This is a genomic window from Kaistia dalseonensis (assembly GCF_030814715.1).
In the GTDB taxonomy this organism is placed as follows: domain Bacteria; phylum Pseudomonadota; class Alphaproteobacteria; order Rhizobiales; family Kaistiaceae; genus Kaistia; species Kaistia dalseonensis.
The window spans coordinates 1-230686 of record NZ_JAUSVO010000001.1; the positions used below are offsets into that span (position 1 = coordinate 1).

The window sequence follows — 230686 nt, forward strand, 5'->3', positions numbered from 1 at the left end:
CAGCCAGCCCTCTCTCCCCGCAGGGGGGAGAGCGGGAGAGGGGGCGGCGGGCCAGATCTCTGTCTTTGATGACCTCCCACCGCCGGAGCGTGGGGACCCCCTCCCTTACCCTCCCCCCTTCGGGGAGAGGGGGGCGGCGACGGCACGGCTTGCGTCTGCGGTCCCGGTTTCCGCCGCCGATGAAGCCCTCAGCCAGCCCTCTCTCCCCGCAGGGGGGAGAGCGGGAGAGGGGGCGGCGGGCCAGATCTCTGTCTTTGATGACCTCCCACCGCCGGAGCGTGGGGGCCCCCTCCCTTACCCTCCCCCCTTCGGGGAGAGGGGGGCGGCGACGGCACGGCTTGCGTCTGCGGTCCCGGTTTCCACCCCTGATGAAGCCCTCAGCCAGCCCTCTCTCCCCGCAGGGGGGAGAGCGGGAGAGGGGTCCTTCGGCCAGGTCTCTGTCTTTGATGACCTCCCGCTGACTGATCGTGGGGGCCCCCTCCCTTACCCTCCCCCCTTCGGGGAGAGGGGGGCGGCGACGGCACGGCTTGCGTCTGCGGGCGCGGTTTCCGCCCCTGATGAAGCCCTCAGCCAGCCCTCTCTCCCCGAAGGGGGGAGAGGGGGAGAGGGGCAGTTTCGGCTCGCGACGTCGCTCGGTGCGCGTACCAGCCGTTCGGCTTCCCTGCTTGTCGCCGCGCCGGAGCTTTTCGCGCGCGAATTCGGCGCGCTCGACCGGCCGGCCAATCCGCTGGTCGGGCCGGCCATCGCCAGGCTTCGAAGGAGAGACCCATGATCGCCGCGCTCGACCTGCAGACGGCCCTGATCGCGCGGCTGCGCACCGATCTCGATCTCGCCGCCCTCGTGGGCGCGCGCATCCATGATGTCGCGCCGCGCGGCACGGCCTTTCCTTATCTGACCCTCGGCGATGCCGGGCAGGCGGATTGGTCGAGCGGCACGGAGGCGGGCGGCGATATCCGCCTTTCCCTACATGTCTGGTCGCGCGCCGCGGGAAAACGCGAGGCCTGGACGATCGCCGGCGTGGTGATGCGCATCCTGCACGACGCGCCGCTGGCGCTCGACACGCATCAACTGGTGCTGCTCCGCGTCACCTATGCCGAGGTCCGCCGCGACCCCGACGGGCTGACGCAGCACGGCGTGGTTCAGCTCGCCGCCCTGGTGGAGGGATGAGCGCGCAGTCCTTCCCAGTCCGGGCGGAGGATCGCCATGATGGTCTCGTCGCGATGGTCGCCATGGAAGAAGGCGCTGCCGCGCGTGATGCCCTCGGTCTGGAAGCCGGCGGCCTCATAGGCGCGGTGGGCGCGGGTGTTCTCGGGGAAATGGCCGAGCGACAGCCGAAAAGCCTGCGTCTCGCCGAAGACCCGGTCGAGCAGCGCGGCGAGGAAGGCCTTGCCATGGCCCCGGCCGGGCTCGGCCATGGCGATGCGCTTGATCAGCGTCACCTGCTCGGGTGAATCCCAGTCGCGCAGCAGCGCGAAGCCGACCGGCGCGCCGTCGAGCTGGCCGATGAAATAGGCATAGCGCGCCTCGGCCATGGCGGCGCGGTGCTGCGCCTCCTCCCAGCGCCCGACCAGCGCCTCGAAACCGGGGCGGCGCTCGGTCGCCATGATGAAGGGGATATCGGCGAGGCCGCCGCGGACGAGATCGAGTGCCGTCATGACGGACCTTCGCGTGAATCGATGATGTTCCACGATAGCGCAGGCCGAGGCCTGCTTCCGACCAGAAAGGAGCGGCCATGACCGCGCAGAAGGGCAAGGATCTCCTGCTCAAGATCGATACCAGCGGCGGCGGGGCGTTTACGACCGTCGCCGGGCTCAGGACGCGGCGCATCGCGCTCAATGCCGAGACGGTCGACATCACCGATACGGATTCCGCCGGCCGCTGGCGCGAACTGCTCGCCGGCGCCGGCGTGCGCCGCGCCAGCATTGCCGGCTCCGGCATCTTTCGCGATCAGGCGAGCGACGCCGCGTTCCGCACCGTCTTCTTCGACGGCACGATCCGCGACTACCAGATGATCGTGCCCGATTTCGGCACACTGTCCGGGCCGTTCCAGATCACCGCGCTCGATTATGCCGGCGAGCATGACGGCGCGCTCACCTATGAGATCGCGCTGGAATCGGCCGGTGCGCTCACCTTTGTGGCGGGGTGAGCCATGGCGAACCGCATCAGGGGCGAGGTCGAGGCCGTTCTCGACGGCCAGAGGCATGTGCTCTGCCTGACGCTCGGCGCGCTGGCCGAGCTGGAGGCGGCGTTCGGCGCGGAGGATCTTTCCGCGCTCGCAGCCCGCTTCGGCGCCGGCAGGCTCGCCGCGCGCGACGCGATCCGCATCATCGGCGCCGGCCTGCGCGGGGCGGGGGCCGATATTGACGACGACGCCGTGGCGGCCATGCGGGCGGAGGGAGGCGCGGCCGGCTTCGCGCGCATCGTCGCCCACCTGCTCACCGCGACCTTCGGCGAGGCCGCATGATGGTGCGCCCGTTCCCCTGGCGCGACGCGATGGCGATCGGCTTCGGCGTGCTCAGGCTGTCGAGCCGCGATTTCTGGGCGCTGACCCCGCGCGAACTCGCCGCCGCGATCGAGGGCCTGTCCGGCCGGACGCACCAGCCGATGGACCGCGCCGCCTTCGAGGACCTGGCGCGGCGGTTTCCGGATTGAGGCGCGAGGCGCGCCCGTATTTCCTTCACGGCCCTGCCACACGAGGTCCGAATGCCCACTCCGATCGACGAACTCTCCGTCACCATTTCGGCCGATACCGCGCCCTTCGAGGCGTCGCTCGATGATCTCGCGCGGCGGGCCGACGGCTTCTCCGCCGCGATCACGCGGGCGTTTCGCAGCGCGGTCACGGGCGGCAAGGATTTCGACGATGTGCTGAAGGGCCTCGCGCTCAGCATCTCGTCCATTGCGCTCAACGCGGCGCTGAAGCCGCTTTCGAGCGGGCTCGGCAGCCTGATCGGCGGCATCGCCACGACGGCCTTCGCCAAGGGCGGCGTGGTGCCGTTCGCCGATGGCGGCGTGGTGGCGAGCCCGACCTATTTTCCGCTCGGCGGCGGGCTCGGACTGATGGGCGAGGCCGGCGCGGAGGCGATCATGCCGCTGAAGCGCGGCGCCGATGGCAGCCTCGGCGTCGCCGCGGGCGGCGGCCGGGCGGTGACCGTCAATGTCGCGATCCAGACACAGGATGTCGCGAGCTTCCGCAGATCCGAAGCCCAGGTCGCGGCGACGCTCGCCCGCGCCGTCGGCCGCGGCCGGCGCGGGCTTTAGGTGGGCCGGACGGGCCCGACGCGCACCGCTTCCTTCTCCCTCTCCCGCTTGCGGGGGAGGGTCGGGGAGGGGGTCCACACGCACGGTCTCTCGGGTTTGTGTCGAACCGCCCCATGTCACGGCGGCAGGCCCCCTCTCCAGCTCTCCCCCGCTTCGCGGGAGAGAGGGCGGATCGCGCGCTTCATGTGGGGCGGTGGCATCGCGGGCCGGGCTTCATTCCGGCCGCAGCCATGTCGGGCTGGGCTGCACACCGGCCGGGCGGGGCGCTCGTTCTTCTCCCTCTCCCGCTTGCGGGGGAGGGTCGGGGAGGGGGGCCACGCGCTCGGTCCGTGGGGGGCTATGTCGAACCGCCCGATGTCACGGCGGCAAGCCCCCTCTCCAGCTCTCCCCCGCTTTGCGGGAGAGAGGGCGGGCCGGCGTCTTGTGCCGGGCGTCCGGGCCAATCGTGCAGATCATGTCGGCCGACGGGCCATGGCGAAACCAGCAAGCAGGCGAGATTTCCATGCCACTCATCCCATCCTTCCACGAAATCCGCTTTCCCACGGCGATCGCGTTCGGGTCGTCCGGCGGGCCGGAGCGGAAGACGGAGATCGTTGCGCTCGGCTCCGGCGCCGAGGTGCGCAATGCGCGCTGGGCGCAATCGCGGCGGCGCTATGAAGCCGGCTATGGCGTGCGCTCGCTCGCCGATATCCATGCCGTGATCGCCTTCTTCGAGGAGCGGCGCGGCCGGCTGTTCGGCTTTCGCTGGCGCGACCGGACGGATGACGCCTCCGGCCCGCCGGGCGCCGAGCCGACGCCGCTCGACCAGCCGATCGGCATAGGAGACGGCGCGACGGCGGCGTTCCAGCTCGCCAAGACCTATGGCGGCGCGCATGCGCCCTATGTGCGCGCCATCGCCAAGCCCGTCGCGGGCTCGGTCCGCGTCGCGGTCGATGGCGTCGAGCAGGTCGAGGGCGCGGCATTCGCCATCGATCCCACGACTGGCCGCGTCACCTTCCTGCCCGGCCACGAGCCGGCGGCGGGTTTGGCGGTCACGGCCGGCTTCCGCTTCGACGTGCCGGTCCGCTTCGATACCGACCAGCTCACCATCAACCTCGCCGCCTTCGAGGCCGGCGAGATCCCGTCGATCCCGATCGTGGAGATCCGCCCGTGAGGACGCTCAGCGAAGGGCTCGCCGCCCATCTCGCCGGCGAGACGACGATGCTCTGCCATTGCTGGCGCGTGACGCGGAAGGACGGCACGGCGCTCGGCTTCACCGATCATGACCGCGACCTCGTCCTCGACGGCACCACGTTCGAGGCGGCGACCGGCTTTGCCGCGAGCGAGGCGACGGCGGAAGCGGGCTTCGCCACGGGCGGCATGGAGGTCGCGGGTGCACTGGTCTCAGACCGGCTCTCCGAGGACGAGCTCGCCGCCGGAACCTATGATCACGCGCGGATCGAGACCTTTCTGGTCAACTGGTCGGATGTCGGCGAAAGGCTGCTGCTGCGCGTCGGCCATGTCGGCGAGGTTGTGCGCGAGGATGGCGCCTTCCGCGTCGAGATCCGGGGCCTGATGGCGGCACTCGACGCGCCGCGCGGGCGGAGCTTTCGCGCCGCCTGCGATGCCGATCTCGGCGATCAGCGCTGCGGCGTCGATCTCGGGCCGTTCACGGTCTCGGCCATAGTGCTCGCGGCCGAGGGTGGACGGCGGATGACCGTCTCGGGCCTCGACGGCTTCGCCGCCGGCTGGTTCGAACGCGGGACGGTCCGCTGGCTCTCCGGCGCCAATGCCGGGCGCGGCGGCGTGGTGAAAACGCATCGCCTGGTCGAGGGCGTCGTGACGGTCGAGTTCTGGACTGCGATGAGCGGCGCGATCGCTGCCGGCGACGCGTTCGAGATCGTCGCCGGCTGCGACAAGCGCTTTGCGACCTGCCGGGAGAAATTCGCCAATACGCTGAATTTCCGTGGGTTTCCCCACATGCCCGGCAATGATTTCAGCCTCGGCTATGCCCGCAGCGGCGGCGACAATGATGGCGGGCCGGTGGTGGTCTGAACGGCCAGTGGCCGGCTCGTCTCCTTCTCGCGCGCGATCACGAACAGAACCGGGATGATCCTCATGCCCTCACGCCAGGCCGTCATCGCCGCCGCGCTCGCATGGCGCGGCACGCCCTATCGCCATCAGGCCTCGCTCATCCATGTCGGCTGCGATTGTCTCGGCCTGGTGCGCGGGGTCTGGCGTGAGCTTTATGGCGGCGAGCCCGAGGCCGTGCCGGGCTATACGCCCGATTGGGCCGAGGCGCGCGGCGCGGAGACGCTGGCCGAGGCGGCCGGGCGGCACATGGCGCCGATCGCGCCAGCCGGGGCGGGGCCGGGCGATCTGCTGCTCTTTCGCTGGCGGGATCATTTGCCGGCGAAACATGCGGCGATCCTGGTCGCGCCCGATCGCTTCATCCACGCCCATGACGGCGCCGCCGTGGCGCTGGCGAGCCTTTCGCCCTGGTGGCGGCGGCGCATCGCCTTTGCCTTCCAATTTCCGGGAGTGACCGACTGATGGCGACCCTCGTTCTCCAGGCGGCCGGCGCCGCGCTCGGCGGCCTGTTCGGGCCGATCGGCGCCACGATCGGTGCTGCCGCCGGCGCGCTCGCCGGCTATGCCGTCGACCAGGCGCTGTTCGGCCAGACGGTCGAGGGCGCGCGGCTCGCGGATCTGAACGTGCAGCGCTCGGAAGAGGGCGCCGCGATCCCGCGCGTCTATGGCCGCGCCCGCCTCTCCGGCCAGGTGATCTGGGCGACGCGCTTCGAGGAGGTCCGCAGCGAGGAGGGCGGCGGCAAGGGCGGGCCCTCGGTCGTCAGCTACAGCTATTTCGCCAATTTCGCGGTGGCGCTCTGCGAGGGGCCGATTGCGCGGATCGGGCGCTGCTGGGCCGATGGCGAGGAGATCGACCTTTCCGACGTCCAGTATCGCCTCTATCTCGGTCACGAAGACCAGCCGGCCGACAGCCTGATCGAGGCCAAGCAGGGTGGCTCGCTGACGCCGGCCTATCGCGGCAGGGCGATGATCGTGTTTGAACGGCTGCCGATCAGCGATTACGGCAACCGCCTGCCGCAGCTCGCCTTCGAGATTTTCCGTCCCGTGGGCGGCATCGAGGCGGATATCCGCGCCTTCGTCATCATCCCCGGTGCCTCGGAATTCGCCTATGACCCGCTGCCCGTGCATGAGAGCGCCGGCGCCGGGCAAAGGCGGACGATCAACCGCCACGTCAATGGCGCGGCGACCGATTGGCAGGCCTCGATCGACGAGATGCAGGCGCTCTGCCCGCGCCTCGAGCGCGCCGCGCTGACTGTGTCGTGGTTCGGCGACGATCTGAGCGCCGGTCATTGCAGCGTGACGCCGCGCGTCGAGGCGCATGGCACCGCGACCAGCCCGACGGAATGGAGTGTTTCGGGTCTTTCCCGCGCCGCCGCCCGCATGGTCAGTCAGATCGATGGTCGCCCGGCCTTTGGCGGCACGCCCTCCGATGCGAGCGTCGTCCGCGCCATCACCGATCTGAAGGCGCGCGGCCTCGGCGTCACCTTCTATCCCTTCCTGATGATGGATATTCCCCCCGACAACGCGCTGACCGATCCCTATGGCTGGGGCCTGCAGCCGGCCTATCCGTGGCGTGGTCGCATCACCGCCTCGATCGCGCCGGGGCTCGCCGGCACGCCCGACAAGACCGGCGCGGTCGATGCCGAGATCGCCGCCTTTGTCGGCACGGCGGCGCGGACGGATTTCGTCGTCTCCGGCGGCGCGGTGCATTATTTCGGGCCCCTCGAATGGTCCTATCGGCGCATGGTGCTGCATGCCGCCCATCTCTGTGTCGCGGCCGGCGGCGTCGAAGCCTTCCTGATCGGCTCGGAACTGCGCGGCCTCACCACTTTGCGCTCGGCCGGCGGAACCTATCCCTTCGTCGCGGCCCTGAAGGCGCTCGCGGCCGATTGCCGAGCGATCCTCGGGCCTGCGACCAAGATCAGCTATGCCGCCGACTGGAGCGAATATTTCGGCCATCAGCCCGCCGATGGCAGCGGCGACGTGCATTTCCATCTCGATCCGCTCTGGAGCGATGCCGCGATCGACGCGGTCGCCATCGACAGCTATGTGCCGCTCTCCGACTGGCGCGACGGCGATACGCATCGGGATGCCGCGATCGGCGAAAGCGGCCATGACGCGGCCTATCTCGGCGCCAATATCGCGGCCGGCGAGGGGTTCGACTGGTATTATGCGAGCGATGCCGACCGACTTGCGCAGCTGCGTTCGCCGATCAGCGACGGTGCACACGGCAAGCCCTGGGTATTCCGCTACAAGGATCTGAAATCCTGGTGGAGCGAGCCGCATTTCGACCGGCCGGGCGGCGTCGAAAGCGCGACGGCCACGGGCTGGGTGCCCGAAGGCAAGCCGGTCTGGTTCACCGAGATCGGCTGTCCGGCGATCGACAAGGGCGCCAACGAGCCCAATGTCTTCCCCGATCCCAAGGTCGGCGGCGCGCGGCTGCCGCATTATTCGAATGGCGGCCGCGACGCGCTGATGCAGGAGCGTTTCCTGACGGCCGTGCTCGGCTATTGGGACGATCCGGCGCATAATCCGCTCTCCCCGCTCTATGGCGGGCGGATGGTCGATACGGCGCGCACCCATGTCTGGTCCTGGGATGCGCGGCCCTATCCGGCCTTTCCCCATCGCGACGATCTCTGGTCGGATGGCGGCAACTGGCAGACGGGCCATTGGCTGAACGGCCGCCTCTCCGCCGTGCCGGTGATCCGTCTCGTGGAGCGCATCCTGCGTGATCATGGCATCGACAATATTGCGGTGCACGATCTCGACGGCATGGTCGACGGCTTCGTCATCGGCCGTACCGGCTCGGCCCGCGACGCGCTCGCCGAACTCGCCGATGCGCTCGGCTTCCTCGTCGCGGAATCAGGCGATCGCATCCGCTTCGTGCGGCGCGGCCTGCCGAAGGCGGTGATCGGCACCGACGATCTCGCCGAGGATGGCGCGCGGCCGCTCGTCACTATCCGCCGCGCGCAGGAGACGGAGCTGCCGGGCGAGTTCGCTTTCGGCTTCATCGACGGGCTTTCGGATTATCGAACCCGCGAGGTCGCCTCGCGCCGGCTCGAAACGGCGAGCCGACGGCAGGCGCGCCTCTCCAGCGCGATCGTAACCGATGACGGCATCGCGACGACGCTGGCCGATGGCCGGCTGCAGGATCTCTGGGACGGTCGCGAGACCTATTCCTTCGCGCTCACCGGCCATCGGCTCGATATCGAGGCGGCCGACATCATCCGCCTCGACCGCCCGGGCGGCAGCGTGAAGCTGCTCGTGACGCGGATCGAGGATGAACTGGTGCGGCGGATCGAGGCGCGGACGATCGATCCCGCGACCTCGTCGGCGCCGGCCGCCGCTGGCACGGGCCAGCCGCCGGACTGGGTCGGCGATCCCGGCCCGCCCGATATGGTGGTGATGGACTTGCCCACGCTCTCCGGCGCCGAAAGCGGCGCGGCGGCGCGGATCGCGCTCTTCGCCGAGCCATGGAACGGGCCGCTCGGGCTCTCGATCGGCTCGGCCGGTGCGGGCTTTTCGCTGCGGCAGTCGGTGGCGCGGGCGGCGACGATGGGCATGATCGCAGCCTCCGTTCCGCCGGGGCCGATCGCGCGCTTCGACGAGGCGACGGTGATCGAGGTGACGCTGCCGGCCGGTTCGCTGGCGTCGCTGCCCATCGAATCGGTGCTGAATGGTGGCAACATCGCCGCGATCGGCAGCGAGGCGGCGGGTTTCGAGCTGATCCAGTATCGCCGCGCCGAACTGGTCGGGAGCCGGCTCTGGCGGCTTTCCGGCCTGCTGCGCGGGCAGGGCGGCACGAGCGACCGGGCGGCCATGGGGCATGCCGCCGGCGCGCGCTTTATGAAGATCGACGCGGCGACGCCGCTGATCGATCTCGACCCGTCGGAGATCGGGCTTACCCGCACGCTGCGCGCCGGTCCGCTCGCCATCGCCTTCGATCCCGACCGCTTCGCCGAGCGCGATATCGTGGTGGCGGGACGGGCGCTCATCTGCCTGCCGCCGGTGCATCTGAAGGGCGTGCGCGATGCGGCCGGGGCGGTGGCGCTCTCCTGGATCCGCCAGACGCGGATCGGCGGCGATGGCTGGGATCAGGTCGAGGTGCCGCTCGGCGAAGCGAGCGAGGCCTATCGGGTCGAGCTCCTCGAGGGCACGACGCTGCGCGCGACCTACACCGTCGAAAGCCCGGCGCTCGGCCTGTCGGCCTCAACGCTCGCGGCGGTGCTGAGTGCCCCCGGCGCAACCTTCATCGCCCGCGTCGCGCAAATGAGCGCCACGGCCGGGCCCGGCCTTGCAACGGAGATCACGATCCATGGCTGACCTCGAGACGCCGCATCTGGCGCTGCCCTTCCTGGCGGCGGCGCAGGCGCAGAAGCATGTGACGCATAATGAAGCGCTGAAGCGGCTGGACGGCATCGTGCAGCTCGCGGTCGAGGCGCGCGGCGCCACCACGCCGCCCGGCGCGCCCGCCGAGGGCGCCCGCTATCTGCTCGGCACCACGCCGACGGGCGCCTGGGCGGGCGCGGGCGGCCAGCTCGCGGTCTTCAATGACGGCGCCTGGTGGTTCGCGACGCCCGAGACGGGTTGGCTCGCCTATGACCGGGCGATCAACCAACTCGTCGTGCTGAAGCCGGCCGGCTGGACCGTAGTCTAGCCGCAGGCTCGCCCTGCGGGCCGATTTCCCGAAACATTCCAACGCGGAGCAACAGACATGGTCGATCCCTTTGCCGGGGCGGCGTCGGGCCAGACGGGGCCGGCGACACGCCATTTCGCCATCACGCCCTCGGATACGGTCGATTTGCCGATCCGCCCGCGCGCGCTCGTCTTCCAGACGGCCGGCATTGCCGTGCTGCGCGACGAGACCGGCGCCGATATTGCTTATACCCGCTATGCTGGCGACGTCCTGCCCCTGCGGGCGGTGCGCGTGCTGGCGACGGGGACGACGGCGACGCTCATCGGATGGGTTTGATGGAAACGGCGGCGATCAAGATTGCGGGAGACGGGCAGGCCGTGCGGCGGATCACGCCGCCGGACGGATTTCCGTTTCCGTTTTCGACCTATCCGCTGGCGATCACCCGGCGCGGCGGCCGGTTCGCGACCGATTTCGACCCGGAATCGCGCGCGGGCGCAGCCCTTGCCGGGCCGGCCTATTATGTCGACATCGCGACCGGCAACGACGCCAATGCCGGCACGAGCGCCGGTGCTCCGCTCAGGTCGATCCACAAGGCGACGCAACTCGGCAATGCGGGTGGCGTGCCGTTCCAGGTCCGCGTGAAGAGCGGCACCTATCCGCGCGCCAATAATTTCACCAATAACGGCACCATGGTGATCCCGACGCAGCCCGTGGCCTATCTCGCCGAGGGCGGCCGGGTCACCTCATGGTCCGGCAATGATCTGGTCTGGCCGGCCACGCCCGACCCGACCTATCCGAACTGCTATGTCGCCGCGCGCGGCAATGTCACCTTCGTGCTCGACCTTCTCGCCAACACGGCCGACGGCGACCGGGACGAGTTGAGGAAGGTCGCCGATCCGGCGGCCTGCCATGCGACGGCGGGGAGTTGGGTGGTGGTCGGTTCCAGCCTCTATGTGCATCGCGCCGACGGACTCGCGCCCACCAACGCCAATACGCGCGTGCTCCTCGTGGTCGACAGCTTCGCGCTCGATGGTACGGCCAAGTCGGTCTATCTGCGCGGCTTCGATTTCGAGGGCGGTTCGAATGGCGGCGTCTTCGTTCATGATGCGGCGACGCGCGACCTGATCTTCGTCGATTGCTCGGCGAAATATGCGGGCGGGCCGTCCAATCCCTTTGACGGCTTCCGCATTCTCGACACGACCGGCCTCGTCGCCTTCATCCGCTGCACGGCCGCCGCAGCCGCCAAGGACGGCTTCAACCTGCATTGGTCGCTCGGCGGGACGCCGGCTTTGTTCCATCTCTCGGTCGATTGCATCGGGCGCAATAATGGCCGCTATAGCGGTGCATCGAACAATGGACTGACGGGCCATGACGGCCTTGTCGGCATCGATATTGGCGGGCTCTATTTCGGCAATTTCGGCCCGAACGTCGTCTCGATCGGCGCCTCGCGGCTCTGGTGCGTCGGCACCCGCGCGCGCGACAGCCATAGCGACGTCTCGCTCGGCGGAATCGGACCGTCCTGCGATTTCAACACGCAGGACACGACCATATTCTGGCTGGAGAGCACGGCGTCATCCGGCTCGACGCTGACGCTGGTCGCGGACGGCCAGTCGACCATCCGCACGCGCCATCACGCATCGGGGCCCGGACAGGGTTATCAGGTCGGCGTGAGCGCTTCGATCCTGAGCTTCTGAGGCTCAGAAAAAGATGAGCCCGCCGTCGGGGGGTCGGCGGGCTCTCCGGTCACTAACCGGATCGAGACGCCGGGGCGCCTCGAAAGACCAACCCGCTCGCCCGCAATTGGTTCCGTGTCCCTTCGGGATCACACAGCGAGGGCGCCGCCGACCAGCATGGCGAAGGAGCCGACCGTATCCAGCATCGCAAACACGCCGACATCCGTTTCGGGCGGCAGGTGGTGACGGGCGGCCTCCACACCGGTCTCGGTGAGGATCAACGCCATGATCAGGAACAGGGCCCGCCAGCCATTGCGGACGGAGTGGCCCGACAGGATGCCGCCAATCGCGGCTACGATGACTGCTTTCAACATGAAGCGCCTCTCACTGCCCCCCGGCACGATCACGCTGCACCGCGATATCGGCGAAGCCGTGGCGAAATCATGGTCACGGGCGAACGACTTCAACATCGATCGAAGGAGGCCGGAATGGCACGGACGAGTGCGGCCGGGCTGAGACAGCTCGTGGCTGAAGAAGGCGAGGTGCTGCGCGCCTATCGCGATATTGCGGGCGTCTGGACGATCGGCGTCGGGCTGACCCGCGCCTCGGGCGTGGTGGTGCCCGTGGCCGGCATGGTGATCAGCCGCGAGGAAAGCGCACGGCTGCTGGCGCTGGCGCTTCAGAAAAACTACGAGCCCGCAGTCGACGAGGCGATGCCCGGCGCGAGCGCGGCGGCCTTTGACGGCGGCATGTCGTTTCACTTCAACACCGGCGCGATCGCGCGGGCGGGCTGGGTCGAGGCCTGGCGGCGCGGCGATGGGGCGGCGGTACGCAGCCGCCTGATGGCGTGGAGCAAGGCCGGTGGACGAACGGTCGAGGGGCTCCGCCGGCGCCGGGAGCGCGAGGCGGACCTGATCGTCAACGGCCATTATGCGGCCGATGCGGCGCCGGCCGCGCTGGCCCATGGTCAGACGGGCGAAGCCGTCCGCGCCCTGCAGCAGGATCTGATCCGGCTCGGCCTGCTGGAGGGCGCTGCCGACGGCGTCTTCGGGGCTGCGACCGAGGCGGCGGTGCGTCGGTTCCAGCGCGCTCATCCGGATCTGACGGTCGATGGTCTCGCCGGCCGCGCGACGCGGGCCGCCATCGCGCGGGCGCTCGCCGCCCGCAACCGGCTCGCCACCATCGCGCTCGGCGGTGCCGTGGCGGGCGCGGCGCCGGTCGTGGCCGAAGGGATGCTGCAGCCTTCGGCAGGTCTGCCCGATCCGGTGCCTGCCGGTCCGGTGCTCGCAAGCCCGCTCCTCGTTCTGGCGCTCGTCGCAGGCGCCGTGGCGCTGGTCGCGCTCGCGATCACGGGCTGGCGCTATCGCGACGATCTCCGCTCCCTGTTCAACGCAAGAAGGAAGGACTGACCATGGCGAAGCTGAATGCCCTCGATATCCTGCTCGGCGCCGTATCCGGCGCTGTCGACCGCGTCGCCGATCGCAACGATAATCCGCTGACGGCGCAGGCGGCGCCGGAGGTGGCCAAGGCGATCGTCGCCGAGGTGACGCGCGATCCGGCCGTGCTGCATGCGGTCAATGGCGAACCCTGGTACGCCTCGCGCGTGACATGGGGCGCGATCATCGCGGCCTTCGCGCCGCTGCTCGGCCTCCTGCTCGGCCATGCCGTGGATGCCGGCGAGCAGGCGGCGATCGGCGAGATCGCCACGGCCGCCGGCACGCTGATCGGCGCGGGGCTGGCGCTTTATGGCCGCTGGGTCGCCAGGGCGCCGCTCGGCTCCGCGTAACCGGTCTCGCGATCACCTGCCGTAGCGATTGTCTCGCGCGCGCCGACGCGATACCCATTCAGTCGGCGTTCATTCGGGGATGGCTAAGACGGGGGCATGTCGAAGCACTTCACCACGATCCTGTCGCTCGCAACCGCCCTGGTCCTCGCCGGACTGGGCGGCATCGACACGGCACGGGCGCAGGGCTGCCTCTCGCAGGGCGAGGCGCGGCAGGCGGTCCAGAGTGGTGAAGCCGTTTCATTGAGCCAGATTCGCGGCGGGATTCCGGGAGAGGTCGTTTCGGCCCAGCTCTGCCGGGCCGGCGGCGGTCTCGTCTATGTCGTGAGCGTGCTCGGCCATGATGGCGGCGTAAAGCGCCTTCAGGTCGATGCGCGAAGCGGCGCCATTTCCGGGAATTAACTCATGCGCATTCTGGTCGTCGAAGACGATCCCGATCTCAACCGTCAGCTTTCCGATGCCCTGAAATCGGCCGGCTATGTCGTCGATTCGGCCAAGGACGGCGAGGAAGGCCATTTTCTCGGCGATACCGAGCCCTACGATGCCGTCGTGCTCGATATCGGCCTGCCGCGCATGGACGGCATCAGCGTGCTGGAGGCCTGGCGCCGCGACGGCCGCAAGATGCCGGTGCTCATCCTCACCGCGCGCGACCGCTGGAGCGACAAGGTGCAGGGCATCGACGCCGGCGCCGACGATTATGTCGCCAAGCCCTTCCACATCGAGGAGGTCCTGGCGCGCATTCGTGCGCTCGTGCGCCGCGCGGCGGGCCACGCCACCAACGAGATCGAATGTGGCCCCGTCCGCATCGACACCAAATCGGGCCGCGTCACCGTCGACGGCAATCCGGTCAAGCTGACATCGCATGAATACAAGGTGCTCGAATATCTGATGCACCACCGCGACCGCGTCGTGTCGCGGACGGAGCTGATCGAGCATCTCTACGACCAGGATTTCGACCGCGATTCCAACACGATCGAGGTCTTTGTCGGCCGCCTGCGCAAGAAGGTCTCGCCCGATATCATCGATACGGTGCGCGGCCTCGGCTACCGGATCGTCACGCCGGGCGGGAGCTGATGCGTTTCAATTCGCTCGCCTTCCGCCTGATCGCCGGTGCGTCGGCCTGGGCGGCCGTCGCCCTTCTGGTGGCGGGCGTGATCCTGACCTCGCTCTATCGCGACACGGTCGAGCGCGCCTTCGACGAGCGCCTCAACGTCTATCTGAAGACGCTGGTCGGCAATCTCGCCGCGCAGACCCCCGGCCAGCTCGGCGACCCCGGCAATCTCGGCGAACAGCGCTTCGAGCTGATCTATTCGGGCTGGTACTGGCAGGTGCGTCAGGCGGGTGGGCCGGTGCTGCTCGCCTCGCGCTCGCTCGCGACCGATACGCTCGATCTCGCCAGCGCGACCAAGCACACCACCGTCGACGGCATGATATCGGCCGCCATGACCGGCCCGGACGGCCAGCAGCTGCGCGTGCTCCAGCGCACCATCACCTTCGACGCCGATCACCGCTATGACGTGCTGATCGCCGGCAATGTCAGCGATCTCGAAAAGGAGATCCGCGCTTTCCAGGCCACTGTGGCGCTGACATTGGCGATCTTCGGCATCGGCCTCGTCGCGGCGACGGCGTTTCAGATCCGCTGGGGCCTGCGCCCGCTCGACCAGTTGCGCCACGGCCTCGCCGAGCTTCGGAGCGGCCGCGAACAACGCTTCGAGGGGCCGCTGCCGGCCGAATTGCAGCCGCTCGTCGCCGAATTGAACGCGCTGATGGATTCGAACCAGGAAATCATCGAGCGCTCGCGCACCCATGTCGGCAATCTCGCCCACGCATTGAAGACCCCGCTCAGCGTCATCACCAACGAGGCGCGCTCGGGCCGGGGGCCGCTCGCCGACAAGGTGGGCGAGCAGGCCGAGATCATGCGCACGCAGATCAACCATCATCTCGACCGCGCCCGCATCGCCGCCCGGTCGAAGGTGATCGGCGCGATTACCGAGGTCGAGCCCGTGCTGGCCCGACTCGCCCGCGCGATGCGGCGCATCCATGGCGACCGCGATCTCGAGATCGATCTGGCCATGCCGCCCGATATACGCTTCCGTGGCGAGCAGCAGGATCTGGAGGAGATGGTCGGCAATCTCGTCGACAATGCCTGCAAATGGGCGAAGAGCGCGGTGCGGATCGAGGTCATCGCGGGCGCCGGCCCGGATGGCGCCTTCACGATCCTGATCGACGATGACGGTCCCGGCCTGACGGAAGACGAGATGAAGGAGGCGACGCGGCGCGGCAAGCGGCTCGACGAGAGCAAGCCGGGCTCGGGCCTCGGCCTCTCGATCGTGACGGAACTCGCCGGGCTCTATGGCGGCGCGCTCACCATGGCCCGCGCCCCGCTCGGAGGCTTGCGGGCGGAGCTTCGCCTGCCGATGGTCTGATATGCGTACAGGGCGCTTGAAACGGCCGGTGGAATCGCGAAGACCTCTGTTTCGGTCATTCGTGGCGGCAAATCATGCGTCGGGCAGGGCGCAACCCAATTTCCGCCACTGTGTTGTTGCATCGCGCAATTATGTTGAGCCCTCGGATACCGAGGCCAAAAATCGAGAGGTACCATGCGGTTCGCTAGCTTCGTCGTTATCGGGATCACCGGTCTTGCCCTGGCGGGCTGCCAGACGCCGACCAATCAGCAGATGGGCATTGTCGGTGGCTCGGCCGTCGGCGCTCTGGTCGGCAACCAGTTCGGCTCGGGCTCGGGCAAGGTCGCGGCGACGATCGCCGGCGGCCTCGTCGGCGGCCTGATCGGCAATGCGATCGGTGTGAGCATGGACGCCCAGTCGCAGCAGCGCGCCCAGGCCGCGGAATTCCAGGCACTCGAATATGGCCGCCCCGGCGCGCCGGTCGACTGGTCGTCGCAGGGCAATCGCGGCGAGGTCACGCCCGGCCCGCGCTACCGCGTGAATTCCTACGAATGCCGTGACTACACCCACGAGATCTGGATCGACGGCCGGCCGCAGACGGCTCGTGGCACGGCGTGCCGCCAGCCCGACGGCACCTGGCGTCCGGTCAACTGATCGCCTTCCGCGACAGAATGCGGGATGCCAAGGCTTTCCCGAACCGCTAGAACCGGCTCGGGAAACAATTGATGCTGTTCTGGATCGCCTTGGCCGCCCTGACCGCGGCCGCCTCGCTCGCCGTGCTCGTTCCTCTGGGCAGGCCGGCGCGCGAGCATGCCGCGGGCAGCGAGGCTGCCTCGATCTATCGCGACCAGCTCGACGAGCTGGCGCGTGATCGCGAGCGCGGCATCATCGGGCCGGCGGAAGCCGAGGCGGCGCGGGTCGAGATCGCGCGGCGCCTGCTGAAGAGCGACGCCGATGCCGGGAAAGCCTCCGTCGCAACGCGGCGTGGGCGCGTCATCGCCATCGGCGCGGCGATCATCGGCCTTCCCCTCATCGCCATTGGAACATACCTCGCCGTCGGGTCGCCCCTCCTGGTCGATCAGCCGATCGCCAGTCGCGCCGGCCAGTCGCCGCAGGACGAGGTCCAGGATCTCGTGCGCCGGGTCGAGGAGCACCTAGCCGCCGAGCCGGAGGACGGCAGGGGCTGGGAGGTGATCGGCCCGATCTACATGCGCCTCGGCCGTTTCGACGATGCGGCGCGGGCCTTCGACAATTCCCGCCGCCTTCTGGGCCAGACCGCCGACCGTGACGCGCTCTATGGCGAGGCGCTGACGCGGGCGCATGGCGACATGGTGACGGCCGATGCGCGCGCCGCCTTCGAGCGAGCGCTGGCGCAGGACCCGGCCAATATCCGCGCGCGGTTTTATGTCGCGATGGCGCTCGGCCAGTCGGGCGACAAGGAGAAGGCGATCGTCGCCTGGAACGCCTTGATCGCCGCCGCGCCGGCCGATGCCGCCTGGCTGCCGACGGCGCGTGCGCAATTGGCGACGCTGCAAGGCCAGCCTGTTCCCGCCGCGCCACCAGCAGCAGCGGCCGCGCCCGGTCCGACGGCGGCCGATGTGGCGGCGAGCGCCAGCCAGACCCCGGAACAGCGCCAGCAGATGATCGAGGGCATGGTCGCCGGCCTCGCGGCACGACTCGACCAGGCGCCGGATGATGCGGAGGGCTGGGCGCGGCTTTTCCGCGCCTATATTGTGCTGGGCCGGCCGCAGGATGCGGCGAGCGCGCTTTCGCGTGCCCGCACCGCGCTGGCCGACAAGCCGGCGCTTCTGGCGGCGGTCGAAAGTGCAGCGCGTGAGAACGGGATCACCAGCAATTGACCGATCGAGCTCGACCCGCCGATGACGCCCGGCCGCAGCTGACGGCCTTTTGGTCATGACGCGCAAGCAGCGCCGCCTCACCCTGATCGGACTGGCAGGCCTCGTTCTGGCGAGCGCCGTCGGCCTCATTCTCTATGCGCTCTCCGACGGCATCGCCTTCTTCGCGACCCCCTCCGAGATCGCCGCCAATCCGCCATCCCCCGATCGCAGGCTTCGCCTCGGCGGCCTCGTCGAGACGGGCAGTCTTGCCAAGGAGGATGGCGGCGTGGTCCGCTTCGCCGTGACGGATGGCAAGGCGGCGGTTCCGATCCATTATGTCGGCATCCTGCCGGACCTCTTCCGCGAAGGGCAGGGCGTCGTGGCCGAGGGCACGGTGAGTCCCGCCGGCGTGTTCGAGGCCGATACGATCCTCGCCAAGCATGACGAGACCTACATGCCGAAGGAAGTGGTCGAGGCGCTGAAGAAGAGCGGCGAGTGGCGCCCGGAGGCGTCGGCCGAAGGCCCGGCACCCAAGGCCGTGACACGATGAGGGCGGTGGCACGATGATCGTCGAACTCGGACATTACGCGCTGGTGCTGGCCCTGGCGCTGGCGATCGCCGGCGGAACTTTGCCCTTCTATGGCGCGCTCAGGGGCGACGAGCGGTTGATGGCGATCGCGCCCTCGACGACGATCATGCAGTTCGTCTTTGTCGCCTTCTCCTTCGCCGCGCTGACCCACGCCTATCTGGTCTCGGATTTCTCTGTCCTCAACGTGGTCGAGAACTCCCATTCGCTGAAGCCGCTCCTCTACAAGATCACCGGCGTCTGGGGGAACCATGAGGGCTCGATGCTCCTCTGGGTGCTGATCCTGGCGCTGTTCGGCGCGCTGGTGGCGCTGTTCGGCAACAATCTGCCGCTCAAGCTGAAGGCGCTGGTCCTCTCGGTGCAGGCCTGGATCGGCGTCGCCTTCCTCACCTTCATCCTCGCGACCTCCAACCCGTTCATCCGCCTGCTGAACCCGCCGGTTGAGGGCAACGACCTCAATCCGGTGCTGCAGGATATCGGCCTCGCGGTCCATCCGCCGCTGCTCTATCTGGGCTATGTCGGCTGCTCGATCTCGTTCGCCTTCGCCATCGCAGCGCTGATCGACGGGCGCATCGACGCCGCATGGGCGCGCTGGGTGCGGCCCTGGACGCTGACGGCCTGGCTGTTCCTGACGCTCGGCATCGCGATGGGCTCCTACTGGGCCTATTACGAGCTCGGCTGGGGCGGCTGGTGGTTCTGGGATCCGGTCGAGAATGCGAGCTTCATGCCCTGGCTCGCCGCGACCGCGCTGCTCCATTCGGCGATCGTCATGGAGAAGCGCGAGGCGCTGAAGATCTGGACGATCCTGCTCGCGATCCTGACCTTCTCGCTCTCGCTGCTCGGCACCTTCCTGGTGCGCTCGGGCGTGCTGACCTCGGTCCATGCCTTTGCGACCGATCCGACGCGCGGCATCTTCATCCTCTGCATATTGTGCCTCTTCATCGGTGGCGGCCTCGCGCTCTTCGCGCTCCGCGCCGGGACGCTGTCGCAAGGGGGGCTCTTCGCGCCGATCAGCCGTGAGGGCGCGCTCGTCTTCAACAATCTGATGCTGACGGCCGCCTGCGCGACCGTGCTGGTCGGCACGCTCTATCCGCTCGCGCTCGAGGCGCTGACCGGCGAGAAGATCTCCGTCGGCGCGCCGTTCTTCAACATGACCTTCGGCCCGCTGATGGTGCCGCTCCTGATCGCGGTGCCGTTCGGGCCGTTCCTCGCCTGGAAGCGCGGCGACATCATCGCGGTCGGCGAGCGGCTGCTCTTCGCCTTCGGCGCGGCCGTGCTGGTGGTGGTGATCGGCCTCGCGCTCATGGGCTTCTCGGCCGCCATGTCGCTGCTGGGCCTTGCGCTCGCCGTCTGGCTGATGGTCGGCGCGGCATCGGAAATCGCGTTCCGCATCAAGCTCTTCCGCGCCCCGCTCATGGAGAGCTGGCGGCGCGGCGTCGGCCTGCCGCGTTCGGCCTGGGGCACGGCGGTGGCGCATTTCGGGCTCGGCGTAACGCTGCTGGGCATCATCGCCTCGACGGCCTGGAACACCGAGATCATCACGACCATGAAGCCCGGTGACACGGTGACGATCGGGTCGCGCACGCTCACCATGGATGGCTTCCTGCCGGTCTCCGGTGGCACCTATCGCGGCACGGCTGTGCGCTTCACGCTGCGCCAGGGCGGCGCGGTCGTCACGACGCTCGAACCGGAAAAGCGCCTCTACACCGTCCAGAACACGCCCACCACGGAAGCCTCGATCAAGACCTTCGGCTTCTCGCAGCTCTATGTTTCGCTCGGCGATATCGGCGCGGATGGTGCCACCACGGTTCGCATCTACTGGAAGACGCTGATCACGCTGATCTGGCTCGGCGCCATGGTCATGGCCGGCGGCGCCGCGCTCTCGCTCTCGGATCGCCGCCTGCGCGTCGGGGCGCCGAAGCCCGCCCGCCGCGCCGCGCCCGCCACCGCCGTGCCGGCGGAGTAGCGCCATGCGGCGGATCACGGCGCTTTTCCTGCTTCTCGTCCTGGCGCTCACGCCCGCGCTTGCGGTGCAGCCGGACGAGATGCTGAAGGATCCCGTGCTCGAAAGCCGCGCCCGCGCGCTGTCGGAAGAACTGCGCTGCCTGATCTGCCAGAGCCAGTCGATCGACGAATCGGACGCGACCATTGCGCGTGACCTGCGCATCCTGATCCGCGAGCGGCTGACGAAGGGCGACAGCGACGCCGCCGTGAAGGCGTTCCTGGTCGACCGCTACGGCGAATATGTGCTGCTGAAGCCCGCCTTCGCCTGGCACACGGCGCTGCTCTGGGCGACGCCGGTGGTCGTGCTCCTGATCGGTGGCATCCTGGCCTTCGGTGTCATGCGCCGGCGGCGTTCGACGGACCCGACAGCGCTCTCGGCGGACGAGGAAGCGCGCATCGAGGCGCTGCTGGCGCGCGACCGCTAATCTTCGGAAACATTTCGCAACATTACCAACAATTCATGCGGGTGACAGGGCGCAGTAAGGTGCGCGGCCCCATCTTCATCGTCATGAGGTGCCCCACACCGGCGTGGCCCCCTCAATGAAATTCCTGGTGGAGATAGCGATGACCGAACAGAATTCCGCTCCGAAGAAGACCTCCCTGCTGACCCGCTTCCGCAATCACGCCCTGCTCGGCACTGCCGCCGTGGCCGTGGTCGTTGGCGGTCTCGCCGGACAGGCGGTCGTCGGAAGCCGCAGCCCGGCCTATGCCGATGCCGTGCGCATCCAGCCGACCACGCAGATGCCGAGCTTTGCCGACCTCGTCGACAAGGTGAAGCCCGCGGTCGTGAGCGTCCGCGTCAAGGCCGACGTCGCCGACGACGTTTCCGATGAAGGCGACGGCAACGGCTTCTCGTTCCCCAACCCCGGCCAGTTCCCGCCCGGCTCGCCGATGGAGCGCTTCTTCAAGCAGTTCCAGGATCAGCAGCGCAATGGCCAGAACGGCCCGAACGGTCAGCGCAAGCCGCAGATGCACAAGTCGGTTGCGCTCGGCTCGGGCTTCTTCATCTCCGAGGACGGCTATGTCGTGACGAACAATCACGTCGTCGACGGCGCCAGCGACTTCACGATCACCGATTCGGCCGGCAAGGAATATACGGCGCGCCTGATCGGCACCGATCCGAAGACCGACCTCGCTTTGCTGAAGGTCGACGCCAAGGAGAAGTTCACCTATGTCGAGTTCGCCCCGGGCGAGACGCGCGTCGGTGAATGGGTCGTGGCGGTCGGCAATCCGTTCGGCCTCGGCGGCACGGTGACGGCGGGTATCGTCTCGGCGCTCGGCCGCGAGATCGGCGCTGGTCCCTATGACGACTTCATCCAGATCGACGCTTCGGTGAACAAGGGCAATTCCGGCGGCCCGACCTTCAACCTGAACGGCCAGGTGATCGGCATCAACACGGCCATCTACTCGCCGTCGGGCGGCAGCGTCGGCATCGCCTTCGATATTCCGGCCGCGACGGCGCAGCGCGTCATCGCCGACCTGAAGGATCATGGCGAGGTCGTCCGTGGCTGGCTCGGCGTCCAGATCCAGCCGATCACCCCGGAACTGGCCGACAGCCTCAACCTGAAGGAAGCCAAGGGCGCGCTCGTCGCCGAGCCGCAGGATGGCAGCCCGGCACTCAGCGCCGGCATCAAGTCGGGTGACGCGATCCTGACGGTCGATGGCAAGACGGTCGATGATGCCCGCAACCTCGCCCAGATCATCGCCGGCTATTCGCCGAACTCCACGGTGAAGCTGGGTATCTGGCGGAACGGCAAGCCGGAGACCGTCGATGTCAAGCTCGGCAAGCTGCCCGGCGAGCAGAAGCAGGCTGCGGCCCAGGAAGACGTGAAGCCGGCCTCGGTTGCCGATCTCGGCCTCTCGCTCTCCCGCTCGCCTGACGACAAGGGCGTCGTGGTTTCCGATGTCGACCCGAACGGGACGGCCGCGGAGCAGGGCATCCAGGCAGGCGACGTGATCCTCGCGGTCGGCGGCAGTGAAGTTTCGCGTCCCGGCGATGTCGAGCGTGAAGTCGTCGATGCGAAGAAGGCTGGCATGAAGGCCGTGCTGGTGCGTGTGAAGTCGGGCGACCAGACCCGCTTCGTCGCACTGCCCTTCGGCAAGGCCTGATCAAAGCGCCGGTCGGGGTCGTTCTCCGATCGGCGCCCCCTTTCGTCGGAAGCCGCCGCGTGCAATTTTCCGCGCCGCTTCCCTCGACACCGGCAGGCGGGTTCGGCCCGCCTGCCGTTTTGCTGTCGGAAGACCGCGCAAGGCTGCTTCCCGCCCCCAAAAATCGGCTATCGTTCGATCATGCGAATCCTGCTTGTCGAAGACGATCGTGAAACCGCCGCCTATCTGCTGAAGGCGCTGAAGGAGGCCGGCCATGTGCCCGACCACGCCGCCGATGGCGACGAGGGCGCGTTCCTGGCCGATGCCAATGGCTATGACGTGATGATCGTCGACCGCATGCTGCCCAAGAAGGACGGGCTGACGCTGGTCGCCGAGGCGCGCGCCAAGGGCGACGATACGCCCGTTCTGATCCTCTCGGCGCTCGGCCAGGTCGATGACCGCGTCACGGGGCTGCGCGCCGGCGGCGACGATTACCTCGCCAAGCCCTATGCCTTCGCCGAGCTTCTCGCCCGCATCGAGGTGCTGGCCCGTCGGCGCAAGCCGGGTGAGGCGGAAACCGTGCTGCGCGTGGGCGATCTGGAGCTCGACAGGCTGAGCCATACGGTGCGCCGCGCCGCGACCAATATCCCGCTGCAGCCGCGCGAATTCCGCCTGCTCGAATATCTGATGAAGCATGCGGGCCAGGTCGTGACCCGCACCATGCTGCTCGAGAATGTCTGGGACTATCACTTCGATCCGCAGACCAATGTGATCGACGTCCATATCTCGCGGCTGCGCTCCAAGGTCGACAAGGGCTTCGCCGAGCCGCTGGTCCATACCGTGCGAGGCGCCGGCTACATGGTCCGGGCGTCGCAGTAATACCGGTCGAACAGAAGCAGCCGAGTAACGAACAAAGGCCGCCAATCGGGCGGCCTTTTCTTTTTGGCTTTTGCTGCTGGTGGCAGACCATCGCCCGGGTTCGAGCCCCGCTCACCCGCAAGCCCGCGAGACTATCTAGATCGGGTGGCTCTCGGTAATGCGCCAGCCGCCGGCCGCCTTTTCAAGCAGCAACGACCTGATCACCAATTCGCCATAGCGATGGCTGTCCCAGATCACCTCGCAGCGCACGCCATCCGCATCGCCGACGGTCTCGCAGCGCGAGACCTCGATGTCGGACGCGCTTTGATCGAGCGTGCTCTGGACAAGTTGCTCGACCATGTCGGCTGACGGTGTTGTGCTGTTCGCCGGCAGAAGGAGCGACAGCCCGAGGGCCGCCGCGGCTCCGAAGAGGGCCGAATAGACCACCAGTTCACGCCACACCCGCCCATCCCTCAGCCTGTTTGCCGCTCTCTGGAAAGAGACGGATGCTCCCGGGGGAACCCACCCGGGAGCATCCGTCCGAGCCACGCGCGTGGGGCGACCGGTGGCTCGTTTCCAACTCGCGGGCGGACTGAGATAATCGTGTCTGCAGGTCATGTGGGATTATTTCCCACACAATCTCCCGGCTGTCAAACGCGGAAATTGCCTCGGGGACAGCGCCTGCCGCGCGGCATGCGAGACCTTTCCTGGCCGTAATGATCCGGCAATGGTCGCGTATGTCACGGCGGTGCTAGATGGGGGACAGGGAGGTGGTGCGGCTCGCAATCAAGAGCATGGTTGCGGCGTGTGGAGGGGGACGCGAAACTGGAGCCGCGCGTCTGTCGCATCAGGAAGAGCCCAAGCCCCGCCTCATCTCCATAGAGCCGAATCGACCGAGAACCGACGATCATGTGTGAAGAGACAAGCCCGACAGCAGGATGCAGGCTCCGTGACGGCACTCGGTAAGGTCGTCCGCACGACCGCGTTCAAGCTGTCGGCGATGTATTTCGTCGTCTTCTCGGTATTCGCCGTCGTCTTCGTCGGCTGGATCTCGCGCGAGACCGACGCGATCCTCACCCAGCAGGTGAAGGATTCGATCGAGGCCGAGATCGGCATTCTCGCCGATGAGGGCCTGCGCAACGGGCTGACCGGCATCGTCGCCGCGATCGAGCAGCGAAGCCGGGCGCCGGGCGCGAGCCTCTATGTGATCACGGATTCCGACGGTCATGTCGTGGCCGGCAACGTGACCGAGGTTCCGCCTTCGCTGCTGAAGCTTTCGGGCCTCGACCCCGTGACCGTGCCCTATAAGCGGCTGGAGGCCGATACGGGCCGCCATGTCGCCATGGTGCAGGTGCTGCCGCTGCCCAATGGGCTGCGCATGCTGGTCGGCCGCGACATCAGCGAGATCGAGCGCATCCGCTCCGTCGTCGGGCGCGCCATGGTGCTCGGGCTCGGGCTGCTGATCTGCCTTGCGCTCCTGTCCTGGTTCTTCGTCAGTCGCCGCGTCCTGAAGCGGATCGACAGCGTCTCGGCGACGAGCCGTCAGATCATGGCGGGCGATCTCTCCGGCCGGCTCGAAGTGACGGGCACGGGCGATGAATTCGACCGTCTGGCGCAGAGCCTGAACGCCATGCTCGACCGGATCGAGCATCTGCTCTACGGTCTCAAGGATGTCTCCGACAATATCGCCCATGATCTGAAGACGCCGCTGACGCGCCTGCGCACCCGCGTCGAGGCGACGCTGGCAGGCCCCGAGCGGACCGAACCCTACAAGGCGGCGCTCGAAGCGACGATCGAGGAATCCGACCAGCTCATCCGCACCTTCAACGCGCTGCTGATGATCGCGCGGATCGAGGCCGGGTCGCCGGACGGCGCCATGGGGCCGATCGACATGGCGACGATCGCCGCCGAGGTCGCCGAACTCTACGAGCCGGTCGCCGAGGAGGCCGAGGTCTTCCTTGCGCTCTCGCTCGAGGAGCCCTTGCCTATGACGGGCAGCCGCGAATTGATCAGCCAGGCGCTCGCCAACCTGCTCGACAATGCGATCAAATATGTGAAGAGCGGCGATGAGCGCGAAGGCCACGGCACGGTCGGCGTCACGGCGCGGCGCGAGGGCGACGAAATCGTCGTCTCTGTCCGCGACAATGGCCCGGGCATTCCCGCCGAAGACCGCGAACGCGTGCTGCAGCGCTTCGTCCGGCTTGAAAAGAGCCGCTCGCAGCCGGGCAGCGGCCTCGGCCTCAGCCTGGTCGACGCCGTGACAAAGCTGCACCATGGTGCCATATCGCTCAGTGATGCCGGACCCGGATTGATTGTGACGCTGCGGTTCCCGGCCTCCGACTGAGGGAGGAAGCCATGGCGGCAGGAAAAACGGAACGGAAGGCGGCAGAGGCCGGCGCGGCGCTGTCGCTCGCCATACGCCCGCTGGTCCGCCTGCCGCGCGCGCCTTTGCTGCGCGCGTCGCTGCAGCATATCGCCGAAGCCGCCGATCTGGCCGGCTTCGGGGCCGAATGGGCCGATTTGCGCAGCCGTGACGCCGTCCTCGCCGATTTCCTCGGCGCCGTCTTCGAAGCCTCGCCCTTCCTGCGCGATACGGCCTTCATGGATTTTGGCCGCCTGCTCGCGATCCTCGCTGCCGATCCCGATCTCCGCTTTCGTGAAATCTGCGAGACGGTCGGCGCCTCCTGGCGGACGGGCGATCTCGACCATCTGATGTCGGGCCTGAGGCGGGCGCGGCGCGAGGTGGCGCTTCTGGTCGCGCTTGCTGATCTCGGCGGCGTCTGGTCGGTGGAACAGGTGACGGCGGCGCTGACCGGCTTCGCCGATGTCGCGGTCTCGGCCGCGGTCGCTTTCCTGCTCGCCGAGGCGCATGCGGCCGGCACGATCCGCCTGCCGCATCCCGATGAGCCGGCCCGTGATTGCGGCTGGATCCTGCTCGGCATGGGCAAGTTCGGCGCCGCCGAGCTCAATTATTCGAGCGACATCGATCTGATTGTCCTGTTCGATCCCGACAAGGCCGATGTCGCCGATCGCGACGAGATCGGCACGTTCTTCGTCAAGCTGACGCGGCGGCTGGTCAGGATCCTGCAGGAATATACCAGCGACGGCTATGTGTTCCGCACCGATCTGCGCCTGCGCCCCGATCCGGGCTCGACGCCCGTCGCGATCTCCACCGTCGCCGCCTTCCAATATTATGAAGGACGCGGGCAGAACTGGGAGCGCGCGGCGCTGATCAAGGCCTGGCCCGTCGCCGGTGATCTCGCAGCCGGCCAGTCTTTCCTCGCCGAGCTCGCGCCCTTCATCTGGCGCAAATATCTCGACTACGCGGCGATTGCGGATATTCACTCGATCAAGCGCCAGATCAACGAACATCGCGGCCATGACCAGATCGCGGTCGCCGGCCATAATGTGAAGCTCGGGCGTGGCGGCATCCGCGAGATCGAGTTTTTCGTCCAGACCCAGCAATTGATCGCCGGCGGCCGTGATCCCGAGCTTCGCGGCCGGCGCACGCTGGAGATGTTGACGGTGCTGGCGCGCAAGGGCTGGATCGCCCCGGAGGCCGAGCGCGATCTCGCCAATGGCTATCGCTTCCTGCGGCAGGTCGAGCATCGCCTGCAGATGATCGCCGACGAGCAGACGCATACGCTGCCCGATAGCGATGAGGGCCTCGACGTCATCGCCCGGCTGATGGGCGAGAAGACGGTAAAGTCCTTCTCGAAGGTGCTCGTCGCGACGCTCGAAATGGTGCGCGAGCACTATACCCACCTCTTCGAGGCGGCGCCTTCGCTCTCATCGACGCTCGGCAGTCTCGTCTTCACCGGCGACGACGAAGACCCCGAGACGGTCGCGACGCTCGCCGGCCTCGGCTATGCCAATCCGCGCGAGGTCAGCCGCACCATCCGCGGCTGGCATTTCGGCCGCTATCCCGCGATGCGCTCGGCGGCCGCGCGCGAACGGCTGACGGAGATCACGCCGGCGCTTCTCGAGGCGCTGGCGACGACCGACAATGCCGATGCCGCCTTCAACGCGTTCGACCGCTTTCTCGCGCGGCTCCCGGCCGGCGTGCAGCTCTTCGCGCTGCTCGGCTCCAATCCGGGGCTGCTGAACCTCCTCGCCACCATCATGGGCACGGCGCCGCGGCTGGCCGAAATCGTCACCGCCCGGCCCCATGTGCTCGACGCCGTGCTGGATCCGGCCTTCTTTGGCCGCCTGCCGGATCGCAAGATACTCGCCGCGCGGCTCGATGCATCGCTCGGCGAGGCGAGGGCGCTGGAGGAAGTGCTCGATCGTGCCCGTATCTTCGGCAAGGAACAGGCCTTCCTGATCGGCGTGCGCGTGATCACGGGAACGGTTGGCGCGCGGGCGGCGGGCTTTGCCTATGCCGACCTGGCCGATCTGCTCCTTTCCGTGCTGCTGGATCATGTGCGCAAGGAATTCGAGACCGTTCACGGCCGGATGAAGAAGGGGCGCGTTGCGCTCGTCGCGCTCGGCAAGCTCGGCGGCCGCGAGATGACGGCGGCCTCCGATCTCGATCTGATCCTGCTCTATGATTTCGCCGAGAGCGCGGTCTCGTCCGATGGCGAGCGGCCGCTGTCCGGCAGCCAGTATTACGCCCGGCTGACGCAGCGCCTGATCACCGCGATTTCGGCGCGCACGGCGGAGGGATCACTCTACGAGGTCGATTTCCGCCTGCGTCCCTCCGGCAATGCCGGCCCGCTCGCGACCCATATCCGCGCCTTCGCCGAATATCAGGCCAAGGCCGCATGGACGTGGGAGCACATGGCACTCACCCGCGCGCGGCCGATCGCGGGCGACAGGACGCTGATCGCCGAGATGACGGCCCAGGCGCGCGCCGTGCTGACGGCGCCGCATGACCGCAAGAAGGTGACGCGCGACGTGCTCGACATGCGCGCGCTGCTGCAGGCGGAGAAGACGGCCGAGGGTCCTTGGGACCTCAAGCAGGTGCCCGGCGGCCAGGTCGATATCGAGTTCATCGCCCAATATCTCCAGCTCGTGCATGGCGCGACCCATCCCGACTTGCTGAGCTTCGAGACGGAGGTCGTGCTGGCGAGCGCCGCCAAGGCCGGCCTGCTGCCGCCGCCCGAGGCAGAGATCCTGCTGCCCGGCCTCAGGCTCTACCAGCGGCTGGTGCAGATCCTGCGCCTTTGCGTCGTCGGGCCGTTCGAGGCCAAAGAGGCGCCGCGCGGCCTGCTCGACCTGCTCGCGCGCGCCGGCGACCTGCCGGATTTCGCCACTCTCGACGCCCATCTTCGCGCGACGGAGAAGGACGTGCGCGCGTCGTTCGAGCGGATTATCGGGAAGGTTCCGCCGAAGCCCCGAGCCTGAGCGCCGCGCCGGCCGATGCGCCGGTCGGCGGCACGGGCGTATCGGCGCGATCGAGCGGCAGGCGGATCGAGACGATCGTGCCCTTGCCCTCATGGCTGCGGATCCGCATCGCGCCGCCATGCAACTCCGCCAGCGACCGCGTGATCGCCAGCCCGAGGCCCGAGCCCTTGTGGCTCTTGGTGAACTGGTTCTGCACCTGTTCGAACGGCCGGCCGAGCTTGCGCAAAGCATCCTGCGGAATGCCGATGCCGTTATCCTCGATCGAGAGCGTCAGCGCCGATCCGATCCGCCGGGCCCGCACGCTGATATGGCCGTTCTCCGGCGTGAATTTCACCGCATTGGAGAGCAGGTTGATCACCATCTGCTTGACGGCGCGGCGATCGGCATAGAGGCCGATCTCGTCCTCCACATCCGTCTCGATCGTCAGCCTGCGCGCCTCGGCCTCCGGCGTCATCACGCGCTTGGCCTCGTCGATGATCTCGTCGAGGTCCAGCTTTTCCTTGTCGAGCGTCAGCCGGCCGGCCTCGATGCGCGCCATGTCGAGCACGTCATTGATGACGTTCAGCAGGAAATTGCCGCTCTGGTGGATGTCCTGGCAATATTCGACATATTTCGGCGAGCCGAGGGGGCCGAACAGGCTCGTCTGCATGATCTCGGAGAAGCCGATAATGGCGTTGAGCGGCGTGCGCAGCTCATGGCTGATATTGGCCAGGAACTCCGACTTGGCGCGGTTCGCCGCCTCGGCACGATCCTTCTCGCGCGAATAATTGCCGGCGAGGTCTTCCATCTCGCGCGCCTGCTGCTCCAGCTTCTGGCGCGACAGGCGCAGGTCGGCGATCGTCGCCATCAGCCGCCGCTCGCCGTCGATCAGCTTTTCCTCATGGCGCTTGATCGTCGTGATGTCGGTGCCGACCGAGACGAAGCCGCCATCCTTGGTGCGGCGTTCGTTGATCTGCAGCCAGCGTCCGTCGTTCAACTGCGCCTCGAAGGAGCGCGCGCCCGCCTCGGGCCGTTCGTCGGTGGGAACCTGCGAGCGCACGACGGGCTGTCGGCCCGACGCGATGATCTCGGCATAGGGCGTGCCGGCCTGCAGGACGGAATCCGGAATGCCGTGCAATTGCTGGTATTTCGAATTGCACATGACGAGGCGGTTCTCGGTATCCCAGAGCACGAAGGCCTCGGAGATCGTCTCGATCGCATCGCGCAGGCGGATATCCGCCGTCTTGGAGCTTTCCGCGAGGCGCATCTGCTCGGAGACGTCGACGGCGATGCCGATCAGATGAGGCTCCGGCGTGTCGGCATCGACCAGCTCGACGCGGATGCGCAGCCAGACGAAACCGCCATTCGCACGGCGCATGCGGAACATGCGGTCGACCGTGGTCTCGTTCGCCTCATAGAGCGCCTCGACCAGATCCATCAAGTCGCCATCGTCCGGGTGGACCAGCTGGTTGACCTCGCCGAAGCCGAGCAGCGTGTCGCGCGGTGGAAGCTCGACCAGCTCGAACATGGATTTCGACCAGAACAGCCGGCCGCGCGCGACATCCCAGTCCCAAAGGCCGCAGCGGCCGCGGCGGAGCGCGGTATCGAAGCGGTCATAGGTCTCCTGGTAGATCCGGTCCGCCTGCAAGGCACGGGCGGATTGCGCGAAATAGCCATAGAGGATCACGAGCAGGATCGCGCTCGTGCCGACGAAAACCGACACGTTCATCGAGACGTCGGCGCGCCAGTCGCTGTAGACGGCGGGGAAGGGCGTTACGATGGCGACGAAGCCGAGGCGGCCATCGAGATGGCGCAGCGTGGCGAAGGCCGAGGTGCCGTCCTCGAGCGCCACCTGCAGCACGCCGGCGCGATCGCCGAAGATCACCAGCGGCTGCGCATTCGAGACCAGGTCGTTGAAGTCGCGGCCCTCATCGCCGCTGGCGCGGGGCGCGGTGGCGATGACGCGCCCGGTCGTATCGGCGACGTAGATGCGTCGTCCGTCTGCCGCGCCGCCCTCGGGCAGGGTGTTGTCGAGCGCGCTCTGCGCGGCCAGCGCGAAATTATCGGTCGGCAGGCCGGGTTCCGCTTGCGTCAGCGCATAGCCGAGCAGCGACGCGACCATGCTCATCATGTCGCGCGCCTGGTTCTCGCGTTCGACGCGCACGTCGTAAAGATGAATGGCGCGCGAGAAGGCGACGATGACGAGGAAGATTACGATCAGGACGGGTATGCATCTGCGAAGAATAGGCTCTGATGCGACAAGCTTTTCGTAAGCCGGTTGAGCGATCAGCCTCGCATGTCCCTTGATCGTCTGCTTGCGTCGAAACAACTGCTTGGCGATCGACAAATGCTCACTCGCAGACGCACTGGCCAATTCTGCCCGCGCCATATAGGCCCCCTGATGTCCGCTGTCATCGGGATACGCCAACACCCCGAATCACCCTCATTTGAATCGAGGCGAATCGTGATGTCCAGAACGAATTAGGGTTTCGTTAATCATATCCGTTAACCATGTGGAAAGGTCATCTTCCACCATGGCCGGGCGCTTCGTAAAGCGCCCGGAAACCGCCATTTCGCGTCAGGCGAGCGTGCGGGTCACGATGTCGAGCGTATCGGGCGAAAGCCCGTCGCGGGCCGCGATCCGCTTCAGCGCATTCTCCGCGCGGGCGCGCCGTCCGGCTTCCAGCGCGCGCCAGGAGCGGAAGCTCACCAGCAGCCGCGCGGCGGTCTGCGGATTGCGGCGGTCGAGGTCCAGCACGAAATCGGCGAGGAAGTCGTATCCGGCGCCGTCGGGGCGGTTGAACTGCGTCTGGTTGGCGCCGGCGAAGCTGCCGACGAGCGCGCGGACGCGGTTCGGATTGCCGATGGCGAACGAGGGATGGTGCAGGAGCAGCTTGATGCGGTCGAGCGTCTCGTCGGCAGGCACGCTCGCTTCCAGCGTCAGCCACTTGTCGAGCACGAGCGGGTCGTCGCGGTAGCGATCGTGGAACGCGTCGAGCGCGCGCTGGCGCTCGGGCAGGGCGGCATGGGCGAGCGTCGACAATGCGCCGAGCCGGTCCGTCATGTTGTCGGCCGTCTCGAAATGGTCGAGCGCCGCCGTGATCGCGGCACGGCTGCCGCCGGCCACCATCAGGTCGAGCAGCGTGTTGCGGAGCGCCCGGCGCCCGGCGCTGCGGGCGTCCGGCGTGAACTGGCCACCGCCGGACAGCAGGCCGTAGCGGACGAAGAGCGTGTTGCCGAGACCTTCGCAGACCGCCAGGCGCAAGCGCTTCCGCGCGGCCGCGATGGCGTCCGGGTCGACATCATGGCCGATCTCGCGGGCGACGTCGGCTTCGCTCGGCATCTGCAGCGTCTGGGCGCGGAAGGCCGGCTCGAGTGTCTCGTCCGACAATATGCCTTCAAGCGCCGCGACCAGCGCCGGCTCGACGGTCGGGCTGCGCCCCGCCGCCACATCGCCGGAACCGGTCACCAGATTGCGCATGGCGAGCGTCTGCACCGCCTGCCAGCGGTTGAACGGGTCGCTGTCGGTGCGCGCCTGGAACAGCAGGTCTTCCGCCGAAATGTCGATCGCGAGCCGCACCGGCGCGGAGAAACCGCGCAGCAGCGAGGGCACGGGGCGCGCGCCGACACCACCGAACACCACCGTCTGGCTCGCCTCGGTCAGATGCAGCACATCGCCCTCGACGCGCGCGCCCGAAACCTCGTCGAAGGCGATATCGGCGCCGTTCGGGCCGATCAGGCCGAAGCGGATCGGCGTGTGCATCGGCTTCTTCACGAGTTGGCCCGGCGTCGACGGCACGCTCTGCGCGAGCGTCAGCTTGTAGACCCGCGCATTGGCATCATACTGGCCCTTGGCCACGATCTGCGGCGTGCCCGCCTGCGCATACCAGAGCGCGAACTGCTCGAGATCGGCGCCGGTCGCATCCGCAAAGGCGGCGAGGAAATCCTCGATCGTCGCCGCGTCGCCGTCATGGCGGTCGAAATAGAGATCCATGCCGGCCCTGAAGCCGTCCGGCCCCAGGATCGTCTTCAGCATGCGGACGACTTCCGCGCCCTTCTCATACACGGTCGGCGTGTAGAAATTGCTGATTTCGTGATAGATTTCGGGACGGACGGGATGGGCGAGCGGGCCGCCGTCCTCGGGAAACTGCCGCGCCTGCAGCGTGCGCACATCGGCGATGCGCTTCACAGGACGCGAGCGCATGTCGGAGGAGAATTCCTGGTCGCGGAAGACGGTCAGGCCTTCCTTCAGGCAGAGCTGGAACCAGTCGCGGCAGGTGATGCGGTTGCCGGTCCAGTTGTGGAAATATTCATGCGCGATGACGCCCTCGACATTGGCATAATCCGCATCGGTCGCGGTGTCGGGATCGGCCAGCACATATTTGTCGTTGAAGACGTTGAGGCCCTTGTTCTCCATCGCGCCCATGTTGAAATCCGACACGGCGACGATGATGAAGATGTCGAGATCGTATTCGCGGCCGAAGGCGGTCTCGTCCCAGCGCATGGAGCGCTTGAGCGCGTCCATCGCATAGGTGCAGCGTCCTTCCTTGCCGTGCTCGCAATAGATGCGCAGCTCGACCTCGCGGCCCGACATCGTCGTGAAGCTGTCGGTGATCACGCCGAGATCGCCGGCCACCATCGCGAACAGATAGGACGGCTTGGGGAAGGGGTCGTGCCAGACCGCGAAGTGGCGGTCGGTGCCGGGAATATCGCCGCTCTCGCCCGGATTGCCATTGGCGAGCAGGATCGGCGCTTCGCTCTTCCGCGCCTCGATGCGCGTCGTGTAGACGGCGAGGACGTCGGGACGATCGAGGAAATAGGTGATGCGGCGGAAGCCCTCCGCCTCGCACTGCGTGCAATAATTGCCGCTCGTGCGATAGAGTCCCATCAGCTTGGTGTTGGCCGAAGGGTCGATGATCGTCTCGATCGTCAGCGTGAAGACCGTATCGGGCACGTCCTCGATGACGAGCAGCGACGGCGTGGCGTGATAGCGGCCGGGCGCGAGCAGGGCGCCGTCGAGGCTCACCGACTTCAGCACGGTCTCGTCGCCGACCAGTTCCAGCCGGCCGAGCACCGCCTCGGCGCTGTTCGGGCGGATCGAAAGCGTGGCGGTCAGATGGGTCGCGACCGGGTCGAGCTTAAAGTCGAGCAGCACCGTATCGATCGTGAAAGCCGGAGCGCGATAGTCCCTAAGCCGGATCGGTGCCGTGGCGGTCTTCATGGGCGTTCTCCCTGAGACACTGGGCTTCTTCTTCGCCCTTCATTGTAATTTATCTAATTGTTTTGGCCCGTCGCTGCCACGTTAAACAATCGTCATGTTGCGCCGAAGCGACCCTTTCCCCCAAGGAATGGGCGCGGCCGTCCGCACCGGCCGCAGCGGCACGTGGATTGAGTTGCCCACCTCAGTTTCTGATGATAATGCATCATCAGGGAGGAATTCTCGTGGCCAAGACGACGCTTCAAGACGTCGCCCGCGAGGCTGGCGTCAGTCTAGCGACAGTCGATCGCGTGCTGAACGGGCGTGCCGGCGTGCATGCGCGCACGGTCGAGCGCGTGCAGGCGGCCATCGACCGGATGAATTACCAGCCCGATCGCCTTGCTTCGCGCCTGGCGCGCGGCCGCGACTATTGCTTCGAGATCGTGCTGCCGACCGGCGCCAACGAATTCATGCGCATGCTGGAAGCCGAGTTCCGCGCCACGGCCGATCGCTATGCCCATGAGCATGTGCGGCTGAGCTTCAGCCATGTCGACGTGTTCGATGGCGAGGTGCTGGCGGCTGCGCTGGAGAAGCTCCCCCATGATCTCGACGGCGTCGCCGTCGTGGCGCTCGATCATCCGGCCGTCGCGGAAGCGATCAACGTGCTCGCCGATCGCGGCATGACCGTGGTCACGCTCGTCTCCGACCTGCCGGGGACACGGCGGGCGCATTTCGTCGGTATCGACAATTATGCCGCCGGCCGCACCGCCGCGAGCCTGCTCGGCCGCTTCCTCGGCCATCGCAGCGGCAAGGTCGGCCTCATCGCCGGCTCGCTGGCGCTGCGCGACCATATCGAGCGGCAATATGGCTTCGAACAGGTGATCGCGCGGGAATATCCCGATCTCGAACTGCTGCCGGTGCGCGAGGCGCGCGACGAGGACGCGCGCGTCGAAATCGTGACGGAGGCGCTGCTGCGCGAGCACGCCGATCTGGTCGGGATCTACAATGTCGGCGCCGGTACGCCCGGCATCGTCACCGCGCTGGAGGCCTCGGGCCGCTCGCGCGAGATCGTGTTCATCGCGCATGAGCTGACGCCCTTCAATCGCCGCCATCTCATTCGGGGCACCATCGACGCCGTGATCAACCAGGATCCCGGCCACATGGCGCGCAGCGCGGCGCGCATCCTGCTCGCGACGCGCGAGGGCATGCCCATCGTGGCGGGGCAGGAGCGCATCCGCATCGACATCTTCATCAGGGACAATGTTCCCTAGAGCGCCATTCAGCCAACCCGAACCGGGCCATGCCCGAACACCCAAGCTTCTCGAGGAGGACTTCCATGAAGACGATCAAGGGACCGGCCATTTTCCTGGCCCAGTTCGCGGGCGATGCCGCGCCGTTCAATTCGTTCGACGCGATCTGCGGCTGGGCCGCCTCGCTCGGCTACAAGGGTGTGCAGATCCCGACCTGGGACAGCCGCCTGATCGATCTGAACAAGGCCTCGGACTCGAAGGACTATTGCGACGAGCTCGCCGGCACCGCCGACAAATACGGCCTTGAGATCACGGAGCTCTCCTCGCACATCATCGGCCAGCTCGTCGCCGTTCATCCGGTCTATGACGAGCTGATGGACGGCTTTGCCGTTCCGGCCGTGCGCGGCAATCCGAAGGCGCGTCAGGAATGGGCCGTCGACCATCTGAAGCGCTGCGCGCGCGCCTCGAAGAACCTTGGCCTGAAGGCGCATCCGACCTTCTCCGGCGCGCTCGCCTGGCCGTTCCTCTATCCCTTCCCGCAGCGCCCGGCCGGCCTGGTGGAAGAGGCCTTCGCCGAACTCGGCCGCCGCTGGACGCCGATCCTGGACGTGTTCGAGGAGAACGGCGTCGACGTCGCCTATGAGATCCATCCGAGCGAGGATCTGCATGACGGCATCACCTTCGAGATGTTCCTCGAGGAGGTGAAGAACCATCCGCGCGCCAACCTGCTCTACGATCCCTCGCACTTCGTGCTGCAGCAGCTCGACTATCTCGACTACATCGACATCTATCACGAGCGCATCAAGGCGTTCCATGTGAAGGACGCCGAGTTCAACCCGACCGGCCGCCAGGGCGTCTATGGCGGCTATCAGAGCTGGGTCAATCGCGCCGGCCGCTTCCGTTCGCTCGGCGACGGCCAGGTCGATTTCGGCGCGATCTTCTCCAAGCTCACCGCGTATGACTATGCGAGCTGGGCGGTGCTGGAATGGGAATGCGCGCTCAAGCATCCCGAAGATGGCGCGCGTGAAGGCGCCGAATTCATCAAGGCCCACATCATTCGCGTCTCCGAATACGCGTTCGACGATTTCGCGGGCTCCGGCACCGACGAAGCCGCCAACCGCCGCATCCTCGGCATCGCGTAGTCGCACTGTTCTGAACCCGCCCCTTGCGGGAGGGTCGAGACCGGCTTGCCGGTTTGGGGGAGGGGCGCTCGGCCCCCGGGCAAGAAGCACCCTTTCCCAAAGCTGCTGCGCGCCTTTGGCCTCCCCCCATTGGGGGAGGTTTGGAAAGGCAGAGATTCCCAATTCAGTCTCCAGAGGGAGAACGCACATGGCCATTGAAGCCAGCAAGGAAGAAGCCGGCGGACATCGCATCCGCCTCGGCATGGTCGGCGGCGGGCAGGGCGCCTTTATCGGCGCGGTCCACCGCATCGCCTCCCGCATTGACGACCAGTACGAGCTGGTCGCCGGCGCGCTGTCCTCCGATGCCGCCCGCGCCAAGGCGTCGGCCAAGGATCTGGGCATCGCCGATGACCGCGCCTACACCTCCTTTGCCGAAATGGCGAAGGCCGAGGCCGCGCGGCCGGACGGCATCGAGGCCGTCTCGATCGTGACGCCGAACAACACCCACTTCCCGGCGGCGAAGGCCTTTCTGGAAGCCGGCATCAACGTGATCTGCGACAAGCCGCTCACCACGACCGTCGCCGAAGCCGAGGAACTGGTGGCGCTGGTGAAGAAGACCGGCAAGGTCTTCGCCGTCACGCACAACTACACCGGCTATCCGATGATCCGGCAGGCCCGCGCCATGGTCGCCGCCGGCGAACTCGGTGAGATCCGTCTGGTCCAGGCGGAATATCCGCAGGACTGGCTGACGGAAAAGGCCGAGGCCGATCCGAACAACAAGCAGGCCGGCTGGCGCACCGATCCGGCCCGTTCCGGCGCCGGCGGCTGCATCGGCGATATCGGCACGCATGCCTATAATCTTGCCTGCTTCGTCTCGGGCCTCGAACTTGACCAGCTCCTCGCGCAGCTCTCGACCTTCGTCGAGGGCCGCCTGCTCGACGACGATGTCCAGATCCTGCTGAAATGGAAGGGCGGCGCCAAGGGCATGCTCTGGGCGAGCCAGGTCGCGGTCGGCAACGAGAACGGCCTCAAGCTCCGCGTCTACGGCACGAAGGGCGGCCTCGAATGGACGCAGGCCGACCCGAACTATCTCTGGTTCACCAAATTCGGCCAGCCCAAGCAGTTGCTGACCCGCGGCGGTGCCGGAGCATGGCCGGAGGCGGCCCGCGTGACGCGCGTCCCCAGCGGTCATCCGGAAGGCTATCTGGAAGGCTTCGCCAATATCTACACCGAGGCCGCCCGTGCCATCCGCGCCGCGCGCGAGGGCAAAGAGGCCGGTGCCGAGGTGATCTTCCCGAGCGTCGAGGACGGCCTGACCGGCATGAAGTTCATCGATGCCGCAGTGAAGTCGTCGCAGGCGGGCAACGTCTGGACCAAGGTCTGACATGGCGACCGCCTTTGCAAACGAGACCGCGACCCCGTCGGATCGGCCTCTGCTGGAGGCGGTCGGCATCTCCAGATCGTTCGGCCCCGTCGAGGTGCTGTCGAACATCAACCTCGCTTTGATGCCGGGCGAGGTTCACGCCATCATCGGCGAGAATGGTGCCGGCAAGTCGACATTGATGAAGATCCTGGCCGGCCATCTGCCGCCGACCAGGGGCACGCTGAAGATCGACGGCGAGCCGGTGGCGTTCACCGGCCCGGTCGATGCCGAACATCGCGGCATCGTGCTGGTGCATCAGGAAATCCTGCTCGCCCCCGATCTCACCGTGGCGCAGAACATCTATCTCGGCCGCGAGATCCGAAAGGGGCTCACGCTCGACGATCGCGCCATGAACAAGGGCGCCGCGCAGGCCGTGCACAGCCTCGGCGCCGATATCGAGCCGACGACGGTGGTGGGCCGCCTCTCGATCGCCAAGCGCCAATTGGTGCAGATCGCCCGCGCCCTGCTGGTGCCGCAGCGCGTCGTCATCTTCGACGAGCCGACGGCCTCGCTCACGCTGACCGAGACCGACGCGCTGCTCAAGGTCATCGGCGAGATCCGGCGCCGTGGGGCGGCCGTGCTCTATATTTCTCATCGCCTGCCCGAGGTGAAGGAGATCGCCGACCGCGTCACCGTGCTGCGCGACGGCAAGCTGATCACGACGCGCGACGCCGAAGGGCTCGAGCCGGTCGACATGGCGCGGCTGATGGTCGGGCGCGATGTCGCCAAGCTCTATCCCGATCGTGTCGCCGCGATCGCGCCGACGCTGGCGCTCGAAGTCGAGGGCATGAACGTCCCCGGCTATGCCGAAAATGCGAGCTTCGTCCTGAAGAAGGGCGAGATCCTCGGCTTTGCCGGCCTTGTCGGCGCCGGCCGCACCGAGCTTCTCGAAGGCGTGGTCGGGCTCCGGCGCGGCAGCGGCAAGGTCAAGCTCAATGGCCATCCCGTGCATTTCGTCACGCCGCGCGACAGCATGCGCGCCGGCATCGTCTATTTGAGCGAGGACCGGAAGGGCAAGGGCCTGCTGCTCGCCCAGGACCTGCGCATCAATGTGACGCTGGCGGCGCTCGGCCAGTTCGTGCGCGGCCTCCTGATCGACCGGAAGAAGGAAGCGGCGGCGCTCGACGGCGCGATCACGGAGTTCGACATCCGGACGCGGCGCAAGGACCTGCTCGCCGGCCAGCTCTCGGGCGGCAACCAGCAGAAGCTGCTGCTCGCCAAGATGATGCTCCTGAACCCCGATATTGTCGTGATCGACGAGCCGACGCGCGGCATCGACATCGGCACGAAGGAGCAGATCTACAAGTTCATCGCCGATCTGGCGGCGGGCGGCAGATCCGTGATCGTCATTTCATCGGAGATGCCTGAACTGATCGGAATCTGCGACAGGATCGTCGTGATGCGGGGCGGGAGGATCGTCGGCGAAGTCACCGGCGACCGCATGACCGAGGACGAGATCGTCGTTTACGCCACGGGTGTGACATCGAGGGAGGCCGCCTCGATGGCGGGACATGCATGAGCGATACGACCACGACTGCAGGCGAGAAGCGATCGCTGCGCGACATTGACCTGAGGGCCGTCGCCCCCTTCGTGGCGCTGGCCGTGCTGCTGGTGCTCGGCGCGCTGGTCAATCCCAATTTCCTCGGCATGGACAATCTGCTGAACGTCCTGACCCGCAGCGCCTTCATCGCGATCATCGCCGTCGGCGCCACCTTCGTGATCTCGGCCGGCGGCCTCGATCTCTCGGTCGGCTCCATGTCGGCCTTCGTCGCCGGCGTGATGATCCTGTTCATGAACTCGGGCGCCGTCGCTGGCATCTTCCCGATGCTGGCGGCCGCCATGCTGCTCGCGGTCGTCGTCGGCGGGCTCTGCGGCCTCGCCAATGGCACGATCACGACGGTCGGGCGCATCGAGCCCTTCATCGTGACGCTCGGCACGATGGGCATCTTCCGCGCGCTGGTGATCTGGCTCGCCGAGGGCGGCTCGATCGCCATGAAGGCGCCGGATCTGCGCGCCGCCTACCGGCCGGTCTATTTCGGCAATGTACTCGGCGTGCCGATCCCGGTTCTCGTCATCATCGCGGTGGGGCTGATCGGCGCCTTCATCCTGTATCGCACCGCCTTTGGCCGCCATGTCATCGCGGTCGGCTCGAACGAGGATGTCGCGCGTTATTCCGGCATCCCGGTCAACCGGGTGCGCACGCTCACCTATGTGATCCAAGGCGTCTGCGTCGCCATCGCCGTGCTGGTCTATGTGCCCCGCCTCGGCGCCGCGACGCCGACCACGGGCCTGCTTTGGGAGTTGCAGGCGATCACCGCGGTGGTCATCGGCGGCACGGCGCTTAGGGGTGGCGTCGGCCGCATCTGGGGCACGATCTGCGGCGCACTGATCCTCGAGGTCGTCGGCAACATCATGGTGCTGTCCGATCTCGTCAGCGAATACCTCATCGGAGCCGTCCAGGGCGCGATCATCATCATAGCGATGCTGGTTCAGCGTTCCCTGATGCGGCGGCGTTGAGGCCAGTGGAGGATTGAACCCACCTCGTTTCGCGGGTTCGCAATAGGGAGAGAACATATGAGGAAGCTTCTACTCGGATCGGTCGCCCTGGGCTTGATGCTCGCGGCCGGTGTCGCACAGGCACAGGAAAAGAAGACCATCGCCGTTTCGATCCCGGCCGCCGATCATGGCTGGACCGGCGGCGTCGTCTATCATGCGGAACAGGAAGCCAAGGCGCTCGAAGCCCGCTATCCCGGCCTCAAGGTGATCGTCAAGACGTCGCCGGATGGCGCGTCGCAGGCCAATGCGCTCGAAGACCTGACCACGCAGGGCATCGATGCGCTGGTGACGCTGCCGCATAATTCGGACGAGCTCACCGACCCGATCCGACAGGTCAAGTCGAAGGGCGTGTTCATCACCGTCGTCGACCGTGCGCTCACCGACAACACCGTCGCCGACCTCTACGTCGCCGGCAACAATCCGGCGCTCGGCCGCGTCGCGGGCGCGTACATCAAGGAAAAGCTGAACGGCAAGGGTAACGTCGTCGTCATCCGCGGCCTGCCAATCGTCATCGACGAGGAGCGCAACAAGGGCTTCGACGAGGGAATCGCCGGCAGCGACATCAAGGTTCTCGATCGCCAGTTCGGCAATTGGAGCCGCGATGACGCCTTCAAGATCATGCAGGACTATCTGTCGAAATATCCGCAGATCGACGCTGTCTGGACGCAGGACGACGACATGGCCGTTGGTGTGCTCGAGGCCATCAACCAGGCCAAGCGCACCGACATCCAGTTCGTCATCGCCGGTGCCGGCATGAAGGACATGATCAAGAAGGTCATGGATGGCGATAAGATGATCCCGGTCGACATCCTCTATCCGCCGGCGATGGTCGCCGTCGCGATGGATCTGACGGCTGCCGGTCTCTACGACAAGCTCCCGGTGCGCGGCAGCTACATCCTCGATGCCACGCTGGTCACCAAGGAAAACGCGTCGCAGTTCTATTACCCGGATTCGCCGTTCTGATCGGATGATCCTGGAAGACGGGGAGGGGCGCCGCGGCGCCCCTTTTCACGAGCCGTCGACGGGCTCTGTGGCGTCCTGCCCAACGGCGTCGGCCGCGACACGGCCGGACGCCTGCACGGCGAGCGATCTGACGCCGAGCACGCTCGATAGCGTCGTTGGCACGGCGGCGGTGGCCGTGCCCGAGAGGCCGCCGGCCTCGATCTGGAAGCTGCGGCTGGCGATCTGCGCGATCGATTGCGGTGTATCGGCATCGAAGACGGCCTCCGCCGTCGCGACGCGCCTTCCGGCCGGCGCCAGCGCGGCCTCACGCAGCGCGGTGTCGAGCCGCTGCTGCAGTTCGCTCTTGGCGAGCACGCGACGCGAGAGGTCGATGGCGCTCCCCGTAATGCCGACCAGCGCGATCGAACAGACGGCGAAGATCACGGCCATGTCGGCGCTGTTGGCGCGACGCATGGTCCTCAGTTCAGCCTCCCGTCCGACGCGGGATCGATAGGGGGCATTGAGACGGCGTATCAACTCGGCAAGCCTCGGCAATCCGGCCATCAGCGGCCAATTCGTAAACATCTACGCAGCCGCGGCTTAAGCCTTCCTGAAATGGCACAGCGAGAGAGTCTTAACGTCGATTAAGGATATCGGCCGGGAATGAGCCTCAACGCTCGGGAACGTCCCGAGTGCATCGCCATTGTAGCGGCGGGGCCGATTGTCTTATGCTTTAGGGAACGTGACGTGGCGTTAAGAATTTGCCATCGTTGTGCGCCGCACTTGATCTGCTATAAGCACGCGCGGCCGCCGGTGGGAGCGGTGAACCAAATGGCCAGTCGATGTCTCTGAACATGCCGGGACCCAGTGCGGGGGCGCCAGCTCCTGCGGCGGCAATAGCGAGCCCGTCGGGAGCCCAGTCGGAAGAGCAGAGCGCGACGGTCCATGCCGGTTTCTGGACGCTCGCCCTCGGTTCGGTCGGCGTCGTCTATGGCGACATCGGCACCAGTGTCATCTACGCGCTGCGCGAAGCGCTGCACGCGGCCAACCATGCCCACGGCCAGATCGTGCGCGAGGATGTGATCAGCATCATCTCGCTCATCATCTGGACGCTGACGATCATCGTCACGCTCAAATATGTCGTCATTTTGCTCAGGGCCGACAATAATGGCGAAGGCGGCACGCTTTCGCTGATGGCGCTCGCCAGCCGGACGATGGGCAAGTCGGCGCCGGTCGTGTTCGTGCTCGGCGTCGCCGGCGCGGCGCTCTTCTACGGCGATGCGGTGATTACGCCCGCCATTTCAGTGCTGTCCGCGGTGGAAGGCCTCAAGCTCGTCACGCCCTCGCTCGACAGCTACATCATCCCGATCACGATCGCGATCATCGCCGCGCTCTTCCTCGTCCAGCGCTACGGCACGGCGCGCGTCGCCTCGCTGTTCGGCCCGATCACGGCGGTCTGGTTCGTGGTCATGACCATCGGCGGCTTCATGCACATAGCCGACGATCCCGGCATCTTCGCCGCGCTGAATCCCTACCACGCCGTCCGCTATATCTGGGTCAACGGCTATACCGGCCTCATCGTCATCGGCGCGGTCTTCCTGTCCGTGACGGGCGCCGAGGCGCTTTATGCCGATCTCGGCCATTTCGGGCGCAAGCCGATCCAGGCCGCCTGGCTCGGCTTCGTCTTCCCCGCGCTCGCGGCAAACTATCTCGGCCAGGGCGCTCTGGTGCTCGCCAATCCGAAGGCGATCGAGAATCCCTTCTTCCTGCTCTTCCCGGAATGGGCGGTGCTGCCGGTCGTCATCCTCGCCACCATGGCGACGGTCATCGCCTCGCAGGCGGTCATCACCGGCGCTTATTCGATGACGCGCCAGGCGATCCAGCTGAAGCTGCTGCCGCGCATGGATATCGAGCACACCTCCGAGCACCATGCCGGCCAGATCTACATGCCGCAGGTCAACACGCTGCTGATGGTTGCCGTGCTGATGCTCGTGATCCTGTTCGGCTCGTCCTCCAAGCTCGCCACCGCCTATGGCATCTCCGTCACCGGCGAAATGGTGATCACGGCCTGCCTCGCCTTCATCGTGGTCTGGCGCTTCTGGCATTGGCCGATGTGGGTCGCCGCCGCCCTGATCGCGCCGTTCCTGGTCATCGATCTCGTCTTCCTCGGCGCGAACCTGATCAAGATCACCGAGGGTGGCTGGGTGCCGCTGCTCTTCGCCTTCTCGATCATGGTGATCATGCGGTCCTGGGTGCGCGGCACCAAGATCCTGTTCGACAAGAACCGCCGCAACGACGTGCCGCTGAACGAACTCGTCAAGAACCTCGAGAAGAGCAGCGTCGTGCGGGTTCCCGGCACGGCCGTGTTCCTGACCAGCGATCCCGAGACGGCGCCGTCATCGCTGCTGCACAGCCTGAAGCACTATCGCGTGCTGCATCAGAAGAACGTGCTGCTCACCGTGATTTCGGCCAATGTCCCGCGCGTCGACGATGCCGACCGCGTGCGGATCGAGCCGATCAACGACAGCTTCACGCGCGTGTTCATGACGTTCGGCTACATGGAGACGCCGAACGTGCCGAAGGCGCTCGGCCTCTGCCGCAAGCAGGGCTGGAAATACGACATCATGTCGACGTCGTTCTTCCTGTCGCGCCGCTCGATCAAGCCCGCCAATGATCGCCTGTTCTCGCGCCTGCAGGACAAGCTGTTCATCAAGCTCGCCATCAATGCGAGCGACGCGACGGAGTATTTCCATATTCCGACCGGCCGCGTGGTCGAAATCGGCACGCAGATGACGATCTGAGGGCTGCCGGGTTCAAGGCGAGTCGGGGACCGCTCGCTTCGCGCGCGGCCGCGCGAGGAACACCAGCAACGCGAGGAACCCGGCGGCCACCGCCACCGGCAGCGCCTCGGCGCCGAACAGGTCGATCAGATAGCCGATCGGTGTGGCGCCGATGACGGAGCCGGCCGAATAGGCCATGCCGAAGCCCGTCGAGACAATCGCCAGCCGCTGGCCGCGAAAATCCTGCCCGATCAGGACGATGCCGAGCGTATAGACGCCGGCGATCGTGCCGCCCGCGAGAAACAGCGCCGGCTCCAGCAGCAGCGGCCGCCCCATTGCGACGGGCAGCAGCGCGGTCGTGACCGTCGCGATCAGGGTCGCGCCGATCAGCACGATCCGTCGCCCATGCCGATCCGCCAGCCAGCCGAGGCCCAGCACCAGCACGGCCTCGCCGAGACTGAACGTCGCGACGAGGCGCGAGGCGGCGGCGTCGGAAAGGCCATGGGCAAGGCCATAGAGCGGCAGCAGGCTCTGCATGGCGGTCTCGCCGATCCCCGACATGAAGGCGACCAGCATCAGCGAGCCGGCAAAGGCGATCGCGATGCGGAAATTGCCCGCGCCTTCCAGCCCATGCTCGTCGAGCGTCGTGTCGGCCTCCACCTCGGTCGAGGGAATGAGCATCGAGACGATGGCGCCGACCGCCAGCGGCACCATGGCGACGACGAGCGGCAGGCTGCCGGTGACGCCGGTGAGACCGAGCGCCAGCGGGCCGACGAACTGGCAGATCGCATAGAGCGTGCCCGAGCCGGCGATGATGCGGCCGCGGCTGCGATCGTCGACGGCGCCGTTCAGCCAGATCTCGGTCGTTGTCCAGACGGCGGAAAAGCACGTCCCCATGACGAAGCGCGCGGCAAACCAGACGCCGACATGGTCAAAGGCCAGGATGGCGCCGAACGAGAGGAAGGGAATGGCGAAGAGCAGGGCGACGAGCCGGCCGATGCCCAGCCGATCGATCACCTTCGGCAGGAAGGGCCCGACGAAGAGGATGCCGATGCCGGCGAGCGAGGCGTTGAGGCCGATCAGCCAGTTGGCAAGCTCGCGCTTTTCGAGCGCCAGCGAGAAGAACGGATAGCTGTAGCCATAGAGCAGCGCCTCGGCGCCGATCAGGAACAATATGCCGGCGACGCGCCAGATTCGCATGGGCCGGAATCTCCGATCGATCTGCGTGTGGCGCCGCCGCGGGCCCGCGCCTAGAGACGCAACGCGCCGGCAATGTCGCGGAAGTCGACGAAGCTGCCGCCGGACTGGCCGTCGCGGCCGGGCCGGTAGCTCGCGCCGTCGAAGAGGGCGGAGAGCCATTTCTGGCACAGCCGCTCGGCATAGACGACCGGCATTTCGTGGCTATGCATTTCCTTCACCGTCTCGGCGAAGACCGGATCATTGTGTGGCGCCAGCCAGGATTTGCGATCTTCGGCCAGATGAACGGCCCGCTCCGGCCGCGCCGCGATCTTGTTGTAGCCGGTGATGGTGTTGATCGACATGTTCTGCCAGGCGGCCGCGCATTTCTGCAGCAGCCGCTCGAGATCATGCCGGTTCTGCACTTCATAGGGCTCGCAATGGAAATGCCGTTCGCAGAGGTCCTTGACCAGCATGCCGAAGGCGAAGGCGTCTGATGTCGTGTTGATCGCCAGAAACGGCGAACTCAGCGACGGATCATAGAGAGGGTCGGCCACGACCGCGGCATGGCGGCAGAAGGCGACCGGGAAGAATTCGTAGATCGCCATCATGCCGGTGACGGGGCAGGGCAGCTCGAACGGCACAGCCACGGTTCCGCCGTTGATCAGCGCCCCGGCGCTGTCGGCGAGACCCGCATCGACCATGATCTCGCCGAGCCGCCGAAGCTCTGAGAGCGAATCCGGGAAATCCTCGGCGACGCTCGGCACGATGGCGAGGAAGCCGGTCTTGCGATGCGCCTCCGCCTCGTGCCGGAAGCGCTCGAGCGCGTCGCTGAACTGGTAGCCGTTGCGCACATGCTCGACCATGTAGCGGCCGAGCTGGAATTCGCGTTTTCCCGCAGAACAGCGCACGTCATTGTCGCGCCAGACCGCGAAGGCGTCCGGCGACACGGCTCCACGGCCATGTGGAAAAGGGCATACCGCACCGGCCGACTGGTCTGCCGTCGGTTCCCCGTTGCTCGATGCCCGCCGCATCAGATGCTCCCAATACGCATACACAGAAACACCCAAAGTTGCATCGAAACAACTTGAGTATAATTATTAACACTTTGTAAACCATAATTGAGGCGAGTGACGAGTTCAAGAAACCGTTTACGCTGTCAGGACAATGGGAAGCGGAAAGGCATCGTCAGGCGGCCTGATCAGCGCGAGAGGCCGTGATTCAGCCGGCAAATCGGACATGACCCTAAAAACAGGGGATATGTCTTAAGCCTATGTCAAATTTTCCGGACGATCCTCCCGGCGCATCGAACGAGGTCGTGCCTATGTCGCACCCCATTGCTGGCCGGATTACGCTGAACCTCGTTATCGGGATCGTCGTCACGATTCTGACCGTGACGATTGCCGTCTGGTGGATGGCGGAGAAGCAGAACGCCCAGGCGCAGGCCAATACCGCCACCATGGTCGTCGGCGGCATCGTCGCCATGGAAGACAACGTCAAGGCGTTCGCCAACGACTATGCCTGGTGGGAAGCCGGCTACAACGCCTACATGGCGCATGACGAAGCCTGGGTCGACGCCAATTTCGGCTCGGGCATCCGCGATACGCAGATCTCCGACATTCTCGTCATCATCGCGCCCGACGGCACCGTTCCCTATGCCTGGGCGATCGACGACGATCACGGCAAGCCGCGCGAGATCTTCTCGCCGGATATCCGCGCCAAGATCAAGAAGCTGGCCGAAGGCATGCCGGTCGAGAACGAGGCGGCCCGGCCGGCCTATTTCAGGATCGGCAACGACATCCTGCTGATCGCGGTAGCGCGCATCGCGCCGGTCTCGCGGGCATCGGAAGTCGACCCGGCAACGCTGCCCTTCCTGGTCCAGGGCGTCTATCTCAAACATGAGCGGCTGCACACGCTGGGCAAGCAGTTCCTGATCGAGGATCTGGGCCTCGACATCGAATCCCCCGACGATTCGGTGGCGGCCGGCTTTCCGCCGATCAAGGATTTCAACGGCAATGTCATCGGCGCCTTCGTCTGGACGCCACCGACGCCCGGCTTCGCCGTGCTGCGCAACGTGCTCGCGCCCATCGCCGGCGGCCTGCTGGTGTTCTGCGTGATCGCCATGATCACGGTGCTGCGGGCCCGCAAGCTGGCGCTTTCACAGGCGCGGAGCGAGCGCCAGGCGATCGAGGCGGCCCGCACGGACAGCCTGACGGGGCTCGTCAACCGTTTCGGCTTCAACGAACTGAGCGAGAGCGCCCATTTCGAGCAATCCTGTGCGCGGGGCGAAGCGGCGATCATCTATCTCGATGTGAACGGCTTCAAATCGGTCAATGATTCCATCGGCCACCAGGGCGGCGACGAACTCGTGACGCGACTGGCCGAGCGCCTGTCGATGATCATGCCGCCGGATTCGCACTTTGCCCGGGTCGGCGGCGACGAATTCGCCCTTGCGCTCACGGGGCGGACCGCCCCGCAGGCCGTCGCCGGCATCGCCTCGGCCATGGTGCATTCGCTCGATCAGCCCTTCTCCGTCGCGGGCTTCCAGTTCCAGGTGACGGCTGCGGTCGGCTATGCGATCGCGGATAATCCCGAGGTCGATCCGGCCGAACTGCTGCGCCGCGCCGATCTCGCCATGTACCAGGCGAAGAACGCGGCCGAACGCGATGCCGTGCCCTATCATTCGGGTCTGGAGACCGGGGCGCTGCACAAGAAGCGTCTCGGGATGGCCTTGCGCAATGCGATCGAGGCGAATGAGCTCTCGGTCGCCTATCAACCGATCGTGCGGGCTGGCGATCTCGCTGTCGTCTCCGTCGAGGCGCTGGTCCGCTGGAACTCGACCGAGTTCGGCCGCGTCTCGCCGGCCGAGTTCATCCCCGTCGCCGAGGAAACCGGGTTCATCCACGATATCGGCCGCTTCGTCTTCGATCGCGCCTGTCGCGATCTCGTGGATTGGCCCGGGCTGAAGGTCTCGATCAATGTTTCGCCGGCACAGCTGCGCGATCCCGATTTCGCCAACGATCTCGGCCTGATCGCCCGTCGTCACGACATCGTGCCGAACCGCTTCAAGCTGGAACTGACCGAGGGACTGCTCGTCCGCAACCCGACCATCGCCAAGCGCAAGCTCGCGCGTCTGAAGTCGATGGGCTTCGGCCTGTCGCTCGACGATTTCGGAACGGGCTTCTCGTCGATCGGCTATCTCCGGCAATTCCCGTTCGACTGGCTGAAGATCGACAAGTCCTTCATCGCGGAGCTCGGAACCAATCCGACGGCGAACGCGCTCATCCAGTCGATGATCGCGCTTGGCGACGCGATGGATATCGCCGTCGTGGCCGAGGGTATCGAGACGGCCGAGCAGCTCAACCTGCTGCGTCTGCTCCAGTGCGAATATGTTCAGGGCTATCATCTGGCCAAGCCGATGGCGGCGGGCGAGATCACCGCGCTGCTGGCGCGCCTCGGCGATAGCCGCCGCATGTTCGCCGACGCGGCGACGGCAGGCTATGTGGCCGAGCGTGGAACAACGTCGCTGAAGAACTGACGTCTGCGACATCTGGCGGGTCGGCGAGGGGCCTGCGATAAACATCGCATGAGCGCGCTGCCGGAATCACACGCCCACGACATATCGGCCGACGAGGCCCGCCGCATCGCGCTGGCGGCCCAGGGCTTCGGCGTCCGGCGCAGCGAGGCGCCGTCGCGCTGGCCGCAGATCGAGGCCTGCGTCGGCTGTATGGGCCTGTTGCAGATCGATTCCGTCAACGCGCTGGTGCGATCGCATTATCTGCCGATCTTCAGCCGCCTCGGCGCCTATCCGCGTTCGGCCTTGGAGGCGCGGGCCTTCGATGGCGGGCGCCGGCGAACGATGTTCGAATATTGGGCGCACGAGGCGTCGCTGTTGCCGCTCTCGCTCCATCCGCTGATGCGCTGGCGCATGCGCCGTGCCGCCGCGGGGCAGGGCATCTATGGCGGCATCGCCCGCTTTGCCCGCGAGAACGTGGCCTATGTCGAGGCTGTGCGCGACGAGTTGGCCGCGCGGGGACCTCTCTCGGCGTCCGAACTCGAGGATCCAGGCCAGCGGAGCGGTCCCTGGTGGGGCTGGCACAAGGGCAAGACCGCGCTCGAATATCTGTTCTGGAGCGGTGTCGTGACCACGGCGTCGCGGCGTGGCTTCGAGCGCGTCTACGATCTTTCCGAGCGGGTCATCCCGTCGGCGATCTGGGATCTGCCGACGCCCGACGAGCCGGACGCCATCCGCGCGCTCGCCCTCCACGGAGCGGAAGCGCATGGCGTCGCAACAGAGATCGATATTCGCGACTATTTCCGCCTTCCCGTCGCCGAGGCGCGCCGTGCGATCGCCGAGCTCGTCGAAGCGGGGGATATCCTGCCGGTCACGGTCGAGGGCTGGCGACAGCAGGGGTTCCTTGCCCGCGCCGCCGCAAGGCCCGCGCGGATCACGCCGTCGGCACTGCTCTCGCCCTTCGATCCGCTCGTCTGGCATCGTCCACGGACGGAGCGCATCTTCGATTTCCACTATCGGCTGGAGTTCTACACGCCGGGCCACAAGCGCAGTTTCGGCTATTTCGTCATGCCCTTCCTTCACCGTGGCCGCCTGGAAGGCAGGGTCGATCTGAAGGCGGACCGCGCCGGCGGCGCGCTGCTCGTGCTCGGCGTGTTTCTTGAAGAACGCATCCGCAAGACCGAGCCGCTTCTGAATGAACTGGCACGCGAATTGCGGCATCTCGCCGGCTGGCTGGAACTGGGTCGGATCGAGCTTACGGGCGAAGGGCCGCATATGGCGCTGCTCGCACAGAAGATTGAAACGGAATGATCGGGGTGAATTCCGCGTCCTGCTTCATGTGTCCTTAAACGTCCCATGTTCCTATCGCATGGGGGAGAATCGTAGGTCTGATGGTGGCATGACGGCTCCAAATCGATCGAAGTGGTTCTTCGCGACGCGTGTCGTGCTGCCGGTGTTCTTGGCAATCGTCTGCTCGTTCACCTTCATCATCATCGCGCTCAGCGACATCGCGGACGAAATCGACTCGATCGACTCGACGGCCACCCACCGCACTGTGGAATCGGCGCTGCAATCGGCCTCGCGCCGGTTGCGGGAAGTCCATGGCGACTATGCGGTGTGGGATGACGCGGCGCTGCACCTCTACGGCACAATCGACCAGGCCTTCGTCACGAGCAATTATCGTGAAAGCACGCAGACGGGGGTGATGTTCGATGGCGCCTATCTGCTCGACGAAGCCAACCAGCAGGTCTTCGGCTTTCAATATGGCAGCGAGGCGCTCCGGAGCGTCTTTGGCGAGTTCGGGCAGCCGCTCGCCAGACTGATCGCGTCGGTCAGGGGCGATTACCGGCGCTTTGACGCCCAGGTCGGCTTCATGGCCGATCACGTTGGCGAGGTTGCCATCGTCGCGGTCGGATCGGTCGTTCCCTCGACAGCGGATCAGCCGCTTCCGTCCAAATCGCGCCTGTTGGTCCTCGTGCATCACCTCAATGCAGCAATGATCGGGCGGCTCAGCCACGACTTCACCATACCCGGCCTGCAGATGATCAAGCCCGACGAGGCTGGCAGCAATTCGGCCGGCCTGATGCTGCGCAATCCGGGCGGCGATCCGATCGGCATGCTCATATGGCAGGCCCGCAGCCCGGGGCGCGAGGCCTTCCTGCGCATCGCGCCGACCGCCTTCCTGATGATGGCGCTGATCGGCCTGACGACGCTCTTCCTGCTCTGGACGGCTTATCGCAGCTTCATGGACGTCCGCCGGCGCGACCGCCTGGCCATCGAGGCCGCCAATCGCGACAGTCTCACAGGGCTCCCCAATCGCGATGCGCTGGTCAAGGCGCTGGAAAATGCCGTGCAGAATGGGTCCCGAAAGGGGCAGCGCGTCGGGATCATCTATCTCGACCTCGACCGCTTCAAGGAGGTCAACGACGCGTTCGGCCATGCGACCGGCGATATCCTGCTGCAGCAGGTGGCGGCGGGCTTCAACGGGATCTGCCGGCAGGTCGGGCTGCTCGCGCGTGTCGGCGGCGATGAATTTGCGCTGCTGCTCGACCGGGACGTGACGGTTCAGGGCGCGCTGGCGCTGGGCGACCGCTTCGTGCATTTCTTCGACGAGCCGTTGTCGGTCGACGGCCATTCGGTCTCGATCGGCGCCAGCGTCGGCATCGCGCTCGTCGACGACCATGCTGTTGACGCGGGCGAGTTGCTGCGGCGCGCGGATGTCGCCATGTACGCCGCCAAGAATCTCGGTCGAAACCGCGTCGCCCTCTATGATCTGTCCATCGACGCCGCCCGGGCCGAACGGATGCGGCTCGCCGACGATCTGCGCGGCGCGATCGAGGGCAACGCGCTCGACGTCGTCTATCAGCCGATCTTCGACATCACGACCATGCGCCCGACCGGCGTCGAAGCGCTGGTGCGCTGGCTGCACCCGACCGACGGCCTGATCGGACCCGACCGGTTCATCCCGATCGCCGAGGAGGACGGGATGATCGAGGAGATCGGCGAATGGGTCATGCGGCGCGCCTGCCAGGACGCGATGGACTGGCCGGCCGAGGTCAAGCTCTCGGTCAACGTCTCGCCGGTCCAGTTCCGCAATCCGCGTTTCGATACGCTGCTCGGCTCGGTCCTGGCCTCGATCGGCTTCCCCGCCAAAAGGCTCGAGATCGAGATGACGGAAACCCATCTGGTCGCCGATCCCGAGCGCGCGCAGGCCATCATCGAGAGCATCCGCGCGCTGGGCGTCGCCGTCTCGCTCGACGATTTCGGCACCGGCTATTCGTCGATCGGCTATCTGAGGCGGTTCTCGTTCGACAAGCTGAAGCTCGATCGCTCGCTGGTGCACGGCATTGCGCATGATCGGTCGACGCGCAGCCTCTGCGAGGCGACGATCGGTCTCGGCCGGGCGCTCTGTCTCCAGGTGACGGCGGAGGGCGTCGAGACCGAGGCCGAGGCGACGATCCTGCGCGCGGCTGGCTGCCACGCGCTGCAGGGCTATGCCTATGCAAGGCCCATGACCGCCGAGGCCGTCGGCGGCTTCCTGACCATGATGGTGACGCGCCCGGTCACCATGCCCTGGCCGATGTGACGCTCAGGCGAGCGAGCGGACCTTTTCGCCGATCGCCCGGCCCAGAACCTGGTGCGCGTCGGGATCGAAATGAACGCCGTCAAAGGCGCTGCTGCGAATGAGCGGGCCGGCATCGAGGAACGCGACATCGTTCGCCTTCGCCACGGCGGCATAGGTTGCGCCGAGCAGAAGCGATTTCTCATAGCCGCCTTCGAGCATGGCGGCGAATTCCTGACGTTCGCCATGGAAATCGAGCAGTGGCGGCGGCGCCACCAGCAGGATGTTCGGAACGCCCGCAAGGCGGCCCGCCTCGGCCTGGCGGATCACCTTGATCAGGGCGGCGGCACCTGCGGCGATGTCCTGCGCCGGCACGGAGAAGCGCGCCTTCAGATCATTGGTGCCGAGCATGATGACGACGACATCGAGCGGCCTGTGGCTGCGCAGGCAGGGCAGCAGGTAATCCTTGCCGTTCATGTGGGCGCCTTCGACCGGGTCGGAATGGACCGTCGTGCGCCCCGGCAGGCCCTCCTCGATCAGCCGCCAATCCGGGCCCAGCGTCGCCTGGGCAATTCCGGTCCAGCGCTCCTCGAAACTGTAGCGCTCATCGGGACGGGGCACGGTGGCCGCGCCCCATGTATTCGAATCGCCATAGGCGAGAACCGTCTTCATCGCGTCTTCCTCCGCACGAATCGTTTGTTTCGACCACGATCGCCGGGCGGAGCGATGCTTGTCCATGGTGCTTTTCCTGCATTGCACGCCGGGGCATGCCCTCGTCATCGATGGCGTCTTCTCCCGCTCCCGTCATCGACTAAGATCGGCGCGCCTCTCCCTCGTGAATGGACTGCCCGATGCGCAAACCTGCCCTGACCGAAGTTCCGATCCTGCCCGTCATCGCCGAGCGCTGGAGCCCGCGCGCATTCGATCCGGAGCGGACGCTTTCCGAAGACGATCTGAAGCCGCTCTTCGAGGCGGCGCGCTGGGCCGCATCCTCGGGCAACAGCCAGCCCTGGCGCTTCGTCTATGCGTTCCGTGGCGAGCCGGCTTTCGATGCGCTGCTCGCCTGCGCCGCCGAGGGCAACCAGGCCTGGGTCAAGCGCGCTTCCGTCCTCGCCTATTCGGTGGCGAGACTCCACTCCGATAGCGGCCGCTCGCTCTGGCACAACCGGCACGATACGGGCATGGCGCTCGCCCACCTGCTCCTGCAGGCCACCGCGAACGGCCTCGCCGTGCATCCGTTCGGCGGTTTCGACAGCGACAAGGTCATCGCCGCTGCCGGCATACCCGCCGATTTCGAACCGTGCACCGGCGTCGCCATCGGCTATGCCGGCGACCCGGCCCTGCTCGGCGAGAAGGACGGACCGCGCGAATATGCCGAGCGGCAGCGCCGGCCCGTGTCGGAGTTCCTGTTCCACGGCCGCTGGCCGCAATAGCGTTTCGCGCTGCGATTTCGCGGCGGCGGGTTGGCCTGCGGACTTTCCCGCGCCGCCCGCCGCCGCATGCAGAAACCGCTTCCGGGATCGTTTGATAGAATTCCGGAAAAGTAATGTTCCGAAGGAGGCCCGTTCGAGGGCGTGCACTGCAGCATGTCAATATATTGCGTATATGATGCGATCGATCTGCCATATGTTGTTAATTTCGGAACCCTGGAGAAAGGATTGAGCGGACAGCCTGTGGCGGCTTGACAACCCGCGCCCTGACATTCCTAATGATCCCGGAATTGAGACGGATGAACGCGCTCTGTGTGTCGCGCGGGAGGAGACGGCTATTGGCCGTTCCGCCCGGCACATCGGGCGGGATCCGGAAAAAGGGGAGGATCAGATGAGAAAGATGAACGTACTGGGATTCGGCGCGCGGGCCGGTGGTCGCTTCGCGGCCGCGCTGGTTGGTGCCGCGCTGCTCGCGAGCACGGCCTTTGTCGGCGCCGCATCGGCGTCGGAGCTGACGGTCTGGTGCTGGGACCCGAACTTCAACATTCCGGCGATGAGCGATGCCGCCGCGCGCTACACCAAGACGCATCCCGACACGACGTTCAACGTCGCGAACATCACGCAGGACGAGATCAACCAGAAGCTCCAGACGCAGTTCCTGGCCGGCGTCTCCGACGGCCTGCCGGATATCGTCCTGATCCAGGATGACAACGTCCAGCGCTTCCTACAGTCGTTCCCCGGCTCCTTCGTGCCGCTGTCCGACTCCATCGATATGTCCAAGTTCGCGCAATACAAGGTTGCCGCGGCGACCCATGACGGCAAGTCCTATTCGCTGCCCTTCGATTCCGGCGTTGCGGGCCTGTTCTATCGTTCGGACTATCTGGAGCAGGCCGGCTACAAGCCGGAGGACCTGCAGAACATCAGCTGGAACAAGCTGATCGAGATCGGCAAGGACGTGCTCGCCAAGACCGGCCATCAGCTGGTCTCCATGGATTATAACGGCGACGATCTCGTCATTCTGATGATGCAGTCGACGGGCCAGTGGTATCTGAAGAACGGCAAAGAGCCGAACATCCTCGATAATCCCGCTCTCAAGACTGCGCTCCAGACCTTCCAGACCATGGCGAAGGACGGCCTCATCAAGCCGGTCTCGGGCTGGACGGACTATACGGGCTCCTTCACCTCCGGCCAGGTCGCCGCGGTGCCGCAGGGCGTGTGGATTACCGGGACGATCAAGTCCGTGCCGGACCAGTCGGGCAAGTGGCGCGTGGCGCCGATGCCCATTCTCGAAGGCGTGGAAGGGGCGACCCACTTCACCAGCAATGGCGGTTCGAGCTGGTATGTGCTCGCATCGTCCAAGCATCAGGACGAGGCTGTCGACTTCCTCAAGACCATCTGGGGCGCCGACGTCGACTTCTATCAGGGCATCCTGGTGAACCAGGGCGCCGTGGGCTCGCTTCTCGCGGCACGCGAAGGCGCGGCCTATAAGGCGAGCGATCCCTTCTTCAATAACGAGCCGGTCTGGCAGAACTTCTCCGATTGGCTGGCGAAGGTGCCGACCGTCGACTACGGCACCTACACGCCGGAGGCACGCATGGCTGTCCGGGCGCAGATCCCCGCGATCGCCAATGGCGGCAATATCGACGAGGCGCTGCAGGCGATCGACGCTCAGCTGCGCCAGCAGATGCAATAAGCGCGACCTTTCCGGGGGTGGGCTCGCGCCCGCCCCGATCCTGCACGGCCATCCGGACGGCGCATGCCGCCGCCCGGATGACGTGCGACATCCATAGTCGGAAGGGCGCATGGCACAAACACGTTTAGACCGCGGCGAGCAGTTCAACGGCTGGGCTTTTGTCATGCCTGCGCTGGTCCTGCTCGGCCTGTTCATGATCTATCCCATCATCTGGTCGCTCTGGATGAGCTTCCAGGTCGGACGCGGCGCCAACACATCCTTCGGCGGGCTGGCCAATATCCAGCGGCTGGCCAATGATGCGCTCCTTATCAAGGCGCTGATCAACACCAGCATCTTCTTCGTCATCCAAGTGCCGATCATGATCGTTCTGGCGCTGCTGTTCGCGGTCGCCCTCAACGATCCGACGCTGAAGTTCAGGGGGTTGTTCAGGACTGCCCTGTTCCTGCCCTGCGTCACGTCGCTCATCGCCTATTCGAGCCTGTTCAAGTCGATGTTCTCGACCGACGGCATCATCAACCAGGTCCTGCTGACGCTGCACGTCATCGGCACGCCGATCCCCTGGCTGACCGACCCCTTCTGGGCGCGGATCGTCATCATCAGCGCGATCACCTGGCGCTGGACCGGCTACAACATGATCTTCTATCTGGCTGCGCTGCAGAACGTGGACAAGTCGATCTACGAGGCGGCCCGGATCGACGGTATCCCGGCCTGGGCGCGGTTCACGCGCATCACCATACCGATGCTGAAGCCGGTGATCCTCTTCACCACCATCCTGTCGACCATCGGAACGCTGCAGCTCTTCGACGAGGTCAACAACATCACGCAGGGCGGTCCCGCCAATGCAACGATGACGCTCTCGATGTATATCTACAATCTGAGCTTCCGCATGATGCCCAGCTTCGGCTATTCGGCCACGGTCTCCTGGGTCATCGTCGTCATCGTCGCGGTTCTGAGCTTCATCCAGTTCATGATCGCGCGCGACCGCAGGAGGGCGTCATGAACTTCGCCCCCCTGCGCCGGGCGGGCGTCTACGTCTTCCTCTCGCTTGCCGCGTTCATATCGGTCTTTCCGTTCTACTGGATGGCGGTCGGCTCGACGAACCAGTCTGTCGACATCGTCCGGGGCAAGCTCGGATTCGGCGGTAATCTGCTGGTCAATTTCCAGCACCTCATGAGCCAGGTCGACCTCTACCGCGTCTTCGGCAATTCGTTCCTGATCGCCATCATCTCGACAGTGCTGACGCTCGCCATCTCGTCGCTCGCCGGCTACGGCTTCGAAATGTTCCGCTCGCGCATTCGCGAGCGGATCTTCGAGCTGCTGCTCCTGCTGCTGTCGATCCCGTTCGCGGCGCTGATGGTGCCGCTCTTCGTCATGATCTCGCGCGCGCAGCTGACCAACACCTTCACCGCCGTCATCCTGCCGGGCATCGCGTCGATCTTCATGATCTTCTATTTCCGCCAGGCGACGAAAGCCTTCCCGCGCGAATTGCGCGACGCCGCCCGTGTCGACGGGCTCAAGGAATGGCAGATCTTCCTCTATGTCTACATGCCGACCATGCGTTCGACCTATGCGGCGGCGACGATCATCGTCTTCATGAACGCCTGGAACAATTACCTCTGGCCGCTCATCGTCCTGCAGACGCCGGACAACAAGACCATCACGCTGGTCATCTCGACGCTCACCGCAGCCTATACGCCCGACTACGGCGTCATCCTGCTCACCACCGTGCTCGCCACGGCTCCGACCCTCATCATCTTCTTCGTTCTGCAGCGGCAATTCGTGCAGGGAATGCTGGGAGCGGTCAAATGAGGAACGCATCATGACCAGCCTCAGCCTCAAGGGCATCCGCAAGTCCTACGGGACGCTTCCTGTCATCAAAGGGGTTGATCTCACCATCGACTCGCGCGAGTTCGTCGTTTTTGTCGGCCCGTCCGGCTGCGGCAAATCCACTTTGCTCAGGATGATCGCGGGCCTTGAATCGATCACTGCCGGCGATCTCGAGATCGGCGGCAAGCGCATGAACGATGTCGATCCGTCAAAGCGCGGCATCGCCATGGTGTTCCAGTCCTATGCGCTCTATCCGCATATGACCGTGCGCGACAATATGGGCTTCGCGCTCCGTTTCGCCGGCAAGCCCAAGGACGAGATCGCCCGGCAGGTCGCCGAGGCGGCGCGCATTCTCGAGCTCGGGCCGTTGCTCGATCGCCTGCCGGGGCAGCTTTCGGGCGGTCAGCGCCAGCGCGTCGCCATCGGCCGCGCCATCGTGCGCCATCCGGACGTGTTCCTGTTCGACGAGCCGCTTTCCAATCTCGACGCCGAGCTTCGCGTTCACATGCGCATCGAGCTCGCGCGGCTGCATCGCGAACTGCAGGCGACCATCATCTACGTCACGCATGATCAGGTCGAGGCCATGACGCTGGCCGACAAGATCGTCGTGCTGCGCGAGGGCGAGGTCTCGCAGGTCGGCACCCCGCTGCAGCTCTATGATGATCCCGACAATCTGTTCGTCGCCGGCTTCATCGGCTCGCCGAAGATGAATTTCCTCGCCGGCGAAGTCGTCGACAGCGGCGCGGGTTCGGCGACGATTGCGCTGGTCAATCATGGCGGTGTCCGTCTCACCAAGCCGCTCGGCGGCCGCCTGCCGCAAAAGGGCGAGCGGATCACGATCGGCATCCGTCCCGAGCATTTCGGCGAGGCAGGCGAGGGCACGGACATCGTGCTCAACGTCGATGTCGCCGAGCATCTCGGCTCGACCACCTATGTTTACGCCAATGCAGGCGGCGAACAGCTGATCATCGAGCGGGAAGAACGACATATGGGAGATACCGACACCCTGGCGGTCTCCATTTCCCCCGAGGCCGCATTGCTCTTCGACAGCGCCGGCAAGCGGCTGCGCTGATCCCCGAACACGTTTTTCAATTCATCGACCAAAGAGGACTGCCGTGACTATCCAAACTCTGCGCTGGGGCATTATCGGGCCGGGCGCCATCGCCAAGGATTTCCGCCGCGGCGTGCTCGATTCCCGCTTCGGCAAGCTCGAAGCCATCGCCACCCGCAATCCCGGCAAGCCTGGCCTTGCCGAGGATTTCCCCGAAGCCCGCATCCTCGATGGCTATGACGCCATCCTGAAGGATCCCAATGTCGACGCGATCTACATCGCGACGCCGCATGTCGGCCATGCCGAATGGGCGATCAAGGCGGCCGAGGCCGGCAAGCACGTTCTTGTCGAGAAGCCTTTCGCGCTGAGCGCCTTCGAGGCCGATGCCGTCTTCCACGCCCATCGCAAGGCCGGCACGTTCGCCGCCGAAGCCTTCATGTATCGCCTGCATCCGCAGACCAAGGCGATCTACGATCTCGTCGCCTCGGGCACGATCGGCGAAGTGCGCTCCATCAAGTCGAGCTTCGGCTTCCAGATGCCCGGCTTCATGCCGGATCACCGCCTCTTCGCCAGCGCGCTCGCCGGCGGCGGCATTCTCGATGTCGGCGGCTATCCGGTCTCGATGACCCGCTTCATCGCCGGCGCGACGGCGGGCAAGCCCTTCCTCGATCCCGTCAAGGTATCGGGCATGGCCAATCTCAACGCCGAAGGCACGGATAACTGGGCCTCGGCGCTGTTGCAGTTCGAGAACGGCATCATCGCCGAGGTGAGCTGCGCCGTCATGGCCAATCTCGACAATGTGCTGCGCATCATCGGCACCGAAGGCCGCATCGAGGTTCCGGATTTCTGGTTCGCCGATGGCGACCGCACGGGCGGCGAGGGCCGCATCGACATCATCAAGGGTGGCCAGACGGAGACGATCCGCACGGGCAAGCAGCGGCATCTCTATTCCTTCGAGGCCGATGCCGCCGCCGAGGCGATCTTCGCCGGCAGGCAGCAGCTCGATTCGCCCGGCATGAGCTGGGCCGATACGCTCGGCAATCTGCGCGTCCTCGACAAATGGCGCGCCGATGCCGGCATCGAATACAGTGTCGAGAAGCCCGCCAACCGCAAGTTGACGCTTTCGGGCCGACCGCTCAAATCCGGCGGCACCACCGTGCCGCGCCGCAAGCTGGCCGGCATCGGCAAGGACATGTCGATCGTCGCGCTCGGCTTCGAGGATTTCCGCACCTTCGCCTCGGGCACGATCCTGCTCGATGCCTTTTACGAGGCGGGCGGCAATCTCTTCGATACGGGCTGGGTCTATGGCAGCGGCTATACGGAGAAGCTGCTCGGCGAATGGCTCACCAATCGCGGCGTGCGCGAGCAGTCGGTCGTCATCGGCAAGGGTGCGCATAGCCCGCTCTGCTATCCCGACGTGATCGGCAAGCAGCTGACGCAGACGCTCGACCGCCTGCAGACCGATTATGTCGACGTCTATTTCATGCATCGCGACAATCTCGACGTACCGGTCGGGGAGTTCGTCGACGCCATGGATGCCGAGGTCAAGGCCGGCCGTATTCGCGGCATTTTCGGCGGCTCCAACTGGACGCGCGAGCGGTTCGACGAGGCCGTCGCCTATGCCGAGAAGAACGGCAAGCAGAAGCCCGGTGCGCTTTCCAACAATTTCGCGCTCGCCGAAATGCAGGATGTGATCTGGGCCGGCTGCGTCTCGTCCTCGGACGATGCATGGAAGGCCTGGTTCCGTGATCGCCAGGTGCCGAACTTCGCCTGGTCAAGCCAGGGCCGCGGCTTCTTCACCGACCGTGCCGGCCGCGACAAGCGCGACAATGAGGAACTCGTCCGCGTCTGGTACAATGAAAAGAACTTCGGCCGCCGCGATCGTGCGATCGAACTGGCTGAAAAGCTCGGCAAGAGCCCCATCCATGTGGCGCTCGCCTATGTTCTTCACCAGCCGTTCCCGGTCGTTCCCCTGATCGGCCCGCGCACGCTCGGCGAACTCGATGACAGCCTCAAGGCGTTCGACATTCGCCTGACACCGGAACAGGTCGCCTGGCTCGATCAGGGCTGATCGCTCGAACCTGAAGGAAAAGGGCGGGACATTGTTCCCGCCCTTTTTCATGCGCGTGTGAGCGGCAGAACGTCTCGGAGCGAAGTGGGGACCGGTTCGGTCGCGTGAAGAAAACGAGACAAGTCAAACAGATAGATCGTTTCCGGGAAACGATCCCGACGCTCAATCCATGTCCGAATCGCCGCCGCAGGGCTCCGTCCGACGGCCGCGTGGCGTGGGCGCCTTGGCGTGGAGCAGTGCTGCCGCCAGATGCGGGTTCAACGCCTTGTACTGGTCCTGCAAGCGTTGGTCGCGCGCGCGGTCGATGCGATCGGAAAGGTTCGGCTGCTGCGGGGACATGGATAGTTCTCCTCTCTTGATGGGGCTGCGCTCAGGCGCAGCGATCTCGTCGTTCGGCTTCAAAGGCTGCCGGCGCGTCGTCCGGCTCGGGTCCAATCGGCAGATCGGCCAGTTCGTGCGCGCTCATGCGCCAGAGCGCGTTCTGGTTCTCGTTGGCGTAGTCGGTCGTCGGGCGTTCGGCCCAATCGACGATGGCGCGATAAATTCCGCTGACGCTGATCTTGATGCTCATGGGTCTACTCCTCGGCTTTCGCCGTTGAAGATGGTCCTAGACCGTTTGCGGCGCCATCGACATGATCTCGGTCACACTATAGAAAATCTATATGGCGAACCCTTTCAAAGTCCCGCTGAACGCGATCCGCGCTATAGAAATTCTGGCACGCGGAGGAACTTTGCCCGTTGCCGCCGCCGAACTGGGCGTGACGCCGGGAGCCGTAAGTCAACATGTGAAGCGGGCCGAAGAGCGGCTTGGTTATGTTCTTTTTGAGAGAACGCCCTCGGGATTGCGGCCGACACCGGCGCTGGAGGCGGCACTTCCCTTCTTCGCGGCCGGATTCCAGTCCCTGGCGGATGGGGTCGCGGCGATCGAGGCCGAGCATCGCTGCACGCTGACGCTTTCGGCGGCGCCGACCTTTGCGGCGCGCTGGCTGGTGCAGAGGCTGGTCCGCTTCACGCGCGAGCATCCCGAGATCGAGATACGTTTCATCGCCTCGGCGACGCTGACCGATCTCAACCATTCCGATGTCGATTGTGCGATCCGCCTTGGCCGCGGGAACTGGAAGGGCGTTGATGCGGAATGCCTGCTGCCGCAGCCCTTCTTCCCCGTCTGTGCGCCGGATTGGCGCGACCGGCTGAAGAAGCCGGCCGATGTGGCGAACGTCCCGGCGATCACCGATGAAGGCGCCATGGTAGATTGGGCGGACTGGTTCGCGGCATGCGGCCTGCCGATGCCGACGCTGCACGGCCCGCGCTATACCGATCCCGGCCTTGCGATCGAGGCGGCCCTGTCGGGGCAGGGCGTGATGCTGGCCTGGGACATGGTCGCCGCCGATCTTCTCGCCAGCGGCCGTCTCGTGCGGCCCTTCCGCGAGGAGGCGAAGAGCGACCTCGCCTATTGGTTCGTGACCACGGCGGCGCGCGGCAAGACGCGCAAGGTGAGATCCTTCCTCGACTGGCTGAAACGGGAGGTACATGCCGAGCGAGGCGTCGCGCCGGGCTGATCGGCAGCGCCGAATCGGCTGCTGCTGGCGGCCCGATCGGCTAGAAGACGCTGATCAACGAAGGAACTGCGCATGACCGACTGGAACGACCGCGTTCGCCTCACCGAATCGAAGCTGCTCTCGGACAATTGGGGCCGGCTCCATCGCAATGTGTTCGACTATCGGCGTTCCGACGGGACATGGCAGACGCAGGTCCGCGAGACCTATGACCGGGGCGATGGCGCCGCGGTGCTCGCCTATGATCCTGATCGCGGCACGGTGCTGCTGATCCGGCAGTTCCGCTTTCCCGCCTGGAAGCGCGGCCATGCCGAACCGCTCATCGAGGTCTGTGCCGGCCTGCTCGATGCCGACGACCCTGTCGCCTGCATCAGGAAGGAGGCGGAGGAGGAGATGGGCATCCGGCTCGACCAGCCGGTGCGGGTCATGGTGTCCTTCATGTCGCCGGGCAGCGTCGTCGAACAGCTTCATCTCTTCGTCGCGCGCTATACGCCGGGCGACCGCAACGGCGCGGGCGGCGGACATGAGGATGAAGGCGAGGACATCGAAGTCCTCGAACTGCCCTTCGCCGAAGCGCTGGCCATGATCGATGATGGCCGCATCTGCGATGCCAAGACCATCATGCTGCTCCAATATGCGGCGCTGAAGGGTCTTCTCCCGGCCTGATCGTGGCGGCGGAGCCGGCACCCGTTCCCGGGGCCGGCTTCTTGTTGCGACGCCCGCCGATCGAGGCGCTCTATTCGATCACGATGCGCGGTGCCGGTTTCGCGCCGGCGCCGCCATTGACCGCATCCCAGATGCGGGCCGCGATCTGCTTGTAGACTGCCGCATGCGCGCTCTCCGGCGCCGTCGCGACGATCGGCCTGCCGCTGTCCGATGTTTCGCGGATGGCGAGATCGAGCGGCACCTCGCCGAGGAACGGCACATCCAGTCGCTCCGCCTCGTGCCGCGCACCGCCATGGCTGAAGATGTCGGAGCGGGTGCCGCAATGGGGGCAGATGAAATAGCTCATATTTTCGACGATGCCGAGCAGCGGCACATTCACTTTCTTGAACATCGCCAGTCCCTTGCGCGCATCGATCAGCGCCAGGTCCTGCGGCGTCGAGACGATCACGGCGCCGGCGAGCGGCACCTGCTGCGCCATGGTGAGCTGCGCGTCGCCCGTGCCGGGCGGCATGTCGACGACGAGAATATCGAGCGGCGCCCAGGCGACCTCGCGCAGCATCTGCGTGATCGCCGACATCACCATCGGCCCGCGCCAGATCATCGGCGTCTCTTCCTCGACCAGGAAGCCCATCGACATCGCCTTGATGCCATAGGCCGACATCGGCTTCAGCGTGCGGCCGTCCACCGTCTCGGGCCGGCCGGAGAGGCCGAGAAGCCGCGGCACGGAGGGACCATATATATCGGCGTCGAGCAGTCCGACCCGGAGGCCGTTGGCGGCAAGGCCGAGCGCGATGTTGACGGCCGTCGTCGACTTGCCGACGCCGCCCTTGCCCGAGGCAACCGCAATGATCGCGCCGACGCCCGGAATGCCCGGCTTGGCCGCTGCCGGCTTGGCGGCTGGGGCCGGGCGCGCCGCGGCGGCAGCCGGCGGCGCCGGGCGGGGCGCGTCGGCCGAGCCGCCCTTGCGCTCAGCCGTCAGGATCACCAGCGTGCTTTCGACGCCCGGCAGGCCGCGCACGGCGGCGGCCGCCTGTTCGCGCAGCGGCTCGAGTTCGCGGGCGCGTTCCGAATCGACCGTGATCGAGAACATCACCTTTCCGCCATTGATCAGGATGTCGGAGACGAGGCCGAGCGAAACCAGGTCCCCTTTGCCATCGGGACCGGGAACCGATCGCAGCTTTTCGATGATCGTGTCGCGATCGATGGCGGCCATGGCGGCATTCCTTTTGGTGGCGAACTGTTTGTGGCGAAGGCTGGCGACATTAGCGCCGGATGATGGACGATCAAGCCCGATGGCCTGGGCATGGCGAAAGCCGCGGCCTGCCGGGCTTTCCGTTGATTGCACGGTCTGATCGGGACGAAGTCGTTACCAAGTCCTTACCTGGAAACGCTCAATGATCGACGGCTCTGTTGCATTTCTGTCATAGCGCGTGGGTGAGGTTTCGTTATGATCAAAATCACGGAATCACGAGATGCGGTTCCGGTTGCTTTACCGGCCACCCAGGGGTGGGGGCCAAAAAAGGTAGACGCAGCTGAACGGGGATAGGACGGACTTCGGCGGGCCAGTCGGCGAGAAGACCCTAGGGCTTCTCCAAGGCGACGAGAAGAATGAAATTTCTCCTGGTATAACCTTTTGGAGGTCAGGACATGAACTTTAAGACCCTTCTCCTCGGCTCTGCCGCTGCGATGATCGTGGCTGGCGGCGCTCAGGCGGCGGATCTCACGGTCGCCGAGCCGGTCGACTACGTGAAGGTCTGCGACGCTTTCGGCACGGGCTTCTTCTACTCGCCCGGCACCGACACCTGCATCAAGGTTGGTGGCTACGTGAAGTTCGGTACGTCGTTCGGCGACACCGATTTCGGCTACTACAACAACACGTACCCGGGCTCGAGCTGGTCGAACTTCTACACGGAAGCTTCGATCCAGCTGACCGCTTCGTCGGTCACTGAATTCGGTAACCTGACCGGCTTCTTGGACTTCCGCGCCCAGACCGGCAACACCGGTGGCTTCAGCCAGTCGCTGACGCAGGTTGTCAACTCGGCCACGAATTCGGCCTACGTCGACAGCGCCTACCTCGAGCTCGGACCGCTCAAGGCTGGTCGTTTCACCTCGCTCTATGACTTCGGCCGTGGCTACACCGACACCGGCGCCTTCGGTTCGGATTCGACCACTGACCACATCCAGCTGACCTATGCCGTCAATGGCTTCGGTCTCGCAGTCTCGATCGAAGACCAGCGTGATCGTGGCGCCGCCGGCGCTGCTGCACCGTATGACCCGATCGTGTACGGCGTGAATGATACCATCACCGGTGGCCAGGACAACGTTCCGGACATCGTCGCTGCTGTGACCTATGCTTCGGGCATCTTCTCCGCGAAGATCGCTGGCGCCTATGTCAATTCGGCGGTTAACCAGGTCATCACGCAGACCGGCCCGAACGCCTACAACTACGACTACCAGGCCAAGAGCGGCTGGGCCATCGGTGGCGGTCTCGAGATCGCTCTCGACAACTTCTCGGCTGGCGACAAGTTCTTCGTGTCGGCTTCGTATGGCGACAACGCCAACTCCTACACCGGTATCGCTGGCGGTACCTCGGTGGCTGGCCTGACCGGCGCGCTGTTCGGCTCGACGGCTGGCGCGATCCCCGGCACCAGCTGGAGCGCCTTGGCTTCGTACAAGCACGTTTGGACCCCCCAGGTCTGGTCGGCGATCTCCGGCGGCTATGCCGAGTTTGACGGCGACGGCAACAGCGTTGGCTGGTATGACGGCAACGTCGAAGCTTGGCGCGCTGTCTTCTCGACCGGCTACACCCCGGTCAAGGGTCTCGACCTGATGCTCGACGCCGTGTACTCGGACGTCAGCGACGACAGCAGCACCGTCTATGACGGCAATGCTTGGGCGGTCAATCTCTGGATGAAGCGCTCCTGGTAATCCGAGTCTCTCGGTTATCTAAAGAACCCGGCGGAGCAATCCGCCGGGTTTTTCTTTGTTCGCGTCATGCCGCATCCGGCGCGCGATGGATGGGATCGTCGGGCTCCCGCGGTTTCGCCTCTGGCCGGGCGACTGGTTCGGCTTCAGATCGCCATGCGCTCTGTGGATACCAAGAGGCGATCCATCGCTTTGTTCGCGCATCGGATCGACCCGAGAACCGGATTCCACTTTTTCTGTACGATGCCTTAATCTGATCGCATGGAATGGATTGATCAGGGCATCGTCCTCGGCACCCGACGCCATGGCGAGGTGGATGTCGTGCTGGAACTCATGACCGCGAGCCGAGGCCGCCATCTCGGGCTCGTGCGCGGCGGCCGTTCGCGTCGCCTGGCGCCCGTGCTCCAGCCGGGAAATCGCCTGCAGGCCGTCTGGCGCGCACGTCTCGACGAACATCTCGGCTATTACACGGTCGAGCCCATTGCGCTTCGTGCGGCGCAATTGTTCGAAACTCCGGGATTGCTCTACGCCTTGCAGACCCTGACGGGTCATCTGGGCCTGCTCGCCGAGCGTGAATCCCATCCGGGGCTTTATGGCGCGGTCGACCTGGCGCTCGACAGCTTTGCCGGCACGTCTCCACCTGAATTGTTCGAGCTCTGTGCCTTCATCGCGCGCTTCGAACTCGCCTTGCTCGATGAGCTGGGCCTCGGCCTCGATCTCTCGCAATGCGCACGCACCGGGATGCGCGACGACTTGGCCTATGTCTCGCCGCGTTCCGGCCGGGCGGTCAGCAGGGCAGGGGCGGTGGGATATGAAGACCGGTTGCTGCCGCTCGCCGGCTTCATGGTCGGGCGGCATGGCTCCAATAATGGTCCGGCCGAGATCAGGGACGCGTTCCGCCTGACCGGCCATTTCCTGCAGCGCGACATCTATGCCGCGCGCGCGATTTCCGAGCCGACGGCGCGCAAGGAATTGCTGGCCCTGGTCGATCGTCTCGACCGGGCCGAATAGCGGTTTAAGCCGCGGCGACCGCGATCACGCGCTAGCGCCATATGCCGTTGGCTGGCAGCGGCGCCCGCCCGGTCAATGACCCCAGCAGAACATCCGCACCTTGGGCGAATAGCGCCACGGCATGACGGTGATGTTCTGGCGGCAGCGGTTGTTGACGGCAAGCTGGGTGCGCGGGTCGAGCGAGGCCTTGAAGGCCATCAGTGATTCGACATCCCCGGGCACCGAGGTCAGGTCGAAGCCGAAAACCTCCCAGTCCGGCAGCGGCGCCGAATGGCTGTCATAGTAGCTCGGATCATTGCCACGATCATCGGCGAAAGCCGGAAAGGCGCTCCCGGCCAGCACGCCGATGGACGCCGCGATCATTGCAAGGCGAGCCAGGCTTCTCGGGAAACGCTGCATCGTCGCGAAGGAGCGCATCGGGGCGTGGGTCGTTTCTGAATGTCTCATCGGCTTGATCCTGTCTGGCCCGGGCTCCCCGGAACATCCGTGCTGCCATCATATAGCGTCGGGCGCCGCAGGACGATCTTAATCGTGAACATGGCTTGGCGAATGCTTTCGACGGGATGGACCCATGATCGTTTTGTCACGCAGGCCGGCTAGATGTGAAGGCTTGAACAAATACACTGCCCCTCCCGCCGTCGCTGTTCTATCCATTCACCGGGAATTCGGCTTCCTATGGTGGGCGAGGTGGGGCGCCTGCCATCGTGATTCGACTTGGATGCTGAGAGAGTTCCGTGCGCTACGCCATCTACGCTACACCTGCCGCCGACCATCCGCTGACACGCGCCGCCACGAGCTGGCTCGGTCGCGACGCTTTTGACGGCGCGGTCGGCCCCTTGCCGTCGATCGAGGGCCTGGCGGCCGGATCGATCGAGGAATATCTGGCCGATCCCGCGCGCTATGGCTTCCACGCGACGCTGAAGGCGCCGTTCACGCTCGCCGAGGGCAGCGATCCGGCCGAGCTGGTCGCGGCGATCGACGCTTTCGCTGCGATCTCGGCGCCGATCCTCTTGCCCGAACTGGTCATCCGGAGGCTCGGCCGCTTCTTCGCCTTCGTTCCGAACGAGCCGGTCAGGGCGCTCGACGACTGGGTGGCCGAGATCGTGACGCATTTCGAGCCGTTTCGCGCCCCGCTCTCGGAAGCCGACATTGCCCGGCGCAAGGCTGCGGGATTGACGCTCGCCGAAGAAAACAACCTGCTGCGCTGGGGCTATCCCTATGTCTTCGATGCCTTCCGCTTCCACATGTCCCTGACGGGGCGCGTGCCGAAGGAGGATATGGAGCGCGTCGATCAAGCCTTGCGGGCTCATTTCGCTGCATTTGACGGCCGTCCGCTGCTGATCGACCGGCTGGCGCTCTTCATCGAACCGGAGCGCGGCGCGCCGTTCCTGGTGCATCACGTCGGCTTGCTCGGCAAGGCCGGTCCGGGGGAGGGGTAGGCGGTCCCGGGCGCAGCAATCTGGACCGATCGCGGCGCGTGGCGTAGCGTAAATGCACGGTATGGCAATGGTCTCGGGGTTATCATGAAATCAACGGTTCTTCTCACCCTCGCAATGGCGTTCGTCGCGGCGCCCGCCTTCGCGGATGGCCCGCGCCTGACCGGCCTGCCGGCCAAACTGCTGTCCGGCGACGCGGCGCAATTGACGACGCATGAAGTGCCGACCCCTCCTGTCTCATCGATCAAGGCCGGGCCGCTCGCCGTCGAGCTCGAAGTGACGACGCTCGCCGATGTCCAGAAGCAGTTCGGCGGAACGATCAGCAACGCGACCGATGGCGGCGTGTCCGTCGATTGGGTCTGCTATGTCATCCAGCGCACCTCCGGCGCCGGCCATATCTGGTTTCTCTCGGATGGCCGCATCGGCGGACCCGACCATGTCGTGACCATGGTGGCGAGCGATTTCGATCTGTCCGAGCATTCAGGCTGCACCGATGCCCCCGCCAGCCTGACGGCGATCGACTACTCCGTGCCCGGCCTGCTCACGAGCGAAAGCGACGTCGTCGCGCGCTTCGGCCCGACCGACGCGCTGGACAATGTTGTCAGCTATTCGAACCAGACGACGTCGACCACGACGCCGCTGACGACGCTTCAGGTGCTGAGCTACCATTTCAAGGATGGCAAGGTCGACGCGATCGCCGTCAATCAGCTGACGACGAACTGACGACCGAACGCTAGATCATTTCATCGTTTCATGGAAACGCCGAAATGATCTATCTATTTGATTTGTCGCGCTTCCTTCACGCGAACCGGTGCCCACTTCGCTCGGAAACGCTCTAGCGTCGGGCGAGCCGCTGGGCGGCTCACTCGTCGACTTGCAGCGGCGGCAGCGGGCGCGGCTTGCGGTTCGCGTCGATGGCGACGAAGGTGAAGGTCGCATGCGTGACCTTGGTGATGTCGTCGCTCTCGCGATTGCGGCGCCAGGCCTCGACGAAGACGCGCATCGAGCTGCGGCCGTTCGAGACGATGCGGCCATAGATCGTCACCTCGTCGCCGACAAAGACGGGGCTCAGGAACGACATGCCGTCGACGGACGCGGTCACGGTGCGTCCGCGGGCGCGCCGCGTGGCGATCGTGCTGGCGCCGAGATCCATCTGCGACATCAGCCAGCCGCCGAATATGTCGCCGGCCGGGTTGGTGTCGTGCGGCATGGCGATGGTGCGGATCACGGGGATGGTGGTGTGATCGGGCAGCAGCTCGGTCGGAGCCGGGGTCGCCACGGTCGGGGAAGTGGTGGGAGTGCTGGTCACGCCGGCTCCTGACATATTGTTCCTGTGAGGCGCGTCATGCAGATCGCGCGCCATTTTCATCGCCTTCACCGCCCCGCCGCGATCCCGATGGATCGCCACGTGGGAAACCAGATCACTCTAGCGGATTGATATCGGTCGAGCTTCGCAAAGAGCGGGACCCTGATGCTCGATTTTGTGCCTGCTGATCCGTCGGCAGAGTAACGCCGATGCCGCGGCAGGCAAAGAAAAGCCCGGCCGGGAGCATCGTCCCGACCGGGCTTCGATAGGTCTGTACCATGGATGCGGGACCGGGATCACGCATCGGCAAAGGCCGAATTTAGACCGAGTAATACATCTCGAACTCGATCGGATGCGGCGTCATCTCATACGCCATCAGCTCTTCCCACTTCAGTTCGATATAGCTCTCGATGAAATCCTTCGAGAACACATCGCCTGCGAGCAGGAAGGCGTGATCCTTGCGCAGCGTCTCCAGAGCCTCGCGCAGCGAACCGCAGACCGTCGGGATCTTCTTCAGTTCCTTGGGCGGCAGGTCGTAGAGGTTCTTGTCCATGGCTTCGCCGGGATGGATCTTGTTCTTGATGCCATCGAGACCAGCCATCAGCAGCGCCGAGAAGGCGAGATACGGATTGGCGGTCGGATCGGGGAAGCGGACTTCGAGGCGCTTGGCCTTGGGCGAGGTCGTGTAGGGAATGCGCACCGAAGCGGAGCGATTGCGCGCCGAATAGGCGAGCAGCACCGGCGCCTCATAACCCGGGACCAGACGCTTGTAGGAGTTGGTCGACGGATTGGTGAAGGCGTTCAGCGCCTTGGCGTGCTTCAGGATGCCGCCAATGTAGTAGAGGCAGGTCTCGGAGAGATCGGCATACTGGTTGCCGGCGAAGACCGGCTTGCCGTCCTTCCAGATCGACTGGTGCACATGCATGCCCGAGCCATTGTCGCCGAAGACCGGCTTCGGCATGAACGTCGCCGTCTTGCCATAGGCCTGGGCGACCTGGTGGATCGCATATTTGTAGATCTGCAGGTGATCGGCGACCTTGGTCAGCGGCGCGAACTTGATGCCGAGTTCGTGCTGGGCCGAGGCCACTTCGTGATGGTGCTTCTCGACCGTCACGCCCATGGCCTGCATCTGGGCGAGCATTTCGCCGCGCAGGTCCTGGTAGGCGTCGATCGGCGGGACGGGGAAGTAGCCGCCCTTCTTCTTCACATGGTGGCCGAGATTGCCGCCTTCATAATCCGTGTCGCTGTTGATCGGCAGCTCGGCATCGTCGAGCTTGAAGCCCGTATTGTACGGGTCGACCTTGTACTTGACGTCGGAGAAGATGAAGAACTCGGCCTCGGGGCCGAAATAGACGGTGTCGCCGATGCCCGTCTGCTTGAGGTAAGCCTCGGCCTTCTTGGCGATCGAGCGCGGGTCGCGATTATAAGCCTCGCCCGAGATCGGGTCGATGATGTCGCCGACGATGACGAGCGTGGTCTGCGCGAAGAACGGATCGATGAACGCCGTCTCCGGATCGGGGACCAGCGTCATGTCGGACTCGTTGATCGCCTTCCAACCAGCGATGGACGAGCCGTCGAAAGCGGTACCCTCGGCGAAGATCTCTTCGTCGATGAGGCCGATATCGAACGTCACATGCTGCCACTTGCCGCGCGGATCCGTGAAACGGAAATCCACATACTTTACATCCTGGTCCTTGATCAGCTTCAGGACGTCCTTGGCGGTCGTCATAACGCTTGTCCCTTCTATCCGATGATTTTGCCCAGACGCTATCGCAGGCACGAAACCGACCCGTCCCGTCCTCGTACAAGCACGAGGGCGGGCCAGCGGATCATAGCGTCATAGGCAAGAGATCGGACCGCGGCAAGGGACCAGATCAAGGGAAGGCATCGGATCGTAACGAACGATCCGATTCCCGGGGGTCAGATCGCGTCCAGACCGCTTTCGCCGGTGCGGATGCGGACGGCTTCTTCGATGTTGGAGACGAAAATCTTGCCGTCGCCGATGCGGCCCGTCTGCGCCGCCTTGCGGATCGCGTCGACCGCACGCTCGACCATGTCGTCGCCGAGCACGATCTCGACCTTCACCTTGGGGAGAAAGTCGACGACATATTCGGCGCCGCGATAGAGCTCGGTGTGTCCCTTCTGGCGACCGAAGCCCTTGGCCTCGGTAACCGTGATGCCCTGGAGGCCAACTTCCTGCAGCGCTTCCTTCACTTCATCGAGCTTGAACGGCTTGATGATCGCTTCGATCTTTTTCATTGCCTCCGCATCTCCGAATGCTTGCCTGGCATGCCTGCCTCATTTGGCCGAGGCGTCGGCCCAACGACGCGCTTGCAGGCTCCGTGCCATATCCGCCGACATTCGAAAACGCCGGAAAATTGAGCTTAAAGCACCGCATCGTCGCGCCTTAATCAACGAAGCATACCAAGTGATGTCTAAACAGTGAGCAAATGCCTAGAAAATCGACAAGAAACATCCTGCCGATGCATGTGCACGTCGTTATTCTAGCGAGGTTTCCAATCTCCGATAGGTCCTTCCTCCAACGACGGGGCACGCTTTGATCGAATTGCTGACGCCGGCCGAGATGGCCGAGGCAGACCGCCTGACGATCGCATCCGGCACGCCGGGCATGGCGCTGATGGAGAAGGCGGGGAGGGCGGTCGCCGATGTCGCGGCGCGCCAGCCGCTCGGAACGCGGGTCGTCGTCGCCTGCGGTCCCGGCAATAATGGCGGCGACGGCTTCGTCGCCGCGCGCGTGCTGGCCAAGCGCGGCTATCCGGTGCGGCTCGGGCTTCTGGGTAGCCTCGACAGGCTGAAGGGCGATGCGGCGGAGGCGGCGGCCGGCTGGAAGGGCGAGACGGTCCCGATCGCCGCGCTCGACTATGCCGATGCCGGGCTGATCATCGATGCCCTTTTCGGCGCCGGTCTCGACCGCCCGCTCACGGGCGAGGCAGCGGAAGCCGTTGACGCCATCAACGCCGCGCCCGGACGCGTGATCGCGGTCGATCTCCCGTCCGGCATCCATGGCGGCACCGGCGCGATCATGGGCGTGGCGGTCAGGGCCGATGAAACCGTGACCTTTTTCCGCCCCAAGCCCGGCCATGTGCTGCTGCCGGGGCGTGTGCATGCCGGGCGGCTGACCGTCGCCGATATCGGCATCGCCGCGGACGTGCTCGATACGATCGCGCCGAAGACGGTGCTGAACCGCAAGCCGCTCTGGCTGCCGGCCCTGCCGGTTCCGGCGATCGAGGGCCACAAATATGGCCGTGGCCACGCCGTCGTGGTCTCGGGCGGCATGCTGCACACCGGCGCGGCGCGGATGGCGGCGCGGGCGGCGCTCAGGATTGGCGCAGGGCTCGTCACCGTCGCTTCGCCGCCGGACGCGCTCGCGACCAATGCGGCGCATCTGACCGCGATCATGCTGCGCCGCATGGACGGCGCGGCCGGTCTCGCCGAAATTCTCGCCGACGAGCGCTTGAACGCCGTCATTCTCGGCCCGGCGCTCGGCCTTGATGCCGCGACGAAGGACATCGTCAGGGCGGCGCTCGGTTCCTCTGCGGCGGCCGTGATCGATGCCGATGGCATTTCCGTCTTTCGCGACGAGCCGGAGGCGCTGTTCGCACTCATCCATGCGCGCACGGCGCCTGTCGTGCTGACGCCGCATGATGGCGAGTTCGCGCGCCTCTTTCCCGATCTCGCCACGCTGCCCGGCAAGGTCGAGCGGGCGCGAGAGGCGGCTGCCCGCTCCGGTGCGGTCGTGCTGCTCAAGGGACCGGATACGGTGGTGGCCGCGCCGGATGGCCGGGCGGCGATCGCCGACAACGCGCCGCCGCATCTGGCGACCGCCGGCTCGGGCGACGTGCTCGCCGGAATGATCGGCGGATTGCTCGCCCAGCACATGCCGCCTTTCGAGGCCGCTTCGGCCGGCGTCTGGCTTCATGGTGAGGCGGGGGCCGTTTTGGGGCGTGGTTTGATCGCCGAAGACCTGCCCGAAGCGCTTCGCCAAGTGTTTTCGCGGCTTTTCGATTGACCGGCCCGGCCCTGATGCTATAGAGGCCGCGCCTTGGCCGCCAGTGCGTCGCGACCGGCCGCGGCGGGCGTGGTGGAACTGGTAGACACAACGGATTTAGGTTCCGTCGGCGCAAGCCATGGGGGTTCAAGTCCCTCCGCCCGCACCAGAACCGCGCGGCGTCCGAGAACCGACAAGAACGATTGAGAAAGCGCTGAACATGCAGGTGACCGAGACCCTCTCCGAGGGCCTGAAACGTGAACTCAAGATCGTGGTCCCGGCGACCGAGCTCGACAGCCGCCTTTCGGCGCGTCTCGAAGAGATGAAGGGCCAGGTCCAGCTCAAGGGATTCCGTCCGGGCAAGGTGCCGGTCGCGCATCTGCGCCGCATCTATGGCAAGTCCGCCATGGCCGAGATCGTTCAGAACGTGCTGAACGAGACCGCGCGCAAGACGCTCGAGGAGCGTGGCGAGCGTGCGGCCATGCAGCCGAGCTTCGATCTGCCCGAGGACGAAGCCGAGGCCGGCGACGTGCTGGCCGGCAAGAAGGACCTCGCCTACACGATGACGTACGAAGTGCTGCCGAAGTTCACGCTCGGCGACTTCCGCGGCATCAAGGTCGATCGTCCGGTCGCGGAAGTGACCGACGAGGAAGTCGACACGCAGGTCAAGCAGCTCGCCAATGATTCGAGCGAGTTCCAGCCGAAGGAAGGCGCCGCCGAGAGCGGTGACCGCCTGACGATCTCCTATGTCGGCAAGATCGACGGCGAGCCCTTCGAGGGCGGCGCCGACGAGAACGGCCTCGTCCAGATCGGCACTGGCCGCTTCATCCCCGGCTTCGAGGATCAGCTGATCGGCGCGACCGTCGGCGAAGAGCGCGTTCTGAACGTGACCTTCCCCGAGGAATACGGCGCCAAGCAGCTGGCCGGCAAGGCCGCGACCTTCGACGTCGTCGTCAAGGAAATCTCGGCCCCGGTCGCGACCACGGTCGACGACGAATGGGCCAAGAAGTTCGGCATCGAATCGCTCGAGAAGCTGCGCGAGACGATCCGTGAGCAGATGCAGGGCCAGCTCGGCCAGGCGACCCGCACCAAGGTCAAGCGCCAGCTCCTCGACGCTCTCGACGAGCGCCACACGTTCGAACTGCCGCCGACCATGGTCGAGCAGGAGTTCCAGAACGTCTGGAACCAGGTCACGCAGGATCTGGAGCGCGCCGGCCGCACCTTCGCCGACGAGGACACGACGGAAGAGGCCGCCAAGGCCGATTACCGCAAGATCGCCGAGCGCCGCGTGCGCCTCGGTCTCGTGCTCTCGGAAATCGGCGAGCAGGCCAACATCCAGGTCACCGACGAGGAAGTGCAGCGTGCGCTGGTCGAGCGCATCCGCCAGTTCCCGGGCCAGGAGAAGCAGGTCTACGACTTCTACCGCGAGAACCCCGAGGCGCTCGCCAGCCTGCGCGCCCCGATCTTCGAGGAGAAGGTCGTCGACTACCTGCTCGAGCTCGCCGACGTCACCGACAAGACGGTGACCCGCGAAGAACTCATGAAGGAAGACGAGGACGACGCGAAGGCGTAAAGCCTGACCGGCAGAAAACGAAGGGTGCGCGGATCCTGGATCTGGCGCGCCCTTTTTCGTTTCGTGGTGATGGTCGGGCGGCCTTGGCGACGTGGTCGCGGCCCGCAATCCGGTGATGCTCGGATCGGTGGCGCGCGGCCCCTTTCGAAGCCGGACGTCGTACCATATGTATGGAACTTCCAACGCCCCGGGAATCGGTCGTTCCGAGTGAGGTCGGCCGGGGCGCCGAATTAACCTGTGGCAATCCGAAGCGCCGAAGGAAGATCATGAGAGACCCTATCGACCTCTATATGAACACGCTTGTGCCGATGGTCGTCGAGCAGACCAATCGCGGCGAGCGCGCCTATGACATCTATTCGCGCCTGCTCAAGGAACGCATCATTTTCCTCACCGGTCCGGTCGAGGATTATATGGCGACGCTGATTTCGGCCCAGCTCCTCTTCCTGGAGGCTGAGAACCCGAAGAAAGAGATCGCCATGTACATCAACTCGCCGGGTGGCGTGGTGACGTCGGGCCTGGCGATCTATGACACCATGCAGTTCATCAAGCCTGCCGTGTCGACGCTGTGCATCGGCCAGGCGGCCTCGATGGGCTCGCTGCTCCTGACCGCCGGCGAGAAGGGCATGCGCTTCGCGCTGCCGAACGCCCGCATCATGGTGCACCAGCCCTCCGGCGGCTATCAGGGCCAGGTGACGGATATCCTGATCCACGCCAAGGAAGTCGAGAGCCTGAAACGGCGCCTCAACGAGATCTATGTCCACCATACCGGGCAGAGCTACGAGGTGATCGAGAACGCGCTCGAGCGCGACAACTTCCTCGTCGCGGAGCGCGCGCGGGAGTTCGGCCTGATCGACCAGGTCTTCACGAACCGCGAGGCGCTCGAGGCCGTCGTCAAGAAGGATTGACCCGGCTAAGCCGAAAAGTCCAAGGTTGGAGCCGGCCTTTTCATCGCCGGCTCCGATATTAAGTATATCTTGATCAAGCCCCAATTAGCATGTTTGGATTGCAATCAGCCGATTGCGTCCGTCGGCAGGGGCGGCAGGGGCCGAACTTTCGGCCATCGGTTCGGCGTTGCCGTTCCGGATTTGAGACACGAATGGTCGTTCCGCAGCCCCGAGCCGGACGACAGCGAGGTAGACGGATGAGCAAAGTCAGCGGCGGCGACACCAAGAATACGCTCTATTGCTCGTTTTGCGGCAAGAGCCAGCACGAGGTGCGCAAGCTGATCGCAGGTCCGACCGTGTTCATCTGCGATGAATGCGTCGAGCTCTGCATGGATATCATCCGCGAGGAATCGAAGTCCTCGCTGGTGAAGTCGCGCGATGGCGTTCCCACGCCGCAGGAAATCTGCGCGGTCCTGGACGATTATGTGATCGGGCAGCGTCACGCCAAGCGCGTGCTTTCGGTCGCGGTCCACAATCACTACAAGCGCCTCAGCCACGCCTCGAAGAACAACGACGTGGAGCTGGCGAAGTCGAACATCCTCCTGGTCGGCCCGACGGGTACCGGCAAGACGCTGCTCGCGCAGACGCTCGCCCGCATCCTCGACGTGCCCTTCACCATGGCGGATGCCACGACGCTGACCGAAGCCGGCTATGTCGGCGAGGACGTCGAGAACATCATCCTGAAGCTGCTGCAGTCGGCCGACTACAATGTCGAGCGGGCCCAGCGCGGCATCGTCTATATCGACGAGGTCGACAAGATCAGCCGCAAGTCCGACAATCCGTCCATCACGCGTGATGTGTCGGGCGAGGGCGTGCAGCAGGCGCTGCTGAAGATCATGGAAGGCACGGTCGCCTCCGTGCCGCCGCAGGGCGGCCGCAAGCATCCGCAGCAGGAATTCCTGCAGGTCGACACGACGAACATCCTGTTCATCTGCGGCGGCGCCTTCGCCGGTCTCGAGCGGATCATCTCCGATCGCGGCCGTTCGACGTCGATCGGCTTCGGCGCTCGCGTCGCGGGTCCGGAAGATCGTCGCACGGGCGAGCTGTTCCGCCATGTCGAGCCCGAGGATCTGCTGAAGTTCGGCCTCATCCCCGAATTCGTCGGCCGCCTGCCGGTGCTCGCAACGCTGGAAGATCTCGACGAGCCGGCGCTGATCACGATCCTGACCGAGCCGAAGAACGCGCTGGTCAAGCAGTATCAGCGCCTGTTCGAGATGGAGAATGTCGACCTGACCTTCCATCCCGACGCGCTCTCGGCGATCGCCAAGAAGGCCATCGAGCGCAAGACGGGCGCGCGCGGCCTGCGTTCGATCATGGAAGCGATCCTGCTCGAGACGATGTTCGACCTGCCCGGCCTCGACGGCGTGCAGGAAGTCGTGATCTCGGCCGATGTCGTCGAAGGCAAGGCCCGTCCGCTCTACATCTATGCGGAACGCCAGGAAGAAATGGCGGCGAACGCCGGCGCCTGAGGCGCTGCTCATTCTGCTGCTGACGTAAAAGAGGCCCGGCGGAGATATCCGCCGGGCCTTTTTCGTTTCCGCCCGTCGCGACGGGGGCGGTTCGGTCTCGCGACCCCGTTATGGCTGCGGCACCGGCATGAAGGTGAAGGACGGCGCCGCGACGAACTTGTCCGCGACATTGCCGGCATAGATCTTCGCGCCCGCGATGGTGAGCGTCTTGACCGGCGCGCCGGGCTTCAGGTCGAAATCGGAGAGCGGCACCCAGAAGGCGTTCGGGCTGGTCGAGCTGTCGAAATAATAGACCTTGTCCTTCTGGTCGGCGACGGTCCGCCAGATCGTTGCGGCGAGGTTCGGCTGGCCGGGCGTGATCAGGCCGAGCGGCACCGAGATCGACCGCATCACGCTGAGGACGCTGGCGACGGCCTGGTTGGCGTAAGTGTGTGCCGGCACAGCGGGCAGATATTCCGGCGCGGCCTTGGTCGGGATCGCCTGGATCAGATAGGACGTGCGCGCGAAGCGGTCGGCGGCGCGGATCGTGCCCGGCAGGAAGGTCTGCCCGCCAATATCTTCCCAATAGGCGTTGAGGGCCAGCTGCTGGTCATAGCTCGGAGAATTGGTCATGACGCGATATTCGCGGCCATGATGGATGACGAGCTTGCCGCCAATATACTCGAAGATGGCGGAATCGCCGGTCGCATCCGATATCGCCAGGTGGAGCTGTGCGGCGCGCCCGTTCGGGAGCGTCGCGGTGACGACGCGGAACGGCTCCTTCTCGAGCGCCGCGACCGCCTCGGCGACGGTCGCGTAATTATCGAGCGCATATTGCGCCCACAGGCTGATCGAGAGCGTCGGCCGCCCATCGGATCCGCCATAATCGGATTCTGTGAGATAGAGCAGATTGGCGACCAGACCCGCCTCGTTCATGCCGTCGGCCGTGCCGACATCATAGCCCGATGCGATCACGCTGCCATATTTCGACGTCCATTTCGGCGTGTTGGTCCCGGCGGCCCCGTCGCGCTCGATCCCGCGCGGGAAGACCCAGAGATTGGTCCGCATATCCTCGGCCCAGTCCATGGTTCGGCCGGTGATGACGACGTCGTCGGAGCCAATATAGACCGCGCGCGTGCAGGCATCGGCCGGGAGGAGGCTGGTGGCGCTGAGGGCGAGGACCGCGACGGTCGCGACGAGGGCGGATTTGATACGCTTCATGGTTGATCTCTCCAGTGGCGGGTACTGCGATTCGGTGCGGACGCGGTACCAATAATGGAAAGACTAGGACCCTCGGTCGGCGCAAGGCATGACGCAGGTCAAGCAGAAGCCCGGCAGCATGAACCGCCGGGCCCTGTGATCATGTGCGCCGTGTCGTCGACGCCTGGATCATCTCATCGATTCATGGAGACGACGAACCGATGCATCTATTTGATGTGTCGCGCTTCCTTCACGCGAGCCGGTGTCCGCTTCGCTCGGAAGCGCTCTAGAGTCCCGTCGAGGGCAGGAAGGTGAAGGCGGGCGTGGCGACGAACTTGTCGGCCGCGTTGCCCGAATAGACCTTGCCGCCGGCAATCGTCAGCTTCTTGACCGGTGCGCCTTCCTTGAGATCCAGATCCGCCAGCGGGACCCAGAAGCCGTTCGGGCTGGTGGCGCTGTCGAAATAGTAGATCTTGTCGGTCTGGTCGGAGACCGTGCGCCAGAGCGTCGAGGAAATGTTCGGCTGGCCGGGCGTCGTGATGCCGAGCGGCACGCCGACGCTGCGCATGACACCGAGCACGCTCGCCGCCGCCTGATAGGCGAACTTCTGGTCGGGAAGCGCGGTGATATAGGCCGGATCGACCTTCTTCGGGATCGCGTCGATCAGGAACGAGGCGCGCGCGAAGCGGTCCGCGGCCCGATTGGTGCCGGGCAGGAAGGTCAGTCCGCCAATGCCCTTCCAGTAGGCGTTGAGCGCCAGCTGCTGGTCGAAGTTCGGCGAGTTGGTTATCACGTTGTACTGCTTGCCGTGATGGATGACGAGCTTGCCGCCGATATATTCGAAGATGGCGCTGTCACCGGAGGCATCGGAGATCGCCAGATGCAACTGCGCACCCTGGCCGTTCGGCAGCTTCGGCGCGACGACGCGGAACGATTCCTTGGAGAGTTCGTCGACCGCCTCGGATACGGTCGCGAAATTGTCGAGCACATATTGCGCCCAGAGGCTGATCGAGAGCACGGGCTTGCCGTTCGGCTGGCCGTAATCCGATTCCGCCAGATAGAGCAGGTTGGCGACGAGGCCGGCCTCGTTCATGCCGTCGGCGGAGCCCACATCGTAGCCCGCCGCGATCAGGCTGCCATATTTCGACGTCCATTTCGGCGTGTCGGCGCCGCCGGCACCATCCCGCGCTATTCCCTTCGGGAACGCCCAGAGATTGGTGTGCATGTCCTCGGCCCAGTCCATCGACCGACCGGTGATGACGAGGCCGTCATCGCTCACATAAAGCGCGCGCGTGCAGGCGGCGGCCGGCTGCAAGGCCGTGACGCCCGCGACGAGCAGCGCCGCCGTGCTGCGTAGGATGGATTTGGGCAGTTTGAGCGTCATATTGGTTCTCCCGTGTGGCACAACTCACCATACGCAGAGTGTGATTGATGTAACACGACGTGAATGAATGATTGCGCCGGACACCCGTGCAATCTTCGAAGGCAGTTAAGAAAGGCCTCGAAGGCGCGGGCGGGGCTTGATCGAGCCCGCATGATCCATGCGGGTCGTGATCCCGCTATTCCCGGCCCTGGCCCGGAGGCGGCCTCGCCGGCCGACAGACCCGCCACCCGCCCGGGATCGTGTCGAAAACGCAGTGGCGTCGTGGTAACCTGTTGAGATAAAAAGATAAAAAATAAATCTATCCCCGCCCTATGCAACCGGCCGCATAATCACCCTGTTCCCGCCCATGGAAGAGGGCGAACCGGTCGTTCCGAGACGCGGGCGGGAATACGGGAAGCTGTCGTTGATCCGGCGTCACGAACCGGGTGAGCGGCGGCGGCCAAGCTCGATACGCCTGCCCTGGAACGCAGGGCACAGGACGACGCCGCGGCACTTTCGCGGCGCGCGACATCGTCGAAGGGGTGGCCCAAGCAACGATACACCCCGGGTCGATCGAGAACAGGCTGGAAAACATCCCGTGCGCGGGGCCGCGGATCGCCCGACCAGGTGGTTCCAGGCACATGACCAAACCACTTTTCGCCGGCGCCCGCCTGGATGCCGGCGGTTCGATGCGCCCCGCGCTTCCTCTTCCAGCCTGCCTCGAAAGGGGTGGGAACGCGCCGTCCTGGCCAGAATCTTGCTTCGCTTATTTCGCGATGGCACCCACGCTTGACACCCTTACAGTGCGACGCCACCTAATGGACAACACGCCGCAAGGCGTCGATATCCTCCGAGTCGATCTAGGCCATCCCTTCCCACGCCATAGTTCGCCTCAACCCCGCGCGGTGCCTTCGGGGCCGCGCCGGTCGCGAAAGGAATGACGCATGACTGCCGAAACAAAGCGTTCGATCGGCCTTCCCACAGGCGACGAACTCTACCCGGTCCTTCCCCTGCGCGACATCGTCGTCTTCCCGCATATGATCGTGCCGCTTTTCGTCGGCCGCGAGAAGTCGATCCGCGCCCTCGAGGAGGTGATGCGCGCCGACAAGCAGATCCTGCTTGCCACGCAGCAGAACCCCAGCGACGACGATCCCGCGCCCGACGCGATCTATCCGATCGGCACGCTCGCGACCGTCCTGCAGCTCCTGAAGCTGCCCGATGGCACGGTGAAGGTGCTCGTCGAGGGAATCGCGCGCGCCGAGATCGTGCGCTACACCGACCATGAAGATTATTTCGAGGCCTATGCCCATCCGCTCATCGATGCCGATGGCGACAAGGTCGAGGTCGAGGCGCTCGCCCGCTCGGTCGTCACCGAGTTCGAGAACTATGTGAAGCTCAACAAGAAGGTCTCGCCCGAGGTTGTCGGCGCGGTGACGCAGATCGACGACTATTCCAAGCTCGCCGATACGGTTGCCTCGCATCTGGCGATCAAGATTCCGGACAAGCAGGCGATCCTGGCGCTGCCGACGGTCGGCGAGCGGCTGGAGCGCGTGCTCGGCCTGATGGAGAGCGAGATCTCGGTCCTGCAGGTGGAAAAGCGCATCCGTTCCCGCGTCAAGCGGCAGATGGAGAAGACCCAGCGCGAGTACTATCTGAACGAGCAGATGAAGGCGATCCAGAAGGAGCTGGGCGACCAGGAGGACGGCAAGGACGAACTCGCCGAACTCGAGGAGCGCATCACCAAGACCAAGCTCTCCAAGGAAGCCCGCGAAAAGGCGATGGGCGAGCTGAAGAAGCTCCGCCAGATGTCGCCCATGTCGGCCGAAGCGACCGTCGTGCGCAACTATCTCGACTGGCTGCTCGGCATTCCGTGGGGCAAGAAGTCCAAGGTCAAGAACGACCTCGTCTACGCGCAGGAAGTTCTCGACGCGGACCATTACAGCCTGGAGAAGGTCAAGGACCGCATCGTCGAATATCTCGCCGTGCAGAGCCGTTCCAACACGCTGAAGGGCCCGATCCTCTGCCTCGTCGGCCCGCCCGGCGTGGGCAAGACCTCGCTCGCCAAGTCGATCGCCAAGGCGACCGGACGTGAATATGTCCGCATGTCGCTCGGCGGCGTGCGCGACGAAGCGGAAATCCGCGGTCACCGGCGGACCTATATCGGCTCGATGCCCGGCAAGGTCATCCAGTCGATGAAGAAGGCCAAGAAGTCCAACCCGCTCTTCCTGCTCGACGAGATCGACAAGATGGGCCAGGACTTCCGCGGCGATCCGTCATCGGCCCTGCTGGAGGTCCTGGATCCGGAGCAGAACTCGTCGTTCAACGATCATTACCTCGAGGTCGATTACGACCTGTCGAACGTGATGTTCGTGACCACGGCGAACACGCTCAATATCCCCGGCCCGCTGATGGACCGCATGGAGATCATCCGCATCGCCGGTTACACCGAGGATGAGAAGCTCGCCATCGCCAATCATCACCTCCTGCCCAAGGTGGTGAAGAATCACGGCCTGGCGGACAAGGAATTCTCGATCGACGATGAGGCGCTGCGCTTCGTGATCCGTCGCTATACGAGGGAGGCGGGCGTCCGCAGCCTCGAGCGCGAGTTGGCGACGCTGGCCCGCAAGGCGGTCAAGGAGATCCTGCTCACCAAGAAGAAGTCGATCAAGGTCACCGAGAAGGTCGTCGAGGAATATCTCGGCGTGCCGCGCTATCGCTACGGCGAGGCCGAGCTCGAGGATCAGGTCGGCGTCGTGACGGGCCTCGCCTGGACGGAAGTCGGCGGCGAGATCCTGACGATCGAGGGCGTCATGATGCCCGGCAAGGGCCGCATGACCGTCACCGGCAATCTGCGTGACGTGATGAAGGAATCGATCTCTGCGGCGGCCTCCTATGTCCGCTCGCGCGCGGTGGATTTCGGCATCGAGCCGCCGCTCTTCGATCGGCGCGACATCCATGTGCACGTGCCGGAAGGCGCGACGCCCAAGGATGGTCCGTCTGCGGGCATCGCCATGGCGACGGCGATCATCTCGACGCTGACCGGCATCCCGGTCCGCAAGGATGTCGCGATGACCGGCGAGATCACGCTGCGCGGCCGCGTGCTGCCGATCGGCGGGTTGAAGGAAAAGCTGCTGGCGGCGCTCCGCGCCGGCATCAAGACGGTGATGATCCCAGAGGACAACGCCAAGGATCTGGCGGAAATCCCGGATAATGTGAAGAACGGCCTCGAGATCATCCCGGTCTCGCGCGTCGACGAGGTCTTGAGCCACGCGCTCGTGCGCAAGCCGGTGCCGATCGTCTGGGAAGAGGGCAAGGTCGAGGCCCCCAAGGCCGTCTCTTCTGAGGATGACGCCGCGACAGGCTTGACAGCCCACTGAGCCGTCAAAGATGCAAAAATGAAACGCCCGCCCGGTTTGGCGGGCGTTTCCGTATGGAAATTCACCGAATTATCGGCAGAAATCGCGGAATTCAGCCATTTTCGCTTGCCACAGCCGCCGATTTCAGGGATTTGTCGCGCCACAGCCGGGGTCATGCGAATCGTGACATCGGCTCGAGACCTGAGAAAGGATCATCCATGGCTAATAAGAACGATCTCATCGCATCCGTCGCCGAGAAGACCGGTACGTCCAAGGCTGCTGCGGCTGAGGCTGTCGATGCAACGTTCGACGCGATCACCGAGGCGCTGAAGTCCGGTGACGAAGTCAAGATCATTGGGTTTGGCAATTTCAGCGTCGCGGCCCGCGCCGCGAGCGAGGGTCGCAATCCCCGCACCGGCGAGACCATCAAGATCGCCGCTTCGAAGACGCCGAAGTTCAAGGCCGGCAAGGGCCTGAAGGACGCGGTCAACTAAGTCGACTGCTGATTGTCGAGTTTTGGCGGCCTTGCGCATCATGCGCGAGGCCGTTTCATTTCAGGGCGTTCCGCATGCGGGCGCTTGAAAAGCGGCCGGCGTCCGCCTAAACGTCTTCGCGATGCAGTGCGGCCGGGTCGTTCCCGTGCCTGCGGGCGGTTAGCTCAGTTGGTAGAGCGCCTCGTTTACACCGAGGATGTCGGGAGTTCGAGTCTCTCACCGCCCACCATTCATCCCGCCACGGGACGCCCCGCGCGCCGGCGGTCTCGATCCAGCCCAAGACCTCTTCAGATCATCCATGCGCGTCGCCAGCTATTCGGGCGCGTCGCGGGCCTGTGTCTGGAGCCCGGCGACGCCTTCGGTCCCGATCGGGCGACGTCCGCTTCGATTCGCGTGGGTGATGCGCCGTCCGACGCATCGCGGCCGATATCCAAAACTCCGCAGCGCCGGCTCGATCGCCGCGGCCCCGAAGCGCCCATGGTGAAGGCGCATTCGCTTCGCCGGCTTGCCGATCGCGCGGCGCGCAAGGCCTCCGCAAGCGTCTCCGGCGCGGCCTTATGTTATCCACATGTCACCTCGCAAGCGACGCTTGACTTGGATCAGCCGGTGCCGTACTTCACCGCCACACGACGCGGTGACCACCGCATCGGCCCTGGAAGGGGACCCCAGCGGGGGTGTAGCTCAGTTGGTTAGAGCGTCGGCCTGTCACGCCGAAGGTCGCGGGTTCGAGCCCCGTCACTCCCGCCATTTATCTCCCGGACTGCATGAACTATCTTGAAGAACCCAGGCATTCGCCTCGGGTTCTGCCACGTCAGGCCTTCGATCGGCGCTTGTCGATGAGCGAGCGGGCGAGGTCGTAAAAGCCCACGCCGATGCCGGCGGCGATCGCGCCGATCAGCGTGTCGGTCAGCCGCTCCTTGAGCAGGATCGACGCCATGGCATGGTCGGTCGTCGACAGTTCGATCATCAGCAGCACGAAGACGGTGAGGCAGAAGACGCCGAGCGCGTTATGAACCTGCTGCGCCGGCCAGCGCACGAAGGCGGCGATGCCCATCGCGATCACCAGCGTCCGGTGTTCGGCGTAATGGCCGATCAGCACCGCGACGAGAACGCCGCCGAATGTGCCGACGACGCGCTCTATGGCGAGGCGGACGCTGCTCGTGATCTCCGAGCGCAGCACCATCAGGATGGTCAGGCAGGCCCAGGACGGGCGGACGGAGCCGGTCAGTTCCGTGATCACCAGGGCGAGGCCGATCGCAAGGGCGACAGAGGCGGCGAAGAGCCAGCGGTTCGGCACGGCGCGCTCGATGCTCGGCATCACCTCGGCCCAGCCCGGCACGTTGAGCGGTCGCAGCTTGCGGTCGCCGAGGTCGAGCGCGAGGGAGAGCGCCCAGGCGAACAGCAGCATGGCCGCGATCGCCCAGTAGTCGATGGCGATGGCCGGGCTGACGAGGCCGGCGAGCACGATGCCGAAGGCGAAGAAGCGAGTCGCCAGCAGCAGGTGCGGATGCGCCGTCTCGACCAGCCCGTAAAGCAGCCCCGCCGTCATCGAGAGAATGATCACGAATGGCGCATGGCCGATCGCCAGGGACCCGAGCACCAGACCGAGGGCGAGCGCGGCCGGCCCGGTCGCCATCCAGCCGAGCCGCGCCAGCGGTGGCCCGCCGGCGTCGCCGGCAAAGGCCACGATCGCGGCGACGATGGCATAGAGCAGCCATGATTGCGGGCCGGTGATCATCGTCAGCGCGATCGGCGCCATGACGGTCAGCGTGAAGCGGATCGACCGCTCCGCCATGGCACCATCCATGCCGAACTGGGCTGCAATGGCGCCTTCGCCGCTACGCGGGGCTTCAGGGGAGGGCATCGATTCTCCACGCGAATTTGCCTGAGAAGACCAGAATCGGACGGCAGGAAAAAGACGGCTGTCGAAACTCCGCTGCGCCCGCGCCGGTGCAATCGCGATCCGCCCTTCCATTCGCGGGATCGCGACACATCTATGGAGACTGAAGTCCATATTGCGTTGCAAAATCCGCACAACAGCGAGAACAGATCCCGGGCCGGTGATCCCGTTCACCGCCATCCGGGCGACCGATCGGCGGGTTGGACCCGCGACCAGGCGATGAACGCTGGCAAACGGGCGATTTCGACAGGGCGCGGCGGGGCTTCCGATTTTTCTTGTGGGGACGCGGAATGGCGATTGCGGTTCTCACTATGGCCGATTGCAAGGCGCGGTCGGGACATTTCGCCGCGCGCATCCGTGTTTTCATTCTTCCAGTTCTAATTTTCGTCGGTTTTCGGCCATGATGTCTGTACCGCATGGTCTTTTCCCGCGGTTCGAGGCGTGGCACGGGGCTTGCCACGCCTGCCGGCCTCCGCTAAGCCTCGCCTCATGTTTTCGACCGCCGCTCCGGCGGAATGCCGCGTTGCAGCGGCCGGCCGATATGGTAGTCGAGTGAAGCGCTTGGCGGCATTTTTGCGCCGCACCATCGGCAGCACCGCCGAGGGAAGCAACGGAGCCGGATCATGGAAGACCTGTTGCGCGAATATCTTCCGATCATCATCTTTCTCGGCATAGCGATGCTCATCGGCGTCGCCTTGCTCGTGTCGCCTTTCCTGCTGGCCTACCGCAATCCGGATCCGGAAAAGCTCTCGGCCTATGAGTGCGGCTTCAACGCCTTCGACGATGCCCGCATGAAGTTCGACGTGCGGTTCTATCTCGTCGCGATCCTGTTCATCATCTTCGACCTCGAAGTGGCCTTCCTGTTCCCCTGGGCTGTGACTTTCGGCAAGCTCGGCTGGTTCGGCTTCTGGTCGATGATGGCGTTCCTCGGCGTGCTCACCATCGGCTTCATCTACGAATGGAAGAAGGGAGCGCTCGAATGGGATTGAGCCAGTCCTCCGATAACGCGGCGCCGCGCACGCTCGTCGCGCAGCAGCCCAAGGGCCTCGTGGACGGCTCCGGTCGCCCGATCGGCCATGACGATCCGTTCTTCACGGACGTCAATGCGGAGCTCGCCGACAAGGGCTTCCTCGTCGCGGCTGCGAGCGACCTGATCACCTGGGCCCGGACGGGTTCGCTGATGTGGATGCAGTTCGGGCTCGCCTGCTGCGCCGTCGAAGGCCTGATGCAGGTCTCCGGTCCGCGCTACGATCTCGAGCGCTTCGGCGTCGCGCCGCGCGGTTCGCCCCGCCAGTCCGACGTCATGATCGTGGCCGGCACGCTGACCAACAAGATGGCCCCGGCGCTGCGCAAGGTCTATGACCAGATGCCGGAGCCGCGCTACGTCATCTCGATGGGCTCCTGCGCCAATGGCGGCGGCTACTATCATTATTCCTATTCGGTCGTTCGCGGCTGCGACCGCGTGGTTCCCGTCGACATCTATGTCCCGGGTTGCCCGCCCACGGCCGAGGCGCTGCTCTATGGCGTTCTGCTGCTGCAGAAGAAGATTCGCCGTACCGGCACGATCGAGCGCTGAGGCCCGGCATGGACGAGACCCTGAAAGAACTCAGTGACTACATCGTCGCCGCCAAGAGCGATGCCGTCATTGCGAGCAAGATCGCGTATGGCGAGCTGACGCTCGACATCGAGCGCGCCGCGATCGCCGATGTCGTGTCCTGGCTGGCCAGCGACCCGAAGACCGGCTTCGTGAGCATCATCGATGTCTGCGGCGCCGATTATCCGGAGCGAGCCTATCGCTTCGACGTGGTCTATCACCTGCTGAGCCCGACGCGGAACCTGCGCATCCGCCTGAAGGTCCAGACCGACGAGGTCACGCCCGTGGCCTCCATTACCCCGATCATGCCCGGCGCCGACTGGTTCGAGCGCGAGGCCTATGATCTCTACGGCATTCTCTTCACGGGCCATCCCGATCTGCGCCGCATCCTGACGGATTATGGCTTCGACGGCCATCCGCTGCGCAAGGACTTCCCGCTGACCGGCTATGTCGAAGTGCGCTACGATGACGAGCAGAAGCGCGTCGTCTACGAGCCGGTGAAGCTCGCGCAGGAATTCCGCGACTTTGACTTCCTCTCGCCCTGGGAAGGCACGGATTATGTGCTGCCCGGCGACGAGAAGGCCAAGGAAGCACCCAAGACTGAACAGAAGCCGAGCTGAGGCACGGAAATGTCAAAAGCCGAGGTTCGCACGTTCAACATCAATTTCGGGCCCGAGCATCCCTCGGCGCACGGCGTGCTGCGCCTTGTGCTTGAGCTGGATGGCGAGATCGTCGACCGCGCCGATCCGCATATCGGGCTGCTGCATCGCGGCACCGAGAAGCTGATCGAGCACAAGACCTATCTTCAGGCCGTGCCCTATTTCGACCGGCTCGACTATGTCGCGCCGATGAATCAGGAGCATGCCTTCGCGCTCGCCGTGGAGAAACTGCTCGAGATCCAGGTGCCGAAGCGCGGCCAGCTGATCCGCGTGCTCTATTCCGAGATCGGGCGCCTGCTCTCGCACATCATGAATGTGACGACCTGGGCACTCGACGTTGGCGCGATGACGCCGCCCGTCTGGGGCTTCGAGGATCGCGAAAAGCTCATGATCTTCTATGAGCGCGCGTCCGGCTCGCGCATGCATGCGGCCTATTTCCGGCCCGGTGGCGTGCATCAGGACCTGCCCGAGGCGCTCATCCGCGACATCGGCGATTTCTGCGACTCCTTCCTGAAGCAGCTCGCCGATATCGATCGCCTCGTCACGGGTAACCGCATCTTCAAGCAGCGCAATGTCGATATCGGCGTTGTGACGCTGGAAGAGGCGTGGAAGTGGTCCTTCTCGGGCGTCATGGTCCGCAGCGCCGGCGCGCCCTGGGATCTGCGCCGCTCGCAGCCCTATGAGTGCTATTCGGAGCTCGAATTCGACATTCCGGTCGGCACGCATGGCGATTGCTACGATCGCTATCTCGTCCGCATGGAAGAGATGCGCCAGTCGGTCCGGATCATGAAGCAGTGCGTCGCGCGCCTGCTTTCGACGGAGAAGAGCGGTCCTGTGTCCTATACGGACAATAAGATCGTCCCGCCGAAGCGCGGCGAGATGAAGCGCTCGATGGAAGCGCTCATCCACCACTTCAAGCTCTATACCGAAGGCTATCACGTGCCGCCTGGCGAGGTTTACGCGGCCGTCGAGGCGCCGAAGGGCGAGTTCGGCGTCTATCTCGTCGCCGATGGTTCAAACAAGCCTTATCGCTGCAAGATCCGCGCTCCCGGTTTCGCGCATCTCCAGTCGATGGATTTCCTCTGCCGCGGCCACATGCTGGCCGACGTCTCTGCGGTCCTCGGCTCGCTCGATATCGTGTTCGGAGAGGTTGACCGCTGATGTCCGTTCGTCGTCTCGCTTCCGAACAGCCGTCGAGCTTCGCGTTCACGCCGGAAAATCTGGCCTGGGCGCAGAAGCAGTTGCTGAAATTCCCCGAGGGCAAGCAGGCCTCGGCCGTGATTCCGATTCTCTGGCGCGTCCAGGAGCAGGAGGGCTGGGTCTCGGAGCCGTCGATCCGCTGGGTCGGCGAATTCCTCGACATGCCCTTCATCCGCGTGCTCGAAATCGCGACCTTCTACACGATGTTCCTGCTCGCCCCGGTCGGGAAGAAGGCGCATATCCAGGTCTGCGGCACCACCCCCTGCATGATCCGCGGCGCGGGCAGGCTGCTCAATGTCTGCCGCGAGCGCATCCATCACGATCCCTTCCACATCTCGGCCAATGGCGATCTGTCGTGGGAAGAGGTGGAATGCCTCGGTGCCTGCGTGAACGCGCCGATGGTGCAGATCGTGCCGGATACCTATGAGGATCTGACCGTCGAGAGCTTCAACAAGCTGATCGACGATATCGAGGCGGGCGTCCCGCTGAAGCCCGGTCCGCAGATCGCGCGTCATTATTCCGCGCCCGAGACGGGCTTCCGCGTCCTGACGACCGAGTCGCTCTATGACGGCTCGATGATCGGCCAGGGCGCCGGTCTCGCCGCCGCGCGCGACGCGATCGCCGCGCGCGCCGCCGCCGAGGCGGAAGCCGCGAAGGCCGCGGCTGAGGCTGCCAAGGCAGCCGCCGATCCGGCGCCGGCCGAGGCGCCGGCTGCGCCCGCCGTCAAGGCGCAGGCCGAGGCCGACAAGGAAAAGGTTCCCAATATCGCGCCACAGAACGTGCCGGCGTCGGACCCTGCGGTCCGGCCCGATGCGGGCAAGAAAGAGTAGGGGGCGGACGATGCTTGCTGACAAGGACCGCATCTTTACGAACATTTACGGCCATCATGATTGGGGCCTGAAGGGCGCGCTGCAGCGCGGCTCCTGGGATGGCACCAAGACCATTCTGGAAGCCGGGCGCGACTGGATCATCGACCAGATGAAGGCCTCGGGCCTCCGTGGCCGTGGCGGCGCAGGCTTCTCGACCGGCCTCAAATGGTCGTTCATGCCGAAGAAGAACGACGGCCGGCCGCATTATCTCGTCATCAATGCCGACGAATCCGAGCCGGGCACCTGCAAGGATCGCGAGATCCTGCGTCATGATCCGCATCATCTGGTCGAGGGCGCGCTGATCGCCTCCTTCGCCATGGGTGCCCATGTCGCCTACATCTACGTCCGCGGCGAGTTCATCCGCGAGCGCGAGCATCTGCAGGCGGCGATCGACCAGGCCTATGAGGCCCGGCTGATCGGCAAGAACAATGTCCATGGCTGGGACATGGACATCTATGTCGCTCATGGCGCCGGCGCCTATATTTGCGGCGAGGAAACCGCGCTGCTCGAAAGCCTCGAGGGCAAGAAGGGCCAGCCGCGCCTGAAGCCGCCGTTCCCGGCCAATGTCGGCCTCTATGGCTGCCCCACCACCGTCAACAATGTCGAGAGCATCGCGGTCGCCCCGACCATCCTGCGCCGTGGCGCGGCCTGGTTCTCGTCGATCGGCCGGCCGAACAATGTCGGCACCAAGCTCTTCGGCATTTCCGGCCATGTGAACACGCCCTGCATCGTCGAAGAGGCGATGGGCATTCCGTTCCGCGAGCTGATCGAGAAGCATGGCGGCGGTGTCCGCGGCGGCTGGGACAACCTGCTCGCCATCATCCCCGGCGGCGCATCCTGCCCGATCATCCCGGCCAAGGATTGCGAAGAGCTGATCATGGATTTCGACGGCACCCGCGCGGTGAAGTCGAGCTTCGGCACGGCCGGCGTCCTCGTCATGGACAAGTCGACCGACGTGATCAAGGCGATCGCGCGCATCGCGTCGTTCTTCAAGCATGAGAGCTGCGGCCAGTGCACGCCGTGCCGCGAGGGCACGGGCTGGATGTGGCGCGTGATGGAGCGCATGGCGCGCGGCGAGGCCGAGAAGCGTGAGATCGACATGCTGCTGCAGGTGACGACCCAGATCGAAGGTCACACGATCTGCGCGCTCGGCGATGCGGCGGCCTGGCCGATCCAGGGCCTTATCCGCCATTTCCGCCCGCTCATCGAAGAGCGGATCGACCTCTATTCGGCCAATCCGAAGCCGGTCGAGCGCGAGATGATGGAAGCGGCGGAGTAGGGCCATGAAGCTTGAGGGCGTCATTGAGAAATTGGAGGTCCACGGTTCGACCCTCGCGGGTTCGAGCTTTGTCGACGTCAATATTTCGGGCGCCTCCTTCGACGATGTGAATATGTCGGGGTGGACGGCAAAGAACGTCAACCTGACGGGCCTCTTCGTCGAAGACGCGAATATTTCGGGAGCGCGCATCACCGACGTGAACCTGTCGGGCGCGAGGCTGTCGAAGGTCAATCTGATGGGTGTCTCGATCGAGGGCTGCCGGCTTGACGGCGTCACGATAGACGGCATTCCCCTATCCGAATTGCAGGCCGCCCATCGCGCGGCGCAAGAGGCGAAGTAATGGCCAAGATCATTGTCGACGGCATCGAAGTGGACGTGCCTCCGGACTACACGCTCCTGCAGGCGGCAGAGGCTGCGGGTGCCGAGGTGCCGCGCTTCTGCTTCCATGAGCGCCTGTCCATCGCCGGTAATTGCCGCATGTGCCTCGTCGAGGTGAAGGGCGGTCCGCCCAAGCCCACCGCGTCCTGCGCGATGAATGTCCGCGATCTCCGCCCCGGCCCGAACGGCGAGCCGCCGGTCATGCTCACCAAGTCGCCCATGGTGAAGAAGGCCCGCGAAGGCGTGATGGAATTCCTGCTGATCAACCATCCGCTCGATTGCCCGATCTGCGATCAGGGCGGCGAATGCGATCTGCAGGACCAGGCCATGGCCTATGGCGTGGACAAGAACCGCTTCTCCGAGAACAAGCGCGCCGTCGAAGACAAATATATTGGCCCGCTCGTCAAGACGTCGATGAACCGCTGCATCCATTGCACGCGTTGCGTCCGCTTCACGACCGAGGTTGCCGGCATCGCCGAGATGGGCTTGATCGGCCGCGGCGAGGATGCCGAGATCACCACCTATCTCGAGAAGGCGCTCTCCTCCGAACTGCAGGGCAATGTGATCGACCTCTGCCCGGTCGGCGCTCTGACCTCGAAGCCCTATGCCTTCCACGCCCGCCCGTGGGAACTGGTCAAGACCGAGTCGATCGACGTCATGGACGCGGTCGGCTCCAACATCCGCGTCGATGTGCGCGGCCGTGAGGTGATGCGCATTCTCCCCCGCCTGAACGAGGCGGTGAACGAGGAGTGGATTTCCGACAAGACCCGCTTCATCTGGGATGGTCTCCGCACCCAGCGTCTCGATCGCCCCTATGTCCGCGTCGGTGGTCGGCTGAAGGCTGCATCATGGGGCGAGGCCTTCGCGGCGATTGCCACCAAGGTCAAGGCCACGACGGGCTCGAAGATCGGCGCGATCGGCGGCGATCTCGCCTCGGTCGAGGACCTGTTCGCGCTGAAGTCGCTGCTCGTTTCGCTCGGATCGTCGAATTTCGACATCCGCCAGGATGGCGCGGCGCTCGATCCCGCGCTCGGCCGCGCGAGCTACATCTTCAATCCGACCATTGCCGGCATCGAGCAGGCCGATCTGATCCTGATCGTGGGTGCCAACCCGCGTAAGGAAGCCTCGGTGCTGAACGCGCGCATTCGCAAGCGCTGGCGCGCCGGCGGCGTCAAGATCGGCGTCATCGGCGAGCAGGTCGATCTGACCTATCCGCATGATTATCTCGGCGCCGGAACCGAGACGCTGGCCGATATCGCCGCGGGCAAGTTCGCCTTCGGTGAGGCGCTGGCCGCAGCCAAGCGTCCGATCGTCATTGTCGGGCAGGGCGCGCTCTCGGGCGCTGATGGCCGCGCCGTTCTCGCGACCGCAGCCGCCATCGCCGCTGCTCCGGGTCGTGACGAAGGCTGGAACGGCCTCGCCGTCCTGCATAATGCCGCCTCCCGCGTCGGCGGCCTCGATATCGGCTTCGTGCCGGCTTCGGGCGGTCTCGACACGGCGGGCATGGTCGCTGCCGCAGGGCAGGGCGCTCTCGACGTGCTCTTCCTGCTCGGCGCCGACGAGATCGACACCAGCGCGCTCGGTTCGTCCTTCGTCGTCTATATCGGCACGCATGGCGATGCCGGCGCCCACCGCGCCGACGTCATCCTGCCGGCGGCCGCCTATACCGAGAAGTCCGGCACCTATGTGAACCTCGAGGGCCGCGTGCAGCTTTCCAACCGCGCCGCATTCCCGCCCGGGGATGCCCGCGAGGACTGGGCGATCCTGCGTGCGCTTTCGGACGTGCTCGGCCATCGCCTGCCGTTCGATTCGCTCGGCGAGCTCCGGAAGGCGCTCTATGGTGCCTATCCGCATCTGGCCCGCATCGACGCGGTCCAGCCGGGCGCGTTTGCCGATGTGGCGGCGCTCGCCGCTTCGGCCGGCTCGCTTGGCAAGACGGCTTTCGTCAATCCCATCAACGATTTCTACCTGACCAACCCGATCGCGCGCGCGTCTGCCATCATGGCCGAATGCTCGGCGCTCGCGCTTGGCCAGGTTGCCGCGGCGGCGGAGTAAGGCGGAATGGACGGTTTCCTGCATACCTACCTTATTCCCGGCGTGATCATTGTCGCGCAGAGCCTGCTGCTGCTGGTTCTGCTGCTGATCTCGATCGCCTTCATCCTGCTGGCCGATCGCAAGATCTGGGCGGCGGTGCAGATGCGGCGCGGCCCGAACGTGGTCGGTCCCTTCGGCCTGCTGCAATCCTTCGCCGATCTGCTCAAGTTCGTGCTCAAGGAACCGATCATTCCGTCGGGCGCCAACAAGGGCATCTTCCTGATGGCGCCCCTCGTGACCGTGACGCTGGCGCTCGCCGGCTGGGCGGTGATCCCGTTCGATGCGGGCTGGGTGATCGCCAACATCAATGTCGGCGTCCTGTTCCTGCTCGCCATCTCGTCGCTCGGTGTCTACGGCACGATCATGGGCGGCTGGGCATCGAACTCGAAATATCCGTTCCTGTCTTCGCTCCGCGCCGCGGCGCAGATGGTGTCCTATGAAGTCTCGATCGGCTTCGTCCTCGTCGCCGTCCTGCTCTGCGTCGGTTCGCTGAACCTGTCGGATATCGTACTCTCGCAGCAGACGGGCCTCGGCACCAAGGTCGGGCTGCCGGGCAGCTTCCTCGACTGGTACTGGCTGCCACTCTTCCCGATGTTCATCATCTTCTTCATCTCGGCGCTCGCCGAGACGAACCGCCCGCCCTTCGACCTCGCCGAAGCGGAATCGGAGCTCGTCGCCGGCTTCATGTCGGAATATGGCTCGACGCCGTACATGATGTTCATGCTGGGCGAGTATGCTGCCATCTGCCTGATGTGCGCCCTGACGACGATCCTGTTCCTGGGAGGCTGGCTGCCGCCGATCAATGTGGCGCCGTTCACCTGGGTGCCGGGCATCGTCTGGTTCGCCCTCAAGGCTCTCCTCGTCTTCTTCATGTTCGGCATGGTGAAGGCGTTCGTGCCGCGCTATCGTTACGACCAGTTGATGCGTCTGGGCTGGAAGGTGTTCCTCCCGATTTCGCTCGGCATGGTCGTCGTGGTCGCCGCGGTTCTTCAGATCATGGGATGGGCACCGTAATGCGCCTCGACCAGTCCGCGAAATCGCTGTTCCTGTCGGAGTTCGTCTCGGCGTTCTTCCTGACGATGCGCTACTTCTTCTCGCCGAAGAAGACGCTGAACTATCCCTTCGAGAAGGGCGCGGTCAGCGCGCGCTTCCGCGGTGAGCATGCGCTGCGCCGTTACCCGAACGGTGAAGAGCGCTGCATCGCCTGCAAGCTCTGCGAGGCGATCTGCCCCGCCCAGGCCATCACCATCGAGGCCGGCCCGCGCCGCAATGACGGCACGCGCCGCACGACGCGCTACGACATCGACATGGTGAAGTGCATCTATTGCGGCTTCTGCCAGGAAGCCTGCCCGGTCGACGCCATCGTCGAGGGCCCGAACTTCGAATTCGCGACGGAAACGCGTGAAGAGCTCTACTACGACAAGGAGAAGCTCCTCGCCAATGGCGACCGTTGGGAACGCGAAATTGCCCAGAACATCTCTATCGACGCGCCGTATCGGTGAGGGATCATGATACTCCAGGCCCTCTTCTTCTATCTCTTCTCGGCGATCACGGTCGCCTCGGCGCTGATGGTCATCGGATCGCGCAACCCCGTTCATTCGGTGCTGTTCCTGATCCTCGCCTTCTTCAACGCAGCCGGGCTGTTCCTTCTGCTCGGAGCTGAATTCCTGGCGATGCTTCTCGTCGTCGTCTATGTCGGCGCGGTGGCGGTGCTGTTCCTGTTCGTCGTCATGATGCTCGATGTCGACTTCGTCGAGCTGCGCCAGGGCTTCCTGCAATATCTTCCGGTGGGCGGCCTCGTCGGCCTGGTCTTCCTGGTGGAATTGCTGCTCGCCTTCTCTGGCTGGGTGTTCGCGCCCGAACTGGTCTCGCAGCCGGTCACGCCCATTCCCCCGCTCGCGACGATGACCAACACGGCCGCGATCGGTCAGGTGCTCTATACGCACTACATCTTCTTCTTCCAGATCGCCGGCTTCGTCCTGCTCGTCGCCATGATCGGCGCGATCGTGCTGACGCTGCGGCACAAGCCGAACGTCAAGCGCCAGGTGATCGCCGATCAGGTCCACCGGTCGCAGATCGTCGAGATTCACACTGTTGAGCCCGGCAAGGGCATCTGAGAGAGACGGGAGCCAAAATCATGGAGATCGGTCTCTCCCACTATCTGTCGGTCGCGGCGGTCCTGTTCACGATCGGCGTGTTCGGCATCTTCCTCAATCGGAAGAACGTGATCGTCATCCTGATGTCGGTCGAGCTCATACTGCTCGCGGTCAACATCAACTTCGTGGCGTTCTCATCCTTTCAGGGTGACCTCGTCGGGCAGATCTTCGCGCTTCTCGTGCTGACCGTCGCGGCGGCCGAGGCGGCGATCGGGCTTGCCATTCTCGTCGTCTACTACCGCAATCGTGGTTCGATCGCGGTCGAAGACATCAACCTGATGAAGGGCTGAGGCCAGCCATGTATTCGGCGATCGTCTTTCTTCCTCTCCTTGGCGCCATCCTGGCCGGCCTGATCGCGCTCATCGGCAGCTATCGCGCCGCCATGGTCGGCGCGCCGAAGGAGGGCACGGCCGACGGCCATCACGATCATGCGGCGCATGACGCTCACGACCACGCGCATGACGACCATGGTCATGATGATCACGGCCACGGCCATGACGATCATCATGCCTCGGCGCCGGGTTCGCGTCCGGCCGAGATCATCACGACCGGCTTCCTCTTCATTTCGGCCATCCTGTCCTGGATCGCGTTCCTGACGATCGGTTCGCCGGAAGGCCAGACCGTGCACCAGAAGGTGCTGCCTTGGGTCACCTCGGGCACGCTCTCCTTCGATTGGGCCTTCCGCGTCGATACGCTGACCGCGATGATGCTCGTCGTCGTGACGACGGTCTCCTCGCTCGTTCACCTCTACTCGATCGGCTATATGAGCCATGACGAGCACAGGCCGCGCTTCTTCTCGTATCTGTCGCTCTTCACCTTCGCCATGCTCATGCTGGTGACGTCGGACAATCTGGTCCAGATGTTCTTCGGCTGGGAAGGCGTCGGTCTCGCCTCCTACCTGCTGATCGGCTTCTGGTTCAAGAAGCCCTCCGCGAATGCCGCGGCGATCAAGGCCTTCGTCGTCAACCGCGTCGGCGATTTCGGCTTCGCGCTCGGCATATTCGGCGTCTTCGTGCTGTTCGGCTCCGTCGATTTCGACACGATCTTCGCCAATACCAGCACGGTCGTCGGCACGAAGATCCACTTCCTGTCGTGGGATTTCGATGCGCTGACCACGGTCTGCATCCTTCTCTTCATCGGCGCCATGGGCAAGTCGGCGCAGTTCCTGCTGCACACCTGGCTGCCCGACGCGATGGAAGGCCCGACCCCGGTCTCCGCGCTCATCCATGCCGCGACCATGGTGACGGCCGGCGTGTTCATGGTGGCGCGCATGTCGCCGCTGTTCGATCTCGCCCCGACGGCGCTCACCGTCGTGACGCTGTTCGGCGCGACCACCGCCTTCTTCGGCGCGACGGTCGGCCTGGTCCAGAACGACATCAAGCGCGTCATCGCCTATTCGACCTGTTCGCAGCTCGGCTACATGTTCGTGGCGCTCGGTGTCGGCGCCTTTGGCGCGGGCGTGTTCCACCTCTTCACGCACGCCTTCTTCAAGGCTCTCCTGTTCCTCTGCGCCGGCTCGGTCATCCATGCCGTCTCGGGCGAGCAGGACATGCGCCTGATGGGCGGCCTCAGGAAGAAGATCCCGATCACCTACTGGACGATGATGATCGGAACGCTGGCGCTGACCGGCTTCCCGCTCACGGCCGGCTATTATTCGAAGGACGCGATCATCGAGAGCGCCTTCATGGGTGACAACCCGCTCGCTGGCTATGCCTTCGCGATGGTGGTCATCGCCGCGCTGATGACGTCCTTCTACTCCTGGCGCCTGGTGTTCATGACCTTCCATGGCAAGCCGCGCGCGTCCGCGGAAGTCATGAGCCATGTGCATGAATCGCCGCTCGTGATGACGGTGCCGCTCTTCGTGCTGTCGATCGGCGCGCTGCTCGCAGGTGCGGTCTTCTCGGGTTGGTTCATCGGCGAGGGCTATGGCGAGTTCTGGAAGGGCGCGCTGTTCACCAATCCCGACAACCACATCCTGCACGAGATCCACGAGGTTCCGGCCTGGGTGAAATACTCGCCCTTCGTGATGATGGTGATCGGCTTCCTGATCGCGCTCTGGTTCTACGTCCTGTCACCGTCGACGCCGAAGCGCCTCGCCGAAGAGCAGCCGATTCTGTACCGCTTCCTGCTCAACAAGTGGTACTTCGACGAGCTCTACAACTTCCTGTTCGTTCGCCCGGCCAAGTGGCTCGGTCGCTTCCTCTGGAAGAAGGGCGATGGCTGGCTGATCGACGGCTTCGGCCCGGACGGGATCTCGGCGCGCGTCGTCGACGTGACCAACCGCGTCGTCCGCCTGCAGACCGGCTACGTCTACCACTATGCCTTTGCCATGCTGATCGGCGTCGCCCTGCTGATCACATGGATGATGTTCGCGCGCTGAGGATTTGACCGACATGACCGACTGGCCGATCCTTTCGACCGTCACTTTCCTGCCGACGGTCGGCGCGTTGCTCCTGCTTCTGATCAGGGGCGACGATGCAGCCGCACGCCGCAACATCTACTGGATCTCGCTCTGGACCACGCTGATCACCTTCGTGATCTCGCTGCTGATCTGGCGCGATTTCGACCACGCCAATACCGGCTTCCAGTTCGTGGAGCGCGCCGGCTGGCTCAGCAGCAGCATCGGCTATTCGATGGGCGTCGACGGCATCTCGATGCTGTTCGTCATCCTGACGACCTTCCTGATGCCGTTCTGCATCGTCGCCTCGAAGCTCTCCGTCCAGAAGCGCTTCCGCGAATACATGATCGCGTTCCTGATCCTTGAAACGCTGATGATCGGCGTGTTCTGCGCGACCGACCTGATCCTGTTCTACGTCTTCTTCGAAGCCGGTCTGATCCCGATGTTCCTGATCATCGGCATCTGGGGCGGACCGCGCCGCGTCTATGCCGCGTTCAAGTTCTTCCTCTACACGCTGGCCGGTTCGGTCCTGATGCTGCTGGCCATCATGGCGATGTACTGGCAGGCCGGCACGACCGACATTCCGACGCTGCTGAACCACGCCTTCCCGGCTGGCATGCAGACCTGGCTCTGGCTCGCCTTCTTCGCCTCCTTCGCGGTGAAGATGCCGATGTGGCCGGTCCATACCTGGCTCCCCGACGCCCACGTCGAGGCGCCGACCGCGGGCTCGGTTATCCTGGCCGGCGTGCTGCTGAAGATGGGTGGCTACGGCTTCCTGCGCTTCTCGCTGCCGATGTTCCCGCTGGCGTCGGCCGATTTTGCGCCGTTCATCTACACGCTCTCGGTCGTCGCGATCATCTACACTTCGCTGGTCGCGCTGATGCAGGAGGATATCAAGAAGCTGATCGCCTATTCGTCGGTCGCCCATATGGGCTATGTCACGATGGGCATCTTCACGATGAACCCGCAGGGCGTCGAAGGCGCCATCTTCCAGATGCTGTCGCACGGCATCGTGGCGAGCGCGCTCTTCCTCTGCGTCGGCGTCATCTATGACCGCATGCATACCCGCGAGATCTCGGCCTATGGCGGCCTCGTCAACCGCATGCCCTTCTATGCGGTCGCCTTCCTCGTCTTCACCATGGCGAATGTCGGCCTGCCCGGCACGTCGAGCTTCGTCGGCGAGTTCATGACGCTGCTCGGCGCCTTCCGCGCCAACACCTGGGTCGCCTTCTTCGCGACGACGGGCGTGATCCTGTCGGCATCCTATGGCCTCTGGCTCTATCGCCGCGTGGTGTTCGGCCCGCTCGACAAGCCGAGCCTCAAGGGCATGTTCGACCTGTCGCGGCGAGAGATCGCGATCCTGGTGCCGCTGATCGTCCTGACGATCTTCTTCGGTGTCTATCCGACGCCGGTCTTCAACGTGACGTCGGCCTCGGTCGACAATCTCATCACCAACTATCAGGCCGCCCTGTCGGCGGCCGGCAAGCTCGCCCTGGCGGCGCAGTGACGGACAAGCAGCTGAAATGATGGACATCGCCACGCTTCCTTCGCTGACCCCCTTCCTGCCGGAGCTGATCCTGGGCGTTGGCGCCCTGGTGCTTCTGATGGTGGGCGTGTTCTCCGGCGCGCGCGCGACCTCGCTGGTCTCGACGCTCGCGGTCCTGGTGATCATCGCGGCCGGGCTTGCGCTGCTGTTCAAGACGCCGGATGGCGAGACCTTCAACGCGGCCTTCGTGCTCGATCCCTTCGCGCGCTTCTTCAAGATCCTCGCGCTGATCGGCTCGGGCTTCGCGATCGTCATGTCGTCGAGCTTCATCAAGCGCGAGAAGTTCGAGCACTTCGAATATCCCGTGCTCATCCTGCTGGCGACGCTCGGCATGATGCTGATGATCTCGGCCAATGACCTGATCTCGGTCTATCTCGGCCTGGAGCTTCAGTCGCTCGCGCTCTATGTGGTTGCCGCAATCAACCGCGACTCCGAGAAGTCGACGGAAGCGGGCCTGAAATATTTCGTCCTCGGCGCGCTGTCCTCGGGCATGCTGCTCTATGGCGCCTCGCTGGTCTACGGCTTCACCGACCATACCCAGTTTGCCGGCATCGCCACGGCTCTCGCCGCTGGCCCGATCTCGACGGGCGTGGTCTTCGGCATCGTGCTCTTCATCGCGGGCATCGCCTTCAAGGTTTCGGCCGTTCCGTTCCATATGTGGACGCCCGACGTCTATGAAGGCGCGCCGACTCCGGTCACGGCGTTCTTCGCCGCTGCGCCCAAGGCTGCCGCCATGGCCATGTTCGTGCGCGCGCTCGTGGGCCCGTTCGGTCCGGCGATCGGCGAGTGGCAGCAGGTGGTGACCTTCATCGCGATCGCGTCGATGGTTCTCGGTGCCTTCGCCGCGATCGGGCAGACCAACATCAAGCGACTGATGGCCTATTCGTCGATCGGCCATATGGGCTTCGCGCTGGTTGGCCTCGCCGCCGGCAACGAGGCGGGTGTGCAGGGCGTGCTGATCTACATGGCGACCTATCTCGCCATGACGCTCGGCTCCTTCGCCGTGATCCTCTCCATGCGCCGCAATGGCAAGATGGTCGAGACGACTGCTGATCTCGCCGGCATGTCGCGCACCCATCCGGTGACGGCATTCATCTTCGCGATGCTGCTGTTCTCGCTCGCCGGCATTCCGCCGCTCGCCGGCTTCTTCGCGAAGTTCTACGTCTTCCTGGCCGCGATCGATGCGCATCTTTATGCGCTGTCGGTGATCGGCGTGCTGTCCAGCGTCGTCGGCGCCTATTACTATCTCCGCCTCGTCAAGATCATGTATTTCGACGAGCCGGTCGCAGCCTTCGAGCCCATGTCGGGCGAGTTGCGCGTCGTCCTCGGCCTCTCCGGCGCATTCGTCATCCTGTTCGTGCTTTTTGCCGGCCAGATCGGCGCGGTAGCGGGTCTGGCGGCGAAGACGTTCTTCTGATCGATGGCGTTTCAGCTCGGATCAGGAGCGCTCGCGGGCGGCTACAGGCTCGACGTCTTCGATACGGTCGGATCGACCAATGCAGAGGCGATGCGCGCCGCGCGGGCGGGCGATGCCGGTAAGCATTGGTTCGTGGCCCACCGCCAGGAGCAGGGCAGGGGTCGGCGTGGCCGGCCCTGGGTCATGCCGGAGGGCAATCTGGCGGCGAGTCTGTTGCTTGTGTGCCCCAACGACCCGGCCACGGCGGCGACGCTCGGTTTCGCCGCAGGGCTGGCGCTCGATGAGGCCTTGCGGGCCGTCGCCCCGGATCTGACCTTTCATGTCGGCCTTGATGGCTTCGAGGGAGAGGGTGCACCGGGCAGCAATGATCGCCTTCGGCTCAAATGGCCGAATGACGTGCTGCTCGACGGCGCAAAGCTCGCGGGGATCCTGCTCGAAGCGGAGCCCGTCTCGGGCGGCAAGCTCGCTGTGGTGATCGGGATCGGTGTCAATGTGCGCGCGACTCCGGCCGATCTGCCCTATCCGGCAGCGTCCCTCGCGTCGCTCGGTGTCGGCCTCGACGCGCCGCTCCTGTTCCGCGCGCTCTCGGATGCCTGGGCCAGTGTCGAGCGCGTCTGGGACGGTGGCCGCGGATTTCGTGCATTAAGGCGGCTATGGCTCGACCGGGCGGCCGGACTAGGCGAAGATGTTGCCGTTCGAGTCGGTGGGGAAGTCTTCTCCGGTATATTCGAGACGATCGATGATGAGGGCAGGCTCATCATCAGGTCGCGTGAGGGTGTAATCAGGACGATCGCCGCTGGCGAGGTCCATTTTGGTGCGGTGGCTTCGTCCCGATAATGAATTTAGACAAATCCGGTACCGACGAACTCGTGTTCCTGCCGCTCGGGGGCGTCGGCGAGATTGGGATGAACCTGAGCCTTTACGGCTTCGGACCCGCCGAAGATCGGCAATGGCTCGCCATCGATTTCGGCGTGAGCTTTGCCGGGCCGGATCTGCCGGGCGTCGATCTCGTCCTGCCCGATATCCGCTTTCTCGAGGAAGAACGCGGATCGCTGCATGGCATCGTGATCACCCATGCCCATGAGGATCATTTCGGCGCGCTGCTGGATCTCTGGCCGCGCATCGGCGTGCCCGTCTATGCGAGCGCTTTCACGGCCGGCCTGCTCGAGGCGAAGCGCAGTTCGCATCCCGGCGCGCCGAATGTTCCGGTCCAGATCGTCTCGGCCGGCCAGCGTATCCAGATCGGCCCGTTCGACGTCGAATTCGTGGCGGTGACCCATTCGATCCTGGAGCCGATGGCGTTGGCGATCCGCACGCCGATCGGCACCGTGCTCCACACTGGCGACTGGAAGCTCGATCCGGAGCCGGTCATCGGGCCGCAAACCGATTCGGCCCGACTCGCGGCGATCGGCGATGAAGGCGTCCTTGCGCTCGTCTGCGATTCGACCAACGCCATGCGCGAAGGCCGCAGCCCGAGCGAAGGCGATGTCGCGCGTGAACTCATCAAGCTGGTTGCCGAAGCCGAGGGCCGTGTGGCCTTCACGAGCTTCGCCTCCAATATTGCGCGCATCAAGTCGATCGCGCTCGCGGCCGAAGCCGCCGATCGGCAGGTTGTCATTGTCGGCCGCGCACTGCGTCGCGCGATCGATGTCGCCACCGAACTTGGCTATCTCGAAGGCTTGCCGCCATTCCTCGATGAGGAATCCTATGGCTATCTGCCGCGCGCGAAATGCGTGGCGATCGTCACGGGCAGCCAGGGCGAGCCGCGGGCAGCGCTCGCGCGCATTGCGGCCGACGATCACAAGTTCATTGGTCTATCGCCCGGTGACACCGTGGTGTTCTCGGCCCGGCCGATTCCGGGCAATGAGAAGGCGATCAACAGCATCGTCAATTCGCTGATCGAGCAGGGCGTGATCGTCATCACCGATCGCGACCGCCTCGTGCACGTCTCGGGTCATCCGCGGCGCGAGGAACTGGCGGAGATGTATGGCTGGATCCGGCCGGAGATTGCCATTCCCGTTCACGGCGAGCCGATGCATCTGCGCGCCCATGCGGAATTCGCCCGCGAAATGGGCGTGCGTCAGGTCGTGCAGATCGAGGACGGCGCGATCGTGAGGCTCAAGCCCGGTGTCGCCGAGGTGATCGACGACATCATGGTGAGCCGCCTCTACAAGGACGGCTCCATCGTCGCCGATCTCGATGGCGTGGGCATACCGGAGCGGCGCAAGCTCGCCTTCGCAGGCCATGTCTCGGTTGCCATCGTGTTCGATGGCAAGGGGACGCTGATGACGGATCCCGAAATCGGCCTGATCGGTCTGCCCGCACGAGGCATTGCCGGCCATGCGTTCGACGATACCGTCATGACCGCCGTGCTCGGCACGATCGACAGCATTCCGCGCGCGCGGCGTCGCGATGGAGAACTGATGCGCGAGGCGGTGCGCCGCGCCGTCCGCGCGGCCGTGCGGGAAGCTTGGGGCAAAAAGCCCATTTGCACAGTCTTCGTCGCGATCGTATGACGGACCCGGTGGGAATGATCGACGTCCGCACGGTGTCGATCGTCCCCCTGCTGGCAAAGGCATCGATGTGATCGGTCGACTGAACCATGTGGCGATCGCCGTCCCCGATCTCGAGGCGGCCGCCAGGACCTATCGGGACGTGCTCGGTGCGCGGCTCTCGGAACCGCTGGCATTGCCCGAACATGGCGTGACGACCATCTTCGTCGAACTGCCCAACACCAAGATCGAGCTGCTGGAGCCGCTCGGGCCGGATTCTCCGATCGCGCGATTCCTGGCGCGCAGCCCGGAAGGCGGTGTCCATCATCTCTGCTACGAGGTCGCCGATATCCTGGCCGCCCGTGACCGGCTGATCGCGACGGGAGCGCGGGTTCTGGGTGACGGCACGCCCCGGATCGGCGCCCATGGCAAGCCGGTCCTCTTCCTGCATCCCAAGGACTTCCAGGGCACGCTCGTCGAACTCGAGGAGGCGTGAGCCTTGCGGATCTACAGCCTGATCGCGATCTACTTCATCATCTGGTGGCTGGTGATCTTCATGATCCTGCCCTTCGGCATCCGCACGCAGGCGGATGAGGGGGATGTCACGCTCGGCACGGCGCATAGCGCGCCGATCAGGCCGATGCTCGTCAGGAAGGCGATCATCACCTCGGTGGTCAGCGCCGTCTTACTGTTCGCCTTCTGGTATTCCTATGCCGTGCTGGGCTGGACGCCGGAACGGCTGAGCGAACTGTTCTGAACCCGAAAAGCAAAAGGCCCCCGGTGGTGTGACCGAGGGCCTTCGGGATGGTGTCTGATCGAACGTGTCGTTGGACTACTGTTCGACGATGATCGCCGTGCGCGCCATGCCGACGCTGGCGACGGCATTGAAGAAGACCTCCGCATTCGCCTTGTCCAGGCGCACGCAGCCATGCGAGGCCGGCTTGCCGAGGCGCTTCACTTCGGTCGTGCCATGGACGGCGATGCCGTCATTGAAGAACACGGCGAAGGGCATCGGCGCATCGTCATACTTCTTGGAGCGATGATCGGCCGAGAGATAGTCCGGACGGAACTGGCCGGGAGGCGTCTCATAGCCCTTGCGGCCCGTCGAAACCGGCCAGCTGTACTTGTCCTGCTTGCCATCGCCATGGTTGACGACCACATCAATCGTCTGGTGCGAGAGCGAAACCTTGGCATAGACGCCGGCGGGGGCGGGGAAGAGCGTGTTGGCCTGGCTGGTGGAGGCAAGGCCGACGACGAGCCCTGCGGTCAGGGCGATGGAAGCGACGAGACGTGCGATCATGGCTGTTTTCCGGTTCGGATACCTGCGCCGTGCCCCAGCGCCGGTTGGTTCTTTGATGGTTTGGAACTGCGCCGGCTAGGCGACCGTCCATGGAAGCTGTTCTAGCCGAGAGACCTTTTAAGGTCAGTGAAGATCGTCACAAAGCCGGGCTCTCTCGTCGGAATTTTCTACTGTGTGATTTCTATGCGAGTGTTCTGCATCCCGTTCGCCGCGACGATCTGGAAGAGCATGCGCGCATTGTCGGGATGAAGCCGGACGCAGCCATGCGAGGCCGGGCGGCCAAGCGAGCGGATATGAGGCGTGCCGTGCACGGCATAGCCGCCGAGGAAGAAGATCGCATTCGGCATTGGCGCATTGTCGTATTTCTTCGAGTACCACATGCGGTGCATGCGGGTCGGGCGCCAGCTTCCCTTCGGGGTGCGATAGCCGGGACGGGCGGTGGAGACGGGCCAGTCATAACGCGGCATTCCGTCGATGTAGACCACCATTTCCTGAGCGGAAAGACTGATTCGCGCGACGACTTCGGCGCGCGCTGCTGCCGGAAATGCCATCAGCAGCATGGCAAAGGCTGCGCCGAGATAGAATCGATGGAACGCAAACCTCATGCGCATGGAAACCTCACCCACAGGCTCGATGGAATGAAGTGGACCATGCCCGACAGAGTTGAACAACTGGTAAGCCGCCGTCGCGGAATACGGTCGGAACCGTCGATCACAATCACAAATGCTTGAAAGGAAGGGCGGAGGCGCCCAGTGCCGCGTGGCCGTCGAAAGGCGCGGCGAAGCGTGCTAGGGAAGCGCGGTCTCAGGCGCCGGAGTGCGCCGCGTTTCGATAAGGCGCGCCTGCGCCGAGGGAGAATGCCAATGTCCGTCCAGGCCCCGGTCCGCCGCGTGACGGCGATCGACATCCGCGCCCGCAAGGGCGGAGCGCCGATCGTGTCCCTGACGTCCTATCACGCCCATACCGCGGCGATTATCGACCGTTTCGTCGACTTCATCCTGGTAGGCGACTCGCTCGGCATGGTCATGCACGGCCTCGAGACGACTGTGCCCGTGACGCTGGAGATGATGATCCTGCAGGGGCTCGCCGTGATGCGCGGGTCCTCGCACGCTCTGGTCGTCGTCGACCTGCCCTTCGGCTCTTATGAAGAAAGCCCGGCGGCAGCGTTTCGGTCGGCCGCGCGCGTCATGAAGGAGACCGGTTGCGGCGCCGTGAAGATGGAGGGCGGCGTGCGCATGGCGGAGACCGTCCGCTTCCTGGCCGAGCGCGGCATTCCCGTCATGGGTCATATCGGCCTGACGCCACAGTCGATCAACACGATGGGTGGGTTCAAGGTCCAGGGCAAGAACGACGAGAGCGCCGCCGCGGTGCTTGCCGACGCCAAGGCGATCGCCGAGGCGGGCGCCTTCGCCATGGTGGTCGAGGGGGTCGTCGAGCCGGTGGCGCGCGCTGTCACGCAGGCGGTCCCGATTCCCACGATCGGCATCGGTGCCTCGCCCGATTGCGACGGTCAGATCCTTGTTCTCGAAGATATGCTCGGCCTCTCGCCACGCGTGCCGAAATTCGTCAAGCGCTATGGCAGCCTGGCTGGCCTGATCGAGGAGGCGGTCTCGTCCTATGCCGACGAGGTCCGTGCGCGGACGTTCCCGACTCCGGAGAACGTTTACAAGGTCAAGAACTGAGCCGGGAGACGAAAACGAAACAAGCCAACGGCCGCGCGTTGCGCAGTCGGCGCCTCGTGGCGTGGGCGCAGATTTCTGCCGACTCCGCGTGCATCTGCGCTATTTGCCAGCGCAGGGCCGCTTCTATATGGTGCGCGCCGCTGACGGTGCCGGAACGGGAACAATGACGGACATATTTCACGAAGTCGAAGAGGACCTGCGCCGGGAAAAGGCCAAGAGGCTATGGAACCGCTTTGGGCCCTATGTCCTGGCGGCGGCGGTCCTCATCGTCCTCGCGACTGCCGGCTGGCGTGGTTGGGAATATTGGCGCGAGAAGCAGGCTGCCGCGACCGGCGACCGCTTCCAGGCCGCCATGCAGCTCATCGAAGACGGCAAGCATGACGATGCGATCAAGGCGCTGAACGACCTCGCCGCGACCGGCACGGGTGGCTATCCCGTCCTCGCGCAGTTCCGTGCCGCGTCCGAGCTCGCCGCTGCCGGCAAGACCGATGATGCGGTGAAGGCCTTTGACGCGATCGCGGCGGATGGCAAGACGCCGACGTTGTTGAAATCGCTGGCGCGGCTGCGTTCGGCGCTGCTTCTGGTCGATACGTCCGATCTTGCAGCCATGAAGGCGCGGATCGACGATCTGGCGGCAACGGGCGGTCCATGGCGCAACAGCGCGCGTGAATTGCTCGGACTGACGGCCTGGCGTGTCGGCGACATCTCGGCTGCCGAGGGCTATTACAAGGCAATCAGCGACGATCCGACCGCCTCGCAGGCGATGCAGAGCCGGGCGCAGCTGATGCTGGAACTGATCCGTGGCAAGACGGGCGAGCCGGCCCCGGCGGCGAAGAGCTGAGGCCGGGCGGAGCGTCACTGACACGTTGAGACCGTCATGCCCGGGCTCGTCCCGGGCATTGTCGTTGATAGAGGCCAACCGTTTCTGCGCGGTCCGGGTCACAGTCCGGGGGAACGCGCATCTTGGCGTTTTCGAGCGACGGGGATCACGGACCGCGTGAAGAAAATGCGACAGAACAAAGCGATAGAGTATCTTGAGCGGACTGCAGTTCGCGGAAATGCTCTAGAGATGACCCAGGAGCCTGAAAGAGGCGCATCATGAGTTTTACCGCCGCCATTATCGGACGACCCAATGTCGGCAAGTCGACGCTGTTCAACCGGCTCGTCGGCTCGAAGATCGCGCTCGTCGACGACACGCCCGGCGTGACGCGTGACCGTCGCCCCGGCGAGGCGCGGATCGGCGATCTCTATTTCACGATCATCGACACGGCTGGCCTCGAGGAGGCCGACCCGGCGAGCCTCGAAGGGCGCATGCGCGCCCAGACCGAGATGGCGATCGCCGAGGCCGATGTCTCGCTCTTCCTGATCGACGCCCGCGTGGGCGTGACGCCGATCGACGAGCATTTCGCGGAACTGCTGCGCCGTGTCGGCAAGCCCGTGATCCTGGTCGCCAACAAGGCCGAGGGCAAGGTGGGCGAGGCCGGCGTGATGGAGGCGTATAGCCTCGGCTTTGGCGAGCCTGTGGCGCTTTCGGCCGAGCACGGCGTCGGCATGGCCGATCTCTTCGCCGCCCTGCTGCCCTTCGAACAGCTCGAAGAAGCCTTGGAGGATGAGGGCGAAGGCGATGACGACGTCATCGATCCCAGCGCCCTGGAAGAGGAAGTCGAGCAGGTCGATCCGACCCGCCCGATCAAGGTCGCGATCGTCGGCCGGCCCAATGCCGGCAAGTCGACATTGATCAACACCATGCTGGGCGAAGACCGCATGTTGACCGGCCCCGAGGCCGGCATCACGCGCGATTCGATCTCGGTCGATTGGGAATGGCAGGGCCGCCCGATCAAGCTGTTCGATACGGCCGGCATGCGCAAGAAGGCCCGTGTCGAGGAGAAGCTAGAGAAGCTCTCCGTTGGTGACGCGCTCCGCTCGATCCGTTTCGCCGAGGTCGTCGTGCTGACGCTCGATGTGACGATGCCGTTCGAGAAGCAGGACCTGCAGATCGCCGATCTCGTCGCGCGCGAGGGCAGGGCGCTGGTTATAGCGCTCAACAAATGGGACCTCATCGAGGATCGCCAGAAGGCGATGGCTGAACTGCGCGAGATGGCCGAACGGCTGCTGCCGCAGGTTCGCGGCGTGCCGCTCGTGCCGATCTCCGGCCTGACGGGCGCGGGCATCGACAAGCTGATGGCCGAGGTGCTGCGGGTCTACGCGACGTGGAACCGCCGTGTGCCGACGGCGGCGCTCAATCGCTGGCTCGCGAGCGTGCTCGAGCATCATCCGCCGCCCGCAGTGTCCGGCCGCCGCATCAAGCTGCGCTACATGACGCAGCCAAAGGCGCGCCCGCCGACCTTCGTCGCCTTCTGCTCCCGCCCCGAGGCGCTGCCGGAATCCTACACGCGCTATCTGCTGAACGGACTGCGTGAGACCTTCAAGCTCGACGCCGTTCCGCTGCGGCTGACGCTTCGCAAGGGCGAAAATCCCTATGAGGACAAGGCGAAGAAGCGCTAGCGCTTCTTCGCCCAAACGAACTTATTCGCGGAGCCGTCGGCGATGAAGACCATCCGTGTCCTGATGACTGGCGACGATCTGGTCGACGCCGCGAGCAGGATCCTCGAACCCGCCGGTGCAAGTCTTGAGACGATGAGCGGGCCGATCGACGAGGCTCGCATGGTGAGAGCACTCTCCGGAGGCGGCTTCGACGCGCTGCTGGTCCGCGCCAATCCACCCCTGAGTCGCGCCGTCCTCGCCGTCGCCGATGGCCTCGCCATGATCTCCAAGATGGGTGCCGGCGTCGACAGCGTCGATCTCGCTGCCGCCACGGAGCGGGGCATCCCGGTGATGACGGCCGGGGACGCCAACGCTGATGCCACGGCCGAGATGACGATCGCGCTGATCATGGCCCTCCGGCGCAACATTGTCCGGCTCGATGGCCGCGTGAAGGCAGGGATCTGGGACCGTGGCGCCTATCTCGGGACGGAACTGCGCGGGCAGACGCTCGGCATTATCGGGCTTGGCCGCATCGGGCGTCGCGTGGCCGCTATCGCGCAAGCGCTGGGGCTCAGGGTCATTGCGTCGGGTCGTCCGGATGCCGCTCCCAAGGCTCGACCTGATGTGACGATCGTCTCGACGGAAAGGCTGCTGGCCGAAGCCGATATCGTCAGCCTCCATTGCCTGCTCAATCCGGCGACGCGCGGCTTCATCAACGGCGCGGCGATCGCGATGATGAAGCCGGGTGCGCTGCTGGTGAACACGGCGAGGGGCGCCTTGATCAACGAGGCCGACGTCGCCGACGCGCTCCGCTCCGGCCGTCTCGGCGGCGCGGCATTCGACACGCTTTCGACGGAACCGCCGACGGAAGCCAACCCGCTGCTTGCAGCACCCAATACAATCATCACGCCACATATCGCGGCGGAGACGGCCGCCACGCTCGATCGCATGGCAGTGCTCGGCGCCGAGAATATCGTGTCATGGTTTGCGCAGCGGTCGATCGTGCTCGACCGGCTGGTGAACCGCGATGTGCTGGAGCGGCTTACGGACGTCAATGCCGTCGGCGCAGTCAGCGAATAATACCGACCTAATCGAGGAAGTGCGTCACCGAATTGGTCGGGAATTCGAAGCGTGTGCCGTGATCGTGGAATTCCGGCGACAGCATGCGGACGAGGTCGGGCGCCACGGCGCTCGGGTGTTTCAGCGTCTGCGGATCCTCGCCCGGTCGTGCCTTGGCGCGCATCTGCGTGCGCAGCGGCCCCGGCTCGAACAGATTGACGCGCACGGAGGTCGAAGCGACTTCCGCCGCATAGGTGCGCACCAGCGCTTCGAGCGCCGCCTTCGATGTCGAATAGGCGCCCCAGAACGGTCGGCACTTCTCCGCCGCGCCCGAGCTCAGGAAGAGCGCCCGCCCGGCGTCCGAACGCTGCAATAGCGGATCGAGAGAACGGATCAGGCGATAGTTCGCCGTGACGTTCACCGTCATGACGTCGTTCCATTCCTTGGGGTCGAGATGGCCGACAGGCGTGATCAGACCGAGCAGGCCGGCATTGCCAAGGAGGCCATCGAGCTTGCCCCAGCGCTCATAGATCGAAAGGCCGAGCCGGTCGATGGCGTCGAGGTCGCGCAGGTCAAGCGGCACCAGCGTCGCGCTGCCGCCCTTGGCCCGGATGGCGTCGTCCAGTTCCTCGAGCGCGCCGACGGTGCGGGCGATGGCGATCACATGCGCGCCGGCCGCGCCGAGCGCTACGGCGGCATTCCAGCCAATGCCGCGCGAGGCGCCCGTGACGACGATGATGCGGCCGGATAGATCGGGAGAAGCCATGGAAGGGTCCAGAGTCGGGAAGATGAAACGCGGGACCCTCCTTTACCTCTCCAACGGGAGAGGCAAAAGCAGGATCAGCTGGCCTCGGCGAGGCGGGGCAGGGTCTGGACCTTGCCGCGATCCTCATAGTCGGCGAGCCGGGTCGGATAGTCGCCGGTGAAACACGCATCGCAGAACTGCGGTGCATCGCCGTTGCGCTTCGCTTCGCCCACGGCACGGTAGAGCCCGTCGATCGAAATGAAGGCGAGGCTGTCAGCCTTGATGTAGCTCGCCATTTCCGGGATCGTCATATGGGAGGCGATCAGCTTCGACTTCTCCGGCGTGTCGACGCCATAGAAGCACGAATCGGTCGTGGGCGGGCTGGCGATCCGCATATGGACTTCGGCCGCGCCGGCCTCGCGCACCATCTGCACGATCTTCATCGAGGTCGTGCCGCGCACGATCGAATCATCGACCAGCACGACGCGCTTACCCTTGAGCACGCCCATATTGGCGTTGTGCTTCAGCTTCACGCCCATATGGCGGATCGCGTCGGTCGGCTCGATGAAGGTGCGGCCGACATAGTGATTGCGGATGATGCCGAGATCGAAGGGGATACCGGAGGCCTCGGCATAGCCGATCGCGGCCGGAACGCCGGAATCCGGCACGGGCACGATGACATCGGCGGGAATGCCGCTCTCGCGGGCGAGCTCGGCGCCGATCTGCTTGCGCACGGCATAGACGCCGCGTCCATCGACCGAGGAATCCGGCCGGGCGAAATAGACATACTCAAAGATGCAGAAGCGTGAGCGGCTCTTCTCGAACGGAAACAGGCTTTCAATGCCTTCATCCGTGATGATGACGACTTCGCCCGGCTTGATGTCGCGGACATAGTTCGCGCCAATGATGTCGAGCGCACAGGTCTCGGAGGCGAGCACCCAGGCTTCATCCAGCTTGCCGAGGACAAGCGGACGGACACCAAGCGGGTCGCGGCAGCCGAGCATCTTCTTCTCGGAGAGTGCGACGAGCGAATAAGCCCCTTCAATGCGCCGAATCGCATCGACGAAACGGTCGAGCAATTGGCCATGGTTCGAGGTCGCGATCAGATGGATGATCGTCTCGGTATCGGAGGTGGACTGGAAGAGCGAGCCGCGGCGCTGCAATTCGCGCTTCAGGATCATCGCATTGGTCAAATTGCCATTATGCGCCACGGCGAAGCCGCCGCCGGCGAACTCGGCGAACATAGGCTGGACGTTACGCATGCCGGCGCCGCCCGTGGTGGAATAGCGATTATGGCCGATGGCGCGTCGACCGGGCAGGCGATCGATCACAGCCTTGCGCGTGAAGGTGTCGCCCACCAGGCCGGCATGGCGCTCGATCGAGAACCGACGGCCATCATGGGCGGCAATGCCGGCGGCTTCCTGGCCGCGATGCTGCAGGGCATGCAGTCCAAGCGCCGTGAGCGCCGCGGCGTCGTCATGACCGAACACGCCGAACACGCCGCACTCTTCATGAAGGCGGTCGTCATCCGCCGCCATAGGCAGCATCGAGAAATCGTCCATATCCATCCTCGTGACGGACGAAGCGACTGGCGCGCTTCGCCTCAAGGTTTGGGTTGCCCCTGGCTCGTTCCCTGGTCCGGTTCTTCAGCCGGTGGCGTGTCGTTCCCATTGCCGATCAGATTGTCCAGATTCTGGCGTTCGGTCCCGCCATAGCTCGGTGCCGGCTGGTCCGCCGCACCACCCGGTGTCGTGGCCGACCCCGATGTGTCTGGCGAATCCGCGGGTGCCTCTGCCGGCGGCGTCGCTTCCTCGCTCGCGCCGTGCAGTCGTTCCTGGATCGTCTTTTCGATATCTTCCGGCAGCGCGGCGACCAACTGATCACCGAGCTTCTTCAAGATAGGAGCGCTTTGGGCATTTGCCACCCAATCGGGCTGGCGATCCGACAGAATCCAGTTCAGAAAACTGAACGCTATGACAACCAAAAGCACGCCACGGGCGAGGCCGAACACGAAGCCCAGCGTGCGGTCGAGCAGGCCGACGCGGCTGTCGATCACGAAGTCGGAGATCTTCATCGCGATGAAGCTGGCGATCAGCAGCGCGACGAAGAAAATGCCTGCGGCCGTGGCGATGATCGCGATGTTCTTGTTCGCGATATAGGGCTCCACATAGGGCAGGAGCGATTTATAGAAATAATAGGCGGCCGCAGCCGCCAGAACCCAGGAGACGACCGACAGGACCTCGCGCACGAAGCCGCGCACCATGGCCAGCATGGCGGAGATCAGGATTACGACCAGGACGACGCCATCAAGGATGGTGATCGACATTTATACGGTGACCCCTCCGCCTGCGCGCCGTCCGCTTCGCGCTCTCTTCAATCCGCCACTTCGGCGACGGTCGGACGTCGCCTGACCGGCTCATCCGGTACGGCCTTCTGGGCCGGCCGCGAGCCCGAAGCGGCGATCGATGCGACGAGTTCGGCGAGTTGGCTGATGCCCTGCGATCCGGGATCGGCGTTCGTCGTCTTGTCCATCGATGCGGCCGGCAGGACGGCACGGGCAAAACCAAGCTTTTGCGCCTCTTTCAGGCGCTGCGCGGCATGCACGACCGGCCGGACGGCGCCCGACAAGCTCACCTCGCCGAAATAGACGCAATCAGCCGGCAGAGCAATACCGGAGAGCGAGGATACGAGCGCTGCGGCGACCGCGAGATCGGCAGCCGGCTCAGCGATTTTGAGGCCGCCGGCCACCGCAAGATAAACGTCATTCGGCCCGAGCCGCACACCGCAATGCGATTCGAGCACGGCGATCACCATGGCGAGGCGGCCGCTGTCCCAGCCGACTACGGCGCGCCGTGGCGTGCCGAGCGGCGAGGGGGCGACGAGCGCCTGGATTTCGACGAGGACGGGGCGGGTGCCTTCCATCCCGGCGAAGACCGCCGCGCCGGGCGAGGAAGCGTTGCGTTCGCCGAGAAAGAGCTCCGACGGGTTTGGTACTTCGCGCAGGCCGCTGCCCGTCATCTCGAAGACGCCGATCTCGTCGGTCGCGCCGAAACGATTCTTGACTGCACGCAGGATGCGGAAATGATGGCCGCCTTCGCCCTCGAAATAGAGCACGGCGTCCACCATGTGCTCGACGACGCGCGGACCGGCAATCTGGCCGTCCTTGGTGACGTGTCCAACCAGGACGACGGTTGCGCCGGATTGCTTGGCATAGCGGATCATGGCCTGCGCCGATGCGCGGACCTGCGTCACCGTCCCCGGCGCCGAATCGGCCTGCTCGGTCCAGAGCGTCTGAACGGAATCGACGATCACCAGTGCCGGCCTCGGGCCGGCCTCCAGCGTCGTCAATATGTCTTCGACCGACGTCTCAGCCGCGAGCGCGACCGGTGCACGCGCAACGCCCATGCGCTCGGCCCTGAGGCGGACCTGCGCGACGGCTTCTTCGCCCGATATGTAGATGACCCGCTGCCCGCGCTCGGCCAGCGCCGCCGATGCTTGCAGCAGCAGCGTCGATTTGCCGATGCCGGGATCGCCGCCGACGAGGAGCGCCGATCCGCGCACGAAACCGCCACCCGTCACGCGGTCGAGTTCGGCAATGCCGGTCGGGACGCGAGGCGCCTCGGCGCTTTCGCCATGCAACGGCTCGAGCGGCACGACGCGGCCTTTCCGGCCACTCCGCGCGGGTCCGCCGCCGATGCCGCCGGCCGCATTCTCCTCGACGAGGGTGTTCCACTCGCCGCAGGATTCGCAGCGCCCCTGCCAGCGCGGGCTGGCGGCACCGCAATTCTGGCAGATGAACTGGAGCTTGGCCTTGGCCACTACGCGCCTCCGACATAGTGGCGCTCATAGCGATCGCCGAGACTGGTCATGAACTCATAGCCGATGGTGCCGGCCGAAGCCGCGACCGTATCGATCGCGATGTTCGGGCCGAAAAGCTCGACGAAATCGCCGCGTGCGGCGTCGGGTATGTCGGTCAGGTCGATCGCCATGAGGTCCATGGAGACGCGTCCGAAAAGCGGCGCCGACTTGCCATGGACAAAGACGCTGGCGCCCGGCCGCAGATCGCTGGAGCTTGCGGCGCGCAGATAGCCATCGGCATAGCCCGTCGAGAGAATGCCTATCCGGCTGGTCCGTCTCGTCGTCTGCGTCGCGCCATAGCCGACGGTCTCGCCCTCGGGAACGACCCGGACCTGAATGATCCGCGTCTCGACGGTGATGACCGTGCGAAGCGGTGCTTCGTCCCGCATGAAGGCGCCGCCATAAAGCGCGATGCCCGGCCGGACGAGGTTGAAATGATAGTCGGACCCGAGATGGATGCCGGCAGAATGAGCGAGCGACGCCGGGACATCCGGGAAGAGAGCCGCGACCGCACCGAAATGGCCAAGCTGGCGCGCATTCAACGGGTGATCCGGCGTATCGGCGCAGGCGAGATGGCTCATCACGAGGGAAAGGCCGAGCGAGCGTGCGCTCTCCGGCAATTGCGCCAGCGCGCCAGCCTGGTCGAGCGTCAGGCCGAGCCGGTTCATGCCCGTGTCGACATGAAGGGCGGCGAGGCCGCGCCCGCCGCCGGCGCGATAGGCGGCCCATTCCTCGATCTCGGCGAGCGAGCCGAGCACGGGCCTCAGGTCCTTATCGGCGAGGGTGTGGGCTGATCCTTCGGCAAGGCCGTTCAGGACGTAAATCGTCGCCTCGGGAAGTGCCGCCCGCAAGCGCAGACCCTCTGCCGGCAGGGCGACGAAGAACGTGCGGCAACCGGCGGCAGCGAGCGCGACGACAGCCGGCTCGAGTCCAATGCCATACGCATTGCCCTTGACCGCGGCTCCAGTCTCTGCGCCGCCGGCGCGCTGCGCGAGCACGCGCCAATTATCGGCGAGCGCGCCGAGATCCACGGTCAGGCGGCCGCCCGCTATGGAGCGCGACGAGGTATCGGCTTGGTGCAGATTGTTCATTGGAGCAAGCTTATGTGATTCCATCAGCGGCCGGCAGATCGGCATCGATACTGTCCGCTTTAGCACTATGATCGCTGCTCTTCGCGGCTTTCTCGCGACGATGATGCGGAGGCCGTCATTGCAGCAGACTGCTCGTCATCTCGGCTACGTCACCCTCGTCGTAGACGACTATGATCGCGCCATAGCCTATTTCACCGGCGTGCTGGATTTCGACCTGGTCGAGGATACGCCGCTCGGACCAGACAAGCGCTGGGTTCTGGTTGCGCCGGCCGGTTCAGACGGCGCGCGGCTTCTGCTGGCCAAGGCCGCCAATGAAGCCCAGGCCGGACGCATCGGCGATCAGACCGGAGGCCGCGTCGCCTTCTTCCTGCATACCACTGATTTTGAGCGCGACTTCGCCTTGTTCACCGCGCGCGGTGTCTGCTTCCTCGAAGCTCCCCGCCAGGAAAGCTACGGCACAGTCGCCGTCTTCGAGGACATTTTCGGCAACAGATGGGATCTGCTCGAGCTCAAGCGCTGACGCGCGTCATTCATAGCTTTCCGGCAGATGATCGCGGCGGACGAGGTTGGAGAAGCGCGTCACTTCGGCCTCGAATTGGAGCGGCACCGTGCCGGTCGGGCCGTGACGCTGCTTGCCGATGATGACCTCGGCGATGCCGGCGACCTGCTCCATCTCGGCTTGCCACTTGAAGAACTCTTCGGTTCCTTCCTTCGGCATCTTGCCCTTCAGATAATATTCGTCGCGATAGACGAACATCACCACGTCGGCGTCCTGCTCGATCGAGCCGGATTCGCGCAAGTCCGAGAGCTGCGGCCGCTTGTCGTCACGGGCCTCGACCTGGCGCGAGAGCTGCGACAGCGCGATCACCGGAACGGCGAGTTCCTTGGCCAAGGCCTTGAGGCCGGTCGTGATTTCGGTGATCTCCTGCACGCGGTTGGCCTGTCCCTTGCCGGAACCCTGCAGCAGCTGCAGGTAGTCGATGACAAGGAGATCGAGGCCGCGCTGGCGTTTCAGCCGGCGCGCGCGGGCCGTCAACTGGGCGATCGAGAGACCGCCCGTCTGGTCGATATAGAGCGGTATGCGCGCCATTTCGCGCGATGCTGCGACGACACGGGCGAACTGGTTCTCGTCGATCGATCCGCGGCGGATATGCGAGGAAGAGACGCCCGACTGCTCGGCGATGATACGGGTCGCGAGCTGTTCGGCCGACATTTCCAGCGAGAAGAAGCCGACAATGCCGCCATTCACGGTCTTCATCGAACCATCAGGCTGCAATTCACCGCGATAGACCTTCGCGACATTGTAGGCGATGTTCGTGACGAGCGATGTCTTGCCCATGGCCGGGCGGCCAGCGAGCACGATCAGATCGGAGGGCTGCAGGCCGCCCATCTGCTTGTCGAGGTCGTCGAGCCCGGTTGCGATGCCCGACAGGTGGCCGTCGCGCTGATAGGCGGCGCTCGCCATGTCGATGGCGTTCTTGAGCGCGTCTTCGAACGAGTGGAAGCCGCCATCATAGCGCCCCGTCTCGGCGAGCGCGAACAGCCGACGCTCGGCATCCTCGATCTGCGCGCGGGGCGGCATGTCGATTGGCGCGTCATAGGCGATGTTGACGACATCCTCGCCAATGCCGATCAACGAGCGGCGAATGGCGAGATCGTAGATCGCGCGACCGTAATCCTCCGCATTGATGATCGTCGTCGCCTCGGCGGCGAGGCGGGCGAGATATTGCGGCACGTTCAGATCGCCAATGGCGAGGTCGGGCGGCAGGAAGCTCTTCAGCGTGACCGGCGTCGCCACCTTGTTCTGGCGGATGATCTGCGACGTGATCTCGTAGATCTGCCGATGAATCGGCTCGTGGAAATGGCCGGCCTCGAGAAAATCCGAGACGCGGTAGAACGCCTCATTGTTCACGAGGATGGCGCCGAGGAGCGCCTGCTCGGCCTCGATGTTATGCGGTTGCTGCCGATAGAGTTCGACAGGCTGAGATTGTATCGCACGCGCTGGCAGGTTCATCGTTCTCGCCCTCAATCCCCGGCAGGTAGTTAGCGGCAGGGGCCGACGCGACTCAAACGCTCATATCAATCGTACACGTTATCAACAGAGGCGGCTCAAGCCACATGCTCTCTCTTGCATTGAGCAAAACTGCGGCAATGGACCGATTCTCTGCCCCATGTTTCCACCCCTTATCCAGTTTATTTGAACAGCGCGCGTAGGGTTCGCCGGCGCGTGGCGTGCTGGGGTCATGGCTGGGGTGCCGGATCATCATGGGAGCACGGCATGGACGCGGAAAGCGCAAGGACCGCATTGCACCGTTTCGGCCTCGGCCCGAGGCCCGGGGACATCGAGAAGATCGCGAGCGACCCTCGCGGTGCTCTGCTCGCAGAGCTCGGGACAACGGATATCGCCATCCTTGACGATGCCGACCTGCCGAATACCTCGCAGGGTTTCATCGCCATCCGCGACTATCAGATGGATCGGAGGCTCAAGCGCGACACCGAGAAGAAGGTGCAGGCCGAAATGGCCGCCATGAGCGCCACCGGGCCGAGCGGTGCGCCCGTCGCGCCAATGCCTGGCATGACCGCCATGGCTGCCGGTGAAATTGCGAGCGCTGCGCCAAAGCCAAAGGCCGACGTCCCGACGCCTCCCTCCGTGCCGCAGGCTTATTATCGCGACGAGATCGATGCCCGAACGGCCCGCCAGCGTGCTGTCTCGATCGGCTTCGTCGAGCGACTGGTCTTATTCTGGACCAACCATTTCGCCGTACAGGCGGATAAGGATGAAATGGTCCGTGGTCTTGCCGGCGCTTTCGAACGCGAAGCGATACGGCCCTTCGTGCTTGGCCGCTTCGAGGACATGCTCGTTGCAGCGACCCGCCATCCGGCGATGCTGCTGTCGCTCGACAATGCCGGCTCGATCGGCCCGGATTCGCGGGCCGGCAAGAAGCGCGACCGTGGCCTCAATGAGAACCACGCACGTGAGCTTCTGGAACTCCACACGATCGGCGTCGACGGCGGCTACAGCCAGTCGGATGTCACCGCCTTTGCCCGTATCCTGACGGGCTGGACCTTCGAGCGGAATGTCGAACGCGCCGATGCCGGCGTCTTCCGCTTTCAACCCAATCTGCATGAGCCCGGCGACCAGACCGTCATGGGCAAGGTCTACCGGGCCGATGTCGACTATCCCGTCGGGAATGAAGGACAGGGGCTGTCGATCCTGCATGATCTCGCGGTGCATCCGGCAACCGCCCGTCACATTGCCGGGAAGCTTGCCCGTCATTTCGTCGCGGACGACCCACCACAGGCATTGGTGGACCGCATCGCCGCGAAGTTCACCAGTTCCGGCGGCGATCTGAAGGCCATTGCCGAAACACTGGTACGGTCCGACGAGGCCTGGGCACCGGGCCGGAAATTCACTACGCCGCAACGCTTCCTGACGGCCTCGATCCGAGCGCTGGACGTCGATCTCGAGGCACAGCGCGTCATCCAGTTCCTGAATGTGCTGGGCCAGCCCTATTGGACGCCCCCATCCCCCGAAGGCTTCCACGACGACGCCGGAACATGGCTGGCACCGGACGGGCTGACGAGTCGGCTCGATATTGCCGATCGCCTCGCACAGCAGGCCGCGCTCGCGAGCGATCCCATGGCTTGGACAGTCGACATTCTGGGCGTCGGCGCCTCGCAGGAGACGGTGCAGGCCATCCGGCGAGCCGAATCGGCCAGGCAGGCTGCGGCCCTGCTCGTCATGTCGCCCGAATTTCAGTGGAGCTGATCCGATGGAACACGCGATGAATGCTAATGACGGTCTGCTGCGGCCGAGCCGTCGTCTCTTCCTCGCCGGAGCCGGCGCCTTCGTCGCCTGGGCCCAGATGCCGCGCTTCGCCTTTGCCGGCACGCGCGACCCGCGATTCGTCGTGGTGATCCTGCGGGGCGCGCTCGACGGTCTTGCGGTGGTGCCTCCGATCGCTGATCCAGAGTATCCGGAGCTGCGTGGCGATCTCGCCATTGGCAGTCCGGGGCAGGGCGGCACGCTGCCGCTCGGTGGCTTCTTCGCCCTCAATGACGCCATGCCGAACCTCCACGCCCGCTATCAGAAGCGCGAAGCCCTGATCGTGCACGCGGCGGCCTCGGCCTATCGCGACCGTTCGCATTTCGACGGTCAGGACGTGCTGGAGAGCGGCATGGCAGGGCCTCGCATGAGCCGTGACGGATGGCTCAACCGGGCGGCCGACGCCTTACCGAAAGGTGGGGCGGTTCGGCCGACCGAAGGATTGGCGGTGAGCGCCACTGTGCCGCTCGTGCTGCGCGGTCGTGCGCCCGTCTTCACATGGATGCCGGCGGGGCTCCAGCCGGCGGGCATGGACACTGCCGACCGGTTGATGGACCTCTACACCCATGCCGATCCCGAGCTTGGCCGGGTCTTTTCGGCCGGGCGCATGGTCGACAAGATGGCGGCCGGTGGATCACAGATCAAAGGCGGTGGGCTCGACGTCAATTTTCGCCGCATTTCGGTCGGCGCCGCACGCCTGCTCGCGGAAGAGGACGGGCCGAGGCTCGCCGCGCTCAGCTATGATGGCTGGGACACGCACGCCAATGAAGGACCGGAGGATGGCCGCCTCGGCAAGTTGCTCGCGGCATTGGACGGCGCGCTCGATGGCCTCGCCGCGGAACTGGCGCCCGTCTGGAGCGACACGGTCGTCGCGGTGATGACCGAATTCGGCCGTACCGCGCGAACAAACGGCACCGAGGGAACCGACCATGGCACGGCGACCACGGCCTTCCTGATGGGAGGCGCCGTCAAGGGCGGTCGCGTGCTCGCCGATTGGCCGGGCCTCAAGCCGAGCCAACTCTATCAGGGGCGAGACCTCGCCGCGACGACCGATCTGCGGGGCGTCCTGAAAGGCGTACTGCGCGATCATCTCGGAATATCAGAGGCGACGCTCTCGACCCGCATCTTCCCGGACAGCATCGGCGTGAAGCCGATCGACGACCTCATCGCATAAGACTGGAACTGACGCGCTGCCTCCCGTCATCGACGCGACGATGAAGGGGGGCAGCGTTGTCTGTCTATTCCCCGGCGATCTTGAGGGAAGGGCGCTGGCCGGCCTGGTCGCGGCGCCGCAACGCCTCTTCCGCCTGCCAGATATAGTCGCGTGTCAGGGGCAGCGCGTTCTGGTCGCGAACGAGCTGAATCTGGAAGATCATCATGTCCTGATAGCGGAAGGCGGTCTCGGACGCGGCGAGATAGAACTCCCACATCCGGCAGAAGGCCTCGTCGTACAGCGCGAGCGCTTCGTCACGCCGCGCCATGAAGCGTTCGCGCCACGCACGAAGGGTCTCCGCATAGTGAAGACGAAGAATCTCGATGTCGGTGACCTTGAGGCCCGCCTTCTCGATCGCTGGAAGCACTTCGGAGAGCGATGGAATGTAGCCGCCCGGGAAGATGTATTTCTGAATCCAGGAGTTCGTCTCGCCGGGCATGTCGAACCGGCCGATCGAATGCAGCACCATGACGCCATCATCGGCGAGCAAATCCCGCGCCTTCTCGAAATACTCCGAGAAATGGCCGACACCGACATGCTCGAACATGCCGACAGAGATGATGCGGTCGAATTTGGGCTTCAGCGACCGGTAGTCCTGCAGCAGGAACCGGGCGCGATGAGCGAGATCCTGCTCCTGCGCCCGCGCGTTCGAGACCTTGTGCTGTTCCTCCGATAGCGTCACGCCCGTGACGTCGATATCGGCACGGCTCGCGAGATAAAGACCGAGACCGCCCCAGCCGGAGCCAATGTCGAGCACGCGCTGACCCGGCGCCAGAGCAAGCTTGGCGGCCAGATGGCGCTTCTTGGCGAGCTGCGCCTCTTCCAGCGAACTGTCCGGCGTCTCGAAATAGGCGCAGGAATATTGCTGGTCGCTGTCGAGGAAGAGCGAATAGAGCCGTCCGTCCAGATCATAATGATGGGCGACGTTCTGCCGCGAACGGAACGGCGTATTCCACTGGCGGAAGCGGCGCGTCCAGACACGGAAATGGTAGATGACGCGCCACCACCACGCTCGTCCCGTGCCGCCCATATTCTGCAGCACGACCTCAAGGAAATCGTAGATCGAGCCTTGGTCGAGGACCAAGCCCCCATCCATGAATGCTTCGCCGAGCTTCAACTCGGGATTGAGGACCACGCCGCGCTCGGCGGACTTCGATGTGAAGCGCGCTCGAACATGCTGGCCGGTCCCGTCGCCGAAGCGGTAGACCGTTCCTTTGGCGTCAACCAGTTCCAAGGATCCCTTCTTGAGGGACTTGGAGAGATAGTCGGCGAGCAACCGGTTCATGATGATCCGCCGCCCTTTCTGTGGGGGGCCCGGATAGCCGGGCTCGGCTTCGGTTGAGAACTTGGCATCATCTGCCTGTCACAAACGATGGTAGCCCCGATTTCGCCGTAATTTCAAGCGGGTGGGCGTGACCTTAAAACAACACTTGGAGGAATGAAAAAGAGGCGCGCCGATTGCTCGGCGCGCCTCCCAGAAAAACTAAGGCTTCCTTTGGGTATTGGATACCGTCAGGCTTCCTCGGCTTCGTCCTCGAAGCCTTCTTCATCCTCGAGCGGCTCGAGCTCGAAGGTCTCGCGAACGGTGAGATCCTCACCCTTCTCCTGGCGGGCGGCTTCGTCGGCGCTGCGGGCGACGTTGACCGTCACGGTCGATTCGACTTCCGGATGGAGGGCGATGATGATCGTGTGCAGGCCGATCGTCTTGATCGGCTGCTCGAGCACGACCTGATTGCGGCTGACGCTGAAGCCGGCCTCGGTGACCAGATCGGCAACGTCGCGGCTCGACACGGAGCCGTAGAGCTGGCCCGTCTCGCCGGCCTGGCGAACGACGACGAAGGACTGGCCGTTCAGCTTCTCCGAGATCGCCTCGGCGTCCTTCTTGCGCTCGAGATTGCGGGCCTCGAGCTGCACCTTCTCGGCCTCGAAGCGCTTCTTGTTGGCTTCGGTGGCGCGCAGCGCCTTACCCGTGGGCAGCAGGAAGTTACGGGCAAAGCCGTCCTTGACGCGCACGACTTCGCCCATCTGGCCAAGCTTGGCGACGCGTTCCAGCAGAATAACGTCCATTTGATTGCTCCTTTAATTGCGTTTGTTGCTGTTGTTGTTGAATTCACGGCATGCCGGCGCGACCGGCGAAACGGCGCGCACGGAAATGGAAGAAGGTGTCAGCGACGCCAAGCGCGGCCATCAAGGCGATGGGCAGCACGAAGACGAAGCTGAGCGCGTAGGCGACGAAAAGGATGGCCGAGCGTAGCGGACGTCCGATCAGCAGTGCATGGAGGCAGCCAAAGCCGGTCAGCGCGAAGCCGAAGCCGATGGCGCCCGCAATCGCGGCCGCCGAATGTCCGATGCCACCGGGGAGGACGAAGCTCGCCACCAGGGCCGCCCCGAGCGCGCCCGCGGCCACGGGCGGGAGGACCACGGTCCAGACTGGAGCCCAGACACGCTGCAGCATGCCGGACATCTTGACGATGCGCGCGCCGGCCCAGGCATTCAGCACGAGAATGCCGAGCGTCAGGCTGGCGGCGGTAAACGGCATCAGGGTGATGTTGAAGCGGACCAGCGGCTCGAGTTCGGCCCGCGATGGCGCGCTGCCGCCTGCATCCTGGGCGAGCCATGCCTGGATCACGGTCAGCGTCTGGTCGATCAGCGTCTCGGGATCATAGCCGAGCGCGTAACCCGCGATCACGATCGCGACTGCAACTGCCAGGCTGAGGCGCAGCAGCGTCGCGTCGAGCGGGAACCACTCGCGCACCGGAGGCTCGCCATCGAGCGTCCGTGACAGGCCGATCAGATGCGCCGCCCAGGCAATCGGAGCTGCGAACAATACGAGATAGAGGCCACCGGCGATCGGTCCGATGGCAGCGCCGATCAGCGCCGAGGCGAGCGCCGCGCCGACCACGCCGGAGAGCGTGCCGAAGCCGAGGCCCGCAATGGCGATGGGCAGCGGTGAAAGCATGAAGAGGGGGAAAGCGAGCGCGGTCCCGCTGATCAGCGCGGCAAAGAGCAGTGCCGCCGCCAGACCGGCCCCGAGGCCTATGAGGATATTGCGCGCCATATGATCGCTGTCCCGCTGCGAGAGCGGTTAGAGACGGATCCGGAAACCGGTCTGCCCCAACCAAGTCTTGCCTTTGAAGGCCCAAGCCTTGCCCGTGAAGGCATACGTCAAGCCCGAAAGGGCTCAAACTTTCCGCCTTTGGTGGCAAATGGCGAGCCGGCGACAGGGCCGCCGGCTCGCTCAAATCGCAAATCGACCGCGCGAAGCGGCCTTTCGCTTACTTGATCACGTAGGGCAGGAGGCCCAGGAAGCGCGAGCGCTTGATCGCCTGAGCAAGTTCACGCTGCTTCTTCGCCGAAACGGCGGTGATGCGGGACGGAACGATCTTGCCGCGCTCGGAGATGTAGCGCTGCAGGAGGCGAACGTCCTTGTAGTCGATCTTCGGCGCATTCGGGCCCGAGAACGGGCAGGTCTTGCGGCGACGGAAGAACGGACGACGCTGGCCGCCCGACGAAGTGCTGGTGGTGCTACCGAACTCAGCCATTATTCAGCTCCTTCGCTGTCTTCGCCACGCGGGCGACGCTCGCCACGGAAGCCGCCGCCACCGCCATCACGGTCGCCGCCGCGGAAGCCGCCGCTGCGCGGACGGTCGCCACGATCGCCGAAGCGGCCGCCACGATCGCCATCGTCGCGATCGCGCTTCTGGAGCATGGCCGACTGGCCTTCCTCGAGCTCTTCGACGCGGATGGTGAGAATGCGAAGAACGTCTTCGTTGATGCGCTGCTGGCGCTCCAGCTCGGCCACGGCGGCTGCCGGGGCGTCGATGTTCATCAGCGTGTAGTGAGCCTTGCGGTTCTTGCGGATGCGGAACGCAACCGACTTCAGGCCCCACTGCTCGACCTTGGCGACGGAGCCGCCATTGGCCTCGAGGATGCCCTTGAAGGTCTCGGTCAGCGCTTCGACCTGCTGGGCCGAAACGTCCTGACGGGACAGGAACACGTGTTCATAAAGCGGCATATTGCCCTTCCTTTTCGCTTCCCGGCGCCAAGCCTCACCGAAGCCTTCGAGAAAGGCTTGATCGGTACGTACTTCGAGAGCGGAGACACGGGAAGACGGGATCCTGTGATCCCTGCGGTATGCACCGCCTTCCGTTCAACCCCCGGCCGGGTGTCATGACGACGGGGGGTGCATATACGGGAAAGGACGGAATGGCAAGGGTTGCCGATAGACCGCCGCCAGATCGCATCCGGCGGCGGTCATATCGCAATGGAACCTCAGCCTGCCTTCGTGACCGGAGGGATGACCCAGGACCCGTCGATGATCGAGGGCTTGTTCTCGTCCGGCCAGTAGAGGCGCAGCATCAGGTGGAACTTGCCCTTGGGCGCGGGGAGCCAATTGGCTTCCTTGTCTGGACCCGGGCTTTCATTCTGGATGTAGATGACCAGCGATCCATCGGCCTCGTATGTCGGATTGGTCCGCAGGCTCATCGAATAGCGGTTGATCGGGTTCGCGACGAAGAACATCTGTTCGTCATACATCGTCAGCGACCAGAAGCCCTTGACCGGCGGCAACTGCCCCTTGTCGAAGCGCAGCGTATATTTGTGCTTGCCCTCATAGTCCTCGAGCAGCGAAGGCTTCAGCGATGTCGGGTAGACGGCGTCCTCCGGCCGGTTGGCGCCCAGGCCGATGGCGGTAATAAGAGCACGCTGGATGTAATTGGTGCCGTAGAGGCCCGTCTTGGTGGTGTAGTTCCAGCCGTTCTGACGCGTCATGTCTCCGTCTTTGGACGCGAAATGCAGCATGACGCGATCATAGGAAAGTGCGGGCACGCGCTTGTCCCATCGCCGGTCGATGAACTTCGGATCGAAATCCTTGCCGGCCTCGAGGCCGATCAGCTTGAACTGCTCCAGTGCCGGTGCGTCTTCGGGCGCGGGGGGATTGCGCTTCAGCAGATCGGCGAGCAGCTTGAAATACTCCGCGGTGGGCATGTGGTTGACCTGATCACGCACGGCCGTCTTCATGTCGATCGACGGGTCCACCTTGCCGGCGGGCGGCGTATAGTCCTTGCCCCAGGTGCTCAATGGCTGCAGCTTGAACTGGTCCTGCAACGCGTGGACCTCCGCATAGTCCTCAGGTGTACCGGTGCAGTAGATGCGTCCGAGCAGCCACACGATCGCGGTGGGGGACTTCAGCTCCGACATGCCGTCCGGAATCGTTCCCGTCCAGCCGGGTCCGGTGATCAGGAAGGTCTGGGCCTTCGTTCCGGTCGTGCGGCTGCCTGGCACGGCGAAGACGTCGGTCCAGCCGCTGAGGAATGGCAAAAGGAAATAGCGGTCCTTCATGTCGGGAACGCTCAGAACCCACGGTTCATCGCCGACGTCGAAAAAGGCCGTCGTGTAAAGCGTGTCGGCATTCGGCGCCGTCACGTCGCGGAAGCTCGCATCGGGATACTGGCGCAGTTTGATGATCGTGCCCATCGGCCCGCGTGTGCCGACCGGCTCCGCCACGTTGGTGACCACGCGCCGGGTCATTTCCATTGTGACAAGCGGATAGCCATAGATATAGGCGTCGGAGGCGATCGAGAAATCTTCGCTGTCCTCGGAGATGTCCATCAGCGGACCATCGAACGCGAAGCTGCGGCTCGGCATGGCGGCAGCCGTCATCAGGCCCAGACCGCCGAGCGCCAAGGCGCGCCGTGTAAGCCGAATTCTATCGAAGACGTTTCCTAAGTCTGACTCCGGACGAACTCGACTTTCGCTGAAGGGGGGCTTGATTGTGCGGGTCATGGGCGAATCTCCATTGAGCTTGGTGGCGGTCTGCGTCGCCTCATTGGATTTTAGCCGAGTGCCCGTTAGTCTGATGCCCAATTTTGGGCAGGCAGAATGATGAAAAACCGCATATCCGAACGCGCCGCTCCGTCGGTGGCCCGATGGGAGAACACGCTTCTCCAATATGGCTGGCTATCCCGCGTGGCGCCGGATTTCCGGAAGGAACTGCTGGCGGAGGCAAACTGGCGGCGGTTCGATGCCGGGCAGCACGTCACGCTCTCGGGCGAGGGAGGGGACGAACTGCTCTGTCTGTGCGAGGGCGCGCTTGCCATCACAAGCGGTCTCGGCACGTCCGACACGCCAACCATGCTGCATCTGGCGCGCCCTCCCTTCTGGCTCGGCTATGGACCGCTGATGACGGGCGAGCCGCGACGGGCCACGGCAACGGCGCGGACCAGTGGCTGGCTGGCACAGATTCTTGGTCGACGGCTCATGGCCATGCTGGCCGCGACGCCGGCCTGGTGGCCCAACATGTTCTTTCTGGCGGCAAGCTATGGCGACCTGGCGGCCCTGATTGCGGCCGACCTCGCGATCCGCGGCAGCGAACGGCGGCTCATCGCGGTGATCCTGCGCATGAGCGGCCACCGGACGCCGGCGGCCGGCCCGCCGCTGACCTTGCTGCCGATCAGCCAGGGCGAACTGGCCGCAGCCGCGAACATGTCCCGCAACACCGCCGGCACGATTATCCAGCGCCTTGCGTCGCGCGGCTTGCTGGTCGTGACCCCTCAGGGCCTGGTGGTCGAGAACCCGGGCGGACTGGCGAGCCTGCTCCTGGCATAGACGTCCGCCGCAGACCTGCGGGCCGTCGAATGCCGAGCATTCGCGCCCAGATTTCGTCGGCGCTTTCACATGCACGTCATGCGTACGTCCTAGTTCCGGTCTGTCGGCCGCGGACGCGGTCACCCCAATTGATGAGGTTTCCGATGCGCAAGATGCTGCTCGCCCTTGCGGCGACGACCATGCTCACCGGCGCGGCCCAGGCTGCGACCGTTTATCCGCTCGATCGTGCCACGATCCTCGCCGGCTCGCCCTTCGACTTCAAGGTCGAGTTCAAGGAGAATGTGAAGCCCGAAGACGTCAAGATCACGGTGAACGGCCAGGACTACAAGGCAGTCTTCGGCTCTGACGTGACCTTCACCGAAGCCGAAGTCGGCAAGGATGACAAGAAGCTCGGATCGGCCGTCACGCTGCGCAAGCTGATGATCGCAGCGCCCGGCGAATACACGGTCGAAGCCTCCGCTGGCGACGAGAAGAAGGCGGTCACCTGGACCGTCTACGCCACGCCGGCCGAGCCCAAGGTCAAGAACGTCATCTTCATGCTCGGCGACGGCCTTTCGGTCGCCCATCGCACGGCCGCCCGCATCATGTCGAAGCACATGACCGAAGGTAAGGCCGACGGTCGCCTGAACCTCGACGATGTCGACCTGCGTGCCTTCATCGGCACCTCGGCGACCGATTCGATCGCCACCGACAGCGCCAACACGATGTCGGCCTACATGACCGGCCACAAGACGGCTGTGAACGCGATTGGCGTCTATGCCGACCGCACGCCCGACAGCCTCGACGATCCGCGCGTCGAGAACATCGCCGAGGCGCTGCGCCGCACCACCAAGAAGTCGATCGGTATCGTCACCGGCGCCGAAGTCGAGGACGCGACGCCGGCCGCCGTCGTCTCGCATACGCGCCGCCGCGCCGACAAGGCCGACATCGTCGGCATGCTCTATGACGTCAAGCCCGAAGTCCTGCTCGGCGGCGGCTCCGCCTATTTCCTGCCGAAGGAGACGCCCGGCTCCAAGCGCAAGGACGACAAGGACTTCGTCGCCATGTTCAAGGACGCCGGCTATGCGCTGGCGACCGACAAGAACGAACTGGAAGCCGCGTCCGGCACCAATACCGGCAAGATCCTCGGCCTGTTCCATACCGGCAACATGGACGTGACGCTCGATCGTGACTTCCTCAAGAAGGGCACCGTCGACAAGTTCCCGAACCAGCCCGGCCTCGTCGAGATGACCAAGGTCGCGCTCGGCGAACTCTCGAAGAACCAGGACGGCTTCTTCCTGATGGTCGAGGGCGCATCGGTCGACAAGATGTCCCATCCGATGGATTGGGAGCGTGCGATCGTCGAGACCATCGAGTTTGACAAGACGATTGGCCTCGTCCGCGAGTTCATCAAGACCCATCCCGATACGCTGCTTGTTGTGACCGGCGATCACACCCACGGTATCTCGCTCATCGGCACGATCGACGACGAGAAGCCTGGCGACGACATGCGCGAGAAGGTCGGCGTCTACGAGAAGGCCGGCTTCCCGAATTACAAGGACGAGAATGGCGACGGCTATCCCGATAGCGTCGACGTCTCGCGCCGCCTGGCGATCTTCGCGAACAACTTCCCGGACTATTACGAAACCTTCCGTCCCAAGCTCGATGGCCCGTTCCAGCCTTCCGTCCAGAACGAGAAGAAGGAATATGTCGCCAACGAAGCCTACAAGGACGTTCCCGGTGCTGTTCTGCGCATCGGCAACCTGCCGCGCTCGTCCGACACCGCGGTGCATGCGGTCGACGACGTCGTGCTGCAGGCCGTCGGCCCGGGCGCGGACGAGTTCAAGGGCTACATGGAACAGAGCGATGTCTACCGCGTCCTCGTCGACGCCATGGCGCTCGCTCCGGCCAAGAACTGATCGTCCGGTGCCGTCTGACGTCTCGTCGGCCGGCATGGTCTATCGAAGCAAGGCTCCGGGCATCTGTGCCCGGGGCCGCCTCCATGAGTGGAAACCGATGACGAAAACGGCTCCGATATCACGCCGCCTAGTTCTCGGCGGTGGCCTTGCTGTGCTGTCGGGACTGTCGATGACGTCGCGCCCGGCGCTTGCCGCTCCGCCGATGCTGACCTTCGATGAGCTCTACGGCTCGGTTGGCGTTCTCGGGCTGAAATTCTCCGACAAGGTCAAGGCGCTCGCCGGACAGACCGTGGCGATGCGCGGCTTCATGGCGCCGCCGCTCAAGGCCGAGGCGTCCTTCTTTGTCCTCACCGAAATACCGATGTCGCTCTGCCCGTTCTGCTCGTCCGATGCCGATTGGCCCGACAACATCGTGGTCGTCTATCTCGACGCGAAGCAGACCTTCGTGCAGCCCAACACGACGATCGAGGTCGTCGGCACGCTCGAATATGGCTCCTGGACGGATCCGGAGACGGGCTTTGTCAGCCTGCTGCGCCTGCGCGGAGCCGACTTCGAGGCGGTCTAGATGGCTTTGCTGGGCCTGCGCATCGCCAATGTGAGCGTGTCGTTTACCGGCCTGCCGGTGCCTGTGCTGTCACTGCCGGCGCTGGAGATCGCGCCGGGCGAGCGCGTCGCCGTGACCGGCCCCTCCGGGTCTGGAAAGAGCACGCTGGTCAATGTGATCACCGGCCTGGAGCGGCCGTCGAGCGGGATGGTTCTGTGGGGCGAGATCGATATTGCGCGACTGCCGGAAGGCAAGCGTGATCGCTGGCGGGCGGAGAATATCGGCCTCGTCATGCAGGATTTTCATCTCTTCGCCGGTCTCTCTGCCCTCGACAATGTGCTACTGCCGGTGCGCCTCCGGATGAAAGGCGCCGCGCGTTTCGCCGAGCGCGCCCATGCACTGATGAACCGCGTCGGGCTCTCCCGTCATGATCAGCCGGTCGCCACCATGTCTCGCGGCGAGATGCAGCGTGTCGCGGTCGCACGCGCCTTGCTGCGCCAGCCCGGCGTCGTGATCGCGGACGAGCCGACGGCAAGCCTCGATCCGGAGAGCGGGGCGGCCGTCGCCGAACTGCTGCTGGAGCTTGCGGTGGAGGAGGGCACGACGCTCCTGGTCGTCTCGCACGACGAGCGATTGGTCGCACGAATGGATAGGCGCATCAGGCTGTCCGCCGGTCGCGTCGCGGTCGATCCGAACGTAGAGGCTGCACCATGATCCGCTTCGTGCTGGCGGATCTCCGCCGCCTCTGGGCAGGCTCGCTCGTCGTCATCCTGCTCGTCGCGCTCGCGACGGCGCTCGGCATAGCGGTGACGCTGCAGGAGCGCGCGCTGCGCCTCGGCAGCGCCCGGGCCGCCGACAAGTTCGATCTCGTCGTCGGAGCAGCCGGCAGCGAGACCCAGCTCGTGCTTTCCGCCGTCTTTCTGCAGGCCGCGCCGCTGCCGCTCGTTCCCGGCAAGGTGCTGCACGATCTCTCGGCCGATCCGCGCGTGACTTGGGCGGCGCCCGTCGGCTTCGGCGATTCGTTCCGGGGCTTTCCGATTATCGGCACGACCGTGACGTTGATCGCGGGCGCCGGTGGGGGCATCGCGGAGGGAAAGGCCTTCGACGCGCTCGATCAGGCGGTCGTCGGCTCCGCCGTGCCGCTCGCGATCGGCCAGCAGGCCAAGCCCATGCACGGCATGCCGGGCGAGGGCGGGCACGTCCATGAGGGGCTCACCTATCACGTCGTCGGCCGCATGGCCCCGACGGGCACGCCCTGGGACCGGGCGATCCTGGTCCCGATCGAGGCAGTCTGGAAACTGCACGGCATGGAAGAGGCGGAAGACCACGACCATCACGATGCGGATCATGACGAGGCTGATCGCGCGGATCATCACGATGACGAAGCGGCGCCCGTAGCATTGGGCGGCCCATGGAGTGATACGACGCCGGGCGTGCCGGCCATTCTCGTCAAGCCGAAGACGATCGCCGATGCCTACAAGCTTCGCGGCGACTATCGCTCCGGCTCGACGCTCGCCGTCTTTCCCGGCGAAGTCCTGACCCGGCTCTATGCGACGCTGGGCGACGCGAAGGCGGTGCTGAACTGGGTTGCGATCGGGGCGCAGCTTCTGGTCGCCGCCGCGATCGCCCTGGTTACCATCGTCCATGTCAGCCAGCGGCGGCGCCAGATCGGTGCCCTGCGTGCCTTCGGCGCGCCCCGACTTGCCGTGTTCGGGATCGTCTGGATCGAACTGTTTCTGCTGGTCGGTATTGGCATTCTGGCCGGCTTCGGTCTTGGCTATGGCGCTGCGCGCATCATGTCGGCGCTGTTCACCCGGGAAAACGGCGTCGTTCTTCCGGTGGAGTTCACACTGGGCGACGTCCGGCTCGGCCTCGTGCTGATGGCGGTTTCGGCGCTGCTGGCGGCCTTGCCGGCATGGCTCGCCTATCGCGAGCCGCCGGCCGCCGCACTGCGATCCTGAGGCCAGGCATCGCTAGAACCACTGGATTCCGTGTCCGAGCGCGTTCCTGATGACCGTCACGACGATGCCGCTGGAGGTGACGAGAAGGCCGAGCAGGAAGCGGTTCTTGGCCCGGCGATAGACGGGCACCTCGAGCGCGTCGATTTCGAGCAGTTCGGCAAGGCTCTTGATCTGCAGGACCAGGCCGGCGAGGAGCGGAGCGGCGGCGACGAGATCCAGTTTCTGCCAAGGCGTTGGGTCGTCCGCCCACTGCACGGTGAAACCGAGCGAAAAGCCGAGGACGATACCGACGGCGGTGATGGAGCCGTTGCGGAACGCCGCATCGAGCTTCTGGACGGGCGCGGCGGGGGCCTGCGGGTCATCATTCATGTTGAGCCTGCCACGGAGAGCGCTTGACCTCGGATGTCCTCTGTCTCCGAAGGCGGACGCGTGGTCAAGTCACCATCTTGGCGGCGCCCCGTCGCCGCCTTGCAAACCCGCCCGGTGTCCTGGCAACGGCATTGCGAAACCGTTGCGAAAACCAGCGGAACCATCAACTTCCGTTGGCTTCGCATCAATTTTTCGCAGCTTTTATTTCCCATTCGGTCAAGGCATAGTGCGGGTCCTTCGCAAGACCCTCGGAATCGTGAGCCTGCGCGGCAACCCCTTCCTCGGTCGTCATCATTGGGACATTGGACGTGAGTGAGAGCGCGCAAGCCTTCACCGAGAGCGAGCAGGCCCTGCGCCCCGCTCCGACGAACAGCATCGCCGAGCGGACTGCCTTTGGCATCCTGATCGCCATCAGCATGTCGCATCTGCTGAACGATCTGATGCAGTCGGTGATTTCGGCGATCTATCCGATCCTGAAGATCGAGTTCAGTCTCGATTTCAGCCAGATCGGCATCATCCAGCTGGTGTTCCAGCTGACCGCATCGATCCTGCAGCCCATTGTCGGTCTCTATACCGACAAGCGGCCCTTGCCCTTTTCGCTGCCGATCGGGATGGGGTTCACGCTGGTCGGCCTGCTCCTGATGGCGTCGGCGTCGAGCTACGCGGTCCTGTTGGTCTCTGTCGCGTTGATTGGCATGGGCTCGTCGATCTTCCATCCCGAATCCTCGCGCGTCGCCCGCATGGCCTCGGGTGGTCGCCATGGCCTCGCGCAATCGTTGTTCCAGGTCGGCGGGAATTTCGGCTCGGCCATCGGACCGCTGCTCGCCGCCTTCATCGTGCTGCCGCGTGGGCAGGGGGCCGTTGCCTGGTTTGCGCTGGTGGCGCTCGCCGGCATGATCCTCCTGAGCCGCGTCGGCTTCTGGTACCGCGATCATCACCGGACCCATGGCGCGCGCAAGAAGGTCGTCAGCAACGTCAAGTCGCTACCACGCTCCGTCGTCACGCGGTCGATCCTGATCCTCGCCGCATTGATCTTCTCGAAGTTCTTCTACATGGCGGCGCTGACGAGCTACTACACCTTCTACCTGATCGATACATTTGGCGTTTCGGTCCAGAGCTCGCAAATCTACCTGTTCGTGTTCCTCGGGGCGGTCGCCGTCGGAACGATCGCGGGCGGGCCGATCGGCGATCGATTCGGGCGGAAGTTCGTGATCTGGTTCTCGATCCTCGGCGTGCTGCCGTTCACGCTGCTGTTGCCGCATGCGAACCTGTTCTGGACGGTCGCGCTGTCGATCATCATCGGCCTGGTGCTGTCCTCGGCCTTCTCCGCCATCATCGTCTATGCGCAGGAATTGATCCCCGGCAAGGTCGGGCTGGTCTCCGGCCTGTTCTTCGGCTTCGCCTTCGGCATGGGCGGCATCGGCGCCGCCGCGCTCGGCGAACTGGCGGACCGGACCTCGATCACCTTCGTGTTCCAGCTCTGTGCCTTCCTGCCGCTGATCGGCCTCCTGACCGCCTTCCTGCCCAATGTCGGAGAACCGCACCGTCGCTGAGCGGCTGTCTGGCTCTCTGCGACAAGGAGGCACGCCGATCGCGGGCGTTTGCCTTGTTCTTGCCGCGTTCGGGTCGTCGAGCATGGTGCATGAAACGCTCCCTGCTCGCCCTTTTCGCCCTTCTTCTCGTCCCGGCTTCCGCCTATGCCGATCCGCCGGCAGCATGCTGGCCGGCGGCGAGCCTTGCCGGCTCGGCTGCGGAGAAGGCGTCGCGCCGCGCGGGCCCAGCCGACGCCGTCGCCATGCCGGTTCCGCTCGCTCTGCCCGTCGCGGCGGCCGGAGCCGGCCCTGCCGGCGTCGTTCGCCGGGTGAACCTGCCCAAGGGCGAGAAACTGGTCGCCCTGACATTCGATCTCTGCGAGGCCGGGCGCGAAGTCGCCGGCTATGATGGCGGCGTCGTCGATACGCTTCGCGCGCAGCAGACACCGGCCACCTTCTTCATGGGCGGGCGCTGGGCCCAGAGCCATGCCGATCGCGCCATGCAGCTTCTTGTCGATCCGCTCTTCGAGGTCGGCGACCACACCTATGACCACGCCAATCTCGACCACGCCGATGCGGCGAAGGTCGCTGATGAAATCGGCAAGACCGAAGCGGTCCTGAATGCGATGCGCGAGCGGGCGACGCAGATGTGCCCTGCGGCCACGGCTCCGGCCCCGTCCAGGCTGTTCCGCTTTCCCTATGGCTCATGCTCGCCGGAAAGCCTCGCGGCCGTCTCCGCCCTCGGCCAGACCCCGATCCAGTGGGATGTCGTATCGGGCGACCCGTCGGGCATCGCAGCCGCGCCGATGGCCAAGGCCGTCCTCGCCGAGGTCAAGCCGGGCTCGATCATCGTCATGCACGCCAATGGCCGCGGCAAGCACACGGCCGAGGCACTTCAAACCATCATTCCGAAGCTGAAGGCTGCCGGCTACCGATTCGTCACCGTCAGCGATCTGATCGCGGCCGGAAAACCCCAGACCGCGGCGGCCTGCTACATCGAGCATCCCGGCGATACGGCGCGCTATGATGCCGCCGCGAAGAAGGCGAAGACAAAGGGGGCCGACATTGTGCCGGCTCCCGTTTCGCAGGGTGTCTACTAGAAGTCAGTCCTGCTGGCCGCTGCCGTCGAACTGGCCGGTGTCCTCCTGGAAGCCGACAGTGTGGCTCGGGCTCACGGTCACGATGACATGCTCGCCGGGATTGACGCCGTTCAGCAGCACCGGATTGGAGATCGTGTAGCTGTGTCCGTCATCCAACTGGATGGCGCCCGTCTGCGCGTTCATGCCCATGATGCGGCCCGCGTCGGTCTGGTATTCGTCCGCGAAAGCGGCGGCTCCGCTCAGCAGGAATGCGGCAGCGGGAACGAGAATCGCAATCGTCTTCATCTGTTCTCTCCTTCAAAGTGCCCCTCAATGCCCATTGGGTGAGGACACATCTTGGACATGGAGCGGTCGCGATTGCTGGCAATGGCGGTCAGGATTGATGAACGGAATTTAATAAGGCGGCCATGTTTTATTCATGCTTTGAGCGAGGGTGGATCGTGTGAAGGCCAAGGGGCATCGGCACGAAATCCAGCCTGAGGCTTGACTTCGAGACGCCGAGAGGCGATTAGCCGCCGCCGAACAGCCGGCATTTTTTCGCGCGGGAGCAAAGGCGTACCGAGATGACAATCGCTCTCACTTTCCCTGGACAGGGCAGCCAGGCCGTCGGCATGGGCAAGGCTCTGGCGGATGCCTATCCGGAAGCGCGCGCGGTGTTCGCCGAAGTCGACGACGCGCTCGGAGAGAGCCTTTCCGCGATCATCTGGGATGGTCCGATCGAAACGCTGACGCTGACCCGCAATGCGCAGCCGGCCCTGATGGCGGTGAGCCTCGCCGTCATTCGCGTGCTTGAGTCGCAGGGTGTCTCCGTCGGTAAGACCGCATCCTTCGTCGCCGGGCATTCGCTCGGCGAATATTCCGCGCTGGCGGCGGCGGGCAGTCTTTCCCTTTCCGATACAGCGCGCCTGCTGCGCATTCGCGGCGAGGCGATGCAGGCGGCCGTTCCGGTCGGCGAGGGCGCCATGGCGGCATTGCTCGGCCTTGATTTCGACGCCGCCCGCTCGGTCGCCGAGCAGGCGGCCGAGGGCGATGTCTGCGAAGCGGCCAATGATAATGGCCCCGGCCAGGTCGTCATTTCCGGTTCGAAGGCGGCGGTCGAGCGTGCGCTGGAGATCGCCAAGGCGGCCGGCGCCAAGCGCGCCCTGCTGCTGCCGGTCAGTGCTCCGTTCCATTGCCGGCTCATGCAGCCGGCCGCCGACGTGATGGCCGAGGCGCTCGCCAGTGTTTCGATCGCGGCGCCCGTCGTGCCGCTCGTCGCCAATGTCCTGGCCGCGCCGATATCCGATCCGGCCGAAATTCGCAGCCGCCTCGTCGAGCAGGTGACCGGAATGGTGCGCTGGCGCGAATCGGTGGGCTGGCTCGCCGCTAATGGCGTTGATCTCCTGGTCGAGGTCGGCGCCGGCAAGGTTCTGTCGGGCCTTGCCAAGCGTATTGCACCCGAGGCGCAGACGCTCTCCGTGGGAACGCCGGATGATCTGGCGGCCGCGGTCGAGCGGCTCCCCTGATTGAAGGTAGCGGAAGGAAGCGACATGTTCGATCTGACCGGCAAGCGCGCGCTTGTCACAGGCGCCAGCGGCGGCATCGGCCGGGCGATCGCCCAGGCCTTTCACGCGCAGGGCGCGACGGTTGCGCTGAGCGGCACGCGTCGCGAAGCGCTCGAGGCACTGGCGACGGAACTGGGCACGCGGGCCTATGTCCTGCCGTGCAATCTCTCTGTCGCGGAAGAGGTCGAGAAGCTCGTCCCCCGCGCCGAGGAAGATCTCGGCGGTCTCGATATTCTGGTCAACAATGCCGGCATCACGCGCGACATGCTCTTTGCCCGTCTCTCCGACGAGGCGTGGCAGGAAGTGCTCGACGTCAACCTGACCGCTGCCTTCCGCCTGACGCGGGCCGCGCTGCGCGGCATGATGCGCCAGCGTTCGGGCCGCATCATCTCGATCACCTCGATCGTGGCCGTCACGGGCAATGCCGGCCAGGGCAACTACACAGCGTCCAAGGCGGCGCTGATCGCGATGTCGAAGTCGTTGGCCCAAGAGGTCGCGAGCCGCAACATCACGGTCAACTGCGTCGCCCCCGGTTTCATCGAAACCGCGATGACGGATGCGTTGAACGAGAAGATTCGCGCTTCCCTGCTCGAACGGGTCCCCGCGAAGCGGCTCGGCACGGGCGAGGACATCGCCGCCGCCGCGGTCTATCTCGCCTCGAACGAGGCGGGATATGTCACGGGCCAGACGCTTCACGTCAATGGCGGTATGGCCATGATCTAAAAGGAGAATTCCACGGCCGATCCGGCAGCGCATCGCGCCTCCGGAGCCGGTCGTGGCCGCTGGTCAAGGTCCATAAACTATGTTAGGACCGCGCCACATCGACGCCTTGCCTCGCTGTTTTCAGATGTCGAGGACGAGGTGGATTGACGATCGTGGAAGACTAGTGACGATATCGCGGTCCGCGTTTGGAGATATCCGATGCGACCGGGTTCCGGCGTGCGAAAACTTCGCCGCAGCAAGTGACACAAAACAGTCGAGGTTTGAGAAATGAGCGATATCGCTGACCGGGTTAAGAAGATCGTGATCGAGCACCTGGGCGTTGACGCCGACAAGGTGACCGAAGGCGCGAGCTTCATCGACGATCTTGGCGCGGACAGCCTCGACACGGTCGAGCTGGTCATGGCCTTCGAGGAAGAATTTGGCGTCGAGATTCCCGATGACGCCGCCGAGACCATCCTGACCGTCGGCGACGCCGTCAGCTTCCTGGAAAAGAACGCCGGCTGATCTGGCTGACGATTTCTGATCCAGCTTAATGAAAAAATGACCGGACCCGTTCGGGTCCGGATCTGGGGAAGCGCATGAGACGTGTCGTCGTCACCGGGATGGGTATGGTCTCGCCGCTGGGATGCGGTGTGGAGCCCAGCTGGGCCAATCTGATCGCTGGCAAGAGCGGCGCGTCGCGGGTCTCGAATTTCGAGGTCGACGACCTGCCGTGCCAGATCGCCTGCCAGATCCCGCGTGGCGAAAAGGCGGACGGGAAGTACAATCCCGACGACTGGATGGAGCCGAAGGAACAGCGCAAGGTCGATGATTTCATCGTCTACGCGATGGCCGCGGCTGATCAGGCTGTCCATGATTCCGGCTGGCTGCCCACCGAGTACGAAGACCAGATCAGGACCGGTGTCCTGATCGGCTCCGGTATCGGTGGTCTGCAGGGCATCGTCGAAGCCGGCTACATGCTGCGCGACAAGGGCCCGCGCCGGATAAGCCCCTTCTTCATCACGGGCCGTCTCATCAACCTCGCTTCCGGCCAGGTTTCGATTCGCTTCGGCTTCAAGGGGCCGAATCACTCCGTCGTCACCGCCTGCTCGACCGGCGCGCACGCCATCGGCGATGCGGCGCGCCTGATTGCGCTCGACGATGCCGATGTGATGGTGGCCGGCGGCACGGAGAGCCCCGTTTCGCGGATTTCGCTCGCGGGCTTCGCCGCCTGCAAGGCGCTGTCCACGAGCTATAATGACACGCCCGAAAAGGCGTCGCGGCCCTATGACCGGGATCGCGACGGCTTCGTGATGGGCGAGGGCGCTGGCATCGTCGTGCTCGAGGAGCGCGAGCATGCGCTGGCTCGTGGCGCGAAGATCTATGGTGAAGTGATCGGCTATGGCCTCTCGGGCGACGCCTATCACATCACCGCCCCGTCGCCCGAGGGCGATGGCGCCTATCGCGCGGTCCAGGCCGCCCTGAAGCGCGCCGGCATCGCCGCCGCCGACATCGACTATGTCAACGCGCATGGCACGTCGACCATGGCCGACACGATCGAACTCGCGGCGGTCGAGCGCGTGCTCGGCAATGCGGCGGGCGCGGTCTCCATGTCCTCGACCAAATCGGCCACCGGGCATTTGCTGGGTGCTGCCGGTGCCGTCGAGGCGATCTTCTCGCTGCTGGCGATTCGCGACAACATCGTTCCGCCGACCATCAATCTCGACAATCCCTCCGTCGAGACCGCGATCGACCTGGTCCCCCATGTCGCGCGGCAGCGGAAAGTCGACGTTGCGCTGTCCAATTCCTTCGGTTTTGGCGGCACCAACGCGTCTCTCGTCTTCCGGCGGCATGTGGTTTGAGCCGCTACTGCCGGTCGCCTTCCCGCTTTCGCCATAATCCTCCATACAGTCGCCATGCCCCCTCGGGTTCTGAGCCGCGGGATGCTGGGTCCAGAAGTGGGATGTGATGAACGAAACGAACCTCACGGGAGGCGAGGACCAATCGGCCGGTGACGCGACCGAAAGTCGGCTGCCCGAGTTCAACAATCGCATCAATCCGCGCAGTCCCGGCGAGGCCCTGCGGCCCGAGCGCGTGCCGCCGCCACCGGCCCGGTCGAATCAGGCCCGCCATCCGATCGTCATCATCATGAATTTCGCGATGACGATCTTGGTCGTCAGCGTCCTGGGTTCGGCTGGCGTCTTCTTCTTCGGCAAGATGCGCTTCGAGGAGCGGAGCCATTTCGACCAGCCGCGCACGATCGTCGTCGATCGTGGCAGCGGGCTCGCCGACATCGCCGAGCAATTGCATGATCGCGGCCTGATCTCGTCCAAATGGATTTTCGTCGGTGGCGTGCGCGTATCGCGCCTGCAGAACGAATTGAAAGCCGGCGAATATCTGGTGCCCGCCCATGCCAGCATGCGCGACATCATGAACATGCTCGTGAGCGGCAAGGCGATCGTCTATTCGGTCACCATTCCGGAAGGGCTGACCAGCCAGCAGATCGTCGACCGCCTCAACGCCGATCCGATCCTGCTCGGCGAGATCACGGCCATACCCGAAGAAGGCAGCCTGCTGCCCGACACCTATCGCTATTCCCGCGGCGACACCCGGCAGAACATCATCGACCGCATGCTGCGCGAGCATGACCGCGTCATGACGTCAGTCTGGAACAGCCGCGACAAGGACCTGCCGATCCAGACGCAGGAACAACTCGTGACGCTCGCCTCGATCGTCGAGAAGGAAACGGGCATTGCCGATGAGCGCAGCCGCGTCGCGGCCGTCTTCATCAACCGGCTCAAGCACAATATGCGCCTGCAATCCGATCCGACGGTGATCTATGGCGTCTATGGCGGCGCCGGCCTGCCGTCCGGCACGCCGATCACGCGCTCCGATCTCGATGCCGAGAACGACTACAACACCTACAAGATCGCCGGTTTGCCCAAGGGGCCGATCGCCAATCCGGGCAAAGCCTCGCTCGCCGCCGCGGCCAATCCGTCACGGACCAAGGATCTTTATTTCGTCGCCGACGGAACGGGTGGCCACGCCTTCTCGGAAAACTATGACGACCACCGCAAGAACGTCGCGCGCTATCGCGACGCGCTCGCCAAGCAGAAAGCGGCGGACGGCGCTGCGGCCGCTGCAGAGGCGGCCACGGACGCGCCGGGCGCCGGCCCTGGAGACGCCGCCAACGACGCCACCGACCCGCCTGCGGCCAATGCGACGTCGGCTGCCGACGGCACCGGCCCGCCGATCGAAGGCGAGCCGGCACCGGGCATGCCGACCCCCATTCCCAAGCCCTGAGCGGGGCGTCCTGTCCCTTGAGCGCGCCCGGCGGGCGGACTACTGTCGCCGCTCGATCACGAATGCTGGAGAGCGGTGCATCCATGGCGCTGATGAGCATGACCGGCTTCGCCCGGATCGCAGGCGCGGGTTTCGGCTATCGCTGGACCTGGGAGCTGCGCAGCGTCAACGGCAAGGGCCTCGACATCCGCCTGCGCCTGCCCGCAGGCTTCGACCAGCTCGACCAGGCGGTGCGTGAGCGCGCCGGCGCCATGCTGAGCCGGGGCAGCGTGCAGATCGGCCTCAGCCTGCAGCGCGAGGCGAGCGCGACGGCCCTGAGGGTCAATGAGGATCTGCTCGCCTCCATCCTCGATCTCGTTCGCCGCATCGAGGGCACCGTTCCGGCCGCGCCGCCGACGCTGGACGGCATTCTCGCGATCCGCGGTGTGCTGGAGACCGTCGAGGTCGAAGACGATCCGCAGACGGCCGCAGCGCTCGGCGAGCGGCTCATGGCCGATCTTGAAATCGCGCTCGGCGAGATGGTGGCGGCCCGCGCCCGCGAAGGCGCGGCGATCGGCGCGGTGCTGATGGCGCGCATGGACGAGATCGACCGTCTGCGTTCCGAGGCCGAGGCGGCGCCGGCGCGCAAGCCGGAGGCGATCCGCAGGCGCCTGGCCGAGCAGGTGGCGACGCTTCTCGACGCCTCCTCCAGCTTCGATCCCGACCGGCTGCACCAGGAGGCGATCCTGCTCGCCACCAAGGCCGATATTCGCGAGGAACTGGACCGGCTGCAGACCCATGTCGCCGCCGCGCGCGTCCTGCTCTCCGAGGGCGGTGCAGTGGGGCGCAAGCTCGACTTCCTGGCCCAGGAATTCAACCGCGAAACCAATACGCTCTGCTCCAAGGCGAATGACCGCTCGCTGACGGCGATCGGCCTCGATATGAAGGCCGCAGTCGACCAGTTGCGCGAACAAGTCCAGAATCTCGAATAGGAAAGCCGATGTCCGTTTCCGGAAAGCCGCCGCGCCGCGGTCTGATGCTCGTCTTGTCCTCGCCCTCGGGCGCGGGCAAGTCGACCATAGCGCGCCACCTGATGGAACAGGACAAGGACATTGTGCTGTCCGTCTCGGTCACCACGCGCAGCCGCCGGCCGAGCGAGATCGACGGCGTGCATTATCACTTCATCGACCTGCCGACCTTCAACCGCCTGCGCGACCAGGGCGACCTGCTCGAATGGGCCGAGGTGCACGGCAATTGCTACGGCACGCCGAAGGCGCCGGTCGAGCGCGCGCTCTCCTCGGGGCTGGATGTGCTGTTCGACATTGACTGGCAGGGCGCCGATCAGGTCGCGCATGCCATGCCGGAAGATCTGGTGCGCATCTTCGTGTTGCCGCCCACCATGAAGGAACTCGCAGCCCGCCTCGAGCGCCGCGCCGAGGACACGCCGGACGTGATCGCCAAGCGCCTCGCCAATGCCCGCGCCGAAATCCGGCATTGGCGCGATTATGACTATGTGCTGATCAACAAGGACCTGCAGACCTCACTCGAAAAAGCCCAGGCCATCCTCTACGCCGAACGCATGCGCCGCGCCCGCACGACCTGGCTCGAAGGCTTCGTGGAGAGCCTGCTAGAAGAGGCGTAGCTGCCGTGCCGCAATCTTCGGAAGCGGGAAACTGCTCCTCGGTGCCGACTATACTGTCTTGCCGAGTTCGCATGAATTTCTCGACCAGAGTTTGACCGTCCTGCCATTCGGCGTGCGTACGGACTCGATCACCGAGAAACCCAGGTTCTTCGCCGCTGTTTCGAGAGCTTCGAAATCAACGGCTGGGCGGATATCACCGATAGTTCCGTCTGCCGACAACAGCAGGCAACTCGGCGAAGATTGAAGCCAAGCTTCATAGTCCGAAATGGTGCCTGGAAACGGTGGTGATCCATCGACAGGGAGACGTACCGGCGACGACATGGCGTTCGCCAGTGAGATCGTATTGCCGTTCAGCAGGTAGGTCCGAAATCCCATCTTGACGACAGAGTCGGGAGGGTTCCTGTCGTGAGCTAAGGCGTACAATTCGGTGCTGAGCTGAAACCATTGATGAGAATCGTCCGTCGATATGGCCGTCGGAATATCCGGGTTCCCGAGTTCGCTCTCCAGGCTGTACCAATGAATCGGTGCTCTCGAGGAGAAGGCGGGTATTGTTCCTATTAGGGGTAATGTCGTGCGGGAGTTCTCGTAATAGGGAGGCTCCATGCTGAACAAAGGATGCACGCTAACCAGGCAAGCAACCGCAATGGCCGCAGCTCCGATAAATCTCAATGGTTCAGTGCTCAGCAAAAGCCGAAATCCATACAGTGCGATGATAGCAAGAGCGGGAAACAAGGGGGCTGAGAAACCCGTGCCTTTGTTGGACGAGCTCATCAAGGCAAATATTGAGAAGGTCGAAAATATCAAAACAGGCGATACTAGCGAAGCCGTTACCCTATTCAACGTTAATATTATACCATTTTTTAGACTGAATATAAGTACATAGATCAGCAGGGAGGCGATGCCGAATATGATCAATAATGTATCTGTTAATTGGGTGTAATATATAAAGAGTTGTATCGTTGCATAAGCGCTTTGCCAGAGCCCCGCAGGACCATAGCTGGTAGCTTTATCGCCATAGCCATATTGGAGCAGATAGTCGAGCACCGGTCTCCAGCTGAAGAATAGCCAGCTTGCGGCGGTGATGAGCGCGACGACGCCGGCCAGCAGTGTGTTGGCAAGGGCCTTGGCGATAGCGTCGCGACGCGTGAACACGCACCAGAGCACCGCCAGGGCGATCGCCGGATAGAAGGAGATCGTGACTGTTCGCGACAGCGCCATCATGCCGACGCACAAACCCAGCAGGATGGCCCAAGGCGTTGAGCGCAACCTGTCCGAATAGAGCAGACACATCAGCGCGGCCGTTGTGAAGAAGGTGGCGGCCATCGCAAAATTGAATGTGCGACTATAGTCGACGATGATCGGCGACGCGGCGACGATGAGCGAGGCCAGCAGGGCGAACCAGTCGCCGGCTATTCGTCGGGCGAGGAAGTAGGTCACGATCACAGATGCCCCGCCGAACAATACGGGCACAAGAAAGCCGACCGAGAGTTGTGGCCCAAAGATAATGAAGAGAATCGACGCGGTCGCAGTGGTTACGGGCGCCTGGATTGTCGGTAGCAGGACTTCGTTGAGCCAGCCGCGCAGACCACCGCTCATCCAGGCATGATAATCATACAAGGCAATCGAGAAGTATCCAGCTTCATCGATGTCGACCGCCTGATTCAGCCGGTAGCGGGCTATCCACGATGCATTCACGAGGACAAAGGAGACAGCAATGATCGCCATGCCCACCATGGGAGCCAGGCGAGTTATTTTGTTCGTGTTCGCTGTTCCGCTCATTGTCCAATATCTATCTGAAGCTGAAGGTTCCGGATGAACGTCTGGATCGGTTGTAACGCTTATAGATATCCAGCCTCGCTACGTATAGTTCCCAGTCGTGCGTGTCACCAATCCCAGCGACGTGCGAGAATTGTGAGGATTGAGAAGGGCATGCGGCCGTCGGTTCCGGCAATCGGCGTCAAAGTGGTTGACTCGAATGCCGGGCCGGTTTGCTGACACCGTGGCCACGGGGGCGCAAAGGATGTCGAGGGCGGATGCGGACTCGCTCCCCGAGCGCCGACGACGCAGAGCGGATGGTCGGCGGGGCCGCCGCCCCGCAATTCGAGCCGTTGGGACCGTGATCTGGGTGACCCACCCGCCCTTTCAGGGCAGGGCGTTGGCGAGGCGGACGAAGCCGGGGACGTCGATTTCTTCGGCGCGGGCGGTTTCATTGATGCCGGCTGTCGCGAGGAGCGGCAGGGGATCGACGCCGAGCGTCTTCAGGCTCTGGCGCAGCATCTTGCGGCGCTGGCCGAAGGCCGCCGCCGTGACGCGTTCGAGCTTCGCCCTGTCGCAGGGGAGGGGTGTGGGGCGCGGGCGGAAGTGGACGACGGACGATGTGACTTTCGGCGGCGGCGTGAACGCTTTCGGCGAGATGTCGAACAGGATCTGCGCCTCTGTCCGCCAACCCGCCATGACGCCGAGCCGGCCATAGGCGTCATCGTCCGGCGTCGCCACGATGCGCTCGGCCACCTCGCGCTGGAACATCAGCGTCATGCTCTCATAGAAGGGCGGCCACGGCTCGGCCTGCAGCCAGCCGATCAGTAGCGGCGTGGCGATATTATAGGGCAGGTTCGCGACGATGCGGACGGGGCCCGGCGCGAGTGCAGCCATGTCGACCGCCAGCGCGTCACCCTCGATCACGTCGAGACGGCCGGGATAGTGAGCGGCGATCTCGGCCAGAGCATCGAGGCAGCGGCGATCACGTTCGATCGCGATCACCTTCGAGGCGCCCTCGGCAAGCAAGGCGCGGGTCAGGCCACCGGGGCCGGGACCGACCTCGATCACAGTGGCGCCGGAGAGCGGCCCGGCGGCGCGGGCGATCCGGCCGGTGAGGTTGAGATCGAGCAGAAAATTCTGGCCGAGCGCCTTCACGGGCTGCAGGCCGTAGCGGGTGATCACATCCCGCAGCGGGGGAAGGCCGTCCTGTGCGATCACGCGATCCGCCGGTCAGCTTCGGCTGCGTGTTCCGCAATATAGTCGGCCTCGTGGCGGGCGAGTTCGTCGGCGAGCCGCAGGGCGGCCGCAAGGCTCGAAAAATCCGCCGCGCCCGTTCCTGCTATGTCGAAGGCCGTGCCATGATCGGGCGATGTCCTGATGAACGGCAGGCCCAGCGTGACATTGACGGTTTCAGCGAAGGCGATCGTCTTGGTCGGAATGAGGGCTTGGTCGTGATACATGCAGAGCGCAACGTCGTAGCGCGCGCGAGCAGCGGCATGAAACATCGTGTCGGGCGCGAGCGGGCCGACGGCGTCGATCCCTTCGGCCCTCAGCCGTGCGACGGCCGGTCGGATCACGGCGTCGTCTTCCGTGCCCATCACCCCGCCTTCGCCGGCATGCGGATTGAGCCCGGCGACTGCGATCCGCGGCGTTGCAATGCCGAAGCGGCGGCGCATGTCGTGGTCGATCGTGCGCGCCGTGGCGACGATGGCTTCTTCGGTCAGGAGCTTCGGCACGGCCGAAATCGGCACATGGATGGTGGCGGGGACAGCGCGGAGGCCGGGACCGGCCAGCATCATCACCGGCCGCGCCGGCATACCGCTCCAGGCGGCCGAGAGCATGCCCAGAAACTCGGTATGGCCAGGATGCTGGAAGCCGGCGTCATAGAGCGCCTTCTTGTTGATCGGATTGGTCACGATCGCTGAAGCGAGGCCGGCACGCACGTCACCCACGGCGCGGGCGATCGCCTCGATGACGCCATGCGCGGCGAGACGCTCGGGCTGGCCGGGCGCCGCATCGGCCTTTCCTTCCAGCCGCACCACCGGCAGCACGCGATCAAACGCTTCAACGGCCTCGTCCTGCGCCACGGTCTCGATCGGAACGTCGAGGCCCAGCAAGGCCGCGCGGTGGCGCAGCGCATCGGGATCGGTCAGGCAGTAGAACGCCGGGAGATCGCGCTCACGACGCGCGAACCAGGCGGCCAGCGTTACATCGGGCCCGATCCCCGCTGGCTCTCCCATGGTGAGCGCGAGCGGACGGAGAGGTGCGGAGATAGCCATAATTTCAATTGTAGACGATCTTGGCGTTCTTGCGAAGTTCGGCCTTAAAGTCCTTCTCGATGTCCTGGTTCTGAGCGGCGCTTAGCTTCTTCTCGACCTGGGCGCGCACGCCGGCCGTGCTCTGGATTTCCTTGACCGAGCAGATTGCGATCACCTCGACGCCGCGATCGGTAATCTCCGGCTTTAGGGTGCCGCCGGCGGGGGTGCTGCTGAGTGCGTCGGCCATGTCGGTATCCATCTGCGAGGTATCGCGGCGGCCTGCATTGATTACGACGACGCCCTTGAGCGATTTGGCGAGATCGAGGCTGCCGTCACAGCCGGGAAAGCGCTTGCGGAATGCCTCGGCTTCGCCCAAGCGGCGCTGCGCCGAGCCGGGGGGAGATGTCTTGGGAACAACGAAGACGATCTGCTGGAGCTTGAATTCCTTCATCGTCGCCTGCTCCATATTGACGCCTTCCTTGGCCAGTTCGGCCTGAATGTCAGCCTCACTCACATTGGATTGCTGGCTGCGAATCTTGGCGCGCATGAGGGTTGCCCAGGTCATCTGGGCACGGAAGAGCTTCTTGAGTGTCTCGGGTTCGACACCGGCCTGTTGCAGCGCCTTGCCGAACTGCGGCAGCGGCAGCTTGACCTGCTTGGCGATGGCCGCATAGCGCTCGTTCACGCCCGCCTCGTCCGGCAACATTTTGCGCGGGGTCGCGAATTGCTGCACGATCGCCTCGTCGATCAGATCATCGAGCGCGCTCTTCGGGGTCGCCTTCTGATGAAACAACGCCATCAGCTTGACGCGTTGATTGACGTCGTAGCTCGTGATCGCCTGATCGTTGACGGTGGCCTTGATCGTCGACTGCGCGCTGGCAACCGACGGCAGGAGCGCGAGGCCGAGTCCGATGCTGAACAGGGAGAAGACGAGTGTTCTGAGCATGGTGCGCATGATGGAGTTCCGAGCCCGGTTGTCGTCGATGGCCGATGGCGGCCTTCGACGATCAAAAGTTGCTTCGCTTCAAGCTCTCTAAATCCGGTAAATCCGGCGAAAGCATGAATCGCAGGCGAAGTATGAGCCGCTCGGCGCAGATCAGTTCAAATTGCCGATATTGCTGCTGAGCGAGGTCCCGCCGAGCGTGCGCAGTTGCAGGCTGACGAGAAGGGTCTTGGAGGTATTGAGGTCGGTATAGGCCTCGCGGATCTCGGTATAGGCGATCGAGAAGGTCGTGCACTCGTCGTCATAGGCGATGCCCACGCCATTGCCGGCCATCTGGTCCTGCTCGATGTCCCACGCGATCGATCCAAACACGCGCCAGCTCTCCGTGAACTGCCATGACGCGCGGCCGCTGACCGTGTTGGTCGTTTCAGTCTGGTCGCTGCTGCCGATCGCGGGAACGTCGCGCATGTAAAGATAGGAGGCCGATGCCGTCACGTCGCCGAGCTTGCCGGTTGCGACCAGCTGCGCCTGGTTGACGTCGAAGGTCTCGGCATCGACGCGGCCGCGTGCGGTCAGGAAGTAGCCCATGCCGCCATCAAACGTCATGCTGCCCACATAGTCGGACACATTGTCCTGCAGGCCTGACACGGTGCCGGTCTGGGTCAGGTCCTCGACCGCGAAGGAGTTGAGACCGGCCACCTGATAGGACTGACCGACGACGCCCTGCACGGTTGCGACCGAGCCTATATTCGCGAGATAGCGGAAGCCGGCATTGATACGGGTGCCACCTTCGACACGGTCATAGCCGGAGAATTTGTCCCAGGCGAACAGCGTCGAATCGTCGAAGACAAGGCTCTGCGCGTCTTCGTTCGGCAGCTGTCCTGCCATGCCTTCGTTCGGGCGCACAATCATCTGCGCGATCGGCTCGAAGACGAAGGAGGAGGACATGGCCGAGGCCATGATCGGCCAGCGCCACTCCATGCCCACCGCCGGCATGGCGCGGGAATAGGAGCCCTGGTCGCTGATTCCCGGGATGATCTGGTCTTCGTCGAGATAGAAGGCGTCCGCCTGCAGATAGGCAAAGGGCTTCAGCACCATGCCGACAGGACCCATGACCGTGCTCTGCCACGTCCAGTTCGTGCTGGCACGGTTGAAATTGCCGGAAAGGCCGAGCACCGGGTCGCCATATTGATAGACGCCGGTATTGGCCTGGTCGATATAGTCGAGCTCCGAGCGCTGCAGGCTGGTGACGTTGTTCGTCATGGTCAGCTGGCCGCCGAGGATCGTCTTGTCGAAGATGTAGTTCTGATCCATCACCGGGCGCACGATCGCCTGGCGGCCCTGGTCATAGCTCGGGTCGGTGCTGTTGGTCAGGACCTCGAAATAGTAGCCGCGCAGGTCGAGATAGTTGCGCTCCGACATGCCGGTGAGGTGAACCGTCGAAATCGCGACGTCCGACGCGCTGTTGAGCACCTTGTAGTCGCGGCTGAACGTGCGGTCGCTCAGGAGCGTAGCATCCCAGCCGAAGGCCCACTGACGGTTCAGGTAGAATTCGCCAGTCGTCCGCGCGCCGCCACGCCATTCCACGTCGCCCGAATTGCGGGTGCCGCTGGCGATGAAGGCTTCGGGATTGCGCTGATGAATCCCGGCCATTTCGAGGGTGTACTGTCCGTAATCGAGGCGATGACGCCACTCGGCATCGAGCAGGAAGCCCTGGTTCGTATAATAGGCCGGCGAGAAGGTGATGTCGTAATTGGGGGCCAGCGCCCAGAAATAGGGCGTCTTGGCGAAGGCGCCGAGGGCCGAGGTGTAGCCGGCCGACGGGAACAGGAAGCCGCTCTTGCGCTTGACGGTCGGATCGGGCGCCGAGAAAGCGGGGAAATAGGCGACCGGCAGGCCGAAGAACTCCAGCCGGGCACTCTTGAAATAGATCATGTGCTCGTTGTGATCGGCAATGATGCGCGCGGCCTTCACCTGCCAGATCGGAGCTTTCTTCGGGTTCTCGCGGCAGGGTTCGCAAGCCGTGTAGACGCCGCGATAGAATGTCGTCGTCTTGCCCTGGTCGCGATAGGCCTTCTCGGCCGCAAAATGGGTCTGCGTCGGCGTATCGAGGCGGAGCGCCGTGACGAAACCGGTCGCAAAATCCTCCGTGATGTCGATCGTGTCGGCCGTCACGATCGCGCCCGTACGGTCGACAATCTTGACGCGGCCGTCGGCCGTCATCTTGCGGTTCTTCTGGTCGTATGTGACCCGGTCGGCCTCAAGGGTATAGCCGTCATAATACATCTTGACCCCGCCGACCGCGGCGACGGTCGACTTGTCATAGTCGTAGACGAGCTGGTCCGATTCGAGCAGCATCTGCGCGCCCTTGGTGGGCGTGGGCATGCTGTCAACGGCGAAGCCGAGCGTGCCGGGATTGGCCTGCGCGAGCGCCTCGCCCGAAAGCGGGCCCAGGACTGCCAGCGCGGCCAGCGCCACGAGCGCGAACGACTTATTCCTCAGGCGGGAGAAGGTACGCATCACAGGCCCGAGAGGTGCGGAAATACGACTCATCCGTCCTCCCGATAGAGCAGCACGGTGACGCTCGCGAGCGTTGCGACAAGCGAAGGGGTCCAAGCAGCAACGGCAGGCAACACAGTGCCGCTCCTCCCTAAACCATTGGCCAATTCGGTCACAACATAAAGCACGAAGCCCACGATCACGCCAGTCAGAATCACCTGCCCGAGATCACGCGAACGGGAGAAGCGGAGCGACACGGTTGCCGCCACCAGCACCATGGCGAGGAAGAGCAGCGGCTGTGCCAGCAGGGACTGGTAACGCATCTCGTAGCCGTCGCTCGGAACGCCCGATTTGTTTGATATTTCAATGAATTGCGGCAGGGACCAGAACGAGATCGTATCGGGATCCGCGAGCTGCTGGCTGACCTGATCGGGCGCCAGATCCGTCGGCAGATCGAAGGTCGCGACCGGTTGTGGCAGGATCCCGGTCTGCGTCACGGTTGCGTCGTGAAGGACCCACTTATTCCCAGAAAGTTCAGCCGAGCGCGCGTCCACGCGCTTGTCCAACCGCCCGCCCGGATCGAAGACAAAGGCGGTGACTTCGACAAGCGACAGGCCGCGATTGAAACTGTTCTTGGCGCCGAGAATCGAGCTGCCTTCGAGCCCCGATTGTCGGAGCCAGATCGGCTTCTGCTGAGTCGCCCCGCCAATGTCCTGAACTCCGACGCCCGCCGTCAGCTGATTGAAGATCGCGACCGACTCTTCCTTCAGCATCGTCGCGAACGGGTTGAACAGCGTCGTCGCCATGATCCCGAAAATGACGGCGACGCCGCCGGCCGGCAACACAAACTGCCAGGCCGAGAGGCCCGAGGCGCGGGCGACGACCAGTTCGAGCTGCCTGTTGGCCATGACGAAACTCGCCATCGCCGCAAAGAGGATCGTGAAGGGCAGGGCGCGTTCGATCACGGTCGGGACGCGTGAGAGCGAGACGAGCAGATAGATGAGGGGATCGAAATTGTCGCGCTTGGCCGCGCGACGCGCGAGTTCGAGATAGTCGATGAAGGCGATCAGCACGAAGACGACGATGAAGATGATGATCGCCGTCTTCGCGAAGCGGCGGGCGAAATAGAGGGTGAGGGTCGGGTTGCGCATCATTCGCGATCAGGCCTGGCCACGAGCCTGGCGCCGCTGCGCCCGCCGCTCGAAGAGATCGCCGATGAGGGCCGAGATGCCGTCGAGGGCCGAGAAGCGCAGTCCGCCGAGAATGGCGCCGAGGACGAGCACGATGGAAATGATGGGTAAGGCATAGAGCACCGGAAAGAGCCAAGGCTCGGTGGCCGAAAGACCGGCGAGGACGAGCCCGCCGATTCGCAGAAGTGTAGCGACGACCACGGTCACGAGCATGACGACGCCGCGGCCCTGGCGCGTCGTCTGCGCCTGTCCCATCGTGGCGACCGGCAGCAAGGCGAAGAGCAGGGCATAGAGCGGGCTCGACAGGCGATCATGGAACTCGGCCGCAAAGGAATCCGGCCGCTTCTGGTACTCGGGATCGTTCGGCTCCGGTGAGAGCAGATAGGCCGTGTCGCGCTCGCCGGGCTTGAACGCCGGCTGCTGGCTCGCCGCGCCGAAGGTCGACATGTCGAAGGCGTAGGATTCGAACTCGATGATCGACATCGAACCCTTGCTGACCGAGCGCTGCTGGATCGTTCCGCTCTGCATGACCAGGAAGGTGCCGAGCGGGTTCTTCAGGATCGTGCCGCGATTGGCGATGTAGACGGAGCTCTGGTCGGGGTCGCGCTCGTCCTGGATGAAGATGCCTTCGAGCGTGCCATCGGGCCGGCGGTCGCGAATATGGAACACCAGGCTGTCGCCGATCGGCATGAACGCACCTTCCTGGATGAAGGACGAGATCAGGTCGGTATTGATGCCCGCGAGCATGGTCCGGAACGACTGCATCGACCGGGGAACCAGATAGATCGACATGATGGCGACGACGACCATCGCCAGGAGCCCGAGCGTCGCCGCCGGCTTCAGCAGCGTCGCTTGCGAAGCGCCGCTCGCATTGATGATCACCAGTTCGGAATCGGCGTTGAGCTGATTGAACGTGTAGATGACGCCGATCAGCACCGCGACGGGGCAGACGATCAGAAGCAGCCCGGGAAAAATGAGGCTCGAGACCTGAAAGAAGGTCACGAAACTCTGGCCCTTGGCCGTCACCAGGTCGAGTTCGCGCAAAGCCTGGCTCAGCCAGACGGTTCCGCCGAGGCCGCCCAGGCTCAGCAGGAAGGCGCCGAGCATGCGCTTGAATATGTAACGGCCGATCAGCTTCATCTCAGCTTCGAACGCCTCGTGATCCGGAGCCCCGCACGGAATTATCGGAGGAAGCACGGCAGAAAAAAGTCGACGCCGATTCGTGGCGCTCGGATGCGGTCTTGTGCACGCTCATGGGTGAAGCATTTTGGTGAATGAACCCCCAATGAAGAGCGTTAACGGTTCGTGAACATCTACCGCGAACGCTCCGGACTTGCCAGACCCGCCGATCGAGGCACATTGTCGTTTCCCGAAGCCTGTTGCCGGCAAAGTTCGCACCGAACTTTTCGTGATTGCCGCCCCCGATATCTAATGACCCCCCAGTTCCAAGAGAGTCCCTGAATGACCGAGCGTCCCTCCATTTCATTCCACAAATCCGCCACGCCGGAGGCCGGCACTGTGGTGCTGTTCACGGACGAGACGCTGGCGCTCGGGCCGTCGGCTGCGACGCTCGGCATTGCGGAGCTTTTCGCCAAGGCGGCTGCGACGGCGGAGTTCAAGGGCAAGAGCCTCTCCGTGCTCGACCTGCTGGCGCCGGCCAATGCAGCCTTCGATCGTCTGGTGGTGGTCGGTCTCGGCAAGGCCGCCACACTGGCTGAGCTCGATTGGGCGCGCCTCGGCGGCGTGATCATCGCCGCCCTGCGCAAGGGTGAATCGGCGCTGCTTTTCGCCGAAAGGCCTGACGGGACAGCGATTTCGCCGGACCAGCTGGCCGATATCGGCCTCGGCGCCGTGCTGCGCGCCTATACGTTCGATCGCTACAAGAGCAAGAAGAACGGCGAGGCCAATGGCAATGGCGCGGCCACCAAGCCGCCGGCCTCCCTCGGCATCATCACGCCGGATGCGTCGAAGGCCAAGAAGGTCTGGGCGAGCCGCTCCGCCGTTGCAGATGGTGCGATCCTTGCTCGCGATCTGGTCAATGAGCCGGCCAACGTGCTTGGCCCAGTCGAGTTTGCCGAAAAGGCCGCGGCGCTCGAGGCGCTCGGCGTCACGATCGAGACACTGACCGAAAAGCAGATGAAGAAGCTCGGCATGCGCGCCCTGCTCGGCGTCGCGCAGGGGTCCGTCCGTCCGCCGCGCCTGGTCGCCATGCGCTGGAACGGGTCGAAATCGAAGGACAAGCCGATCGCTTTTGTGGGCAAAGGTGTCGTATTCGACACAGGCGGCATTTCAATCAAGCCGGCCGGCGGCATGGAAGACATGAAGGGCGACATGGGCGGTGCCGCCGCGGTGGTCGGGCTGATGCATGCGCTTGCCGCGCGTGACGCCAAGGTCAACGCGATCGGCATTATCGGCATCGTCGAAAACATGCCCGACGGCAATGCGCAGCGCCCCGGCGATATTGTCGAGGCCGCGTCCGGCGTTACCATCGAGGTGATCAACACCGATGCGGAAGGCCGCCTCGTGCTCGCCGACGCGCTCTGGTACGTCCAGAAGGAATATGAGCCGCGGGTCATCATCGACCTCGCCACCCTGACCGGAGCGATCATTGTCGCACTCGGCCATGACCATGCCGGCATGTTCGCCACTGACGATGCGCTCGCGGCCGCTCTCTCCAAGGCTGGCGAGGCGACGGGCGAGAAGGTGTGGCGCATGCCGCTCGGCGCCGCCTATGACAAGCAGATCGAGTCGAAATTTGCCGACATCAAGAATACGGGCGGCCGCGACGCCGGTTCGATCACGGCGGCGCAGTTCCTGAAGCGGTTCGTCACCGATGGGACGGCCTGGGCGCATCTCGACATTGCCGGCACTGCGATGGGCTCGCCGCAGAGCGAGATCAACCGCTCCTGGGCCTCGGGCTGGGGTGTGCGACTGCTCGATCGGCTCGTCGCCGATAATTACGAGGGCTGAGGCGGCCGAATCGCCCAGCGGAAATGTACGGCCGGCACCTTGGATGCCGGCCCGAAGGGCGCCGTGACTTCGCCGGTTGCGGTGAAGGGGCCGAGCGACTCATAAGGCATGAATGGATAGGGCAGCGCGGCGTTCCAGACGACCAGGACGCCGTCCCTGGCGATGCGCTCGGCATCGACCCAGGGGTTGATCCGCGGAATGGCCTGAACGAAGACCGAAGGCGCGTCGGGCGAATAGGTCGAGACCAGACCGCTCTCCCAGGTATCGCCGGCGACGAGCTTGAGCGGCTTGCCGGTCTCCTCGCGCCAGATGGCGGTGAGCTGTTGCGCCAGTTCGGGTGACGGCCAGGCGGTGCGGAGTGGCGCTGCGCCGATTGCCGGCCCCAATAGGCTTGCGAAGCCCAGCGCCAGCGGCGTCGCCACGAACAGCGCGAGCCATGCGCCGAGCATGGCGGGCAGGCGGCGCTGGACATAGACTGGTCTGATCCAGAGCAGCAGCGCCAGGCTGAGCCAGACGATCATGGGCGCCCCCCACATATCGCGGAGGCCTTCGCCCGTGACCGTCGAGATCAGCGCCGATATGCCGATTGGCGCGACGGCCAGTACGGTGACGTAGCGTCGGATCGAGGGCTCGGCGGTGAAGCTGACCGCACCGACGGTCGATCGGCCGGCCCATGCGCCGCCGCCGATCGCGAGAACCGCGAGCGCCGCAATGTGATCCAGGATTTGCACCGCCGTGAAGCCGATCGGCCGCATGAATCGGCCAAGCGCGCTCAGTTCGTCCGCCCGCTCGACCGCATAGGTCACCGGCAGCCAGCCCGACTGCCAGAGCCAGTAGAAGTGTGGTGCGCTGAGGAGCAGCGAGATGGCGGTCGCCAGATAGGGTCCGGCGCTGCGCAGTCGCGCGCGCCCCAATGGCTGCGTCAGACCCGCCACGATCAGCGTCAGGACCAGGATGGCGGCGGAATATTTGGCATAGACGGCAAGGCTCAGCAGCAGGCCGAGCAGCACCCACCAGCCCATCCTGTTGCGCTCGATCGCGCGCCAGAAGACGAACGCGGCCCAGGCCCAGATCGGCAGCTGGACGATATTCGCGTTGAATTCCGGCGCGGCGATGTTGGCGTAGAAGACCAGGCTGAACAGCAGGACGGCGAGCAGGCCCGCGCGCTCGTCTCCGATCTGTCGGCCCATCAGAAAGATGGGAATGAAGGTCGCGGCGATGGCGGCGGGACCCAGAAGGAAGAGCGGCCAAACGGCGCCGCCGAAGACACGAAGCCCCAGCTCGACGGTCCAGACCTGAAGCGGCGGATGCTTGTAATAGCCGAGCTGCAGGTCGCGGCTCCACGCGATGTTCTCGATCATGTCGAGCGACTGCGACCGGAACAGCAGGACAGGGATCAGCGTCCACAGCAGGACCTGGCCAAGCAGGACCCAATAGAAGAACTGCAGCGGGCGATGCTCGAAATACCAGGCGAGCCGACCGCCGAGGCCGGTCGGCATCAGATCAGCGCGAGGCGCATGGTCGAGCTGAACAGTCAATTGAGGCCTCGACACATCAAACACGATACCCGGCAAACCGATGCTGTGCCCGGCAATCCAGCGCTACGCAGTCGGAGAGATACCCCACGCGTGACCCATACAACGCTTTCCGGCTGGAGGGCAGGGGGCAGGTGCAGGAGCCGAGTGTTCGCTCCCGCGTCGCGGTGCTAGGGTCCCGACATGACCGACGTGCTGTTCTACCATCTGCAGCGACAACCGCTCGAAGCCGTGCTGCCGCCGCTCCTCGAAAAATGCTTGGAGCGGCGCTGGCGCGTGGTTGTCGCGACGGGTTCCGTCGAACGCTGCGACGCGCTCGACGCGCTGCTTTGGACCTATCGCAGCGAATCATTCCTGCCGCACGGAACCTGGCGGGATGCGGCTGCTGCGCTCCATCCGGTTGTGCTCGCGGCACAGACCGTCAATCCCAACCGGGCGAATGTGCGATTCGCCGTTGATGGCGCCCCCCTGGGACCGGTCGGCGATTTCGAGCGCGTGGTCGTCCTCTTCGACGGCAACGATCCGGACGCGCTGGACCAGGCGCGCTCCGCCTGGCGCGAAGTGAAGACGGCCGGCCATGCGGCGACCTATTGGCAGCAATCCGAGCACGGCCGCTGGGAGAAGAAGGCCTAGGCTGGAACGCCCCAGCCTCGACCCCATTCGCGAGCGAACCGGCTCAGTCGGCTTCGACCGCAGCGGCTTCCTCTTCGTAGCGCGTCGAGAGCTCGAGCCAGGTCTCTTCCTGCTCGCCGAGCTTTCGCACCGCATCCGCCCTGTCCTTGGAGAGGAAGGCGGCCTTGGTCGGTGCGCCGCTATAGAGGGATGGATCAGCCAGCGCCGCGTCGAGACGCTGAATCTCTTTCTTCAGCTTCTCCATCAAGGTCTCGATATCCTTGATCCTTTTGCGCAAGGGGGCGAGCCCCGCACGGCGCTGCGCCGATTCGCGGCGCCGCTCCTGCGCCGAGGGGCCCTTGGCGCTTTCGCCGCCGCCACTCCTGGACCGCGAATCCGATCCCTGGACGATCAGGCTGCGATAATCATCCATATCGCCTTCGAAATTCTCGACGCCGCCATTGGCGACCAGCAGGAGCCGGTCGACGGAGGCCTCGATCAGGTGGCGATCATGGCTGATCAGGATGACGGCGCCCGGATATTCGTTGAGCGCCTGCGTCAGCGCCTCGCGGCTGTCGATGTCGAGATGGTTGGTCGGCTCGTCGAGGATCAGGAGATTGGCGCCGCGGAACGTGGCGATGCCGAGCAGCAGGCGCGCGCGCTCGCCGCCGGAAAGGTCGCGCGCCGGCGTATCCATCTTGGCGGTGGGAAAGCCCATCGCGCCGACGCGCGAGCGCACCTGGGCCTCGCTCGCGTCGCGCATCAGCATCCGCACATGCTGCACGGCCGATTCGGCCGGCTGCAGATCGTCGAGCTGGTGTTGGGCGAAGAAGGCGATCTCGAGCTTGTCGGCGCGGCGCATGGTGCCCGAGAAGGGCGCGAGGCGGCCGGAGAGGAGCTTGGCGAAGGTCGACTTGCCATTGCCGTTGGCCCCGAGCAGGCCGATGCGATCCTCGGTATCGATCCGCAGGTCGAGCCGCTTCAGGATCGGCTTGTCGGTCTCATAGCCGACCGAGACGTTGTCGAGCGCGATGATCGGCGGCGCGAGGATCCTGGCGGGCGGCGGGAACGAGAAGGGCGTGACGTCCGAATCGACGATGCCGGCGATCGGCTGCATCTTTTCCAGTGCCTTCATGCGCGATTGCGCCTGCCGTGCCTTGGAAGCCTTGGCCTTGAAGCGGTCGACGAAGGCCTGAAGATGCTTGCGCTGGTCGTCCTGCTTCTTCTTCAGCTTCGATTGCAGCGCCTGCTTCTCGCGGCGCTGGCGATCGAAGCTGTCATAGCCACCGCGATAGGCGACGAGCTTGCCCTGGTCGAGATGGACGATCATGTCGACGGCGCGGTTCAGCAGGTCGCGATCATGGCTGATCAGGAAGACCGTGTGCGGATAACGCGCCACGTAGTTTTCCAGCCACATCGTGCCTTCGAGATCGAGATAGTTGGTCGGCTCGTCGAGAAGCAGCAGGTCCGGCTCCGAGAACAGGACGGCGGCGAGTGCCACGCGCATGCGCCAGCCACCCGAAAAGGCGGAGCACGGGCGCAACTGCGCCTCGGCGTCGAAGCCGAGGCCCGAGAGGATGGTTCCGGCCCGCGCCTCTGCGGCATGGGCGCCTATATCGGCGAGGCGGATCTGGATCTCGGCGATGCGATGCGGGTCCGACGCTGTCTCGGCCTCCGCCATCAGCGCGGCGCGCTCCGTATCGGCCTGCAGCACGAACTCGATCAGCGATTGCTCGGTGCCCGGCGCTTCCTGGGCGACCTGGCCGATCTTCACGCCGCGTGGAAGGCCGATAGTGCCGCTCTCCGGCGCGATATCGCCGGTGACGAGCTTGAACAGCGTCGTCTTGCCGGTGCCATTGCGCCCGACAAAGCCCGCCTTGACGCCATCCGGCAACGCGATACTCGCGCCGTCCAGAAGGGTGCGGCCGGCTATTCGATAGGTGACTTCATTGACGTGCAACATGGCCGGCTATGTGCCGTGCCACGGCGATGAGCGCAAGGCCGGATGCCGATGAATCCGACCGGCTAGTTGCGGTTCTCGATATCGCGGATGATGAGATCGCTGTGATAGGCGGAGAGCTCGTAGCAGAGCACCAGCTCGTTATGGGCCGCATCATAGAGCGACGTCACTGCGCCGCAGCTCTTGGCCCGCACGGTTGGCGGCGAGGGCAGGGCGAAGTCACGGGCGAGGCGGTCGGCCACTTCTTCCAAAACGCGGTTGTCCTGCAGGATGGTCGCCTCGACGCTCTCGCCATCCGTCGGCTCGTCATAAGTGACTGCAATGGTGGTTGCAGCCTGGCCATCGACATGGCGGAGCGGCTTCAGCATGTCGGTCCAGCGTGACCGGACAGTCTGGTACGACGTCGCGCAGCGCGCACGCGCCGCGCTGTCGAGCCCGGAGGCATCGGCGACATCGGAAAAGCCCTGCGGGTCCGCGCCGACCATGTCGCAGATGATCGCGTCGGTCCGCTCGCCATCGAGCGCGTGCCGGTCGGGCAGCGCGACGTCGATCCCGTTGGCCGACGCCGTCTGGTGACTGGAAAGATGCCAGCTGTCGATGGCGTCGACCAGGGTCTGGTCGCCCGCTCCCGATCGCGGTTCCAGCAGCGTCACGGTCGCGAACTGATCGGCGCCGCTCTCGCCATTACCGGCTGCAATGCCATAGCGTTCCATCATCATGTGGCCCGCCTGATGGTAGAGCGCGAAGACCGCATTTCCGACGACGAAATCGACGATCTCGGCCTTGTCGCTATCGCTCAGCTCGCGCGGCGAGGCGATATCGACAATGGGGGCAGCGGCCTGCGCAGCCGTGGCGACGAGGCCGACGGCCAGGACGGCGGAGAGGCGGAGCCATGAGATTCGCGATCGCGTGAACATCCCTCATAGCTGCTCCGGCGGTCGGCCTGAATCAAGCGATGAAGGTCACATCCCCCGATAAAATTCGGGCGCCAAATGCAACGGCCCGGCGTGACGCTTCGTCAGCCGAGCCCCATTCTCGTCGCGCGCTGGAACACGATCAGGTCCAGGCTCTCGCACGCATCCCGTCCACCGACCCGCGTCAGAATGGCCGTCGCCTGCCCGCGGTGGTGGGTCTGGTGATTGAAGACATGGAGGAGCGCCGAGCCGAGTGGCTGGGTGACGTCGACCGGGTTGCTGATGGGCTGGTAGGTGAAGTTCCCCGCGAGTTCGGCTTCGCCCAGCCGATCGATGAACGCGATCATGCGGTCGTCCTCCGCCTGCCGCAACTCTGTCAGCGTGGCGATGTCGTCCGTCAGGATTTCGTCCAGCCGGGTCTGCACCGGACCGTCGCCGGTCATCCGGCGAAGCCAGATCCGATCGGTAACGACGAGATGGTTGAGCGTGCCGTTCAGCGAATGGAAGAACGCTCCGTGATCGGCGAGATAATCGTCGCGCGAGACCGCCGCAGCCGCCGCATAGAGCCGAGCATTGGCCCATTTGTTATAGGCGGCGAACATCGCGAAATGGGCCTTCATGGCGCTCCTCCCCCAGCAGTGTCGTCGGCAAACTCACGTTTGCGGTGCTTTGCGTTCTACGAATGCGGATCATCTCCCGCAAGCGGCACTCTTGCCGGATTCCGGCCGCGCAGCTATACACGCCGCGACTTCACCCACCCCAATAGATAGGACGGACTATGGCGATCGAACGCACCTTTTCGATGATCAAGCCCGATGCGACCAAGCGTAACCTGACCGGCAAGATCACCGCGAAGCTCGAAGAGGCGGGACTGCGCGTCATCGCTTCGAAGCGCGTATGGATGTCGCGTGCTCAGGCCGAGGGCTTCTACGCCGTCCACAAGGACCGTCCGTTCTTCGGCGAACTGGTCGAGACGATGACAGCCGGCCCGACGGTCGTGCAGGTTCTGGAAGGCGAGAACGCCATCCTGAAGAACCGCGAAGTCATGGGCGCGACCAATCCCGCCAACGCTGCCGAAGGCACGATCCGCAAGGAATTCGCCCTTTCGATCGGCGAGAACTCGGCTCACGGCTCGGATGCTCCCGAGACCGCCGCTCAGGAAATCGCCTACTGGTTCTCCGGCGTCGAACTCGTCGGCTGATCAAGTCGCTCTAGAGCTATTCATCGTTTCTTTGAATCGATGGATAGCTCTAACTCTTTGGTTGATCGCGTTTCCTTCACGCGAACCGCATTCCACTTCGCTCGGAAACGCTCTAGAAGATGAAACGGCCGGGCATTGCCCGGCCGTTTTTGTCAGTTCTGCCTGTCGTCGCGCACCGTGCGACGGTGGACCCAGCGGTCGATGATGTTGAACGTCAGGTCGTTCACGTCCTTGTTGAACGTCTCGACGCGGCTTCCTAGCAGCAGGAAGCGTCCGCGCAGTGCAGCCTTGATGACCGGAACGCGATCGACCTTCGGGCTCTCCTGAATGCGCATTCCGTCATTGAGCCCGCGGCGCTCGTTCATTTCCAGTCGATAGTCGTCATAGGCCGATCGCAGAAATGCGATCACCATGCCCAGTGCGCCGCTCAGGAATCCGGCCAGGATCGTGCGAAACTGGTAGTCGTTGAATCCCTCGACGTCGGAATAGAGCGCCCAGGTCGTCAGGGCTGCCACGAAGCTGGCTGCGAGGCCGGACACGAAGGCAAGCCAGAAGCTTCTCGTGAACAGCCCGACGACGACCGCAATCACGGCCGATACGATCATCTCGTCCTCTCCTTGCCCCCGGCCAAAAGAATGCCGCATTCAATGTGAGGCGCCAAGATGGGAGCAAGAAATTGAATAAAGGTTACCAACAACTTAGGATCTAGGTTAGAGCTGTCATGACCGCCTTTTGGTAGGCTGGGCGTGTCGCCAGCGCCTGATACCAGGCGGAGAGATGAGGCAGGTCCGGGCGCTCGATCGGCATGGCGAACCAGCCATAGATGAAGCAGCCAAGCGGAATGTCGCCGATGCCAAATGCGGCGCCGGAGAGGAAGGGCTGCCGCGAAAGCGCTTCATCCACGATCGCGAGCAACTTGCCGCAACGCTCAAGTCCCTGTGCCACGGCCGCCATGTCCCGCTTTTCTGGCTCGGTCCTGACCATGTTCCAGAAGACATCGCGGAACGAGGCGGCAAACGAGCTGGTCGTCCAGTCCATCCAGCGATCGCCCTCGGCGCGTTCGGCCGGATCGTCGAGCCAGAGCGTCCCGGCGCCATATTTCGCGGCCAGGTATCGGACGATCGCATTCGATTCCCAGAGGATGAGATCGCCGTCGCGAATGGTCGGCACGAGGCCGTTCGGGTTCATGGCGCGATAGGCGGCGTCATCGACGATGCCGAAGGCGCCACCGGCCGGGATATGCTCATAGGCAAGGCCAAGTTCCTCCAGGCACCAGAGCGCCTTCTTGACGTTGTTGGAATTGCCGCGGCCCCAGATGGTCAGCATGGTCGGTCTTTCATTGTTGCGTTGTCGGCCTAGGTGACCGCGATCTCGTCGAGGAACTCATCAAGAAAGCGGCGGAGACGATCCTGCCGGGTCGCGGCCAATCGGGCGCCGGCCATGGTCTGGAACCCGCTTGCGAGCTTCAGCAGCTTGGTCTCGAAATGATCGATGGCAAAGCGTTTATCGTCGAGCGGGCGGTGCTCCGCCCTCGGGTCTGCCGGATCATAAAGGCCGCTGCCGAGCCGCCCGGCAATATAGAAGCACCGTGCGACGCCGACCATTCCGATGGCGTCGAGCCGGTCGGCATCCTGCAGGATCTTCGCCTCTATCGTCTCCGGCGGGATACCGGCTGAGAAACTGTGGGCGGTGATGGCGTGCGCGACGGCATCGATCACTGTCGGTTTCCATTCGAGCGCGGTCAGGATTTGCGTCGCCTTCTCCGCCGCAAGCCGGGACGCCTGCGATCGCGATGGCGCATTCTTTTCGACCATGACGCAATCGTGCAGGAGCACGGCGGCGGCGAGTATAGTGCGGTCGCCCCCTTCCTCGGCCTGGATCGCCGCGGCGCTCTTCCAGACCCGTGCGAGATGGGCGACGTCATGCGAGCCGTCATTGCCCGCGACGGCATGGGGCAGGAGTTCCGCGGCCAGTGCCGCGTACGGGTTGAAGAGCGCGGCCGATTGCTCAAGCGAAAACATGGTCAGATGGGGTTCTTCCAGCGCGCTTCGGCGTCGTCGTCGCTCGATTTTGCCGCAACCCAGCCTGATGGACCGGTCGCCTTATGCTCCTTCTTCCAGAAGGGCGCGTGGGTTTTCAGGAAGTCCATGATGAACGAAGCGGCCTCGAATGCAGCCTGCCGGTGCTTCGACGCGGTTGCGACGAGAACGATGACCTCTCCGGGCCTCACTTTGCCGTAGCGATGCCGTACGGCGATGGTATCGACGTCAAAGCGCGCCGCCGCACTTTCGGCGATCCGCGTGATCTCGGCCTCGGCCATGCCAGGATAATGCTCGAGCTCGAGCGCCTCAAGCGTGCCGCCTTCGTCGCGGCAAAGGCCCGTGAAGGTCACGACCGCGCCGATATCGGTGCGGCCTGCGGCAAGCTCAGCGGTTGCGGCAGCCAGATCGATCGGTTCGGCCACGACCGCAATGCTCAGATGGGCCACGATCTCAGCCCCCGGTCATCGGGGGGAACAGGGCGACCTCGCGCACGCCTGCGATGGAAGCATCGTGCTCGGCGTGAAACTGGTCGAGCGCCACGCGCACCGCCGTGGGATCGGTCAAAGCCTGTTCATAGGCATCGCCGCGCGTGCGGAGCCAGCGCAGCAGATCGCCGACTGTCTCGACGGTCGCTGGCGGCTCGATCGTCTCCTCGGCGGCGCCGATGCGCTCGCGGACCCAGGCGAAGTAGAGGAGCCTCATGGCTCCTCCTCCAATATGTGGCCGAGCCCGGCGCGGAAATAGTCATAGCCGGTATAGAGGGTGAGGAGCGCCGACAGCCAGAGCAGGACGAGACCGATCGTGCTCGTATAGGGGAAATAGACGTCTCCGGCGGGACCGGCGAGCAGGAAGCCGATCGCAACCATCTGCGTCGCGGTCTTCCACTTGGCGAGCCGCGTCACAGGCACGCTGACGCGGAGCTCGGCCAGATATTCCCGCAGGCCCGATACCAGGATCTCGCGCGAAAGGATGATGACGGCAGCCCAGATCGCGACGCCGCCGATCGTGCGCTCGAAGACGAGAGCCAGCAGGCAGGCCGCGACCAGAAGCTTGTCGGCGATCGGATCGAGCATGCGGCCAAGCGAGGATTGCTGGTGCCAGATGCGCGCGAGATAGCCGTCAAGATAGTCGGTGATGCTCGCGATCGTGAACAGCGCCAGTGCAATCCAGCGCCAATTGTCCTGGCCGCCGACGACACAGAACACGACGAGCGGCACGGCGACGATGCGGCCGTAGGTCAGAATATTGGGGAGCGACAGCAGCAAGGCCCGCTGCGGCCGTTTCGCCTCGAAGGTGCGAATTTCGCTCATGGATGCTCCGGCGTTCGAACCCTCATATCGCATCCGGGCCGGCACCTGCCAAGCGGGTGCGACGCGATAGGGCACGATCGGCTCGTTTCAGCGTGGAGTGTAGACTCGCAGCCACCGAATAAGCCATCAAGAACGTTCCAAGTCGGCCGGTTCGGCCCGGGGGTCAGCGATTAAGGGGTTCGAGGAGATAATTCCGCCATGCGCCATTGGATCGAGCATCTGAGAGCGTCCTTGGGATGGTCGATATCAGGCGTCATCATTCTGTTCCGGGGCGAGGTGTCGGCGCGGATGGAATTCGCCGCTGCGATTGTCTGCCTGCTCTGGCTGACTGCCATCGGACGATCGCTGGCGGAAATCGCTGTCTTCGTAATCTGCGCCGGCGCCGTGCTCGCGCTTGAATCGCTGAACAGCGCCATCGAACTCATCGTGGATGACGTCTCGCCCCAGCGCTCGGAATTTGCACGCCGCACCAAAGATCTAGGCTCGGCTGCCGTCTTCTTCATGCTGACGGCAACCGGTCTTTACGTATTGGCGCTCTCGATCGGAGCGTTCGTCGCCGGAGTCTGATCGGGCTCAGGCGCTGCGGAGCGGCTTCAGCGCTTCGCTCCACTTGATCAGTTCGTCGAGCATTCCCTTGGCGCTCGCGATGATCAGATCGTTCGGGACCAGTTGGCCCTCTGCATTGATGAGCTGCCCGACCATCGGGATCGCGACGCCTTCGGCGAGCGGCACCACGCCGAGCGTGGTCATGAGCAGCTTTTCCGACTGGGCTGCGCGCAGGCCGCCCGAAACGCCGCCATAGCTGACGAGCCCGGCCGGCTTGTATTTCCATTCCTTGAACACGTAGCTGAATGCATTCACCAGCGCCGGCGGGGCGAAGTAATTGTATTCCGGCGTCACGAAGAGGAAGGCGTCGGCGGCATTGACGGATGCGCTCCAGGCCTTGGTGTGCTCGTGCTGATATTGCTGCAGCCGCGGGTGATGCGGCTCGTCATAGACCGGCAGGTTGAAATCGGCGAGGTCGACGAGGACCGGCTCGAACTTGCCGTGCTCCTTCGCATACTCGAAGATCCAGTTCGCGACCTTGGGGCCGACGCGGCCCGGACGCGTACTGGCGATGATGATGTGGAGCTTATGCGCCATGGCGGAGCATCCCTGGAAATGACGAGTGAAACGAAGGGTAGGTGACTGTCAGCGCTGCAATGCAACACGACTAACTAGACTGTGCCTATCGCTTCGGACAAGGCCCCGCGACGGAGCTGGTAGCACCGATGCGCCGCTCTCCTTCCCCGGCCGATCCGATGCGATGATCACGACAGCCGGTTGGCATGTGAGCGCCGTCTGGCTATGTCTGCCGGTCTGAACACGCATTTCACCGTGAGGACATCATGACCGATACGCTTCCCGACCGTCTTTCGAGCGATCCCCGAAGCCCGTTCTACAATGCCGAACTGCTCGAGCGCGGCGTTGGAATCCGCTTCAAGGGCGTCGAGAAGACCAATGTCGAGGAATATTGCATCAGTGAAGGCTGGGTGCGCGTTGCGGCCGGCAAGGCGCGCGATCGGTTCGGCAACCCGCTCACGATCAAGCTGACGGGAACGGTCGAGGCCTATCTCCGCGAGGAAGATGCGCCGGCACAGGAGACCTAGGCGCCGGCGTCGCCTGGATCCAGATCGCTGCTCGGCCGCTGAACAAGACCGTGGCCGAGCGCGATGCGTTCGTCGAACACGAAGCACTCGCCGCGCCAGAGGCTCTCCTCCTCCGGCACGGTCTCGAGATATTTGAGTATGCCGCCCTTCAGGTGGAAGACTTCCTCGAAGCCCTCGGCGAGCAGGTAGGAGCTCGCCTTCTCGCACCGGATTCCGCCCGTGCAGAACATGGCGACGCGTTTGTGCTTCCCGGGGTCGAGGGTGCGGCTGACGAATTCGGGAAACTGCGAGAACTTACGTGTCTCCGGGTCGACGGCCCCGGCAAAGCTGCCCATCTCGACTTCGAAGCGATTGCGCGTATCGATGAGAAGGACGTCCGGGTCGCTGATCAATGCGTTCCAGTCCTCCGGCTCGACATAGGTGCCGACCCGGCGCGTCGGATCGACCTGCGGCTTGCCCAGGGTAACGATCTCGTCGCGCAGCTTCACCTTGAGCCGCTTGAACGGCATGGTCACGGCGCCGGAGAACTTGATCTCCATGGCGCCGAAGCGCCCGCCATAGATCGGATCGCTGCCGAGGGCGGCCAGAAAGCCGTCGATCGCCTCGGCCGTCCCCGCGATGGTGCCGTTGATGCCTTCTTCCGCAATTAGGAGTGTGCCCTTGATGCCAAGGCCACTGCATAGCTCGAGCAGGGGTGCCTGCAGAGCCTGATGGTCGGGGAGGGAAACAAACTGGTAGAGGGCGGCGACCCGAAAGGTCGTGGTGGCATCGGTCACGGTAGGGATTTTCACTTCGATATTGGCTTCAGCGTCTCCATAACACGGGTCCTTTTGGCACGAAATCGGCGCTACCCCTCAAAATCCGATCCTGCGCTTCCTATATCGCGATCACGTTGCCCTTCGATGGGCCTATGAGATTGGGGAAGAGTGATGGGTTTTCTGAAGCGTTCCACCATGGTTGTCGCTGCACTCGCGCTCGTCATGAGCATGGCAGCCGTGGGTGACGCAGAGGCGAGACGCGGCGGCAGCTTCGGCAGTCGTGGCGTTCGCACCTATCAGGCGCCTCCTGTGACAGCGACTGCGCCCAAGGCTGCGGCGCCGGTCCAGCGCTCCGTGACGCCGCAGAGCCAACAGACCAATGCGGCTGCGGCTGGTGCGGCGCAGGCGGCACGCCCCGGCTTCTTCGGAGGCTTTGGCGGCTCGATGTTGCGCGGCCTGATGATTGGCGGCCTGATCGGCATGCTGCTCGGCCACGGGTTCGGCGGTTTTGCTGGCGCGCTTGGCATGATCGTGCAGATCGCGCTGCTCGCGCTCGGTGCCATGCTGCTGATGCGGTTTCTGGCCAATCGCCGCCAGCCGTCTCCCGCTGGCGGGCCCTCCTTTCTCGATTCGTTCGCGGGTGCAGGCCTCGGCGCCAATCCGCTCGGCGTTGGGGCGGGAGTCGGAGCTGCTGCACCGCGCGCCGCTCCGGCGCCGTCCAAGGGCGGTGACGAGATCGGCCTGAATCCGGCCGACTTCGATCGGTTCGAACAGTTGCTGGCCGAAATCCAGGGCGCGTTCGGCCGCGAGGATTATGCGGCGCTGCGCGAGCGCACCACGCCGGAGATCATGTCGTTCCTGGCCGAGGAATTGAGCCAGAACGCGACCAATGGGCTGCGCAACGAGGTCTCCGACGTCAAGCTGTTGCAGGGGGATCTTGCCGAGGCCTGGCGCGAGGGCGACGCTGATTACGCGACGGTCGCAATGCGTTATGAGAGCCGCGATCTGATGCGCGAACGCGAGGGCGGGCGAGTCGTTGCCGGCAACGCTGATGCCGTCACCGAGACGACCGAAATCTGGACCTTTGTCCGTCGAAGCGGCGGCGATTGGAAGCTGTCGGCGATCCAGGAGACCTGATCGTTCGATCTCGAAAGGGCAGGCCCGACGCAGTGTCGGGCCGGTCGCAGTAAATTGATGGTTGGCGTGTGTTTTTCTGCGCCATTTGCCAACCGATGTGCTAACAGAGCGCCCTTGGAGCGCTGAATCGGGCGCAACACGCGCGGGTCTATGCGATCCGCTTCAAACAGGATTGGATACGACTTGCAGGTTTTGGTTCGTGACAACAATGTCGATCAGGCGCTCAAGGTCCTGAAGAAGAAGATGCAGCGCGAAGGCATCTTCCGCGAGATGAAGGCGCGCAGCGCCTACGAGAAGCCGTCCGAGAAGCGCGTTCGCGAGAAGGCCGAGGCTATCCGCCGCGCCCGCAAGCTCGCTCGCAAGCAGGCGATTCGTGAAGGCCTGATCGCTGGTCCGAAGCCGAAGCCGCGTACGGCTGCCGGCGCTGGTGCGCCGCGTCGCTAAGATTGTCGCCGTGCCCTGACGGCGACGTTCATTCTCGTCGCCGCAGGTCGAAACGAGCGAATGCAAGCAGTTCGACCGGGGCTTGAAAGGTACGATATGGCCGAAGCAGAAGGTGCGCGCGAACGGGCGGAAGCCAGGTTCGAGAAGACGCAGCAGAATGCACGCGAAGCTGCCAAGGCGTCGGCTGAGTATGAGGCCGAGGGTCGTGCTCTTCGTAACCGCACCGCCGCTCTGCGCGAATTGCGGATGGCCAAGGAGGCGGCCGATCAATTGGTCGCCGACGAAAAGAAGGCGGCCAAGGCGCCCGTGAAGAAGCGGGCTCCGAAGAAGGTCTGATTGGCCGAACTGACTGAAATGAAACAAGGGCGCTTCTGGCGCCCTTTTTCTTTGCCCGTTTGGTCCGGGTTGCTCGTGTCGAATTGGTCCGGGTTGCTCGTGTCGAATGAGTCTCGGGCCGGTCTGTCGCCCGAGCCTCATCGAACGGGCCAATCAACCGTCGTGATTCGTCGGCACCGTCCGGACACAAAAAAGGGGCGCTCGAAGCGCCCCTTTTCCAACCTGCCGTGCCTTACGGCACGAAAGACTTACGCCGCGCGGATGTTGACCGCGTTGGGCTTGCCCTTCTTGGGGTCCATCTTGGACTCGAAGGAGACCTTCTGGCCTTCGCGCAGCGAGCTCATGCCCGAACGCTCGACTTCCGAGATGTGAACGAAGACGTCGGCGCCGCCGCCCTCGACCTCGATGAAGCCAAAGCCCTTGTCATTGTTGAAGAATTTCACGGTACCATTTGCCATTTGTAAGCTCCTGTCACGCCAAAGCGTTCTTTGTCGACGCCCGATGCGCCAACTCCAATCCGAATTCAGCGATGTCCTGCGAAGCTGCCGCAAACGGCAGAAATGAAGGCAATGCCTGTCGAACGTTCGTCACCATACGCGCAAACGATCCCAGGAGCAAACTATCCTTGGTCGAAAGGCATTTTAACCCCGGGATCCGTCGATCGTGTATTTCGGCAGCATGACGTGGATCCCCTTGTTGACGTCGACGGTCTGCGTGACCGCGAGATCGGCGGCGATGCTGCACAGGCTGTAGGCGTCCTCGCGCGACAAGGTCGTGCGCGAGACGATGAAGGCGATCATGGCACGCAACGCCTGCTTGGCGGCATCGTCCAGATCCTCATCAAAGCCCATCGTCATATAATGCGTCGGGGTCTCGGCCCACGGGAGCTGCAGACCGGTGCCCTTCTCGACGGTCAGCCGCATGGTCCCTGATAGCGCTGTCTCGATTGCCGTGACGCAGACCTCGCCATTGCCCTGCATGGCATGGCCGTCGCCAACGGAGAACAGGGCACCGTCGTTGAAGACAGGAAGATAGAGCGTCGTCCCGGAGACGAGTTCCTTATTGTCGATATTGCCGCCGAAGGAGCGGGGAACAACGGAACTGACGCTGCCCCAGGCAGGAGGGGGCGCCGTTCCCATGACGCCGAAGAAGGGGGCCGCGGGCAGCTCGAGACCCCAGGGCATGCTGACCACGCCGCGCTCGCGGTCGATGCCGGCATGGAGCAGGCGATAGGTGTCGAAATCCTCCTGCAGCGTGCCGAAGAGCGGCGCGATGACGTTCCAGCCCCAGTTCTGGCGCAGCTTGATGTCGAGGATTTCGACCTTCAGCGTATCGCCCGGCTCTGCACCCTCGACGAAGAACGGACCCGTCATGAAGTGCGGGCCGGGGCCCTCCGGCATGTTGTCCAGCACGGCGCGGTGATCGGCGAGGACTTCCATGGCGGGATCGGTCGGCAGATAGGCCGCGTCACCGGAGAGCGTATCGACGGTGATCGTGTCGCCGGACCGGATGCGCTCGATCGCGGGAATCTTGGCGTCGAAATAGCCCCAGTGAACGGTTTCGCGTGTGGCCGCGATCGAATGGTTCCGAGACATGGGCACCTGGCTGGATGGACGGGAGAGGGAGAGCGGAGCCCATCCTGCGTGATCCTTCGCATTGCAGCAAGACCGCCACCGCCACGGCGACACGCGCCCGGCTGGCGCGCGCGACTGTCGCGCACTAACTTCAGATCATTCCAAATTGACGTTCAGACGAGTCTGCCATGTCCGCCAATCCCGTCGCATTGTCCGCCATCGGCTTCGATGCCGACGACACGCTCTGGCAGAATGAGCACTTCTACAGATTGACCGAGGGCCGGTTCACCGAATTGCTGGCCGATCACGGCGAGGCGGCGGATATTTCAAGCCGATTGCTCGAGGCCGAGAAGCGCAATCTCAAGATCTATGGTTTTGGCATCAAGGGCTTCACGCTCTCGATGATCGAGACGGCGATCGAGCTGACGGATGGGCGGGTTTCGGCGTCGGTGATCCAGAAGATTCTCGATGCCGGGCGCGACATGCTGGGCCATCCGGTAGAGACGCTGCCCCACGCGCGCGAAGCTCTGGAGCGCCTTTCCGGCAGCTATCGTATCATCCTGATCACCAAGGGTGATCTGTTCGATCAGGAGCGAAAGCTGGCGCAATCCGGTCTCGGCGATCTGTTTGATGCGGTCGAGATCGTCAGCGACAAGACGGCTGCAACCTATGAACGGATCTTCAGCCGTCACGCCAACGGTCCGGCCTCGAGCATGATGGTCGGCAATTCACTGAAATCCGACGTGGTGCCGGCCATCGAGGCCGGGGGATGGGGCGTCTATGTCCCGCATGCTCTGACCTGGTCGTTCGAGCATGTCGAGCCGCCGGCCACCGAACCGAGATTTCGCGAGATTGCCGATTTGGGCGAACTGGCCGCGCTCGTCGGCCGGATCGCCCATCCGGACTGAGATCACTCCGCGGCGACGAAATCGGCGCCCGGCATGAAACCGCCGGTAGCTGGTGCCTTCGGGTCACCCGGAGCGGTTTCCCACCCGAGATCCGGCAAAACCGCCGCGCGATTGCCCCGGATATCGACGCGCAGGACGATGTGATCGGTCTTCTCGAGATGCTTCAGCCGGCTGCGTGCGCGCCCGGCTGAATGCGTGCCGCAGCGATGGGCGAGTTCCAGGTCGGACGGGCAGGGGGCATGCGTCAGGGCGGCGCCGGCCATGATCATGTAGATCATCTGCGTCTCCTCGGGCAGTTGCCGTGCGATCTCGATCGCACGCTCCCAATCCGACGGGTCGACCGAATCATCGTCTATCCCCGCCCGCGCGACGTTCAGCAGGAATTTGAACTCGGCCAGGGGCAACGGAGCCCCGCCAATGCGCTCGATTCGGCCCCGGACCAGGAAGTCCTGATAGAGCGCAGCCTCGGTCCGGAACGTCGCCTCCGGTTCGGCGATGATCGCGCGGATGATCGAACGGAACGCCGCCGCACGTTCCTCCGGTGGCAGGCCGGGCGCAATCTCCTCGGCGGCGGCCGCCGGGCGCTCGCGCACCAGCTGCTCCAGGATCTCGTTCGTCGTCGGCGCCGGAGGCGAGGGAGGCCGGCGTTCGATCTGCGGCCGCGCCGCCTCGACGGGAACCGGCGCGAGAATGAGTTCGCGCGTCTCTTCGGTCGACTGGCCTGGCAGCGGCGTCAGCTTTGGCGTGCCGGCGCGCGGCTGCGTCTCAACCGTGCCAACCGAGATCGGCAGCGGCCGGCGGGAGAGGGCTGGACCGAGCGCGACAAAATGGCCGCGCTCCAACTCGCGGAATGTCTCCGCCTGCCGCCGCTCGAGTCCGAGCAGATCGGCGGCGCGCAGCATGTCGATATCGAGGAAGGTGCGCCCCATGAGGAAGTTCGATGCCTCGGCGGCGACGTTCTTGGCGAGCTTGGCAAGGCGTTGCGTCGCGATGATGCCGGCCAGACCACGCTTGCGTCCGCGGCACATCAGATTGGTCATCGCGCCGAGCGAGAGCTTGCGCGCTTCCTCCGACACCTCGCCCGCGACAGCCGGCGCGAAGAGTTGCGCCTCGTCGACGACGACCAGCATCGGATACCAATAGTCGCGCTCGATATCGAAGAGCGCGTTCAGGAAGGTTCCTGCGGCGCGCATCTGCATATCGACGTCGAGGCTCTCCAGATTGAGCACGGCAGAGACGCGATGTTGCCGCACGCGACGCGCGATCGTGTCGAGTTCGGCCAGACCGCGTTCAGCGTCGAGGACGACATGGTTGAACTTGTCGGCGAGGCTGACGAAATCCCCCTCGGGATCAATGATGACCTGCTGGACGTAAGGGGCGCTCTGCTCGATCATGCGCCGAAGCAGATGCGACTTGCCCGAGCCGGAATTGCCCTGGACGAGCAGGCGCGTCGCCAGCAATTCCTCGACATCGAGCAGTGCCGGAGCACCGGCGCCCGGCGACGCGGAAGTCCTGCCCAGCTCGATCTTCATGCCCGTCCTTCTTCGTTGGTATCCAACCGAAAACACCTATCACGCCGGCGGCCCCGATCCCCAGAAGGTTGGGCACTGAGTCCACAGGATCGGTCAACCTTCTTGGTGATTCTCGTGCCGCGTCACCTTGGTCACTCAGGATGAGCCCCGGCGAAGGGGAGGCATCGCGCTCCGTCTCATGCGGGCGCATAGTCGGAGACGATGGCCCGGCTCCGATGGATCGAAGGCTCAGGCGTGAATTGATCCGTGCGGGCAGTGATGGAGAGGGAGACTCAGCATGGTGCAAGTCGTCGGTATCGACCACCTCGTGATCCGCGTCGGTGATTACGAAAAATCGAAGGCCTTCTATGGCCGCCTCTTCGCCTTCCTCGGTTTCGAGGTTTTGGGCGACTATGGCGACATGATCGGCTGGACCAATGGCAAGACCCGCTACTGGATCGGCGAGGCCGATGAGGAGGGGAAGAAACACAAGCATCGCATCGGTAATATCGGCTTCCACCATTATGCGTTCGAGTTGCGCAGCCGCCAGGATGTCGACGATCTGGAGGCTTTCCTCAAGCAGGAGGGCACGACGATCGTCGATCCGGCTGCGGAATATTACGAAGACTATTACGCTGTCTTCTTCCTTGATCCCGACGGGCTGAAGCTCGAGGGGATGAAATATGGCGAGCTGACCGCCAAGGCGGCAAAGACGGTGGGCGATTAGCCGCTATTCCGGGCCCTGGATCGATTGCGAGGGCTCCCAGCGAGGGCGCCACGCGGCTAGTCCTTGGTCTCGTGGAAGAAATCATAGATCACCTGCGCCATCTGCTCGGATATGCCGGGCACGCCGAGCAGGTCGGGAATGCTGGCGCGTCCGACGGCCTTTGCCGTGCCGAAATGTGCCAGCAGGGCGCGCTTGCGGGTCGGACCGATGCCATCGATCTCGTCGAGCGGATTCTTGCCGAGGGCCGCCTTGCGTTTCGCCCGATGCGAGCCGATCGCGAAGCGGTGAGCCTCGTCGCGCAGGCGCTGCACAAAATAGAGCACGGGGTCGCGCGGCTGCAGCATGAAGGCCTCGCGACCGGGGATGAAGAACTTCTCGCGGCCCGCATCGCGGTCCGGCCCCTTGGCGATGCCGACCAACGGCACCTCTTCGGTCAAGCCCAGTTCGTCCAATATGCCACGTGCCGCCGAAAGCTGGCCCTGGCCACCATCGATGAAGACCAGATCCGGCCATGGCCCGAAGCCATCCTCGTCGCGTGGCGCGGCCTCCTTGCTGCCGACCTCCTTGACGAGGCGGGAGAAGCGGCGCGTCAGCACCTCGCGCATCATGCCGAAATCGTCGCCCGGCGTGATCTCCTCAGAGCGGATGTTGAACTTCCGGTACTGGTTCTTCACGAAGCCGTTCGGGCCGGCGACGATCATGCCGCCGACGGCATTCGTGCCCATGATGTGGCTGTTGTCGTAGACTTCGATCCGGCGCGGCGTCGCGTCGAGGCCAAAGGCCTGAGCGACCCCCTCAAGCAGACGCGCCTGGCTGGATGTCTCGGCGAGATTGCGGCCGAGCGCCTCGCGCGCGTTCAGCAGCGCATGGTCGACGAGATCCTTCTTCTCGCCGCGCTTCGGGACGGAGATCTCGACCTTGTGCCCGGCATGCTCTGAGAGCGCTTCCGCGATCAGCTCGACTTCGTCGACCTCGTGGCTGAGCAGGATCAGGCGCGGGACGGGCTTGTCCTCGTAGAACTGGGCCAGAAAGGCGCCAAGGATCTCGGCCGCGCCCAGACTCTTGTCCGCGCGCGGATAGAAGGCGTGGTTGCCCCAGTTCTGGCCGGTCCGGAAGAAGAAGACCTGGACGCAGTTCTGGCCGCCCTCCTGATGGACGGCGAGCACATCGGCCTCGTCGACATTCTGCGGGTTGATGCCTTGATGCGCCTGCACATGGCTGAGCGCGGAGATACGGTCACGATAGATCGCGGCCCGCTCGAAATCGAGTTCGGCGCTCGCTTCCTCCATGGCACGGGCAAGCTCAGCCTTGATCGCCGACGACTTGCCGGAGAGGAAGCCCTCTGCCTCCTTGACCAGCTTCGCATAGTCGTCGAGCGCGATCTCGCCGGTGCAGGGCGCCGAGCAGCGCTTGATCTGGAACAGAAGGCACGGCCGCGTGCGGCTCTCATAGACCGAATCGGTGCAGGTCCGGATCAGGAAGGCACGCTGCATGGCGTTGACCGTGCGCCCGACGGCGCCGGCGGAGGCGAACGGCCCAAAATAATCGCCCTTGCGCGCCCTCGCGCCGCGATGCTTGACGAGTTGCGGGGCCTCATGGTCCCCGGTGATCAGGATGTAGGGAAACGACTTGTCGTCGCGCAGCAGCACGTTGAAGCGGGGCCGCAGGCGCTTGATTAGATTGGCTTCCAGCAGCAGCGCCTCGGTCTCGGTGCGCGTGGTGACGAATTCCATCGTCGCCGTCTGCTGGATCATGCGGATGATCCGGTTCGACTGCATGCCGATCCGGGTATAGCTCGTCACGCGCTTCTTGAGATTTCGCGCCTTGCCGACATAGAGGACGGTGCCATTGCGGTCGAACATCCGATAGACGCCGGGCGCATTCGGCAGGCGCGTGACGAAATCGGCAATGACCGCCGCGCCCTGGCCGCGCGGTGTCAGTTCTCCGCCGGGCTCGAACGGCGTATCGATCTCGTCGGGAACCTCGGAGGTGGCGGTTTCCGGCGTATCGGTGATGGTCGGTGTCGTGTTCACTCTTTGATCCCTACGACATCAGGCGTTTCCCAGGCAAGGTGCTGGCCACCGTCGAGCGCGATCATCTGGCCGGTGATCGAGCGCGTCTCATAGAGGTAGCGGATCGTCCGGCCAAATTCCGCGAGATCGGGTCCTCTACGGAGCGGCACCGCCTCGGCCTGTTTGCGGAATTCAGCCACGTCCTGGCGCGGCGAGGGAAGCGTCGGACCGGGGCCGATAGCATTCACGCGAATGCGCGGTGCCAACGCCTGCGCGAGGGTCCGTGTGGCGACCAGAAGCCCGGACTTTGCAAGCTGATAAGATAGGAAATGCGGCGTGGTTTTCCAGGCGCGCTGATCGACCATGTTGACGATCAGGCCTTCCCGGTCCGGTGGAAGCCCCGCTGCAAAGGCATCAGCGAGGAAGACGGGCGCAGCGAGATTGATGTTCGATTGGCGCTGGAAGCGCTCGGCGTCCAGCGCGCCGATGCCGTCCGCCTCGAAGATCGATGCGTTGTTGACCAGAAGCGCTACAGGCCCGAGCGCCTCGGCCGCGAGACGCGGCAAAGCACGCGCGGCTTCAAGGTCGGCGAGATCGGCCATGACGACGGTTGCGCGGCCACCTTCGGCACGCAAGGCCGCGGCGAGGTCTTCGGCGTCGGCCTTCGACTGGTTGCAATGGATCGCCACGGCGAAACCGTTCCGCGCGAGATCCTCCACAATGGCGCGACCGATCCGCTTGGCACCGCCGGTGACGAGCGCCACGCCTTTTTCATCTGCCATGGTCGCTCCGTCCGCGCTGGCCGTTGGGAGAGGGAAGATAGGGTGTCGGGACCAATTCGGTAAGCCTTCATTAGGCTTCGTTAAGTTCGATCAACACCTGCGTCGGCTTTGTGTCGAGCCTTCGAGGCCTCAAGCCGCGGCGAGATCGATTCCGATAGATGATTCAGGGTCGTAGCGGCAGTGTGCGACTTCTGCGCCACAGGACGGCCGTGCCACGTGAACGCCCTAATTCCCGTCTTTTTCCGCCGCATTCCGGCGCTTTATTGGAACCATCGGATCGGGCGAAAGAACAGCTTCTCGATCCCCTGCTTTGTAGCGTTTGTACACTGGAGACTAAGATGCTGCGTATCCGCACCCTCTCCCTGAGCGCCGCCGCGCTCGCCCTCAGCACCGCATCGGTCCTCGCCGCCGACCTGACCTATGAGCCCGCACCGGCTGCGATGGCCGCTCCGGTCGGCTTCTCCTGGACCGGTCCCTATGTCGGCGCCATCGTCGGCTATGGCTGGGGCGATGCCACGGCTCATCACACCTTCTACAATAACTCGGTCAACACCGACGGCGCCCAGATCGGCGTCTATGGCGGCTACAATTTCGACCTCGGCAATCAGATCGTGGTCGGCGCCGAAGCCGATGTGAACTGGGCCGACACCACCGGCTACAACGCACCCGACCGCTTCAAGGAAAACTGGGATTCGACCGTGCGCGCCCGCGCCGGCTACTCCTTCGGCCGTGTGATGGCTTACGGCACGGGCGGTATCGCCTTCGCCGGCGGCAAGGTCGAGACGGCGGCTGGCGACGACAGCAACGCCCATGTCGGCTGGACCGTCGGCGCCGGTGTTGAAGCGGCCGTGACCAACAACATCACCGCCCGCCTCGAATACCAGTACGCCGATTACGGCAAGGAAACCTACAACATCGGCGCCACCAGCACGCCGGTCGACTTCAACACCAACGTGATCCGCGCTGGCGTCGGCTACAAGTTCTGATCCATCCGATCGTATCGATCTGGATCGCAGCGCCGGTGGGGAAACCTACCGGCGTTTTTTGTTGTTGGCAGCGAGGAAACGTCACGCCACCTCCGCGAGGCGACGTGACCGCTATCCCCGGCTTCAGGCGCCGTATTCGGTGCCCTTGAAGAACGCCGCCTGAAGAGCTTCCCAGCTTGCCTTGTCGGGCGCGTAGAGAAGGCCACCATCGCGGTGCCCCGGCAGATAGGGGCTGCCATCGAAGCGGGCCGAATAGCCGCCGGCCTCCTTGTGGATGATCCAGCCGGCCGCGTGATCCCAGAGATTGATCTTCGAGAACAGCGCGAAATGGCTGAAACCGCCGGAGATGAGCCGGTATTCATGCGCAGCGCAGCGATAATTGGCGGCCGAGCGTGAGCGGGCGAGATTGGCGCAGAGCGTCGAGCGGAGCGGCTCCGGCAGCGTCGACCACGAGGCCGTGCCCGACATCTTGTTGACGGCGAGCGGCTCCTCGACCTTCAGGTCGATGCGCACGCCCTCGGGATTTTCCGTCCAGCTGCCTTCCCCGCGCACGCCGATCGTCCAATCGCCGCCGACCGGGTCGAGGATGATGCCGGCGACGATCTCGCCGCGCACGATGACGCCGGCCATGGTACCGAACAGCGGCAGGCCGGAGGCGAAGTTCTTGGTGCCGTCGACCGGGTCGACGGAGAAGGCGAGTTCGGCCCCATCCAGTTCGTCGAGCAGGGCAGGGCGCGCGGCAACGCCTTCTTCGCCAATGATGATCGCGCCCGGAAATGCCGTCCTGAGCGCCGCAGCGATGACCTTCTCCGCGGCCTCGTCGGCATCCGTGACCAGGTCCTCCGCCGAGGACTTCTGCCGGATCGCGCCGGCGCTGAGATGACGGAAGCGGGGCATGATTTCCGTCCTGGCCGCTTCGCGCAGGATTTCAGCGACTGTTTGCGCGTCGCGCACGGTAAAGCTCATCGAGCGTCTCCTTCTGGGGCGAATTCAGGCGGCCGGGCGCGTGGCGTCAAAGGCGGGAACCCGGGCGGCGAAATCGTCGAGAAAAGCGACGAGCCCCGGATAGTCACCGCGCCACGAGCCGGCGAAACGGAGGTCGAGATAGCCGAGCGCGCAGGCCACCGCGATGGTGCCGACATGGATCGGCGCGCCGGGCCCGAGTTCGCCGAGTGCGTCGAGCCCGCGGCCGACCTTGCCGGCATGATGATCGAGCCAGGCGGCGCTGCGCAGCGGTTCTTCTCGCCAGCGCTTCTCATAGACCTGCAGCAGGCTCGCATCCATGATGCCGTCGGCAAGCGCCTGCATCACGAGGGCCGGATAGCGCTCTTCCGGGGCGGCCGGGATGACGATGCCGCCGCCCGCAAGATGATCGAGATAGTCCGCGATTACGCGGGAATCGTAGATCACCATGCCGTCTTCGAGGATGAGCGCCGGGATCTTGCCGAGCGGGTTCTGACTGCGCAGCGTGTCGCCGGGATCGGCCGTATCGGCGGCGACGATCTCGATCCCGTCGATCAGGCCCAATATGCGCGCGACGATCTTGACCTTCCGGCCAAAGGGCGAGGCGGGAGAGCTGCGCAGAATGAGCATGGATGGCCCTTGATGTTGTTCAGCGAACAGGTGGCATGACAAGGCGATCGCGGCGACAGGCGCCCCGGTCGACCTCAGGACAGGAACGGAAGCGCAGGTCGCGCGTGAGGCAGATCCGCACTTCCTTCAGCCGGCGCGAATCGCAGGCGACTGCGATGCCGTCCTTGCGCAGCCCCGGATTGGCAGCGATGAACGCGCCTTCGACCGAGGCCGGCGAGACGTCGAGATAATCCGTGGGATCGACGAAGGTCTCAGGAATCGTGATCGCCGCCTTGGCGCGGCGAACGAGTTCGAAATAAGCGGGCTGCGACAGTCCCGTGCAGGTACCGTGCTGCTGCCATTCATGGCGGATGAGCGACGGGCTCGGCATGATGTCGAGCATCCTGGCGACCGTATCGCGCGGCACGAAATTCTGCAGGTTGCTCGGGCAGTCACGCGGATAGCCGCGCTCATATTGCGGCCAGAGACCATGCACGACGAATGCGAACGGCCGGCCACCGCACTGGACGCGGTCCATCCGGCCCTGATCTTGGCAATAGGTCGGCGACCAGGACAGCGACAGCACGTAGAAATCGAAATCGCCCGGCGTATCGGCCCGTGCCGCGACTGCAGAAAACGAAACCAGCAACGCGCAAAACAATGCGCGCCAGCCGGTTTCAATCCAGCAGCGCCAGCGAGGACTCATCGCTGCAATCAGTTGCGCAGCGTGCGGCAGTTGCCGTCATAGACGCGCCAGGGATCCTGGCCGGGAATGCAGAACTCGACGCCCCAGCCGATCGACGCGAAACCCTGCCGCTCTTCGATCAGATAGTAGACATTCGCCTCGCGACCGTCCGAGACCGCGACGCGGGCATGGCAGAAGCGGCGGTCGATCAGGCCGGGATAGCCCGGCTTGAAGCTGGTCTGGTCGATGCGCTGAAAATCGCCGATCGAGAGGCCGGTCTTCCAGGTCACGTCATTGGCCCAGTTGACGCGCTTGGTGATGTCGTTGGTGACCGAGGGGTCATCGCAGAGCGGGACGCGGCCCCGGTCGAGGCTGCCCGCCTGGGCGGCGCCGGCGGCAAGTATCAGCAGTGCAGACGCGAACAGAGCGCGGATCATGGCATCGATTCCCCAAGGAGCCCATATTGGAACGATGCGCCAGCGGCGCCTTCACGGTCAAGCGCCACCGTCGGCAACGGTGAACAGTTTGTCGCCCTGTGTCAGTCTGGCATCGGCGGCCACGCGGCGTCACATGAGGGCCAACAGATTTTTTCGGAGCAGTGACATGGGACTTCTGGTCGACGGCGTCTGGCATGACGAATGGTATGACACGAAAAAGACGGGCGGCCGCTTCCAGCGCAGCGTCGCCGGCTTCCGCAACTGGGTGACCGCCGATGGCAGCCCCGGGCCGACCGGCGTTGGTGGCTTCAAGGCCGAGGCGGGGCGCTATCACCTCTATATTGCGCGCGCCTGCCCCTGGGCGCATCGCACCATGATCTTCCGCGCGCTCAAGGGCCTCGAGGACGTCATCGACTATTCGGTCGTCAACTGGCTCATGCTCGAAAACGGCTGGACCTTCGATCCCGGCCCCGGCGTGACACCCGACGTGCTGAACGGCGCGCATTACCTCTATGAGATTTACCGGAAGGCCGATCCCGACTATACCGGCCGCGTCACCGTGCCCGTCCTCTGGGACAAGCAGACGCAGACGATCGTCTCGAACGAATCCTCCGAGATCATCCGCATGCTCAACACCGCCTTCGACGGCATTGGTGCGAAGGCAGGCGACTATTACCCCGAGGCGCTGCGCCCCGAAATCGATGCGCTCAATACCCGCATCTACGACACGGTCAATAACGGTGTCTACAAGGCCGGCTTCGCGACGACGCAGGCCGCCTATGAGGAGGCCGTGAAGCCGCTCTTCGAAAGCCTCGACTGGCTCGAAGCGATCCTGTCGAAGCAGCGTTACCTGACCGGCAACCAGCTGACCGAGGCCGACTGGCGGCTCTGGACCACGCTGCTGCGCTTCGATCCGGTCTATGTCGGCCACTTCAAGACCAATCTGAAGCGGCTCGTCGACTACCCCGCGCTCTGGTCCTATACGCGCGAGCTCTACCAGATGCCGGGCATTCGCGAGACGGTCGATTTCGACCATATCAAGAAGCACTATTACCAGAGCCACAAGACGATCAACCCGACCGGCGTCGTGCCGATGGGGCCGATCCTCGATTTCGACGCGCCCGGCACGCGCGGCTACTGAGATCCCGCCGGTCGCGCTCTCTCGAGCGAGAGCGCGATTCGGCCGGACTATTCCTCGCCGCGAATCCACCAGACGCGGCGGCCGGCCTTGTCGGTCTCGCCCAGGATCGGGGCGAGGCCGGTCAGAAGGTCGTCGATCGTCACGTCGAGCTGCCAGGGCGGATTGACCAGGATCAGCCCCGTGCCGTTGAAGCGATCCGGCGTGGCGCGCTCGCGGATCCAGAGCTCGGCCGCCAGGATCTTGGCGATCCCGGTATCGAACAGCCGCTTGTGGAAATTCTTCACCGCGCCGATATCCTTGATCGGATACCAGAGCGCGTAGGTGCCGGTCGGCCAGCGGCGATAGGCCTTCTCCAGTCCCTCGACCATCGTCTTGAATTCGTCCGGCTGCTCGAAGGGCGGATCGATCAGCACGAGGCCGCGCCGCTCCTTGGGCGGCACGAAGGAACCGAGCGCCAGCCAGCCGTCGAGCTCGATCGCCTTGACCTGGATGTCGCCGGCGAAGGCTTCCGCCAGCGTCTTGTAATCCTCCGGATGCAGTTCCACCGCCGTCATGCGGTCGATGCCGCGCAGCGAATGGCGGATGATCCAGGGCGAGCCCGGATAGGTCTCGAACGTGCCCGGGCGGTTGGCCGCCGCGATCGCCGCGAAATAGGGCGCCAGCGCCTCGGCGAGCTTGCGCGTCAGCGGCGTCGCCGGCTTGCCTTCGCTGTTCATCAGCCGGCCGATGCCGTTCTTCCATTCGCCGGTCTTCGCCGCGAGCGGGCCGTTCAGGTCGTATGACCCGACCCCCGCATGCGTGTCGATGACACGGAAGGCCTTGTCCTTGGCCTTCATGTGCTGGATCAGCAGCGCGAGGATGGCGTGCTTGACGACATCCGCGTAATTGCCGGCGTGGTAGGCGTGACGGTAATTCATGCCTGCTCTTACCAGAGGACACCCCCGGGAGAAAGCCACGGGATCGCGGCGATCCGCACGGCCGCCGCATCCACGCGTCGCGCCCGCATCAGCCGCCACTCCGCCGCGAGCGCCGCGGCCATGGCGGCGAATATCACGACCGCTGGGCGACCGGCAGCCGCGCCATGCGGGCGACATTGACAGGCCTCGTCATACGGGCGCGCCCGCGCGGGCCTTGCGGCCGGCGGCGCGGGTTGTCCCGGCGCGGGCCGGGATGGCCCGGCGATGGCCCGGGGGAGGCGGATGCGCGAGAAGCACCGCTTGGGGGTATTTCCGTATATGGCGCTTATCGCGCATCCGCCGCGGCGGTTTCTGTCCTGCGATCGGCCCTGGCGGGGGGGAGACGGCTCGACGCGCGCAGCGCGAAGGCACTCGGACGTCCGTGCTCCTGGCCGGGGTTGATCGCGGCGGAGGAACGGACCGATCTCCAACCCTGGTGCGCGGCACGATGGATGCCGCTCACGACGGATCATAGTGTCCGCTGGCATGATCGCAGGCCTCGCGGAGACGAAGGACCGGTTTCCCCCGCCTGCACGCGCCGCTCCCTTCGGACGCATCAGGCAAGGACCGGATCCAGGCCCGCCCCCGGCGCGTCACGGGATGAAGGGAGCATGCCGGAAAGGGGAGGGATATGTCAAGGAAATTATTCCTATGTCGAGGCCCATGCACTGGTGGACGCCAATCGAAGGACGGCGCGGCCCGCTCCCCGCACCAGTATCCCTCTCCAGTGCCGTCATCCCCGCGCAAGCGGGGACCCATTCAGCCGGAGCATTGGGAAGGACAGCGGCCCGGCATCACGGCTGGATGGATCCCGGGTCTCCGCTACGCTCCGCCCGGGATGACGGCCTGTGGCCGGGTTTGGCGGTTCATCCGAACCGTCATGGCCGGGCCTGTCCCGGCCATCCACGCCTTGCTGTTACCTGCTCAGGCGCATCACGGTCGCAAGCAAGACGTGGATGCCCGCAATGAATGCGGGCATGACGGCTTTGATGTTGGACTGCCCATGACGCCCCACACTCCGCTGAACCCGCCCCTTGCGGGCGGGTCAAAACCGCGAGGCGGTTTTGGGGCGGGGGCGGGTTGCAGGGGCCGGATACCGGCTCTTCAGAACGCACCGAAAGCAAGAACGCCTCGGCTTCGCCAAGGCTAACCCCGCCCCGAAAACGCGGGGCGCTTTCGACCCGCCCGCAAGGGGCGGGTTAAGGGGAGCTACGCCCTGCCGCTTCTGCCATCCTCTCGACCTGGCGCGGCCCCTTTCCAGCGCCGTCGTTGGCCCTCCAGCGCCGTCATCCCCGCGAAAGCGGGGACCCATTCAGCCGGAGCATTGGGAAGAGCAGGCGTCCGGCATCACGGCTGCATGGGTCCCGGGTCTCGGCTGCGCTCCGCCCGGGATGACGGCGTTCGGGGAGGGCGCTCTCCGTCCCCGAGGCCGAGCCCACGGCACGCGCCCGACAAGCCGCACCGTCAACGCCCCAAGCTCGGCCCAAACCCTCCCCCCGAGGGAGGGTCAAAACCGCAAGGCGGTTTTGGGGAGGGGGCACGTTGTCGAGGCCCGGCCTCCGCCGTCTCCCCGTCCCGCCGACGCCCATACCAAACTCTGGCATTGCCGGGCTCGACCCGGCAATGCCAGTGCTGAGCGTCGAGTCGGCGGCCATTTGGTCGATCTAGCGAACCGGGCGACCTGCGGCTATGGTCATGCCAACGCGTCTTCATCAAATAAAGAGCCCCTAGATGAACCCTGTTATTCGTGCTCAGTTACGTGACTTCGCTAAGGCAAATTCCATTACAGCTTACTCACCCGAAAAACAGTTCGAGATTTACAGCATATTTTCAATAATGAGTGGCTTGCTCGGGGAAAACATCGACGCGTACGATGTTCATCTAGAAGGTGATGAATTTGGTGTTGATGGTATTACTGTAGTAATACAGGGTGAGGCCGTTCAGACGCGCGCGGAAGCGGAGGAAAAGCTTGGTGCAATTCAGAACGCATCTGTCGAATTCATTTTCTTTCAATCAAAGACGAGTACAAGTTTTGACTATGGTGAAATTTCGAAGTTTTTCGATGCGATACTTGGATTCTTTAAAGGGGATCTTGGAGGTGAGAGTGATCAAGTTGATGATCTAATTGGTGCGATGGATGCTGTATATGAAAATGGCGTGGGGAAACGCAATCCGAAGCTGAGTTGCTACTATGTGGCGACTGGAAACTATGAGGAGCCCGTTAGGATTGAAAAACTGCGCGCGAATTTCCGGGGGCAACTTGAGGAGTTGAACATCTTCGATGCGAAGACGATCACTATCGAGATGGTTGGGGCGCGTAATCTGCAACAGTGGTACCGAGCGGCAACTTCCGCCGTGGAGGTCGAAATCGACTTTCCGCGGAATGTAGTCATGCCCAGTAACGGGCATGTCGAGGAAGCTTATATCGGCTACATTGATGCCGCAAATTTGCTAAAACTTTATATATCGAAAGATGCTGACAACAAGGTTGTTGGCATAAATCGGGCCGTATTTTTTGATAACATTCGTGATTATGACGCTAAATCGAAGATAAATCGGGCAATAAAAGACAGTGTTCGTGTGGGTGGCGGCGCGGAGTTCGTCTTTAGAAATAACGGAATTACGGTGGTTTCGAAGAATATCGATCGAACCGGCGATAGATTTCGTCTTGAGGACTTTCAGATTGTAAATGGATGCCAAACGAGCAATGTCATTTTCGATCTCGTCTATGGCGATCAAGGAGCGGAGGGATCTGGTGATCAGAGTTTAGTTGCTTCGATCCAGGTTCCATTTCGACTTATTGGATCAAGGGACGATGAATTCGTGTCGTCAATTATCGTCGGTACCAATAGACAAAACCCAGTACGGGATGAGCAGTTTTGGGCGTTGCGTCCATTCATGAAGAGTTTTGAGGAGTATTGCAGGAGCCTAGATTCAGAGGAGATTATATATTTCGAGAGGCGAGACAACCAGTATCGTAATCAGGCAATAGAGCGAACCCGTGTAATGCAACCGTCAGTATTGATGAAAGCGGTTGCGGCTTGTTTGCTGTTTCAGCCACAAAGGGCCGCGCGAGATTATAGGGGTATACTATCTGAATATGAAAATATTATATTTCTTGATGATCAAGATGTTAGAATATATCATGCCGTGGCATATTTATACTATCGTCTTGAGTTTTTGTGGCGGAACCAGCGCATCGAGAGTAGTTACAAGACATTTAGGTACTATATATTGGCGGGTATTGGCCTCAAATTGACTAATTCGACCAATGTGTTTTCCATGAAGAAAGGAAAACTAACGGCTGTGGCTGAGTCGCTAATTGAGACTTGCAAGGATGAAGAAGTTCTGAAGAAGGCTGTTGAGGAAGTCGTTGGTATTGTGCATGAGCGATTGAAGGCGACAGGAGTCACAGGGCAAGAGAGAATTCGTGATGCGATTAGGTCTGAAGGGTTTGCGTCTGCATTTCGTGAGAAATATGCGCATCCAGGTGCGTCGGTAAAGAAATAGACCCGTCATTTGCTGTACGGATGTGCGTGGACGCGCGTTCTATTCGATAGAATAGTGAACGAGGTCCAGCTGGCGGCTTGTATCCTCTCCAGTGAAGGATCGAGGCTGTACGAATCGACGGTGATCGGTCGACGTGTCCCTGGCTCCTCCATCTCTTGGCCAACTCATGCTATCCTCCACCCATCATCCGGAGGCCGCCGCCATGCCCCCAGACCCGTCACCCCCACACATCCCCGGCCCGGTTCGGGCTGATCAGGATCGGTTTGGCGCGTCGTTTCCCTTTCTGAACGGCCGGTTTGATTGCAAGATTTCGGCGCTGGATACGGCAGGCGGGATGTGTGCCTTCGATACGCTGCGCTTTGAGCGTGGCGGGCCGCCGCTGCATATCCATCATGATCAGGACGAGTGGTTCTTCGTGCGCGAGGGCGAGTTCCTGTTCCAGGTCGGGACGGAGCGGTTTCGGCTCGGGCCGGGCGACAGCATTCTGGGGCCGCGCGGCGTGCCGCACGCCTTCGCCAATTGGAGCCCGACGGGGCGGCTCATGGTGCTGTTCCAGCCCGCAGGCCTGATGGAGGCGTTCTTCCGGGCCGGCAGCGCGATCGGCAAGGCGATGACGCCGGAGCGCTTCGCGACGCTCTCGCGCGAGCACGGCATGGAGGTCGTCGGCCCGCCGCTCGTGATCGGCTGAGGCGAGCGGGCGTCCACCCGCTGGCGCCGGGCGCCGGGGAGGGCGCTGGCGGAGGCGGCGGGAATGGTGCGGCTGGGCGGCGTGGCGCCGCCGGTTTTTCCGCCCGCGCCGGGCGCTCGCGGCGCGCCTGTCGGGCCGGGTCGTCGCGCCGGCGCGCTTGCCCCCTCGACCGCGTCGCTGCATCGCGTCATAAACGGGCGATCAGCACGGAACCCCACGCCCCATGAACGCTCCCGTCTATCCCCGCACCGGCTTTTCCGCCTGCCCGCATGATTGCCCCTCCACCTGCGCGCTCGATGTCGAGCTCTTGGCGGAAAATCGGATCGGGCGCATTCGCGGGGCCAAGGACAATGATTACACCAAGGGCGTCATCTGCGCGAAGGTCGCGCGCTATGCCGAGCGGATTCATAATCCGAACCGCCTGACGCAATCCCTTCGCCGCAAAGGCGAAAAGGGCTCCGGCGAATGGCAGGTGATCGATTTCGAGGATGCGCTGGACGAGATCGCGGAGGCCTTCCTGAAGGCCGAGGCGCGGCTCGGCGCCGAGACGGTCTGGCCCTATTATTACGCCGGCACGATGGGCCTCGTGCAGCGCGACGGCATCAACCGGCTGCGCCACGCGAAGAAATATTCCGGCTTTTACGGCACGATCTGCACCAATATGGCCTGGACGGGCTATATCGCCGGAGCGGGCGCGATCGCCGGCTCCGATCCGCGCGAAATGGCGAAAGCGGACTGCGTCGTGATCTGGGGCACCAATGCGGTCGCGACCCAGGTCAACGTCATGACCCATGCGATCCAGGCGCGGAAGGATCGCGGCGCCAAGATCGTGGCGATCGACATCTACCAGAACGAGACGATGAAGCAGGCCGATCTCGCGCTCTGTCTGAAGCCGGGCACCGACGGGGCGCTCGCCTGCGCCGTCATGCATGTGCTCTTCCGCGACGGGCTGGCGGACCGCGCCTATCTCGCCGCCTATACCGACGCGCCGGAAGCGCTCGAGGCGCATCTGGCGGAGAAGACGCCGGCATGGGCTGCGGCGATCACCGGGCTTTCGGTCGCGGAGATCGAGACCTTTGCGCGGCTGGTCGGCACGACCAGGCGCACCTTCTTCCGGTTGGGCTACGGCTTTTCGCGGCAGCGGAACGGCGCGGTCGCGATGCACGCCGCGCTCTCCATTCCCGCCGTTTCGGGCGCCTGGCAATATGAGGGCGGTGGCGCGTTTCATTCCAATAGCGGCATCTTCCATCTCGACAAGACCGCGATCGAGGGGCTGGACCTGCTCGATCCCACCGTGCGCCAGCTCGACCAGTCGCGCACCGGGCCGGTGCTGACGGGCGATGCCGACGCGCTGAAGGGCGGGCCGCCGGTGACGGCGATGATCGTGCAGAACACCAATCCGGTGACGGTCTGCCCCGACCAGACGCTGGTGAAGCGCGGCTTCGCGCGCGACGATCTCTTCGTCGCCGTGCACGAGCAGATCATGACCGATACGGCGAAGATGGCCGATATCGTGCTGCCGGCGACGATGTTCCTGGAGCATGACGACATCTACAAGGGCGGCGGCCACCAATATCTGATCCTGGGGCCGAAGCTGGTCGAGCCGCCCGAGGGCTGCCGCACCAATCATCAGGTGATCGCGGGCCTGGCGCGCCGGCTCGGCCTCGATCATCCGGGCTTCGCCATGAACGAGCGCGAGCATATCGACGCCATGCTGCAGCGCTCCGGCTGGGGCACGCTGGCGGATCTCGAAGAAAAGCGCTGGATCGATTGCCAGAGCGATTTCGAGACCGCGCATTTCCTGAACGGTTTTGGCCATCCGGACCGGAAATTCCATTTCCGCGTCGACTGGGCCTCGGTCAATAACGAGAATTACGGCCCGGTCGGCCCCGTCGCCGACATGCCGACGCTGCCGGATCACTGGGCGGCGGCGATCGAAGCGGCCGATGACGCGCACCCCTTCCGCCTCGCGACCTCGCCGGCGCGGCAGTTCCTCAATTCCTCCTTCAACGAGACGCCGAGCTCGATCGGCCGCGAGGGACGGCCGGAATTGATGATCCATCCCGAGGACGCCGCTTCGCTCGGCATCGCGGCCGGCGATCTGGTGGTGATCGGCAATGCGCGCGGCGAGGTCCGCGTGCATGCGCGGCTCTTCGAAGGGCTGAAGCGCGGCGTGGTGATCTCCGAAGGGCTCTGGCCGAACAGCGCCTTCGTCGGCGGCAACGGCATCAACACGCTGACCGGCGCCGACCCCGTCGCCCCCTTCGGCGGCGCGGCGGTGCATGACAGCAAGGTCTGGGTCAAGGCGGTTTAGACCGGGACAGGCTCAGCGTCCGCTCCCGCAGGCGGGAGAGGGGCGGCCGTTGCGGCCGCTCCTCCTTGCCCTGTGCCGGTTATTCCGGGGTCTTGATCGGACGGGTGGAGGCGAGGTTGATGCCGGGCTCGGCGAGCTTCAGCAGGTGCAGGTTCCACTTGTCGACGATCTTGTCATAGACGCCTTCGGCATAGACCGCCTTCAGGGCCGCGAGCATCGCCTCGGCGAGCTTGGTGTTCGACTTGTCGACGATGGCACCCAGATAGATCTTCGGCAAGAGCGGGCTCTCGATCACCTTGATGGGTTGCGTGGCCTGCTTCTGGATGTCGTCCACCGCCGCCGCGTCGCTCAAGGCGAAGTCGATGCGATTGGAGTAGAGCGCGAGCAGAACCTGCGAGGCGGCCGGGAACTCGGAGACCTCGATCGGTGGCTTGCCATTAGCGACGCAGTGCTTCGAGAAAATGTTGCGCACCATGTCGCCGAAATCAATGCCGGTCTGGACGGCGGTCTTGAGACCGCAGAGCGAGAGCGGATCTTCGGTGATCTTGGAATTGGCCTCGACCGCGTAGATCGCCGCGGCGCCATACCAGAAATTGATGAAGGTCACGACCTCTTCGCGCTCGGGCCGATCCGAAAGGCAGGCGAAGGCGGCGTCGGTACGCTTGCTCTGCACGCCGGGAATGATGCCGCCGAAATCGATCGAGCTGGCCTCGACCTTGAGGCCGAGTTTCTGCGCGATCGCAGTCCAGACATCAGGCTCGAAGCCTATGATCGTCTTTCCGTCTTCGGCAAAGAACTCGCAAGGCGGATAATGCGCGTCGGTCGCGACCGTCAGCACGCCGCTCGCGCGGATGTCATCCGGCAGCATCGCATTGAGCGCCGGGTCCATCTGGAGCGTCGGAATATCGCTGGCGGCATGGGCCACGCTCGCGGCAAGGGGGAGAAAGCCCATCAGCAGGGCGAGTATCTGGCAGATCAGTCTTAGTCGCATCGGGATCTCCGGTTCTGTGTAGGTCTCACTTCGGTGCCGCGGGGCGGCAGCCGGACGGGGAAGGCCGGTGCGACGCTCGCGCGTCGCTTCGGTAGATGCGCTTGGCCATGAGCAATCTCGTCTCTGGCGCAATGCCAACGGAAGATGGATAGCAAGTGACATGCCATCGCTTGGAATTAAGCGAACGTTCAATTAAATCAGGACGAATAGTGTCGTTGCTGCCGCCGCCGCGATCCATCTGTCGGAGGAATGCGCATGGCGATGATCAGATTTTGCGCAGTCCAGGCTCGATCACTCGCAAGCTGCGACGTGAGGCATTCAACCCACTTCCGGCCGGAGCGACGCCATGGCGGACGCCGGATTGCCGGAAAACCTCCACTTCGCCGCGGAATTGCCGGCTCGGAGAGGGAGGAGGGGCGTGCGGTCACCGTGCCCGCATCGATCGCTGGAGCGACGGTTTCATCGGATGACGCGGCGACCGTCCTTCATCGAGCGCCCGAATGCGGAGGTCTTGACGTCGTTCGCGCACGGACCGTATGGTCGCATTAATCAAATGTTTAATTAGCATGGCGCCTCGGTGCAGGCGCTCGCCTCATGGAAGGATGCGGAATGACAGAGCGCGTCGATATCGCCGGGACGGACTCGGCTCCGGAGCAGGGCTATGTGCCGACACCGGAGGACATTGATGCCTTCCATCGCGATGGTGTCGTCTGCCTGCGTGGCGCGCTGTCGCCGGAATGGATCGCCACGATCGAGCGCGCGATCGATGCCGTCCTCATCGATCCGGGCACCGGGGCCAAATACGCCGACGCCGCACAGAGAGGCTTCTTCCAGGATTCCAACAATTGGCGTCGCATCCCGGCGCTGAGCGATTTTGTGTGGCGATCGCCGGCCTCGCGTATCGCCTCCGCCTTGCTCGGGTCGCGCAAGATCAATTTTCTGCAGGATCACATCCTCGTCAAGGAACCGAATACGGACAAGCCGACGCTCTGGCATCAGGATCAGCCCTACAGCCCGATCGACGGGCCGGACTTCCTGACGATGTGGATCGCCGTCGACAGCGTGCCGCTCGATCGCAGCCTCCGTTTCGTCCGTGGCTCCCATGCTCCCGGCGTGTGGTATCGTCCGCGCCATTTCGCGACGGGGGCGCTGCGCGACGGCGATGATCCACGATGGGTGCCGACGCCCGATATCGATGGCGATCCGGAGGCCTTCCCGGTCATATCGTGGCCGGTGGAGCCGGGTGATATCGTCGTCTTTCAGGGGCTGACGCTGCACGGAGCGAGCGGAAACAACTCGGCGAGTGCGCGGCGGCGCGTGCTGTCGGCGCGATGGACCGGGGACGATGCGCGCTTCGTGCGCCGTGCCGGACCCATGTCGCCACCGCCGCCGGAAGCCGATGCACCGATGGATGGCGCCGCAGTTGACTGTCCGGCGTTCCCCGTCGTGCTGGGCCATTAGCCACGCGATCCGCCCATTCGGCCGAACGCTCTCTACGCCCGGAATTGCGCAGGATCCGTCTCCGTGGTTCCGTCAGCGCCGATGACGAGCGCCAGCGCATGCCTTGGCATGTCTGGCGCGAGCATGGGCGCAATCAACGGGAGATGGACCGTGGGGCGAGACCTGAAAGGAAAGACTGCGCTCGTCACCGGCGCGAGCCGGGGCATTGGCAGGGCAATCGCAGCGCGGCTCGCCGCCGACGGTGCGCGGGTGGGCATTCACTATGGCCGCAGCCGCGATGCGGCCGGCGCGCTGGCTGATGAAATCGCCGCTGCCGGTGGCGCGTCCTTTCTGGTCGAGGGCCGGCTCGAAACGCTTGAAGGCGTCGAGGCGCTCGCCGCTGGCGTCGAAGCGGTGCTGGGGGACGGTGGTGCGCTCGATATCCTCGTCAACAATGCCGGCCATCAGCTTCCCGGCGGCCCGCAGGCGACGGAAGAAGCCTTTGACGGCCTGTTCGCAGTCAATCTGAAGGCGCCGTTCTTTCTGATTCAGAAGCTCGGGCCCCGGATCGCCGATGGGGGCCGCATCATCAACATCTCCTCCGGCCTCTCGAAGAAGGCGATCCCCGACGTGATGCTCTACGGCATGACCAAGGCGGCGCTGAACGCGATGACGCGCGCCTTCGCCAAGGAGTTTGGCGCGCGCGGCATCACGGTCAACGCCGTCCTGCCCGGCATCATCCGCTCCGACATGAGCCGCTGGGTCGACCAGCCGGCCGGCGCCGAAATCGCCAAATCGCGCTCGGTCTTCGACCGCGTCGGCGAGCCCGAGGACGTCGCCGACATCATCGCCTTCCTCGCCTCGACGGATTCACGCTGGGTCACGGGCGAACTGATTGACGCCAGCGGCGGGCAGTTCGTGGTGTGAGGGGTGGGAGCGGGCAGATGTCGGCCGTTAAGTCGGTCGATGCCGTGCAGCGTCTTGTAAACCCGCCCTACGCAGATCTCGATTTCACGACATTGGCACGTTGGATCGTGGCATGGAAACAGAACGAATTGCCGAGGCACTGAGCCCCCTCGCTCTGGGTCGCATCCTTGCGATCAAGGAGATGGCTGGCGGCCAATCTCCGATCTACAAAATCGAATTCGCATCCGGCCTCGCTGTCATTCTCAAGGGGTATCCGGATGGCGACCCCTATCTCAGTTCGCCAGACAAGGACGCCTTTGCTTTAGCCCAACTGGCCGACTTCCGTGGCCCGATAAGCCGTCAGCTCCTGAGCGATACGAGCAAGCAAAGGCTGCCATTCTGCTTTGCCGTGACCAACTATCTGCCGGGCATGCCGACGGGCAGCTTCTTGAAGCATCCTGACATTGCCAGCATGTACCGTCAGATCGGAAGCTTGCTGCGCTCGCTGCATTCGGTGGCAATGCCTGCCTATGGTTCATTTGATGGTCAGGGCATTGTTGCGCCGGTGTCGTCCAACGCCGCCTATGTCGGCGGATGGATCGAACATACTTTCGAGCGGTTCTCGGCCATGGGGGCCGACGCCATGCTCACCAAGCGGCTTCGCGAGGCTGTCGAGGAGAGATTCGAGGCGGTGGTGCCGCACAGCAAGGGCGCAGCATTTTGCCATGACGACCTGCATCCCAACAACGTCTTGGCAGTGGAGAACCAGGATGGAACGCTCACGCTCAGCGGCTTGATCGACTTCGGGAATGCTCGCGCCGCGGATCCGGTATCCGACTTGGCAAAGTGCCTGTTCTGTTCGGAGCATGATGCGCCCGGCAGCAGCCCGCATATCCTGGATGGATACGGCCCTATCGACCATCCGGCCCCGAAGGCAGCGCTCGAGTATTACACCTTGCTGCATCGAATGGTCATGTGGTGGTGGCTGCGCCATGTCGGGACCATTCGAACTCCGGATACGCCCACGACGCTCATCGACGATCTTTGGAACGCGTGCGGCGTCGGCGTGGCGGAGGCGAGGTAGGCCTGCGCCAGACCGGACGACCAGACGGCGGCCGTCATGGCGGTGCTCTCGCGCGCCTCGGGTCCGCTCGATGCGGCGACGCTGGCCGCATCCTTCCGGCAGGGACGGCGGATCGAGCCGAAGGTCGCCGCGATCCTCGCAGCCCTGGCCCGCACCGGCACGGCGCTCTCCTCCGATCGTGGCCGCAGCTTCTGGGCGCGCCAGGCGGCATAAGGCGCGGGACTGTGGCATGACGGCTGCTGCCGGCGCCCGCCGCGCGCGATAACATGCTGCCGGAGACCATCATTTCCGGCGAGGACGAGCATGACTGCAACCAGCGAGACCACCGGATCGTGCCTTTGCGGCGCGGTTCGCTACCAGATTACCGGCCCGTTCGAGCGGTTTTTCCTCTGTCATTGCTCGCGCTGCCGCAAGGGCTCGGGATCGGCGCATGGGGCGAATATCTTCTCGTCTCAGGCGACGCTCGCCTGGCTCTCGGGAGAGGACAGCATCCGCACCTATCGGGTGCCCGAAAGCCGGCATGCGAGGAGCTTCTGCGTCGAATGTGGGTCCGGGGTTCCGCAGGCCAAGGGCAATTGGCTGATGGTGCCGGCCGGCAGCCTCGACAGCGCGATCGACATCCGCCCCGACGCCCATATCTGCTGTTCCAGCCGCGCGGAATGGGACGCGCATCTGGAAGACGTCCCGAGCGTCGACGGCATGCCGGGATAGCGTTTTGGGCGGCGACGGCACGCACGGCAAGCTCTCTCCCCGCTCGTGGGGGAGAGTTGGAGAGGGGGCCTCGCCGGGCGTGGGGTGGTATTCGAGCCGGATCGCATCCGGAAACCCCGCACACGGCCCCGGCGCTCCCCCTCCCCGGAGAAGGGAAGGCGGCGCTCAGGCGCGGCGGGAGGCGAAGGAAGGCTGCTCCGCCCGGAGGAGAGGGAGGGGCGTGCCGTTCCGATAGGTTGACCAAGGAAGGGCGGTCGCCACGTGTCTGGCGACGGAAAAGGTCTTGGCCGCCTCAGCCTTCGATGGCGGGGGCGACGAGCATGTCGGACATGTCGAGGGGCAGGGCGGAGTGCACCACGAGGCGTTCGTCGCGGACGTGGACGAGCTCGCCGGCGACGAGGGCGAGCGCCAGCGGATAGAGCTGATGCTCGGCCGCGAGGACCCGGCGCGCCAGCGTGTCGGGCGTGTCGTCAAAGGCGATGGGAACCGCCGCCTGGCCGATGATCGGGCCCGAATCCATTTCCGCCCGCACGAAATGCACCGTGCAGCCGGTCAGCCGCATGCCGGCCTCGATCGCGCGCTCATGCGTGTGGAGGCCCGGAAAGAGCGGCAGCAGCGAGGGATGGATGTTGATCATCCGGTCGTGCCAGGCGCTGACGAAATCCGCCGTCAGGATGCGCATGAAGCCGGCGAGGCAGACGATGTCGATGCCCTCGACGCCGAGCCGCGCATTGACGGCGGCATCGAAGGCGGCGCGGTTCGGATAGGCGCGATGGTCGACCACGGTGGTGCGGATGCCGGCGCGGCGGGCGCGTTCCAGGCCGACCGCATCGGCCCGGTTGGAGAGGACCAGCGCGATCTCGGCCGGATAGGCCGGGTCGCGCGCCGCCTCGATCAGCGCGGTCATGTTGCTGCCGCGGCCGGAAATCAGGATCGCGACGCGCTTGCGGATGGTCGTCACAGCGCCAGCGTCCCGCTGAAGACCACGCCCTCGCCGTCGCGGGCGGTGAGGCTGCCGAGGCGCATCACGCTCTCACCCTGCTCGGCCAGCACCGAGGAGACCGCGTCGACGGCGTCGGGCGCCACGACCACAATCATGCCGACGCCGCAATTGAAGGTGCGCAGCATTTCGCGCGTCTCGACGCCGCCCGTCCGCGCCAGCCAGCCGAACACCGGCGGCACGATGACCGCGTCGAGATCGATCGCGGCGGCGAGATGGTCGGGGAGCACGCGGGGGATGTTGTCGATGAAGCCGCCGCCGGTGATGTGCGCCATCGCCTTGACGCCGCCGGTCTCGCGGATCGCCGCCAGCATCGGCTTCACATAGATCCGCGTCGGCGCCAGCAGGGCGCGGCCGAGCGAGAGCTCCGGCGCGAAGGGGGCGGGCGCCTCGAAGGCGAGGCCGGAGATCTCGACGATGCGGCGCACCAGCGAGAAGCCGTTCGAATGGACGCCCGAGGAGGCGAGGCCGAGCAGCACGTCGCCCTCGGCGATATCGGCGCGCGGCAGCAGGCCGGTGCGCTCGACCGCGCCGACGGCGAAGCCCGCGAGATCATAATCGCCCGCCTTGTAGAGGCCGGGCATCTCGGCCGTCTCGCCGCCGATCAGCGCGGCGCCGGCCTGCCGGCAGCCCTCGGCGATGCCGGCGACGACGGTCGCGGCCTCGACGGGCTCGAGCTTTCCGGTCGCGAAATAATCGAGGAAGAAGAGCGGCTCGGCGCCCTGCACCACGAGATCGTTGACGCACATGGCGACCAGGTCGATGCCGACCGTGTCGTGGATGCCGGTATCGATCGCGACCTTGAGCTTGGTGCCGACGCCGTCATTGGCGGCGACGAGGAGGGGATCGGTGTAGCCGGCGGCGCGGGGATCGAACACGCCGCCAAAGCCGCCGATCTCGGCATCCGCGCCGGGACGGCGGGTCGCCTTGACGAGCGGCTTGATCAAATCGACGAGCCGGTTGCCGGCGTCGATATCGACCCCCGCATCGGCATAGCTGAGGCTGTTTCGGGCGGCGGGTTTGTCGGTCATCGATCGGTCCAGCTTGCGTTGCCGAGGGAGGATCACGAGACGGTGGCCGCCGTCAACCGATATTCGCCGGGAAGGGCCGGCTTGCCGCGACGCCGCGCGCTTGACCCCCCTCCGGCCGAGGCCCTATCTGGAGCATGGTATGCGTGCTCGGCCGGCGAGCCGCGAGAGGTCGGGAACGGAGCGCGCGACGATGAGCCTGCAGCGTCATATCGGTTTCTGGCTGGGGACGCTGGCCATCTTCCTGCTCTTCCTGTTCGTTTTCCGCGGCGTGCTGCTGCCGTTCATCGCCGGCATGGCGGTCGCCTACGGCCTCGATCCCGTCGCCGACTGGTTCGAGCGGCGCGGGCTTTCGCGGCTGGCGGCCTCGCTGGTGATCCTCGTCATCTTCATCGTGTTCCTGGTGCTGCTCTTCGTGCTGTTCGTGCCGATCCTGGCCAATCAGCTCGCGGGCTTCATCGAGCGCATCCCGAGCTATGCGCAGCAATTGCAGGGGCTCGCGACCAACCTGCTCGATACCCGGCTCGGCCAATTGGTGCGGATCGATCCCGACCAGCTCAAGAGCTCGATGGGGCAGTTCATGACGCAGGGCGCGAGCTGGCTCACCAGCCTGCTGCAATCGATCTGGAGCGGCGGCTCGGCGCTGATCGACGTGATGTCGCTCCTGGTCGTCACGCCCGTCGTTGCCTTCTATCTGCTGGTCGACTGGGACCGCATGATCGCGCGCATCGACAGCTGGCTGCCGCGCGATTCGCTGGAGGATGTTCGCCAGATCGCGCGCGACGTCGATACGGCGGTTGCCGGCTTCGTGCGCGGGCAGGGCCTGCTCTGCATCATCCTCGGCACGTTCTACGCCGTGGCGCTCGCCGCCATCGGGCTCAATTTCGGCCTGTTGATCGGCTTCGGCGCCGGCATGCTGAGCTTCATTCCCTATGTCGGCTCGACGCTCGGCTTCGTCGTCTCTGTCGGCGTGGCGGTGGTGCAGTTCTGGCCGGAATGGCCATGGGTGGCGGTGGTGGTGGCCATTTTCGCCATCGGCCAATTCTTCGAGGGCAATATCCTGCAGCCGCGCCTGGTCGGGCGCAGCGTCGGGCTGCATCCGGTCTGGCTGATGTTCGGGCTGTTCGCCTTCGGTGTCCTGTTCGGCTTTGTCGGCCTGTTGATCGCGGTGCCGGCGACGGCGGCGATCGCGGTCTTGATGCGCTTCGCGCTCGCGCGCTATCTCACCAGCCCGATCTATCGCGGGGATGGCATTGTCGACGACGAGGAATAGCCCGGCGCGCCAGTTGGCGCTCACGCTGCCGCATATGGCGGCGCTGACGCGGGCGGATTTCCTGGTCGGCAGCGCCAATGAGGCGGCGGTGCACCTGATCGACCGTTTCCCCGACTGGCCGAACCGCGTCGCGCTGCTGATCGGGCCGGTCGGGTCCGGCAAGACCCATCTCGGCCAGATCTGGCGCGAGGCGAGCGGCGCGAGCGAAATCGCGGCGCGCGATCTTGGCCGCGCCGATTTCGACGCGCTCTTCGCCTCGGGCCGCGTGCTGGTGGAGGATCTTCACGCCGGGCCCGTCGACCAGGCGGCGCTGTTCCATTTTCTCAACTTGGTGCGCGAGCGCGAGGCCCATGCGCTGCTGACCAGCCGCGAGAGCCCGGCCGCGCTCGGCTTCAGCCTGCCGGACCTCGCCTCGCGGTTGCGCGCGGCCGTGCCGGTCGTGTTGCAGGAGCCCGATGACGAGCTCCTGGCGCGCGTCATCGTCAAGCTCTTCGCCGATCGCCAGATCGCGGTCGATCCGCCGCTCGTCGATTTCATCCGCCGCCGCATGGATCGCTCGCTCGAATCGGCGAACCGCCTCGTCGCCCTGCTCGACCAGGAGGCGCTGGCCGCCGGCCGCCCGATCACGCGGCAATTGGCGGCGAACGTGCTGGCCCGCGAGCTGGGCGAGGCGCCGGAATCGGATCTCGACTGAGGTTCGGTGAGCGGCGCGCTGCCCAAGCGATCGAAATGCCGGGAAAGCGGCCCGCCAAATCCGCAATGCTCCCCAAGTCTGCTCAAAACCGTTACAATTCGGGTATATGCTTCGTGACGATGCGGCCCGACGTTGGAAGGATGCGATGGATCAGAATAACCCGGAGGCTCAAGCGGCGCTCGCTGTCGCCAATGCTGCCGAGAAGGATGCCAATCGCCTGCGCCACAGCCCGGAGCGTTTCATTAATCGCGAGTTGTCGTGGCTCCAGTTCAACCGGCGCGTGCTGGAAGAGGCCGGCAACGGCAATCATCCGCTGCTGGAGCGGCTGCGCTTCCTCTCGATCTCGGCCAATAATCTCGACGAGTTCTTCATGGTGCGCGTCGCCGGCCTGCGCGGCCAGCAGCGCGAGGGCCTGGGCCTCACATCCGATGACGGGCTGACGCCGAGCGAACAGCTCGTGCGCGTCAACGAGGAGGTCTCCAAGCTCGCCAGCGACCAGCAATCGCGCTGGAAGGAGCTGCGCGGCGAGCTGGCGGCGAGCGGCATCGTCGCGACCGATCCGGCTGATCTCAACGAGCAGGATCGCAGCTGGCTCGAGACCTATTTCCTCGATTCGATCTTCCCGGTGCTGACGCCGCTGGCGATCGATCCGGCGCATCCGTTTCCCTTCATCCCCAATCTCGGTTTCTCGCTGGTGCTGCAGCTGTCGCGGCCCACGACCGGCGCCCAGATGACGGCGCTGCTGCGCATTCCCATGACGCTCGACCGCTTCATCAAGCTGCCGTCGGAGCCGGGCGCGGATCGCTACATCAGCCTGGAGCAGACCGTCTCGCTCTTCACCGGCCGGCTGTTCCCGAGCTATCAGGTCCAGGGGCAGGGCGCTTTCCGCATCATTCGCGATTCCGATATCGAGTTCGAGGAGGAGGCGGAGGATCTGGTCCGCGTCTTCGAATCGGCCCTGAAGCGGCGGCGCCGCGGCGAAGTGATCCGCCTCGAGATCGAATCGGCGACGCCGGACAGCCTGCGCAGCTTCGTCGCCGGCGCGCTGGCCGTGCTGCCGGAGGAGATCTTCCTCGTCGAGGGCATGCTGGCCCTGAACGACCTTTCGCAACTGGTGGGGATTGATCGGCCGGGACTGAAGTTCCCGCCCTATCAAGCCCGATTTCCCGAACGCATCCGTGAGCATGGGGGCGATTGCTTCGCAGCCATCCGCCAGAAAGACCTGATCGTCCACCATCCCTACGAGACGTTCGACGTGGTGGTGCAATATCTGCGGCAGGCGGCGCTCGATCCCGACGTCGTCGCGATCAAGCAGACGCTCTACCGCACCTCCAAGGACAGCCCCATCGTCAAGGCGCTGGCCGAGGCGGCCGAATCCGGCAAGTCCGTCACCGCGCTGGTCGAGCTCAAGGCGCGCTTCGACGAAGAGGCGAACATCAAATGGGCGCGCGATCTGGAGCGCGCCGGCGTGCAGGTCGTCTATGGCTTCATCGAGCTCAAGACGCATGCCAAGCTCTCGCTAGTCGTCCGGCGCGAGGGTGGTGCCCTGCGCAGCTATGTCCATATCGGCACCGGCAACTACCATCCGATCACGGCGCGCGTTTATACCGATCTCTCCTATTTCTCCGACGATCCGGCGATCGCCCGCGATGTCGCGCGGATCTTCAACTACATCACCGGCTATTCGGAGCCGGCCGAGATCGAGCGGCTTTCCACCTCGCCGCATTTCCTCAGGAAGCGCATTCTCGACCTGATCTATGCCGAGATCGACCATGTGAAGGCCGGCCGGCCCGGCGCGATCTGGATGAAGATGAACTCGCTGGTCGACGCGCAGATCATCGACGCGCTCTATGATGCGAGCCGGGCGGGCGTCGACATCGAGATCGTCGTGCGCGGCATATGCTGCCTGCGACCGGGCATTCCCGGGCTTTCCGAGCGCATTCGCGTCAAATCAATTGTGGGTAGGTTCCTCGAACATGCCCGCATTCTCTGCTTCGGCAATGGGCACGGCTTGCCCTCTCCGGAGGCGATTGTTTATATCGGCTCTGCGGACATGATGCCCCGCAACCTCGATCGTCGTGTCGAAGCGATGATCCCGATGCTGAATCCGACCGTGCACGAACAAGTGCTCGACCAGATCATGGTCGCGAACCTGAAGGACAACCAGCAAAGTTGGGAAATCCTCTCGGATGGCTCGTCACGGCGGATCGTTCCGCGCAAGGGCGAAGAAGTCTTCAACGCCCATCAGTATTTCATGACAAATCCGAGTCTCTCAGGGCGTGGAAAATCTCTCAAGACGAACTCGCCGCGCTCGATCGGCAACCGTTCCAGCAAGCATTGAGCCGAGCGCCGAATCTGTTCAGCCGATCGTGGTGTCCATGACTGAAGGCGAAGAGCATGCCCCCGGCCGTCTCAACGGCTCGGGTCCCGTGGCGATCATCGATATCGGATCGAACTCGGTCCGCCTCGTCGTCTATGAGCGCATGAGCCGCTCGCCCATGCCGCTCTTCAACGAGAAGGAACTGGCCGGGCTCGGCCGCGGCGTGGCGACCACGGGCCGCCTCAATGAAGACGCCGTCCAGGCGGCGCTCGCCGCCATCCGCCGCTTCGTCGGCCTGTGCGGGCAGATGCGGGTCAAGACCATCCATGTGCTCGCGACGGCGGCGGCGCGCGAGGCGACCAACGGCCCGAGCTTCCTCGACGAGGTCGAGACGATCACCGGCGCGCCCGTCTCGCTGCTGAGCGGACGCGAGGAGGCGCGGCTCTCGGCCATGGGCGTGCTCTCCGGCATCCACAAGCCGAACGGCATTGCCGGCGATCTCGGCGGCGGCAGCCTCGAGGTCGTCGACATTGTCGGCCAGGAAGTCGGCATCGGCGAGACCTTCCCGCTCGGCGGCCTGCGGCTCGAGGAAGCATCCGAGAAGACGCTGAAGAAGGCGGCGGCGATCGCCGCCGAGGCGCTGACGCGCTCGACCGTGCTGCCCAAAGGGCAGGGACGGCCCTTCTATGCCATTGGCGGCACCTGGCGCTCGCTCGCCCGCCTGCACATGCGGCAGAAGGGCTATCCGCTGCATATCATGCACGAATATGCCATTCCGGCCGACGAGGCGCTCGATTTCTGCCGCATGGTCGCACGACGCGATGCCGAATCGCTCGATTCGATAGAGGCGGTCTCGAAGAGCCGCCGCAACCTGCTGCCCTATGGCGCGATCGTGCTGGAGCAGGTGATCCGCGCCATGAAGCCGTCGGAGATCATCCTCTCGGCGCTCGGCGTGCGCGAAGGCCTGCTCTATGACCTGCTCGACGCGGAAACCCGGGCAATCGACCCGCTGATCGCGGCCTCGGAAGAGCTGGCGATCCTGCGCTCGCGCTCGCCCGTGCACGCCCGCGAACTCGGGCCCTGGACGGCGCAGGCCATGAGCGCCATGGGCTATGAGGAGAGCGATGACGAGGCGCGCCTGCGCATCGCCGCCTGCCTGCTCGCTGATATTGGCTGGCGTGGCCATCCCGATTATCGCGGCGAGCAGAGCCTCAACCTGATCTCGCACGGCGCCTTTGTCGGCATCGACCATCCCGGCCGCGCCTATCTCGCGCTCGCCACCTATTATCGCCATGAGGGGCTGGCCGACGAGCACATTTCCTCGCGCATCCGCGAACTGGCCTCGACACGGCTGATGGAGCGCGCCCGCGCGCTCGGCGCCGCCTTCCGCGTCGCCTTCCTGGTCTCGGGCGCGATGGGCGGCATCATCCCGCAAACCCGGATCGAGGCCCGCGGCGACCAGCTGACGCTGGTCCTGCCGGAAGACCGCGCCATCCTCGCCGGCACCCGTCTCGGCCGCCGCGTCGCCCAGCTCGCCAAGCTCGCCGGCATGAAACCGGCGATCGTGCTGGAGTAGGGAGCGGATGCGGGGGTGAGGCAATGCCCCAGCCCGTGCATGCGACGAAGCAAGGAATTGCGGAATATTGAGGGGCGGTCGTCGAGGGGGGGCGCTTTGGCTCCTCCTGCGCCTTTTTGGGTCGTGCGCGCTCGGCTGCTCTATGCCGTCCATGCTTGAATTGATCATGAGAGGCAGTCAGGGACCGCGCTGCCTCGCACGTCAGTTCCTTTGTCCGACGCTCCCGCTGGTGCCTATCTGCGCTCGTTCACGTGCTTCGAAGAACCGCTGTGGCAACCGACTGGCAACATAGAGCGCGCCTTCAGTCGTCAAATGCCCGTAGTCCCATGACATGAAACTCGCCGGCTCCGACGTGGCCCGCGTCTGGCAGCCTTGGGGATTGCACAAGAGGTCAACGAGAGAGAAATACTCCACGCTCATCGATGCTACGAACTCCTTCATTTTGAGATCAACGGTTCTGATCACAGGGTTGAGCCCATAGCTCATATAAAGAGGCGGCGGAACTTCGTCATTGTCCCACGCATATTTCAGGACAGTGTCCGGTAGTGCACCAAGCCATTGCGGGTTCGGTCCGACGAGAAGGATATCTTCTACTCCAGCGGCCCTGATAGCTCGGATGGTAGCCTTAAGTTCAGAATAGAATCTATCGTTGTGAAGCTGGTCGTTCCAGTTTTCATTGTAAACATTCCAGACGGCGAACATTATAACGGTGTCTGGTTTGTATTGTTCGATCAGTGAGATAATGTATTCATTGCCGTTCCTGCAATTGTCATAACCAATTCCAAGGATTGGGGCGCAGCCATCTCGATTCAGGGGCGCCATTTCCGCTTGCTCGCCAAACCGCAGGAGCAGTCCGGGAAAGAGCCTTGCGGCGTGTGAGTCTCCCCAGACCAGGACTCTGGGCCGATTTCTGTCATCGGGCTTCAAGGCATCGGTGCAGGATGGGGCGAAGTCATTCTTCTGGCCGGCCCTCATCCAGCATTCGACCCTGGCATCCTTCGTATAGTCATACTTGTATGTCGCGATCGGCCTTAAATCCGGGGGCAATCGAAAGGCCGCCCCGTTCGTGCTGAACACGATGGAGGCCGCGGTTGCTACAAGCGCCATCATTGCCATTGAGACGAAGGCTGGCCGTGCTGGAGAGCGCGTGGTTCGTAGAGGACGCTCGATCAGACGGTAGGTGATCCAGGCGAGCAGAACGGATAGCCCAGCGATGGCGACACGCGTAGCAGGGGAAAGCGGTCCCGCCTCGACTATGCGCGCCAAGGACAATAGCGGCCAGTGCCAGAGATAGAGCGGATAGCTGATCAGCCCGAGCCAGATCATCCCGCGGTTTGCCAGGATGTGCCTGTTGAAGAAGTTGGACGGGCCGGCAGAGAGCACCAGCACGGTGCTGGCGACTGGCAGTAGCGCCCACCACCCGGGAAACGCCATGTTGCTGGCCAGGCAGAAGCCAGAGCCCACTATGCCGCCGAGCCCGACGAGTGAGGCGGCCAGGCTGAGCCATTGCTTTGACCGCGCATTGCCAAAGCGCGACAGGGCGTCCTTGGGCTGAGATAAGGCGCGTACTGCAAGCCAGCCACCCGCCAGCAATTCCCAGAATCGCGTCTGTGGCAAGAAGAATGCGCCGACCGGGTCGCTATCGATCATGGTGACATTCAGGCCGAACGAGATGAGTGCCAGAGCACCAATCGCCATGCCTGGACTTACCTTAAATCGATTTGCCAAGATCAATAGTGCCGGATAGATTAGATAAAACTGTTCCTCAATAGATAAAGACCATAGGTGCATGAGCGGCTTGGTCTCGGAAGCAGTGTCGAAATACCCAGATTCACGCCAAAGCGATAAATTCTGAACGAATATAGATGAGAATATAGTCGCTTGGGCAAGATTCTGGAAATCCTTCGGCCAGAGAGCAAGCCATCCAATAAGGAGCGTGGTCAAGAGCACAAGGATCAGTGCTGGGAATATTCTCCGAATGCGCCGCCAGTAGAAAATATAAATGTCGAATACATTGCGGACGATTTCGTTAAATATTATGCTCGTAATAAGAAATCCTGAAATTACAAAGAAGACGTCTACGCCAATAAATCCGCCCGGTGCCTGTTGTGGAAATAAATGAAAGACGACGACGAAAGCAATCGCAAGGCCACGAAGGCCATCTATATCGGGCCGATATTTCATATTTCCACGCAAGGTTGCGAATGGTATTCGCTCATGCTGGCATCACTTCGCGATCTGTCGCGTCGCACTTGGCGAAGTCGCGACGGCGGTGCACAAAACCTGACCGCAGAGAAGTCGGAGATTGGAAGAGGCTTGTCATCTGACGACAGAATCGGGTTCTTAGATGGGATGCGGGGATGGGCCGCCGTTGTGGTTGTGCTCTATCACGTTTATTGCGGCGGGTTCCCGTTCAGCGAGCGATTTGCAGTCGTTTTGGTGGCCTTGCCGCCATTTAATGGCGGCCTCGCAGTCGGGATATTCTTCCTCGTTTCAGGCTTCGCACTGAGTATAGCGTTTCAAACGACCGGCAGTGGTGCATCCCTGGTTCGGATAGCGGCGGGGCGCTATGTGAGGCTTGCGGTGCCAATCTTTGTTGCGTGCGCAATCATGCATGCTTTCCTTGTCGCCGGAATTGTCGATATCTCCGCCTTGCCGCGAAAGTTTGACGGAATGTTCGAATTTCGACCGACAATCGAACATCTGCTTCGTGCTTCGCTGTTCGAGAGTTTCTTTTCTTACTCCTACTCGACGAGCTACATCGGCCCTCTTTGGACGATTCCTATCGAGTTTGCTGGTTCATTTCTCGTAATCGCTGTTCTCTTGGCTGGTTGGAAGCGCTCCTTGACCTGGCCGGCCTACGCGTCGATCTTCGCATTATTCTTGTACATGGAGAGCGTTTACACGCTCTTTGTTGCAGGTGTGATGCTCTGCAGGCTCTACTGCAATGGCTGTTTCGATCGGCCCGTTGTCGCGAAGCTTGGACCAATCGCGATCATGGTCGGGATTGCCATTTCAATGGTGCCGCCCCTCGACTTCAATTTCCAACTGCTGTTCGGGGCGATGCTGCTGTCCTTTGGCGTCATCGCCACGCCAGCGACTCGGAAATTGCTATCGGCGCCTCTTAGTCGACGGCTTGGAGATTGGTCCTTCCCGATCTATCTGATGCACACAGTGACTCTCGTGGTGATAGGCGTTCCCATCATGAGATTCGTTCAGGCAAGCTATCCAGGGTCTCTTTCGGCCTATCTTCTCGCAACGGTGTTTCTCGTCTTGGCCTCTATCGGTAGCGCGGCGCTACTGATCCCCAGCAATCATCTCGCCATTGTCTGGTCGCGGCATTTGGGTCGGCTGGCCGATACGGCTCAAAGAACATTACGCGCGAGATTCTGGCCCAAAGGGGCCGCGGAGACCGATGCGTGCAAATAGGTTCCGTGGTCGCAATTGCGCCCGACTGGAGCGGACCTCGAGCTAAGGCATGGCCCATCGCGGTTCGTTCAAGGCCGTAGTCGGTCGAGTTCCAGTGTGCATTTGCTACCAGGTCGAGCCGGGCGCGCGCAGGCCCGCAATGCTGTAGGATTGCGACGCCGTGACGAAGGGCACGATGCGCTCGATCGCATGCAGCAGGCTGCCATCATAGGGCACCGGCTCCTTGGGATAGTCTTCCCAGGCTAGATCGAGATCGAACAACGGACGCAGGGCCTCTGGCCGGAACCAGAACATGGTGCCGAGCGGGAAATCGAAGAACTCCGGGAATTCGGACGAGAGCCCCATCCGTTCGGCGAGCGCTTCGGCATTCCGGCGATTGCCATCCCATCCGACCAGATGGGGGTCCTCGGCGAAAGCGAGCCCGAGATCCGGGTTGGCGGCGAAAGCGGACGCCGCCACGTCGAGCATGGGAAATTCCCGGCCGATCAGATTGTCCCAGGCAAACGTCCGCCAGATGTCGCCGAGGTCCGCATCAGCAGAGGCAGTCGAAGCGCTCTTCTTGCCGTGGACATGACCCCAGAGATCGTAGGCCCCGGAGGCGATTTCCTCGCGGAAGCCGGTCAGCATTGGGCCGATATCGCGACCGAGGTTAGGCATGACGCGAATTGTCACCGCACCATCATGCTCGGAGAAGGCGCGCTGCAAATACTGCGCCTTGGCTTCCGTGTCAGTGGAGATGAACAAGTCGCATGGGGTACCATTCCCGTTCAGTCTCAGGGCCAACTCGCCGGCATGATCGGTATAGTGGAAGTGCGCGTGCAGAGCGACGCGGAGCGGTTGTGTCACCTTGGCCGGCTTGTTATCAGGCGAAAACACCGGATGCAGCCAGGAGCCCTTCGGGCGGCCTTGCCTGATCCAGTGTGCAGTCGGATCCTGTCCGCCGGGACCGCAATCCTCAATATGGTCGACAGCGTAAGCCTGCGGATGGAAGCCCGGTATCGCGCGGCGGAAATAGGCGTTCCTGTGCTGATCCGGGCTCAGGCCGACAACGGTCGACTGCACAAGAACGATCTGTTCGACAGATGCCGACTCAGGCAGAGGCAGTGCCGCACGCCGTGGCAGCGCGAGTTCAGGTTCGACCGCGCCGGATTTGAGCAGGGTTTCCAAATCAGCGGCAGACAAAGCGGCGGCAGCCTCGCGACCCCATGTATCTATCTTGGTTGCGTAGACCTCACCATTGAAGGCGCTGCGGCCCACGCGTTGAACCGCGCGCCTCATGGTCTGCAGCAAGGCCGGATCGGTCGCGAGCTGGCAAATCGCCTGAGCGGCGGCTTCCACGTCGAGATGTGGGACCACCAAGGCGCGTGTTTCGGGATCGCTGGCAAGAACCTCGCCCGTGCCGCTGGCGCCCTCGAAGCAAATCGTCGGAAGCCCAAGTGTGATCGCGTCGATACCCACATTGGGCTGCGGATCGAGCCGTGACGACATGAAAAAGACGTCCGCCGTCCGATAGGCCGGTTCAAACTCTGAAACGTGATCGAGGAAAACGACGGAGTCGTCCAGGCCCGATTTGTTGATCTGCTCGCGGAGATAGACCGAATAGGAAGCATCCTCATCCGGCTTGTAGCCATCGCCCACCCAGATGAACTTGAAGCGAACACCTGGTGCGTGCCGTCGTGCAGCGGCAGCGACCGAAAGAAACAGGTCGACACCCTTCCGAATGTGAACGTATCCGGCGCCGAGGACGATGAACGTGTCCGCCTCGTCCGCCGATCGCATCACTTCGCCGATATCGGGTTCGGCCTCGCCCTCTGCCTCGGATGTCCCGTCCGGCACGAGCTGGCGCCCTTGGGCGAGAACGTGGACGCCGCGACGCATCTCGAAACCCGGGAAGTTCTCGTAGGCGGACTTCGCCACGACATGCGCGGGAAATACGATGTGCGCCGCCCAGTCAAGGGCGGGGCGCATCCAGCTGAGCGGGCGTGTATAGGACGCAAATTCATGCACGAGCGCGACCGAGGGGACGCCCAAGGCGGCGAAAGGGGGCACCAAGGGGCTTGTCACGATGCTGTTGGCGACGGCGTAGAGGGGCTTGTAGGCTTGGGCGATGCGCTCTGCGAGGAATGCGAATTCGGCGGGATGCCATTCCTCTTCCGTCAAAGGTCCGACAACCAGATCGCTTTCGGCGGCGAAATCGTCCTGCAAGGCGCCGCCACGCATGAGCAACGTGATGACCGGATGCTTCTTGCGCAGATCGCGAACGAGGTTCCACCCCAGGATCGGCGCGCCGGTCCGAGATGCTTCGTGGCATATGACCAGGATCGGCTGCCGCTCGTCCTGCAACGGCGCGAAGCTGAGCCGCCGCGTCGATTGCACGCCGCGGCGGCCTTCGGCTCGTCCATAATTCTGGAAGTGCAGGAGTGGGGTGACTTTTGCCACCTTCAGGTCCGGATATCGTTCGAAATAGAACTTGGGATCGAAGGAATCCGAGGGTGCCCAGCCCAGGTTTTCGCCAACGATGACATAATGCAGCGCCGCGTCCATATCGCTCGGCAACCGGCGGCCGTAGAAATCGGCGTCGAAATACGGACTGACGCGGACTTCCGCGGCCATCTGTTTCGCCTCTGCGATGGTGGCGGGAGGCGCAGCCCCGTTCTCTGACAGCTTTCGCCAGATACGAATGGGATTGCCGATCTGTCCGGCGGCCGCATAGAACGGCCGGACAAAGGCGGCATCGACATGGGGGCCTGCGCTTCGCAGGCGGCGGCCTTCGCTGAGGCCATGTCTGAGAAAGTGAAACAGCGGGTTCATGGTCGACGCTGCAACGTCGGGATTGGCCAGCAGGTACTGCTTGGTGTCGAAGATCGGCCCGGGATTTCGCGCCTCGGCTGCACCGAGACCCAGATAATGCAGGATCGGGTCTAGCTGCAGGGCGGCCACATCGGGATAGGTCGCAAGATACCATTCGGCGTCGAAGAGATGCGACGACAGGATGAGACGGTAGGTCCGGGCCAGACGCCGTTTCCGCTTGATGATCAAACGGCTAATACCATCCAGTTCACGCGGAAGCTTGGCGCCGGCGGCCGACTGCATTCTTGTGAACAGCCGGAGCGATTGTTCCTGGAATTCGGTCCGCAGATCTGAATCAAGGTCTGCCAAGGCAAGAGCGTGCTGAGCGTGTAGCCGCGCGATTGTCGCTTGTTCGACATCGAGTTTCGCTCTTGTCTGCGTGAGCGTGTCCTGCGCGGCAGCGAGTTCTGCCCGTATCCGTGTGGCCGTCGCCTGCTCCTCCGCCAGATTCGCTCGCAGGGAGGCCTCGATAATTGCCATGTTCTGGCGGGACTGTTCGGCCTCGGCCAGATCCGCTCGCAGGGAGGCTTCGATAATCGCCATGTTCTGGCGGGACTGTTCGGCCTCGGCCAGGCGCCTGTCGATCTGCTCCCGGTAGAAGTCGGCGTGGAGGACGCTGGGAGATGCGGGAGGAATCGGGACGCGCGCCGCGAGAGCAAGGAAATAGGGCGCTTGCGGCACGCCGGCGACCCGCTCAAACAACTGGCCGTCACGTGTGGTGTAGCCTTCCACGCCGCCGGCCTGCTCTCCGGGAGGCGGCAAGATAACAGAGCCGATGACGGCAGCCTGCTCGAACAGACGGACATGCGGAAAGCGGGTCGACAGCAGGTCGACGAATTCCTGCCTGTTCAGTTCGTGAACATGGAAGGGGTTCTGGTAGTCCTGAGCATCCGAGTAGATCTCCCGGTTGGGCGAGGACATGATGACGATGCCGCCCGGCCGAAGGACACGATCGATCTCGGCGATGAACTCCGACTGGCCCGCAAAGTGCTCGATCGTCTCGAAGCTGACGACGACATCGACGGAGTGGTCATCGATCGGAAGCTTGGTGGCATCGCCCCGCCGGTAACTCACGCGCTCGGAGATATAATTCTTGTTGGCGAAATCGACGGTCTTCTGGTCGATGTCGACGCCGATTACACTTCGTGCGACCTGTCCCAGCAGAAAGCTGCCATAGCCTTCCCCACTAGCAACGTCCAGAACGTTAAAATCGGCACAGTAGCGCAGAGCGAAAAGGTAACGATGATAGTGTTCGCGCTGAATGGTGCCTTCAATTCCTGATGTATACCGTTCGCCATCAAATGGCATCACCTGTTCAGGATGGGGGAACTTGAAGGTCGAACGATTCATGAAGTCCTCTTCGGCCAATCCGTTCGGCACGATTTGCGTTCGTAGGCCCAATCAACGATCAGTGTAGCGTCATCAAGGGCAATGATACCGAGTTCGATAATGGCTCAATGGTCTGCATGAACACGCCCAATGTCTTTCCTTCGATATTGTTGCTTCAGCGACGCGCCAATCCAGTAAGCCGCACCGCCTCCGTATCCGAGTTGTCGCAAGAGCTTCATCTACATCAGTCGCGCACCAAAGGCCTTGGCTGCCTCGTCGGAACCACCCCTGGCGGCATCGGTTCGGCGCGGCCACGGCACGACGCGAATGGCATGGACCCGAACCGTCGGTCCAGCCTTCGGCAGGCGTCGTGCTGTCGACATGTTGCCACCACCGAGCGTGTCGGAACTCCCCTCAACTGACCATAGTCGTGCCTTCACTATCAGAATTGATGCCCAGACCAAGGTCACAGTAGTGTTGGAGCGCTCATTTCCATGGACAAGACAGGACCATGTCTCCGTGGGAAGCGGTATCATCGCGCTGGCGGCACATTCAAGAAGAACTTCGTCAGCGCTAAAAGTCTGTCCAGTTCAATCAGTCGCCACGATCCGCGGTCTGGTGGCGGTGTCGGACCTGGATTCTGGGTCGCAATCCGGCCGCGACGATCGGGGCGCGCTGCTGCTGATCTCGGCGCGACACGATCGTGTGTCAAACTAGGACAGCGGGCGCCATTGCGATCAGGGGAGCCGGATGTTCGAAAGCTGGGAACAGAACGATCGCGGCGAAGACTCGCGTCCTCACTCTCTATACAACAGCAAGAGCCGATCGGATGGCTGACCCGGCCGGCTAGGTCAACTCAATCTGCGTATTGCTTCTTGAGACAGTCAGCCTGCGCTCTTGCCGCCACCGCCCGCATTGGGAGTGACCTCGATCACACGCACGCAATATTATGGTGCCATGGGCTAGCAACACCGGATAGGGTGGCGCGATAAGTGCATCGAGCTTTCCAAGAACGTGCTAGGGCATTGGGTGTTCACCTGGACGAAGAAGAGATAGATGATCCTTATTATCGGTGGTTCGGGTTTTCTTGGTCGACATTTTCGTGATCTCCTCGTGGCAAGAGGCGAGGAGAGCATCATCGTCACGCGAAACGTTGCTCGCGCCAGGGAATATGCGATGGCGGGGGAACGCTTCGTCAGCTCCGAGGAGTTCGGCGGGCGATATGCGGAGGATATCGTTTCCGATGCGAGCGTGATCGTCTATCTCGCGACGGGATCCACGCCCGCGACATTCGCCGATCGGCCATGGCTGGAGATTCCGCAGGTCGTCGCACCCGTGTCGGAGTTCATGCTCAGATTCGCCTCCGTCAACCCGACGGCCAAGCGGATCTTCGTCTCATCGGGGGGGACGATCTACGGCAATCCGCAGGTCCACCCGGTCGATGAAGACCAGCCGAGCATGCCCATTTCCGCCTATGGCATGGGCAAGCACATGATCGAGGAGTCCGTTCAGTTCGCTGGTCGCACCTACGGGCTGAACTACAACATCCTTCGTGTTTCGAACCCCATTGGCCGTCATCATCAGAGCGCGGCCCAGGGCGTTGTGTCTGCCGCCATCCGCAGCCTTGTGACGGGCACAGAGTTCAACATGTATGGCGATGGCACGTCGGTCAGGGACTACGTCGATGCGGACGATGTCGCCGAAGCGATATGGGCCGCTTGCCGTGATACGTGTTTCAACGATCGCATCTGGAACGTGGGGTCCGGCGTCGGCCATTCGCTCACCGACATCCTGGAACTCGTGGAAGAGGTCACCGGTCGGAAGCTCAGGGTGAAGCACATTCCGAGCCGGAAGATCGACGTGCAGAAAGTGATCCTGAATTGCAGCCGGGTGGCGGCTGATATTGGCTGGGTCGCGCGGCGGGACATCGCGCGCACGATCGAAGATATCTGGATGGGGCATATCCGCAGCATGGACTTGGACGAGCGACGGATTGCCTACGCCATTCCGGGGCGCTTCTGACGCGCCTCAGACAGGCGAGGGGACGGAAGACGTTCGCCTGGCTTCCTCCAGATTGGGCGGAACCCCTCGAGCAAAAGCATAGATCTTTGAAGGGCTCGCGCTTCCGGCAGGTCAGATCTCAAGCATGCCAGGCGAACCGGCCGCCCCGGGGGACCGTGTCTGTCGGTCCATCGCCAATGCATCCGTATTGAAACGCCCGGGTCATGGCGGCAAATCGGGGAGGGCGAGGCCGGCATATGGCAGGCCCGGCTCGCGACGGAGCCTTACAGTCCACGGCTATTTGCCTTCATAGACAGGCAGCGCGGCTTGCGATCGGCCCAGTTCATGGGGAGCGCAAGATCATCGCCTCTGTTTGTCTGCGATCGCATCCTCGCCAAGGTTGTCCTGTTTCCTCGTAGCGCTCAGCAGAGCTTTGAGTTCCTCAAGTTCGGCTCGTAGTGTCGCGTTTTCGCCGAGTACGGCGGCAAGCATATCGTGTGCGGCGTTTCGTTGGCCGGAAATCGTCTCGATGATCGTTCTCGTTCTCAGATCCATCACTCGTTACCTGTATCGTCCGAAATAAGGCCCAACGCGTCCAACGCCGCGAGCAATTTCTTAAGTGTCGCGCCGTACTCGATTTTTCCTGATATCGACGGTTTTGGTTGCGGGGAGGCTCCGAAGAAGCCGACACCTTCAACGCCCACGCTCAGCCCGATCGTGCCGTCACCCACAACTTGCAGCGCGCGCGCATCGGCTGCATAAACGACGCGACTGCGCCCAATGCTGGCGGCATGCCAGCGGTGCATTGGATGAATGGTCTCGTCCACGCTCCCGTCGAAATAGACGCCGTCGCCGCGCTTCAATACAAGCGCCGCACCCTCAAAGCCAGGGTATTCGAAGTATGCCTGCGTTAAGTCGATCCCGACTCGCGAGTGGCCGTACGCAGTGTAGAACACATTCCATGGTTTGGTGCCGTCAACCGATTTGGCAACATAGCCCATCCAGACCGCGTGATTTGCACCTGTGTCATTGGTTCGCACGCCACGCGTTACATGGCCGACATAACCGACATCATGCCCCTCGTCGAAGCCGAGGACCTCATATGGCTCCAAGAATACGCCATCTGCCCTCGCATGAACCTGACCATGGATGATATGACCTGACGCATTGGCCAGGAAATCGGTAGATCCTGGCATCCGGCCCGACACGTTAATATACGCGCTATAGGCGGCGGCATCGCCTTGTCCAAATTGATCCAGCTTGACGTGATGGGCCGCCGCCACGGTTCGTCCCAGCCCATAATCGGGATAGTCGTTATATCCGCTCTTGTTGAGCAAATAGGTGAAGTGCGGATAGGCTTCAGGCGTATAGAGCCGATCCCATTCCATATCACCGAAGCTCTTCCATGATGGCGTTCCGAGCGTGTCTTTGCCCGAGATGATATGTTCCGTGGCGAACTGTATGTGTGACACGTCGCCGTCGAACGCCGTGTAAATAGTTGTCTGATCGCCTGTCTGAGGGCGATCAGAAACTTGGGAATAGAAGGGCGCTGTCTTTCCTGTTGTCGTCTTAATCTGCCCGAGGCCAAGAAGCCGAGACCTCAGCTCGTCCACGGGCTTGTCGAAGTGAAATATGCCGGGTGGAATGAAGAGGATGTGATCTGCGGGCAAGGTCGCATGCGTGCCCGACCGCACCTCCGTATTGGCGCGTCCAAACGACCCGAACTCGACAATATTGTCTAGCCAGGAGGTGGTGTTGCCCCCGTCTGACGCCGCCGGTTCTGCAAGCGCCGATGCAACCGGGGCGGCCGTGCCCAGAGCAAGGAGGCCCCATATGTCCCGTCTATTCAGCATCGGTGAATCCATAAGAGAATCAGGCCACGTCTCCGGGCCGCCTGGTCGAACGCTAATCGACGGTTAGGTCCTCAACCAAGTTTAATTCAACCAGAGCGCCTATCACCGCGCCAAGCAGTCGGCCAGTGTCGGACCTGCTTCCCGATATCTTGGGCTGCGACGCCGGCGGAGCTCCAAACAGGCCAAGATTTCCAGTGAGAGCCAAACCGTCCTGGCTGAGGCTAAGCGTCGATTGATCACCGTTTCTGATCGTAATCGACTTATCTGCTGAATCGTAGCCTATCCAAATATCGCCAGGATCCTCGCATTTCCAGCGGCTTTCCGCAGGAATGTTCATATCGAGATGGCCATCGAAATAGATCCGTTGGCCGCTGGAAAGGACCATCGCAGCGCCCTCGAAGCCCTCGGACTCAAAATACGCCTGAGTAAAATCAATGCCGATCTTCGAAGAGCCATAGGCTGTATAAAAGACGTCCCAAGGCTTGTCGCCACCAACCGATTTCGCAACGTAGCCAATCCAGTTGGCGTACTTCTCTCCGGTATTGTTTGTGCGCCGTCCGAGCAGCAGATGCCCTACGGATCCCACATCAAAGCCCGAGTCCGTGTAGGCGGATTCAACAGGCAGAAGGAATACGCCATCGGCCTGCGCTCTGATCTCGGAGACAAAACCCATGCCCCAGGCATTGTTGATCACATGCTCGGAGTCCGGGTTTTGGCCGGAGACCCGGCTGCGGGCAACGTAGGCGGCGGAATCGCCGCGGCCGAGATGCACAACATCCGTAAGATGTGCGGTCGCCATTGTGGCGCCGCGCATATCAGTCCTGCCACCGAGATCTCGACTGCCACTCTCATTGTGAAGAAAAGTGACCGTCGCGTAGGCTTCCGGAGTGTAAACGCGAAGGACGTCGGGAGAGCTGTCGGATGCATGACCAAGTGTGTCAGCCCCTTTGATCACATGACCGACAGCGAAATTCACGCGCGATATATCGCCTTCGAATGCGGATCCGATCGTCTTGCCATCAACAGATTGCGGGCGTTCATCAATCATCGAGTAGTATGGTGGCGTTACGCCATCCGTCGCTCGAATCTGGCCCAAGCCATGAAGGCGTGACCGGATAAATTCCATGGGCTTGTCAAACAGGAACTCGCCATATGGAACATAGACAGGGGACGGTTGGCCAAGATTTGAGAGCACATCTACTGTGTCCTCTCCATCTCCCTGAGTTGCTGTATTCAGATTGGCGACAAGGACGGGGTCGACAATCAGAGGTTCGGCTGCTGCAACTGTCGAAAATAGATAGTTTTCGGAGACGGCGGCGATTGAGCCCAGTGCCAGCGCGTCAAGTATCTGGCGCCTATTCTTCAGTATCTGCGAGCCGAGCATAATAGAGGATCCAAACTACACGGTAAGGAGAAGCAGGAGTTGACAACAGCAGGCGCCGCCCAGGATGGCACGCGATCGACCATCAAGGATTGCGCTCCCGGACTTGAATAGCAAGCTAGACTGCGTGCGTGTGCTTCATTGTGTGCGGTTTCGCGCTCAGCGTGCCCGTCGACGTCGGCGCTGGCTATCCGGTATTGATTGGGCTTGGTGCGGGGCGATACGGGGGGCAGCTGTTTGGTCCCCGGACTTTGATCGTGCACTCTCGTTGCAGGAATTGAGCGATGCACTATGGGCCAGGTTCCACACGGGGGGGCACAACGACAGCGGCGGTCCATCAAGCGATACCGCATAGCCAAGAGAGCCTGAACGCCGCAGCAATTGGCAGGTCAGCACTCTGGAAATCGCCGGCCATGATGCAGCCGAGGTCAGGCGCGAGCAGATCGACATCTGAAGGCTGTTGCGCGGCTAAACCCTGATCGCCTCGCCCACGACCGAAACGCGTCGGCCTTCCAGGCGGAGCGCGATTTCGCCGCGTTTCAGGCGGAGCGCGTGCTCGCCGAAGAGTTCGCGACGCCAGCCATGGAGCGGGGGGACGTCGGCATTGTCGTCGCCGGCGATCGCTTCCAGCTCGTCGACTGTCGCGATCACGCGCGCGGCGACGCCGTGCTCCTCGCTCGTCATCTTGAGCAGGACCTTCAGCAGGTCGACGGCCGCGCCATTGCCGTCCGCGGCCGGGCGGGACTTGGGCAGGCGGGGGAGCTTTTCCTTCGGCAGCTCGGTCGCGCGCTTGACGGCGGCGAGGATCTCCTCGGCCGTGCGCGAGCGTTCGAAGCCCTTGGGAATCGTGCGCAGGCGTCCGAGCGCGTCCGGCGTCGTCGGATGCTGTTCGGCGATCTCGTAGATCGCGTCATCCTTGAGCACGCGGCCGCGCGGCACGTCGCGGCCCTGCGCCTCGCGCTCGCGCCATGCGGCGACTTCCATCAGCACTGCGAGCTGCAGCGGCTTCTTGATCCGCATCTTCAGCCGCTTCCAGGCGTGCTCGGGCTCGACCTGGTAGGTATCGATCGAGGTCAGGATGTCCATCTCCTCGCGCACCCATTCCGAGCGGTGCTGCCGCTCGAGCTTGGTCTTCAGCGCGAGATAGACGTCGCGCAGATGGGTCACATCGGCGATGGCATAGTCGATCTGGTGTTCCGTCAGCGGGCGACGGCTCCAGTCGGTGAAGCGCGAGGATTTGTCGATCGGATGACCGGTGATCCGGCCGACCAGCTGGTCGTAGCTGATCGATTCGCCGAAGCCGCAGACCATGGCCGCGACCTGCGTATCAAAGATCGGATGGGGGAGAATGCCGCCCAGATGCCAGACGATCTCGATGTCCTGGCGCGCGGCGTGGAAGACCTTCATGACCTTCTCATCCGCCATCAGCGCGAAGAAGGGCGCGAGATCGAGCCCGGGCGCCTCGGCATCAATGATGACGGCTTCCACGGTACTGGCGATCTGAATGATGCAGAGCTTCGGCCAATAGGTCGTCTCGCGCATGAATTCGGTGTCTACGGTGACGAATTCAAACTGGGCGAAACGTTCACAAGCAGCGGCGAGGTCGGCAGTCGTAGTAATTATGTCGGTCATGGAAACTTCTAATAGCGCAGCCAGACCAGCTTGTCGCGGGGGGAAAAAGAAAGCCCAGGCTCCGGTGACGAGGAGGCAGGAGATACCTCGCTTCATCAGCTACGGGCCTGGGCGATCCGAATTCCGCGCCAACGTCGGCGGCTTTCCGGAAAAGCCGCCAACAGACCGGGCCGGAGTACATCCGTCCTGACCCGATCATGAGGGAAGCGGCGCGTTACCGCGCGCATTCCCGTTTCTGCTGGCTGGGATAGACGATAAATGGTGTGGGCGGACGCCATTGCAAGGGCTGGACGGCGCAAAAGCGCGGCTTGCTTGACAAAGGCTGACCCCCATGCGTTTTTCCGCGCGCGTATGCGACAATCGCAGCAGCGCCATGCCTTTTCGAAGACCCAAGTTCCGGATCCAGCACCATGCACCGCTACCGCTCCCACACCTGCGGCGAACTTCGCGAGACCCATGCGGGCGAGACCGTCCGTCTCTCCGGCTGGGTCCATCGCGTGCGCGATCATGGCGGCGTGCTGTTCATCGATCTGCGCGATCATTACGGGCTGACCCAGGTGGTCGCCGATCCGGATTCGCCGGCCTTCAAGGTGGCCGAGACGGTCCGCGCCGAATGGTGCATCAAGATCGACGGCTTCGTGAAGAAGCGCACGCCCGAGACGGTGAACCCCAACCTGCCGACCGGCGCGGTCGAACTGTTCGCGACCGAGATCGAGGTGCTGAGCGCGGCCAAGGAGCTGCCGCTGCCGGTCTTCGGCGAGCCCGACTATCCGGAGGATATCCGCCTCAAATATCGCTTCCTGGATCTGCGCCGCGAGAGCCTGCACGCCAACATCGTCAAGCGCACCAAGATCATCGCCGCCATGCGCCGCCGCATGGAGATGATCGGCTTCACCGAATATACGACGCCGATCCTGACGGCCTCCTCGCCGGAGGGCGCGCGCGATTTCCTCGTGCCCTCGCGCATCCATCCCGGCAAGTTCTATGCGCTCCCGCAGGCGCCGCAGCAGTTCAAGCAGCTGCTGATGATGGCGGGCTTCGACCGCTATTTCCAGATCGCGCCCTGCTTCCGCGACGAGGACCCGCGCGCCGATCGCCTGCCGGGCGAATTCTACCAGCTCGATCTCGAAATGAGCTTCGTCACCCAGGAAGACGTCTGGAACACGATGGAGCCGGTGCTGCGCGGCATTTTCGAGGAGTTCGCCGAGGGCAAACCCGTCACGCAGAACTTCCGCCGCATCCCCTATGATACGGCGATCCGCACCTATGGCTCGGACAAGCCGGACCTGCGCAATCCGATCGAGATGCAGGAGGTCAGCGAACATTTCGCCGGCTCCGGCTTCAAGGTGTTCGCGCGCATGCTGGAGAGCGACCCGAAGGCCCAGGTCTGGGCGATCCCGGCCAGGACCGGCGGCAGCCGCGCCTTCTGCGATCGTATGAACTCGTGGGCGCAGCAGCAGGGCCAGCCGGGCCTTGGCTACATCTTCTGGCGCACCGAAAACGACGCGCTCGAGGGCGCCGGCCCGGTCGCGAAGAACATCGGCCCGGAGCGGACCGAGGCGATCCGCCTGCAGCTCGGCCTGGAGGAGGGCGATGCCGTCTTCTTCGTCGCGGGCGATCCGAAGAAGTTCTACAAATTCGCCGGCGATGCGCGCACGCGCGTCGGCACGGATCTGAACCTCGTCGACACCAACCGCTTCGAACTCTGCTGGATCGTTGATTTCCCGTTCTACGAATGGGACGAGGAGGCGAAGGCGCTCGACTTCGCGCATAATCCCTTCTCTATGCCGCAGGGCGGCATCGACGCGCTCAACAGCCAGGATCCGCTGACGATCAAGGCCTATCAGTATGATGCGGTCTGCAACGGCTTCGAGATCGCCTCGGGCTCGATCCGCAACCAGCTGCCCGAGACGATGATCAAGGCGTTCGAGCTGGTCGGGCGCTCGCGCGAGGATGTCGAGACGAATTTCGGCGGCCTCTACCGTGCCTTCCAGTATGGCGCCCCGCCGCATGGCGGCATGGCGGCCGGCGTCGACCGCATCGTCATGCTGCTCTGCGGCGCGCAGAACCTGCGCGAGATCACGCTGTTCCCGATGAACCAGCAGGCGCAGGATCTGCTGATGGGCGCACCGAGCGAAGCGACGCCGAAACAGCTGCGCGAGCTCAGCATCCGCCTCAATCTGCCGAACTGAGCCGGGAAAGAATTCGAATGGCCTGTGGATGAAACGAGATTCTTCCATTCCGGGCTTCTCAAAGCCGGATAGGCCCACTATATCACCACTGCGCGACGACGAAAGACGCCGCGCTTGCCGCGGGATGGAGCAGCCCGGTAGCTCGTCAGGCTCATAACCTGAAGGTCATAGGTTCAAATCCTATTCCCGCAACCAACGCTCCCATACTTTTACGGCCCTGTTCTTCACTGAACAGGGCCGTAATCGTTTAAGGGCCGCGCCCGGCGCCATCCATATTCATCGTCATTCGAATGATCGTGACGCCTCCGATTCCGGCGCTGATCCTCCTGCAATCGCAGACGTGATCCGCATCTGATTGGGAGCCGTTCCGCTTCGCCGATCAACCTGATTTGACAGGCAGGTAATTACCTGCATATTATGCCTCCACGGATGAGCGAGATCGATGGACGCTGACAAGGTTTTCAAGGCGCTGGGTGATCCGACTCGCAGGAAGCTGCTCGATCTCCTCTGTGAGAGGAACGGCCAGACCTTGGGCGAGCTCTGCGAGAATCTGGACATGGCCCGGCAATCGGCCACGCAGCACATCGAGATCCTGGTGGCGGCGAACCTCGTGAGCACGGTCAGGCGTGGCCGGGAGAAGCTGCATTTCATCAATCCCGTGCCGCTGCACGAGGTCTATGAGCGGTGGGTCAGGAAGTTCGAACGCCAGCGGCTGAGCCTGCTGCACGATCTGAAGCGAGAACTCGAAGGAGAGCAGGAATGACCAGGGAGACGACCAGCTTTGTCTATGTGACCTATATCCTCTCGACGCCGGAGAAGGTGTTCGAGGCGATCACGCGGCCGGAGGTCGCCCGGCGCTATTGGGGACATGAGAATGTCTCGGACTGGAAGCCCGGCTCGAAATGGGAGCATGTGCGCGCCAATGAAGGGCGCAGCGTCGAGCTCGTCGGCAAGGTCATCGAGATATCGCCGCCGAAGCGCCTCGTCATCTCCTGGGCGAATGCCTCGCAGGCCGATGATCCGAACAGCGCCAGCCGGGTGACGTTCGAGATCGAGGACTATGAGGAGATGGTGCGGTTGACCGTCACCCATGACGAACTGGAAGCCGGGAGCGGCATGGCGAACGGCATCAAGCGCGGCTGGCCGGTTGTCCTCTCCAGCATGAAATCGTTCCTGGAAACCGGGCGGGCGATCGACGTCTTCGCCAAGCCCAAGGCGGCTTGATCGCGATGTTGGTCCAGCCTTCCGACGCGGGAGCGAGGCGATGACGGGGCTCTATGCCGGCGGATGCGCCTGTGGTTCGATCCGCTATGAAATCGCGAGCGAACCGATCGCCGGGCTCCATTGCCAATGCCGCCATTGCCAGATGCGCAGTGGCACGGGGCACAGCTCCTATCTGGTCTTCGCCGGGCGGTCCGACATGGCGAGCACGGGCGAGCCGAAGAGCTGGCGGGTCGCGGGCGACAGCGGCAATGAGAAGATCCATGCCTTCTGTCCGGATTGCGGCACACCGGTCCACCTGACCTTCGCCGCCATGCCGGATCTGGTCGCCGTTCACGCGGCGAGCCTCGACGACGCCAGCCGCTTCATGCCGCAATTCGTCACCTACGGCATGCGCGGCCTCGCATGGGATATTCTGGATCCCGCTTTGCCGGTGTTCGAGACGATGCCGCCCGGCTGAAGCCGGACGGCCGGTTGCTTGCCTGTCGCCCGCCTCAGCGCGGAAGCAGGTTTTGCTTGGCGAGGTCGATGACTTCGTCGCCGCGACCACTCATCACCGCGCGGAGCAGCCAGAGGCTGAAGCCTTTCATCTGCGCCGGCTCGATCGTGGGCGGCATGGAGAGCTCGTTCTTCGCCGTGACGACGTCGAGCAGGGCAGGGCCGTCATGGGCGAGAATATCCGCCAGGGCCTTGGGCAGGTCGCCCGGGTCCTCGACACGCAGGGCATGGATGCCCATGGCGCGCGCCATCGCCGCGAAGTCGGGGTTTTCCAGATCGACGCCGGTATCAACGAAGCCGCCGGCCTTCATCTCCATGGCGACGAAGCCGAGCACGCCATTGTTGAGCACGATCACCTTCACCGGCAGCTTGTGCTGGGTCAAGGTGATCAGATCGCCCATCAGCATGGTGAAGCCGCCATCGCCGCTGAGCGAGATCACCTGGCGCTCCGGCTGTGCAGCCTGAATGCCGATCGCCTGCGGCATGGCATTGGCCATGGAGCCGTGCGCCAGCGAGCCGACCAGCCGGCGATGGCCGTTCATCTTCAGATAGCGCGCGGCCCAGATGGTTGGCGTGCCGACATCGAAGGTGAAGGCGGCGTCCTCGTCGGCGGCCTCGCTGACGAGCCGGGTCAGATATTGCGGATGGATCGGCTTGCGTCCCGGCGTTCCCTCGGCCAGATCGTCCAGCCCCTTGCGCGATGCCGCGTAGCGCTGGAGCGCCGTATCGAGGTGGAAGCTGTCCGATTTCGGCTCGATGTTCGGCAGCAGGGCGCGCAAGGTCGCGCCGACATCACCGACGAGACCGAGATCGAGCCGCGCGCGGCGACCGAGATTTTGCGGCCGGATATCGACCTGCGCGATCTTGCAGTCGGTCGGCAGGAACTGCTTGTAGGGAAAATCGGTGCCGAGCATCAGCAGCACATCGCAGGCATGCATCGCCTCATAGCCCGAGGCATAGCCGATGAAGCCGGTCATGCCGACATCATAGGGATTGTCGTATTCGACATGTTCCTTGCCGCCGAGCGCGTGCACGATCGGCGCCTTGAGCGCTTCGGCGAGCTGCATCAGCGGCTCGTGCGCGCCGGCGCAGCCACGACCGCAGAACAAGGTGACGCGTTCGGCGCCGTTGAGCAGTGCGGCCAGCGCATCGAGCGAGGCAGCGTCCGGCACGGCGGTCGGCGCGGATGGCAGGAGGCTCTGCGGCGTCGAGAGGCCGCGATCGGGTGCCGTCTTCAGCGCCACGTCGCCGGGAATGACGATGACCGCGACGCCGCGCTGGCCGACTGCGGCGCGAATGGCGTTTTCGAGCACGAAGGGCATCTGGCTGGGATCGGAGACGAGCTCGCAACAATGGCTGCATTCGCGGAAGAGATCCTGCGGATGCGTTTCCTGGAAATAGCCGCTGCCGATCTCGGACGAGGGAATCTGCGCCGCTATGGCGAGAACCGGGGTGCGGCTGCGATGGGCGTCGTAGAGCCCGTTGATGAGATGGAGATTGCCGGGCCCGCATGAGCCGGCACAGACGGCGAGCGCGCCGGTGATCTGGGATTCGCCCGCTGCGGCGAAGGCCGCGACCTCCTCATGGCGTACATGGATCCAGTCGATCCCGCCCTTCTGGCTCAGCGCGTCGGTCAGCCCGTTCAGGCTGTCGCCGACGACGCCGTAGATGCGTTTCACGCCCGCCTGCTGCAGGGTATCGACCATGAGTGCGGCAACGGTCTGGCTCATGAAAGTTCCTTCGATCAACGATTGGGCTGGGTCGGGACGGCAAGGCAAGGCAAGGGCTTCGACTGTCGCGGCAAGGCGCCAGATCATCTCGCGATCCGAAGGCACGCATCGGCCTGACAGTGGCGCCGCATCGCGTCTGGACGCGGCGTGTTTTCTTGGGAAGGCCGACAGCGACGTCGGCCAGGTCCATGTCGCTTCTGCGAGCGGGGCTCGCTCAGGCGGTGGTGCGGCTCGCCTCGAACAGGAACCAGGTGCGGCGCTCGGCCTCGTCCAGCCAGTTCTCGATCAGGCTGGTGGAAGCATAGTCATTATGCTCCTCGCAGACTGCGTGGGCGGCGCGGAGCAGGCTCGCAAAGGTCCGGTTGTCCTGCGCGAGTTCGGCCAGCATGTCCTCCGGCGTCACATAGGCCGCGTCATTGTCGGGGATGCGCTGTTCGCGGGCGATCTGGCCGATCGAGCGCAGGGTCGTGCCGCCGATCTTGCGGCAACGCTCGGCGACATCGTCGGTGATCGCGAAGATCTGGTCGCCCTGATCGTCGAGCAGCAGGTGATAGTCGCGGAAATGCGGTCCGGACATGTGCCAGTGGAAGTTCTTCGTCTTGAGATAGAGCGCGAAGGCATCGACGAGCACGCCGGTGAGGGCGGCCGAGATGTCCTTGACGGCGTTCTCGCCGAGATCGGAGGGCGTGCGAAGGGGAGCCGTGCGAACGCGCACAGCGTCGGAGCTGGTCATGGTCGTAGTCCTTTTGAAGCGGTTCGGTTCAGTGCGTCGGATCGACGGGGTTGATCCTGTCGACGATCAGGGGGTCCTGCTCGACAAGCGGGAACTGCGGCAGGTCGGGCTCGTCGATCCCGAAGGTTGCCGCCAGTACGTCCCGGGAAAACAAGCCGACAAGGGTTCTGAAGCCGATGTCGCCCGGGTTGGCGCGATCGAAGAAGATCAGAACGTGGAACGTGCCCGTCCCGATATCCTCGATGTGGTGCGGATAGGCGCGGGGGATGAAATAGACGTCGCCCGGGCCGATTTCATAGGTGTCGATGCTGCCATCCGGGTCGAGGATGGTCATGCGTGCGCGGCCTTCCAGCACATAGCCCATCTCGGCCGTCTCGGGGTGCCAATGCGGCTCCCGCATGCCCCGATCCGTGATGCGGACGGAGAACATCGCAATGTCTTCGAGCACCGGCCACAGGGCCGATTTCGTCACATGGGCGCTGCCGGCCGGCGAGGCGATCTGGGCCGGCGTCGCCTCGGCACTGTATTTCAGCGTCGCGACATGGCGTGCCTGCGGCTCGATCTCCGGCGCGGCGCCGAAGGCGAGGATCTCGGGCGCGGCCTTTCCGCTGGCGATGGTGCTGAGGGCCGCAAAGGATGAAGCCGGCGCGTCGAAAGTGTTGCCGAGAACAGAAGGAGTCATCGCGCCGAAGGACGCGCGCAGGCCGAAATCCTCCGGCCGCTCATGGGTGAAGGCGAGGACGAATTCCGCCGTCTCGTCACCGACATTCTGGATCGCGTGCAGGCTGCCGGACGGCGCGAAGAACATTTCGCCCGGGCCGACCAGGAAGCTCTCGCGCCCGGCATGGTTGGTGCCGATCGTGACGAGCGCCTTGCCGCGGACGCAATAGGTCAGCTCGTGGGCATTGGCGTGCCAGTGCGGCTCGCGCAGGCCGCCCCGATCGAGCAGCAGGTGGCGGATCGAAAGGCGCTTCAGGATCGGGAGCGTATCGGCATCGACGTGGCGGACGGTACCCTTCGGACCTTCGAAGCTCGGCGCCTGGCCTGCCAGGCTGACGACGTGCGGTGATGTCTGCCGTGTGCCGCTCATGAGCTTCCGCCGGTTTCTTTCTGTTTCGTTGGGGAGAGGCTATGCGTCGAAGGAACGGGACGCAATCTGATGCATGTTTCGGTCGCGTCATACCTGCGTATAAGTGGCACGATCCGTCTGCACATGGCAGTCCTCGCATACGTCGTTTTCTGCGATACAGGCGGACACATGGTTCTTGGCATCGGGCCCATATGGACGTCGACGCCAAACTTGACTGTCCGGACCCGAAGCACTGGAGCTCGGCTTGGAACTGCATCGCAAGGCCCCGTTTGCGCCGTTGGCCGCCACGGCAATCGCCGCGGCGATCTTTGCCATCGACACGCTGACGTCGTTCGATGTTGCGATCGCCGTGCTCTATGTCTCGGTCGTCATGCTGTCGCTCAGCTTCGCCGACCGGCGCGGCATGCTGCTGATCGCGGCGGGCTGCATGGGGCTGACGCTGGTCAGTTTCGCCATCTCGCATGGCTTCGGTGCGTCGACCGGTGCCTACGCGCGGTGCGCGGTCAGCCTGGCGGCCATCGCCATCACGACATTGCTGGCGCTCCAGGTCCGTGGCGGCATCGCCGTGCTCGGCCGTAGCGAGCAGCGCTATCGCAACATCTTCCTGGCGAGCGGCACCGCCATACTCGAGATGGATTTTTCCGAGCTGGCCGATGCGCTCGATGGGTTGAAGGCGGCCGGCTTCGTCAACATGCAGGGTCTGCGCGAGGCACAGCCGAGCTTCGTCCGACGGGCGCTCGGCCTGATGCGGCTCTCCAATGCGAACGACACCACGCTGAAGCTGTTCGGCGCGGCGAGCGTCGAGGAACTCAGGGCCGCCTTGCCCAGCCTTATCCCGTGCGAGGTGGAGGAAACGATCTGGCTGCTGCTCGAGGCGATCTGGGAGGATCGCACAAGCTTCGAGGCGGAGAGCAGCATGCAGGCGCTGGACGGTCGGCGGCTCAACGTGGTCGTCACCGTTGCCCTGCCCGAGAGCGTGCCGAAGCTCGGCCAGGTGCTGCTCAGCATCATGGATGTGACGGCGCGGCGCGAGGCCGAGGCCGCGCTGCAGGCGACGCAGACCGAACTGGCCCATGTCGCGCGCATCTCGACGCTGGGCGAGCTGATGGCGTCGATCTCGCACGAGGTCAACCAGCCGCTCGCGGCGATCGTGACCAATGGGCAGGCGGGCCTGCGCTGGGTCAGTCGCGATGTTCCCGATATCGCCGAGGTGCGCAGCTCGCTGGAGCGCATGATCGGTGATGCGAAGCGCGCGGGCGAGGTCATCCAGCGCCTTCGTGCCCTTTCGAGCAACAGCGCGCCGCTGCAGACGCCGGTCAGCCTCAACGAGATCATCGAAGAGACCCTGACGCTCGTCCAGCGCGAGATCCTGGCGCACCAGATCATGCTGCGCCTCTCGCTTCTCGAGGACGCGCCGCCCGTCATTGGCGACCGCGTGCAATTGCAGCAGGTTGTCATCAACCTGGTCGTCAACGCCATCCAGGCCATGTCGTCGGTCGACGAGCGCGCACGGACCCTGACGCTGCGCTCGCGCAGCGCCGACGGCATGATCGTGCTGTCGATCGAGGATACGGGGCCGGGCTTTCCCGGAGGCGTGCCGGCGAAGCTGTTCACCCCCTTCTACACCACCAAGGCGAATGGCATGGGCATGGGCCTCTCGATTTGTCGTTCCATCGTCGACGCGCATGGCGGCCGCATTCGCGCCCGCAGCGGCGCCGTCGGTGGAGCAGTCTTTGAAATTGAACTTCCCAGCTATCAAGAGGCGGCATGAGCGCAGAATCCATCCAATCGCCGACCATCTTCGTCGTGGACGACGATCAGTCGCTGCGCGAGGCCCTGAGCAGCCTTTTCCGGTCGGTCGGCATGCGCGTCGAACTGTTTGCGTCAGCGGCCGAGTTTCTCGCCCGCAAGTCGAGCGAGACGGAAAGCTGCCTCGTTCTCGACGTGAGGCTGCCGGGTTCGAGCGGGCTCGATTTCCAGGGCCAGCTCGCCAGGCTCGGCAACAATATTCCGATCGTGTTCATGACCGGCCATGGCGACGTGCCGATGTCTGTCCGCGCGATGAAGGCCGGCGCCACCGACTTCCTGATCAAGCCGTTCCGCGATCAGGACATGCTGGACGCGGTCGCCAATGCGCTGGCGCACGACCGCGAGCGCCGTAAGGCCGAAGGTGAACTTTCCGCGCTGATGGCGCGTTATGAGGGCTTGACGGCGCGCGAGCGGCAGGTGATGGCGCTGGTGACGCGGGGGCTGATGAACAAACAGGTCGCGGGCGAACTCGGCGTCAGCGAGATCACGGTCAAAATTCACCGCGGGCACCTGATGGAGAAAATGGGCGCGCGATCCCTGGCCGAACTCGTCAAAATGTTCCAGGCGCTGGAGCCGAACCTTGATAAGTAGCTTGTCGTAAACCTCTGTATGATTTTCGCATGACACTCGACAGCGTAGATCAGCGTTGAAAGGAGGGCGACTCTTTGCGTCGCCCAAAGGAAATGCAGTGCCTCATGATGCCAAATGCATAGCGATCGTCGATGACGACGCCTCGGTCCGCGACGCCACGGGCAGTCTCATCCGGTCGCTCGGCCTCAAGGTTCGCACCTTCTCTTCGGCTGCGGATCTCCTCGCGCTGCCGGATCGGGATGCGATCGACTGCCTGATCACTGATGTCCAGATGGATCCGATCGGCGGGGTGGAACTGTTTCAGCGCCTGCGCGACGAAGGCATCGCCATGCCGGTGATCTTCATCACCGCCTTTCCCGACGCGCGCATTCGCGACCGGATGATGACTGCCGGCGCATTGGGCTTCTTCGCCAAGCCGTTCGACGCGCAGGCTCTGATCGACTGCGTGGAGGCGGCGATCGCGCCATAGGCGCAATCTCGCAAACACGAGAAAGCGGCGCGCCGTCGGCGCACCGCTTCTCCTCATGCCCAGGACGCTCCGCTCCCGGGACATCTCGATCGGCTAGAGGCCGATGACGACCTTGCAGAGCTTGACCAGACCGTCATCGAAGGCGGCAGGGTCGCGCAGGATGGTCGGGCAGCGCTTTTGCGCAGCCTTCATTTCCGAGTGGCTGATGCCGCTGGCGCCGGCATCGCCGGCGAACGAGATCGGGAGCCCGGGCCTGTTGCCGGGGCGGCCCTCATCGCCGTTGCCACGATTATTGACGATGATCGCGCCACCATTGTTGCCGCCGCCATTATTCCCCCCGCCGGCATTGCCGCCACCATGACCGCCGCCGCTGTTGCCGCCCGTCCGGGCGGTTGTCCCGCAGGAGCCGCCGACGCTGAGGCAAAGGTTGAGCAGCGTGGACGGGCTGAGCACGGCGAGCCTGGTGTCGATTGCGCCCTGCACCTGGCTGCGATTGCCATTGCCGCATGTGCTGCCGCCGCCGGCATTGACGCAAAGCCGCGCCAGCTCATCCCGCGAGAGCACCTTGGCCTTGGCGTTGATGTTGCCGATCAGGTTCGACCGAACCCGCGCATTGGCGACCTCCTTCGGGCTGAGCACCTTGGCGGCGACCTTGGTGGTTCCGGCCTTCGGCTGGGCGCAGCTTGCGCCGATGCTGACGCAGGCATTGGCGAGCTGGCGCTTGGACAGGAGACCGAGCCGTGCGTCGATCAGCTTCTCGACCTGCCGCCGCTCGCCGCCACATCGGGGCCCGCCGCCGACATTGAGGCAGAGGCGGACCAGCTCGCTCTTGGTCAAGACAGCAAGCCGCGCATCGATCGCGCCACGCAAGGTCGATCGCGATACGCCTTTGAGCGCGCTGTCGCTGATCGCGCCATCCGATGCGGCGCCCCCGGCATCGCCGGTGCTCGCAAACATGCCGAGCAGTCCGTAGCCTGAATTGCCGGTGCGAGGCGCGCTGCCGCTCGAATTGCTCGCGGAGCCGCCGAGCGTGTTGCCGACGGAGCTGGTGAGCGTATTCACCGTGCCGCCGGCGCCGCTCGCTACCGTGCCGACCGCCGTCCCCGCGCCCGAGGCGACATTTCCAACGGTGTAGCCGACCGAGCCGGCGGCATTGCCGAGCGCATTTCCGGCATTCGTCGTCACCGTGTTGACGCCTGGGCCGGCCGTATTTGTAACGGTGCCAATCGTATTGGCGATGTCGGCGAGCGTATTGCCGAAATTGTTGGTGGGGCCCCCCACCAAGCCGCCGATCAGCCCGTCGGCATGGGCGGCCAGCGGCGCACTGCCGGCCAGGAACAACGCAATTGTCGCCCTTAAAATCAGTTGCATCATCAGCCTCCCAATCAATAGTTCTATTGACCCATCGATATAAGCGCTAACCAATCTGCCCTTTGATTGCCCCAACGTAGCGTGGCGCCAATAGGTTTCGTCGTGAAGTAAAAAAACTGAGAGAAATGCAAATCGGTCAAATAATTGGTTTAGTTACACTGAAATTATTGGTTAAGATTGGATCAATCAGCCCGAGTACTGCGAAATGATCGTTGTGCATCGCAAGAGCCATGCAGATTCCACGCGTCTCCGTGCCGCCGCGGGTTTTGGCCCACGGCGCTGGATTTTTTCGGTGTCGCCTTATGGGCGCGTGGCGATGAGGGCTGTCGATGAGACGATCTCGGTCAGCAGGCCATTCGCGGCAAAGGGTGCCATCTCGACACGGATCGCAGCCGCGAGCTCATCGGCTCGTGCGCCGAGGCGGGCGGGCGCGGTGCTCGACATCGAGTGGGCCCGCAGCACCAGCGTCTCGATATCGATCTGCCGGCGCTCGAACACGGCGATCTGGTCGAGCGAGGCAAAGGGCGAGGCGAGCAGGACCCCTTCATGGCTGACCCAGTCGGCGCGGATCTTCTTCTCGGCCTGGTTGGTGGCAAAGCGCTCGATGATCGCCTGATAGGGTTGGTACCAGCCATTGTCGGGTACGGCGGGGTGGGTATCGCCCATGAGCACCACGGCGCCGCCCGGCTCGGTCATTCCGTCGAGCCGCTTCAGCGTATCGACGCGATCCATCCAGTGAAAGGAACGGCCCATGGTCACGAGGTGGAAGCGGCCGAGCGTCGGGGAGAGATCATAGGAACTGCCTTCGATCCAGTCGATATCGAGACCGGCAGCCTCCGCGCTGTCGCGGGCGATGGCGAGCATGTCCGGTTCCGGATCGAGGCCGACGACCCGCCCGGCATAAGGCGCCAGCGCGATCGCGATCTGGCCGGGGCCGCAGCCGAGATCGAGCACGCCGTGCTGTTGCTCGAGCCCGCACCACGCGGCGAGCCGGCGAAAGAGCCGCGCCGAATAGGCCGGTCGGCCGGCGAGATAGACCGACGCGGCCGATTGAAAGCGGCGGGGGGCAAAGGGAATGACGGCGTCGGATGACACGGATTCAGACGGCATGGCGCTCGCTCGTGCTGGCGGGAGATGGCGGTTCGGCTGGGGACAGTCTAGGCGCCATCCAAGACGCTTTGACAAAGCCGAGCACGACCGTGCTGCGCCGCCACGGCGAATTCGGGGCGGTGAAGCGCATGAGCGCCGAGCGGAGCCTAATGCAGGAGGCTGATCGCAACCCAAGCCAGCACGCCGGAGCCGGCGACGCCAAGCGGAAGCCCGCGGCCGTCGAAAACCAGCAGCGTCTCGCCCGCCACGAGCGCATGGCTCGTCCCGTCGATCGCGACCGTCCACGCGCCGTCGAGCGCCAGAAACACATTGCGGTCCGCAAGCGCGCCGTCCGCCGTCCCGTCCCTGTGGATGGTGAGCTCGGCCTGGGCCGCGCCGCGCGCGACCATGACGTTGAGATCGCGCGAGGCGCCGCGGACATTCTCCGCCCGCGTCGCCCAGTCGCCGGAAAAGCGCACCGGAACCAGCGGTTCGATCGGCGCGATCCGGCCATGCGGTCCGAAATCAAGATCGAAGCCGGCGCCCTCGACCAGCGTCAGGATACGGTCCAGCCCCGGGAAGGGCGAAAAATCACCGTCCTCGTTTACGTCGGCCTTGGAAACCCGCCAGAGCATCGCGCCGGAAGGTTCGTCCTCGCGCGCAATCTCGACCGTGGTGCCGCGGCCGTTGCGCCAGGGCATGACCCGATAGTCGTTCAGGCGAAGATGCCGGATGACCGGCGCCGCGCCGCTCGCGCTCATTTGCCGAGCATGGGCAAGTCGAGGCCCTGCTCGCGGGCGCAGTCGATCGCGATCTCGTAGCCGGCATCGGCATGGCGCATCACGCCGGTCGCGGGATCGTTGGTGAGCACGCGCTTCAGTCGCCGATCGGCATCCTCGGAACCGTCGCAGACGATGACCATGCCGGAATGCTGCGAATAGCCCATGCCGACGCCGCCGCCATGATGCAGCGAGACCCAGGTCGCGCCCGAGGCGCAGTTCAGCAGCGCATTGAGGAGCGGCCAGTCCGAGACGGCATCCGACCCGTCGCGCATCGATTCCGTCTCGCGGTTCGGCGAGGCGACCGAGCCGGAATCGAGATGATCGCGGCCGATGACGATCGGTGCGGAGAGTTCGCCGCTCCTGACCATCGCGTTGAAGGCGAGGCCGAGCAGGGCGCGCTGGCCGAGGCCGACCCAGCAGATGCGGGCCGGCAGGCCCTGGAAGGCGATACGCTCGCGCGCCATGTCGAGCCAGTTGTGCAGATGCGCATTATCGGGGATCAGCTCCTTGACCTTCGCATCTGTCCTGTAAATGTCCTCCGGATTGCCCGAGAGCGCGGCCCAGCGGAACGGCCCGATGCCGCGGCAGAAGAGCGGGCGGATATAGGCCGGCACGAAGCCCGGAAAGTCGAAGGCGTGCAACTCGCCCTCGTCCTTCGCCATCTGGCGGATATTGTTGCCGTAATCGAACACCGGCACGCCCATGGCGTGGTAGTCGAGCATGGCGCGCACATGGGTTTTCATCGAGGCCTTGGCGGCGGCGGTGACGGCCTCGGGTTCGGTCTGTGACCGCGCGCGATAATCTTCCCAGGTCCAGCCGGCCGGCAGATAGCCGTTGAGCGGGTCATGGGCCGAGGTCTGGTCGGTGACGAGATCGGGCCGGATGCCGCGCTTCACCAGCTCGGGCAGGATTTCAGCCGCATTGCCGAGCAGGCCGATCGAGATCGCCTCCTTGTTGGCGCAATGGGTCGCAACCAGCGCCAGCGCGTCGTCGAGCGAGGCGGCCTGCTTGTCGAGATAGCGGGTGCGCAGGCGGAAATCGATGCGCGACTGCTGGCATTCAATGTTGAGCGAGACGGCGCCGGCCATGGTCGCGGCCAGCGGCTGCGCGCCGCCCATGCCGCCGAGGCCGGCGGTCAGCACCCAGCGACCGGCCAGGCTGCCGCCATAATGGCGCCGCCCGGCCTCGACGAAGGTCTCGTAGGTGCCCTGAACGATGCCCTGCGTGCCGATATAGATCCAGGAGCCGGCCGTCATCTGGCCGTACATCATCAGGCCTTCGCGATCGAGCGCGTTGAAATGCTCCCAGTTCGCCCAATGCGGCACGAGGTTCGAATTGGCGATCAGCACGCGCGGCGCGTCGCCATGCGTCTTGAAGACCCCGACCGGCTTGCCGGACTGGACGAGCAGCGTCTCGTCCTCCTCCAGCCGTTCCAGCGTCTTGACGATCATGTCGTAGGAGGCCCAGTCGCGCGCCGCGCGGCCGATGCCGCCATAGACGACGAGTTCCCTCGGATTCTCGGCGACGTCAGGGTCGAGATTGTTCATCAGCATGCGGAGCGGCGCTTCGGTGAGCCAGCTCTTGGCGTTGAGCGTGGTGCCGCGCGGGGCACGGATTTCGACATCGCGATAACGGGAATTGCTGAGCATCATCCGATCTCCTGACTTGCCTATACAAGCTAGGCAACAGTTTGGCGGATTGTCAACGTCAAGCTTGCGGCAGGACTCAGCCCTGGCTCGGCCTCTGGCGGCTGCGCAGCCGATAGCGCCCGCCGGGGATCAGCAGGCGGACGGCGGTGACGACGCGCTCGCCGACGAAGGTGCGCCTGCGGATCAGCATGCACGGGTCGGTGCGGCTCATGGCGAGCAGGCGTGCTTCCCATGCCGCCGGCAGCACGGCCTCGATCTCGTGCTCCGCCTCCGTCCAGGCGACGACCTCGCTCAGGAAGCGGTTCGGCGTGATCTGCGTGAAGTCCTGGCGGATATAGTCCGGCGCGATCCCGGTATTGACATAGCGGTCCTCGAGCTGGACCGGGATCTCGTTTTCGAGATGCACGATGATCGAGTGATAGACCGGCTCGCCCACGTCGATATCGAGCGATTCCGCGATTTCCGGTGATGCGCGCAGCGTGTCGAGCACGATGATCCTGGCCGAATGCTGGTGGCCGCGCTCGGCGATCTCGTCGGCGATGTTGCGCACCTCGACGATGCTCGACTGCCCCTTGCCCTCCGCGACGAACGAGCCGAGACCCTGAACGCGCACGATGATGCCTTCGAGCGAGAGCTCCCGCAGCGCGCGATTGACCGTCATGCGGCTGACGCCGAGCTCGCTCACCAACTCGTTTTCGGAGGGGATGCGATGGCGCGGCGGCCAGTCGCCGTTTTGGATCCGGCCGAGGATCATCTGCTTGACGCCGGCATAGAGCGGCGCCGTTCCGGCCCGCTCGGGGGCGGCGCTGTCGCCCTGATCCG

The 230686-nt window shown here is 64.4% G+C and carries 208 protein-coding genes and 4 tRNA genes (1 of these 212 cut by a window edge); 131 read left to right on the forward strand and 81 right to left on the reverse strand.

The annotated features are described in order from the left end of the window. Positions 1 to 768: 768 nt before the first annotated feature. Positions 769 to 1167 (forward strand): DUF3168 domain-containing protein, encoded by a 399-nt coding sequence (locus QO014_RS00005; protein WP_266346607.1) that lies wholly within the window; start codon positions 769 to 771, stop codon positions 1165 to 1167. Here the strand turns inward: QO014_RS00005 and QO014_RS00010 are convergent. After that, positions 1140 to 1655: a GNAT family N-acetyltransferase gene (locus tag QO014_RS00010; protein ID WP_266346608.1), complete on the reverse strand. Its 516-nt coding sequence runs from the start codon at positions 1653 to 1655 to the stop codon at positions 1140 to 1142. The genes QO014_RS00005 and QO014_RS00010 overlap by 28 nt on opposite strands. 77 nt (positions 1656 to 1732) lie before the next feature. Here QO014_RS00010 and QO014_RS00015 point away from each other — a divergent pair, with 77 nt between their 5' ends. From QO014_RS00015 to QO014_RS00065, 11 genes are all read left to right on the forward strand, one after another. Beyond that, on the forward strand, positions 1733 to 2146 hold the full coding sequence (locus QO014_RS00015) for a phage major tail protein, TP901-1 family (RefSeq protein ID WP_266346609.1): 414 nt from the start codon (positions 1733 to 1735) through the stop codon (positions 2144 to 2146). 3 nt (positions 2147 to 2149) lie between these two features. Next, positions 2150 to 2464: a gene transfer agent family protein gene (locus QO014_RS00020; protein WP_266346610.1), complete on the forward strand. Its 315-nt coding sequence runs from the start codon at positions 2150 to 2152 to the stop codon at positions 2462 to 2464. Further along, on the forward strand, positions 2461 to 2652 hold the full coding sequence (locus tag QO014_RS00025; RefSeq protein WP_370877043.1) for a rcc01693 family protein: 192 nt from the start codon (positions 2461 to 2463) through the stop codon (positions 2650 to 2652). The genes QO014_RS00020 and QO014_RS00025 overlap by 4 nt, the downstream gene beginning before the upstream one ends. Positions 2653 to 2703: 51 nt before the next feature. Next, complete coding sequence (locus QO014_RS00030; RefSeq protein WP_266346611.1) at positions 2704 to 3258, forward strand: phage tail tape measure protein; 555 nt, start codon at positions 2704 to 2706, stop codon at positions 3256 to 3258. A 502-nt stretch (positions 3259 to 3760) separates the two neighbouring features. Next, positions 3761 to 4411, forward strand: a complete 651-nt coding sequence (locus QO014_RS00035) for a DUF2460 domain-containing protein (RefSeq protein ID WP_266346612.1) — start codon at positions 3761 to 3763, stop codon at positions 4409 to 4411. Beyond that, positions 4408 to 5292, forward strand: a complete 885-nt coding sequence (locus QO014_RS00040) for a phage/gene transfer agent baseplate hub protein (protein WP_266346613.1) — start codon at positions 4408 to 4410, stop codon at positions 5290 to 5292. The genes QO014_RS00035 and QO014_RS00040 overlap by 4 nt, the downstream gene beginning before the upstream one ends. 54 nt (positions 5293 to 5346) lie before the next feature. Next, positions 5347 to 5790 carry an NlpC/P60 family protein gene (locus QO014_RS00045; RefSeq protein ID WP_266346614.1) on the forward strand — a complete coding sequence of 148 codons (444 nt, stop codon included), beginning with the start codon at positions 5347 to 5349 and terminating at the stop codon, positions 5788 to 5790. Beyond that, positions 5790 to 9650, forward strand: coding sequence for a baseplate multidomain protein megatron (locus QO014_RS00050; RefSeq protein ID WP_266346615.1), 3861 nt, complete (start codon positions 5790 to 5792; stop codon positions 9648 to 9650). The genes QO014_RS00045 and QO014_RS00050 overlap by 1 nt, the downstream gene beginning before the upstream one ends. Next, the gene (locus QO014_RS00055; protein WP_266346616.1) at positions 9643 to 9984 is read left to right on the forward strand and encodes a DUF2793 domain-containing protein; all 342 of its coding nucleotides are present in this window, start codon (positions 9643 to 9645) and stop codon (positions 9982 to 9984) included. The genes QO014_RS00050 and QO014_RS00055 overlap by 8 nt, the downstream gene beginning before the upstream one ends. 57 nt (positions 9985 to 10041) lie before the next feature. Further along, positions 10042 to 10299, forward strand: a complete 258-nt coding sequence (locus QO014_RS00060; RefSeq protein WP_266346617.1) for a spike base protein, RCAP_Rcc01079 family — start codon at positions 10042 to 10044, stop codon at positions 10297 to 10299. Then, complete coding sequence (locus QO014_RS00065) at positions 10299 to 11657, forward strand: hypothetical protein (protein ID WP_266346618.1); 1359 nt, start codon at positions 10299 to 10301, stop codon at positions 11655 to 11657. Before QO014_RS00060 ends, QO014_RS00065 begins: the two co-directional genes overlap by 1 nt. Before the next feature lie 128 nt (positions 11658 to 11785). Here QO014_RS00065 and QO014_RS00070 read toward each other — a convergent pair whose 3' ends face one another. Next, positions 11786 to 12010, reverse strand: coding sequence for a hypothetical protein (locus QO014_RS00070; RefSeq protein ID WP_266346619.1), 225 nt, complete (start codon positions 12008 to 12010; stop codon positions 11786 to 11788). 114 nt (positions 12011 to 12124) lie between these two features. Between QO014_RS00070 and QO014_RS00075 the strand changes: the two genes are divergently transcribed. From QO014_RS00075 to QO014_RS00130, 12 genes are all read left to right on the forward strand, one after another. Continuing rightward, positions 12125 to 13045 carry a glycoside hydrolase family protein gene (locus tag QO014_RS00075; protein ID WP_266346620.1) on the forward strand — a complete coding sequence of 307 codons (921 nt, stop codon included), beginning with the start codon at positions 12125 to 12127 and terminating at the stop codon, positions 13043 to 13045. A gap of 2 nt (positions 13046 to 13047) precedes the next feature. Beyond that, complete coding sequence (locus QO014_RS00080) at positions 13048 to 13422, forward strand: hypothetical protein (protein ID WP_266346621.1); 375 nt, start codon at positions 13048 to 13050, stop codon at positions 13420 to 13422. Between the two features lie 96 nt (positions 13423 to 13518). Continuing rightward, positions 13519 to 13821, forward strand: a complete 303-nt coding sequence (locus QO014_RS00085; protein ID WP_266346622.1) for a PepSY domain-containing protein — start codon at positions 13519 to 13521, stop codon at positions 13819 to 13821. A 3-nt stretch (positions 13822 to 13824) separates the two neighbouring features. Next, positions 13825 to 14493: a response regulator transcription factor gene (locus QO014_RS00090; RefSeq protein WP_266346623.1), complete on the forward strand. Its 669-nt coding sequence runs from the start codon at positions 13825 to 13827 to the stop codon at positions 14491 to 14493. Then, positions 14493 to 15845, forward strand: a complete 1353-nt coding sequence (locus QO014_RS00095; protein WP_266346624.1) for an ATP-binding protein — start codon at positions 14493 to 14495, stop codon at positions 15843 to 15845. Before QO014_RS00090 ends, QO014_RS00095 begins: the two co-directional genes overlap by 1 nt. 174 nt (positions 15846 to 16019) lie before the next feature. Next, positions 16020 to 16478, forward strand: coding sequence for an RT0821/Lpp0805 family surface protein (locus QO014_RS00100; protein WP_266346625.1), 459 nt, complete (start codon positions 16020 to 16022; stop codon positions 16476 to 16478). A 71-nt stretch (positions 16479 to 16549) separates the two neighbouring features. Continuing rightward, a complete protein-coding gene (gene ccmI / locus QO014_RS00105) occupies positions 16550 to 17683 on the forward strand; it encodes a c-type cytochrome biogenesis protein CcmI (RefSeq protein WP_266346626.1) in 1134 nt (377 codons plus the stop codon). Positions 17684 to 17738: 55 nt separating this feature from the next. Continuing rightward, positions 17739 to 18212 carry a cytochrome c maturation protein CcmE gene (gene ccmE, locus QO014_RS00110; RefSeq protein ID WP_266346627.1) on the forward strand — a complete coding sequence of 158 codons (474 nt, stop codon included), beginning with the start codon at positions 17739 to 17741 and terminating at the stop codon, positions 18210 to 18212. Between the two features lie 13 nt (positions 18213 to 18225). Continuing rightward, entirely contained in the window at positions 18226 to 20214 is a 1989-nt protein-coding gene (locus QO014_RS00115; RefSeq protein WP_266346628.1) for a heme lyase CcmF/NrfE family subunit, read from the forward strand. Positions 20215 to 20218: 4 nt separating this feature from the next. Further along, complete coding sequence (locus QO014_RS00120; protein ID WP_266346629.1) at positions 20219 to 20677, forward strand: cytochrome c-type biogenesis protein; 459 nt, start codon at positions 20219 to 20221, stop codon at positions 20675 to 20677. 139 nt (positions 20678 to 20816) lie between these two features. Further along, positions 20817 to 22361 carry a Do family serine endopeptidase gene (locus QO014_RS00125; protein WP_266346630.1) on the forward strand — a complete coding sequence of 515 codons (1545 nt, stop codon included), beginning with the start codon at positions 20817 to 20819 and terminating at the stop codon, positions 22359 to 22361. Between the two features lie 180 nt (positions 22362 to 22541). Further along, entirely contained in the window at positions 22542 to 23219 is a 678-nt protein-coding gene (locus tag QO014_RS00130) for a response regulator transcription factor (RefSeq protein ID WP_266346631.1), read from the forward strand. Positions 23220 to 23354: 135 nt separating this feature from the next. Here the strand turns inward: QO014_RS00130 and QO014_RS00135 are convergent, their stop codons facing one another. Continuing rightward, positions 23355 to 23660, reverse strand: coding sequence for a hypothetical protein (locus tag QO014_RS00135; protein ID WP_266346632.1), 306 nt, complete (start codon positions 23658 to 23660; stop codon positions 23355 to 23357). A 487-nt stretch (positions 23661 to 24147) separates the two neighbouring features. Here QO014_RS00135 and QO014_RS00140 point away from each other — a divergent pair, with 487 nt between their 5' ends. Together QO014_RS00140 and QO014_RS00145 are read left to right on the forward strand one after the other, a co-directional pair. After that, positions 24148 to 25542 carry a sensor histidine kinase gene (locus QO014_RS00140; RefSeq protein ID WP_266346633.1) on the forward strand — a complete coding sequence of 465 codons (1395 nt, stop codon included), beginning with the start codon at positions 24148 to 24150 and terminating at the stop codon, positions 25540 to 25542. Positions 25543 to 25553: 11 nt separating this feature from the next. Beyond that, a complete protein-coding gene (locus QO014_RS00145; protein ID WP_266346634.1) occupies positions 25554 to 28544 on the forward strand; it encodes a bifunctional [glutamine synthetase] adenylyltransferase/[glutamine synthetase]-adenylyl-L-tyrosine phosphorylase in 2991 nt (996 codons plus the stop codon). On the opposite strand, the gene QO014_RS00150 is transcribed toward QO014_RS00145, so the two are convergent. After that, positions 28510 to 30912, reverse strand: coding sequence for a sensor histidine kinase (locus QO014_RS00150; protein WP_266346635.1), 2403 nt, complete (start codon positions 30910 to 30912; stop codon positions 28510 to 28512). The genes QO014_RS00145 and QO014_RS00150 overlap by 35 nt on opposite strands. Before the next feature lie 189 nt (positions 30913 to 31101). Continuing rightward, the gene (gene pepN / locus QO014_RS00155) at positions 31102 to 33744 is read right to left on the reverse strand and encodes an aminopeptidase N (RefSeq protein ID WP_266346636.1); all 2643 of its coding nucleotides are present in this window, start codon (positions 33742 to 33744) and stop codon (positions 31102 to 31104) included. A 197-nt stretch (positions 33745 to 33941) separates the two neighbouring features. Between pepN and QO014_RS00160 the strand changes: the two genes are divergently transcribed. The 6 genes from QO014_RS00160 (at position 33942) to QO014_RS00185 (ending at position 41033) form a co-directional block, all read left to right on the forward strand. Then, positions 33942 to 34991 (forward strand): LacI family DNA-binding transcriptional regulator, encoded by a 1050-nt coding sequence (locus QO014_RS00160; protein WP_266347741.1) that lies wholly within the window; start codon positions 33942 to 33944, stop codon positions 34989 to 34991. Positions 34992 to 35056: 65 nt separating this feature from the next. Then, complete coding sequence (locus QO014_RS00165) at positions 35057 to 36112, forward strand: sugar phosphate isomerase/epimerase family protein (protein ID WP_266346637.1); 1056 nt, start codon at positions 35057 to 35059, stop codon at positions 36110 to 36112. A gap of 187 nt (positions 36113 to 36299) precedes the next feature. Then, the gene (locus tag QO014_RS00170; protein ID WP_266346638.1) at positions 36300 to 37475 is read left to right on the forward strand and encodes a Gfo/Idh/MocA family protein; all 1176 of its coding nucleotides are present in this window, start codon (positions 36300 to 36302) and stop codon (positions 37473 to 37475) included. Between the two features lies 1 nt (position 37476). Next, a complete protein-coding gene (locus tag QO014_RS00175) occupies positions 37477 to 39033 on the forward strand; it encodes a sugar ABC transporter ATP-binding protein (protein WP_266346639.1) in 1557 nt (518 codons plus the stop codon). After that, positions 39030 to 40031 (forward strand): ABC transporter permease, encoded by a 1002-nt coding sequence (locus tag QO014_RS00180; RefSeq protein ID WP_266346640.1) that lies wholly within the window; start codon positions 39030 to 39032, stop codon positions 40029 to 40031. Before QO014_RS00175 ends, QO014_RS00180 begins: the two co-directional genes overlap by 4 nt. Positions 40032 to 40088: 57 nt before the next feature. After that, the gene (locus tag QO014_RS00185; protein ID WP_266346641.1) at positions 40089 to 41033 is read left to right on the forward strand and encodes a substrate-binding domain-containing protein; all 945 of its coding nucleotides are present in this window, start codon (positions 40089 to 40091) and stop codon (positions 41031 to 41033) included. Between the two features lie 45 nt (positions 41034 to 41078). Here QO014_RS00185 and QO014_RS00190 read toward each other — a convergent pair whose 3' ends face one another. After that, positions 41079 to 41597: a TadE/TadG family type IV pilus assembly protein gene (locus QO014_RS00190; protein WP_266346642.1), complete on the reverse strand. Its 519-nt coding sequence runs from the start codon at positions 41595 to 41597 to the stop codon at positions 41079 to 41081. 269 nt (positions 41598 to 41866) lie between these two features. Between QO014_RS00190 and QO014_RS00195 the strand changes: the two genes are divergently transcribed. Beyond that, positions 41867 to 43813 (forward strand): potassium transporter Kup, encoded by a 1947-nt coding sequence (locus tag QO014_RS00195; RefSeq protein WP_266346643.1) that lies wholly within the window; start codon positions 41867 to 41869, stop codon positions 43811 to 43813. Between the two features lie 12 nt (positions 43814 to 43825). On the opposite strand, the gene QO014_RS00200 is transcribed toward QO014_RS00195, so the two are convergent. Both QO014_RS00200 and QO014_RS00205 read right to left on the reverse strand, forming a co-directional pair. Next, entirely contained in the window at positions 43826 to 44992 is a 1167-nt protein-coding gene (locus tag QO014_RS00200; RefSeq protein ID WP_266346644.1) for an MFS transporter, read from the reverse strand. 50 nt (positions 44993 to 45042) lie between these two features. Then, positions 45043 to 45918, reverse strand: a complete 876-nt coding sequence (locus tag QO014_RS00205) for a hypothetical protein (protein WP_266346645.1) — start codon at positions 45916 to 45918, stop codon at positions 45043 to 45045. Positions 45919 to 46292: 374 nt separating this feature from the next. Here QO014_RS00205 and QO014_RS00210 point away from each other — a divergent pair, with 374 nt between their 5' ends. From QO014_RS00210 to QO014_RS00220, 3 genes are all read left to right on the forward strand, one after another. Then, positions 46293 to 48506 (forward strand): bifunctional diguanylate cyclase/phosphodiesterase, encoded by a 2214-nt coding sequence (locus QO014_RS00210; RefSeq protein WP_266346646.1) that lies wholly within the window; start codon positions 46293 to 46295, stop codon positions 48504 to 48506. 48 nt (positions 48507 to 48554) lie between these two features. Further along, positions 48555 to 49793: a winged helix-turn-helix domain-containing protein gene (locus QO014_RS00215; protein ID WP_266346647.1), complete on the forward strand. Its 1239-nt coding sequence runs from the start codon at positions 48555 to 48557 to the stop codon at positions 49791 to 49793. 88 nt (positions 49794 to 49881) lie between these two features. Further along, the gene (locus QO014_RS00220) at positions 49882 to 52068 is read left to right on the forward strand and encodes a putative bifunctional diguanylate cyclase/phosphodiesterase (protein ID WP_266346648.1); all 2187 of its coding nucleotides are present in this window, start codon (positions 49882 to 49884) and stop codon (positions 52066 to 52068) included. A gap of 3 nt (positions 52069 to 52071) precedes the next feature. Here the strand turns inward: QO014_RS00220 and QO014_RS00225 are convergent, their stop codons facing one another. Continuing rightward, entirely contained in the window at positions 52072 to 52716 is a 645-nt protein-coding gene (locus QO014_RS00225) for an SGNH/GDSL hydrolase family protein (protein ID WP_266346649.1), read from the reverse strand. 179 nt (positions 52717 to 52895) lie between these two features. Here QO014_RS00225 and QO014_RS00230 point away from each other — a divergent pair, with 179 nt between their 5' ends. The 6 genes from QO014_RS00230 (at position 52896) to QO014_RS00255 (ending at position 60116) form a co-directional block, all read left to right on the forward strand. Further along, positions 52896 to 53477 carry a nitroreductase family protein gene (locus QO014_RS00230; protein ID WP_266346650.1) on the forward strand — a complete coding sequence of 194 codons (582 nt, stop codon included), beginning with the start codon at positions 52896 to 52898 and terminating at the stop codon, positions 53475 to 53477. A 397-nt stretch (positions 53478 to 53874) separates the two neighbouring features. Continuing rightward, positions 53875 to 55167, forward strand: a complete 1293-nt coding sequence (locus QO014_RS00235; protein WP_370877099.1) for an ABC transporter substrate-binding protein — start codon at positions 53875 to 53877, stop codon at positions 55165 to 55167. A 109-nt stretch (positions 55168 to 55276) separates the two neighbouring features. After that, positions 55277 to 56167: a carbohydrate ABC transporter permease gene (locus tag QO014_RS00240; RefSeq protein WP_266346652.1), complete on the forward strand. Its 891-nt coding sequence runs from the start codon at positions 55277 to 55279 to the stop codon at positions 56165 to 56167. Further along, positions 56164 to 56976, forward strand: a complete 813-nt coding sequence (locus QO014_RS00245) for a carbohydrate ABC transporter permease (protein WP_266346653.1) — start codon at positions 56164 to 56166, stop codon at positions 56974 to 56976. Before QO014_RS00240 ends, QO014_RS00245 begins: the two co-directional genes overlap by 4 nt. Before the next feature lie 10 nt (positions 56977 to 56986). Continuing rightward, entirely contained in the window at positions 56987 to 58066 is a 1080-nt protein-coding gene (locus QO014_RS00250) for an ABC transporter ATP-binding protein (RefSeq protein WP_266346654.1), read from the forward strand. Positions 58067 to 58109: 43 nt separating this feature from the next. Continuing rightward, positions 58110 to 60116, forward strand: coding sequence for an aldo/keto reductase (locus QO014_RS00255; protein WP_266346655.1), 2007 nt, complete (start codon positions 58110 to 58112; stop codon positions 60114 to 60116). A gap of 162 nt (positions 60117 to 60278) precedes the next feature. Here QO014_RS00255 and QO014_RS00260 read toward each other — a convergent pair whose 3' ends face one another. Both QO014_RS00260 and QO014_RS00265 read right to left on the reverse strand, forming a co-directional pair. Then, on the reverse strand, positions 60279 to 60455 hold the full coding sequence (locus QO014_RS00260) for a hypothetical protein (RefSeq protein ID WP_266346656.1): 177 nt from the start codon (positions 60453 to 60455) through the stop codon (positions 60279 to 60281). 31 nt (positions 60456 to 60486) lie between these two features. Next, positions 60487 to 60687 carry a hypothetical protein gene (locus tag QO014_RS00265; RefSeq protein WP_266346657.1) on the reverse strand — a complete coding sequence of 67 codons (201 nt, stop codon included), beginning with the start codon at positions 60685 to 60687 and terminating at the stop codon, positions 60487 to 60489. Positions 60688 to 60778: 91 nt separating this feature from the next. Between QO014_RS00265 and QO014_RS00270 the strand changes: the two genes are divergently transcribed. Together QO014_RS00270 and QO014_RS00275 are read left to right on the forward strand one after the other, a co-directional pair. Beyond that, a complete protein-coding gene (locus QO014_RS00270; protein WP_266346658.1) occupies positions 60779 to 61675 on the forward strand; it encodes a LysR substrate-binding domain-containing protein in 897 nt (298 codons plus the stop codon). Positions 61676 to 61747: 72 nt separating this feature from the next. Next, positions 61748 to 62338, forward strand: a complete 591-nt coding sequence (locus QO014_RS00275; RefSeq protein ID WP_266346659.1) for an NUDIX domain-containing protein — start codon at positions 61748 to 61750, stop codon at positions 62336 to 62338. A 70-nt stretch (positions 62339 to 62408) separates the two neighbouring features. On the opposite strand, the gene apbC is transcribed toward QO014_RS00275, so the two are convergent. After that, on the reverse strand, positions 62409 to 63551 hold the full coding sequence (gene apbC / locus QO014_RS00280; RefSeq protein WP_266346660.1) for an iron-sulfur cluster carrier protein ApbC: 1143 nt from the start codon (positions 63549 to 63551) through the stop codon (positions 62409 to 62411). 434 nt (positions 63552 to 63985) lie between these two features. Between apbC and QO014_RS00285 the strand changes: the two genes are divergently transcribed. Together QO014_RS00285 and recO are read left to right on the forward strand one after the other, a co-directional pair. Next, entirely contained in the window at positions 63986 to 65266 is a 1281-nt protein-coding gene (locus QO014_RS00285) for a porin (RefSeq protein WP_266346661.1), read from the forward strand. A 258-nt stretch (positions 65267 to 65524) separates the two neighbouring features. Then, on the forward strand, positions 65525 to 66274 hold the full coding sequence (recO, locus tag QO014_RS00290; RefSeq protein WP_266346662.1) for a DNA repair protein RecO: 750 nt from the start codon (positions 65525 to 65527) through the stop codon (positions 66272 to 66274). Positions 66275 to 66346: 72 nt separating this feature from the next. On the opposite strand, the gene QO014_RS00295 is transcribed toward recO, so the two are convergent. Then, positions 66347 to 66721 (reverse strand): hypothetical protein, encoded by a 375-nt coding sequence (locus tag QO014_RS00295; RefSeq protein ID WP_266346663.1) that lies wholly within the window; start codon positions 66719 to 66721, stop codon positions 66347 to 66349. A gap of 287 nt (positions 66722 to 67008) precedes the next feature. On the opposite strand from QO014_RS00295, the gene QO014_RS00300 reads away from it, so the two are divergent. Beyond that, the gene (locus QO014_RS00300; protein ID WP_266346664.1) at positions 67009 to 67713 is read left to right on the forward strand and encodes a DUF1045 domain-containing protein; all 705 of its coding nucleotides are present in this window, start codon (positions 67009 to 67011) and stop codon (positions 67711 to 67713) included. An 84-nt stretch (positions 67714 to 67797) separates the two neighbouring features. Continuing rightward, entirely contained in the window at positions 67798 to 68433 is a 636-nt protein-coding gene (locus QO014_RS00305; protein ID WP_266346665.1) for a hypothetical protein, read from the forward strand. A gap of 139 nt (positions 68434 to 68572) precedes the next feature. On the opposite strand, the gene QO014_RS00310 is transcribed toward QO014_RS00305, so the two are convergent. The 3 genes from QO014_RS00310 to QO014_RS00320 all read right to left on the reverse strand — a co-directional run bounded on the left by QO014_RS00310 (position 68573) and on the right by QO014_RS00320 (position 71275). Further along, the gene (locus QO014_RS00310; RefSeq protein WP_266347742.1) at positions 68573 to 68920 is read right to left on the reverse strand and encodes an acyl-CoA thioesterase; all 348 of its coding nucleotides are present in this window, start codon (positions 68918 to 68920) and stop codon (positions 68573 to 68575) included. Positions 68921 to 69335: 415 nt separating this feature from the next. Beyond that, positions 69336 to 70745: a type I glutamate--ammonia ligase gene (gene glnA, locus QO014_RS00315; protein ID WP_266346666.1), complete on the reverse strand. Its 1410-nt coding sequence runs from the start codon at positions 70743 to 70745 to the stop codon at positions 69336 to 69338. A gap of 191 nt (positions 70746 to 70936) precedes the next feature. Next, positions 70937 to 71275, reverse strand: a complete 339-nt coding sequence (locus QO014_RS00320) for a P-II family nitrogen regulator (RefSeq protein ID WP_266346667.1) — start codon at positions 71273 to 71275, stop codon at positions 70937 to 70939. A 301-nt stretch (positions 71276 to 71576) separates the two neighbouring features. Here QO014_RS00320 and QO014_RS00325 point away from each other — a divergent pair, with 301 nt between their 5' ends. The 5 genes from QO014_RS00325 to clpX all read left to right on the forward strand — a co-directional run bounded on the left by QO014_RS00325 (position 71577) and on the right by clpX (position 77011). Further along, a complete protein-coding gene (locus tag QO014_RS00325) occupies positions 71577 to 73046 on the forward strand; it encodes an NAD(P)H-hydrate dehydratase (protein WP_266347743.1) in 1470 nt (489 codons plus the stop codon). Between the two features lie 63 nt (positions 73047 to 73109). Continuing rightward, a tRNA-Leu gene (locus QO014_RS00330) sits at positions 73110 to 73194 on the forward strand. A 51-nt stretch (positions 73195 to 73245) separates the two neighbouring features. Continuing rightward, positions 73246 to 74598, forward strand: a complete 1353-nt coding sequence (tig, locus tag QO014_RS00335) for a trigger factor (protein WP_266346668.1) — start codon at positions 73246 to 73248, stop codon at positions 74596 to 74598. A gap of 266 nt (positions 74599 to 74864) precedes the next feature. After that, entirely contained in the window at positions 74865 to 75503 is a 639-nt protein-coding gene (locus tag QO014_RS00340) for an ATP-dependent Clp protease proteolytic subunit (protein WP_266346669.1), read from the forward strand. Positions 75504 to 75739: 236 nt separating this feature from the next. Further along, the gene (gene clpX / locus QO014_RS00345; protein ID WP_266346670.1) at positions 75740 to 77011 is read left to right on the forward strand and encodes an ATP-dependent Clp protease ATP-binding subunit ClpX; all 1272 of its coding nucleotides are present in this window, start codon (positions 75740 to 75742) and stop codon (positions 77009 to 77011) included. Positions 77012 to 77119: 108 nt separating this feature from the next. Here clpX and QO014_RS00350 read toward each other — a convergent pair whose 3' ends face one another. Continuing rightward, complete coding sequence (locus QO014_RS00350) at positions 77120 to 78211, reverse strand: linear amide C-N hydrolase (protein ID WP_266346671.1); 1092 nt, start codon at positions 78209 to 78211, stop codon at positions 77120 to 77122. A 265-nt stretch (positions 78212 to 78476) separates the two neighbouring features. Beyond that, a complete protein-coding gene (locus QO014_RS00355) occupies positions 78477 to 79574 on the reverse strand; it encodes a linear amide C-N hydrolase (RefSeq protein ID WP_266346672.1) in 1098 nt (365 codons plus the stop codon). 923 nt (positions 79575 to 80497) lie between these two features. Between QO014_RS00355 and lon the strand changes: the two genes are divergently transcribed. The 4 genes from lon (at position 80498) to QO014_RS00375 (ending at position 84150) form a co-directional block, all read left to right on the forward strand. Beyond that, on the forward strand, positions 80498 to 82930 hold the full coding sequence (lon, locus tag QO014_RS00360; RefSeq protein ID WP_266346673.1) for an endopeptidase La: 2433 nt from the start codon (positions 80498 to 80500) through the stop codon (positions 82928 to 82930). A 197-nt stretch (positions 82931 to 83127) separates the two neighbouring features. After that, entirely contained in the window at positions 83128 to 83403 is a 276-nt protein-coding gene (locus tag QO014_RS00365) for an HU family DNA-binding protein (protein ID WP_266346674.1), read from the forward strand. 153 nt (positions 83404 to 83556) lie between these two features. Further along, positions 83557 to 83632: transfer RNA gene (locus QO014_RS00370), tRNA-Val, on the forward strand. Between the two features lie 441 nt (positions 83633 to 84073). After that, positions 84074 to 84150 (forward strand) — tRNA-Asp (locus tag QO014_RS00375). A gap of 64 nt (positions 84151 to 84214) precedes the next feature. Here the strand turns inward: QO014_RS00375 and QO014_RS00380 are convergent. Next, positions 84215 to 85267, reverse strand: a complete 1053-nt coding sequence (locus tag QO014_RS00380; RefSeq protein WP_266346675.1) for an FUSC family protein — start codon at positions 85265 to 85267, stop codon at positions 84215 to 84217. A gap of 659 nt (positions 85268 to 85926) precedes the next feature. Between QO014_RS00380 and QO014_RS00385 the strand changes: the two genes are divergently transcribed. The 19 genes from QO014_RS00385 to QO014_RS00475 all read left to right on the forward strand — a co-directional run bounded on the left by QO014_RS00385 (position 85927) and on the right by QO014_RS00475 (position 104142). Then, positions 85927 to 86292, forward strand: a complete 366-nt coding sequence (locus tag QO014_RS00385) for an NADH-quinone oxidoreductase subunit A (RefSeq protein ID WP_266346676.1) — start codon at positions 85927 to 85929, stop codon at positions 86290 to 86292. Further along, the gene (locus QO014_RS00390; RefSeq protein WP_266346677.1) at positions 86283 to 86879 is read left to right on the forward strand and encodes a NuoB/complex I 20 kDa subunit family protein; all 597 of its coding nucleotides are present in this window, start codon (positions 86283 to 86285) and stop codon (positions 86877 to 86879) included. Before QO014_RS00385 ends, QO014_RS00390 begins: the two co-directional genes overlap by 10 nt. A gap of 8 nt (positions 86880 to 86887) precedes the next feature. Next, entirely contained in the window at positions 86888 to 87517 is a 630-nt protein-coding gene (locus tag QO014_RS00395; RefSeq protein ID WP_266346678.1) for an NADH-quinone oxidoreductase subunit C, read from the forward strand. A gap of 9 nt (positions 87518 to 87526) precedes the next feature. Then, entirely contained in the window at positions 87527 to 88717 is a 1191-nt protein-coding gene (locus QO014_RS00400; protein ID WP_266346679.1) for an NADH-quinone oxidoreductase subunit D, read from the forward strand. Next, a complete protein-coding gene (gene nuoE, locus QO014_RS00405; RefSeq protein WP_266346680.1) occupies positions 88717 to 89586 on the forward strand; it encodes an NADH-quinone oxidoreductase subunit NuoE in 870 nt (289 codons plus the stop codon). The genes QO014_RS00400 and nuoE overlap by 1 nt, the downstream gene beginning before the upstream one ends. 10 nt (positions 89587 to 89596) lie before the next feature. Beyond that, positions 89597 to 90904 (forward strand): NADH-quinone oxidoreductase subunit NuoF, encoded by a 1308-nt coding sequence (gene nuoF, locus QO014_RS00410; RefSeq protein ID WP_266346681.1) that lies wholly within the window; start codon positions 89597 to 89599, stop codon positions 90902 to 90904. 4 nt (positions 90905 to 90908) lie between these two features. Next, the gene (locus QO014_RS00415; protein ID WP_266346682.1) at positions 90909 to 91244 is read left to right on the forward strand and encodes a pentapeptide repeat-containing protein; all 336 of its coding nucleotides are present in this window, start codon (positions 90909 to 90911) and stop codon (positions 91242 to 91244) included. Next, positions 91244 to 93337, forward strand: a complete 2094-nt coding sequence (gene nuoG / locus QO014_RS00420) for an NADH-quinone oxidoreductase subunit NuoG (RefSeq protein ID WP_266346683.1) — start codon at positions 91244 to 91246, stop codon at positions 93335 to 93337. The genes QO014_RS00415 and nuoG overlap by 1 nt, the downstream gene beginning before the upstream one ends. 6 nt (positions 93338 to 93343) lie before the next feature. Further along, positions 93344 to 94390 (forward strand): NADH-quinone oxidoreductase subunit NuoH, encoded by a 1047-nt coding sequence (nuoH, locus tag QO014_RS00425; RefSeq protein WP_266346684.1) that lies wholly within the window; start codon positions 93344 to 93346, stop codon positions 94388 to 94390. Beyond that, positions 94390 to 94878: an NADH-quinone oxidoreductase subunit NuoI gene (gene nuoI, locus QO014_RS00430; protein WP_266347744.1), complete on the forward strand. Its 489-nt coding sequence runs from the start codon at positions 94390 to 94392 to the stop codon at positions 94876 to 94878. Before nuoH ends, nuoI begins: the two co-directional genes overlap by 1 nt. A gap of 6 nt (positions 94879 to 94884) precedes the next feature. Continuing rightward, a complete protein-coding gene (locus QO014_RS00435; protein ID WP_266346685.1) occupies positions 94885 to 95493 on the forward strand; it encodes an NADH-quinone oxidoreductase subunit J in 609 nt (202 codons plus the stop codon). Positions 95494 to 95513: 20 nt separating this feature from the next. Continuing rightward, positions 95514 to 95822 (forward strand): NADH-quinone oxidoreductase subunit NuoK, encoded by a 309-nt coding sequence (nuoK, locus tag QO014_RS00440; RefSeq protein ID WP_266346686.1) that lies wholly within the window; start codon positions 95514 to 95516, stop codon positions 95820 to 95822. An 8-nt stretch (positions 95823 to 95830) separates the two neighbouring features. Further along, the gene (gene nuoL / locus QO014_RS00445) at positions 95831 to 97912 is read left to right on the forward strand and encodes an NADH-quinone oxidoreductase subunit L (protein ID WP_266346687.1); all 2082 of its coding nucleotides are present in this window, start codon (positions 95831 to 95833) and stop codon (positions 97910 to 97912) included. A 13-nt stretch (positions 97913 to 97925) separates the two neighbouring features. Then, entirely contained in the window at positions 97926 to 99437 is a 1512-nt protein-coding gene (locus QO014_RS00450; RefSeq protein WP_266346688.1) for an NADH-quinone oxidoreductase subunit M, read from the forward strand. A 16-nt stretch (positions 99438 to 99453) separates the two neighbouring features. After that, positions 99454 to 100893 (forward strand): NADH-quinone oxidoreductase subunit NuoN, encoded by a 1440-nt coding sequence (nuoN, locus tag QO014_RS00455; protein ID WP_266346689.1) that lies wholly within the window; start codon positions 99454 to 99456, stop codon positions 100891 to 100893. A 3-nt stretch (positions 100894 to 100896) separates the two neighbouring features. Next, a complete protein-coding gene (locus QO014_RS00460) occupies positions 100897 to 101730 on the forward strand; it encodes a biotin--[acetyl-CoA-carboxylase] ligase (protein ID WP_266346690.1) in 834 nt (277 codons plus the stop codon). Beyond that, a complete protein-coding gene (locus tag QO014_RS00465) occupies positions 101730 to 103409 on the forward strand; it encodes a ribonuclease J (RefSeq protein ID WP_266346691.1) in 1680 nt (559 codons plus the stop codon). The genes QO014_RS00460 and QO014_RS00465 overlap by 1 nt, the downstream gene beginning before the upstream one ends. Before the next feature lie 67 nt (positions 103410 to 103476). Continuing rightward, positions 103477 to 103881, forward strand: a complete 405-nt coding sequence (gene mce / locus QO014_RS00470; protein WP_266346692.1) for a methylmalonyl-CoA epimerase — start codon at positions 103477 to 103479, stop codon at positions 103879 to 103881. 3 nt (positions 103882 to 103884) lie between these two features. Next, a complete protein-coding gene (locus tag QO014_RS00475; RefSeq protein ID WP_266346693.1) occupies positions 103885 to 104142 on the forward strand; it encodes a DUF1467 family protein in 258 nt (85 codons plus the stop codon). Between the two features lie 75 nt (positions 104143 to 104217). On the opposite strand, the gene QO014_RS00480 is transcribed toward QO014_RS00475, so the two are convergent. Beyond that, positions 104218 to 104685 carry a L,D-transpeptidase gene (locus tag QO014_RS00480; protein WP_266346694.1) on the reverse strand — a complete coding sequence of 156 codons (468 nt, stop codon included), beginning with the start codon at positions 104683 to 104685 and terminating at the stop codon, positions 104218 to 104220. A gap of 167 nt (positions 104686 to 104852) precedes the next feature. Continuing rightward, positions 104853 to 105296, reverse strand: a complete 444-nt coding sequence (locus tag QO014_RS00485) for a L,D-transpeptidase (protein WP_307257261.1) — start codon at positions 105294 to 105296, stop codon at positions 104853 to 104855. A 252-nt stretch (positions 105297 to 105548) separates the two neighbouring features. On the opposite strand from QO014_RS00485, the gene panB reads away from it, so the two are divergent. The 4 genes from panB to QO014_RS00505 all read left to right on the forward strand — a co-directional run bounded on the left by panB (position 105549) and on the right by QO014_RS00505 (position 109931). Beyond that, positions 105549 to 106367, forward strand: coding sequence for a 3-methyl-2-oxobutanoate hydroxymethyltransferase (panB, locus tag QO014_RS00490; RefSeq protein WP_266346695.1), 819 nt, complete (start codon positions 105549 to 105551; stop codon positions 106365 to 106367). Positions 106368 to 106530: 163 nt separating this feature from the next. Next, the gene (locus tag QO014_RS00495) at positions 106531 to 107208 is read left to right on the forward strand and encodes a tetratricopeptide repeat protein (RefSeq protein WP_266346696.1); all 678 of its coding nucleotides are present in this window, start codon (positions 106531 to 106533) and stop codon (positions 107206 to 107208) included. 257 nt (positions 107209 to 107465) lie between these two features. Next, on the forward strand, positions 107466 to 108872 hold the full coding sequence (gene der, locus QO014_RS00500) for a ribosome biogenesis GTPase Der (RefSeq protein ID WP_266346697.1): 1407 nt from the start codon (positions 107466 to 107468) through the stop codon (positions 108870 to 108872). A gap of 42 nt (positions 108873 to 108914) precedes the next feature. Further along, positions 108915 to 109931: a hydroxyacid dehydrogenase gene (locus tag QO014_RS00505; RefSeq protein WP_266346698.1), complete on the forward strand. Its 1017-nt coding sequence runs from the start codon at positions 108915 to 108917 to the stop codon at positions 109929 to 109931. 7 nt (positions 109932 to 109938) lie between these two features. Here QO014_RS00505 and QO014_RS00510 read toward each other — a convergent pair whose 3' ends face one another. The 5 genes from QO014_RS00510 to alr form a co-directional block, all read right to left on the reverse strand. Beyond that, the gene (locus QO014_RS00510; protein ID WP_266346699.1) at positions 109939 to 110676 is read right to left on the reverse strand and encodes an SDR family NAD(P)-dependent oxidoreductase; all 738 of its coding nucleotides are present in this window, start codon (positions 110674 to 110676) and stop codon (positions 109939 to 109941) included. Positions 110677 to 110750: 74 nt separating this feature from the next. Continuing rightward, the gene (gene purF / locus QO014_RS00515) at positions 110751 to 112217 is read right to left on the reverse strand and encodes an amidophosphoribosyltransferase (RefSeq protein ID WP_266346700.1); all 1467 of its coding nucleotides are present in this window, start codon (positions 112215 to 112217) and stop codon (positions 110751 to 110753) included. A 41-nt stretch (positions 112218 to 112258) separates the two neighbouring features. Next, on the reverse strand, positions 112259 to 112981 hold the full coding sequence (locus QO014_RS00520; protein WP_266346701.1) for a CvpA family protein: 723 nt from the start codon (positions 112979 to 112981) through the stop codon (positions 112259 to 112261). Between the two features lie 47 nt (positions 112982 to 113028). After that, a complete protein-coding gene (gene radA, locus QO014_RS00525) occupies positions 113029 to 114474 on the reverse strand; it encodes a DNA repair protein RadA (RefSeq protein ID WP_266346702.1) in 1446 nt (481 codons plus the stop codon). Beyond that, positions 114474 to 115604, reverse strand: a complete 1131-nt coding sequence (gene alr / locus QO014_RS00530; protein ID WP_266346703.1) for an alanine racemase — start codon at positions 115602 to 115604, stop codon at positions 114474 to 114476. The genes radA and alr overlap by 1 nt, the downstream gene beginning before the upstream one ends. A gap of 103 nt (positions 115605 to 115707) precedes the next feature. Between alr and QO014_RS00535 the strand changes: the two genes are divergently transcribed. Then, on the forward strand, positions 115708 to 116124 hold the full coding sequence (locus QO014_RS00535) for a VOC family protein (RefSeq protein WP_266347746.1): 417 nt from the start codon (positions 115708 to 115710) through the stop codon (positions 116122 to 116124). A 6-nt stretch (positions 116125 to 116130) separates the two neighbouring features. Here QO014_RS00535 and QO014_RS00540 read toward each other — a convergent pair whose 3' ends face one another. Next, positions 116131 to 117618, reverse strand: a complete 1488-nt coding sequence (locus QO014_RS00540) for a replicative DNA helicase (RefSeq protein ID WP_266346704.1) — start codon at positions 117616 to 117618, stop codon at positions 116131 to 116133. A gap of 264 nt (positions 117619 to 117882) precedes the next feature. On the opposite strand from QO014_RS00540, the gene QO014_RS00545 reads away from it, so the two are divergent. Beyond that, on the forward strand, positions 117883 to 119373 hold the full coding sequence (locus tag QO014_RS00545; protein ID WP_266346705.1) for a DUF1800 domain-containing protein: 1491 nt from the start codon (positions 117883 to 117885) through the stop codon (positions 119371 to 119373). Between the two features lie 16 nt (positions 119374 to 119389). Further along, positions 119390 to 120604: a DUF1501 domain-containing protein gene (locus QO014_RS00550; RefSeq protein ID WP_266346706.1), complete on the forward strand. Its 1215-nt coding sequence runs from the start codon at positions 119390 to 119392 to the stop codon at positions 120602 to 120604. Positions 120605 to 120668: 64 nt separating this feature from the next. Here the strand turns inward: QO014_RS00550 and QO014_RS00555 are convergent, their stop codons facing one another. The 6 genes from QO014_RS00555 to QO014_RS00580 all read right to left on the reverse strand — a co-directional run bounded on the left by QO014_RS00555 (position 120669) and on the right by QO014_RS00580 (position 126349). Beyond that, positions 120669 to 121928, reverse strand: a complete 1260-nt coding sequence (locus tag QO014_RS00555; RefSeq protein ID WP_266346707.1) for a cyclopropane fatty acid synthase — start codon at positions 121926 to 121928, stop codon at positions 120669 to 120671. 227 nt (positions 121929 to 122155) lie between these two features. After that, entirely contained in the window at positions 122156 to 122710 is a 555-nt protein-coding gene (gene rplI / locus QO014_RS00560; RefSeq protein ID WP_266346708.1) for a 50S ribosomal protein L9, read from the reverse strand. Between the two features lie 43 nt (positions 122711 to 122753). Next, the gene (locus QO014_RS00565) at positions 122754 to 123701 is read right to left on the reverse strand and encodes a YybS family protein (RefSeq protein ID WP_266346709.1); all 948 of its coding nucleotides are present in this window, start codon (positions 123699 to 123701) and stop codon (positions 122754 to 122756) included. Positions 123702 to 123918: 217 nt separating this feature from the next. Continuing rightward, positions 123919 to 124185: a 30S ribosomal protein S18 gene (gene rpsR, locus QO014_RS00570; protein WP_266346710.1), complete on the reverse strand. Its 267-nt coding sequence runs from the start codon at positions 124183 to 124185 to the stop codon at positions 123919 to 123921. Beyond that, positions 124185 to 124658: a 30S ribosomal protein S6 gene (gene rpsF, locus QO014_RS00575; protein WP_266346711.1), complete on the reverse strand. Its 474-nt coding sequence runs from the start codon at positions 124656 to 124658 to the stop codon at positions 124185 to 124187. The genes rpsR and rpsF overlap by 1 nt, the downstream gene beginning before the upstream one ends. Positions 124659 to 124915: 257 nt before the next feature. Further along, entirely contained in the window at positions 124916 to 126349 is a 1434-nt protein-coding gene (locus QO014_RS00580) for a DUF1254 domain-containing protein (RefSeq protein WP_266347747.1), read from the reverse strand. A gap of 261 nt (positions 126350 to 126610) precedes the next feature. Here QO014_RS00580 and QO014_RS00585 point away from each other — a divergent pair, with 261 nt between their 5' ends. From QO014_RS00585 to QO014_RS00605, 5 genes are all read left to right on the forward strand, one after another. After that, positions 126611 to 127249, forward strand: coding sequence for a Crp/Fnr family transcriptional regulator (locus QO014_RS00585; RefSeq protein WP_266346712.1), 639 nt, complete (start codon positions 126611 to 126613; stop codon positions 127247 to 127249). Between the two features lie 143 nt (positions 127250 to 127392). Then, positions 127393 to 129147, forward strand: a complete 1755-nt coding sequence (locus QO014_RS00590; RefSeq protein ID WP_266346713.1) for an alkaline phosphatase — start codon at positions 127393 to 127395, stop codon at positions 129145 to 129147. A gap of 169 nt (positions 129148 to 129316) precedes the next feature. Beyond that, positions 129317 to 129712, forward strand: coding sequence for a hypothetical protein (locus tag QO014_RS00595; RefSeq protein ID WP_266346714.1), 396 nt, complete (start codon positions 129317 to 129319; stop codon positions 129710 to 129712). 6 nt (positions 129713 to 129718) lie between these two features. Continuing rightward, positions 129719 to 130405: an ABC transporter ATP-binding protein gene (locus tag QO014_RS00600; protein ID WP_266347748.1), complete on the forward strand. Its 687-nt coding sequence runs from the start codon at positions 129719 to 129721 to the stop codon at positions 130403 to 130405. Next, positions 130402 to 131652, forward strand: coding sequence for an FtsX-like permease family protein (locus tag QO014_RS00605; protein WP_266346715.1), 1251 nt, complete (start codon positions 130402 to 130404; stop codon positions 131650 to 131652). The genes QO014_RS00600 and QO014_RS00605 overlap by 4 nt, the downstream gene beginning before the upstream one ends. A 12-nt stretch (positions 131653 to 131664) precedes the next feature. Here QO014_RS00605 and QO014_RS00610 read toward each other — a convergent pair whose 3' ends face one another. After that, entirely contained in the window at positions 131665 to 132021 is a 357-nt protein-coding gene (locus tag QO014_RS00610; protein WP_266346716.1) for a hypothetical protein, read from the reverse strand. Between the two features lie 416 nt (positions 132022 to 132437). On the opposite strand from QO014_RS00610, the gene QO014_RS00615 reads away from it, so the two are divergent. Further along, a complete protein-coding gene (locus tag QO014_RS00615) occupies positions 132438 to 133574 on the forward strand; it encodes an MFS transporter (protein ID WP_370877101.1) in 1137 nt (378 codons plus the stop codon). A gap of 89 nt (positions 133575 to 133663) precedes the next feature. Continuing rightward, entirely contained in the window at positions 133664 to 134653 is a 990-nt protein-coding gene (locus QO014_RS00620) for a polysaccharide deacetylase family protein (protein WP_266346717.1), read from the forward strand. Between the two features lie 3 nt (positions 134654 to 134656). Here QO014_RS00620 and QO014_RS00625 read toward each other — a convergent pair whose 3' ends face one another. Then, positions 134657 to 134938, reverse strand: a complete 282-nt coding sequence (locus QO014_RS00625; RefSeq protein WP_266346718.1) for a hypothetical protein — start codon at positions 134936 to 134938, stop codon at positions 134657 to 134659. A 278-nt stretch (positions 134939 to 135216) separates the two neighbouring features. Here QO014_RS00625 and fabD point away from each other — a divergent pair, with 278 nt between their 5' ends. From fabD to gmk, 7 genes are all read left to right on the forward strand, one after another. Beyond that, complete coding sequence (gene fabD, locus QO014_RS00630) at positions 135217 to 136158, forward strand: ACP S-malonyltransferase (RefSeq protein ID WP_266346719.1); 942 nt, start codon at positions 135217 to 135219, stop codon at positions 136156 to 136158. 24 nt (positions 136159 to 136182) lie between these two features. Then, positions 136183 to 136920 (forward strand): 3-oxoacyl-[acyl-carrier-protein] reductase, encoded by a 738-nt coding sequence (gene fabG, locus QO014_RS00635; protein ID WP_266346720.1) that lies wholly within the window; start codon positions 136183 to 136185, stop codon positions 136918 to 136920. A gap of 267 nt (positions 136921 to 137187) precedes the next feature. Next, positions 137188 to 137424, forward strand: coding sequence for an acyl carrier protein (locus QO014_RS00640; protein ID WP_073051051.1), 237 nt, complete (start codon positions 137188 to 137190; stop codon positions 137422 to 137424). 74 nt (positions 137425 to 137498) lie between these two features. After that, on the forward strand, positions 137499 to 138761 hold the full coding sequence (gene fabF, locus QO014_RS00645; RefSeq protein WP_266346721.1) for a beta-ketoacyl-ACP synthase II: 1263 nt from the start codon (positions 137499 to 137501) through the stop codon (positions 138759 to 138761). 106 nt (positions 138762 to 138867) lie between these two features. Beyond that, positions 138868 to 140202: an endolytic transglycosylase MltG gene (mltG, locus tag QO014_RS00650; protein WP_266346722.1), complete on the forward strand. Its 1335-nt coding sequence runs from the start codon at positions 138868 to 138870 to the stop codon at positions 140200 to 140202. 83 nt (positions 140203 to 140285) lie between these two features. Beyond that, positions 140286 to 141173 (forward strand): YicC/YloC family endoribonuclease, encoded by an 888-nt coding sequence (locus QO014_RS00655; protein WP_266347750.1) that lies wholly within the window; start codon positions 140286 to 140288, stop codon positions 141171 to 141173. A gap of 8 nt (positions 141174 to 141181) precedes the next feature. Next, a complete protein-coding gene (gene gmk / locus QO014_RS00660; protein ID WP_266346723.1) occupies positions 141182 to 141823 on the forward strand; it encodes a guanylate kinase in 642 nt (213 codons plus the stop codon). Between the two features lie 48 nt (positions 141824 to 141871). Here the strand turns inward: gmk and QO014_RS00665 are convergent, their stop codons facing one another. The 7 genes from QO014_RS00665 to lptF form a co-directional block, all read right to left on the reverse strand. Beyond that, entirely contained in the window at positions 141872 to 143602 is a 1731-nt protein-coding gene (locus tag QO014_RS00665; RefSeq protein WP_266346724.1) for an ArnT family glycosyltransferase, read from the reverse strand. A 363-nt stretch (positions 143603 to 143965) separates the two neighbouring features. Further along, positions 143966 to 144799 (reverse strand): 16S rRNA (adenine(1518)-N(6)/adenine(1519)-N(6))-dimethyltransferase RsmA, encoded by an 834-nt coding sequence (gene rsmA, locus QO014_RS00670; RefSeq protein ID WP_266346725.1) that lies wholly within the window; start codon positions 144797 to 144799, stop codon positions 143966 to 143968. Further along, positions 144796 to 145860, reverse strand: a complete 1065-nt coding sequence (pdxA, locus tag QO014_RS00675) for a 4-hydroxythreonine-4-phosphate dehydrogenase PdxA (protein WP_266346726.1) — start codon at positions 145858 to 145860, stop codon at positions 144796 to 144798. Before pdxA ends, rsmA begins: the two co-directional genes overlap by 4 nt. Positions 145861 to 145864: 4 nt before the next feature. Then, the gene (locus tag QO014_RS00680) at positions 145865 to 146824 is read right to left on the reverse strand and encodes a SurA N-terminal domain-containing protein (RefSeq protein WP_503128675.1); all 960 of its coding nucleotides are present in this window, start codon (positions 146822 to 146824) and stop codon (positions 145865 to 145867) included. A gap of 111 nt (positions 146825 to 146935) precedes the next feature. After that, a complete protein-coding gene (locus QO014_RS00685; protein WP_266346728.1) occupies positions 146936 to 149335 on the reverse strand; it encodes an LPS-assembly protein LptD in 2400 nt (799 codons plus the stop codon). Next, on the reverse strand, positions 149332 to 150435 hold the full coding sequence (gene lptG, locus QO014_RS00690) for an LPS export ABC transporter permease LptG (RefSeq protein ID WP_266346729.1): 1104 nt from the start codon (positions 150433 to 150435) through the stop codon (positions 149332 to 149334). Before lptG ends, QO014_RS00685 begins: the two co-directional genes overlap by 4 nt. Before the next feature lie 6 nt (positions 150436 to 150441). Then, positions 150442 to 151611, reverse strand: a complete 1170-nt coding sequence (lptF, locus tag QO014_RS00695) for an LPS export ABC transporter permease LptF (protein WP_266346730.1) — start codon at positions 151609 to 151611, stop codon at positions 150442 to 150444. A gap of 321 nt (positions 151612 to 151932) precedes the next feature. On the opposite strand from lptF, the gene QO014_RS00700 reads away from it, so the two are divergent. Continuing rightward, positions 151933 to 153441 carry a leucyl aminopeptidase gene (locus QO014_RS00700; RefSeq protein WP_266346731.1) on the forward strand — a complete coding sequence of 503 codons (1509 nt, stop codon included), beginning with the start codon at positions 151933 to 151935 and terminating at the stop codon, positions 153439 to 153441. Here QO014_RS00700 and QO014_RS00705 read toward each other — a convergent pair. After that, positions 153429 to 154979 (reverse strand): glycosyltransferase family 39 protein, encoded by a 1551-nt coding sequence (locus QO014_RS00705; protein WP_266346732.1) that lies wholly within the window; start codon positions 154977 to 154979, stop codon positions 153429 to 153431. The two genes, QO014_RS00700 and QO014_RS00705, sit on opposite strands and share 13 nt — an antisense overlap. Before the next feature lie 180 nt (positions 154980 to 155159). On the opposite strand from QO014_RS00705, the gene QO014_RS00710 reads away from it, so the two are divergent. Continuing rightward, positions 155160 to 155609, forward strand: coding sequence for a DNA polymerase III subunit chi (locus QO014_RS00710; protein WP_266346733.1), 450 nt, complete (start codon positions 155160 to 155162; stop codon positions 155607 to 155609). Positions 155610 to 155652: 43 nt separating this feature from the next. Here the strand turns inward: QO014_RS00710 and QO014_RS00715 are convergent, their stop codons facing one another. The 3 genes from QO014_RS00715 to QO014_RS00725 form a co-directional block, all read right to left on the reverse strand. Continuing rightward, a complete protein-coding gene (locus QO014_RS00715; protein WP_266346734.1) occupies positions 155653 to 157551 on the reverse strand; it encodes an ABC-F family ATP-binding cassette domain-containing protein in 1899 nt (632 codons plus the stop codon). A 62-nt stretch (positions 157552 to 157613) separates the two neighbouring features. Continuing rightward, positions 157614 to 158465: a DUF4344 domain-containing metallopeptidase gene (locus QO014_RS00720; protein ID WP_266346735.1), complete on the reverse strand. Its 852-nt coding sequence runs from the start codon at positions 158463 to 158465 to the stop codon at positions 157614 to 157616. 101 nt (positions 158466 to 158566) lie between these two features. Then, the gene (locus tag QO014_RS00725; RefSeq protein ID WP_266346736.1) at positions 158567 to 159082 is read right to left on the reverse strand and encodes a DinB family protein; all 516 of its coding nucleotides are present in this window, start codon (positions 159080 to 159082) and stop codon (positions 158567 to 158569) included. Positions 159083 to 159240: 158 nt separating this feature from the next. On the opposite strand from QO014_RS00725, the gene ndk reads away from it, so the two are divergent. Further along, complete coding sequence (gene ndk / locus QO014_RS00730; protein ID WP_266346737.1) at positions 159241 to 159663, forward strand: nucleoside-diphosphate kinase; 423 nt, start codon at positions 159241 to 159243, stop codon at positions 159661 to 159663. A 152-nt stretch (positions 159664 to 159815) separates the two neighbouring features. Here the strand turns inward: ndk and QO014_RS00735 are convergent, their stop codons facing one another. From QO014_RS00735 to pgsA, 6 genes are all read right to left on the reverse strand, one after another. Continuing rightward, entirely contained in the window at positions 159816 to 160268 is a 453-nt protein-coding gene (locus QO014_RS00735) for a hypothetical protein (protein WP_266346738.1), read from the reverse strand. 100 nt (positions 160269 to 160368) lie between these two features. Then, complete coding sequence (locus tag QO014_RS00740) at positions 160369 to 160989, reverse strand: glutathione S-transferase family protein (protein WP_266346739.1); 621 nt, start codon at positions 160987 to 160989, stop codon at positions 160369 to 160371. 29 nt (positions 160990 to 161018) lie between these two features. Beyond that, positions 161019 to 161684 carry an HD domain-containing protein gene (locus QO014_RS00745; RefSeq protein WP_266346740.1) on the reverse strand — a complete coding sequence of 222 codons (666 nt, stop codon included), beginning with the start codon at positions 161682 to 161684 and terminating at the stop codon, positions 161019 to 161021. A 2-nt stretch (positions 161685 to 161686) separates the two neighbouring features. Then, positions 161687 to 162154 carry a molybdenum cofactor biosynthesis protein MoaE gene (locus QO014_RS00750; protein WP_266347751.1) on the reverse strand — a complete coding sequence of 156 codons (468 nt, stop codon included), beginning with the start codon at positions 162152 to 162154 and terminating at the stop codon, positions 161687 to 161689. A gap of 1 nt (position 162155) precedes the next feature. Continuing rightward, positions 162156 to 162407, reverse strand: coding sequence for a molybdopterin converting factor subunit 1 (gene moaD / locus QO014_RS00755; protein WP_266346741.1), 252 nt, complete (start codon positions 162405 to 162407; stop codon positions 162156 to 162158). Continuing rightward, complete coding sequence (gene pgsA, locus QO014_RS00760; protein ID WP_266346742.1) at positions 162404 to 163015, reverse strand: CDP-diacylglycerol--glycerol-3-phosphate 3-phosphatidyltransferase; 612 nt, start codon at positions 163013 to 163015, stop codon at positions 162404 to 162406. The genes moaD and pgsA overlap by 4 nt, the downstream gene beginning before the upstream one ends. 198 nt (positions 163016 to 163213) lie before the next feature. Here pgsA and QO014_RS00765 point away from each other — a divergent pair, with 198 nt between their 5' ends. Continuing rightward, a complete protein-coding gene (locus QO014_RS00765; RefSeq protein ID WP_266346743.1) occupies positions 163214 to 163582 on the forward strand; it encodes a diacylglycerol kinase in 369 nt (122 codons plus the stop codon). Positions 163583 to 163588: 6 nt separating this feature from the next. Here the strand turns inward: QO014_RS00765 and QO014_RS00770 are convergent, their stop codons facing one another. Then, positions 163589 to 164158: an NADPH-dependent FMN reductase gene (locus tag QO014_RS00770; RefSeq protein ID WP_266346744.1), complete on the reverse strand. Its 570-nt coding sequence runs from the start codon at positions 164156 to 164158 to the stop codon at positions 163589 to 163591. Positions 164159 to 164403: 245 nt separating this feature from the next. On the opposite strand from QO014_RS00770, the gene QO014_RS00775 reads away from it, so the two are divergent. Further along, on the forward strand, positions 164404 to 164664 hold the full coding sequence (locus QO014_RS00775) for a DUF3297 family protein (protein WP_266346745.1): 261 nt from the start codon (positions 164404 to 164406) through the stop codon (positions 164662 to 164664). Here QO014_RS00775 and trhO read toward each other — a convergent pair. Continuing rightward, a complete protein-coding gene (gene trhO / locus QO014_RS00780) occupies positions 164661 to 165440 on the reverse strand; it encodes an oxygen-dependent tRNA uridine(34) hydroxylase TrhO (protein ID WP_266346746.1) in 780 nt (259 codons plus the stop codon). The genes QO014_RS00775 and trhO overlap by 4 nt on opposite strands. Before the next feature lie 153 nt (positions 165441 to 165593). Here trhO and QO014_RS00785 point away from each other — a divergent pair, with 153 nt between their 5' ends. The 3 genes from QO014_RS00785 to QO014_RS00795 all read left to right on the forward strand — a co-directional run bounded on the left by QO014_RS00785 (position 165594) and on the right by QO014_RS00795 (position 167339). Beyond that, on the forward strand, positions 165594 to 166559 hold the full coding sequence (locus tag QO014_RS00785) for a Tim44 domain-containing protein (RefSeq protein WP_266346747.1): 966 nt from the start codon (positions 165594 to 165596) through the stop codon (positions 166557 to 166559). A 183-nt stretch (positions 166560 to 166742) separates the two neighbouring features. After that, positions 166743 to 167003 (forward strand): 30S ribosomal protein S21, encoded by a 261-nt coding sequence (rpsU, locus tag QO014_RS00790; RefSeq protein WP_266346748.1) that lies wholly within the window; start codon positions 166743 to 166745, stop codon positions 167001 to 167003. A 96-nt stretch (positions 167004 to 167099) separates the two neighbouring features. Further along, entirely contained in the window at positions 167100 to 167339 is a 240-nt protein-coding gene (locus tag QO014_RS00795; protein ID WP_266346749.1) for a hypothetical protein, read from the forward strand. Positions 167340 to 167587: 248 nt separating this feature from the next. On the opposite strand, the gene QO014_RS00800 is transcribed toward QO014_RS00795, so the two are convergent. Together QO014_RS00800 and QO014_RS00805 are read right to left on the reverse strand one after the other, a co-directional pair. Then, positions 167588 to 167797, reverse strand: a complete 210-nt coding sequence (locus QO014_RS00800; protein ID WP_104218294.1) for a cold-shock protein — start codon at positions 167795 to 167797, stop codon at positions 167588 to 167590. 183 nt (positions 167798 to 167980) lie between these two features. Next, on the reverse strand, positions 167981 to 168934 hold the full coding sequence (locus QO014_RS00805) for an acetamidase/formamidase family protein (RefSeq protein ID WP_266346750.1): 954 nt from the start codon (positions 168932 to 168934) through the stop codon (positions 167981 to 167983). A 167-nt stretch (positions 168935 to 169101) separates the two neighbouring features. Here QO014_RS00805 and QO014_RS00810 point away from each other — a divergent pair, with 167 nt between their 5' ends. Continuing rightward, positions 169102 to 169821, forward strand: a complete 720-nt coding sequence (locus QO014_RS00810; protein ID WP_266346751.1) for an HAD family hydrolase — start codon at positions 169102 to 169104, stop codon at positions 169819 to 169821. A 2-nt stretch (positions 169822 to 169823) separates the two neighbouring features. On the opposite strand, the gene QO014_RS00815 is transcribed toward QO014_RS00810, so the two are convergent. Beyond that, positions 169824 to 171353, reverse strand: coding sequence for an ATP-binding protein (locus QO014_RS00815; RefSeq protein ID WP_266346752.1), 1530 nt, complete (start codon positions 171351 to 171353; stop codon positions 169824 to 169826). A gap of 277 nt (positions 171354 to 171630) precedes the next feature. Between QO014_RS00815 and QO014_RS00820 the strand changes: the two genes are divergently transcribed. Next, positions 171631 to 172059 carry a VOC family protein gene (locus QO014_RS00820; RefSeq protein WP_266346753.1) on the forward strand — a complete coding sequence of 143 codons (429 nt, stop codon included), beginning with the start codon at positions 171631 to 171633 and terminating at the stop codon, positions 172057 to 172059. Between the two features lie 56 nt (positions 172060 to 172115). On the opposite strand, the gene uvrC is transcribed toward QO014_RS00820, so the two are convergent. Both uvrC and QO014_RS00830 read right to left on the reverse strand, forming a co-directional pair. Beyond that, positions 172116 to 174029 carry an excinuclease ABC subunit UvrC gene (gene uvrC / locus QO014_RS00825; protein ID WP_370877102.1) on the reverse strand — a complete coding sequence of 638 codons (1914 nt, stop codon included), beginning with the start codon at positions 174027 to 174029 and terminating at the stop codon, positions 172116 to 172118. Between the two features lie 59 nt (positions 174030 to 174088). Then, complete coding sequence (locus tag QO014_RS00830; protein ID WP_266346754.1) at positions 174089 to 174853, reverse strand: SDR family oxidoreductase; 765 nt, start codon at positions 174851 to 174853, stop codon at positions 174089 to 174091. 338 nt (positions 174854 to 175191) lie between these two features. Here QO014_RS00830 and QO014_RS00835 point away from each other — a divergent pair, with 338 nt between their 5' ends. Beyond that, positions 175192 to 175839: an outer membrane protein gene (locus QO014_RS00835; protein ID WP_266346755.1), complete on the forward strand. Its 648-nt coding sequence runs from the start codon at positions 175192 to 175194 to the stop codon at positions 175837 to 175839. A gap of 123 nt (positions 175840 to 175962) precedes the next feature. On the opposite strand, the gene QO014_RS00840 is transcribed toward QO014_RS00835, so the two are convergent. From QO014_RS00840 to QO014_RS00855, 4 genes are all read right to left on the reverse strand, one after another. Continuing rightward, on the reverse strand, positions 175963 to 176805 hold the full coding sequence (locus tag QO014_RS00840; RefSeq protein ID WP_266346756.1) for an inositol monophosphatase family protein: 843 nt from the start codon (positions 176803 to 176805) through the stop codon (positions 175963 to 175965). A gap of 24 nt (positions 176806 to 176829) precedes the next feature. Further along, positions 176830 to 177432, reverse strand: a complete 603-nt coding sequence (locus QO014_RS00845; RefSeq protein ID WP_266346757.1) for a glutathione S-transferase family protein — start codon at positions 177430 to 177432, stop codon at positions 176830 to 176832. A gap of 19 nt (positions 177433 to 177451) precedes the next feature. Then, on the reverse strand, positions 177452 to 178060 hold the full coding sequence (locus QO014_RS00850) for a ribonuclease T2 family protein (RefSeq protein WP_266346758.1): 609 nt from the start codon (positions 178058 to 178060) through the stop codon (positions 177452 to 177454). Positions 178061 to 178125: 65 nt separating this feature from the next. Continuing rightward, complete coding sequence (locus QO014_RS00855) at positions 178126 to 178533, reverse strand: hypothetical protein (protein ID WP_266346759.1); 408 nt, start codon at positions 178531 to 178533, stop codon at positions 178126 to 178128. Positions 178534 to 178699: 166 nt separating this feature from the next. Between QO014_RS00855 and QO014_RS00860 the strand changes: the two genes are divergently transcribed. Further along, entirely contained in the window at positions 178700 to 179674 is a 975-nt protein-coding gene (locus QO014_RS00860; RefSeq protein ID WP_266346760.1) for a glutathione S-transferase family protein, read from the forward strand. Between the two features lie 47 nt (positions 179675 to 179721). Here the strand turns inward: QO014_RS00860 and QO014_RS00865 are convergent, their stop codons facing one another. Further along, on the reverse strand, positions 179722 to 180591 hold the full coding sequence (locus QO014_RS00865) for a 23S rRNA (adenine(2030)-N(6))-methyltransferase RlmJ (RefSeq protein WP_266346761.1): 870 nt from the start codon (positions 180589 to 180591) through the stop codon (positions 179722 to 179724). A gap of 1770 nt (positions 180592 to 182361) precedes the next feature. Here QO014_RS00865 and QO014_RS00870 point away from each other — a divergent pair. The 3 genes from QO014_RS00870 (at position 182362) to QO014_RS00880 (ending at position 187142) form a co-directional block, all read left to right on the forward strand. Continuing rightward, positions 182362 to 184140, forward strand: a complete 1779-nt coding sequence (locus QO014_RS00870) for an AIPR family protein (protein WP_266346762.1) — start codon at positions 182362 to 182364, stop codon at positions 184138 to 184140. Positions 184141 to 184474: 334 nt separating this feature from the next. After that, on the forward strand, positions 184475 to 184828 hold the full coding sequence (locus QO014_RS00875) for a cupin domain-containing protein (protein ID WP_266346763.1): 354 nt from the start codon (positions 184475 to 184477) through the stop codon (positions 184826 to 184828). A gap of 223 nt (positions 184829 to 185051) precedes the next feature. Beyond that, positions 185052 to 187142, forward strand: a complete 2091-nt coding sequence (locus tag QO014_RS00880) for a molybdopterin-containing oxidoreductase family protein (protein ID WP_266346764.1) — start codon at positions 185052 to 185054, stop codon at positions 187140 to 187142. Positions 187143 to 187221: 79 nt separating this feature from the next. On the opposite strand, the gene QO014_RS00885 is transcribed toward QO014_RS00880, so the two are convergent. After that, positions 187222 to 188133, reverse strand: coding sequence for an ABC transporter substrate-binding protein (locus tag QO014_RS00885; protein WP_266346765.1), 912 nt, complete (start codon positions 188131 to 188133; stop codon positions 187222 to 187224). A 609-nt stretch (positions 188134 to 188742) separates the two neighbouring features. Between QO014_RS00885 and QO014_RS00890 the strand changes: the two genes are divergently transcribed. The 5 genes from QO014_RS00890 (at position 188743) to QO014_RS00910 (ending at position 192274) form a co-directional block, all read left to right on the forward strand. Continuing rightward, entirely contained in the window at positions 188743 to 189594 is an 852-nt protein-coding gene (locus tag QO014_RS00890) for a phytanoyl-CoA dioxygenase family protein (RefSeq protein WP_266346766.1), read from the forward strand. A gap of 150 nt (positions 189595 to 189744) precedes the next feature. Then, the gene (locus QO014_RS00895; protein WP_266346767.1) at positions 189745 to 190500 is read left to right on the forward strand and encodes an SDR family NAD(P)-dependent oxidoreductase; all 756 of its coding nucleotides are present in this window, start codon (positions 189745 to 189747) and stop codon (positions 190498 to 190500) included. Between the two features lie 112 nt (positions 190501 to 190612). After that, a complete protein-coding gene (locus QO014_RS00900; protein WP_266346768.1) occupies positions 190613 to 191563 on the forward strand; it encodes a phosphotransferase family protein in 951 nt (316 codons plus the stop codon). A 36-nt stretch (positions 191564 to 191599) separates the two neighbouring features. Then, positions 191600 to 191776, forward strand: coding sequence for a hypothetical protein (locus tag QO014_RS00905; protein ID WP_266346769.1), 177 nt, complete (start codon positions 191600 to 191602; stop codon positions 191774 to 191776). 90 nt (positions 191777 to 191866) lie between these two features. Beyond that, positions 191867 to 192274: a GFA family protein gene (locus QO014_RS00910; protein ID WP_266346770.1), complete on the forward strand. Its 408-nt coding sequence runs from the start codon at positions 191867 to 191869 to the stop codon at positions 192272 to 192274. A 292-nt stretch (positions 192275 to 192566) separates the two neighbouring features. Here the strand turns inward: QO014_RS00910 and purN are convergent, their stop codons facing one another. Together purN and purM are read right to left on the reverse strand one after the other, a co-directional pair. Beyond that, positions 192567 to 193235 (reverse strand): phosphoribosylglycinamide formyltransferase, encoded by a 669-nt coding sequence (purN, locus tag QO014_RS00915; RefSeq protein WP_266346771.1) that lies wholly within the window; start codon positions 193233 to 193235, stop codon positions 192567 to 192569. After that, positions 193232 to 194305, reverse strand: coding sequence for a phosphoribosylformylglycinamidine cyclo-ligase (gene purM / locus QO014_RS00920; RefSeq protein WP_266346772.1), 1074 nt, complete (start codon positions 194303 to 194305; stop codon positions 193232 to 193234). Before purM ends, purN begins: the two co-directional genes overlap by 4 nt. A 190-nt stretch (positions 194306 to 194495) precedes the next feature. On the opposite strand from purM, the gene QO014_RS00925 reads away from it, so the two are divergent. The 4 genes from QO014_RS00925 (at position 194496) to ppx (ending at position 200165) form a co-directional block, all read left to right on the forward strand. Then, on the forward strand, positions 194496 to 195575 hold the full coding sequence (locus tag QO014_RS00925; RefSeq protein WP_266346773.1) for an AI-2E family transporter: 1080 nt from the start codon (positions 194496 to 194498) through the stop codon (positions 195573 to 195575). Then, complete coding sequence (locus QO014_RS00930; protein ID WP_266346774.1) at positions 195556 to 196269, forward strand: P-loop NTPase family protein; 714 nt, start codon at positions 195556 to 195558, stop codon at positions 196267 to 196269. Before QO014_RS00925 ends, QO014_RS00930 begins: the two co-directional genes overlap by 20 nt. A 145-nt stretch (positions 196270 to 196414) precedes the next feature. Continuing rightward, positions 196415 to 198610 carry an RNA degradosome polyphosphate kinase gene (locus QO014_RS00935; RefSeq protein WP_266346775.1) on the forward strand — a complete coding sequence of 732 codons (2196 nt, stop codon included), beginning with the start codon at positions 196415 to 196417 and terminating at the stop codon, positions 198608 to 198610. Positions 198611 to 198647: 37 nt separating this feature from the next. Beyond that, positions 198648 to 200165 (forward strand): exopolyphosphatase, encoded by a 1518-nt coding sequence (gene ppx / locus QO014_RS00940; protein WP_266346776.1) that lies wholly within the window; start codon positions 198648 to 198650, stop codon positions 200163 to 200165. 201 nt (positions 200166 to 200366) lie between these two features. Here the strand turns inward: ppx and QO014_RS00945 are convergent, their stop codons facing one another. Next, positions 200367 to 202349, reverse strand: coding sequence for an acyltransferase family protein (locus QO014_RS00945; RefSeq protein ID WP_266346777.1), 1983 nt, complete (start codon positions 202347 to 202349; stop codon positions 200367 to 200369). Between QO014_RS00945 and QO014_RS00950 the strand changes: the two genes are divergently transcribed. After that, positions 202284 to 203594 (forward strand): acyltransferase family protein, encoded by a 1311-nt coding sequence (locus QO014_RS00950; protein ID WP_266346778.1) that lies wholly within the window; start codon positions 202284 to 202286, stop codon positions 203592 to 203594. The genes QO014_RS00945 and QO014_RS00950 overlap by 66 nt on opposite strands. A gap of 105 nt (positions 203595 to 203699) precedes the next feature. On the opposite strand, the gene QO014_RS00955 is transcribed toward QO014_RS00950, so the two are convergent. Next, positions 203700 to 207794 (reverse strand): rhamnan synthesis F family protein, encoded by a 4095-nt coding sequence (locus tag QO014_RS00955; protein ID WP_266346779.1) that lies wholly within the window; start codon positions 207792 to 207794, stop codon positions 203700 to 203702. A 218-nt stretch (positions 207795 to 208012) separates the two neighbouring features. Beyond that, positions 208013 to 208156, reverse strand: a complete 144-nt coding sequence (locus QO014_RS00960; RefSeq protein ID WP_266346780.1) for a hypothetical protein — start codon at positions 208154 to 208156, stop codon at positions 208013 to 208015. Positions 208157 to 208829: 673 nt separating this feature from the next. Between QO014_RS00960 and QO014_RS00965 the strand changes: the two genes are divergently transcribed. Then, positions 208830 to 209795: an NAD-dependent epimerase/dehydratase family protein gene (locus QO014_RS00965; RefSeq protein ID WP_266346781.1), complete on the forward strand. Its 966-nt coding sequence runs from the start codon at positions 208830 to 208832 to the stop codon at positions 209793 to 209795. A gap of 533 nt (positions 209796 to 210328) precedes the next feature. On the opposite strand, the gene QO014_RS00970 is transcribed toward QO014_RS00965, so the two are convergent. From QO014_RS00970 to rnd, 3 genes are all read right to left on the reverse strand, one after another. Beyond that, positions 210329 to 211627: a hypothetical protein gene (locus tag QO014_RS00970; RefSeq protein WP_266346782.1), complete on the reverse strand. Its 1299-nt coding sequence runs from the start codon at positions 211625 to 211627 to the stop codon at positions 210329 to 210331. 52 nt (positions 211628 to 211679) lie between these two features. Further along, a complete protein-coding gene (locus tag QO014_RS00975; RefSeq protein WP_266346783.1) occupies positions 211680 to 213011 on the reverse strand; it encodes a hypothetical protein in 1332 nt (443 codons plus the stop codon). Positions 213012 to 213476: 465 nt separating this feature from the next. Then, positions 213477 to 214640: a ribonuclease D gene (rnd, locus tag QO014_RS00980; protein ID WP_266346784.1), complete on the reverse strand. Its 1164-nt coding sequence runs from the start codon at positions 214638 to 214640 to the stop codon at positions 213477 to 213479. Between the two features lie 410 nt (positions 214641 to 215050). Between rnd and aspS the strand changes: the two genes are divergently transcribed. From aspS to QO014_RS01005, 5 genes are all read left to right on the forward strand, one after another. Further along, on the forward strand, positions 215051 to 216832 hold the full coding sequence (gene aspS, locus QO014_RS00985; RefSeq protein WP_266346785.1) for an aspartate--tRNA ligase: 1782 nt from the start codon (positions 215051 to 215053) through the stop codon (positions 216830 to 216832). Positions 216833 to 216950: 118 nt separating this feature from the next. Next, positions 216951 to 217027, forward strand: a tRNA-Met gene (locus tag QO014_RS00990). A gap of 247 nt (positions 217028 to 217274) precedes the next feature. Further along, complete coding sequence (locus QO014_RS00995; RefSeq protein ID WP_266346786.1) at positions 217275 to 217595, forward strand: ArsR/SmtB family transcription factor; 321 nt, start codon at positions 217275 to 217277, stop codon at positions 217593 to 217595. Continuing rightward, positions 217592 to 218056: an SRPBCC family protein gene (locus QO014_RS01000; RefSeq protein ID WP_266346787.1), complete on the forward strand. Its 465-nt coding sequence runs from the start codon at positions 217592 to 217594 to the stop codon at positions 218054 to 218056. Before QO014_RS00995 ends, QO014_RS01000 begins: the two co-directional genes overlap by 4 nt. Before the next feature lie 40 nt (positions 218057 to 218096). Beyond that, on the forward strand, positions 218097 to 218513 hold the full coding sequence (locus tag QO014_RS01005) for a GFA family protein (RefSeq protein WP_266346788.1): 417 nt from the start codon (positions 218097 to 218099) through the stop codon (positions 218511 to 218513). Positions 218514 to 218547: 34 nt separating this feature from the next. Here the strand turns inward: QO014_RS01005 and poxB are convergent, their stop codons facing one another. From poxB to QO014_RS01020, 3 genes are all read right to left on the reverse strand, one after another. Then, positions 218548 to 220281, reverse strand: coding sequence for a ubiquinone-dependent pyruvate dehydrogenase (gene poxB, locus QO014_RS01010; RefSeq protein WP_266346789.1), 1734 nt, complete (start codon positions 220279 to 220281; stop codon positions 218548 to 218550). 214 nt (positions 220282 to 220495) lie between these two features. Continuing rightward, on the reverse strand, positions 220496 to 221014 hold the full coding sequence (locus QO014_RS01015) for a Dps family protein (protein ID WP_266346790.1): 519 nt from the start codon (positions 221012 to 221014) through the stop codon (positions 220496 to 220498). 28 nt (positions 221015 to 221042) lie between these two features. After that, the gene (locus QO014_RS01020) at positions 221043 to 222104 is read right to left on the reverse strand and encodes a cupin domain-containing protein (RefSeq protein WP_266346791.1); all 1062 of its coding nucleotides are present in this window, start codon (positions 222102 to 222104) and stop codon (positions 221043 to 221045) included. A gap of 244 nt (positions 222105 to 222348) precedes the next feature. Here QO014_RS01020 and QO014_RS01025 point away from each other — a divergent pair, with 244 nt between their 5' ends. The 3 genes from QO014_RS01025 (at position 222349) to QO014_RS01035 (ending at position 224973) form a co-directional block, all read left to right on the forward strand. Further along, the gene (locus tag QO014_RS01025) at positions 222349 to 223875 is read left to right on the forward strand and encodes a sensor histidine kinase (protein WP_266346792.1); all 1527 of its coding nucleotides are present in this window, start codon (positions 222349 to 222351) and stop codon (positions 223873 to 223875) included. Further along, positions 223872 to 224504, forward strand: a complete 633-nt coding sequence (locus QO014_RS01030) for a response regulator transcription factor (RefSeq protein ID WP_266346793.1) — start codon at positions 223872 to 223874, stop codon at positions 224502 to 224504. The genes QO014_RS01025 and QO014_RS01030 overlap by 4 nt, the downstream gene beginning before the upstream one ends. A gap of 97 nt (positions 224505 to 224601) precedes the next feature. Beyond that, on the forward strand, positions 224602 to 224973 hold the full coding sequence (locus QO014_RS01035; RefSeq protein ID WP_266346794.1) for a response regulator transcription factor: 372 nt from the start codon (positions 224602 to 224604) through the stop codon (positions 224971 to 224973). 93 nt (positions 224974 to 225066) lie between these two features. Here QO014_RS01035 and QO014_RS01040 read toward each other — a convergent pair whose 3' ends face one another. The 5 genes from QO014_RS01040 to hutC all read right to left on the reverse strand — a co-directional run. Further along, entirely contained in the window at positions 225067 to 226347 is a 1281-nt protein-coding gene (locus QO014_RS01040) for a hypothetical protein (protein ID WP_266346795.1), read from the reverse strand. Between the two features lie 297 nt (positions 226348 to 226644). Next, positions 226645 to 227454, reverse strand: a complete 810-nt coding sequence (locus QO014_RS01045; RefSeq protein ID WP_266346797.1) for a class I SAM-dependent methyltransferase — start codon at positions 227452 to 227454, stop codon at positions 226645 to 226647. A 146-nt stretch (positions 227455 to 227600) separates the two neighbouring features. Continuing rightward, positions 227601 to 228194: a HutD/Ves family protein gene (locus QO014_RS01050; protein WP_266346798.1), complete on the reverse strand. Its 594-nt coding sequence runs from the start codon at positions 228192 to 228194 to the stop codon at positions 227601 to 227603. Continuing rightward, on the reverse strand, positions 228191 to 229864 hold the full coding sequence (gene hutU / locus QO014_RS01055; protein WP_370877103.1) for a urocanate hydratase: 1674 nt from the start codon (positions 229862 to 229864) through the stop codon (positions 228191 to 228193). Before hutU ends, QO014_RS01050 begins: the two co-directional genes overlap by 4 nt. A gap of 76 nt (positions 229865 to 229940) precedes the next feature. Beyond that, positions 229941 to 230686, reverse strand: partial view of a histidine utilization transcriptional repressor HutC gene (gene hutC, locus QO014_RS01060; protein ID WP_266346800.1) — the 3' portion only. It continues 10 nt past the right edge of the window; only the last 746 of its 756 coding nucleotides appear in the window; its start codon lies beyond the right edge, outside the window; the stop codon is at positions 229941 to 229943.

Bases quoted from the DNA above. Each gene is read 5' to 3' on its own strand.
- QO014_RS00005 (WP_266346607.1), top strand. From the start codon at position 769: ATGATCGCCGCGCTCGACCTGCAGACGGCCCTGATCGCGCGGCTGCGC.
- QO014_RS00010 (WP_266346608.1), bottom strand. From the start codon at position 1,655: ATGACGGCACTCGATCTCGTCCGCGGCGGCCTCGCCGATATCCCCTTC.
- QO014_RS00015 (WP_266346609.1), top strand. From the start codon at position 1,733: ATGACCGCGCAGAAGGGCAAGGATCTCCTGCTCAAGATCGATACCAGC.
- QO014_RS00020 (WP_266346610.1), top strand. From the start codon at position 2,150: ATGGCGAACCGCATCAGGGGCGAGGTCGAGGCCGTTCTCGACGGCCAG.
- QO014_RS00025 (WP_370877043.1), top strand. From the start codon at position 2,461: ATGATGGTGCGCCCGTTCCCCTGGCGCGACGCGATGGCGATCGGCTTC.
- QO014_RS00030 (WP_266346611.1), top strand. From the start codon at position 2,704: ATGCCCACTCCGATCGACGAACTCTCCGTCACCATTTCGGCCGATACC.
- QO014_RS00035 (WP_266346612.1), top strand. From the start codon at position 3,761: ATGCCACTCATCCCATCCTTCCACGAAATCCGCTTTCCCACGGCGATC.
- QO014_RS00045 (WP_266346614.1), top strand. From the start codon at position 5,347: ATGATCCTCATGCCCTCACGCCAGGCCGTCATCGCCGCCGCGCTCGCA.
- QO014_RS00050 (WP_266346615.1), top strand. From the start codon at position 5,790: ATGGCGACCCTCGTTCTCCAGGCGGCCGGCGCCGCGCTCGGCGGCCTG.
- QO014_RS00055 (WP_266346616.1), top strand. From the start codon at position 9,643: ATGGCTGACCTCGAGACGCCGCATCTGGCGCTGCCCTTCCTGGCGGCG.
- QO014_RS00060 (WP_266346617.1), top strand. From the start codon at position 10,042: ATGGTCGATCCCTTTGCCGGGGCGGCGTCGGGCCAGACGGGGCCGGCG.
- QO014_RS00065 (WP_266346618.1), top strand. From the start codon at position 10,299: ATGGAAACGGCGGCGATCAAGATTGCGGGAGACGGGCAGGCCGTGCGG.
- QO014_RS00070 (WP_266346619.1), bottom strand. From the start codon at position 12,010: ATGTTGAAAGCAGTCATCGTAGCCGCGATTGGCGGCATCCTGTCGGGC.
- QO014_RS00075 (WP_266346620.1), top strand. From the start codon at position 12,125: ATGGCACGGACGAGTGCGGCCGGGCTGAGACAGCTCGTGGCTGAAGAA.
- QO014_RS00080 (WP_266346621.1), top strand. From the start codon at position 13,048: ATGGCGAAGCTGAATGCCCTCGATATCCTGCTCGGCGCCGTATCCGGC.
- QO014_RS00085 (WP_266346622.1), top strand. From the start codon at position 13,519: ATGTCGAAGCACTTCACCACGATCCTGTCGCTCGCAACCGCCCTGGTC.
- QO014_RS00090 (WP_266346623.1), top strand. From the start codon at position 13,825: ATGCGCATTCTGGTCGTCGAAGACGATCCCGATCTCAACCGTCAGCTT.
- QO014_RS00095 (WP_266346624.1), top strand. From the start codon at position 14,493: ATGCGTTTCAATTCGCTCGCCTTCCGCCTGATCGCCGGTGCGTCGGCC.
- QO014_RS00100 (WP_266346625.1), top strand. From the start codon at position 16,020: ATGCGGTTCGCTAGCTTCGTCGTTATCGGGATCACCGGTCTTGCCCTG.
- ccmI (WP_266346626.1), top strand. From the start codon at position 16,550: ATGCTGTTCTGGATCGCCTTGGCCGCCCTGACCGCGGCCGCCTCGCTC.
- ccmE (WP_266346627.1), top strand. From the start codon at position 17,739: ATGACGCGCAAGCAGCGCCGCCTCACCCTGATCGGACTGGCAGGCCTC.
- QO014_RS00115 (WP_266346628.1), top strand. From the start codon at position 18,226: ATGATCGTCGAACTCGGACATTACGCGCTGGTGCTGGCCCTGGCGCTG.
- QO014_RS00120 (WP_266346629.1), top strand. From the start codon at position 20,219: ATGCGGCGGATCACGGCGCTTTTCCTGCTTCTCGTCCTGGCGCTCACG.
- QO014_RS00125 (WP_266346630.1), top strand. From the start codon at position 20,817: ATGACCGAACAGAATTCCGCTCCGAAGAAGACCTCCCTGCTGACCCGC.
- QO014_RS00130 (WP_266346631.1), top strand. From the start codon at position 22,542: ATGCGAATCCTGCTTGTCGAAGACGATCGTGAAACCGCCGCCTATCTG.
- QO014_RS00145 (WP_266346634.1), top strand. From the start codon at position 25,554: ATGGCGGCAGGAAAAACGGAACGGAAGGCGGCAGAGGCCGGCGCGGCG.
- QO014_RS00150 (WP_266346635.1), bottom strand. From the start codon at position 30,912: ATGGCGCGGGCAGAATTGGCCAGTGCGTCTGCGAGTGAGCATTTGTCG.
- pepN (WP_266346636.1), bottom strand. From the start codon at position 33,744: ATGAAGACCGCCACGGCACCGATCCGGCTTAGGGACTATCGCGCTCCG.
- QO014_RS00160 (WP_266347741.1), top strand. From the start codon at position 33,942: ATGCATCATCAGGGAGGAATTCTCGTGGCCAAGACGACGCTTCAAGAC.
- QO014_RS00165 (WP_266346637.1), top strand. From the start codon at position 35,057: ATGAAGACGATCAAGGGACCGGCCATTTTCCTGGCCCAGTTCGCGGGC.
- QO014_RS00170 (WP_266346638.1), top strand. From the start codon at position 36,300: ATGGCCATTGAAGCCAGCAAGGAAGAAGCCGGCGGACATCGCATCCGC.
- QO014_RS00175 (WP_266346639.1), top strand. From the start codon at position 37,477: ATGGCGACCGCCTTTGCAAACGAGACCGCGACCCCGTCGGATCGGCCT.
- QO014_RS00180 (WP_266346640.1), top strand. From the start codon at position 39,030: ATGAGCGATACGACCACGACTGCAGGCGAGAAGCGATCGCTGCGCGAC.
- QO014_RS00185 (WP_266346641.1), top strand. From the start codon at position 40,089: ATGAGGAAGCTTCTACTCGGATCGGTCGCCCTGGGCTTGATGCTCGCG.
- QO014_RS00190 (WP_266346642.1), bottom strand. From the start codon at position 41,597: ATGTTTACGAATTGGCCGCTGATGGCCGGATTGCCGAGGCTTGCCGAG.
- QO014_RS00195 (WP_266346643.1), top strand. From the start codon at position 41,867: ATGCCGGGACCCAGTGCGGGGGCGCCAGCTCCTGCGGCGGCAATAGCG.
- QO014_RS00200 (WP_266346644.1), bottom strand. From the start codon at position 44,992: ATGCGAATCTGGCGCGTCGCCGGCATATTGTTCCTGATCGGCGCCGAG.
- QO014_RS00210 (WP_266346646.1), top strand. From the start codon at position 46,293: ATGTCGCACCCCATTGCTGGCCGGATTACGCTGAACCTCGTTATCGGG.
- QO014_RS00215 (WP_266346647.1), top strand. From the start codon at position 48,555: ATGAGCGCGCTGCCGGAATCACACGCCCACGACATATCGGCCGACGAG.
- QO014_RS00220 (WP_266346648.1), top strand. From the start codon at position 49,882: ATGACGGCTCCAAATCGATCGAAGTGGTTCTTCGCGACGCGTGTCGTG.
- QO014_RS00225 (WP_266346649.1), bottom strand. From the start codon at position 52,716: ATGAAGACGGTTCTCGCCTATGGCGATTCGAATACATGGGGCGCGGCC.
- QO014_RS00230 (WP_266346650.1), top strand. From the start codon at position 52,896: ATGCGCAAACCTGCCCTGACCGAAGTTCCGATCCTGCCCGTCATCGCC.
- QO014_RS00235 (WP_370877099.1), top strand. From the start codon at position 53,875: ATGAACGTACTGGGATTCGGCGCGCGGGCCGGTGGTCGCTTCGCGGCC.
- QO014_RS00240 (WP_266346652.1), top strand. From the start codon at position 55,277: ATGGCACAAACACGTTTAGACCGCGGCGAGCAGTTCAACGGCTGGGCT.
- QO014_RS00245 (WP_266346653.1), top strand. From the start codon at position 56,164: ATGAACTTCGCCCCCCTGCGCCGGGCGGGCGTCTACGTCTTCCTCTCG.
- QO014_RS00250 (WP_266346654.1), top strand. From the start codon at position 56,987: ATGACCAGCCTCAGCCTCAAGGGCATCCGCAAGTCCTACGGGACGCTT.
- QO014_RS00260 (WP_266346656.1), bottom strand. From the start codon at position 60,455: ATGTCCCCGCAGCAGCCGAACCTTTCCGATCGCATCGACCGCGCGCGC.
- QO014_RS00265 (WP_266346657.1), bottom strand. From the start codon at position 60,687: ATGAGCATCAAGATCAGCGTCAGCGGAATTTATCGCGCCATCGTCGAT.
- QO014_RS00270 (WP_266346658.1), top strand. From the start codon at position 60,779: ATGGCGAACCCTTTCAAAGTCCCGCTGAACGCGATCCGCGCTATAGAA.
- QO014_RS00275 (WP_266346659.1), top strand. From the start codon at position 61,748: ATGACCGACTGGAACGACCGCGTTCGCCTCACCGAATCGAAGCTGCTC.
- apbC (WP_266346660.1), bottom strand. From the start codon at position 63,551: ATGGCCGCCATCGATCGCGACACGATCATCGAAAAGCTGCGATCGGTT.
- QO014_RS00285 (WP_266346661.1), top strand. From the start codon at position 63,986: ATGAACTTTAAGACCCTTCTCCTCGGCTCTGCCGCTGCGATGATCGTG.
- recO (WP_266346662.1), top strand. From the start codon at position 65,525: ATGGAATGGATTGATCAGGGCATCGTCCTCGGCACCCGACGCCATGGC.
- QO014_RS00295 (WP_266346663.1), bottom strand. From the start codon at position 66,721: ATGAGACATTCAGAAACGACCCACGCCCCGATGCGCTCCTTCGCGACG.
- QO014_RS00305 (WP_266346665.1), top strand. From the start codon at position 67,798: ATGAAATCAACGGTTCTTCTCACCCTCGCAATGGCGTTCGTCGCGGCG.
- QO014_RS00310 (WP_266347742.1), bottom strand. From the start codon at position 68,920: ATGCCGCACGACACCAACCCGGCCGGCGACATATTCGGCGGCTGGCTG.
- glnA (WP_266346666.1), bottom strand. From the start codon at position 70,745: ATGACGACCGCCAAGGACGTCCTGAAGCTGATCAAGGACCAGGATGTA.
- QO014_RS00320 (WP_266346667.1), bottom strand. From the start codon at position 71,275: ATGAAAAAGATCGAAGCGATCATCAAGCCGTTCAAGCTCGATGAAGTG.
- tig (WP_266346668.1), top strand. From the start codon at position 73,246: ATGCAGGTGACCGAGACCCTCTCCGAGGGCCTGAAACGTGAACTCAAG.
- QO014_RS00340 (WP_266346669.1), top strand. From the start codon at position 74,865: ATGAGAGACCCTATCGACCTCTATATGAACACGCTTGTGCCGATGGTC.
- clpX (WP_266346670.1), top strand. From the start codon at position 75,740: ATGAGCAAAGTCAGCGGCGGCGACACCAAGAATACGCTCTATTGCTCG.
- QO014_RS00350 (WP_266346671.1), bottom strand. From the start codon at position 78,211: ATGAAGCGTATCAAATCCGCCCTCGTCGCGACCGTCGCGGTCCTCGCC.
- QO014_RS00355 (WP_266346672.1), bottom strand. From the start codon at position 79,574: ATGACGCTCAAACTGCCCAAATCCATCCTACGCAGCACGGCGGCGCTG.
- lon (WP_266346673.1), top strand. From the start codon at position 80,498: ATGACTGCCGAAACAAAGCGTTCGATCGGCCTTCCCACAGGCGACGAA.
- QO014_RS00365 (WP_266346674.1), top strand. From the start codon at position 83,128: ATGGCTAATAAGAACGATCTCATCGCATCCGTCGCCGAGAAGACCGGT.
- QO014_RS00380 (WP_266346675.1), bottom strand. From the start codon at position 85,267: ATGCCCTCCCCTGAAGCCCCGCGTAGCGGCGAAGGCGCCATTGCAGCC.
- QO014_RS00385 (WP_266346676.1), top strand. From the start codon at position 85,927: ATGGAAGACCTGTTGCGCGAATATCTTCCGATCATCATCTTTCTCGGC.
- QO014_RS00390 (WP_266346677.1), top strand. From the start codon at position 86,283: ATGGGATTGAGCCAGTCCTCCGATAACGCGGCGCCGCGCACGCTCGTC.
- QO014_RS00395 (WP_266346678.1), top strand. From the start codon at position 86,888: ATGGACGAGACCCTGAAAGAACTCAGTGACTACATCGTCGCCGCCAAG.
- QO014_RS00400 (WP_266346679.1), top strand. From the start codon at position 87,527: ATGTCAAAAGCCGAGGTTCGCACGTTCAACATCAATTTCGGGCCCGAG.
- nuoE (WP_266346680.1), top strand. From the start codon at position 88,717: ATGTCCGTTCGTCGTCTCGCTTCCGAACAGCCGTCGAGCTTCGCGTTC.
- nuoF (WP_266346681.1), top strand. From the start codon at position 89,597: ATGCTTGCTGACAAGGACCGCATCTTTACGAACATTTACGGCCATCAT.
- QO014_RS00415 (WP_266346682.1), top strand. From the start codon at position 90,909: ATGAAGCTTGAGGGCGTCATTGAGAAATTGGAGGTCCACGGTTCGACC.
- nuoG (WP_266346683.1), top strand. From the start codon at position 91,244: ATGGCCAAGATCATTGTCGACGGCATCGAAGTGGACGTGCCTCCGGAC.
- nuoH (WP_266346684.1), top strand. From the start codon at position 93,344: ATGGACGGTTTCCTGCATACCTACCTTATTCCCGGCGTGATCATTGTC.
- nuoI (WP_266347744.1), top strand. From the start codon at position 94,390: ATGCGCCTCGACCAGTCCGCGAAATCGCTGTTCCTGTCGGAGTTCGTC.
- QO014_RS00435 (WP_266346685.1), top strand. From the start codon at position 94,885: ATGATACTCCAGGCCCTCTTCTTCTATCTCTTCTCGGCGATCACGGTC.
- nuoK (WP_266346686.1), top strand. From the start codon at position 95,514: ATGGAGATCGGTCTCTCCCACTATCTGTCGGTCGCGGCGGTCCTGTTC.
- nuoL (WP_266346687.1), top strand. From the start codon at position 95,831: ATGTATTCGGCGATCGTCTTTCTTCCTCTCCTTGGCGCCATCCTGGCC.
- QO014_RS00450 (WP_266346688.1), top strand. From the start codon at position 97,926: ATGACCGACTGGCCGATCCTTTCGACCGTCACTTTCCTGCCGACGGTC.
- nuoN (WP_266346689.1), top strand. From the start codon at position 99,454: ATGATGGACATCGCCACGCTTCCTTCGCTGACCCCCTTCCTGCCGGAG.
- QO014_RS00460 (WP_266346690.1), top strand. From the start codon at position 100,897: ATGGCGTTTCAGCTCGGATCAGGAGCGCTCGCGGGCGGCTACAGGCTC.
- QO014_RS00465 (WP_266346691.1), top strand. From the start codon at position 101,730: ATGAATTTAGACAAATCCGGTACCGACGAACTCGTGTTCCTGCCGCTC.
- QO014_RS00480 (WP_266346694.1), bottom strand. From the start codon at position 104,685: ATGATCGCACGTCTCGTCGCTTCCATCGCCCTGACCGCAGGGCTCGTC.
- QO014_RS00485 (WP_307257261.1), bottom strand. From the start codon at position 105,296: ATGCGCATGAGGTTTGCGTTCCATCGATTCTATCTCGGCGCAGCCTTT.
- panB (WP_266346695.1), top strand. From the start codon at position 105,549: ATGTCCGTCCAGGCCCCGGTCCGCCGCGTGACGGCGATCGACATCCGC.
- QO014_RS00495 (WP_266346696.1), top strand. From the start codon at position 106,531: ATGACGGACATATTTCACGAAGTCGAAGAGGACCTGCGCCGGGAAAAG.
- der (WP_266346697.1), top strand. From the start codon at position 107,466: ATGAGTTTTACCGCCGCCATTATCGGACGACCCAATGTCGGCAAGTCG.
- QO014_RS00505 (WP_266346698.1), top strand. From the start codon at position 108,915: ATGAAGACCATCCGTGTCCTGATGACTGGCGACGATCTGGTCGACGCC.
- QO014_RS00510 (WP_266346699.1), bottom strand. From the start codon at position 110,676: ATGGCTTCTCCCGATCTATCCGGCCGCATCATCGTCGTCACGGGCGCC.
- purF (WP_266346700.1), bottom strand. From the start codon at position 112,217: ATGGACGATTTCTCGATGCTGCCTATGGCGGCGGATGACGACCGCCTT.
- QO014_RS00520 (WP_266346701.1), bottom strand. From the start codon at position 112,981: ATGTCGATCACCATCCTTGATGGCGTCGTCCTGGTCGTAATCCTGATC.
- alr (WP_266346703.1), bottom strand. From the start codon at position 115,604: ATGAACAATCTGCACCAAGCCGATACCTCGTCGCGCTCCATAGCGGGC.
- QO014_RS00535 (WP_266347746.1), top strand. From the start codon at position 115,708: ATGCGGAGGCCGTCATTGCAGCAGACTGCTCGTCATCTCGGCTACGTC.
- QO014_RS00540 (WP_266346704.1), bottom strand. From the start codon at position 117,618: ATGAACCTGCCAGCGCGTGCGATACAATCTCAGCCTGTCGAACTCTAT.
- QO014_RS00545 (WP_266346705.1), top strand. From the start codon at position 117,883: ATGGACGCGGAAAGCGCAAGGACCGCATTGCACCGTTTCGGCCTCGGC.
- QO014_RS00550 (WP_266346706.1), top strand. From the start codon at position 119,390: ATGAATGCTAATGACGGTCTGCTGCGGCCGAGCCGTCGTCTCTTCCTC.
- QO014_RS00555 (WP_266346707.1), bottom strand. From the start codon at position 121,928: ATGAACCGGTTGCTCGCCGACTATCTCTCCAAGTCCCTCAAGAAGGGA.
- rplI (WP_266346708.1), bottom strand. From the start codon at position 122,710: ATGGACGTTATTCTGCTGGAACGCGTCGCCAAGCTTGGCCAGATGGGC.
- QO014_RS00565 (WP_266346709.1), bottom strand. From the start codon at position 123,701: ATGGCGCGCAATATCCTCATAGGCCTCGGGGCCGGTCTGGCGGCGGCA.
- rpsR (WP_266346710.1), bottom strand. From the start codon at position 124,185: ATGGCTGAGTTCGGTAGCACCACCAGCACTTCGTCGGGCGGCCAGCGT.
- rpsF (WP_266346711.1), bottom strand. From the start codon at position 124,658: ATGCCGCTTTATGAACACGTGTTCCTGTCCCGTCAGGACGTTTCGGCC.
- QO014_RS00590 (WP_266346713.1), top strand. From the start codon at position 127,393: ATGCGCAAGATGCTGCTCGCCCTTGCGGCGACGACCATGCTCACCGGC.
- QO014_RS00595 (WP_266346714.1), top strand. From the start codon at position 129,317: ATGACGTCGCGCCCGGCGCTTGCCGCTCCGCCGATGCTGACCTTCGAT.
- QO014_RS00605 (WP_266346715.1), top strand. From the start codon at position 130,402: ATGATCCGCTTCGTGCTGGCGGATCTCCGCCGCCTCTGGGCAGGCTCG.
- QO014_RS00610 (WP_266346716.1), bottom strand. From the start codon at position 132,021: ATGAATGATGACCCGCAGGCCCCCGCCGCGCCCGTCCAGAAGCTCGAT.
- QO014_RS00615 (WP_370877101.1), top strand. From the start codon at position 132,438: ATGTCGCATCTGCTGAACGATCTGATGCAGTCGGTGATTTCGGCGATC.
- QO014_RS00620 (WP_266346717.1), top strand. From the start codon at position 133,664: ATGAAACGCTCCCTGCTCGCCCTTTTCGCCCTTCTTCTCGTCCCGGCT.
- QO014_RS00625 (WP_266346718.1), bottom strand. From the start codon at position 134,938: ATGAAGACGATTGCGATTCTCGTTCCCGCTGCCGCATTCCTGCTGAGC.
- fabD (WP_266346719.1), top strand. From the start codon at position 135,217: ATGACAATCGCTCTCACTTTCCCTGGACAGGGCAGCCAGGCCGTCGGC.
- fabG (WP_266346720.1), top strand. From the start codon at position 136,183: ATGTTCGATCTGACCGGCAAGCGCGCGCTTGTCACAGGCGCCAGCGGC.
- QO014_RS00640 (WP_073051051.1), top strand. From the start codon at position 137,188: ATGAGCGATATCGCTGACCGGGTTAAGAAGATCGTGATCGAGCACCTG.
- fabF (WP_266346721.1), top strand. From the start codon at position 137,499: ATGAGACGTGTCGTCGTCACCGGGATGGGTATGGTCTCGCCGCTGGGA.
- mltG (WP_266346722.1), top strand. From the start codon at position 138,868: ATGAACGAAACGAACCTCACGGGAGGCGAGGACCAATCGGCCGGTGAC.
- QO014_RS00655 (WP_266347750.1), top strand. From the start codon at position 140,286: ATGGCGCTGATGAGCATGACCGGCTTCGCCCGGATCGCAGGCGCGGGT.
- gmk (WP_266346723.1), top strand. From the start codon at position 141,182: ATGTCCGTTTCCGGAAAGCCGCCGCGCCGCGGTCTGATGCTCGTCTTG.
- QO014_RS00665 (WP_266346724.1), bottom strand. From the start codon at position 143,602: ATGAGCGGAACAGCGAACACGAACAAAATAACTCGCCTGGCTCCCATG.
- pdxA (WP_266346726.1), bottom strand. From the start codon at position 145,860: ATGGCTATCTCCGCACCTCTCCGTCCGCTCGCGCTCACCATGGGAGAG.
- QO014_RS00685 (WP_266346728.1), bottom strand. From the start codon at position 149,335: ATGAGTCGTATTTCCGCACCTCTCGGGCCTGTGATGCGTACCTTCTCC.
- lptG (WP_266346729.1), bottom strand. From the start codon at position 150,435: ATGATGCGCAACCCGACCCTCACCCTCTATTTCGCCCGCCGCTTCGCG.
- lptF (WP_266346730.1), bottom strand. From the start codon at position 151,611: ATGAAGCTGATCGGCCGTTACATATTCAAGCGCATGCTCGGCGCCTTC.
- QO014_RS00700 (WP_266346731.1), top strand. From the start codon at position 151,933: ATGACCGAGCGTCCCTCCATTTCATTCCACAAATCCGCCACGCCGGAG.
- QO014_RS00710 (WP_266346733.1), top strand. From the start codon at position 155,160: ATGACCGACGTGCTGTTCTACCATCTGCAGCGACAACCGCTCGAAGCC.
- QO014_RS00715 (WP_266346734.1), bottom strand. From the start codon at position 157,551: ATGTTGCACGTCAATGAAGTCACCTATCGAATAGCCGGCCGCACCCTT.
- QO014_RS00720 (WP_266346735.1), bottom strand. From the start codon at position 158,465: ATGTTCACGCGATCGCGAATCTCATGGCTCCGCCTCTCCGCCGTCCTG.
- QO014_RS00725 (WP_266346736.1), bottom strand. From the start codon at position 159,082: ATGAAGGCCCATTTCGCGATGTTCGCCGCCTATAACAAATGGGCCAAT.
- ndk (WP_266346737.1), top strand. From the start codon at position 159,241: ATGGCGATCGAACGCACCTTTTCGATGATCAAGCCCGATGCGACCAAG.
- QO014_RS00735 (WP_266346738.1), bottom strand. From the start codon at position 160,268: ATGATCGTATCGGCCGTGATTGCGGTCGTCGTCGGGCTGTTCACGAGA.
- QO014_RS00740 (WP_266346739.1), bottom strand. From the start codon at position 160,989: ATGCTGACCATCTGGGGCCGCGGCAATTCCAACAACGTCAAGAAGGCG.
- QO014_RS00745 (WP_266346740.1), bottom strand. From the start codon at position 161,684: ATGTTTTCGCTTGAGCAATCGGCCGCGCTCTTCAACCCGTACGCGGCA.
- moaD (WP_266346741.1), bottom strand. From the start codon at position 162,407: ATGAGGCTCCTCTACTTCGCCTGGGTCCGCGAGCGCATCGGCGCCGCC.
- pgsA (WP_266346742.1), bottom strand. From the start codon at position 163,015: ATGAGCGAAATTCGCACCTTCGAGGCGAAACGGCCGCAGCGGGCCTTG.
- QO014_RS00765 (WP_266346743.1), top strand. From the start codon at position 163,214: ATGCGCCATTGGATCGAGCATCTGAGAGCGTCCTTGGGATGGTCGATA.
- QO014_RS00770 (WP_266346744.1), bottom strand. From the start codon at position 164,158: ATGGCGCATAAGCTCCACATCATCATCGCCAGTACGCGTCCGGGCCGC.
- QO014_RS00775 (WP_266346745.1), top strand. From the start codon at position 164,404: ATGACCGATACGCTTCCCGACCGTCTTTCGAGCGATCCCCGAAGCCCG.
- QO014_RS00785 (WP_266346747.1), top strand. From the start codon at position 165,594: ATGGGTTTTCTGAAGCGTTCCACCATGGTTGTCGCTGCACTCGCGCTC.
- QO014_RS00795 (WP_266346749.1), top strand. From the start codon at position 167,100: ATGGCCGAAGCAGAAGGTGCGCGCGAACGGGCGGAAGCCAGGTTCGAG.
- QO014_RS00800 (WP_104218294.1), bottom strand. From the start codon at position 167,797: ATGGCAAATGGTACCGTGAAATTCTTCAACAATGACAAGGGCTTTGGC.
- QO014_RS00805 (WP_266346750.1), bottom strand. From the start codon at position 168,934: ATGTCTCGGAACCATTCGATCGCGGCCACACGCGAAACCGTTCACTGG.
- QO014_RS00810 (WP_266346751.1), top strand. From the start codon at position 169,102: ATGTCCGCCAATCCCGTCGCATTGTCCGCCATCGGCTTCGATGCCGAC.
- QO014_RS00815 (WP_266346752.1), bottom strand. From the start codon at position 171,353: ATGAAGATCGAGCTGGGCAGGACTTCCGCGTCGCCGGGCGCCGGTGCT.
- QO014_RS00820 (WP_266346753.1), top strand. From the start codon at position 171,631: ATGGTGCAAGTCGTCGGTATCGACCACCTCGTGATCCGCGTCGGTGAT.
- QO014_RS00830 (WP_266346754.1), bottom strand. From the start codon at position 174,853: ATGGCAGATGAAAAAGGCGTGGCGCTCGTCACCGGCGGTGCCAAGCGG.
- QO014_RS00835 (WP_266346755.1), top strand. From the start codon at position 175,192: ATGCTGCGTATCCGCACCCTCTCCCTGAGCGCCGCCGCGCTCGCCCTC.
- QO014_RS00840 (WP_266346756.1), bottom strand. From the start codon at position 176,805: ATGAGCTTTACCGTGCGCGACGCGCAAACAGTCGCTGAAATCCTGCGC.
- QO014_RS00845 (WP_266346757.1), bottom strand. From the start codon at position 177,432: ATGCTCATTCTGCGCAGCTCTCCCGCCTCGCCCTTTGGCCGGAAGGTC.
- QO014_RS00855 (WP_266346759.1), bottom strand. From the start codon at position 178,533: ATGATCCGCGCTCTGTTCGCGTCTGCACTGCTGATACTTGCCGCCGGC.
- QO014_RS00860 (WP_266346760.1), top strand. From the start codon at position 178,700: ATGGGACTTCTGGTCGACGGCGTCTGGCATGACGAATGGTATGACACG.
- QO014_RS00865 (WP_266346761.1), bottom strand. From the start codon at position 180,591: ATGAATTACCGTCACGCCTACCACGCCGGCAATTACGCGGATGTCGTC.
- QO014_RS00870 (WP_266346762.1), top strand. From the start codon at position 182,362: ATGAACCCTGTTATTCGTGCTCAGTTACGTGACTTCGCTAAGGCAAAT.
- QO014_RS00875 (WP_266346763.1), top strand. From the start codon at position 184,475: ATGTGTGCCTTCGATACGCTGCGCTTTGAGCGTGGCGGGCCGCCGCTG.
- QO014_RS00880 (WP_266346764.1), top strand. From the start codon at position 185,052: ATGAACGCTCCCGTCTATCCCCGCACCGGCTTTTCCGCCTGCCCGCAT.
- QO014_RS00885 (WP_266346765.1), bottom strand. From the start codon at position 188,133: ATGCGACTAAGACTGATCTGCCAGATACTCGCCCTGCTGATGGGCTTT.
- QO014_RS00890 (WP_266346766.1), top strand. From the start codon at position 188,743: ATGACAGAGCGCGTCGATATCGCCGGGACGGACTCGGCTCCGGAGCAG.
- QO014_RS00900 (WP_266346768.1), top strand. From the start codon at position 190,613: ATGGAAACAGAACGAATTGCCGAGGCACTGAGCCCCCTCGCTCTGGGT.
- QO014_RS00905 (WP_266346769.1), top strand. From the start codon at position 191,600: ATGGCGGTGCTCTCGCGCGCCTCGGGTCCGCTCGATGCGGCGACGCTG.
- QO014_RS00910 (WP_266346770.1), top strand. From the start codon at position 191,867: ATGACTGCAACCAGCGAGACCACCGGATCGTGCCTTTGCGGCGCGGTT.
- purM (WP_266346772.1), bottom strand. From the start codon at position 194,305: ATGACCGACAAACCCGCCGCCCGAAACAGCCTCAGCTATGCCGATGCG.
- QO014_RS00925 (WP_266346773.1), top strand. From the start codon at position 194,496: ATGAGCCTGCAGCGTCATATCGGTTTCTGGCTGGGGACGCTGGCCATC.
- QO014_RS00935 (WP_266346775.1), top strand. From the start codon at position 196,415: ATGGATCAGAATAACCCGGAGGCTCAAGCGGCGCTCGCTGTCGCCAAT.
- ppx (WP_266346776.1), top strand. From the start codon at position 198,648: ATGACTGAAGGCGAAGAGCATGCCCCCGGCCGTCTCAACGGCTCGGGT.
- QO014_RS00950 (WP_266346778.1), top strand. From the start codon at position 202,284: ATGAAAGACGACGACGAAAGCAATCGCAAGGCCACGAAGGCCATCTAT.
- QO014_RS00945 (WP_266346777.1), bottom strand. From the start codon at position 202,349: ATGAAATATCGGCCCGATATAGATGGCCTTCGTGGCCTTGCGATTGCT.
- QO014_RS00955 (WP_266346779.1), bottom strand. From the start codon at position 207,794: ATGAATCGTTCGACCTTCAAGTTCCCCCATCCTGAACAGGTGATGCCA.
- QO014_RS00960 (WP_266346780.1), bottom strand. From the start codon at position 208,156: ATGTCGACAGCACGACGCCTGCCGAAGGCTGGACCGACGGTTCGGGTC.
- QO014_RS00965 (WP_266346781.1), top strand. From the start codon at position 208,830: ATGATCCTTATTATCGGTGGTTCGGGTTTTCTTGGTCGACATTTTCGT.
- QO014_RS00970 (WP_266346782.1), bottom strand. From the start codon at position 211,627: ATGCTGAATAGACGGGACATATGGGGCCTCCTTGCTCTGGGCACGGCC.
- QO014_RS00975 (WP_266346783.1), bottom strand. From the start codon at position 213,011: ATGCTCGGCTCGCAGATACTGAAGAATAGGCGCCAGATACTTGACGCG.
- rnd (WP_266346784.1), bottom strand. From the start codon at position 214,640: ATGACCGACATAATTACTACGACTGCCGACCTCGCCGCTGCTTGTGAA.
- aspS (WP_266346785.1), top strand. From the start codon at position 215,051: ATGCACCGCTACCGCTCCCACACCTGCGGCGAACTTCGCGAGACCCAT.
- QO014_RS00995 (WP_266346786.1), top strand. From the start codon at position 217,275: ATGGACGCTGACAAGGTTTTCAAGGCGCTGGGTGATCCGACTCGCAGG.
- QO014_RS01000 (WP_266346787.1), top strand. From the start codon at position 217,592: ATGACCAGGGAGACGACCAGCTTTGTCTATGTGACCTATATCCTCTCG.
- QO014_RS01005 (WP_266346788.1), top strand. From the start codon at position 218,097: ATGACGGGGCTCTATGCCGGCGGATGCGCCTGTGGTTCGATCCGCTAT.
- poxB (WP_266346789.1), bottom strand. From the start codon at position 220,281: ATGAGCCAGACCGTTGCCGCACTCATGGTCGATACCCTGCAGCAGGCG.
- QO014_RS01015 (WP_266346790.1), bottom strand. From the start codon at position 221,014: ATGACCAGCTCCGACGCTGTGCGCGTTCGCACGGCTCCCCTTCGCACG.
- QO014_RS01020 (WP_266346791.1), bottom strand. From the start codon at position 222,104: ATGAGCGGCACACGGCAGACATCACCGCACGTCGTCAGCCTGGCAGGC.
- QO014_RS01030 (WP_266346793.1), top strand. From the start codon at position 223,872: ATGAGCGCAGAATCCATCCAATCGCCGACCATCTTCGTCGTGGACGAC.
- QO014_RS01040 (WP_266346795.1), bottom strand. From the start codon at position 226,347: ATGATGCAACTGATTTTAAGGGCGACAATTGCGTTGTTCCTGGCCGGC.
- QO014_RS01045 (WP_266346797.1), bottom strand. From the start codon at position 227,454: ATGCCGTCTGAATCCGTGTCATCCGACGCCGTCATTCCCTTTGCCCCC.
- QO014_RS01050 (WP_266346798.1), bottom strand. From the start codon at position 228,194: ATGAGCGCGAGCGGCGCGGCGCCGGTCATCCGGCATCTTCGCCTGAAC.
- hutU (WP_370877103.1), bottom strand. From the start codon at position 229,864: ATGCTCAGCAATTCCCGTTATCGCGATGTCGAAATCCGTGCCCCGCGC.